At 65.3% G+C, this 227,700-nt stretch carries 203 protein-coding genes, 3 tRNA genes, 1 other RNA gene and 1 pseudogene (2 of these 208 running past the window's edge); 125 read left to right on the top strand and 83 right to left on the bottom strand.

All coding sequences use genetic code 11. The annotated features are described in order from the left end of the window. The 5 genes from K2O50_RS22060 to K2O50_RS22040 all read left to right on the top strand — a co-directional run. On the top strand, positions 1-4,900 hold the end of the coding sequence (locus K2O50_RS22060; RefSeq protein ID WP_262974256.1) for an autotransporter-associated beta strand repeat-containing protein. 10,385 nt of this gene lie to the left of the window's left edge; only the last 4,900 of its 15,285 coding nucleotides appear in the window; the start codon falls outside the window, past its left edge; its stop codon occupies positions 4,898-4,900. 902 nt (positions 4,901-5,802) lie between these two features. Continuing rightward, complete coding sequence (locus tag K2O50_RS22055) at positions 5,803-6,048, top strand: hypothetical protein (RefSeq protein WP_050703801.1); 246 nt, start codon at positions 5,803-5,805, stop codon at positions 6,046-6,048. Then, entirely contained in the window at positions 6,045-6,296 is a 252-nt protein-coding gene (locus tag K2O50_RS22050) for a DUF3077 domain-containing protein (protein ID WP_050703802.1), read from the top strand. Before K2O50_RS22055 ends, K2O50_RS22050 begins: the two co-directional genes overlap by 4 nt. Before the next feature lie 174 nt (positions 6,297-6,470). Next, positions 6,471-7,034, top strand: coding sequence for a GNAT family N-acetyltransferase (locus K2O50_RS22045; RefSeq protein ID WP_050703803.1), 564 nt, complete (start codon positions 6,471-6,473; stop codon positions 7,032-7,034). Between the two features lie 51 nt (positions 7,035-7,085). Beyond that, entirely contained in the window at positions 7,086-7,625 is a 540-nt protein-coding gene (locus K2O50_RS22040; protein WP_050703804.1) for a hypothetical protein, read from the top strand. A 79-nt stretch (positions 7,626-7,704) separates the two neighbouring features. Here the strand turns inward: K2O50_RS22040 and K2O50_RS22035 are convergent, their stop codons facing one another. Next, positions 7,705-8,172, bottom strand: coding sequence for a DMT family transporter (locus K2O50_RS22035; protein ID WP_050703805.1), 468 nt, complete (start codon positions 8,170-8,172; stop codon positions 7,705-7,707). Positions 8,173-8,263: 91 nt separating this feature from the next. On the opposite strand from K2O50_RS22035, the gene K2O50_RS22030 reads away from it, so the two are divergent. Beyond that, on the top strand, positions 8,264-9,184 hold the full coding sequence (locus K2O50_RS22030) for a LysR family transcriptional regulator (protein ID WP_050703806.1): 921 nt from the start codon (positions 8,264-8,266) through the stop codon (positions 9,182-9,184). Positions 9,185-9,218: 34 nt separating this feature from the next. Next, a complete protein-coding gene (locus K2O50_RS22025) occupies positions 9,219-9,605 on the top strand; it encodes a lysozyme inhibitor LprI family protein (RefSeq protein WP_050703807.1) in 387 nt (128 codons plus the stop codon). A gap of 202 nt (positions 9,606-9,807) precedes the next feature. Here K2O50_RS22025 and mnmH read toward each other — a convergent pair whose 3' ends face one another. Together mnmH and selD are read right to left on the bottom strand one after the other, a co-directional pair. Continuing rightward, the gene (gene mnmH, locus K2O50_RS22020; RefSeq protein WP_050703808.1) at positions 9,808-10,920 is read right to left on the bottom strand and encodes a tRNA 2-selenouridine(34) synthase MnmH; all 1,113 of its coding nucleotides are present in this window, start codon (positions 10,918-10,920) and stop codon (positions 9,808-9,810) included. Next, positions 10,920-11,954 carry a selenide, water dikinase SelD gene (gene selD / locus K2O50_RS22015; RefSeq protein WP_050703809.1) on the bottom strand — a complete coding sequence of 345 codons (1,035 nt, stop codon included), beginning with the start codon at positions 11,952-11,954 and terminating at the stop codon, positions 10,920-10,922. The genes mnmH and selD overlap by 1 nt, the downstream gene beginning before the upstream one ends. Before the next feature lie 163 nt (positions 11,955-12,117). On the opposite strand from selD, the gene K2O50_RS22010 reads away from it, so the two are divergent. The 8 genes from K2O50_RS22010 (at position 12,118) to moaE (ending at position 18,329) form a co-directional block, all read left to right on the top strand. Continuing rightward, on the top strand, positions 12,118-12,972 hold the full coding sequence (locus K2O50_RS22010; RefSeq protein WP_050703810.1) for a putative selenate ABC transporter substrate-binding protein: 855 nt from the start codon (positions 12,118-12,120) through the stop codon (positions 12,970-12,972). After that, a complete protein-coding gene (locus K2O50_RS22005; RefSeq protein WP_220689940.1) occupies positions 12,969-13,763 on the top strand; it encodes a phosphonate ABC transporter ATP-binding protein in 795 nt (264 codons plus the stop codon). The genes K2O50_RS22010 and K2O50_RS22005 overlap by 4 nt, the downstream gene beginning before the upstream one ends. After that, positions 13,757-14,584 (top strand): ABC transporter permease, encoded by an 828-nt coding sequence (locus tag K2O50_RS22000; protein WP_050703816.1) that lies wholly within the window; start codon positions 13,757-13,759, stop codon positions 14,582-14,584. The genes K2O50_RS22005 and K2O50_RS22000 overlap by 7 nt, the downstream gene beginning before the upstream one ends. Continuing rightward, entirely contained in the window at positions 14,581-15,348 is a 768-nt protein-coding gene (gene phnE / locus K2O50_RS21995; protein ID WP_220689939.1) for a phosphonate ABC transporter, permease protein PhnE, read from the top strand. The genes K2O50_RS22000 and phnE overlap by 4 nt, the downstream gene beginning before the upstream one ends. Before the next feature lie 294 nt (positions 15,349-15,642). Further along, a complete protein-coding gene (locus K2O50_RS21990; RefSeq protein ID WP_011535580.1) occupies positions 15,643-17,037 on the top strand; it encodes a PhoH family protein in 1,395 nt (464 codons plus the stop codon). Positions 17,038-17,158: 121 nt separating this feature from the next. Further along, complete coding sequence (gene moaC, locus K2O50_RS21985) at positions 17,159-17,629, top strand: cyclic pyranopterin monophosphate synthase MoaC (protein WP_046857035.1); 471 nt, start codon at positions 17,159-17,161, stop codon at positions 17,627-17,629. Then, on the top strand, positions 17,629-17,874 hold the full coding sequence (gene moaD, locus K2O50_RS21980; protein ID WP_050703818.1) for a molybdopterin converting factor subunit 1: 246 nt from the start codon (positions 17,629-17,631) through the stop codon (positions 17,872-17,874). Before moaC ends, moaD begins: the two co-directional genes overlap by 1 nt. A 2-nt stretch (positions 17,875-17,876) precedes the next feature. After that, positions 17,877-18,329, top strand: a complete 453-nt coding sequence (gene moaE, locus K2O50_RS21975) for a molybdopterin synthase catalytic subunit MoaE (RefSeq protein ID WP_050703819.1) — start codon at positions 17,877-17,879, stop codon at positions 18,327-18,329. 154 nt (positions 18,330-18,483) lie between these two features. Here moaE and rhlB read toward each other — a convergent pair whose 3' ends face one another. Then, positions 18,484-19,956: an ATP-dependent RNA helicase RhlB gene (gene rhlB / locus K2O50_RS21970; protein WP_050703820.1), complete on the bottom strand. Its 1,473-nt coding sequence runs from the start codon at positions 19,954-19,956 to the stop codon at positions 18,484-18,486. A gap of 92 nt (positions 19,957-20,048) precedes the next feature. Then, on the bottom strand, positions 20,049-20,705 hold the full coding sequence (locus tag K2O50_RS21965; RefSeq protein WP_220689938.1) for an alpha/beta hydrolase: 657 nt from the start codon (positions 20,703-20,705) through the stop codon (positions 20,049-20,051). Positions 20,706-21,040: 335 nt separating this feature from the next. On the opposite strand from K2O50_RS21965, the gene K2O50_RS21960 reads away from it, so the two are divergent. From K2O50_RS21960 to K2O50_RS21945, 4 genes are all read left to right on the top strand, one after another. Continuing rightward, entirely contained in the window at positions 21,041-22,069 is a 1,029-nt protein-coding gene (locus K2O50_RS21960) for an amino acid ABC transporter substrate-binding protein (protein WP_023629381.1), read from the top strand. 67 nt (positions 22,070-22,136) lie between these two features. Next, the gene (locus tag K2O50_RS21955; RefSeq protein ID WP_050703822.1) at positions 22,137-23,315 is read left to right on the top strand and encodes an amino acid ABC transporter permease; all 1,179 of its coding nucleotides are present in this window, start codon (positions 22,137-22,139) and stop codon (positions 23,313-23,315) included. 10 nt (positions 23,316-23,325) lie between these two features. After that, entirely contained in the window at positions 23,326-24,423 is a 1,098-nt protein-coding gene (locus K2O50_RS21950) for an amino acid ABC transporter permease (protein ID WP_050703823.1), read from the top strand. Between the two features lie 10 nt (positions 24,424-24,433). Then, positions 24,434-25,198, top strand: a complete 765-nt coding sequence (locus tag K2O50_RS21945; protein WP_050703824.1) for an amino acid ABC transporter ATP-binding protein — start codon at positions 24,434-24,436, stop codon at positions 25,196-25,198. A 123-nt stretch (positions 25,199-25,321) separates the two neighbouring features. On the opposite strand, the gene algW is transcribed toward K2O50_RS21945, so the two are convergent. Continuing rightward, positions 25,322-26,482 carry a Do family serine endopeptidase AlgW gene (gene algW / locus K2O50_RS21940; protein ID WP_050703825.1) on the bottom strand — a complete coding sequence of 387 codons (1,161 nt, stop codon included), beginning with the start codon at positions 26,480-26,482 and terminating at the stop codon, positions 25,322-25,324. A 268-nt stretch (positions 26,483-26,750) separates the two neighbouring features. Between algW and K2O50_RS21935 the strand changes: the two genes are divergently transcribed. The 3 genes from K2O50_RS21935 to cysN all read left to right on the top strand — a co-directional run bounded on the left by K2O50_RS21935 (position 26,751) and on the right by cysN (position 30,626). Further along, positions 26,751-27,509 carry a Nif3-like dinuclear metal center hexameric protein gene (locus K2O50_RS21935; protein ID WP_028689771.1) on the top strand — a complete coding sequence of 253 codons (759 nt, stop codon included), beginning with the start codon at positions 26,751-26,753 and terminating at the stop codon, positions 27,507-27,509. 281 nt (positions 27,510-27,790) lie between these two features. Then, a complete protein-coding gene (gene cysD / locus K2O50_RS21930; RefSeq protein WP_011535568.1) occupies positions 27,791-28,708 on the top strand; it encodes a sulfate adenylyltransferase subunit CysD in 918 nt (305 codons plus the stop codon). Between the two features lie 16 nt (positions 28,709-28,724). After that, positions 28,725-30,626, top strand: coding sequence for a sulfate adenylyltransferase subunit CysN (gene cysN / locus K2O50_RS21925; RefSeq protein WP_050703826.1), 1,902 nt, complete (start codon positions 28,725-28,727; stop codon positions 30,624-30,626). Positions 30,627-30,797: 171 nt separating this feature from the next. Here the strand turns inward: cysN and K2O50_RS21920 are convergent, their stop codons facing one another. Next, positions 30,798-31,277: an Lrp/AsnC family transcriptional regulator gene (locus K2O50_RS21920; protein ID WP_028689769.1), complete on the bottom strand. Its 480-nt coding sequence runs from the start codon at positions 31,275-31,277 to the stop codon at positions 30,798-30,800. Between the two features lie 127 nt (positions 31,278-31,404). Here K2O50_RS21920 and K2O50_RS21915 point away from each other — a divergent pair, with 127 nt between their 5' ends. Then, positions 31,405-32,601, top strand: coding sequence for a methionine gamma-lyase (locus K2O50_RS21915; RefSeq protein WP_050703827.1), 1,197 nt, complete (start codon positions 31,405-31,407; stop codon positions 32,599-32,601). A 24-nt stretch (positions 32,602-32,625) separates the two neighbouring features. Then, complete coding sequence (gene mdeB / locus K2O50_RS21910) at positions 32,626-35,316, top strand: alpha-ketoglutarate dehydrogenase (protein ID WP_050703828.1); 2,691 nt, start codon at positions 32,626-32,628, stop codon at positions 35,314-35,316. Positions 35,317-35,593: 277 nt separating this feature from the next. On the opposite strand, the gene K2O50_RS21905 is transcribed toward mdeB, so the two are convergent. Then, positions 35,594-36,031, bottom strand: coding sequence for a YhcB family protein (locus tag K2O50_RS21905; RefSeq protein ID WP_028689766.1), 438 nt, complete (start codon positions 36,029-36,031; stop codon positions 35,594-35,596). A gap of 135 nt (positions 36,032-36,166) precedes the next feature. On the opposite strand from K2O50_RS21905, the gene K2O50_RS21900 reads away from it, so the two are divergent. The 3 genes from K2O50_RS21900 (at position 36,167) to zapE (ending at position 39,496) form a co-directional block, all read left to right on the top strand. Continuing rightward, positions 36,167-36,802: an alpha/beta hydrolase gene (locus K2O50_RS21900; protein WP_050703829.1), complete on the top strand. Its 636-nt coding sequence runs from the start codon at positions 36,167-36,169 to the stop codon at positions 36,800-36,802. Positions 36,803-36,827: 25 nt separating this feature from the next. Beyond that, entirely contained in the window at positions 36,828-38,177 is a 1,350-nt protein-coding gene (locus K2O50_RS21895) for a tryptophan--tRNA ligase (RefSeq protein ID WP_050703830.1), read from the top strand. 224 nt (positions 38,178-38,401) lie between these two features. Continuing rightward, positions 38,402-39,496 (top strand): cell division protein ZapE, encoded by a 1,095-nt coding sequence (gene zapE / locus K2O50_RS21890; RefSeq protein ID WP_050703831.1) that lies wholly within the window; start codon positions 38,402-38,404, stop codon positions 39,494-39,496. A 118-nt stretch (positions 39,497-39,614) separates the two neighbouring features. Here zapE and K2O50_RS21885 read toward each other — a convergent pair whose 3' ends face one another. Further along, positions 39,615-40,511 (bottom strand): GlxA family transcriptional regulator, encoded by an 897-nt coding sequence (locus K2O50_RS21885; RefSeq protein WP_167388431.1) that lies wholly within the window; start codon positions 40,509-40,511, stop codon positions 39,615-39,617. Between the two features lie 243 nt (positions 40,512-40,754). Next, a complete protein-coding gene (locus K2O50_RS21880) occupies positions 40,755-41,795 on the bottom strand; it encodes an NADP(H)-dependent aldo-keto reductase (protein ID WP_050703832.1) in 1,041 nt (346 codons plus the stop codon). 257 nt (positions 41,796-42,052) lie between these two features. Here K2O50_RS21880 and rplM point away from each other — a divergent pair, with 257 nt between their 5' ends. From rplM to K2O50_RS21835, 9 genes are all read left to right on the top strand, one after another. Continuing rightward, positions 42,053-42,481, top strand: coding sequence for a 50S ribosomal protein L13 (rplM, locus tag K2O50_RS21875; protein WP_008097538.1), 429 nt, complete (start codon positions 42,053-42,055; stop codon positions 42,479-42,481). A gap of 14 nt (positions 42,482-42,495) precedes the next feature. Continuing rightward, positions 42,496-42,888 carry a 30S ribosomal protein S9 gene (rpsI, locus tag K2O50_RS21870; RefSeq protein WP_003260797.1) on the top strand — a complete coding sequence of 131 codons (393 nt, stop codon included), beginning with the start codon at positions 42,496-42,498 and terminating at the stop codon, positions 42,886-42,888. 265 nt (positions 42,889-43,153) lie between these two features. Then, entirely contained in the window at positions 43,154-43,747 is a 594-nt protein-coding gene (petA, locus tag K2O50_RS21865) for a ubiquinol-cytochrome c reductase iron-sulfur subunit (RefSeq protein WP_023628711.1), read from the top strand. After that, positions 43,747-44,958 carry a cytochrome bc complex cytochrome b subunit gene (locus tag K2O50_RS21860; protein WP_046857021.1) on the top strand — a complete coding sequence of 404 codons (1,212 nt, stop codon included), beginning with the start codon at positions 43,747-43,749 and terminating at the stop codon, positions 44,956-44,958. The genes petA and K2O50_RS21860 overlap by 1 nt, the downstream gene beginning before the upstream one ends. Next, positions 44,958-45,737: a cytochrome c1 gene (locus tag K2O50_RS21855; protein ID WP_050703833.1), complete on the top strand. Its 780-nt coding sequence runs from the start codon at positions 44,958-44,960 to the stop codon at positions 45,735-45,737. The genes K2O50_RS21860 and K2O50_RS21855 overlap by 1 nt, the downstream gene beginning before the upstream one ends. Before the next feature lie 116 nt (positions 45,738-45,853). Beyond that, the gene (locus K2O50_RS21850) at positions 45,854-46,477 is read left to right on the top strand and encodes a glutathione S-transferase N-terminal domain-containing protein (RefSeq protein WP_050703834.1); all 624 of its coding nucleotides are present in this window, start codon (positions 45,854-45,856) and stop codon (positions 46,475-46,477) included. A gap of 12 nt (positions 46,478-46,489) precedes the next feature. Next, on the top strand, positions 46,490-46,909 hold the full coding sequence (locus K2O50_RS21845) for a ClpXP protease specificity-enhancing factor (RefSeq protein WP_050703835.1): 420 nt from the start codon (positions 46,490-46,492) through the stop codon (positions 46,907-46,909). A gap of 286 nt (positions 46,910-47,195) precedes the next feature. Next, positions 47,196-50,195 carry an autotransporter serine protease gene (locus K2O50_RS21840; protein WP_050703836.1) on the top strand — a complete coding sequence of 1,000 codons (3,000 nt, stop codon included), beginning with the start codon at positions 47,196-47,198 and terminating at the stop codon, positions 50,193-50,195. A gap of 160 nt (positions 50,196-50,355) precedes the next feature. Further along, positions 50,356-53,370: an autotransporter domain-containing protein gene (locus K2O50_RS21835; protein ID WP_156329580.1), complete on the top strand. Its 3,015-nt coding sequence runs from the start codon at positions 50,356-50,358 to the stop codon at positions 53,368-53,370. Between the two features lie 64 nt (positions 53,371-53,434). Here the strand turns inward: K2O50_RS21835 and K2O50_RS21830 are convergent, their stop codons facing one another. The 5 genes from K2O50_RS21830 to K2O50_RS21810 all read right to left on the bottom strand — a co-directional run bounded on the left by K2O50_RS21830 (position 53,435) and on the right by K2O50_RS21810 (position 57,156). After that, complete coding sequence (locus K2O50_RS21830; RefSeq protein WP_050703838.1) at positions 53,435-53,653, bottom strand: YgdI/YgdR family lipoprotein; 219 nt, start codon at positions 53,651-53,653, stop codon at positions 53,435-53,437. A gap of 58 nt (positions 53,654-53,711) precedes the next feature. Next, a complete protein-coding gene (locus K2O50_RS21825; protein WP_050703839.1) occupies positions 53,712-54,290 on the bottom strand; it encodes a BON domain-containing protein in 579 nt (192 codons plus the stop codon). Further along, positions 54,287-54,880 carry a phosphoheptose isomerase gene (locus K2O50_RS21820; RefSeq protein WP_050703840.1) on the bottom strand — a complete coding sequence of 198 codons (594 nt, stop codon included), beginning with the start codon at positions 54,878-54,880 and terminating at the stop codon, positions 54,287-54,289. Before K2O50_RS21820 ends, K2O50_RS21825 begins: the two co-directional genes overlap by 4 nt. Positions 54,881-54,967: 87 nt before the next feature. After that, positions 54,968-55,339, bottom strand: a complete 372-nt coding sequence (locus tag K2O50_RS21815; RefSeq protein WP_050703841.1) for a YraN family protein — start codon at positions 55,337-55,339, stop codon at positions 54,968-54,970. Further along, positions 55,339-57,156, bottom strand: coding sequence for a penicillin-binding protein activator (locus K2O50_RS21810; RefSeq protein WP_050703842.1), 1,818 nt, complete (start codon positions 57,154-57,156; stop codon positions 55,339-55,341). The genes K2O50_RS21815 and K2O50_RS21810 overlap by 1 nt, the downstream gene beginning before the upstream one ends. A gap of 269 nt (positions 57,157-57,425) precedes the next feature. On the opposite strand from K2O50_RS21810, the gene rsmI reads away from it, so the two are divergent. From rsmI to lpxC, 18 genes are all read left to right on the top strand, one after another. Then, the gene (gene rsmI, locus K2O50_RS21805; protein ID WP_259470179.1) at positions 57,426-58,220 is read left to right on the top strand and encodes a 16S rRNA (cytidine(1402)-2'-O)-methyltransferase; all 795 of its coding nucleotides are present in this window, start codon (positions 57,426-57,428) and stop codon (positions 58,218-58,220) included. 67 nt (positions 58,221-58,287) lie between these two features. Beyond that, an RNA gene (gene rnpB, locus K2O50_RS21800) (RNase P RNA component class A) lies at positions 58,288-58,647 on the top strand. Between the two features lie 309 nt (positions 58,648-58,956). Further along, positions 58,957-59,412, top strand: coding sequence for a division/cell wall cluster transcriptional repressor MraZ (gene mraZ / locus K2O50_RS21795; protein ID WP_011535546.1), 456 nt, complete (start codon positions 58,957-58,959; stop codon positions 59,410-59,412). After that, on the top strand, positions 59,409-60,356 hold the full coding sequence (gene rsmH, locus K2O50_RS21790) for a 16S rRNA (cytosine(1402)-N(4))-methyltransferase RsmH (protein ID WP_050703844.1): 948 nt from the start codon (positions 59,409-59,411) through the stop codon (positions 60,354-60,356). The genes mraZ and rsmH overlap by 4 nt, the downstream gene beginning before the upstream one ends. Further along, entirely contained in the window at positions 60,353-60,646 is a 294-nt protein-coding gene (gene ftsL / locus K2O50_RS21785) for a cell division protein FtsL (RefSeq protein WP_028689746.1), read from the top strand. Before rsmH ends, ftsL begins: the two co-directional genes overlap by 4 nt. After that, positions 60,646-62,373: a penicillin-binding protein 2 gene (locus K2O50_RS21780; protein WP_162232950.1), complete on the top strand. Its 1,728-nt coding sequence runs from the start codon at positions 60,646-60,648 to the stop codon at positions 62,371-62,373. The genes ftsL and K2O50_RS21780 overlap by 1 nt, the downstream gene beginning before the upstream one ends. Further along, positions 62,373-63,836, top strand: a complete 1,464-nt coding sequence (locus K2O50_RS21775; RefSeq protein ID WP_050703846.1) for a UDP-N-acetylmuramoyl-L-alanyl-D-glutamate--2,6-diaminopimelate ligase — start codon at positions 62,373-62,375, stop codon at positions 63,834-63,836. Before K2O50_RS21780 ends, K2O50_RS21775 begins: the two co-directional genes overlap by 1 nt. Beyond that, positions 63,829-65,196 carry a UDP-N-acetylmuramoyl-tripeptide--D-alanyl-D-alanine ligase gene (gene murF, locus K2O50_RS21770; RefSeq protein ID WP_050703847.1) on the top strand — a complete coding sequence of 456 codons (1,368 nt, stop codon included), beginning with the start codon at positions 63,829-63,831 and terminating at the stop codon, positions 65,194-65,196. The genes K2O50_RS21775 and murF overlap by 8 nt, the downstream gene beginning before the upstream one ends. Next, positions 65,196-66,278, top strand: a complete 1,083-nt coding sequence (gene mraY / locus K2O50_RS21765) for a phospho-N-acetylmuramoyl-pentapeptide-transferase (RefSeq protein ID WP_028689742.1) — start codon at positions 65,196-65,198, stop codon at positions 66,276-66,278. Before murF ends, mraY begins: the two co-directional genes overlap by 1 nt. 6 nt (positions 66,279-66,284) lie before the next feature. Beyond that, the gene (gene murD, locus K2O50_RS21760) at positions 66,285-67,631 is read left to right on the top strand and encodes a UDP-N-acetylmuramoyl-L-alanine--D-glutamate ligase (protein ID WP_050703848.1); all 1,347 of its coding nucleotides are present in this window, start codon (positions 66,285-66,287) and stop codon (positions 67,629-67,631) included. Then, on the top strand, positions 67,628-68,842 hold the full coding sequence (ftsW, locus tag K2O50_RS21755) for a putative lipid II flippase FtsW (protein WP_050703849.1): 1,215 nt from the start codon (positions 67,628-67,630) through the stop codon (positions 68,840-68,842). The genes murD and ftsW overlap by 4 nt, the downstream gene beginning before the upstream one ends. After that, the gene (gene murG, locus K2O50_RS21750; protein WP_050703850.1) at positions 68,832-69,911 is read left to right on the top strand and encodes an undecaprenyldiphospho-muramoylpentapeptide beta-N-acetylglucosaminyltransferase; all 1,080 of its coding nucleotides are present in this window, start codon (positions 68,832-68,834) and stop codon (positions 69,909-69,911) included. The genes ftsW and murG overlap by 11 nt, the downstream gene beginning before the upstream one ends. Next, positions 69,904-71,352 carry a UDP-N-acetylmuramate--L-alanine ligase gene (gene murC / locus K2O50_RS21745; protein WP_050703851.1) on the top strand — a complete coding sequence of 483 codons (1,449 nt, stop codon included), beginning with the start codon at positions 69,904-69,906 and terminating at the stop codon, positions 71,350-71,352. The genes murG and murC overlap by 8 nt, the downstream gene beginning before the upstream one ends. After that, positions 71,349-72,305 (top strand): D-alanine--D-alanine ligase, encoded by a 957-nt coding sequence (locus tag K2O50_RS21740; RefSeq protein ID WP_050703852.1) that lies wholly within the window; start codon positions 71,349-71,351, stop codon positions 72,303-72,305. Before murC ends, K2O50_RS21740 begins: the two co-directional genes overlap by 4 nt. A gap of 6 nt (positions 72,306-72,311) precedes the next feature. Beyond that, complete coding sequence (locus K2O50_RS21735; protein ID WP_050703853.1) at positions 72,312-73,181, top strand: cell division protein FtsQ/DivIB; 870 nt, start codon at positions 72,312-72,314, stop codon at positions 73,179-73,181. 14 nt (positions 73,182-73,195) lie between these two features. Continuing rightward, positions 73,196-74,464, top strand: coding sequence for a cell division protein FtsA (gene ftsA, locus K2O50_RS21730; RefSeq protein ID WP_028689735.1), 1,269 nt, complete (start codon positions 73,196-73,198; stop codon positions 74,462-74,464). Positions 74,465-74,519: 55 nt separating this feature from the next. After that, positions 74,520-75,716: a cell division protein FtsZ gene (gene ftsZ / locus K2O50_RS21725; protein WP_028689734.1), complete on the top strand. Its 1,197-nt coding sequence runs from the start codon at positions 74,520-74,522 to the stop codon at positions 75,714-75,716. A 112-nt stretch (positions 75,717-75,828) separates the two neighbouring features. Beyond that, positions 75,829-76,740 carry a UDP-3-O-acyl-N-acetylglucosamine deacetylase gene (gene lpxC, locus K2O50_RS21720; protein ID WP_028689733.1) on the top strand — a complete coding sequence of 304 codons (912 nt, stop codon included), beginning with the start codon at positions 75,829-75,831 and terminating at the stop codon, positions 76,738-76,740. A gap of 142 nt (positions 76,741-76,882) precedes the next feature. Here lpxC and K2O50_RS21715 read toward each other — a convergent pair whose 3' ends face one another. Then, positions 76,883-77,338: a DUF721 domain-containing protein gene (locus K2O50_RS21715; protein WP_050703854.1), complete on the bottom strand. Its 456-nt coding sequence runs from the start codon at positions 77,336-77,338 to the stop codon at positions 76,883-76,885. Positions 77,339-77,667: 329 nt separating this feature from the next. On the opposite strand from K2O50_RS21715, the gene secA reads away from it, so the two are divergent. The 4 genes from secA to K2O50_RS21695 all read left to right on the top strand — a co-directional run bounded on the left by secA (position 77,668) and on the right by K2O50_RS21695 (position 83,496). Beyond that, the gene (secA, locus tag K2O50_RS21710) at positions 77,668-80,403 is read left to right on the top strand and encodes a preprotein translocase subunit SecA (protein ID WP_028689731.1); all 2,736 of its coding nucleotides are present in this window, start codon (positions 77,668-77,670) and stop codon (positions 80,401-80,403) included. A 162-nt stretch (positions 80,404-80,565) separates the two neighbouring features. Further along, a complete protein-coding gene (gene argJ, locus K2O50_RS21705; protein ID WP_050703855.1) occupies positions 80,566-81,783 on the top strand; it encodes a bifunctional glutamate N-acetyltransferase/amino-acid acetyltransferase ArgJ in 1,218 nt (405 codons plus the stop codon). Positions 81,784-81,922: 139 nt separating this feature from the next. After that, positions 81,923-82,555 (top strand): glutathione S-transferase family protein, encoded by a 633-nt coding sequence (locus tag K2O50_RS21700; RefSeq protein WP_050703856.1) that lies wholly within the window; start codon positions 81,923-81,925, stop codon positions 82,553-82,555. Next, a complete protein-coding gene (locus K2O50_RS21695; RefSeq protein ID WP_050703857.1) occupies positions 82,552-83,496 on the top strand; it encodes a Nudix family hydrolase in 945 nt (314 codons plus the stop codon). Before K2O50_RS21700 ends, K2O50_RS21695 begins: the two co-directional genes overlap by 4 nt. Positions 83,497-83,577: 81 nt before the next feature. Here the strand turns inward: K2O50_RS21695 and K2O50_RS21690 are convergent, their stop codons facing one another. Genes K2O50_RS21690 through K2O50_RS21680 form a run of 3 tightly spaced genes read right to left on the bottom strand, consistent with a single transcriptional unit; the run spans position 83,578 to position 87,124 of the window. Beyond that, the gene (locus K2O50_RS21690; RefSeq protein ID WP_050703858.1) at positions 83,578-84,141 is read right to left on the bottom strand and encodes a cob(I)yrinic acid a,c-diamide adenosyltransferase; all 564 of its coding nucleotides are present in this window, start codon (positions 84,139-84,141) and stop codon (positions 83,578-83,580) included. 1 nt (position 84,142) lies between these two features. Continuing rightward, positions 84,143-86,170 (bottom strand): ATP-binding protein, encoded by a 2,028-nt coding sequence (locus K2O50_RS21685; protein ID WP_050703859.1) that lies wholly within the window; start codon positions 86,168-86,170, stop codon positions 84,143-84,145. Positions 86,171-86,206: 36 nt separating this feature from the next. Further along, positions 86,207-87,124 carry a putative 2-dehydropantoate 2-reductase gene (locus K2O50_RS21680; protein ID WP_050703860.1) on the bottom strand — a complete coding sequence of 306 codons (918 nt, stop codon included), beginning with the start codon at positions 87,122-87,124 and terminating at the stop codon, positions 86,207-86,209. Positions 87,125-87,224: 100 nt separating this feature from the next. On the opposite strand from K2O50_RS21680, the gene K2O50_RS21675 reads away from it, so the two are divergent. The 3 genes from K2O50_RS21675 to K2O50_RS21665 all read left to right on the top strand — a co-directional run bounded on the left by K2O50_RS21675 (position 87,225) and on the right by K2O50_RS21665 (position 90,077). Then, the gene (locus K2O50_RS21675; RefSeq protein WP_011535522.1) at positions 87,225-87,710 is read left to right on the top strand and encodes a YajQ family cyclic di-GMP-binding protein; all 486 of its coding nucleotides are present in this window, start codon (positions 87,225-87,227) and stop codon (positions 87,708-87,710) included. A 112-nt stretch (positions 87,711-87,822) separates the two neighbouring features. Then, the gene (locus K2O50_RS21670) at positions 87,823-88,662 is read left to right on the top strand and encodes a mechanosensitive ion channel family protein (RefSeq protein ID WP_050703861.1); all 840 of its coding nucleotides are present in this window, start codon (positions 87,823-87,825) and stop codon (positions 88,660-88,662) included. A 170-nt stretch (positions 88,663-88,832) separates the two neighbouring features. Further along, positions 88,833-90,077, top strand: a complete 1,245-nt coding sequence (locus K2O50_RS21665) for an MFS transporter (RefSeq protein ID WP_050703862.1) — start codon at positions 88,833-88,835, stop codon at positions 90,075-90,077. Between the two features lie 88 nt (positions 90,078-90,165). Here the strand turns inward: K2O50_RS21665 and K2O50_RS21660 are convergent, their stop codons facing one another. Then, positions 90,166-91,713, bottom strand: coding sequence for an AmpG family muropeptide MFS transporter (locus tag K2O50_RS21660; RefSeq protein WP_050703863.1), 1,548 nt, complete (start codon positions 91,711-91,713; stop codon positions 90,166-90,168). 44 nt (positions 91,714-91,757) lie between these two features. After that, positions 91,758-92,063: an MGMT family protein gene (locus K2O50_RS21655; protein WP_050703864.1), complete on the bottom strand. Its 306-nt coding sequence runs from the start codon at positions 92,061-92,063 to the stop codon at positions 91,758-91,760. Between the two features lie 200 nt (positions 92,064-92,263). Between K2O50_RS21655 and K2O50_RS21650 the strand changes: the two genes are divergently transcribed. The 5 genes from K2O50_RS21650 to groL all read left to right on the top strand — a co-directional run bounded on the left by K2O50_RS21650 (position 92,264) and on the right by groL (position 97,057). Further along, positions 92,264-93,271 (top strand): DUF481 domain-containing protein, encoded by a 1,008-nt coding sequence (locus K2O50_RS21650; RefSeq protein ID WP_050703865.1) that lies wholly within the window; start codon positions 92,264-92,266, stop codon positions 93,269-93,271. 247 nt (positions 93,272-93,518) lie between these two features. Next, complete coding sequence (locus K2O50_RS21645) at positions 93,519-94,244, top strand: HugZ family protein (RefSeq protein ID WP_050703866.1); 726 nt, start codon at positions 93,519-93,521, stop codon at positions 94,242-94,244. 66 nt (positions 94,245-94,310) lie between these two features. Continuing rightward, complete coding sequence (locus K2O50_RS21640; RefSeq protein WP_050703867.1) at positions 94,311-94,772, top strand: FxsA family protein; 462 nt, start codon at positions 94,311-94,313, stop codon at positions 94,770-94,772. Positions 94,773-95,074: 302 nt separating this feature from the next. Further along, on the top strand, positions 95,075-95,368 hold the full coding sequence (locus K2O50_RS21635) for a co-chaperone GroES (protein ID WP_028689692.1): 294 nt from the start codon (positions 95,075-95,077) through the stop codon (positions 95,366-95,368). Between the two features lie 48 nt (positions 95,369-95,416). Continuing rightward, positions 95,417-97,057: a chaperonin GroEL gene (gene groL, locus K2O50_RS21630; RefSeq protein ID WP_050703868.1), complete on the top strand. Its 1,641-nt coding sequence runs from the start codon at positions 95,417-95,419 to the stop codon at positions 97,055-97,057. A 112-nt stretch (positions 97,058-97,169) separates the two neighbouring features. On the opposite strand, the gene K2O50_RS21625 is transcribed toward groL, so the two are convergent. Next, entirely contained in the window at positions 97,170-97,898 is a 729-nt protein-coding gene (locus K2O50_RS21625; RefSeq protein ID WP_050703869.1) for a phosphatase PAP2 family protein, read from the bottom strand. 179 nt (positions 97,899-98,077) lie between these two features. On the opposite strand from K2O50_RS21625, the gene colR reads away from it, so the two are divergent. The 6 genes from colR to K2O50_RS21600 all read left to right on the top strand — a co-directional run bounded on the left by colR (position 98,078) and on the right by K2O50_RS21600 (position 103,747). Beyond that, positions 98,078-98,761 carry a two-component system response regulator ColR gene (gene colR / locus K2O50_RS21620; protein ID WP_028689695.1) on the top strand — a complete coding sequence of 228 codons (684 nt, stop codon included), beginning with the start codon at positions 98,078-98,080 and terminating at the stop codon, positions 98,759-98,761. Continuing rightward, entirely contained in the window at positions 98,751-100,079 is a 1,329-nt protein-coding gene (locus K2O50_RS21615; RefSeq protein WP_050703870.1) for a HAMP domain-containing sensor histidine kinase, read from the top strand. The genes colR and K2O50_RS21615 overlap by 11 nt, the downstream gene beginning before the upstream one ends. Positions 100,080-100,186: 107 nt before the next feature. Continuing rightward, positions 100,187-100,867, top strand: coding sequence for a class I SAM-dependent methyltransferase (locus K2O50_RS21610; protein WP_050703871.1), 681 nt, complete (start codon positions 100,187-100,189; stop codon positions 100,865-100,867). 6 nt (positions 100,868-100,873) lie between these two features. Beyond that, positions 100,874-101,575, top strand: a complete 702-nt coding sequence (locus K2O50_RS21605; protein ID WP_050703872.1) for a lipopolysaccharide kinase InaA family protein — start codon at positions 100,874-100,876, stop codon at positions 101,573-101,575. Beyond that, positions 101,572-101,802, top strand: a complete 231-nt coding sequence (locus tag K2O50_RS26750) for a hypothetical protein (protein ID WP_050703873.1) — start codon at positions 101,572-101,574, stop codon at positions 101,800-101,802. The genes K2O50_RS21605 and K2O50_RS26750 overlap by 4 nt, the downstream gene beginning before the upstream one ends. Positions 101,803-102,721: 919 nt before the next feature. Further along, complete coding sequence (locus tag K2O50_RS21600; protein ID WP_220689937.1) at positions 102,722-103,747, top strand: IS110 family transposase; 1,026 nt, start codon at positions 102,722-102,724, stop codon at positions 103,745-103,747. A gap of 348 nt (positions 103,748-104,095) precedes the next feature. On the opposite strand, the gene K2O50_RS21595 is transcribed toward K2O50_RS21600, so the two are convergent. The 9 genes from K2O50_RS21595 to K2O50_RS21555 form a co-directional block, all read right to left on the bottom strand. Beyond that, positions 104,096-107,134 carry a multidrug efflux RND transporter permease subunit gene (locus K2O50_RS21595; RefSeq protein WP_050703874.1) on the bottom strand — a complete coding sequence of 1,013 codons (3,039 nt, stop codon included), beginning with the start codon at positions 107,132-107,134 and terminating at the stop codon, positions 104,096-104,098. Positions 107,135-107,147: 13 nt separating this feature from the next. After that, positions 107,148-108,290 carry an efflux RND transporter periplasmic adaptor subunit gene (locus K2O50_RS21590; protein ID WP_050703875.1) on the bottom strand — a complete coding sequence of 381 codons (1,143 nt, stop codon included), beginning with the start codon at positions 108,288-108,290 and terminating at the stop codon, positions 107,148-107,150. A gap of 141 nt (positions 108,291-108,431) precedes the next feature. After that, positions 108,432-109,529, bottom strand: coding sequence for a DUF1513 domain-containing protein (locus K2O50_RS21585; protein WP_050703876.1), 1,098 nt, complete (start codon positions 109,527-109,529; stop codon positions 108,432-108,434). A 2-nt stretch (positions 109,530-109,531) separates the two neighbouring features. Continuing rightward, positions 109,532-110,596, bottom strand: coding sequence for an imelysin family protein (locus tag K2O50_RS21580; RefSeq protein WP_050703877.1), 1,065 nt, complete (start codon positions 110,594-110,596; stop codon positions 109,532-109,534). Between the two features lie 19 nt (positions 110,597-110,615). Beyond that, positions 110,616-112,037, bottom strand: coding sequence for a di-heme oxidoredictase family protein (locus K2O50_RS21575; protein ID WP_050703878.1), 1,422 nt, complete (start codon positions 112,035-112,037; stop codon positions 110,616-110,618). A gap of 302 nt (positions 112,038-112,339) precedes the next feature. Then, positions 112,340-113,677, bottom strand: coding sequence for an imelysin family protein (locus K2O50_RS21570; RefSeq protein WP_050703879.1), 1,338 nt, complete (start codon positions 113,675-113,677; stop codon positions 112,340-112,342). A gap of 160 nt (positions 113,678-113,837) precedes the next feature. Continuing rightward, the gene (locus K2O50_RS21565) at positions 113,838-115,889 is read right to left on the bottom strand and encodes a bifunctional diguanylate cyclase/phosphodiesterase (RefSeq protein WP_050703880.1); all 2,052 of its coding nucleotides are present in this window, start codon (positions 115,887-115,889) and stop codon (positions 113,838-113,840) included. Positions 115,890-116,210: 321 nt separating this feature from the next. Then, entirely contained in the window at positions 116,211-116,807 is a 597-nt protein-coding gene (locus tag K2O50_RS21560) for a superoxide dismutase (RefSeq protein WP_050703881.1), read from the bottom strand. A gap of 364 nt (positions 116,808-117,171) precedes the next feature. Then, on the bottom strand, positions 117,172-117,771 hold the full coding sequence (locus K2O50_RS21555) for a LysE/ArgO family amino acid transporter (RefSeq protein ID WP_050703882.1): 600 nt from the start codon (positions 117,769-117,771) through the stop codon (positions 117,172-117,174). Positions 117,772-117,896: 125 nt separating this feature from the next. Here K2O50_RS21555 and K2O50_RS21550 point away from each other — a divergent pair, with 125 nt between their 5' ends. The 3 genes from K2O50_RS21550 to K2O50_RS21540 all read left to right on the top strand — a co-directional run bounded on the left by K2O50_RS21550 (position 117,897) and on the right by K2O50_RS21540 (position 120,744). Further along, entirely contained in the window at positions 117,897-118,787 is an 891-nt protein-coding gene (locus K2O50_RS21550) for a LysR family transcriptional regulator ArgP (protein ID WP_050703883.1), read from the top strand. A 49-nt stretch (positions 118,788-118,836) separates the two neighbouring features. Then, positions 118,837-119,832, top strand: a complete 996-nt coding sequence (locus K2O50_RS21545) for an NAD(P)-dependent oxidoreductase (RefSeq protein ID WP_050703884.1) — start codon at positions 118,837-118,839, stop codon at positions 119,830-119,832. An 87-nt stretch (positions 119,833-119,919) separates the two neighbouring features. Then, on the top strand, positions 119,920-120,744 hold the full coding sequence (locus K2O50_RS21540) for an ATPase (protein ID WP_050703885.1): 825 nt from the start codon (positions 119,920-119,922) through the stop codon (positions 120,742-120,744). 65 nt (positions 120,745-120,809) lie between these two features. Here the strand turns inward: K2O50_RS21540 and K2O50_RS21535 are convergent, their stop codons facing one another. Both K2O50_RS21535 and K2O50_RS21530 read right to left on the bottom strand, forming a co-directional pair. Further along, positions 120,810-121,859, bottom strand: a complete 1,050-nt coding sequence (locus K2O50_RS21535; protein ID WP_050703886.1) for an alkene reductase — start codon at positions 121,857-121,859, stop codon at positions 120,810-120,812. Between the two features lie 24 nt (positions 121,860-121,883). After that, positions 121,884-122,186: a helix-turn-helix transcriptional regulator gene (locus tag K2O50_RS21530; RefSeq protein ID WP_023628827.1), complete on the bottom strand. Its 303-nt coding sequence runs from the start codon at positions 122,184-122,186 to the stop codon at positions 121,884-121,886. Between the two features lie 151 nt (positions 122,187-122,337). On the opposite strand from K2O50_RS21530, the gene K2O50_RS21525 reads away from it, so the two are divergent. Beyond that, positions 122,338-122,922: an ACP phosphodiesterase gene (locus K2O50_RS21525; protein WP_050703887.1), complete on the top strand. Its 585-nt coding sequence runs from the start codon at positions 122,338-122,340 to the stop codon at positions 122,920-122,922. A 133-nt stretch (positions 122,923-123,055) separates the two neighbouring features. Here the strand turns inward: K2O50_RS21525 and K2O50_RS21520 are convergent, their stop codons facing one another. Both K2O50_RS21520 and olsB read right to left on the bottom strand, forming a co-directional pair. Then, on the bottom strand, positions 123,056-123,838 hold the full coding sequence (locus K2O50_RS21520) for a lysophospholipid acyltransferase family protein (RefSeq protein ID WP_050703888.1): 783 nt from the start codon (positions 123,836-123,838) through the stop codon (positions 123,056-123,058). Next, the gene (gene olsB / locus K2O50_RS21515; protein WP_028689712.1) at positions 123,838-124,593 is read right to left on the bottom strand and encodes an L-ornithine N(alpha)-acyltransferase; all 756 of its coding nucleotides are present in this window, start codon (positions 124,591-124,593) and stop codon (positions 123,838-123,840) included. Before olsB ends, K2O50_RS21520 begins: the two co-directional genes overlap by 1 nt. 132 nt (positions 124,594-124,725) lie before the next feature. On the opposite strand from olsB, the gene K2O50_RS21510 reads away from it, so the two are divergent. From K2O50_RS21510 to K2O50_RS21480, 7 genes are all read left to right on the top strand, one after another. Further along, positions 124,726-125,613: an acyl-CoA dehydrogenase gene (locus tag K2O50_RS21510; RefSeq protein ID WP_050703889.1), complete on the top strand. Its 888-nt coding sequence runs from the start codon at positions 124,726-124,728 to the stop codon at positions 125,611-125,613. Positions 125,614-125,731: 118 nt separating this feature from the next. Next, positions 125,732-126,808: a serine hydrolase gene (locus tag K2O50_RS21505; protein ID WP_050703890.1), complete on the top strand. Its 1,077-nt coding sequence runs from the start codon at positions 125,732-125,734 to the stop codon at positions 126,806-126,808. Further along, positions 126,805-127,101 carry an amidase gene (locus K2O50_RS21500; protein ID WP_050703891.1) on the top strand — a complete coding sequence of 99 codons (297 nt, stop codon included), beginning with the start codon at positions 126,805-126,807 and terminating at the stop codon, positions 127,099-127,101. The genes K2O50_RS21505 and K2O50_RS21500 overlap by 4 nt, the downstream gene beginning before the upstream one ends. A gap of 44 nt (positions 127,102-127,145) precedes the next feature. Then, complete coding sequence (locus K2O50_RS21495; RefSeq protein WP_050703892.1) at positions 127,146-127,727, top strand: YceI family protein; 582 nt, start codon at positions 127,146-127,148, stop codon at positions 127,725-127,727. A 1-nt stretch (position 127,728) separates the two neighbouring features. Then, the gene (locus K2O50_RS21490; protein ID WP_050703893.1) at positions 127,729-128,886 is read left to right on the top strand and encodes a phosphatidylserine/phosphatidylglycerophosphate/cardiolipin synthase family protein; all 1,158 of its coding nucleotides are present in this window, start codon (positions 127,729-127,731) and stop codon (positions 128,884-128,886) included. A 74-nt stretch (positions 128,887-128,960) separates the two neighbouring features. Then, positions 128,961-129,539, top strand: coding sequence for a DJ-1/PfpI family protein (locus tag K2O50_RS21485; RefSeq protein WP_028689706.1), 579 nt, complete (start codon positions 128,961-128,963; stop codon positions 129,537-129,539). Between the two features lie 249 nt (positions 129,540-129,788). Then, positions 129,789-130,379, top strand: a complete 591-nt coding sequence (locus K2O50_RS21480; RefSeq protein ID WP_050703894.1) for a hypothetical protein — start codon at positions 129,789-129,791, stop codon at positions 130,377-130,379. A 113-nt stretch (positions 130,380-130,492) separates the two neighbouring features. On the opposite strand, the gene K2O50_RS21475 is transcribed toward K2O50_RS21480, so the two are convergent. Further along, positions 130,493-132,016: a fumarate hydratase gene (locus K2O50_RS21475; RefSeq protein ID WP_011532463.1), complete on the bottom strand. Its 1,524-nt coding sequence runs from the start codon at positions 132,014-132,016 to the stop codon at positions 130,493-130,495. A gap of 332 nt (positions 132,017-132,348) precedes the next feature. Here K2O50_RS21475 and K2O50_RS21470 point away from each other — a divergent pair, with 332 nt between their 5' ends. Further along, positions 132,349-133,269 carry an iron-sulfur-binding ferredoxin reductase gene (locus K2O50_RS21470; protein ID WP_050703895.1) on the top strand — a complete coding sequence of 307 codons (921 nt, stop codon included), beginning with the start codon at positions 132,349-132,351 and terminating at the stop codon, positions 133,267-133,269. A gap of 91 nt (positions 133,270-133,360) precedes the next feature. On the opposite strand, the gene pyk is transcribed toward K2O50_RS21470, so the two are convergent. Then, positions 133,361-134,815 carry a pyruvate kinase gene (pyk, locus tag K2O50_RS21465; RefSeq protein ID WP_050703896.1) on the bottom strand — a complete coding sequence of 485 codons (1,455 nt, stop codon included), beginning with the start codon at positions 134,813-134,815 and terminating at the stop codon, positions 133,361-133,363. A gap of 181 nt (positions 134,816-134,996) precedes the next feature. Between pyk and K2O50_RS21460 the strand changes: the two genes are divergently transcribed. The 3 genes from K2O50_RS21460 to sbcB all read left to right on the top strand — a co-directional run bounded on the left by K2O50_RS21460 (position 134,997) and on the right by sbcB (position 137,358). Further along, positions 134,997-135,383, top strand: a complete 387-nt coding sequence (locus K2O50_RS21460; protein ID WP_050703897.1) for a tol-pal system YbgF family protein — start codon at positions 134,997-134,999, stop codon at positions 135,381-135,383. Positions 135,384-135,506: 123 nt separating this feature from the next. After that, positions 135,507-135,866, top strand: a complete 360-nt coding sequence (locus K2O50_RS21455) for a PilZ domain-containing protein (RefSeq protein ID WP_023631126.1) — start codon at positions 135,507-135,509, stop codon at positions 135,864-135,866. Positions 135,867-135,927: 61 nt separating this feature from the next. Further along, positions 135,928-137,358: an exodeoxyribonuclease I gene (gene sbcB / locus K2O50_RS21450; protein WP_050703898.1), complete on the top strand. Its 1,431-nt coding sequence runs from the start codon at positions 135,928-135,930 to the stop codon at positions 137,356-137,358. A 75-nt stretch (positions 137,359-137,433) separates the two neighbouring features. On the opposite strand, the gene mvaT is transcribed toward sbcB, so the two are convergent. Further along, positions 137,434-137,811: a histone-like nucleoid-structuring protein MvaT gene (gene mvaT, locus K2O50_RS21445; protein WP_050703899.1), complete on the bottom strand. Its 378-nt coding sequence runs from the start codon at positions 137,809-137,811 to the stop codon at positions 137,434-137,436. Positions 137,812-138,111: 300 nt separating this feature from the next. On the opposite strand from mvaT, the gene purU reads away from it, so the two are divergent. Then, positions 138,112-138,963 (top strand): formyltetrahydrofolate deformylase, encoded by an 852-nt coding sequence (purU, locus tag K2O50_RS21440; protein WP_050703900.1) that lies wholly within the window; start codon positions 138,112-138,114, stop codon positions 138,961-138,963. 154 nt (positions 138,964-139,117) lie between these two features. Here purU and K2O50_RS21435 read toward each other — a convergent pair whose 3' ends face one another. The 5 genes and pseudogenes from K2O50_RS21435 to K2O50_RS26975 form a co-directional block, all read right to left on the bottom strand. Further along, positions 139,118-140,107, bottom strand: coding sequence for a lysylphosphatidylglycerol synthase transmembrane domain-containing protein (locus tag K2O50_RS21435; RefSeq protein ID WP_050703901.1), 990 nt, complete (start codon positions 140,105-140,107; stop codon positions 139,118-139,120). Further along, a complete protein-coding gene (locus K2O50_RS21430) occupies positions 140,104-140,868 on the bottom strand; it encodes a DUF2334 domain-containing protein (protein WP_050703902.1) in 765 nt (254 codons plus the stop codon). The genes K2O50_RS21435 and K2O50_RS21430 overlap by 4 nt, the downstream gene beginning before the upstream one ends. Then, positions 140,861-141,982: a glycosyltransferase family 1 protein gene (locus K2O50_RS21425; protein ID WP_050703903.1), complete on the bottom strand. Its 1,122-nt coding sequence runs from the start codon at positions 141,980-141,982 to the stop codon at positions 140,861-140,863. Before K2O50_RS21425 ends, K2O50_RS21430 begins: the two co-directional genes overlap by 8 nt. A gap of 157 nt (positions 141,983-142,139) precedes the next feature. Further along, entirely contained in the window at positions 142,140-142,904 is a 765-nt protein-coding gene (locus K2O50_RS26980) for a methyl-accepting chemotaxis protein (protein ID WP_371263123.1), read from the bottom strand. Positions 142,905-143,045: 141 nt separating this feature from the next. Next, positions 143,046-143,870, bottom strand: a pseudogene (locus K2O50_RS26975) (cache domain-containing protein); the annotation flags it as partial. 316 nt (positions 143,871-144,186) lie between these two features. Between K2O50_RS26975 and K2O50_RS21415 the strand changes: the two are divergent. Further along, the gene (locus K2O50_RS21415) at positions 144,187-145,662 is read left to right on the top strand and encodes a helicase HerA-like domain-containing protein (protein ID WP_050703905.1); all 1,476 of its coding nucleotides are present in this window, start codon (positions 144,187-144,189) and stop codon (positions 145,660-145,662) included. Positions 145,663-145,785: 123 nt separating this feature from the next. On the opposite strand, the gene K2O50_RS21410 is transcribed toward K2O50_RS21415, so the two are convergent. Both K2O50_RS21410 and K2O50_RS21405 read right to left on the bottom strand, forming a co-directional pair. Then, on the bottom strand, positions 145,786-147,258 hold the full coding sequence (locus tag K2O50_RS21410; RefSeq protein WP_028690222.1) for an inorganic phosphate transporter: 1,473 nt from the start codon (positions 147,256-147,258) through the stop codon (positions 145,786-145,788). Positions 147,259-147,570: 312 nt separating this feature from the next. Then, on the bottom strand, positions 147,571-147,771 hold the full coding sequence (locus tag K2O50_RS21405; RefSeq protein WP_050703906.1) for a hypothetical protein: 201 nt from the start codon (positions 147,769-147,771) through the stop codon (positions 147,571-147,573). Between the two features lie 562 nt (positions 147,772-148,333). On the opposite strand from K2O50_RS21405, the gene pcaR reads away from it, so the two are divergent. From pcaR to pcaC, 9 genes are all read left to right on the top strand, one after another. Beyond that, entirely contained in the window at positions 148,334-149,203 is an 870-nt protein-coding gene (pcaR, locus tag K2O50_RS21400; protein ID WP_050703907.1) for a pca regulon transcriptional regulator PcaR, read from the top strand. A 360-nt stretch (positions 149,204-149,563) separates the two neighbouring features. Then, positions 149,564-150,910, top strand: coding sequence for an MFS transporter (locus K2O50_RS21395; protein WP_050703908.1), 1,347 nt, complete (start codon positions 149,564-149,566; stop codon positions 150,908-150,910). A gap of 167 nt (positions 150,911-151,077) precedes the next feature. Beyond that, the gene (locus K2O50_RS21390; protein WP_050703909.1) at positions 151,078-151,938 is read left to right on the top strand and encodes a CoA transferase subunit A; all 861 of its coding nucleotides are present in this window, start codon (positions 151,078-151,080) and stop codon (positions 151,936-151,938) included. Further along, entirely contained in the window at positions 151,935-152,714 is a 780-nt protein-coding gene (locus K2O50_RS21385; RefSeq protein ID WP_050703910.1) for a CoA-transferase subunit beta, read from the top strand. The genes K2O50_RS21390 and K2O50_RS21385 overlap by 4 nt, the downstream gene beginning before the upstream one ends. Further along, positions 152,711-153,916 (top strand): 3-oxoadipyl-CoA thiolase, encoded by a 1,206-nt coding sequence (pcaF, locus tag K2O50_RS21380; RefSeq protein WP_177330820.1) that lies wholly within the window; start codon positions 152,711-152,713, stop codon positions 153,914-153,916. Before K2O50_RS21385 ends, pcaF begins: the two co-directional genes overlap by 4 nt. 164 nt (positions 153,917-154,080) lie before the next feature. After that, on the top strand, positions 154,081-155,370 hold the full coding sequence (locus tag K2O50_RS21375; RefSeq protein ID WP_050703912.1) for an MFS family transporter: 1,290 nt from the start codon (positions 154,081-154,083) through the stop codon (positions 155,368-155,370). Between the two features lie 9 nt (positions 155,371-155,379). Further along, the gene (locus tag K2O50_RS21370) at positions 155,380-156,732 is read left to right on the top strand and encodes a 3-carboxy-cis,cis-muconate cycloisomerase (protein WP_050703913.1); all 1,353 of its coding nucleotides are present in this window, start codon (positions 155,380-155,382) and stop codon (positions 156,730-156,732) included. Between the two features lie 12 nt (positions 156,733-156,744). Further along, the gene (pcaD, locus tag K2O50_RS21365; protein WP_050703914.1) at positions 156,745-157,536 is read left to right on the top strand and encodes a 3-oxoadipate enol-lactonase; all 792 of its coding nucleotides are present in this window, start codon (positions 156,745-156,747) and stop codon (positions 157,534-157,536) included. A 10-nt stretch (positions 157,537-157,546) separates the two neighbouring features. After that, complete coding sequence (pcaC, locus tag K2O50_RS21360) at positions 157,547-157,939, top strand: 4-carboxymuconolactone decarboxylase (RefSeq protein WP_050703915.1); 393 nt, start codon at positions 157,547-157,549, stop codon at positions 157,937-157,939. A gap of 142 nt (positions 157,940-158,081) precedes the next feature. Here pcaC and K2O50_RS21355 read toward each other — a convergent pair whose 3' ends face one another. Continuing rightward, on the bottom strand, positions 158,082-158,606 hold the full coding sequence (locus K2O50_RS21355; RefSeq protein ID WP_050703916.1) for a DUF962 domain-containing protein: 525 nt from the start codon (positions 158,604-158,606) through the stop codon (positions 158,082-158,084). A 92-nt stretch (positions 158,607-158,698) separates the two neighbouring features. On the opposite strand from K2O50_RS21355, the gene K2O50_RS21350 reads away from it, so the two are divergent. Beyond that, entirely contained in the window at positions 158,699-159,385 is a 687-nt protein-coding gene (locus tag K2O50_RS21350) for a Crp/Fnr family transcriptional regulator (protein WP_050703917.1), read from the top strand. Here the strand turns inward: K2O50_RS21350 and K2O50_RS21345 are convergent. The 5 genes from K2O50_RS21345 to ttgA all read right to left on the bottom strand — a co-directional run bounded on the left by K2O50_RS21345 (position 159,285) and on the right by ttgA (position 167,806). Continuing rightward, positions 159,285-160,268 (bottom strand): LysR family transcriptional regulator, encoded by a 984-nt coding sequence (locus K2O50_RS21345; protein WP_050703918.1) that lies wholly within the window; start codon positions 160,266-160,268, stop codon positions 159,285-159,287. The genes K2O50_RS21350 and K2O50_RS21345 overlap by 101 nt on opposite strands. A 212-nt stretch (positions 160,269-160,480) precedes the next feature. Continuing rightward, positions 160,481-161,734, bottom strand: a complete 1,254-nt coding sequence (locus K2O50_RS21340) for an OprD family porin (RefSeq protein WP_050703919.1) — start codon at positions 161,732-161,734, stop codon at positions 160,481-160,483. 319 nt (positions 161,735-162,053) lie between these two features. Beyond that, positions 162,054-163,499 (bottom strand): AdeC/AdeK/OprM family multidrug efflux complex outer membrane factor, encoded by a 1,446-nt coding sequence (locus tag K2O50_RS21335; protein WP_050703920.1) that lies wholly within the window; start codon positions 163,497-163,499, stop codon positions 162,054-162,056. Then, positions 163,496-166,648 carry a multidrug efflux RND transporter permease subunit TtgB gene (gene ttgB, locus K2O50_RS21330; RefSeq protein WP_050703921.1) on the bottom strand — a complete coding sequence of 1,051 codons (3,153 nt, stop codon included), beginning with the start codon at positions 166,646-166,648 and terminating at the stop codon, positions 163,496-163,498. The genes K2O50_RS21335 and ttgB overlap by 4 nt, the downstream gene beginning before the upstream one ends. A gap of 3 nt (positions 166,649-166,651) precedes the next feature. Then, complete coding sequence (gene ttgA / locus K2O50_RS21325) at positions 166,652-167,806, bottom strand: toluene efflux RND transporter periplasmic adaptor subunit TtgA (protein WP_028690204.1); 1,155 nt, start codon at positions 167,804-167,806, stop codon at positions 166,652-166,654. Between the two features lie 247 nt (positions 167,807-168,053). Between ttgA and ttgR the strand changes: the two genes are divergently transcribed. Further along, positions 168,054-168,686, top strand: coding sequence for an efflux transport transcriptional regulator TtgR (ttgR, locus tag K2O50_RS21320; RefSeq protein ID WP_050703922.1), 633 nt, complete (start codon positions 168,054-168,056; stop codon positions 168,684-168,686). 74 nt (positions 168,687-168,760) lie between these two features. On the opposite strand, the gene K2O50_RS21315 is transcribed toward ttgR, so the two are convergent. Beyond that, positions 168,761-170,212, bottom strand: coding sequence for an MDR family MFS transporter (locus K2O50_RS21315; protein ID WP_050703923.1), 1,452 nt, complete (start codon positions 170,210-170,212; stop codon positions 168,761-168,763). A gap of 420 nt (positions 170,213-170,632) precedes the next feature. On the opposite strand from K2O50_RS21315, the gene K2O50_RS21310 reads away from it, so the two are divergent. Then, positions 170,633-171,502 (top strand): oxaloacetate decarboxylase, encoded by an 870-nt coding sequence (locus K2O50_RS21310; RefSeq protein WP_028690201.1) that lies wholly within the window; start codon positions 170,633-170,635, stop codon positions 171,500-171,502. 6 nt (positions 171,503-171,508) lie between these two features. Here K2O50_RS21310 and K2O50_RS21305 read toward each other — a convergent pair whose 3' ends face one another. Further along, the gene (locus K2O50_RS21305; RefSeq protein ID WP_177330819.1) at positions 171,509-171,682 is read right to left on the bottom strand and encodes a hypothetical protein; all 174 of its coding nucleotides are present in this window, start codon (positions 171,680-171,682) and stop codon (positions 171,509-171,511) included. 76 nt (positions 171,683-171,758) lie between these two features. Then, a complete protein-coding gene (locus tag K2O50_RS21300) occupies positions 171,759-172,667 on the bottom strand; it encodes a LysR family transcriptional regulator (protein WP_028690200.1) in 909 nt (302 codons plus the stop codon). Between the two features lie 103 nt (positions 172,668-172,770). Here K2O50_RS21300 and K2O50_RS21295 point away from each other — a divergent pair, with 103 nt between their 5' ends. Beyond that, positions 172,771-173,646, top strand: coding sequence for an MBL fold metallo-hydrolase (locus K2O50_RS21295; RefSeq protein WP_050703924.1), 876 nt, complete (start codon positions 172,771-172,773; stop codon positions 173,644-173,646). A 28-nt stretch (positions 173,647-173,674) separates the two neighbouring features. Then, a complete protein-coding gene (locus K2O50_RS21290) occupies positions 173,675-174,289 on the top strand; it encodes an NAD(P)-dependent oxidoreductase (RefSeq protein WP_050703925.1) in 615 nt (204 codons plus the stop codon). Positions 174,290-174,413: 124 nt separating this feature from the next. On the opposite strand, the gene K2O50_RS21285 is transcribed toward K2O50_RS21290, so the two are convergent. After that, positions 174,414-175,295, bottom strand: coding sequence for a LysR substrate-binding domain-containing protein (locus K2O50_RS21285; RefSeq protein ID WP_050703926.1), 882 nt, complete (start codon positions 175,293-175,295; stop codon positions 174,414-174,416). A 112-nt stretch (positions 175,296-175,407) separates the two neighbouring features. Here K2O50_RS21285 and K2O50_RS21280 point away from each other — a divergent pair, with 112 nt between their 5' ends. Further along, positions 175,408-177,045: a 5-guanidino-2-oxopentanoate decarboxylase gene (locus K2O50_RS21280; RefSeq protein WP_050703996.1), complete on the top strand. Its 1,638-nt coding sequence runs from the start codon at positions 175,408-175,410 to the stop codon at positions 177,043-177,045. Positions 177,046-177,117: 72 nt separating this feature from the next. Here the strand turns inward: K2O50_RS21280 and K2O50_RS21275 are convergent, their stop codons facing one another. Beyond that, positions 177,118-178,038 carry an AraC family transcriptional regulator gene (locus K2O50_RS21275; RefSeq protein ID WP_050703927.1) on the bottom strand — a complete coding sequence of 307 codons (921 nt, stop codon included), beginning with the start codon at positions 178,036-178,038 and terminating at the stop codon, positions 177,118-177,120. 202 nt (positions 178,039-178,240) lie between these two features. On the opposite strand from K2O50_RS21275, the gene K2O50_RS21270 reads away from it, so the two are divergent. Together K2O50_RS21270 and K2O50_RS21265 are read left to right on the top strand one after the other, a co-directional pair. Then, positions 178,241-178,534, top strand: a complete 294-nt coding sequence (locus K2O50_RS21270) for a putative quinol monooxygenase (protein ID WP_050703928.1) — start codon at positions 178,241-178,243, stop codon at positions 178,532-178,534. A gap of 8 nt (positions 178,535-178,542) precedes the next feature. Beyond that, the gene (locus tag K2O50_RS21265) at positions 178,543-178,809 is read left to right on the top strand and encodes a hypothetical protein (protein WP_050703929.1); all 267 of its coding nucleotides are present in this window, start codon (positions 178,543-178,545) and stop codon (positions 178,807-178,809) included. Here the strand turns inward: K2O50_RS21265 and K2O50_RS21260 are convergent, their stop codons facing one another. Together K2O50_RS21260 and K2O50_RS21255 are read right to left on the bottom strand one after the other, a co-directional pair. Next, a complete protein-coding gene (locus K2O50_RS21260; protein WP_050703930.1) occupies positions 178,810-179,415 on the bottom strand; it encodes a flavin reductase family protein in 606 nt (201 codons plus the stop codon). Between the two features lie 118 nt (positions 179,416-179,533). Then, positions 179,534-179,899, bottom strand: a complete 366-nt coding sequence (locus K2O50_RS21255) for a hypothetical protein (protein ID WP_050703931.1) — start codon at positions 179,897-179,899, stop codon at positions 179,534-179,536. Between the two features lie 344 nt (positions 179,900-180,243). On the opposite strand from K2O50_RS21255, the gene K2O50_RS21250 reads away from it, so the two are divergent. Beyond that, the gene (locus tag K2O50_RS21250; protein WP_050703932.1) at positions 180,244-180,996 is read left to right on the top strand and encodes a hypothetical protein; all 753 of its coding nucleotides are present in this window, start codon (positions 180,244-180,246) and stop codon (positions 180,994-180,996) included. A gap of 30 nt (positions 180,997-181,026) precedes the next feature. Here K2O50_RS21250 and K2O50_RS21245 read toward each other — a convergent pair whose 3' ends face one another. The 5 genes from K2O50_RS21245 to bglX form a co-directional block, all read right to left on the bottom strand. After that, entirely contained in the window at positions 181,027-182,178 is a 1,152-nt protein-coding gene (locus K2O50_RS21245; protein WP_050703933.1) for a Fic family protein, read from the bottom strand. Between the two features lie 126 nt (positions 182,179-182,304). Continuing rightward, entirely contained in the window at positions 182,305-183,624 is a 1,320-nt protein-coding gene (locus K2O50_RS21240) for an MFS transporter (protein WP_050703934.1), read from the bottom strand. Positions 183,625-183,883: 259 nt separating this feature from the next. Beyond that, on the bottom strand, positions 183,884-185,218 hold the full coding sequence (locus K2O50_RS21235) for a sigma-54 dependent transcriptional regulator (RefSeq protein ID WP_050703935.1): 1,335 nt from the start codon (positions 185,216-185,218) through the stop codon (positions 183,884-183,886). Continuing rightward, on the bottom strand, positions 185,212-186,969 hold the full coding sequence (locus K2O50_RS21230; RefSeq protein WP_050703936.1) for an ATP-binding protein: 1,758 nt from the start codon (positions 186,967-186,969) through the stop codon (positions 185,212-185,214). Before K2O50_RS21230 ends, K2O50_RS21235 begins: the two co-directional genes overlap by 7 nt. A 117-nt stretch (positions 186,970-187,086) precedes the next feature. Further along, positions 187,087-189,378, bottom strand: a complete 2,292-nt coding sequence (bglX, locus tag K2O50_RS21225; protein ID WP_050703937.1) for a beta-glucosidase BglX — start codon at positions 189,376-189,378, stop codon at positions 187,087-187,089. Between the two features lie 203 nt (positions 189,379-189,581). Here bglX and K2O50_RS21220 point away from each other — a divergent pair, with 203 nt between their 5' ends. From K2O50_RS21220 to K2O50_RS21205, 4 genes are all read left to right on the top strand, one after another. Continuing rightward, positions 189,582-190,190 carry a TPM domain-containing protein gene (locus K2O50_RS21220; protein WP_050703938.1) on the top strand — a complete coding sequence of 203 codons (609 nt, stop codon included), beginning with the start codon at positions 189,582-189,584 and terminating at the stop codon, positions 190,188-190,190. Between the two features lie 196 nt (positions 190,191-190,386). Continuing rightward, positions 190,387-191,613, top strand: a complete 1,227-nt coding sequence (locus K2O50_RS21215) for an SAM-dependent methyltransferase (RefSeq protein ID WP_050703939.1) — start codon at positions 190,387-190,389, stop codon at positions 191,611-191,613. Positions 191,614-191,780: 167 nt separating this feature from the next. Next, positions 191,781-192,053: a hypothetical protein gene (locus K2O50_RS21210; protein ID WP_050703940.1), complete on the top strand. Its 273-nt coding sequence runs from the start codon at positions 191,781-191,783 to the stop codon at positions 192,051-192,053. Continuing rightward, on the top strand, positions 192,053-192,547 hold the full coding sequence (locus K2O50_RS21205; RefSeq protein WP_050703941.1) for an AlpA family transcriptional regulator: 495 nt from the start codon (positions 192,053-192,055) through the stop codon (positions 192,545-192,547). Before K2O50_RS21210 ends, K2O50_RS21205 begins: the two co-directional genes overlap by 1 nt. Before the next feature lie 33 nt (positions 192,548-192,580). Here the strand turns inward: K2O50_RS21205 and K2O50_RS21200 are convergent, their stop codons facing one another. The 4 genes from K2O50_RS21200 to K2O50_RS21185 all read right to left on the bottom strand — a co-directional run bounded on the left by K2O50_RS21200 (position 192,581) and on the right by K2O50_RS21185 (position 197,810). Next, the gene (locus tag K2O50_RS21200) at positions 192,581-195,133 is read right to left on the bottom strand and encodes a TonB-dependent receptor (protein ID WP_050703942.1); all 2,553 of its coding nucleotides are present in this window, start codon (positions 195,131-195,133) and stop codon (positions 192,581-192,583) included. 118 nt (positions 195,134-195,251) lie between these two features. Further along, positions 195,252-196,199 carry a FecR domain-containing protein gene (locus K2O50_RS21195; protein ID WP_050703943.1) on the bottom strand — a complete coding sequence of 316 codons (948 nt, stop codon included), beginning with the start codon at positions 196,197-196,199 and terminating at the stop codon, positions 195,252-195,254. Continuing rightward, the gene (locus K2O50_RS21190; protein WP_050703944.1) at positions 196,196-196,717 is read right to left on the bottom strand and encodes an RNA polymerase sigma factor; all 522 of its coding nucleotides are present in this window, start codon (positions 196,715-196,717) and stop codon (positions 196,196-196,198) included. Before K2O50_RS21190 ends, K2O50_RS21195 begins: the two co-directional genes overlap by 4 nt. Positions 196,718-196,793: 76 nt before the next feature. Next, positions 196,794-197,810, bottom strand: a complete 1,017-nt coding sequence (locus K2O50_RS21185) for a DUF4917 family protein (RefSeq protein WP_050703945.1) — start codon at positions 197,808-197,810, stop codon at positions 196,794-196,796. Between the two features lie 142 nt (positions 197,811-197,952). Between K2O50_RS21185 and K2O50_RS21180 the strand changes: the two genes are divergently transcribed. The 5 genes from K2O50_RS21180 (at position 197,953) to K2O50_RS21160 (ending at position 204,796) form a co-directional block, all read left to right on the top strand. Next, complete coding sequence (locus tag K2O50_RS21180) at positions 197,953-199,011, top strand: glycerophosphodiester phosphodiesterase family protein (protein ID WP_050703946.1); 1,059 nt, start codon at positions 197,953-197,955, stop codon at positions 199,009-199,011. A 246-nt stretch (positions 199,012-199,257) separates the two neighbouring features. Continuing rightward, positions 199,258-199,794: an RNA polymerase sigma factor gene (locus K2O50_RS21175; protein ID WP_050703947.1), complete on the top strand. Its 537-nt coding sequence runs from the start codon at positions 199,258-199,260 to the stop codon at positions 199,792-199,794. Further along, positions 199,787-200,749, top strand: coding sequence for a FecR family protein (locus tag K2O50_RS21170; protein WP_050703948.1), 963 nt, complete (start codon positions 199,787-199,789; stop codon positions 200,747-200,749). Before K2O50_RS21175 ends, K2O50_RS21170 begins: the two co-directional genes overlap by 8 nt. An 80-nt stretch (positions 200,750-200,829) precedes the next feature. Next, positions 200,830-203,193 carry a TonB-dependent receptor gene (locus tag K2O50_RS21165; RefSeq protein ID WP_050703949.1) on the top strand — a complete coding sequence of 788 codons (2,364 nt, stop codon included), beginning with the start codon at positions 200,830-200,832 and terminating at the stop codon, positions 203,191-203,193. Between the two features lie 7 nt (positions 203,194-203,200). Next, complete coding sequence (locus K2O50_RS21160) at positions 203,201-204,796, top strand: esterase family protein (protein ID WP_052896218.1); 1,596 nt, start codon at positions 203,201-203,203, stop codon at positions 204,794-204,796. A gap of 115 nt (positions 204,797-204,911) precedes the next feature. On the opposite strand, the gene K2O50_RS21155 is transcribed toward K2O50_RS21160, so the two are convergent. The 6 genes from K2O50_RS21155 to K2O50_RS21130 form a co-directional block, all read right to left on the bottom strand. Beyond that, on the bottom strand, positions 204,912-206,612 hold the full coding sequence (locus tag K2O50_RS21155) for a SulP family inorganic anion transporter (protein WP_050703950.1): 1,701 nt from the start codon (positions 206,610-206,612) through the stop codon (positions 204,912-204,914). Positions 206,613-206,800: 188 nt separating this feature from the next. Beyond that, positions 206,801-206,874 (bottom strand) — tRNA-Gly (locus K2O50_RS21150). 115 nt (positions 206,875-206,989) lie between these two features. After that, positions 206,990-207,874, bottom strand: coding sequence for an alpha/beta fold hydrolase (locus K2O50_RS21145; RefSeq protein WP_050703951.1), 885 nt, complete (start codon positions 207,872-207,874; stop codon positions 206,990-206,992). 379 nt (positions 207,875-208,253) lie between these two features. Then, a complete protein-coding gene (locus K2O50_RS21140) occupies positions 208,254-208,946 on the bottom strand; it encodes a pseudouridine synthase (protein WP_050703952.1) in 693 nt (230 codons plus the stop codon). A 34-nt stretch (positions 208,947-208,980) separates the two neighbouring features. Further along, positions 208,981-209,202, bottom strand: a complete 222-nt coding sequence (locus K2O50_RS21135) for a cysteine-rich CWC family protein (protein ID WP_050703953.1) — start codon at positions 209,200-209,202, stop codon at positions 208,981-208,983. Then, positions 209,195-210,685 carry a diguanylate cyclase gene (locus K2O50_RS21130; RefSeq protein WP_050703954.1) on the bottom strand — a complete coding sequence of 497 codons (1,491 nt, stop codon included), beginning with the start codon at positions 210,683-210,685 and terminating at the stop codon, positions 209,195-209,197. The genes K2O50_RS21135 and K2O50_RS21130 overlap by 8 nt, the downstream gene beginning before the upstream one ends. Before the next feature lie 212 nt (positions 210,686-210,897). Between K2O50_RS21130 and K2O50_RS21125 the strand changes: the two genes are divergently transcribed. Then, complete coding sequence (locus K2O50_RS21125) at positions 210,898-211,335, top strand: hypothetical protein (RefSeq protein WP_050703955.1); 438 nt, start codon at positions 210,898-210,900, stop codon at positions 211,333-211,335. 13 nt (positions 211,336-211,348) lie between these two features. Here K2O50_RS21125 and K2O50_RS21120 read toward each other — a convergent pair whose 3' ends face one another. Next, entirely contained in the window at positions 211,349-212,455 is a 1,107-nt protein-coding gene (locus K2O50_RS21120) for an enoyl-CoA hydratase/isomerase family protein (RefSeq protein WP_050703956.1), read from the bottom strand. 128 nt (positions 212,456-212,583) lie between these two features. On the opposite strand from K2O50_RS21120, the gene ung reads away from it, so the two are divergent. Continuing rightward, positions 212,584-213,276 (top strand): uracil-DNA glycosylase, encoded by a 693-nt coding sequence (gene ung / locus K2O50_RS21115; RefSeq protein WP_050703957.1) that lies wholly within the window; start codon positions 212,584-212,586, stop codon positions 213,274-213,276. A 123-nt stretch (positions 213,277-213,399) separates the two neighbouring features. Here ung and K2O50_RS21110 read toward each other — a convergent pair whose 3' ends face one another. From K2O50_RS21110 to K2O50_RS21090, 5 genes are all read right to left on the bottom strand, one after another. Beyond that, on the bottom strand, positions 213,400-214,428 hold the full coding sequence (locus K2O50_RS21110) for an AbrB family transcriptional regulator (protein ID WP_050703958.1): 1,029 nt from the start codon (positions 214,426-214,428) through the stop codon (positions 213,400-213,402). After that, the gene (locus K2O50_RS21105) at positions 214,421-215,935 is read right to left on the bottom strand and encodes a tripartite tricarboxylate transporter permease (RefSeq protein ID WP_050703959.1); all 1,515 of its coding nucleotides are present in this window, start codon (positions 215,933-215,935) and stop codon (positions 214,421-214,423) included. Before K2O50_RS21105 ends, K2O50_RS21110 begins: the two co-directional genes overlap by 8 nt. A 3-nt stretch (positions 215,936-215,938) precedes the next feature. After that, the gene (locus K2O50_RS21100; RefSeq protein WP_050703960.1) at positions 215,939-216,397 is read right to left on the bottom strand and encodes a tripartite tricarboxylate transporter TctB family protein; all 459 of its coding nucleotides are present in this window, start codon (positions 216,395-216,397) and stop codon (positions 215,939-215,941) included. A gap of 176 nt (positions 216,398-216,573) precedes the next feature. Beyond that, positions 216,574-217,554, bottom strand: a complete 981-nt coding sequence (locus K2O50_RS21095; protein ID WP_028690165.1) for a tripartite tricarboxylate transporter substrate binding protein — start codon at positions 217,552-217,554, stop codon at positions 216,574-216,576. Between the two features lie 31 nt (positions 217,555-217,585). Further along, the gene (locus K2O50_RS21090) at positions 217,586-218,875 is read right to left on the bottom strand and encodes an OprD family porin (protein WP_050703961.1); all 1,290 of its coding nucleotides are present in this window, start codon (positions 218,873-218,875) and stop codon (positions 217,586-217,588) included. A 199-nt stretch (positions 218,876-219,074) separates the two neighbouring features. Between K2O50_RS21090 and K2O50_RS21085 the strand changes: the two genes are divergently transcribed. Beyond that, positions 219,075-219,746 (top strand): response regulator, encoded by a 672-nt coding sequence (locus K2O50_RS21085; protein WP_028690163.1) that lies wholly within the window; start codon positions 219,075-219,077, stop codon positions 219,744-219,746. Beyond that, positions 219,739-221,118, top strand: a complete 1,380-nt coding sequence (locus tag K2O50_RS21080) for a sensor histidine kinase (RefSeq protein ID WP_050703962.1) — start codon at positions 219,739-219,741, stop codon at positions 221,116-221,118. Before K2O50_RS21085 ends, K2O50_RS21080 begins: the two co-directional genes overlap by 8 nt. 65 nt (positions 221,119-221,183) lie before the next feature. Here K2O50_RS21080 and K2O50_RS21075 read toward each other — a convergent pair whose 3' ends face one another. Further along, the gene (locus K2O50_RS21075; RefSeq protein WP_050703963.1) at positions 221,184-221,990 is read right to left on the bottom strand and encodes an HDOD domain-containing protein; all 807 of its coding nucleotides are present in this window, start codon (positions 221,988-221,990) and stop codon (positions 221,184-221,186) included. A gap of 55 nt (positions 221,991-222,045) precedes the next feature. Next, positions 222,046-222,987: a folate-binding protein YgfZ gene (locus K2O50_RS21070; protein ID WP_050703964.1), complete on the bottom strand. Its 942-nt coding sequence runs from the start codon at positions 222,985-222,987 to the stop codon at positions 222,046-222,048. A gap of 133 nt (positions 222,988-223,120) precedes the next feature. Here K2O50_RS21070 and K2O50_RS21065 point away from each other — a divergent pair, with 133 nt between their 5' ends. After that, entirely contained in the window at positions 223,121-223,375 is a 255-nt protein-coding gene (locus tag K2O50_RS21065) for a succinate dehydrogenase assembly factor 2 (protein WP_028690159.1), read from the top strand. After that, complete coding sequence (locus K2O50_RS21060) at positions 223,359-223,811, top strand: protein YgfX (protein ID WP_050703965.1); 453 nt, start codon at positions 223,359-223,361, stop codon at positions 223,809-223,811. Before K2O50_RS21065 ends, K2O50_RS21060 begins: the two co-directional genes overlap by 17 nt. A gap of 3 nt (positions 223,812-223,814) precedes the next feature. On the opposite strand, the gene rdgC is transcribed toward K2O50_RS21060, so the two are convergent. Next, on the bottom strand, positions 223,815-224,735 hold the full coding sequence (gene rdgC / locus K2O50_RS21055) for a recombination-associated protein RdgC (RefSeq protein ID WP_028690157.1): 921 nt from the start codon (positions 224,733-224,735) through the stop codon (positions 223,815-223,817). A 216-nt stretch (positions 224,736-224,951) separates the two neighbouring features. On the opposite strand from rdgC, the gene K2O50_RS21050 reads away from it, so the two are divergent. The 3 genes from K2O50_RS21050 to K2O50_RS21040 all read left to right on the top strand — a co-directional run bounded on the left by K2O50_RS21050 (position 224,952) and on the right by K2O50_RS21040 (position 226,981). Beyond that, positions 224,952-225,027, top strand: a tRNA-Val gene (locus K2O50_RS21050). 13 nt (positions 225,028-225,040) lie between these two features. Beyond that, positions 225,041-225,117 (top strand) — tRNA-Asp (locus K2O50_RS21045). Positions 225,118-225,274: 157 nt separating this feature from the next. Further along, positions 225,275-226,981: a molecular chaperone HscC gene (locus K2O50_RS21040; protein WP_050703966.1), complete on the top strand. Its 1,707-nt coding sequence runs from the start codon at positions 225,275-225,277 to the stop codon at positions 226,979-226,981. Here K2O50_RS21040 and K2O50_RS21035 read toward each other — a convergent pair. Further along, positions 226,975-227,700, bottom strand: partial view of a hypothetical protein gene (locus tag K2O50_RS21035; protein WP_050703967.1) — the final stretch only. It continues 1,920 nt past the right edge of the window; 726 of the gene's 2,646 nt are visible here — the last part of the coding sequence; its start codon lies off the right edge, out of view; its stop codon occupies positions 226,975-226,977. The two genes, K2O50_RS21040 and K2O50_RS21035, sit on opposite strands and share 7 nt — an antisense overlap.

Here is a 227,700-nt window from a genome sequence, read left to right as displayed (position 1 = left end):
GGCGGGCACTACCCTCGACAGCAACGCTTCGGTCGCGCTGGGCAATGCCATCACCCTGGCCGGCCCGCTGAACATCGGCGGTAGCAATGACCTGGCCCTCAACGGCAACATCGGCGGCGCCGGTGGCCTGGTCAAGGCCGGCAGCGCGCGGCTGGCACTGGGCGGCAACAACACCTATGCCGGCAATACCGCGCTCAATGGCGGCACCCTGGTGCTGGGCTCCAACACCGCGCTCGGCACAGGCAACCTGACCACCGCGCCCGGCACCAGCCTGGACAGCAGCCAGGCGGTCACCCTGGCCAACAACGTCACCACCATGGGCGACCTCACCGTGCTGGGCAGCAACGACCTGACCCTGGGCGGCACTGTCGGCGGCACCGGCCGCCTGCTCAAGGCCGGCCTGGCCCGCTTCGCGCTGATGGGCGCCAACACCTACAGCGGCGGCACCGACCTGCAGGCCGGCACGTTGGTGGTCGGCAACAACGCGGCGCTGGGCACCGGTGGCCTGGAAGTCACCGGTAACGCCAACCTCGACAGCACCAGTGCCGTGACCTTGGCCAACCCGGTCAATGTCAGCGGTGTGCTCAACGTGCTGGGCACTAACGACCTGCACCTGGCCGGCGTGCTCAGCGGCGCGGGCGAGCTGAACAAGAGCGGCCTGGCCGACCTGACCTTGTCGGGCAACAACACCTTCAGCGGCATCCTCAACATCCTCTCCGGCAGCCTGAGCACCATCGGCACCACTGCCCTCGGTACCCAGAGCCAGCTGAACGTCAGCACTGGCGCCAGCCTCAACCTCGACGGCAACACCAGCCTCGGCGACATCGGCGGCACCGGCGCGATCCAGATCGCCGCCGGCAACAGCCTGGCAGTGGAGGGCGGGGTGTTCGACGGCAATATCAGCGGCACTGGTACCTTGAACAAGCTTGGCAACGGCACCCTGGCGTTGAGCAGTACCAACAGCCACTCCGGCACCACCAACGTCCAGGCAGGAGGGCTGCAGGTGAATGGCTCCCTGGCCAGCGGCGCGGTCAACGTGGCCAGCGGCGCCAGCCTCAGCGGTGCCGGCAGCCTCGGCGGCGCGGTGACGGTGGCCAACGGCGGTAACCTCGCGGCGACCAGCGGCAGTACGCTGAACGCCGGTAACCTGGTGTTCGACAGCGGCGCCAACTTCAACGCCTCGCTGGGCACGCCGTCGGGTGGCGGCAGCCCGCTGGTCAACGTGGCCAACAACCTGACCCTGGGCGGTACCCTCAACGTCACCGACATCGGCGGCTTCGGCGCCGGGGTCTACCGGTTGTTCGCCTACGGCGGCAGCCTCACCAACAACGGCATGAGCTTCGGCACCACGCCGGTGCCGATCACCGACCTGACCGTGCAGACCGCCGTGGCCAACCAGGTCAACCTGGTGGTCGGCGGTGCCAGCAACGTACTGTTCTGGGACGGCAGCCAGAGCGTCGCCAACGGCCAGATCGACGGCGGCAGCGGCACCTGGGATGCCACCAACACCAACTGGACCGACGTCAATGGCGTGTTGAACAGCACCTGGAACGACACCTTCGCGGTGTTCCAGGGCGCACCCGGCACCGTCACCGTCAACGGCAGCCACAGCATCACCGGCCTGCAGTTCGTCACCGACGGCTATGTGCTCAACGCCGGTACCGCCGGTGAACTGCTGGGCAACGGCACCACCAACCTGCGGGTCGACAACGGCGCCACCGCCACCCTCAACGTCGCCCTCAACGGCACCGGCAGCGTCGCCAAGCAGGACGGCGGCACCCTGGTGCTCAACGCCGCCAACGGCTACAGCGGCGGCACCGCTCTCAACGGTGGCACCCTGGTGCTTGGCAACAATAGCGCGCTGGGCAGCGGCACCCTGACGGCCGCGGGCGGCACCACGCTGGACAGCAACACCGCCGTCACCCTGGCCAACACAACCGTGCTCAACGGCGCCATGGCCATTGCCGGCAGCAATGACCTGACCCTCAACGGCGTGGTCAGTGGCACGGGCGGGCTGATCAAGAACGGCGCCGGCCTGCTGACCCTGAACGGGGCCAACACCTACAGCGGCGGCACCCAGATCAACGCCGGCGGCGTGGTGGGCAACAGCACCAGCCTGCAGGGCGCGATCCTCAACAACGGCGCCCTGACCTTCGAGCAGAACGCCAACGGCAGCTACACCGGCAACCTCAGCGGCAACGGCACCCTGGCCAAGAACGGTACCGGCGAGCTGCTGCTGACCGGCGTCAACACCTTCACCGGCGCCACCAGCGTCAATGCCGGTACCCTGCTGGTCAACGGTCGCCTCGACAGCACCAGCGTGCACGTCGCTACCGGCGCCCGCCTGGGCGGTAGCGGCACCTACGGCGGTGCCGTGCAGATTGCCAACGGCGCCACCTTGGCCGCCGGCCAAAGCGCCACGCCGCTCACCGTCGGCAGCCTCGACCTGGCGTCGGGCAGCGCCCTGGACTTCAACCTCGGCGCCCCGGCCGCCTCCACCACCGTGGTCAGGGTCAACGGCAACCTGGTGCTCGACGGCACGCTGAACATCACCGATGCCGGCGGTTTCGGCACCGGTGTCTACCAGCTGTTCAGCTACGGCGGCACGCTCACCGACAACGGCCTGGTGTTCGGCGCCATCCCCGGCAGCGTGGTCTTGGGCGACCTCAGCCTGCAGACCGCCATCGCCAACCAGATCAACCTGGTGGTGCAGAACTACGGCGAGGAGCTGCAGTTCTGGAACGGTGGCAAGACCAATCCCGACGGCAGCGTCGGCGGCGGCAGCGGCACCTGGGGCTCGAACACTGGCTGGACCAATGCCGGCGGCACCAGCAGCGAAGGCTGGAGCGGCGGCTACGCGGTCTTTGGCGGCACGTCCGGCACCGTTACCGTGGTTGGCAACCAGTCGTTCGAGGGCCTGCAGTTCCTCAGTGATGGCTACCAGGTCGTCCCGGGCTCTGGCGGCAGCCTGACCCCGGTCAACGATGCCGACGGCAGCCTGGCAGCGGTGCGGGTCAACGCCGGTGCGACGGCCACCGTCAGTGCACCGCTGGTCGGCACTGGCGGTATCGAGAAGCTCGATGCCGGCACCCTGATCCTCGCCGGCGCCAACACCTACAGCGGCGGCACTACCGTCAGCGGCGGTACCCTGGTCGGCAACACCACCAGCCTGCAGGGCAACATCCTCAACAACGCCAACCTGGTGTTTGCCCAGGGCAACAATGGCACCTTCAACGGCACCCTCAGCGGTACCGGCACCACCACCAAGCAGGGCGGCGGCACCTTGTTGCTGACCGGCAACCAACCGTTCAGCGGTGCCTTCAACGTCAACCAGGGCGTGCTCCAGGTGGGCGATGCCGGCAACCCGGGCAGCAACCTCGCCGCCCAGGTCACGGTGGCCAACGGCGCCGCGCTGACCGGCAACGGCACCGTCGCCGGGCTGACCAACAACGGTACCGTGCTGCCGGGGCCGGCCGGCAACCTGAACGTGTCGGGCAACTTCACCAATGGCGCCACCGGCACCCTGGTGATCGACCTCGCCACCTCGCCAGTGAACTACCTGAACGTGGGCGGCACGGCCAACCTCGGCGGCAGCCTGATGGTGGCCAACCTCGCCAGCGGCAACGGCCAGTACACCGTGGTCAGCGCCGCGGGCGGCGTCACCGGTACCTTCGCCACCACCAACCTGGCCAACTCGGCGTTCCTCAACAGTTCGCTGGACTATGGCGCCAACCAGGTGACTTTGTCGGTCAGCCGCAACGGCAACTCCTTCGCCGATGTCGCCGCCACCGGCAACCAGCGTGGCGTGGCCACGGCCCTGAGCAGTGCCGGGGCGCCGGCCGAGCTGGTCAACAACCTGCTGCCGCTGGACCGCCAGGGCGCCCAGGCGGCGTTCGACAGCTTGTCTGGCGAGATCCACGCCAGCACCGCGACCGTGCTGATCGAGGACTCGCGCTACGTCCGCGACGCGGTCAACGACCGCCTGCGCCAGGCCGACTGCAGCAACCAGGACGACCCGCGTCGCACCCTGGCGCCGACCGCCAACCAGCAGCTGACCAGCGAAGGCTGCCAGGGTCAGGCCGTGGGCTGGATCCGCGCCATCGGCGGCTGGGGTACCTACGACGGCAGCAGCAGCCATGCCAGCGTCGACCGCGACCTGTCGGGCTTCATGCTCGGTGTGGACCGTGCGCTGGACGATGAGTGGAAAGTGGGCGCCGCCGCCGGCTACACCCGCTCCAGCATCGATGCGCACCGTCGCCGCTCCGACGCCACGGTGGACAGCTACCACCTGACCACCTACCTCGGCTACCAGCTGGACGCCTTCGCCGCCCGCCTGGGCGTGGCCTACAGCTGGCACGACATCGACACCAAGCGCGATGTCACCGTGGGCAGCTACGACGACCGCCTCAAGGCCAAGTACAAGGCGCGCAGCGCCCAGGTGTTCGGCGAGGTGGGCTACGCCATCGATGTCGGCGGCATTGCCCTGGAGCCGTTCGCCGGGCTGGCCTACGTCAACTACGACAGCGACACCGCCCACGAGAAGGGCGGGGCTGGGCGGCTGGAAGGCAAGGTCGACCAGGACGTGACCTTCTCCACCCTGGGCGTGCGGGCCGGCAAGCGCATCCTGCTCGACAATGGCAGCAGCGTCACGCCGCGGCTGTCGGTGGGTTGGCGGCATGCGTTCGGTGACGACAAGCCCGATGCCGATCTGCGCTTCATCGACGGTGGCGCCGGGTTCAGCACCGAGGGCGTGCCGATTGCCAAGGACGCGGCGGTGGTCGAGGCCGGGGTGGACCTGTCGGTGGGCGCGAGCGGCAAGCTGGGGGTCGGGTACTCCGGGCAGCTGTCGAGCGAGAACCGCGACCATGGTGTGGTGGTGAGCTTCAGCATGGGGTTCTGAGGTAGAATCGCTGGGGCTGCTTTGCAGCCCTTTCGCGGCACAAGGCCGCTCTCATGGAACAGAACATAATTCTTTGATTTGACTGGGGCAGCGTGGGAGCGGGCTTGCCCCGCGATGCGGTGTTTGGCACCGGCTTCGCCGGTGATCGCGGGGCAAGCCCGCTCCCACGATGGAACGCTGGAACGCTCGGGCGCGAGGGCTGTTGACCGCATCAGGGCCACCAGGTGTTCGTCGCAATCCTTGCAGCGCCTACAAGATCGAGCGCCGCACGCGCGGCGCATCGCGGGACAAGCCCGCTCCCACATCTGTTTCGGGCCAGTCAATCCTGTGCCATTACCTGGTCAGCCTTGTTGCTCCGACGCAATTTCAGCGTGGGCACCACTGCCGCCCCGCACGACTTGAGGCATGCACCAAGGCGGGCAACCATGGCCTGACAGGTTCGGCACGTTGCAAAAGATGTGGGAGCGGGCTTGTCCCGCGATGCGCCGCGCGGGCGGCGCTCGATCTTGCAGGCGCTGCAAGGCCATCGCCAAGCACCTGGTGGCCATGACGCGATCAAAACCCTCGCCCCAAACCCCGTAAGACATTTCCGAACTTGAAACCAAATCCTTCAGCCAGACAGCGCTTCGGACCTATCCTACGCGGCTGCCGGAAGGCTCTGAATTGGCCGGGAAATGCATCAGGGGTACCGTCACTGGGTCGTCACATTTGGCGACCGGGTGTGAGAAGCCCGTTGTGTGAACCATGTCGATTCCGTCAATGGCGGTCGTGCGCGTGCAGGCTTTGGCCTGACCGTGGATTCATGGTTACACACGGGCTTCTCACCATGCGTACGACTGCCACCCTAATCTGTGAGAAGGATCGAGGTGGTTGTTCCTGAAATTCAATTTCGAGGAGTAACCATGAAAAAACTAGTACCTGACCCACCCTACCCAATCCCCTTCGTCACCATCATCAGCGACCTCGACCCCGAGGAAGCCATGGCCCACGCCAACAAGCTGATGCACACCCTCAGCGACACCGTCCACGCCTACACCGTCTGCCAGCGCGACGAGCGCCTCGACGTGATGATGGACAGCGTCGAGATCCTCGGCCAACTGGTCATCTCGCTGGTCCGCCACGCCCGGGCCAAGGGGGCGCCGGTATGAGCGACGACTTCAAGCCCGGCCCGACCCAGGGCAAGACCACCTGCCTCGAGATCTTCTGCATCCAGCCCGGTATCCCGTTCGATCACGCCTTCAGCGACCTGTCGGTGCTGCTCGGCTGTGTGGCGCACTTCACCACCGAGGCTGAGATGGAAGGGGACCTAATGGCCGCCAGTGCCGCTCGGATCCTCAGCGGGCTGGCCAAGGGGCTGATCGATGACATGGAATTGGGGCTGAATCGAGCGCGGTGAATGGGGGGCTGCTGCGCAGCCCGTTCGCGGCACAAGGCCGCTCCTACAAGAAAACGCGATCCCCTGTAGGAGCGGCCTTGTGCCGCGAACGGGCCGCAAAGCGGCCCCAGGGATGCCAGACCGGGCCACTGTCGTTAGACTGTCATCTCCCCACCACCGGACAGGAGTCCCGGCGTGCCCGACCCCCGCAGTTTCCCCAGCGACCTGTGCCTTGAAAGCCCACGCCTGCAGCTGCGCCCCATGCGCCATGGCGACGCGCAGCAGTGGCTGACCATCATGGCCGACCCGGAAGTGATGCGTTACTGGTACCACGCCCCCTGGCAGACCCTGGCCGAGGCCGAAAGCGCCCTGGCCGCCGACCGCGAGGCCTTTGCCGCCGGCCAGTTGCTCAAGCTGGGCATGTACCGCCGCGACAACGGCGAGCTGATCGGCATGGTCCAGCTGTTCAACCTCGAGGAGGGCTCGCGCCGTGGCGAGATCGGCTACTGCCTGGCCAAATCCGCCCAGGGCCGGGGCTATATGGACGAGGCGCTGACCTGCTTCATCGACTACCTCGCCCACACCCTGCACCTGCGTCGCCTGGAGGCGGAGATCGACCCGCGCAACCAGGGCTCGGCGCGTACCCTGGAACGCCAGGGGTTCGTCCTGGAAGGCACCTTGCGCGCCCGTTGGTGCGTGGCCGGAGAGCTCTCCGACTCGGGCCTGTATGGGCTGCTGCTCGAACCGCCTGTCGCCTGAGGCACAGGTACGCTATGGTCGGGTTTTGCCGATGATCGACGGAGTCTGTGTTTGCCAGCCTTCTATCTGACCTTCAGCTTGTTGCTGTACCTGTTGAGCCTGGCCTTCGATGGCGCCCTGATGGGGGCGGGCCGGCATATGCCGGCGCTGCAGATGCTGCTCTACGGCCCCTGGGGCATCGCCTTCGGTTTGTACCAGTGGTTCGCCAACCCGCTGCTGGCGCTGGCTATCCTCGGCCATCGACGGTTCCGCCGCATGGCGCTGGTATGCGGCATGGTGGCGCTGTACCTGGCGGCCAGCAGTTTCGCCATCACCCGCTTGCCGGACAACCAGAGCTACGCCTTCCAGGATGTGACCGGCTTTGGCGCGGGCTTCTACCTGTGGCTGCTGGCGATCCTGATGTTCTGCCTGGGGCAGCTGTGGTGGTGCTGGAAGGCGCGCTCGGCGGCAGATGTGCCGGGCTGGGGCTGGCTCGATGTGGCCCTGATCGCTGCCCTGAGCGTGGCGCTGTATGCCGCTACGCAGATGCCGTCGCTGCGTTTCGAGCCACACAAGGTGATCGTGCCGCCGGAGCAGCCGCGCACCTTGTGATGGCAATTGCCCCTACAGGGCAGCGCAATGACTGCGTGGGAGCGGGCTTGCCCCGCGATAGGGCTGCTATGTCAGGCGCTCAACGCGCCGTGCCCCACTGCACCACGATCATCCCGATCACGATCATCCCCACCCCCGCGAGCCGCAACAGGTTCACCGGCCGCTCCGGCAACCCCATCAAGCCAAACTGGTCGATCAGCAGCGACGACAGCACCTGCCCGGCCACCACGCAGACGATAAACCCCGCCGCCCCCAGGCGTGGCGTCAGCACCAGCGCGGCGGTGATGTACAGCACCCCGGCGACCCCACCGAACCAGGCCCACCAGGGCGCGTGGGCCAGTTGCTGCACCTGCGGCAGCGGCGCGCGCATCAGCAGCAGGGCCGGCACCAGCATCAGCAGGCTGACCAGCAACGACACCCCGACGGCCCACAGCGGATGGCCGAGCAGGCGCCCGAGCGCGGCGTTGCTGCCGGCCTGGAACGGCACGGCGGCCCCGGCGAGCAGGGCGATGAGCAAGGGGAGGGCGGCGAAGAGGCTGGCGGGCATGGTGTCTACTCCTGATCAGAACACTGGCCTTAGTCTCGATCATGCATTTCAATGATGGAAATTCGAACTTCGCACAGGTTGTATTCGTACCATGGATGATCTGCGCCGCATCGACCTCAACCTGTTGCTGACCCTGCATGCCCTGCTCAGCGAGCAACATGTCTCCCGCGCGGCCTTGCGCCTGCATCGCAGCCAGCCGGCGGTCAGCCATGCCCTGGCACAGTTGCGCGAGCTCTTCGCCGACCCTCTGCTGGTGCGACGCGGTGGCCGCCTGCAATTGACGGCCCGCGCCGAGGCCCTGCAGGCGCCGTTGCAGGAGGCGTTGCAGCAACTCGACGGATTGCTCGGCACGCCGGGTTTCGAGCCGGCGCGGGCACGGCGCACCTTTCGCCTGGCCATGTCCGACTACGGCGCCCGTGTGGTGCTGCCAGCGCTGATGCGCCTGCTGCGGCGCGAAGCACCGGGCATTGACCTGGTGGTGTCCCAGGGTAGCCGCGAGGCGATGCTCGGCCAGTTGATCGACGGCGAGGCGGACCTGGCGCTGGGCGTGTTCCCGGAGCTGCCGACGGAAATGGCCCAGCAGGTGCTGTTCGAGGAATCCTTCGTCTGCCTGGCCGACCGCGCCAGCCTGCCGTCCCGTGGCGGCCTGGCGCTCGAAGCGTGGCTGGCGCGGCCCCATGTGCTGGTGGCGGTACGCCCCGGCATCGACAACGAGATCGACCAGGCCCTGGCCAGCTTGGGTGTACGCCGGCGCATTGCCCTGACTTTGCCGCATTGGGGCGTGGCCCAAAGCCTCATTGCCGGGACCGACCTGGTGCTCACCGTAGCCCGCCGCAGCCTTGCCGGTGCCCGGCTGGACCCGGTGCTGCGCCAGTTCGCGCCGCCCCTGGCGATCTCGCCGTTCGCCTTCGCCCAGGCCTGGCATTCACGGCGCGACGGCGATGCCGGGCACCGCTGGCTGCGGGCGCGAATCCAGGCGCTGTGCGTGAACGAAAGCGGGGCAGGCTGCTAGGCTGTGCCACGACCCTAAGCGAGAAGGAATGCCCATGTTCAAGCGTTACCTGCCCGGCGTTGCCGCCCTGCTGATCGCGACCGCTGCCCAAGCCGAAGACTATTCGCCCACCTACACCCAGTGCATGGACAAGGCCTCCAGCACCCTGGCCATGGGCGCCTGCATCCAGGCCGAGACCCAGCTGCAGGATGACCGGCTGAACCGCGTCTACAAGCAACTGATGGCCAAGCTCGACAGCCAGCAGCAGAAGGACCTGCGCGAAGTCCAGCGTACCTGGATGAAGTACCGCGACGGCAACTGCGCCTTCCATGGCAAGTTGAGCAACGGCAGCATCTACCGCATCGAAGGCGCGATGTGCGAGATGGACATGAGCAAGGACCGCGCGGCGGAGCTGCAGCGGGTGCTCAGCCCGGGGCAGTAACTGTGGGTTTGCTTGCCCTGTTGCGCAGGGAACTATGATTACCCAGCCAGCGCGTACCCTGTGGGAGCGGCTTTAGCCGCGAAGCAAGCAACGCGGTGCATGGCACCGGCTTCGCCGGTGTTCGCGGCTAAAGCCGCTCCCACAGGTCCCTGCTAAATCAGTAAGTCATTTGTAGTTCCATTGGAGCGGTCTTGCCCGAGCTTCAGGCGCTGCGGTGCGCGCGCAGTGCCCGTGCCTTCAGGTACTCGCGCACCTCCACGCCATCTCCGGCGAACTCGATCCGCTGTGCCTTGGCCGCCCGCTGGTAGGCGTACATCGGGTCGTAGTATTCCTTGAGCAGCCCCTCGATCCACCCTCGGTGCAGGCTCACGTCGCCACTGCGCAACTGCTCCTCCAGCGCCTGGTCGAGCAACGCAGACAGTCGCTGGAAGCGCTCGCCGCCCAGGCGCTTGTAGATATTGGCCATGCTCTGGCGCATGCGCTCGGCGAACAGCGGGCCGCCGGCCTCTTCGCCGTGCACGGCGATGTACTCGGCGCACAGGTTGATCACATAGTCGCGCAGGATGCGTTCCACGCGATGCGCGAAGCTGTCCTCCAGCCACACCAGTGGATAGCGCTGCATGCCCTGGTACAGCTCCAGCGGCACCGCGCAGCTGCCGACCACGCGGCCTTCGTCCTCGAGCACGAACTGGCCGATGCCACGCTCGCGTTTCTTGAGAATGTCGATGGCCAGCGCATTCTCGAAATCGATCTGCGCCGGCTGCGCCGTGGCGCGCTTGCCGAAGCTGGAGCCGCGGTGGTTGGCGTGGCCTTCGAGGTCGAGCACGTTGTCCAGCTGGTGCAGCACATCGGTCTTGCCGGTGCCGGTCAGTCCGCCCACCAGAACGAACTCGCACTGCTGCACCGCCTGCAGCGTGGTATCCATCAGCAGGGTGCGCATGGCCTTGTAGCCGCCCACCACCTTCGGATACTGGATGCCGGCGTCCTTGAGCCAGCCCTGGACGATCTGCGAGCGCAGGCCGCCACGGAAGCAGTAGAGATAGCCCTCGGGATGGGCCTGGGTGAACGCGGCCCAGGCTTCCAGGCGCTGTTGCTTGAGCGCGCCGTTGACCAACTGGTGGCCCAGGGCGATGGCGGCGGCCTGGCCCTGCTGCTTGTAGCAGGTGCCGACCTTCTGCCGCTCCTGGTCGTTCATCAGCGGCAGGTTGACCGCGCCTGGGAAGGCGCCCTTGGTGAATTCGATCGGCGCGCGCATGTCCATCATCGGCACGTCGTCGAGGAACAGCTGTTTCAGCTCGGTGCAGTCGGAGCGCATCAGATCACCTCGACCGCGTGGCTCTGTCGCTCGACCAGCTCGCCGATCGGCGCCAGCTCGAGCCCGAGCTCCCGGGCCACGGCGAGGAATTCGGCCTCGCCCTGCGGGGTAACCGCCACCAGCAGGCCGCCGCTGGTCTGCGGATCGCACAGCAGGTGCTTGTGCTCGTCGCTCAGCGCGCCGATCTTGTGGCCGTAGCTGTCGAAGTTGCGCAGGGTGCCGCCGGGGATGCAGCCCTCGGCCAGGTAGTGTTCGACGCTGGGCAGGCGTGGCACGGCAGCGAACTGCAGGCGGGCGGTGAGGCCGCTGCCCTCGGCGACTTCGACCAGGTGGCCGAGCAGGCCGAAACCGGTGACGTCGGTCATCGCCTGCACGCCGTCGAGCTTGCCGAAGCGGCTGCCCGGGGTATTGAGGGTGCACATCCAGTCACGGGCCAGGCCCTGGTCCTGCTCGCGCAGCTTGGCCTTCTTCTCGGCGGTGGTGAGGATGCCGATGCCCAGCGGCTTGGTCAGGTACAGGCGGCAGCCGACGCTGGCGGTGTCGTTGCGCTTGAGGTGGCGCTTGCTCACCACACCGGTCACGGCCAGGCCGAAGATCGGCTCGGGGGCGTCGATGGAGTGGCCGCCGGCCAGCGGGATGCCCGCTTCGGCGCAGACGGCGCGGCCGCCGCGGATCACCTCGCGGGCGACCTCCGGCGGCAGCACGTTGACCGGCCAGCCGAGGATGGCGATGGCCATCAGCGGGTCGCCGCCCATGGCGTAGATGTCGCTGATGGCGTTGGTGGCGGCGATGCGACCGAAGTCGTACGGGTCGTCGACGATGGGCATGAAGAAGTCGGTGGTCGAGACCACGCCGCGCTCGTCATCCAGGGCATAGACCGCGGCGTCGTCGCGCGAGGCGTTGCCGACCCAGAGTTTCGGGTCGAGGGCCTGGGTGCCGCTTTCGGCGAGGATCACATCCAGGACCTTGGGAGAAATCTTGCAGCCACAGCCAGCGCCGTGGCTGTACTGTGTCAGACGAATCGGCTCGCTCATGTGCACCTCGACTTTTCGTGATGCGCGATTGTAGCAAAGCTGGCCTTTGTGCCTGCGCCTCTTATACTTCCCCCGTTTATCAGCATCGCGGGGCAAGCTCGCTGCCACGCAGACCTGCGATGCGCCATCGACTCATGCCTCGCTATCGAACCGGAGAATCCCCATGCTCAAACGCCCCCTGGCACTGTTTGCCGGCCTCGCGCTGTCCTGCTGCGCGGTGGTCGCCCAGGCCGCCGATGTGCTGCGCGTCAGCGCCATCCCCGACGAGGCGCCGACCGAACTGCTGCGCAAGTTCAAGCCGCTGGGCGAGTACCTCGAGCAGCAACTGGGCATGAAGGTGCAGTTCGTGCCGGTGGCCGACTACCCGGCGGTGGTCGAGTCGCTGGCCAGCGATCGCCTGGACCTGGCCTGGCTGGGGGGCTTCACCTTCGTCCAGGTGCACCTGAAGGACCCCAAGGCCACGCCGCTGGTGCAGCGTGAGCAGGATGCCAAGTTCACCAGCAAGTTCATCACCGCCAACCCGGACGTGAAGAGCCTCAAGGACCTGAAGGGCAAGACCTTCGCCTTCGGTTCGATTTCGTCCACCTCGGGCAGCCTGATGCCGCGTTACTTCATGCTCAAGAACGACAACATCAAGCCCGAGGAGTACTTCAGCCGCGTCGCCTATTCCGGCGCCCACGATGCCACCGCCGCCTGGGTCCAGGCCGGCAAGGCCGATGCCGGCGTGCTCAACGCCAGCGTCTGGGACAAGCTGGTCGCAGCAGGCAAGGTCGACACCAGCAAGGTCAAGGTGTTCGCCACCACGCCGGAGTACTTCGACTACAACTGGACCGTGCGCGGCAACATGGACCCGGCACTGAAAGAAAAGATCAAGCAGGCCTTCCTCGCCCTGGACCCGGCCAAGCCTGCGGACAAGGCGATCCTCGACCTGCAGGCCGCCAGCCGCTTCATCGAGACCAAGCCCGAGAACTACGCGGGCACCGAGCAAGCCGCGCGTGAGGCCGGTCTGCTCAAGTGAGTATCCGTGTTCAGGGCGCCAGTGTGCGTCATGGTCAGGTCCAGGCATTGAGCGCGGTGGACCTGCAGATTGGCCAGGGCGAGCGGGTGGCGATCATCGGCCCGTCCGGGGCCGGCAAGTCCAGCCTGCTGCACCTGATGGGCACCGCCGTGCCGCCCAGTGGCGGGCGCCTGGAGCTGTTGGGCGAGCAGCCCTGGGCATTGTCTGCCCGGGCCCGCCAGCGCTTGCGCGCACGGGTTGGCCTGGTGCACCAGGCGCCGCCCCTGCCGCCGCGCCAGCGGGTGGTCACCGCTGTGCTGGCGGGGCGCCTGGGGCAGTGGGGCACATTGCGCGGGCTGCTCAACCTGATCCACCCCGGCGATGTGCCCGGTGCCCGCGCGGCGCTGGCCGAGCTGGGCATGGCCGACAAGCTGTTCGCCCAGTGCGGGCAGCTGTCCGGTGGCCAGTTGCAGCGGGTCGGCATCGCCCGCGCCTTGTACCAGCGACCTGAAGTGCTGCTGACCGACGAACCGGTCTCGGCCATGGACCCGGTGCTGGCCGACCACAGCCTGGCGCTGCTCAACCGCCATGCCCAGGCCCATGGCGTGACCCTGGTCGCCAGCCTGCACGCGGTGGAGCTCGCCCTGGCGCATTTTCCGCGCATCATCGGTATTCGTGCCGGGCAGGTGGCGTTCGATTGTCCGGCAGCAGCGGTCAGCGAAGCGATGCTCGATGCCTTGTACGCCAACGAGCAACTGGCCTCGCCTGTCGCTGCGACGGCGAGCCTGCAGGTGCAGATCCCGCGATGCTGAGCACTGACCAACGCGATCCCGCTGCCATCCCTCGCTTGCTGCTGACCCTGCTGTGCCTGGCGTTGCTGTGGCCGGGCCTGCGCTTGAGCGAGCTCGACCCCGGCGTGCTGTTGCAGGCCGAGAACCGTCAGCAGATGGCCAGTTTCGTCAGCGCGTTCTGGCCCCCGGCCCATGACGCCGGGTTTCTCGACCTGCTGTTCACCGCCACCGTGCAGACCCTGGCCGTGGCCACGGCGGGCATGACCCTGGCGCTGCTGCTGGCGGTACCGGCCAGCCTGCTGGCCAGCCGGGCGCTGTCGTTGCGGGCGGCTTCCAATGGTGGACGTTTGGAACCGTGGTCACGCGCTGCGCGCCTGCCGGTGCGCAGCGTGCTGATCTTCCTGCGCAGCGTGCCCGAGATCGTCTGGGCCCTGCTGTTCGTCCGCGCCGTGGGCCTGGGCCCGACCGCCGGGGTGCTGGCCATTGCCATCACCTACAGCGGCATGCTCGGCAAGGTCTACGCGGAGATCTTCGAGTCGGTGGACCAGCGCCCGGCCCATGCCTTGCTCCAGGCCGGCAGCAGCCGGTTGTCGGCGTTTCTCTACGGCACCCTGCCCGAGGCCGCGAGCGAAGTGGTGTCCTACACGGTGTACCGCTGGGAATGCGCGGTGCGCGCCTCGGTGGTGATGGGCTTCGTCGGCGCCGGCGGCCTGGGCCAGCAGATCGACTTGTCGATGCGCATGTTCGCCGGTGCCGAGGTGGCGAGCATGCTGCTGACCTTCCTGTTGCTGGTGGTGCTGGCCGACCTGCTCAGCCGCTTCCTGCGTGGGAGGCTCGCATGAGGCGGGTGATCAATGGGCTGGTGATCGTCGCGATCCTGGCGGCGGTGCTGGCGTCGTTCGCCTACCTGGAGCTGGACCTGGCAGCGGTTGTCGGCAGCGGCGGGCCGGCGCAGATGGGCGAATACGCGGCGCGTTTCCTGCACCCGGACCTGTCCGTGGCGCACCTGCTGGCGGTGGGGCAGGGCGCCCTGGAAACGCTGGCGATGTCCGGGATGGGTACGCTCCTGGCGATGTTGCTCGGCCTGTTGCTGGCGCTGCCGGCCGCCGGGCGCTTCGGTTGGCCGCTGCAGGGCGCTGCGCGCCTGCTGCTCAATGCGCTGCGGGCGATTCCGGAGCTGGTCTGGGCGGCGCTGACCGTGCTGGCGGCGGGCCTTGGGCCGAATGCCGGCACCCTGGCGCTGGCGCTGCACACTGCCGGGGTACTGGGGCGGCTGTTCGCCGAGGCGCTGGAGAATGCACCGCCGGAGCCTGCGGCGGCGATCCGCCTGCAGGGCGGCAGCCAGGTGGCGGCGTTCTGTTTCGGCACGCTGCCCAACCTGTGGCCACAACTGCTGGCGTACAGCCTGTATCGCTGGGAGAACAATATCCGCATGGCCAGCGTGCTGGGCTTCGTGGGGGCGGGTGGGCTGGGACAGATGCTCTATGCGACCCTGAGCCTGTTCCAGGAGGCCCAGGCCAGCACGGTGATCATTGCCATGCTGCTGCTGGTGTTGCTGGTGGACGCCCTGAGCGATGTGCTGCGCCAGCGTTTCGTGCGCGCCTGAACGGGCTTGATGCGCTACCTGATCTCTGACTGTAGTCCCGCTCAGGCCTCGCGCCAAGCCCTGTTCGTCAATCCGAAAAATAAACTTCACTAGAGCGTAAAAAGACTTTTTTCAGTCATGGTTTTTGCGGTATCAAGGAACCAGACAGCCGAACCCTGCAGCACAGGTGGCGTCATCCACGCCCTCCTTGCCAGGTGAGCTTCCCGCCCGTAACGACGCGGATACGGGAAGAACGGCAGTCACTCTGCGGCGCAGCCGTTCGCGCCGTGTGGCTTTCACATAAGGTGAACGAGTATGGATGACCAAGGACGCAACCCTTCCTCCAACCAGCCAATCCTGTATGTGCTCGATACCAACGTCCTGATTCACGACCCCAACGCCCTGCTCAACTTCGAGGAGCACCACGTCGCCATACCGATGACGGTGCTGGAGGAACTCGACAAGCTCAAGACCGGTAAACACACCATCGCCGCCGAATGTCGCCAGGCCATCCGCCTGATCGACCAGACCTTGGGCGACGCCTCGCCCAGCGATGTCGAGCAGGGCGTGCCGATCCAGCGTGGCAAGAGTGGGCCCAAGGGTTTCCTGTCCATCCTCATGAGCACGCGCAACGAGCCGAACCGCCTGCTCCCCGAGAACCTCGCCGACAACATCATCATCAACCAGTTGCTGGACCTGCGCGCCAAGCGCAAGGACCTCGACGTGGTGCTGGTGACCAAGGACATCAACATGCGCCTGAAGGCGCGTGCCTGCGGGATCGCCGCCGAGGACTACAGCACCGACCAGCTGGTCGACGACGTGTCCTTGCTGTCCAAGGGCTACCACTCGGTCACAGGGTCGTTCTGGGACCGCGTGAGCAAGGTCGACACCCGCCAGGAGCGCGGCCGTACCTGGCACCGGGTGCAGTTGATCGACAACCTGCCGGCGGTGCACATCAACGAGTTCATCATCGACGAACAAGGATTCGTCGGCTGGATCAAGGGCATTCGCAACGACGAGCTGCTACTGCTCGACCTGCACCAGGAGCCGCTGCTGCACCAGGAAGCCTGGGGCCTCAAGCCACGGGACATCCACCAGAGCCTGGCGCTGTTCGCCCTGCTCGACCCGGATATCCACCTGGTCAACCTGACCGGCGCCGCCGGCTCCGGCAAGACCATCCTGGCGCTGGCCGCGGCCATCGAGCAGACCATGGTCAGCAAGCGCTACCGGCGCATCATCGCCACCCGCAGCGTGCAGGGGCTGGACCAGGAGATCGGCTTCCTGCCGGGCACCGAGGCGGAGAAGATGGAGCCCTGGCTGGGCGCCATCACCGACAACCTCGAAGCACTGCACATGGACGACGAGAGCACCCACGGCAGCGTCGAGTACATCCTCGAGCGGGTGCCGTTGCAGTTCAAGTCGCTGAACTACATCCGTGGCCGCAGCTTCCAGCAGAGCCTGATCCTCATCGACGAGTGCCAGAACCTCACGCCGCACCAGATCAAGACCATCATCACCCGCGCGGGGAACGGGTCCAAGGTGGTCTGCCTGGGCAACCTGGCGCAGATCGACACGCCGTACCTGTCGGCCACCAGCTCTGGGCTGACCTACCTGACCGAACGCTTCAAGGACTTCCCCCACGGCGTTCACATCACCCTGCAGGGCGTGCCGCGCTCGGTGCTGGCCGAGTACGCCGAGTCGCACCTGTAATCCAAGCCCGCTCCCACGATTCGTCGTGGGAGCGGGCTTGCCCCGCGATGCGCTGATCTGCCCTCTGCTCAAAGCTGACCTGCAGGTTTACACTCTGTACTCCCTACCCAGGAGCAGAGCAGTGCTGACTCATCTTGATTCCCAGGGGCGCGCCAACATGGTCGACGTCACTGAAAAGGCCGTGACCGCGCGCGAGGCGATTGCCGAGGCGCGGGTGCGCATGTTGCCGGACACCCTGCGCATGATCGTCGATGGCCAACACCCCAAGGGCGACGTGTTCGCCGTGGCGCGCATCGCCGGCATCCAGGCGGCGAAGAAGACCAGCGACCTGATCCCGCTGTGCCATCCGCTGATGCTCACCGGCGTCAAGGTCGAGCTGGCCGCCGAAGGCGAGGATGTGGTGCATATCGTCGCCCGCTGCAAGCTGGCCGGGCAGACCGGCGTCGAGATGGAAGCCCTGACCGCCGCCAGCGTCGCCGCGCTGACGATCTACGACATGTGCAAGGCGGTGGACAAGGGCATGGTCATCGAGCAGGTGCGCCTGCTGGAGAAGACCGGCGGCAAGAGTGGCCACTACAAGGTGGAGGGGTGATGAAGGTCAAGGTCATGTATTTCGCCCGCTACCGTGAGTTGCTGGGCGTCGATACCGAGCGTCTGGAAGGCGACTTCAAGGTGCTGGCCGACGTGCGCCAGGCCCTGGTGGGCAAGGGCGGGCACTACGCGGTGCTGGCCGAGCAGAACCTGATGTGCGCCCGCAACGAAGAGCTGTGCCGGCTCGATGAGCCAGTGGAAGAGGGTGACGAGATCGCGTTCTTCCCACCCGTGACTGGAGGTTGATCGTGGCCGTACGTGTTCAGCAGGCGGCCTTCGACCCGGGCGTCGAGGTCAACGCCATGCACGCCGCCAATGTCGGCGTGGGCGCGGTGGTCGGTTTCGTCGGCTACGTGCGCGACTTCAACGATGGCCTGGACGTGGCCGGGATGTTCCTCGAGCACTACCCGGGGATGACCGAGAAGGCCCTGGCCAAGATCGTGGTCGAGGCCGAGCAGCGCTGGCCGTTGCTCAAGGTCGAGGTGCTGCACCGCATCGGCGCCCTGGAGCCGGGCGAGCCGATCGTCTTCGTCGGCGTGGCCAGCGCGCACCGCCAGGCGGCGTTCGATGCCTGCAACTTCATCATGGATTACCTGAAGACCCGGGCGCCGTTCTGGAAGAAGGAAAGCACTCAGGATGGGCCGCGCTGGGTGGAAGGGAAGCAGAGCGATCAGGATGCGGCGGGGCGCTGGGAGTCCTAGGGAAAGGCCGCTTTCTGTAGGAGCGGCCTTGTGCCGCGAAAGGGTCGCAAAGCGGCCCCAGGGTTTCAGCATTGATGCAGATATTGCTGGGGCCGCTGCGCGGCCCTTTCGCGGCACAAGGCCGCTCCTACAGGGAGGTAAGCGGCCTTGAAGATCAATGATGCTTGCGCGGCACCGGCTTCAGCAGCTCGTCCGGCGGCATTTCGCACTTGATCTTGCGCCCCAGCAGCTCCTCGATCGCCGGCAGCTGGTACGAATCGTCCTCGCCGGCAAAGCTGATCGACACACCACTGCTGCCCGCGCGACCGGTACGGCCGATGCGGTGCACGTAGTCGTCCGGATCTTCCGGCAGGGTGAAGTTGATCACGTGGCTGATGCCGTCGATATGGATGCCGCGCCCGGCCACGTCGGTGGCCACCAGCACGCTGATGCGCCCCTCGCGGAAATTCTCCAGGGTGCGGATGCGCTTGTGCTGCGGCACGTCGCCCGACAGCTGGGCGGCGTTGATGCCGTCGCGCACCAGTTTCTCCTCGATGCGCCGCACCTCGTCCTTGCGGTTGGCGAACACCATCACCCGTTCCCACTTGTTCTGCGTGACCAGGTTGTACAGCAGCTTGTACTTGTCGCTGCCGGCCACGGCGTAGACGTGCTGCTCGACGGTTTCGCTGGCCACGTTCTCCGGCTCGATCTCGACGATGGCCGGGTCGGTGGTCCACTGCTTGGCCAGGTTCATCACGTCATCGGTGAAGGTGGCCGAGAACAGCAGGGTCTGGCGCTCGCTCTTGGGCGGGGTCTGGCGGATGATCTGGCGGACCTGGGGGATGAAGCCCATGTCGAGCATGCGGTCGGCCTCGTCCAGCACCAGCACCTCGACCATGTCCAGGTGCACCTCGCCGCGCTGGTTGAAGTCCAGCAGGCGGCCGGGGGTGGCCACCAGGATGTCGCAGTGGCGGGCTTCCAGCGATTTCAGCTGCTTGTCGAAGTCCATGCCGCCGACGAAGCTCATCACGTTCAGGCCGCTGTACTTGGTCAGGGCCTGGGCATCCTTGGCGATCTGCACCACCAGCTCGCGGGTCGGGGCGATGATCAGTGCCCGCGGCTCGCCCATGTAGCGTTCCTTGGGCGGCGGCACCTGCTGCAGCTGCGAGATGATCGAGATCAGGAACGCGGCGGTCTTGCCGGTGCCGGTCTGGGCCCGGCCGATGGCGTCCTGGCCACGCAGGGTGTGGCCCAGGACCTGGGCCTGGATCGGCGTGCAGTAGGGGAAGCCGAGGTCGTGGATGGCGTGCATCAGCTCGTTGGAGAGCTTGAAGTCGTGGAAGCGGGTCTTGCCTTCCTGCGGCTCGACCACGAAGTCCTCGGGCTTCCACAGGCTGGCCTGGGGCTTGGGCTTGGGCTTGCGTTCGCGGCGCGGCTTGTCCCGGGCGGGCTGCTCGGCGCGCGGCTGCTCGGCGGGTTGGGGTTCGGCCTGTGATTTCGCAGCGGGCCTGGGCTTGGCGTGCTGGTGCGCTGGCGCCTTCTCGACAGCCGGTTGCGCGGCCGGTGCGGGCGGGGTCACGGCGACGGGCTCGGCGGCCTGCGGCGCGGCGTCTCCCTTGGCGAATATTTTCTTGAGTGCCTTGAGCACGGTCGTCTCGTCAACTGGTTAAGGAATGTACGCCGGGCAGTGTAATGCAAGAATCGGGCGCGGCGTAGTGCAATGCAGCCTGGGCTACACGATCACTTCAGCTGGCGGCTCAGCCAGTCGTGGATGTCGGACAGCTCGGCCACCGCCACTTCGTGTTCCATGGGGTACTCGTGCCACTGGGCAGCCACACCCCAGGTATCGAGGTATTCGAACGCCGTGCGGCCCATCGACGGGATCACCACCGAGTCATGCACGCCGTGCAGGCACAGCGCCGGAGTGCGCTGCTGGCAGGCGCTCAGCTGCTGGGCGTCGGTGAAGGTCGGTGCGTAGGTGGACAGGGCGATCACCCCGCCCAAGGCTTCCTGCCACTTTATATAGGCGGTGTGCAGTACCACGGCGCCGCCCTGGGAGAAACCGGCGAGGAAGATGCGCGACAGGTTGATGCCCTTGGCCTGTTCCGCCTTGATCAGGGCAATGACCTGATCGGCCGATTCCTCCAGCTGCGTTTCGTCGATGGCCCGCGCCGGGGTCATGGCCTTGATGTCGTACCAACTGGGCATTTCGTAGCCACCGTTGATGGTCACCGGGCGGGTGGGGGCCTGGGGCATGATGAAACGCGTACTGAGCAGGCGTTCCTGGAGAAATTCCGCCACAGGTAGGAAGTCGTAACGGTCGGCCCCCAGGCCGTGCAACCAGATCACACAGGCGTCGGCGGTTTTCTGCGGTTCGAGGATCAGCGGGTTGGTCATGACTGCTCCGAAAGAGTGCTTGCGTACTTATGTAGTGCGTAAAAAGAAGGCATTGGAGGTTAATGCCAGAAAAAGATGTCGCAACTCTACAACTTTTACTACTTGACTACCGCTTAATCGCTTAAGCCTTCGACTGTGGTACGCCCTTTGCTACGTCCTTGCCATGCGAAGAGGTGGACCGGTCGCGGTAACACCCCTCGTGTGGATCGAAGGCTGTCATAGAACAGCCCATTGCGCCAATTGACCCAAAAACAAGCCAACAAGGGGTCGGATGCGCCTCATAAGGGTGCGGTGCAATTCCGGCTCATACAACAAGAGCGATTTGGAGGTTGTTGATGAAGATGTTGAAAACCACCCTGGCAGTCCTGACCGCCGCCGCCGCGCTGGGCGCCACCAGCTTCGCCCAGGCCGGCGCCACCCTCGACGCGGTGAAGAAGAAGGGCTTCGTCCAGTGTGGCGTGAGCGATGGTCTTCCAGGCTTCTCCGTGCCGGACGCGCAAGGCAAGATCGTCGGCATCGACGCCGATGTGTGCCGCGCCGTGGCCGCCGCGGTCTTCGGCGACGCGACCAAGGTCAAGTTCAGCCAGCTCAACGCCAAGGAGCGCTTCACCGCGCTGCAGTCCGGCGAAGTCGACGTGCTGTCGCGCAACACCACCTGGACCAGCTCGCGCGATGCCGGGATGGGCCTGGTGTTCGCCGGCGTCACCTACTACGACGGCGTCGGCTTCCTCGCCAACAAGAAACTCGGCGTCTCCAGCGCCAAGGAACTCGACGGCGCGACCATCTGCATCCAGGCTGGTACCACCACCGAGCTGAACGTTTCCGACTACTTCCGCGCCAATGGCCTGAAGTACACCCCGATCACCTTCGACACTTCCGACGAAAGCGCCAAGTCGCTGGAGTCCGGCCGTTGCGACGTGCTGACCTCGGACAAGTCGCAGCTGTTCGCCCAGCGTTCCAAGCTGGCCGCGCCGACCGAGTACGTCGTGCTGCCGGAGACCATCTCCAAGGAACCACTGGGCCCGGTAGTGCGCAAGGGCGACGAGGAGTGGTTCAGCATCGTCAAGTGGACCCTGTTCGCCATGCTCAATGCCGAAGAGGCCGGCGTCACCTCGAAGAACGTCGAGGCCGAGGCCAAGTCCACCAAGAACCCTGACGTCGCCCGCCTGCTGGGCGCCGATGGCGAGTATGGCAAGGACCTCAAGCTGCCCAAGGACTGGGTAGTGCAGATCGTCAAGCAAGTCGGCAACTATGGCGAAGTGTTCGAGAAGAACCTGGGCCAGAGCACCGACCTGAAGATCGACCGTGGCATGAACGCCCTGTGGAACAACGGCGGCATCCAGTACGCGCCACCGGTGCGCTGATGGTTGCACCCCGCGGCGGCATCCTGCCGCCGCGGGTCGTTCGAATCCCTTCTTTTCGGGGCACTTCATGCAAAATCAAATCGGCGCACGGAAAGGGTTTTCCCTTAGTGATCCACGTGTGCGCGCGTGGCTGTTCCAGATCCTCACGGTGGTCTTCGTGGTGGGCCTGGGCTGGTACCTGTTCCACAATACGCAGACCAACTTGCAGCACCGGGGCATCACCTCGGGCTTCGATTTCCTCGAGCGCAGCGCCGGCTTCGGCATCGCCCAGCACCTGATCCCCTACGTGGAATCGGACAGCTACGCCCGGGTGTTCGTCATCGGCCTGCTCAACACCCTGCTGGTGACCTTCATCGGCATCATCCTGGCGACGCTGCTGGGCTTCATCATCGGCGTGGCGCGGCTGTCGCCGAACTGGATGATCAACAAGCTGGCAACGGTGTACGTGGAGACCTTCCGCAACATTCCGCCGCTGCTGCAGATCCTGTTCTGGTACTTCGCCGTGTTCCTGACCCTGCCGGGGCCACGGGGCAGCATCAACATCGACGATACCTTCTTCATCAGCAACCGCGGCCTGAACATGCCCGGCGCCTCGATGGCCGAGGGCTTCTGGCCGTTCGTCATCGCGCTGGCGCTGGCGATCGTCTCCATCGCGGTGATGGTGCGTTTCGCCAACAAGCGTTTCGACGAAACCGGCGAGCCGTTCCACAAGTTCTGGGTCGGCCTGCTGCTGTTCATCGGCATCCCCGGCGTCTGCGCGCTGCTGTTCGGCAGCCCGGTGCACTGGGAAGTGCCGCAGCTCAAGGGCTTCAACTTCGTCGGTGGCTGGGTGCTGATCCCCGAGCTGCTGGCGCTGACCCTGGCGCTGACCATCTACACCGCGGCGTTCATCGCCGAGATCGTGCGCTCCGGCATCCGTTCGGTCAGCCATGGCCAGACCGAGGCGGCCCGTTCGCTGGGCCTGCGCGAAGGCCCGACGCTGCGCAAGGTGATCATTCCCCAGGCGTTGCGGGTGATCATTCCGCCGCTGACCAGCCAGTACCTGAACCTGGCGAAGAACTCGTCGCTGGCCGCCGGTATCGGCTACCCGGAGATGGTCTCGCTGTTCGCCGGTACCGTGCTCAACCAGACCGGCCAGGCCATCGAGGTGATCGCCATCACCATGAGCGTCTATCTCGCCATCAGCATCAGCATTTCGCTGCTGATGAACTGGTACAACAAGCGCATTGCGCTGATCGAACGGTGAGGGTACATCCGTGACAGCCCATGTTTTCAAACCCGACATGCCGCCACCGGTGAAGACCGTTGGCGTGCTCGCCTGGATGCGGGCCAACCTGTTCTCCAGCTGGCTCAACACCCTGCTGACATTGTTCGCCCTGTACCTGGTCTGGCTGATCGTACCGCCGCTGGTGCAGTGGGCGTTCATCGACGCCAACTGGGTCGGCACCACCCGCGCCGACTGCACCAAGGAGGGCGCCTGCTGGGTGTTCATCCAGCAGCGCTTCGGCCAGTTCATGTACGGCTACTACCCGGCGGAACTGCGCTGGCGTGTCGACCTGACCGTGTGGCTCGCCGTGCTCGGCGCAGCGCCCTTGTTCATCAAGCGCTTCCCGCGCAAGGCCGTGTACGGCCTGGGCTTCCTGGTGCTGTACCCGATCCTCGCCTACATCCTGCTGCATGGCGGCGCGCTGGGCCTGGACACGGTGCCCACCAGCCAGTGGGGCGGCCTGATGCTGACCCTGGTGATCGCCACGGTCGGTATCGTCGGCGCCTTGCCGCTGGGCATCCTGCTGGCGCTGGGACGTCGCTCGAACATGCCGGCGGTGAAGGTGGTCTGCGTGACCTTTATCGAGTTCTGGCGCGGCGTGCCGCTGATCACCGTGCTGTTCATGTCGTCGGTGATGCTGCCGCTGTTCCTGCCCGAGGGCATGAGCTTCGACAAGCTGCTGCGGGCGATGATCGGCGTGATCCTGTTCCAGTCGGCGTACATCGCCGAGGTGGTGCGTGGCGGCCTGCAGGCCATCCCCAAGGGCCAGTACGAAGCCGCCGCGGCCATGGGCCTGGGCTACTGGCGGGCGATGGGCCTGGTGATCCTGCCCCAGGCGCTCAAGCTGGTGATCCCCGGCATCGTCAACACCTTCATCGCCCTGTTCAAGGACACCAGCCTGGTGATCATCATCGGCCTGTTCGACCTGCTCAACAGCGTCAAGCAGGCAGCGGCCGACCCGGCCTGGCTGGGCATGGCCACCGAGGGCTACGTGTTCGCCGCCCTGGTGTTCTGGATTTTCTGTTTCGGTATGTCCCGCTACTCCATGCACCTGGAGCGCAAGCTGGACACTGGCCACAAGCGTTAGGAGTTTCGAAATGAGTGAAGCGATCAAGCAGCCTGCCGGCCCCGAAGGCATCATCCAGATGCAGGGCGTGAACAAGTGGTACGGCCAGTTCCATGTGCTCAAGGACATCAACCTGAACGTGCGCCAGGGCGAGCGCATCGTCCTGTGCGGGCCGTCCGGCTCGGGCAAGTCGACCACCATCCGCTGCCTCAACCGGCTGGAGGAACACCAGCAGGGTCGCATCGTCGTCGACGGCGTGGAGCTGACCAACGACCTCAAGCAGATCGAGGCGATCCGCCGCGAGGTGGGCATGGTGTTCCAGCACTTCAACCTGTTCCCGCACCTGACCATCCTGGAGAACTGCACCCTGGCGCCGATGTGGGTGCGCAAGCTGCCGCGGCGCAAGGCCGAGGAAATCGCCATGCACTTCCTCGAGCGCGTGCGCATTCCGGAGCAGGCGCACAAGTACCCGGGGCAGTTGTCCGGTGGTCAGCAGCAGCGGGTGGCGATTGCCCGGGCGCTGTGCATGAAGCCGAAGATCATGCTGTTCGACGAGCCGACTTCGGCGCTGGACCCGGAGATGGTCAAGGAGGTGCTCGACACCATGGTCAGCCTGGCCGAGGACGGCATGACCATGCTCTGCGTGACCCACGAGATGGGCTTTGCCCGCACCGTGGCGAACCGGGTGATCTTCATGGACAAGGGGGAGATCGTCGAGCAGGCCGCGCCGGATGATTTCTTCGACCGGCCGCGCAGTGATCGGACCAAGCTGTTCCTGAGCCAGATCCTGCATTGATGCAGTCGGGGCCGCTTTGCGGCCCTTTCGCGGCACAAGGCCGCTCCTACAGGAACAACGCGATCCTTGTAGGAGCGGCCTTGTGCCGCGAAAGGGCTGCAAAGCAGCCCCAATCAAGCAATATCACTTCTCTTCTTTGGTGGCCACCGGCGCCGGCGGCGGTCGCAGCCCCACCTCGGCCACCAGCTTCAGCTGCTGCCCATTGCGCACCACCTCGATGGTGATCTTCTCGTTGGGCTTGATCCGCGCCACCTGATTCATCGATTTGCGCCCGTCACCGGCTGGCTCGCCGTTGATGCTCAGGATCACGTCACCCAGCTGCAGCCCCGCGCGCGCCGCCGGGCCATCGCGGAAGATGCCCGCCACGACGATCCCCGGGCGGCCTTGCATGCCGAACGATTCGGCCAGTTCCTGGCTCAGCGGCTGTACCTCGATGCCCAGCCAGCCACGGATCACCTGGCCGTGCTCGACGATCGACTTCATCACCTCCAGCGCCAGCTTGACCGGGATGGCGAAGCCGATGCCCTGGGAGCCGCCGGACTTGGAGAAGATAGCCGTGTTGATGCCCACCAGGTTGCCGTTGGCATCCACCAGCGCGCCGCCGGAGTTGCCCGGGTTGATTGCCGCGTCAGTCTGGATGAAGTCTTCGTAGTTGTTCAGGCCCAGCTGGTTGCGGCCGGTGGCGCTGATGATGCCCATGGTCACGGTCTGGCCGACGCCGAACGGGTTGCCGATGGCCAGGGTGACGTCGCCGATATGAATGCTGTCGGAGCGACCGATGGTGATCGCCGGCAGGTTCTTCAGGTCGATCTTGAGCACCGCCAGGTCGGTTTCCGGGTCGCTGCCGATCACCCGGGCGAGGGTCTCGCGGCCGTCCTTGAGGGCCACGACGATCTGATCGGCGCCGCTGGTGACGTGGTTGTTGGTCAGCAGATAGCCTTCCGGGCTCATGATCACCGCCGAGCCCAGGCTCGACTCCCAGCGCCGCTGCTTGGGCAGGTTGTCGCCGAAGAAGCGGCGGAACTGCGGGTCTTCGAACAGCGGGTGGGCGCTCTTGTTCACCACCTTGGTAGTGTACAGGTTGACCACCGCGGGCGCGGCCAGGGTCACTGCATCGGCGTAGGACACCGGGCCCTGCATGATCTTCGTGGTTTGCGGGGCCTGCTGCAGGTTGACGTCCTGGCTGGGCAGGCCGACCCATTGCGGGAAGCGCTGGATGATCAGGATGGCGATCAGCACGCCGGTGAGCAGGGGCCAGCCGAAGTAACGCAGAGCCTTGAACATGAATGAATCCTGGGAGTAGGGCGGGGGCCATGTCAGTTCGGCCCGGGGCGAGCGCGCGCGATCATACACGTGAAAAATCCGGACGGCGACGGTTGGTGTATCGCGGGGCAAGCCCGCTCCCACGCCTTTCGCGCACGGCGTGGGAGCGGGCTTGCCCCGCGAAGGGGAGTACCTGACAGCGGTTCCCCCGAAACCGGCGACGGCCCATAATGGCGGCCATTATAGGGCCTCGCGCCCTGTCGCAACGCCGAATTCGAGGAGATTTTTCATGGCCGTCGCCCTCAATACCCTGGTCGAGGAAGCCGAGCGCTACCTGGGCAGCGCGAAGATCCAGGACTACTGCCCCAACGGCCTGCAGGTCGAGGGCCGCCCCCAGGTCAGCCGTATCGTCAGCGGCGTGACCGCCAGCCAGGCGCTGCTGGACGCGGCGGTCGAGGCCGAGGCCGACCTGGTGCTGGTGCACCATGGCTACTTCTGGAAGGGCGAAAACCCGTGCATCACCGGGATCAAGCAGCGGCGCCTGAAGACCCTGCTCAAGCACGACATCAGCCTGCTGGCCTTCCACCTGCCGCTGGACGTGCACCCGGAAGTGGGCAACAACGTGCAGCTGGCGCGCCAGTTGGATATCACGGTCGAAGGCCCGCTGGACCCGAACAATCCCAAGGTGGTCGGCCTGGTCGGTTCGCTGGCGGAACCGGTGTCGGCGCGGGACTTCGCCCGTCGGGTACGCGAGGCGCTGGGGCGCGAGCCGTTGGTCGTCGAGGGTGAGCAGATGATCCGCCGGGTCGGCTGGTGCACCGGGGGCGGGCAGGGTTACATCGACACCGCCATCGCCGCCGGGGTCGACCTGTTCATCAGTGGCGAGGCCTCCGAGCAGACCTTCCACAGTGCCCGCGAGAACGGCGTGAGCTTCATCGCCGCCGGGCACCACGCCACCGAGCGCTATGGCGTGCAGGCGCTGGGGGACTACCTGGCGCGGCGGTTCGCGGTCGAGCACCTGTTCATCGATTGTCCGAATCCGATCTGATCCACCGCGGACGGCGGATACGGCTTCCTGTAGGAGCGGCCTTGCGCCGCGAAAGGGCTGCGAAGCAGCCCCAGGATTTCAGCGTTTATGCATAAATCGCCGGGGCTGCTTTGCAGCCCTTTCGCGGCACAAGGCCGCTCCTGCAGGGCCCAAACCCCCAGTCATATCGTTAGATTGTTTCGATCTAGGCAGCCTCCTAAATAGAATCAGGTGCTGTGATAAAGTGGCTCGCTCGAACACGGCCCGCAGGCCGTCCATAAGATCGTTTTTCGTGAGTAGCCATGGTCGACAATCTGACGCACTTGAAACAGCTGGAGGCGGAGAGCATCCACATCATCCGCGAGGTGGCCGCCGAGTTCGACAACCCGGTGATGCTGTACTCGATCGGCAAGGATTCCGCGGTCATGCTGCACCTGGCGCGCAAGGCGTTCTTCCCGGGCAAGCTGCCGTTCCCGGTGATGCACGTCGACACCCAGTGGAAGTTCCAGGAGATGTACCGCTTCCGCGACAAGATGGTCGAAGAGATGGGCCTGGAGCTGATCACCCACGTCAACCCCGAGGGTGTGGCGCAGGGCATCAACCCGTTCACCCATGGCAGCTCCAAGCACACCGACATCATGAAGACCCAGGGCCTGAAGCAGGCGCTGGACAAGCATGGCTTCGACGCCGCCTTCGGTGGCGCGCGCCGCGACGAAGAGAAGTCGCGGGCCAAGGAGCGCGTCTACTCGTTCCGTGACAGCAAGCACCGCTGGGACCCGAAGAACCAGCGCCCGGAGCTGTGGAACATCTACAACGGCAAGGTCAACAAGGGCGAGTCGATCCGCGTGTTCCCGCTGTCGAACTGGACCGAGCTGGACATCTGGCAGTACATCTACCTCGAAGGCATTCCGATCGTGCCGCTGTACTTCGCCGCCGAGCGCGAAGTGATCGAGAAGAACGGCACCCTGATCATGATCGACGACGAGCGCATCCTCGAGCACCTGAGCGACGAGGAAAAGGCGCGCATCGTCAAGAAGAAAGTGCGTTTCCGTACCCTGGGCTGCTACCCGCTGACGGGCGCGGTCGAGTCTGAAGCCGAGACCCTGACGGACATCATCCAGGAAATGCTCCTGACCCGAACGTCCGAGCGCCAGGGCCGCGTCATCGACCACGATGGCGCCGGTTCCATGGAAGACAAAAAACGCCAAGGCTACTTCTAATTTCAGGGTTTCCTCCATGTCGCACCAATCCGATTTGATCAGCGAGGACATCCTCGCCTACCTGGCCCAGCACGAGCGTAAAGAGCTGCTGCGCTTCCTGACCTGCGGCAACGTGGACGACGGCAAGAGCACCCTGATCGGGCGCCTGCTGCACGACTCGAAGATGATCTACGAGGACCACCTCGAGGCCATCACCCGCGACTCGAAAAAGTCCGGCACCACCGGCGAGGAAGTCGACCTGGCGCTGCTGGTGGACGGCCTGCAGGCCGAGCGCGAGCAGGGCATCACCATCGATGTCGCCTACCGCTACTTCTCCACCGCCAAGCGCAAGTTCATCATCGCCGACACCCCGGGCCACGAGCAGTACACCCGCAACATGGCCACCGGCGCGTCCACGTGCGACCTGGCGATCATCCTGGTCGATGCCCGCTACGGCGTGCAGACCCAGACCCGCCGGCACAGCTATATCGCCTCGTTGCTGGGCATCAAGCACATCGTCGTCGCGGTCAACAAGATGGACCTCAAGGGCTTCGACGAGCAGGTCTTCGAGTCGATCAAGGCCGACTACCTGAAGTTCGCCGAAGGCATCAACCTCAAGCCGAGCAGCCTGCACTTCGTGCCGATGTCGGCGCTCAAGGGCGACAACGTGGTCAACCGCAGCGAGCGTTCGCCGTGGTACACGGGCCCTGCGCTGATGGAGATCCTCGAAACCGTCGAGATCGCCGCCGACCGCAACGTCACCGACCTGCGTTTCCCGGTGCAGTACGTCAACCGTCCGAACCTGAACTTCCGTGGCTTCGCCGGTACCATCGCCGGTGGCGTGGTGCACAAGGGCGACGAGATCGTCGTGCTGCCGTCGGGCAAGAGCAGCCGGGTCAAGTCCATCGTCACCTACGAAGGCGAGTTGGAGAACGCCGGCCCCGGCCAGGCCGTGACCCTGACCATGGAAGACGAGATCGACATCTCCCGTGGCGACCTGCTGGTGCATGCCGACAACGTACCGTCGGTCACCGACCAGTTCGACGCCATGCTGGTGTGGATGGCCGAGGAGCCGATGCTCCCGGGCAAGAAATACGACATCAAGCGCGCCACCAGCTACGTGCCGGGCTCGATTGCCAGCATCACCCACAAGGTCGATGTGAACACCCTGGAGCAAGGCGCCGCCAGCGCACTGCAGCTCAACGAGATCGGCCGGGTCAAGGTCGCGCTGGACAGCGCCATCGCCCTGGACGGCTATGAGAGCAACCGCACCACCGGCGCGTTCATCGTCATCGACCGCCTGACCAACGGCACCGTCGGCGCCGGCATGATCATCGCCCCGCCGGTACTGCCGCACGGCAGCACCGGTCAGCACGGCAAGCTGGCCCATGTGTCCACCGAGGAGCGTGCCCTGCGCTTCGGCCAGCAGCCGGCCACCGTGCTGTTCAGCGGCCTGTCCGGCGCTGGCAAGAGCACCCTGGCCTACGCCGTGGAGCGCAAGCTGTTCGACATGGGGCGTGCGGTCTATGTGCTCGATGGCCAGAACCTGCGCCACGACCTGAACAAGGGCCTGCCGCAGGACCGCGCCGGCCGCACCGAGAACTGGCGCCGCGCCGCCCATGTGGCGCGCCAGTTCAACGAAGCCGGCCTGCTGACCCTGGCAGCGTTCGTTGCCCCGGATGCCGAAGGCCGCGAGCAGGCCAAGGCGCTGATCGGCAAGGAGCGTCTGGTCACCGTCTATGTGCAGGCGTCGCCGCTGGTGTGCCGTGAGCGTGATCCACAGGGGCTGTACGCGGCCGGTGGCGACAACATTCCGGGCGAGAGCTTCCCGTTCGATGTGCCGTTGGATGCGGACCTGGTGATCGACACCCAGTCGGTCAGCGTCGATGAGGGTGTCAAGTTGGTGCTGGATGTGCTGCGTCAGCGCGGCGCGATCTGAGTAACCGCGTGATCTGAGAAACCCCGCTTCGGCGGGGTTTTTTGTTTGGATCGGGAGAGCTGGGGCTGCTGTGCAGCCCTTTCGCGGCACAAGGCCGCTCCTACAGAACTGCGCGGTCCCCTGTAGGAGCGGCCTTGTGCCGCGAATGGGGCGCAGCGCGCCCCCGGCTTGCTAGATATGTTTCTCCGAAACCGGAATCACCCGCCGCTCCTTCACCGCCTTGTACGAAAAGCTCGAATAGATCTCCTTCACCCCCGGCAACCGTTGCAGCACCTCCCGGGTGAACTCGCCGAACGACTCCAGGTCCCGCGCCAGGATCTCCAGCAAAAAGTCATAGCGCCCGGAGATGTTGTGGCAGGCGACGATCTCGGGAATCTCCATCAGCCGCTGCTCGAACGCCAGGGCCATCTCCTTGGTGTGCGAGTCCATCATGATGCTGACGAACGCGGTCACCCCGAAGCCCAGCGACTTGGGTGAAAGAATGGCCTGGTAGCCGGTGATGTAGCCGTTGTCCTCCAGCAGCTTGACCCGCCGCCAGCAGGGCGAGGTGGTCAAGGCGACCTGGTCGGCGAGTTCGGAGACGGTCAGGCGGGCGTTGTCCTGCAGGGCGGCGAGCAGGGCGCGGTCGGTACGGTCGAGAGCTGAAGGCATGTCTTGCCCTCCTGGTTCTGTTTTTGTTGTTTTTCTTTCAAAACTTGCGCAATTGCGTGGGCAAATTTGGAAAAAGCGCGGCAGCTTGGTGGCATAAGCTTATAACAAACCACAAGAGGCTGTTGCCATGCGCGACTCCAACAAGAACACCGGTTTCTCCACGCGGGCCATCCACCATGGCTATGACCCGCTGTCCCACGGCGGCGCCCTGGTGCCGCCGGTTTACCAGACCGCCACTTATGCCTTCCCCACCGTCGAGTACGGCGCCGCTTGCTTCGCGGGCGAGGAACCGGGGCATTTCTATAGCCGCATTTCCAATCCGACCCTGGCCCTGCTCGAGCAGCGCATGGCGTCCCTGGAAGGGGGCGAGGCCGGGTTGGCGCTGGCCTCCGGCATGGGTGCCATCACCGCCACGCTATGGACCCTGCTACGCCCCGGTGACGAGCTGATCGTCGGCAGCACCCTGTACGGCTGCACCTTCGCCTACCTGCACCACGGCATCGGCGAGTTCGGCGTGAAGATCCGCCATGTCGACCTCAACGACATCCCGGCACTGCAGGCCGCGATCACGCCGAAGACGCGGATGATCTATTTCGAAACCCCCGCCAACCCCAACATGCAGCTGGTGGATATCGCCGCGGTGGTCGATGCCGCCCGTGGCCATGATTTGAGCATCGTGGTCGACAACACCTACTGCACGCCCTACCTGCAACGCCCGCTGGAGTTGGGCGTGGACCTGGTGGTGCATTCGGCCACCAAGTACCTGTCCGGGCATGGCGACATCACCGCCGGTCTGGTGGTCGGGCGCAAGGCGCTGATTGACCGCATCCGCCTGGAAGGGCTCAAGGACATGACCGGCGCGGTGCTGTCGCCCCATGACGCGGCGCTGCTGATGCGCGGCATCAAGACCCTGGCCCTGCGCATGGACCGTCACTGCGCCAATGCCCAGCAGGTGGCCGAGTTCCTCGCCGAACAATCACAGGTCGAGCTGCTGCACTACCCGGGCCTGCCGTCCTTCCCGCAGTACGCGTTGGCCCAGCGGCAGATGCGCCTGCCGGGCGGCATGATCGCCTTCGAACTCAAGGGCGGGATCGAGGCCGGCCGTCGCTTCATGAACGCCCTGCAGCTGTTCAGCCGCGCGGTGAGCCTGGGCGATGCCGAGTCGCTGGCCCAGCACCCGGCGAGCATGACCCACTCCAGCTATACCCAGCAGGAGCGTGCCGAGCATGGCATCTCGGAAGGGCTGGTGCGCCTGTCGGTGGGGCTGGAAGACATCGACGACCTGCTCGCCGACATTGCCCAGGCCCTGAAGGCCTGCGCCTGAACCGCCACGGACGAGGCCTGCGCGATGGTAGCGATGATGAACCCGAACGAGCCGTTGACGGCCCTGGAAGCCGCCCTGGACAGTGACCCCGGGGAAACCGCCGAGTGGTGCGAGGCCCTGTCCTCGACCTTGGCCCATTGCGGCCCGGCGCGGGCGCGCTACCTGCTGCAGCGCCTGCAGGCCCATGCCCTGGAGCTGGGCCTGGAGCGTGAGGCCCAGGCCTTCTCGGCCTACCGCAACACCTTGCCGGTGGAGCAGCAGGGCAACTATCCGGGCGACCTGGAACTGGACGAGCGAATCACCGGCATCCTGCGTTGGAATGCCCTGGCCATGGTGGTGCGGGCCAATCATGCCTACGGCGAGCTGGGCGGGCATATCGCCAGCTATGCCTCGGCGGCGGAAATCTTCGAGGTCGGTTTCCAGCATTTCTTCCGTGGCGAGGGCGGCGGCGCGCAGCGCAGTGGCGATCTGGTGTTCTTCCAGCCGCACTCGGCGCCGGGCATCTATGCCCGCGCCTTCCTCGAGGGGCGCCTGAGCGAGGCGCAACTGGCCAACTATCGCCAGGAGGTCGCGGGCAACGGCCTGTGCTCCTATCCGCATCCCTGGCTGATGCCCGAATTCTGGCAGTTCCCCACCGGCTCCATGGGCATCGGCCCGCTCAATGCCATCTACCAGGCCCGGTTCATGCGCTACCTGCAGCACCGTGGCCTGCTCGACACCTCGGCGCGGCATGTGTGGGGCGTGTTCGGCGATGGCGAGATGGACGAGCCGGAGTCGATTGCCGGCCTGACCCTGGCCGCCCGCGAAGGCCTGGACAACCTGACCTTCATCGTCAACTGCAACCTGCAGCGCCTGGACGGCCCGGTGCGTGGCAACGGCCAGATCATCCAGGAACTCGAAGCGCTGTTCAGCGGCGCCGGCTGGAACGTGATCAAGGTGCTCTGGGGCTCGGAGTGGGACGCGCTGTTCGCCCGGGATCATGAGCATGCGCTGCTGCGCCAGCTGGCGGCGACACCCGACGGGCAGTTCCAGACCCTCGGTGCCAAGGACGGCAGCTACAACCTCGAGCACTTCTTCAAGCAGAACCCGGCGCTGCAGCGCCTGGTGGCGCACATGAGCGCCGACGAGATCAACGCCCTCAAGCGTGGTGGCCACGATTTTCGCAAGCTGCATGCCGCCTATGCCGCGGCCAAGGCCTGCAAGGGCCGGCCGACGGTGATCCTGGCCAAGACCAAGAAAGGCTACGGCATGAGCAGTGCCGGTGAGTCGCGGATGACCGCGCACCAGGCCAAGAAGCTCGATGTGCAGGCGCTGCTGGCCTTCCGCGACCGCTTCCACCTGCCGCTGTCGGACGAGGAAGTGGAGCAGCTGCGCTTCTACCGTCCGCCCGCCGACAGCCCGGAGATGATCTACCTGCGCCAGCGCCGCGAGGCCCTGGGCGGGCCGCTGCCGGTGCGGCGCAGCGATTGCGTCGGCCTGCCCGTGCCAGACCTGGACAGCTTCGCCGGCTTCGCCCTGCGCGCCGAGGGCAAGGAGATGTCCACCACCATGGCCGCCGTGCGCCTGCTCGGCAACTGGCTCAAGGTGCCTGGGCTGGGGCCGCGGGTGGTGCCGATCGTCGCCGACGAGGCGCGGACCTTCGGCATGGCCAGTCTGTTCCGCCAGATCGGCATCTACTCGCCCCAGGGGCAACGCTACGAGCCGGAGGACGCCGGCTCGCTGCTGGTCTACAAGGAAGCGCGCGACGGCCAGTTGCTGGAGGAGGGCATCACCGAGGCCGGGGCGATCTCTTCGTGGATCGCGGCGGCGACTGCCTATGCGGTGCATGGCGAGGCGATGCTGCCGGTGTATATCTATTACTCGATGTTCGGTTTCCAGCGGGTCGGCGACCTGATCTGGGCCGCCGCCGACCAGCGCGCCCGCGGCCTGTTGCTCGGCGCCACCGCGGGGCGTACCACGCTGGGTGGCGAGGGGCTGCAGCACCAGGACGGCTCGAGCCTGGTCATGGCCTCCATGGTGCCCAACTGCCGCGCCTGGGACCCGTGCTTTGCCGGCGAGCTGGCGGTGATCCTCGACCATGCCGCACGGCGGATGCTGGTGGAGCAGCAGGATGAGTTCCACTACGTGGCGGTGATGAATGAAAACTACCCGCAGCCGTCGTTGCCCGAGGACGTGCACGAGGATGTGTTGCGAGGCATGTACCGGTTTGTCCGGCATGCGTCGGCAGCGCCTCGTGGCCAGGTGCGCTTGCTGGGCTCGGGCACCATCCTGCGCGAGGTGATCGCCGCCGGTGAGTTGCTGGCCAGTGATTGGCAGATCGACAGCGAAGTGTTCAGCGTTACCAGTTTCAGCGAGCTGGCGCGTGGGGCAAGGGATGCGCAGCGCCTGGCGATGGCCGGGGAACAGGGGGATTGCCACGTGCGTCGTTGCCTGCCTGGTGATGCCCCGGTGATTGCGGCCAGCGACTATGTGCGTGCCTGGCCGCAGCTGATTGCCGAGTATGTGCAGGCGCCCTACATCACCCTGGGCACCGATGGGTTCGGGCGCAGCGATACGCGTCAGCAACTGCGGCGGTTCTTTGAGGTGGATCGGCACGCGGTGGTGCTGGCGGCGTTGTACGGGCTGGTGTGCCAGGGCGTGTTGCCGGCGGATGTGCTGGGACAGGCGAGGGCGCGGTATGGGATTGGCGAGGAGGGGGCGGCCTGGTATCGGTGAGCTGATCTGGGCCGGCCCTGTCGCGGGGCAAGCCCGCTCCCACGGAAAACATGACTCTGTGAGTTAGATGGAACAGCGTGGGAGCGGGCTTGCCCCGCGATCACCGGCGAAGCCGGTGCCATACACCACAGCAAGCCCGCTCCCCCGCTGGTGCAATTTGCGACGTTTCCCTGCACGCCAGCGCCGCTGAGAGATCTTCTACAGGTATTGAGTGATATGGCGGGTAGATCCTGCCCACAAAAAAGGCCTCTTTCGAGGCCTTCTTCATGTCATCGACTTAGCGCTTGAGCCCGTAGCTCTCGTCGAGCATGCCCGGCGAGTTCGGGGCCTTTGGTGCGTAGTCGCGCGGCACCTCGGCGGTGTCCTTCGGCGGCGTCAGGCGATCACGCGGACCTTGCGCGGCTTCCGAGTGCAGCGCGGCCAGCAGGCGCTGGCGGGTCAGCTCGTCCAGGGCCAGGCGGTTGGCGCCGTCGGCCAGGTGGTCCTGGACGTCCTGGTAGCTCTGGGTCAGTTTCTTGACCAGCGAAGCGGTGCTGTTGAAGTGGGTCACCACTTCATTCTGGTAATTGTCGAAGCGCTGCTGGATGTCATCCAGCTGGCGTTGGGTGTTGCTCGGTGCCGCGTTGGGCAGCAGGCGGGCCAGCGCGAAACCGACGACGACGCCGACAACCAGGGCCAGGGTCGGCAGCAACCAAACAAGGAGCGAGTGTTCCACGAGTCCTTCCTCTATAAACGGCTTTGCTTTACGTTAACGGCTCAGACCTGCGCTGTATACCGCGAGCGATCGCAAATCAGAACAGAATTCCTCAGCTAGACGAGTCGACCCTCCTCGAGGTCACGGAGTAGTGCCTTGCTTATCCGCGAAACACCCTTGTTCATCGATGGCCCGAGCGGCCAGCTGGAAGCCTTGTACCTGGACGTGGCCGACGCCCGTGGCGCGGTGCTGATCTGCCACCCCAACCCGGTCCAGGGCGGCACCATGCTCAACAAGGTGGTGTCGACCCTGCAACGCACTGCCCGCGACGCCGGTTACATCACGTTGCGCTTCAACTATCGGGGCGTCGGCCAGAGCGCCGGCAGCCACGACATGGGCGCCGGTGAAGTGGCCGACGCCGAGGCCGCCGCGGCCTGGCTGCGCGCGCAGCATCCCGAACTGCCGCTGGTGCTGATGGGCTTCTCCTTCGGTGGTTTCGTCGCCGCCAGCCTGGCCGGTCGCCTGGAGGCCGGGGGCGTGGCCCTGCAGCAGCTGTTCATGATTGCCCCGGCGGTGATGCGGCTGAACGAACAGTTCCCGTTGCCCGAGCGCGTCGCCCTCACAGTGGTGCAGCCGGACACCGACGAAGTGGTCGATCCGCAGCTGGTCTACGACTGGTCGAATGACCTGTCGCGTCCCCATGAGCTGCTGAAAGTGGCAGAATGCGGGCACTTCTTCCATGGCAAGCTGACCGATCTGAAGGATCTGCTGCTGCCGCGCCTTTCGAACTGAGCCAAGCCTGAATAAGCGAACACCCATGACCACGCGCATCCTCACCGGTATCACCACCACCGGCACCCCGCACCTGGGCAACTACGCCGGCGCCATCCGCCCGGCCATCCTCGCCAGCCAGCAGCCCGGCGTCGACTCGTTCTACTTCCTGGCCGACTACCACGCCCTGATCAAGTGCGACGACCCGCAGCGCATCCAGCGCTCGCGCCTGGAAATCGCCGCCACCTGGCTGGCCGGTGGCCTGGATCCGAACAAGGTGACCTTCTACCGCCAGTCGGACATCCCCGAGATCCCCGAGCTGACCTGGCTGCTGACCTGCGTCGCCGCCAAGGGTCTGCTCAACCGCGCCCATGCCTACAAGGCCTCGGTGGACAAGAACGTCGAGGCCGGTGAAGACCCGGACGCCGGCGTGACCATGGGCCTGTTCAGCTATCCGGTGCTGATGGCCGCCGACATCCTGATGTTCAACGCCAACAAGGTGCCGGTCGGCCGCGACCAGATCCAGCACGTGGAAATGGCCCGCGACATCGGCCAGCGCTTCAACCACCTGTTCGGCCAGGGCAGGGACTTCTTCGCCCTGCCGGAAGCGGTGATCGAGGAGAGCGTCGCCACCCTGCCGGGCCTGGACGGGCGCAAGATGTCCAAGAGCTACGACAACACCATCCCGCTGTTCACCAGCGCCAAGGACATGAAGGACGCCATCTCGCGCATCGTCACCGACTCCAAGGCGCCGGGCGAGGCCAAGGATCCGGACAACGCGCACCTGTTCACCCTGTTCCAGGCCTTCTCCACGCCGGCGCAGTGCGCCGCGTTCCGCGAAGAGCTGGTGCAGGGCCTGGGCTGGGGCGAGGCCAAGCAGCGCCTGTTCCAGCTGCTCGACGGCCAGCTGGCCGAGAAGCGCGAGCACTATCACCAGCTGATCTCGCGCCCGTCGGACCTGGAGGACATTCTCCTGGCCGGTGCCGCCAAGGCCCGTAAGATCGCCACGCCGTTCCTCGAGCAGCTGCGCGAGGCGGTTGGCCTGCGTTCGTTCTGCACCACCGTGCAAGCCACCACTGAAGTGAAGAAGAAGGCTGCCAAGACTGCCCGCTTCGTCAGCTTCCGCGACGAGGACGGCAGCTTCCGCTTCCGCCTGCTGGCCGCCGATGGCGAGCAACTGCTGCTGTCGCGCAGCTTCGCCGATGGCAAGAGCGCCGGTGCGGTGAGCAAGCAACTGCAGCAAGGTGGCGAGGCCGATGTACGGGTCGAGGGCTTGAGCTTCAGCTTGTGGCTGGAGGGCGAGCAGGTTGCCGACGGGCCGCAGTTCGAGGCCGCCGAGGCCCGTGATGCGGCCATCGCAAGCCTGCGCGAGGCCCTGGCGCCACAGCAGGACTGAGCGCCCACCCTGTAGGAGCGGCCTTGTGCCGCGAAAGGGCCGCAAAGCGGCCCCGGCAATTCTGCATGAAGCGGAGATCCCGGGGCCGCTGCGCGGCCCTTTCGCGGCACAAGGCCGCTCCTACAGGTGCAGGTAATGAGTCAAGTGGTCGCATGTATCATTGCCATCAGGCGGGCCGGTCGCTACAGTGACGGCCCGTTTTTTGTTGCCTCGCTAACGAAATCATGACGCCCCTAGAACGATATCAAGCAGATCTGAAACGTCCCGACTTCTTCCATGACGCGGCGCAGGAAACTGCGGTGCGTCACCTGCAGCGCCTGTATGACGACCTGGTGCGCGCGCAGAACAACAAGCCGGGCATGTTCGGCAAGCTGTTCGGCAAGAAGGAGCAGACGCCGGTCAAGGGCCTGTATTTCTGGGGCGGGGTAGGGCGAGGCAAGACCTACCTGGTCGACACCTTCTATGAAGCGCTGCCGTTCAAGCAGAAGATGCGCACGCACTTCCACCGCTTCATGAAGCGCGTCCACGAGGAGATGAAGACCCTCAAGGGCGAGAAGAACCCGCTGACCATCATCGCCAAGCGCTTCAGCGAAGAGGCCAAGGTGATTTGCTTCGACGAGTTCTTCGTCTCCGACATCACCGATGCGATGATCCTCGGTACCCTGATGGAAGAGCTGTTCAAGAACGGCGTGTCGCTGGTGGCCACCTCCAACATCGTCCCCGACGGCCTGTACAAGGACGGCCTGCAGCGCGCGCGCTTCCTGCCGGCCATCGCCATGATCAAGCAGTACACCGACGTGGTGAACGTCGACAGCGGCGTGGACTACCGGTTGCGCCATCTGGAGCAGGCCGAACTGTTCCACTTCCCGCTCGACGCCGCAGCCCACGAGAGCTTGCGGGCGAGCTTCAAGGCGCTGACTCCGGAGTGCACCCAGGCCGTCGAGAACGATGTGCTGATAATCGAAAACCGCGAGATCCACGCCCTGCGCACCTGTGACGACGTCGCCTGGTTCGACTTCCGCGCCCTGTGCGATGGGCCGCGCAGCCAGAACGACTACATCGAACTGGGCAAGATCTTCCACGCTGTGCTGCTGAGCAATGTCGAGCAGATGGGCGTGACCACCGACGACATCGCCCGGCGCTTCATCAACATGGTCGACGAGTTCTACGACCGTAACGTGAAGCTGATCATCTCGGCGGAAGTGGAGCTGAAGGACCTGTATACCGGTGGACGCCTGAGCTTCGAGTTCCAGCGTACCCTGAGCCGGTTGCTGGAGATGCAGTCCCACGAGTTCCTGTCGCGGGCGCACAAGCCGTAAGAATCTGGGGCCGCTTTGCGGCCCTTTCGCGGCACAAGGCCGCTCCTACAGGAGTCACGCGATCCCTGTAGGAGCGGCCTTGTGCCGCGAAAGGGCTGCAAAGCAGCCCCGGCGATTTTCAGGCTTCCTGCATGAACTGCTGCCGATACTGGTTCGGCGACAGCTCGGTGTGCTGGCGGAACAACCGAGCGAAGAAGCTCGCGTCGTCGTACCCCACCTCATAGCTGATGGTCTTGATGCTCTTGCGCGTGCTCGACAGCAGGCCCTTGGCCGTCTCGATCCGTAGCCGTTGCAAGTAGTGCAGCGGCTTGTCGCCGGTGGCGCTCTGGAAGCGGCGCATGAAGTTGCGGATGCTCATGCCGTGGTTGCGGGCCACGTCCTCGAAGCGGAACTTGTCGGCGAAGTGCTCCTCGAGCCAGTGCTGGATCTGCAGGATGATCAGGTCCTGGTGCAGCTTCTGGCCGCCGAAGCCCATGCGCCCCGGCGTGTAGCTGCGCTGCACCTCGTAGAGGATGTCGCGGGCCACGGCGCGGGCCACGTTGGCGCCGCAGAAACGCTCGATCAGGTAGATGTACAGGTCGCAGGCCGAGGTGGTGCCGCCGGCGCAGTACAGGTTGTCGGCGTCGGTCAGGTGCTTGTCCTGGTTCAGGCGGATCTTCGGGAAGCGCTCGGCGAAGCTGGCGAAGAAGCGCCAGTAGGTGGTTGCCTCCTTGCCATCGAGCAGCCCGGATTCGGCCAACCAGAACACGCCGCTGGCCTCGGCGCACAGCACCGCGCCGCGGGCATGCTGCTCGCGCAGCCAGGGCAGGACCTGGGGGTAGCGTTGCAGCAGGTTGTCGAAGTCGTCCCAGAAGGCCGGCAGGATGATCACGTCGGCGTCGTTCAGGCCGCTGTCGACCGGCAGCTGCACGTTGCTGAAGCTGTCCACGGGCAAGCCGTCCGGGCTCACCAGGCCGATCTCGAACATCGGCTGCAGGCCCAGGCCCAACTGCTTGCTGTAGCGCAGGCTGGCCAGGTGGAAGAAATCCTTGGCCTGCATCAGTGTCGAAGCGAACACTTTGTCCACGGCCAGGATGCTGACGCGCCGCAAGGACGCGGAGGGTTGGGTAAACATCATTGTCATTGTTCTTATAGGGTAGAGTGGTCAATCACCGGCTGGATCGTCTTATTTTTTGGCGATTGTGTCTACCCCGCCAAAGTACGATCTCCATCGCGGGGCAAGCCCGCTCCCACGCCTGCCCCGCGATGGGTTATTGGCTCAAGGCGCCGGGTTCGGTTGCTCCTGATGCACCACCTCGATCGCCGCCAGCAGCTCATCGCCCAGGTTCAGCGCCTGGCTGTCGATATTGCTGCGCAACTGCTCGAGGCTGGTGGCGCCGATGATGTTGCTGGTCACGAACGGCTGGCGCGTCACGAAGGCCAGCGCCATCTGCGCCGGGTCCAGCCCGTGTTCACGGGCCAGCTGCACGTAGCGGCTGCAGGCAGCCACGGTCTGTGGGTTGGAGTAGCGGGCGAAGCGGCTGAACAGGGTCAGGCGGGCATTTGCCGGGCGGGCGCCGTTTTCATACTTGCCCGAGAGCATGCCGAAGGCCAGCGGCGAATAGGCCAGCAGGCCGCACTGCTCGCGGATCGCCACCTCCGCCAGGCCCACCTCGAAGCTGCGGTTGAGCAGGTTGTAGGGGTTCTGGATCGACACCGCCCGTGGCCAGCCGCGGGTCTCGGCCAGGTGCAGGAACTTCAGGGTGCCCCACGGGGTTTCGTTGGACAGGCCGATGTGGCGGATCTTGCCGGCGCGGACCTGGTCGTCGAGCACCTCCAGGGTTTCCTCCAGCGGGGTGAAGATATCCTGGGGCAGGTGCTGGTAGCCGAGCTTGCCGAAGAAGTTGGTGCTGCGCTCGGGCCAGTGCAACTGGTACAGGTCGATGCGGTCGGTCCGCAGGCGCTTCAGGCTCTCGTCCAGGGCGGCGACGATGTGCTGGCGGTTGTGTTTGAGCTGGCCGTCGCGGATGTGGCTGATGCCATTGCCGGGGCCGGCGACCTTGCTGGCCAGGATCCAGTCGTCACGGTCGCCGTTGGCGGCGAACCAGTTTCCGATGATGCGCTCGGTGGCGGCGTAGGTTTCCGGGCGCGGTGGCACCGGGTACATCTCGGCGGTGTCGATGAAATTGATGCCGCAGGCCTTGGCCAGGGCGATCTGGGCGAAGGCCTGCTCCTGGGTGTTCTGCTCGCCCCAGGTCATGGTGCCCAGGCACAGGGCGCTGACGTTGAGGTCGGTACGGCCGAGCTTGCGGTATTGCATCGGGAAGACGCTCCATGGCAAAGAGGCCCATAAAAGCAGGTTGAAATTTTTCCTGCAATCTGGATAATTCGGCCCCTCTCCGTGTGGCGGAAGTGATGCACCACCATGCAGGGGAACCCTTGTCGAACATTGGCGTGCCCGACCCGAGCCCCCAAAAGCGTCAGCGTTCGGCTGCGCGCTTGCCCTTGGCAAGCTGTGCACTATCCAGTAAGATTCGCCGTCTATTTTTCGCTGGGCGGCCTCTGAGGCTTTAGAGAATGAAAACTTTTACTGCTAAACCGGAAACAGTAAAGCGCGAGTGGTTCGTAGTCGACGCCGCTGGTCAGACCCTGGGTCGTCTGGCTACCGAAATCGCTAGCCGCCTGCGTGGCAAGCACAAGCCAGAATACACCCCTCACGTTGACACCGGCGACTACATCGTCGTCATCAACGCCGAGCAAATCCGTGTGACTGGTGCCAAGTCTTCCGACAAGATGTACTACTCCCACTCCGGCTTCCCGGGCGGTATCAAGGAAATCAACTTCGAGAAGTTGATCGCCAAGGCCCCTGAGCGTGTTATCGAAACCGCGGTCAAAGGCATGCTGCCGAAGAACCCGCTGGGTCGCGACATGTACCGCAAGCTGAAAGTGTACGCGGGTGCAGCTCACCCACACACTGCTCAGCAGCCTCAAGAACTGAAGATCTAACGGGATAGTTCATTATGTCGGCGACTCAAAACTACGGCACTGGCCGTCGCAAGACCGCAACCGCACGTGTATTCCTGCGTCCGGGCACTGGCAACATTTCCATCAACAACCGTTCTCTGGACGTGTTCTTCGGCCGCGAAACCGCTCGCATGGTTGTTCGCCAGCCGCTGGAACTGACCGAGACCGTTGAGAAGTTCGACATCTACGTCACCGTTTCCGGTGGTGGTGTCAGCGGTCAAGCCGGTGCAATCCGCCACGGCATCACCCGCGCCCTGATGGAATACGACGAAACCCTGCGTGGCGCCCTGCGTCGTGCTGGCTACGTCACCCGCGACGCTCGTGAAGTCGAGCGTAAGAAAGTGGGTCTGCGTAAAGCGCGTAAGCGTCCTCAGTACTCCAAGCGTTAATACCGCTTCGGCAGTCGAAAAAAGCCCGGTTCCTTTTTGGAACCGGGCTTTTTTTATGTCTTGAACTAACCTCTCTGTCAGTCCGTGGCCGTTTGTCGCATAGACACAGATCAAGCAAAGCGAGGGTTGTAGCCCGACGAGCGGGTAATCACCTTGTCAGCGTGTGGATTTGTTCCTTACCATTGCGGCCAATTTTTAGTGCCACAGACATACCTAAGTAGATGCCTGTTAGAGCAGGCCAAGCAAGCTGATGGGAGAGGACTGAATGAGCAATGACGGCGTCAACGCAGGCCGGCGCCGCTTCCTCGTAGCCGCGACATCCGTGGTCGGGGCAGCGGGGGCAGTGGGGGCTGCGGTACCGTTCGTGGGGTCATGGTTTCCCAGTGCCAAGGCGAAAGCCGCAGGGGCACCGGTGAAGGTCAATATCGCCAAGGTCGAGCCCGGCCAGCAGATGGTGGCCGAGTGGCGCGGTCAACCTGTATTCATCGTGCGGCGAACGGAAGAGATCCTCGGCAATCTGAAAAAGATCACCGGTGAGCTGTCCGACCCCGAATCCAAGGCGTCGGTGCAGCCGACCTACGTCGATCCGCAAGTTCGCTCGATCAAGCCCGAGATCCTCATCCTGGTCGGCCTGTGCACGCACCTGGGCTGCTCGCCGACGTTCCGTCCTGAAGTCGCTCCCGCCGACCTCGGCCCGAAATGGGTCGGTGGCTATTTCTGCCCGTGCCACGGCTCGCACTACGACCTCGCCGGGCGCGTCTACAAGTCCCAGCCGGCGCCTCTCAACCTGCCAGTGCCACCGCACTCGTACGAGTCGGACGAAATCATCGTCATCGGCGTCGATCAGGAGAACGCATGATGAGCAAGTTCATGGAGTGGATCGATGCGCGCTTCCCCGCGACGAAGATGTGGGAAGACCATCTGAGCAAGTATTACGCGCCCAAGAACTTCAACTTCCTGTACTTCTTCGGCTCCCTGGCACTGCTGGTGCTGGTCAACCAGATCGTCACCGGCGTGTGGCTGACCATGAGTTTCACCCCCTCGGCGGAAGAGGCCTTCGCCTCGGTCGAGTACATCATGCGCGACGTCGAGTACGGCTGGATCCTGCGCTACCTGCACTCCACCGGCGCCTCGGCGTTTTTCATCGTGGTCTACCTGCACATGTTCCGCGGGTTGCTCTACGGCTCCTACCAGAAGCCACGCGAACTGGTCTGGCTGTTCGGCATGCTGATCTACCTGGCGCTGATGGCCGAGGCGTTCATGGGCTACCTGCTGCCATGGGGTCAGATGTCCTATTGGGGCGCCCAGGTGATCATCTCGCTGTTCGGCGCGATCCCGGTCATCGGTGACGACCTGACCCAGTGGATCCGCGGTGACTACCTGATCTCCGGCATCACCCTTAACCGCTTCTTCGCCCTGCATGTGGTGGCCCTGCCGATCGTGATCCTCGGCCTGGTGGTGCTGCACATCCTGGCGTTGCACGAAGTGGGGTCGAACAACCCCGATGGCGTGGACATCAAGAAGAAAAAGGACGAGAACGGCATCCCGCTGGATGGTATCCCGTTCCACCCGTACTACACCGTCAAGGATATCGCCGGCGTGGTGGTGTTCCTCTTCGTGTTCTGTGCGGTGGTGTTCTTCTTCCCGGAAATGGGTGGCTACTTCCTGGAAAAACCGAACTTCGAACAGGCCAACGCCTTCAAGACGCCTGAGCACATCGCACCGGTGTGGTACTTCACGCCGTTCTACGCGATCCTGCGTGCGGTGCCCGACAAACTGTTCGGGGTCATCGCCATGGGCGCCGCCATCGCCGTGCTGTTCGTGTTGCCCTGGCTTGACCGCAGTCCCGTGCGCTCCATGCGCTACAAGGGCTGGCTGAGCAAGATCTGGTTGCTGGTGTTCTGCGTGTCCTTCGTCATCCTTGGCGTGCTGGGCGTACTGGCGCCAACCCCGGGGCGTACCTTGTTGTCGCAGGTGTGCACGGTGTTGTACTTCGCCTACTTCCTGCTGATGCCGTTCTACACAAGGCTCGAGAAGACCAAACCGGTTCCGGAAAGGGTGACTGGCTGATGAAAAAGTTGATTGCAGTATGCTTGCTGGCACTGATGCCTAGCCTTTCGTTTGCCGCCGAACATGGCCTGGAGCTGGACAAGGTCGATATTGACCTGACCGACAAGGCCGCGATGCAGGATGGCGCGCGCACCTTCGCCAACTATTGCATGGGTTGCCACAGCGCCAAGTTCCAGCGTTACGAGCGCGTCGCCGACGACCTGGGGATCCCGCATGAGCTTATGCTCGAGAACCTGGTGTTCACCGGCGCCAAGATCGGCGACCACATGAAGATCGGCATGCAGCCCAACGATGCCAAGACCTGGTTCGGCGCCGCGCCGCCCGACCTGACCCTGGTCGCCCGGGTGCGTGGCAACGACTGGCTGTACACCTACCTGCGCAGCTTCTACGAGGACAAGTCGCGGCCATACGGGGTGAACAACAAGGTCTTCCCCAACGTCGGCATGCCCAACGTGCTGGTGGGCCTGCAGGGCAACCAGGTGATCGGTTGCAAGCAGGTGCAGACCGAGGTCGATGGCAAGAAGCAGTTCGACCCGCTGACCGGCAGCCCGCTGACCCATGAGGCGTGCGACCAGCTGACCGTGGAGGAGAAATCCGGTACCCTGACGGCCGAGCAGTTCGACGAGAAGGTCAAGAACCTGGTGACCTTCCTGGCCTATTCGGCCAACCCGGTCAAACTGGAAAGCCAGCGCATCGGTACCTACGTGTTGCTGTACCTGGCTTTCTTCTTCGTGTTCGCCTACTTGCTCAAGCGCGAATACTGGAAGGACGTGCACTGATCACGCAGTAGTTTCTGGTAGTTGAACGCGCCCGGGGGGCTCCAGCGATAGTGCTGGGGCGCCCCGGGCGCGTTTTCATTTAAGTTTTACAAGCATCCCGTGCGAGGAGGCGCTACATGGGCGCAACCAACAGGTTAGCCTGCTATTCCGACCCCGCTGATCATTACTCTCATCGGGTCCGCCTGGTGCTCGCGGAGAAAGGCGTCACGGTGCAGATCATCGATGTCGACGCCAATCGCCTGCCGCCCAAGCTGATTGAAGTGAACCCTTACGGCAGCTTGCCGACCCTGGTCGATCGCGACCTGGCGCTGTACGAGTCGACCGTGGTGATGGAGTACCTCGAGGAGCGTTATCCGCACCCGCCGCTGATGCCGGTCTACCCGGTGGCCCGGGGCAACAGCCGCCTGCTGATGCACCGCATCCAGCGTGACTGGTGCGCCCTGGCCGACACCGTGCTCGATGCGCGCAGCAGCGATGCGGCACGCACCCAGGCGCGCAAGGAACTGCGCGAGAGCCTGACCGGCGTGGCCCCGCTGTTCGGCGAGATGGCCTGCTTCATGAGCGAGGAGCAAAGCCTGGTCGATTGCTGTCTACTGCCCATTCTCTGGCGTTTGCCGGTGATGGGGATCGAATTGCCGCGGCAGGCCAAGCCGCTGCTGGACTACATGGAGCGACAGTTCGCCCGCGAGCCTTTCCAGGCGAGCCTGTCCGCTGCCGAACGTGAAATGCGCAAGGTTTAAGAGGAACCGTTGATGAACTCCAGTCGCCCCTATCTGGTTCGTGCGCTATACGAGTGGATCGTCGACAACGATTGCACGCCGCATATGCTGGTCAATGCCGAGTATCCGGCGGTCCAGGTACCCCAGGGTTTCGCCAGCGATGGCCAGATCGTCCTGAACATCTCCCCCAGTGCCGTGCGCAGCCTGCACATGGACAACGAGGCGGTGAGCTTCGAAGGCCGCTTCGGCGGCGTGGCACACTCGCTCTATGTGCCGGTCGGCGCCATCCTCGGGATCTACGCCCGGGAGAACGGCCAGGGCATGGTCTTCGAGCTGGAGCCGCCGCTCGAGGACGAGGATGACCTTGAAGACGATGCCGTGGAGCCGGATGACCAGGGGCCGCCCGAGCCGCCGCGCCCGAGTGGCCGTCCAAGCCTGAAGGTGGTCAAGTAACTGCGCCGTCAGAAGATCCCGGCCGCTGCGCGAGCCTCATGGAGCGCATGCCTGTGTTTTGTGACAGCTGTTGGCTATTTATTAACGCCGATTGACATATCGTAATCAATTTCAGAAGCTCACGACTTGCAGCCGAAGGCTGCCTCCAGGCCTGAGGCCGAAGTAACCTGGCCAGGGGCGGGAAACCGCCTCTGGCTCGATGGGGCCTTGCGGCCAGGCAATGCAGCGACACACCGGTCGACCCAGGACGGGCGACCCGACAACAAAAACAAGAGAAGTCATCGACATGGATGTGAGATGTGATCAGCTCAAGGCGCTGACGGGCACCCTATGCCTGGCGTTCGCCACCGGACTGCCGCTGTCTGCTGCGGCGGCCGACCAGGAAACCGGTCGCCCGGGCGACCCCGCCAGCTGGCGGTCGGCCGAGTACCAGCAGGACTGGGGCCTGGAGCGCATGCAGGCGAGCCAAGCCTATGCCGCCGGCATCACCGGCGCCGGGGTCAGCATCGGCGCCCTGGACTCGGGGTTCGATGCCGCCCATCCCGAAGCCAGTCCCGGACGTTTTCACTCGGTTACCGCCACCGGCCAGTATCTGGACGGCACTCCGTTCAGCGTGTCCGGGGTGCTCAATGGCGCCAACGACAGCCATGGCACCCATGTCACCGGCACTCTGGGTGCGGCCCGTGATGGCACTGGCATGCATGGCGTGGCCTTCAATGCCCAGGTCTACGTGGGCAATACCAACCACGACGACAAGTTTTTGTTCGGTCCCGGCCCTGACCCCAAGTATTTCAAGGCGGTCTACGATGCCCTGGTGGACGCCGGTGTGCGGGCCATCAACAACAGCTGGGGCAGCCAGCCCAAGGATGTCAGCTACCAGACCCTGGACGGCTTGCGCGCGGCCTACGCCCAGCATTTTCAGCAGGACACCTGGCTCGACGCCGCCGGCGACGTGGCGCGCCGCGGCGTGATCAACGTATTCAGCGCCGGCAACAGCGGCTATGCCAACGCCAGCGTGCGCTCGGCGCTGCCGTACTTCCAGCCGGAGCTGGAAGGTCACTGGCTGGCGGTGTCGGGCCTGGACAAGAACAACCAGCAGAAATACAACCAGTGCGGCATCGCCAAGTACTGGTGCCTGGCGACCCCGGGCGCGGCGATCAGCAGTACCGTGCCCGGTGGCGGCTACGCCACCTACAACGGCACCTCGATGGCCGCGCCCCACGCCACTGGGGCCTTGGCCCTGGTCATGCAGCGCTATCCCTACCTGAACAACCAGCAGGCCCTGCAAGTGCTGCTGACCACCTCGCGCCAGCTCGACGGCTCGCCTACCCAGGGGCCCAGCGAGCGGGTGGGCTGGGGCGTCCCGGACCTGGGCCGGGCGTTGCACGGCCCCGGGCAGTTGCTGGGTGAATTCGACGTCAACCTGGGGCGCGGGCAGGGCGATACCTGGAGCAACGGCATCTCCGACCAGGCCTTGGTGCAGCGTCAAAGCGAGGACGCTGCGGAACGCCAGGCCTGGCAGCAGACCCTCAAGGATCGCGGCTGGGAGCATGGCCTGGCAGCGGGGGCCAGCCAGCAGGATCGCAGCGACTATGCCTTGGGCATGGCCCGCGACGCGGCTGCCGCGCAGCGGGTCTACCAGGGCAGCCTGGTCAAGTCCGGGGCTGGCTGGCTCGAGCTCACGGGGGACAGCAGCTACCGCGGCCCGACCCGCGTCGATGGCGGTCTGCTGGCGGTCAACGGCAGCCTGCAATCGGCGGTGACGGTCAACGCCGGCGGTACCCTGGGCGGCAACGGGCGAATCGGCGCCCTGACCGCCAGCGCCGGGGGCGTGGTGGCCCCGGGTAATTCCATCGGCACCTTGAATGTCGCTGGCAACCTGGACTTGCAGCCGGGCTCGACCTACCGGGTGGAACTGTCGCCCACGGCCAGCGACCGGCTCGTCGTTGCTGGCCAGGCCAGTGTCGGCGGCGCCAATCTCAGCCTGGAGCCCCAGGCGCGGCCCAACCTGTTGGCCGGCGGCCCGGTATCCAGTCTGGTGGGGCGCCAGTTCGACATCCTGCAGGCCGCGGGTGGCGTCAACGGGCGCTTCGCCCAGGTCGAGCCCGACTATCTGTTCCTGGGGACCTTCCTCGATTATTCGGCCAACGGCGTGCAACTGGACGTGACGCGCAGCGCCACGACGTTCGCCAGCGTCGGCGCCACGCCCAACCAGCGCGCCAGTGGCGGTGCCGTCGAGCGGTTGGGGCCGGGCAATCCCGTGTATGAAAGCCTGCTGCTTTCGACCTCGGCGGACCAGGCCCGGGAAGGCCTGCGTCAGCTGGCCGGGGAGATCTACCCGGCGCTGGACTCGATGCTGCTCAGCCAGGGCTCGGTCTTGCGCGACACCTTGGGCGAGCGCATGCAAGGTCCTGCACTGAATGCCAGCGTTTCTGGAACGAGTGCCAGCGAGCCAGGTTCGACCCAGCTCTGGCTCAAGGGCCTGGGCAGTTGGGGGCGCATCGAGGGCGTGGAGGGCAGCGAGTCCTATACCAGCTCCCTGGGCGGTGTGCTGCTGGGCGTGGACCATGACCTTGACGATCAGACCCGGGCCGGCCTGGCCGCAGGCTACAGTGACAGCTCCCTGGGCATGGGCGGCAGCCACTCCCGGGCCACGGTCGACAGCTACCACCTGGGCGCCTATGTCCGCCATGACCTGGACCCGTTGCGCCTGAGCCTGGGTGCCAGTCACAGCTGGCACCGTGCCGAGGTTCGGCGCGACCTGACCTATGGCGAGGTGTCCGGCCGCCAGCGCGCACGGATCGATGCCCGCAGCCAGCAGCTGTTTGCCGAGGCGGCCTATCGCCTGGCGTTACCGGCGGTGCAGCTGGAGCCTTTCGCCAACCTGACCTACCAGCACCTGGACCGCGACGGCTTCCACGAGAAAGGCGATGCCGCGGCGCTGCATGCCGGTGACGAACAGCGTGATGCCTGGCTCAGCACCTTGGGCCTGCGTGGGCGCCAGCAATGGCAACTGGGCCCGCAACAAGACCTGCAGTTGGCGGCAAGCCTGGGCTGGCAGCACCGCCTGAGCGGCACCCAGGATCGCGAGCACCTGGCCTTCGCCGGCAGCGACCTGCCGTTTCGGGTGGAGACTGCGCCGGCCTTGCGCGATGCCGCGCTGGTGGGACTGCAGGCACGGGTAGGGCTGACCCGCGACCTGGACCTGAGCCTGGACTACCAGGGGCGCCTGGCCAGTCGTGAACAACAGCATGGCGCGGGGCTCAACCTGCAATGGCGGTTCTGAAACGCCCTGGCGCGGGTTGGGCCAGGCGTTGCAACACGGAGTGTGACCAACGCGGTACTAAACCAAAACAAAACTAAGGAAGGTTGTAGTGAAGCAAGTCAGAAAGGATGACAGCGCACTCGCGCAGGGCTGGGCCCTGGCCCCGTTGGGGCGGGCATTGATGGGTTGGGCGGCGTTGATGGGCACGGCCCAAGCCGCGCCCTATGTGGAAAGTGGCCGGCTGGGCGACGCCAGCAGCTGGCGCAGCAGCGAGTTCAAGGCCGACTGGGGGCTGGGGGCGATCCACGCCGACAGCGCCTATGCCGCCGGCTACAGCGGCAAGGGGGTGAAGCTGGGGATCTTCGACCAGCCGGTCTACGCCAAGCACCCCGAGTTTGCCGGCAAGGACAAGATCGTGACCCTGGTCACCAGCGGCATCCGCCAGTACACCGACCCCTATATCCCGGTGAAGGCCGGCGATGCGTTCCGTTATGACGGCAGCCCATCGGTGGGCTCGGACGGCAAGCTCGGCTCCCACGGCACCCACGTCGGCGGGATCGCCGCCGGCAACCGGGATGGCGAGTCGATGCACGGCGTGGCCTACGATGCGCAGATCATCAGCGCCGACAACGGTGACCCCGGTCCCGAGGACGGCATCGTCCTGGGCAACGATGGCGCGGTATACAAGGCCGGCTGGGACAGCCTGGTGGCCAGCGGCGCGCGGATCATCAACAACAGCTGGGGCATCGGCATCACCGACCGCTTCGCCAAGGGGGGGCGCAATCCGGACTTCCCGCATTTCACCGTGGACGATGCCCGGGCACAGTTCGCGCAGATCCAGCCGCTGCTGGGCACCTTGCCCGGCGGTGCCTATGACGGGGCTATCGCCGCCGCCCGCAGCGGGGTCCTGACGATCTTCGCCGCCGGCAACGACTACAACCTGAACAACCCCGATGCGATTGCCGGTCTGGCCTATTTCGTCCCGGACATCGCCCCGAACTGGATGACCGTGGCGGCGTTGCAGCAGAACCCCGACACCAGCAGCGCCAACCCGTACCTGGCCAGCACGTTCTCTTCCCGTTGCGGCTATACCGCGAGCTTCTGCGTATCGGCCCCCGGCACCCGCATCTACAGCGCGGTGATCGGCGGCACCAGCCTGGAAGATCTGACCCAGGGCTACGCCAACAAGAACGGCACATCCATGGCCGCGCCCCATGCCGCCGGTGCGGCGGCGGTATTGATGGAGCGCTTCCCCTACATGAGCGGCGCACAGATCGCCAGCGTGCTGCGCACCACCGCCACCGACATGGGCGCGCCTGGCATCGACGCCTTGTACGGTTGGGGCATGATCAACCTGGACAAGGGGATCCGCGGTCCGGGCATGTTGGTCACCGAACAGGATATCCCCGAGGAGTTCCGCATCGCCGGTGGCTACGGCCCGAGCCAGTTCGTGGTCGATCTGCCGGGTGTAGGCGCCGTGGTGGATGCTGGCAGGCCGACCCAGCGAGTCTGCAACGACCTTAGCTGCGTGCTGGACCTGTGGAGCAACGATATTTCCGGCCATGGCGGCCTGACCAAGCAGGGTATCGGTACCCTGGTGCTCAGCGGCAACAACACCTATGCCGGGCCGACCCTGGTCAACCAGGGGCGGCTGGCGGTCAATGGCTCGCTGCAATCGACGGTGACGGTCAATGACGGCGGCGTGCTGGGTGGCAATGGCCGGATCGGCGCGCTGGTGGTCAACCGTGGTGGCGTGGTGGCGCCAGGCAACTCCATCGGTACCTTGCGCGTGGGCTCCGACGTGACCTTCCAGCCGGGCTCGACCTATGCCGTGGAAGTGGATGCCACTGGCGCCGACCGTCTGGTCAGTGATGGCACGGTTTCGGTAAACGGCGCGAACCTGGCCCTGGATCTGCAGAACCCTGGGGTTTCACTGCAGTCGCAGCAGGCAACCAGCCTGGTGGGGCGTCAGTTCGACATCCTGCAGGCCGCAGGCGGCGTGCAGGGCGGTTTCGCCGCTGTGCAGTCCAACCTGCTGTTCCTTGGGGGTGGCCTGGCCTATACCGGCACCGGGGTGCAGCTGGCGGTGCAACGTAGTGCCAGCTTCGCCAGTGTCGGCTTGACCGCCAACCAGCGTTCGGTGGCCGCAGCCGCCGATCAGCTCGGCGCGGGCAACCCGGTCTATGAGAGCCTGCTGTTGTCGGCTGATGCCGGGAGCGCCCGGCAGGCGTTCGACCAACTGTCCGGTGAAATCCACCCGGCGGTGGGCAACCTGCTGCTCAACGACAGTCGCCAGTTGCGCGACGCCGTGGGCGAGCGTACCCGCCAGCAGGGCGTCGCCGCTGCACCGGCCTTGGACGGTCAGGGCAACGGCCTGTGGGTCAAGGCCCTGGGGGCCTGGGGCAAGGCCGACGGTGACTCCGGGCATGCGCGCTACAGCAGTTCGATCGGCGGCATGCTGCTGGGTGTCGATGGGCAGATGAGCGAGGACACCCGCCTAGGCGTCTTCACCGGCTACAGCGACAGCTCGCTGAGCATGGGCGATGGTCGTCATTCTTCGGCCAGCGTCGACAGCTACCACCTGGGTGCCTATGCCGGCAAGGAACTGGAGCAGGTGCGCCTGAGCCTGGGCGGCAGCCACAGCTGGCACCGCATCGAGACCAAGCGCGAGCTGCAGTACAACGAGGTCAGCGATCGCCAGAAGAACAAGCGTGATGCGCAGAGCACCCAGGTGTTCGGCGAGGCCGCCTGGAAGGTCGCGGTGCCGGGCATGGCCCTGGAGCCGTTCGCCAACCTGGCCTATGTGCATATCGCCACTGACAGCTTCAAGGAACATGGCGGCGCCGCCGCGCTCAAGGGTGGGCGGGATAACCGTGATGCCTGGCTCTCGACCCTGGGCATGCGCGCCGGCAAGCAGCTGCAATTGTCCGGCGGCCAGGCGGTGGAGCTTTCCGCCACCCTGGGCTGGCAGCACAACCTGAGTTCCACCGGGTCCGACCAGCACCTGGCCTTTGCCGGCCAGGGCGATACCTACAAGGTCCAGGCGCTGTCCCTGGACCGTGATGCGGCGGTGGTCGGCGCACGCGCGGGGATCAGCCTGGGGCGTCAGGCCCGGGTCAACCTCGACTACAATGGACTGCTGGGTAGCCGCGACAAGAGCCACGGGGTCGGCCTGACCCTGGACTGGGCGTTCTGAGGCCCTGAAAAGCAAAACGCCCGATGCTGTGCATCGGGCGTTTTGCTTGAACAGCCATTCGCAATTACAGGTCCTTGATGCTCTGCACCTGGTCCTTGTTGATGCGGGTCGGCTTGCCGTCCAGTTGCTTGAACTCGTAGAAACCGGAGTTGCGGTCGAAGTGCGGCGTGTCGGTAGTCTGCAGTTCGCGACCATCGTTGAGGGTGATCACGCTCGGGGTGGAGCAGCCGGCCAGGGTGGCGAAGGCGCCGATCAGCAGGGCGGGCAGCAGCAGCTTGTTCATGGGGGACTTCCTGGATCAGAGGGAAAAGGCGAGCGTCATGACGCCCGCCGAAGGGTTGTCAGTCGATGTATTCGAACAATTTGACGATCTTCTGCACGCCCGACACACCCTGCACCACGTTGGTGGCGGCGTTGGCCTCCTGCTGCCGGACCAGGCCGAGCAGGTAGACAATACCGTTCTCGGTGATCACCTTGATGCGCGAGCTGGGGACGCTTTCGTCGGTCAGCATCTGGGTCTTGATCTTGGTGGTCAGCCAGGCGTCGTTGTTGCGCGCCAGGATCGACGACGGTTGTATCACCTGCAGCTCGTTATGCACCTTCTTGACCCGCTGCACCTGGCCGGCGGTCTGCTCGGCAAGGGACTTGAGGTCGGCGCGCGGGGTCTGGCCGGCGAGCAGCACCACGCCGTTGTAGCTGCTGACGACGATGTGCGAGCCCTTGTCCAGCTCAGGGTTGGCCTTGGCGATGTTGACCGAGACCTTGGTCTCGATCAGCGAATCGTCGATCTTGCTGCCGATGGTGCGGGTGCCGCGGTCGTCCTCGATCGGCGAATTGCGGGTCGAGGTCAGCACGGAACTGCACCCGGAGACACCCAGGCACAGGGTTAGGGCCATCAGGCCGAGACGCTTGGAGATCATTCTTCACTCCCGAACAGTTGGCTGTCGATCAGGTCGCACAGACAGTGGATCGCCAGCAGGTGGACTTCCTGAATGCGTGCGGTCACGGTCGAGGGTACGCGGATTTCCACGTCCTCGGGCAGCAGCAGCGAGGCCATGCCGCCGCCATCGCGCCCGGTCAGGGCAACGACGATCATTTCGCGGTCATGGGCGGCCTGGATCGCCTGGATCACGTTGGCCGAGTTGCCGCTGGTGGAGATCGCCAGCAGAACGTCGCCGGGCTGGCCCAGGGCGCGGATCTGCTTGGAGAAGACTTCGTTGTAGCTGTAGTCGTTGGCGATCGAGGTGAGCGTGGAGCTGTCGGTGGTCAGGGCGATGGCCGGCAGGCTCGGGCGCTCGCGCTCGAAGCGGTTGAGCAGCTCCGACGAGAAATGCTGGGCGTCGCCGGCCGAGCCGCCGTTGCCGCAGGCGAGCATCTTGCCGTCGTTGAGCAGGGTGTTGACCATGACCAGGCTGGCCTGCTCGATGTAGGGTGCCAGGATGTCCATTGCCTGTTGCTTGGTGTCGATGCTGTTCTGGAACAGTCGGCGGATTCGGGATTGCATGTCCATCTGGGTGACCTTAAGAGGGGCGGTGGCCTTTGCTACGCGCAACAGTGACCAGCCCGCGAAACATAGAGCTAGAAAATCGAATTGGGTTCAGCATTCGAAGGCATTTTTCAGCCATTGAAGCGGTTGCCCCGCATGCCCCTGGCCCTGCAGGGCGACCACGTCGAAACGGCAGGGGTGGGTGGCTAAGCGGGGTGCTTGCTGCAGGAAGAGGTTGGCGGCCAGCGCCAGTCGCTGCTGCTTGCGCCCATCGATACTGGCGAGCGCTCCGCCGAACTCCGCATGCAACCGGTAGCGGACTTCGACGAATACTACTGTATCGGCATCGAGCATGACCAGATCGAGCTCGCCCCGCTTGCATCGCCAGTTGCGCGCCAGCAGCCGAAGGCCTTGCCCCTGAAGGTACTCAAGGGCGTGGTCTTCGGCGGCCTGGCCGGCATGGCTGGGCGATGCGCCGGGCATCAGCGCGGCGTGTCCGGCAGGCGCTTGACCTGGCCGCCGGCGAACTCGGCCCACGGCAGCTGGCGCTCGACGCGCTGGCTGGCGTTCATGCTCAGGCTGCCCGACAGGCCTTCGACGCGGTTGTCCGGCAGTGCCTTGAGCTGGCCCAGGCGTGGCGCCAGGCTGTAGGCGTCGACGCCCATGGCGTACAGGCGGCCGAGGCTGCCGGCGGCCTGCGGCCACTGCTGCACGACCTGCTGGCGCAGGCTGTTGCTGCTGTCCAGCAGCCACGGCGTTTCGCAGAAGCGGATGCCGTTCATGTCGTTGTACTGGTTCACGTCGCCGCTGGCGCTGTACAGGTTGGAGGTGGCGTACACCGGCACGTCACCGGCGTACTGGAAGTTCAGCGTCGGCTTGATCTGCTGGGCCTGTTGCGGCGTCGAGGCGAGGAAGATGAAGTCGATGTCCTGGCGACGCGAAGGCTGGGCGGCGATGTTGCCGCCGACGGTGCTCTGCAGGCTCTTGGCGCGGCCTTCGCTCTGGCGCAGCTGGAACAGGTCGGCGATCTGCTGGGCGAGGGCGACCGGCTGGGCGATGCGCTGGGCGCTGATCAGGGTGCCGCCATTGCCTTCCCAATCCTGGCGGAAGGCGGCGAGCACGCGGTCGCCCCATTCACCGCTCGGCACCAGGGCCACGGCGCGGACCATGCCGTCGGCGCGGGCGCGGCGGGCGACTTCGCGGGCTTCGTCCTCGGCGGCCAGGCCGAACTGGAACAGTTGCGGCGGGGCTTTCTGGCCGGCGTCAGCGTAGTTCAGGGCCAGGGTGGTGATGGGCAGTTGCGGGTAGGCGGCGAGTTTCTTGACCAGCGGTTTTTCCAGCGGGCCGACCACCAGTTGCACGCCTGCGGCCTGGGCCTGGCGGTAGAAGTCATCGAGGGAGGTGATGCGCGAGCTGTCGAACACTTGCACGGCCGGGGCCGGCTGGCCACCTTGCTGGGCCTGGAAGTGGGCGGCCATGAAGCCGTCGCGCAGGGCGCGGGCGACACCGGCCAGCGGACCCTCTTGAGGCAGCAGCAGGGCGATCTTGGTCAGTGGCTGGCTGGCCAGTTCCTTGAGCTTGACCAGGGCGGTCGGCAGTTGCTTGGCCGCCGGGTGCTCCGGGTGTTGTTGGCGCCAGCTGTCGATGGCGGCCTGTTGCTGTTCCAGGGTGCCGGCGCGCTTCACGGCGAGGGCCAGGCTGGTCCAGCCGGCCAGGGTCTCGTTGGCGGCGGGCTGCTGCAGCTGTTCGGCGGGCAGCGAGGCGACCAGGGCCCAGGTCGCGTCGTTGTTGGCGGCGGCGGCCTGCTCGCTGAGCAGCGGCGCCAGCAGCACGCGCTGTTGGGCGGCGGCCAGGGCCTGGCCGTCGGCCTCGAGGGCGGCGGCATGGACGCTGTAGGTACGTGCCTGCTGCTCGGCCGGCAGTTCGCCGACGCGCTGCAGGCTCGGGTGGCCGAGGGCGGTCAGGGCGGCCTTGGGCTGGTTGCGGCTCATGGCCAGTTCCGCGGCCAGGGTCGAGGCGAACACCTGCTGGGCGGGCTTGAGCGGTTCCAGCTGGACCTGCTCGAGGATCCGGGCCGCGCGCGGGAAGTCCTTCTGCTTGTATGCCAGGTCCGCGGCGCTCAGGCGCAGCAGGGCCGCGTCCTCGGCGGACTTGCTGGAGGCCGCCTTCTCGAGCAGTTGCTCGATGCTGGCGTCCGGGGTGCGCGGCAGTTCGCCCAGGCTGGATGAGGGCGAGCTGGCGCAGGCTGCCAGCAGGGCAGCGAGGCAGAGGGCTGTGAGCAGCCGCAGACAAGCGATCATGTAAAGGTCCTGTTACTCGATCAAGTTGGCCGGCAATTGTACCCAAGCGGGGGGCGGGGCGCGATCTCGTCGACACTGATCCTTCACTATAGGTGGCTGCCGGCTGCGCCGGGGGTGAAGTTCTTTGCGCCCTGTTACCGGCGCTCGGGCTACAATGCGACCTTTGATCCGGAAAGCAGGTGTGCGCAGTGACTGATGTTGCAGGGGTTTCGAAATCCACGTTGGGCAAGCTGTACGTCGTCGCCACGCCCATCGGCAACCTCGACGACATGAGCGCCCGGGCGCTCAAGGTGCTGGCCGACGTGAGCCTGATCGCCGCCGAGGACACCCGTCACTCGGTGCGCCTGCTGCAGCATTTCGGCATCGACACGCCGCTGGCGGCCTGCCATGAGCACAACGAGCGCGACGAAGGCGGGCGCTTCATCACCCGCCTGCTGGCCGGCGACGATGTGGCGCTGGTGTCCGATGCCGGCACGCCGCTGATTTCCGACCCGGGCTATCACCTGGTGCGCCAGGCGCGGGCCGCCGGGGTGCAGGTGGTGCCGGTGCCTGGCGCCTGCGCGCTGATCGCCGCGCTGTCGGCGGCGGGGCTGGCGTCGGACCGCTTCATCTTCGAGGGGTTCCTGCCGGCCAAGGCCGCCGGGCGCAAGGCGCGCCTGGAGCAGGTCAGGGAAGAGCCGCGCACGCTGATCTTCTATGAGGCGCCGCATCGCATCCTCGAATGCCTGCAAGACATGGAGGCGGTGTTCGGCGGCGAGCGTCCGGCGCTATTGGCCCGTGAGATCACCAAGACCTTCGAGACCCTGAAGGGTTTGCCCCTGGCCGAGCTGCGCGCGTTCGTGCAGGACGACAGCAACCAGCAGCGTGGCGAGTGCGTGGTATTGGTGGCTGGCTGGAGCGCGCCGGAGGGCGAGCAGGCGATCAGCGCCGAGGCCCAGCGCGTGCTGGACTTGCTGCTGGCCGAGCTGCCGTTGAAGAAGGCCGCAGCATTGGCGGCCGAGATTACCGGAGTACGCAAGAACCTGCTCTACCAGTTGGCGCTGGAGAAACAGAAATCCCATTAATGGCGTAATGGTATTATTTGTCACATCGCTTGTTCTTGGGCGCGCCTACCGGTAACCTTGGCGGCGGAGAGTCGATCGGACAGTCGCTGCCGTCTTTTGTTCCGCAAGAGGCGGGGGAGGAAAGTCCGGGCTCCATAGGGCAGAGTGCCAGGTAACGCCTGGGAGGCGCGAGCCTACGGAAAGTGCCACAGAAAACAACCGCCTAAGCACTTCGGTGCCGGTAAGGGTGAAAAGGTGCGGTAAGAGCGCACCGCACGGCTGGCAACAGTCCGTGGCTAGGTAAACCCCACTCGGAGCAAGACCAAATAGGGTTCCATACGGCGTGGCCCGCGTCGGAACCGGGTAGGTTGCTAGAGGCGTCCAGTGATGGCCGTCGTAGAGGAATGACTGTCCTCGACAAAACCCGGCTTACAGATCGACTCTCCACCTCTTCCCTCCCTGCTTGAATCGATAGCAGAAGCGTCCTGGTAATACCGAAAAATTCTTACTCTTAATAAATCACTTTAACTTCGCACTCTATCCGCTTGAGTGTGTTTGATTTTTCCCGTCAGTTTTCTTCTCCGGCAATCCTTCCACCTTCCTTTGTTGAGCTAAATCGCCGTCCTGTAAGGGATTTCCTTATGAACGTGCCTTGACGGTGTGGCGGGCGGATTCCTATAGTGTGCGCAAGTGGCAGAAAGTGGGATGAAGTGGGTTTTCTGACACAAAAAAGCTAACATTGTGGGGAATCGCAGCCGTGTTCCGCGGAGCCAACGCCGTCAGCCTCGATGCCAAGGGCCGTCTCGCCATGCCGAGCCGGTACCGTGACGAGCTCGATTCGCGTTGCAATGGTCAACTGATCGTGACCATCGACGCCGTTGACCCCTGTTTGTGTGTTTATCCCCTCGATGAGTGGGAACAGATAGAAGCCAAGTTGCGCGCCTTGCCGTCGTTGCGTGAGGAAAACCGTCGCCTGCAGCGTTTGCTGATCGGTAACGCGGTTGACCTGGAGCTCGATGGCAGCGGGCGTTTCCTGGTGCCGCCGCGCCTGCGTGAGTACGCCAAGCTGGACAAGAAGGCGATGCTGGTGGGGCAGCTGAACAAATTCCAGCTGTGGGATGAGGATGCCTGGAACGCGGTTTCGGCAGCCGACCTTGCAGCTATTCAACAACCGGGCGCCATGCCCGATGATTTGCGTGACCTGATCCTGTGACCATAGATAGCGGCTTCAACCACATCACCGTCCTCCTCGACGAAGCCGTCGAGGCCTTGGCCCTGCGCGCCGACGGTTGCTATCTGGACGGCACCTTCGGGCGCGGCGGCCACAGCCGCCTGATCCTCAGCAAGCTCGGGCCGCAAGGGCGGCTGCTGGGGTTCGACAAGGATCCACAGGCGATTGCCACCGGGCAAGCGCTGGCGGCCGAAGACGGCCGCTTTGTCATTGTGCAGCGCAGCTTTGCCGAGCTGGGCGCCGAAGTGGCCGAGCGCGGCCTGGCAGGCAAGGTCAGCGGCATCCTGCTCGACCTGGGCGTGTCTTCGCCGCAGCTCGATGACCCGGAGCGTGGCTTCAGTTTCCTCAACGACGGCCCGTTGGACATGCGCATGAACCCGAACCAGGGCATCAGCGCCGCCGAGTTCATCGCCACTGCGCCGGTCGAGGAAATCGCCCGTGTGTTCAAGGAGTATGGCGAGGAGCGTTTCGCCGGGCGCATGGCGCGTGCCGTGGTCGAGCGTCGCGAGAAACAGCCGTTCACCCGTACCGCCGACCTGGCCGAAGTGCTCAAGGTCGCCAACCCGGCCTGGGAAAAGGGCAAGAATCCGGCAACCCGCGCCTTCCAGGGTCTGCGTATTCACGTCAACAACGAACTGGGTGACCTCGAGACGGGCCTTGAAGCCGCGCTCGATGCCCTCGAAGTGGGCGGCCGCCTGGCGGTGATCAGCTTCCACTCGCTGGAAGACCGTATCGTCAAGCTGTTCATGCGCAAGCTGGTCAAGGGCGAGGCGGACAACCTGCCGCGCAACCTGCCGGTGCAGCACAAGACCTTCGAGCCGAAGATCAAGCTTATCGGCAAGGCGCAGTTCGCCTCCGAAGCCGAGCTCAAGGCCAACCCGCGATCGCGCAGCGCCGTGATGCGGGTGGCGGAGAAGTTGCGGTGAGCCGGCTGTTTGCCAAACCTTTGCCAGGCGGAAGCTTCCTGATGCTTCTGCTGTTCGTCGCCGTCCTGATTTCGGCCATTGCCGTCTCCTATAGCGCCCACTGGAACCGCCAGCTGCTCAACACTCTGTACGGTGAACTGAGCGAGCGCGACAAGGCCCAGGCCGAGTGGGGCCGGCTGATCCTCGAGCAAAGCACCTGGACCGCCTCCAGCCGTATCGAGAGCTTGGCCTCCGAGCAGCTCAAGATGCGCGTACCCGCCGCTGACGAAGTGCGGATGGTGGCGCCATGATGAAACTCGAGGGGGCACTCTACCCCTGGCGGTTCAGGGTGGTGATCGGCTTGCTGGCGCTGATGGTCGGTGCCATCTGCTGGCGCATCATCGACCTGCAGGTGGTCGACCGTGACTTCCTCAAGGGCCAGGGCGATGCCCGCAGCCTGCGCCATATTCCCATTCCCGCGCACCGTGGCCTGATCACCGACCGCAACGGCGAGCCGCTGGCGGTCAGTACCCCGGTCACTACCTTGTGGGCCAACCCCAAGGAAATGCAGGCGGCCAAGGAACGCTGGCCGCAACTGGCCGCCGCGCTCGGGCAGAACCCGCAGCAGCTGACCGAGCGCCTCACCCAGCAGGCCAGCAAGGAATTCATCTACCTGGTCCGCGGCCTGACCCCGGAGCAGGGCCAGCACGTGCTCGACCTGAAGGTGCCGGGCGTCTACGGCCTGGAAGAGTTCCGCCGCTTCTATCCGGCAGGCGATGTCACCGCGCACATGGTCGGCTTCACCGACCTGGACGACCATGGCCGTGAAGGCGTCGAGCTGGCCTACGACGAATGGCTCGCCGGGGTGCCCGGCAAGCGGCAGGTGATCAAGGACCGGCGCGGCCGGCTGATCAAGGACATCCAGGTAACCAAGAACGCCAAGGCCGGCAAGACCTTGGCGTTGTCGATAGACCTGCGTCTGCAATACCTGGCCACCCGCGAACTGCGCAACGCCATCGCCGAACAGGAAGCCAAGGCCGGCAGCCTGGTGATCATGGACGTCAAGACCGGCGAGGTCCTGGCCATGGTCAACCAGCCGACCTACAACCCGAACAACCGCCGCAGCATGTTCCCGGCGGCCATGCGCAACCGGGCGATCATCGACGTCTTCGAGCCGGGCTCGACGGTCAAGCCGATCTCCATGAGCGCCGCGCTGCAGAGCGGCCGCTGGAAACCCACCGACAAGGTCGAGGTGTATCCGGGCAGCCTGCAAATTGGTCGCTACACCATCAAGGACGTGTCCAGGAGCGAGGGCCCGATCCTCGACCTGACGGGTATCCTGATCAACTCGTCCAACGTCGGCATGAGCAAGATCGCCTTCGATATCGGTGGCGAAGCCATCTACCGGGTGATGTCCCAGGTCGGTCTGGGCCAGTACACCGGCCTGGGCTTCCCAGGTGAACGCGTCGGCAACCTGCCCAACCACCGCGAGTGGCGCAAGGCCGAGACCGCGACCCTGTCGTACGGCTACGGCGTGTCGGTGACCGCCCTGCAACTGGTGCATGCCTACGCCGCGCTGGCCAACGACGGAAAGATGGTGCCGCTGTCGATCCTCAAGGTCGACAAGGCGCCGGAAGCCGTGCAGGCGATCCCCAAGGAAACCGCCGAGACCGTGCAGGCCATGCTGCAGCAGGTGATCGAGGCGCCGCGCGGGGTGTTCCGCGCCCAGGTGCCGTTCTATCACGTGGGTGGCAAGTCGGGTACCGCGCGCAAGGCCACCGTCGGCTCCAAGGGCTACACCGAGAACGCCTACCGCTCGCTGTTCGCCGGCTTCGGCCCGATGAGCGACCCGCGCTACGCCATCGTCGTGGTCATCGACGAGCCGAGCAAGGGCGGCTACTTCGGCGGCCTGGTCTCGGCCCCCGTATTCAGCAAAGTAATGTCGGGCACCTTGCGCCTGATGAATGTACCGCCGGACAACCTGCCGCCTTCGACGCAGCAAGCCAGCGCAGTACCCGCCAAGGGAGGGCGAGGTTGATGACGATGCCATTGAGCAAACTGTTCGCCCATGCCAGCCGCGATCCGTTGATCCGCGAACTGACCCTGGACAGCCGCGCCGTGCGTCCGGGCGACCTGTTCCTGGCCGTGCCGGGGGCCAAGGTCGATGGCCGCGCGCACATCGCCGATGCCCTGGCCCGTGGCGCCGCCGCGGTGGCCTATGAAGAGCAGGGCGCCAGCGTGCTGCCGCTCACCGATGCGCCGCTGATTCCGGTCAAGGGCCTGATCGGTCAGTTGTCGCAGATCGCCGGGCGCTTCTATGGCGAGCCGAGCCGTCAGCTCGACCTGGTCGGCGTGACCGGTACCAACGGCAAGACCAGTGTGACCCAGCTGCTGGGCCAGGCGCTCGACGCCCTGGGCAAGCGCTGTGGCCTGATCGGCACCCTCGGCACCGGCTTCTACGGCGAGTTGCAGAGTGGCCGCCTGACCACGCCGGACCCGATCGCCGTGCAATCGACCTTGAACGACCTGAAAAAGGGCGGCGCCAAGGCCGTGGCCATGGAGGTTTCCTCCCATGCCCTCGAACAGGGTCGGGTGGCCGCGCTGGACTTCGATATCGCGGTGATGACCAACCTGTCCCGTGATCACCTGGACTACCACGGCAGCATGGAGGCCTACGAGGCCGCCAAGGCCAAGTTGTTCGCCTGGCCAAGCCTGCGCGCCCGGGTGGTCAACCTGGATGATGACTTTGGGCGTCGCCTGGCAGACGCTCCTGCCACATCGCGCCTGATCAGCTACAGCCTGCAGGATTCGGCGGCGACGCTGTACTGCAAAGAGGCTGTCTTCAACGATGATGGCGTGCGCGCCGTGATCGTCACCCCGCAGGGCGAGCATGTCCTGCGCAGCCGCCTGCTGGGGCGTTTCAACCTGAGCAACATGCTGGCGGCGGTAGCCACGCTGATGGCGCTGGATTACCCGCTGGATGAAATTCTCAAGGTCACCCCGCAACTGCACGGGCCGGTCGGCCGCATGCAGCGCCTGGGTGGCGGTGACAAGCCGTTGGTGGTGGTCGATTACGCCCACACCCCGGATGCCCTGGAAAAAGTACTCGAAGCCTTGCGTCCGCACGCTCACGGCAAGCTGCTGTGCCTGTTCGGCTGTGGTGGCGATCGTGACGCCGGCAAGCGTGCGCTGATGGCCGAAGTGGCCGAGCGCCTGGCCGACCGTGTGCTGGTCACCGACGACAACCCGCGTAGCGAAGACCCGCTGCGGATCTTCGACGATATTCGCCCCGGTTTCGCCAAGCCTGCGGCCGTCGCGTTCGTCGCTGGCCGTGGCGCGGCCATTGCCCAACTGATCGCCAGTGCCAGTGTCGACGACGTGATCGTCTTGGCAGGTAAGGGGCACGAGGATTACCAGGAGATCAATGGCCAGCGCCATGACTTCTCCGACCTGGTCGAAGCCGACAAGGCACTTGCAGCCTGGGAGGCGCCACATGCTTAAGCCAATGATTCTCAGCCAGCTGACCGGTGCCCTGGGTGCGCGCCTGGCAGGCGCCGACGCCAGCTTCACCGGTGTGAGCATCGACAGCCGCACCGTCGCTGCCGGCCAACTGTTCGTCGCCCTGACCGGCCCGCGCTTCGATGGCCACGACTACCTGGCCGACGTGAAAGCCAAGGGCGCGGTCGCCGCGCTGGTCGAGCGCGAAGTCGCCGGTGTCGACCTGCCGCAGCTGCTGGTCGCCGACTGCCGCGTCGCCCTCGGTCAGCTCGGCGCGCTGAACCGTGCCGCCTTCGACAAGCCGGTGGTGGCCATCACCGGTTCCAGCGGCAAGACCACGGTCAAGGAAATGCTCGCCGCGATCCTGCGCACCCGCGGGCCGGTGCATGCCACCCGGGGTAACCTGAACAACGACCTCGGCGCACCGCTGACCCTGCTGGAGATCGCTCCGGAGCACAGCGCCGCGGTGATCGAGCTGGGCGCCTCGCGCATCGGCGAGATCCGCTACACCGTCGGCCTGACCCGGCCGCAGGTGGTGATCATCAACAACGCCGGTACCGCCCACGTCGGCGAGTTCGGTGGCCCGGAGAAGATCGTCGAAGCCAAGGGCGAGATCCTCGAAGGCCTGGGCGAGGGCGGCACGGCCATCCTCAACCTGGCCGACAAGGCGTTCGAGATCTGGCGCAAACGGGCGGGCGCTCATCGCATCTTCAGTTTCGCCCTGGACAATCCGCAGGCGGACTTCCACGCCAGTGATATCGGGCGCGATGCCCGTGGCTGCCCGTCGTTCACCCTGCACGGTCCGAGCGGCAGCGTCCCGGTGCAGTTGAACCTGCTCGGCACCCACAACGTCAGCAACGCCCTGGCCGCCGCCGCCGCCGCCCATGCCGTTGGTCTGAGCCTGAGCGGCATCGCCGCCGGCCTCGCTGCCGTGCAACCGGTCAAGGGCCGCACCGTGGCGCAGATCGCGCCCAGCGGCGTGCGGGTCATCGACGACAGCTACAACGCAAATCCCACCTCGATGTGCGCCGCCATTGATATACTCGCCGGCTTTTCCGGACGCACCGTTCTGGTGCTCGGGGATATCGGCGAACTGGGACAATGGGCCGAGGAAGGCCACCGCCAGGTGGGCGACTATGCCCGCGGCAAGGTCGACGCGCTGTACGCGGTGGGTACCAACATGGCCCATGCGGTCAAGGCGTTCGGCGCCAATGGCCGCCATTTCGCTACTCAAGCTGAGCTAATCGCTGCCGTTGGCGCCGAGAATACCAGCGATACCACTATCTTGATCAAGGGCTCGCGCAGCGCTGCGATGGAAAACGTCGTGGCCGCACTGTGTGGTGCCAGCGGGGAGAAACATTAATGCTGCTGCTGTTGGCTGAGTATCTGCAACAGTTCCACAAGGGCTTCGCGGTCTTTCAATACCTGACCCTGCGCGGGATCCTGGGTGTGCTGACCGCGTTGTCCCTGGCCCTGTGGTTGGGCCCGTGGATGATCCGTACCCTGCAGATCCGCCAGATCGGTCAGGCCGTGCGCAACGACGGCCCGCAATCGCACCTGTCCAAATCCGGCACCCCGACCATGGGCGGCGCGCTGATCCTGTCGGCCATTGCCATCAGCACCCTGCTGTGGGCCGACCTGACCAACCGCTACGTATGGGTGGTGCTGATCGTCACCCTGGCGTTCGGCGCCATCGGCTGGGTCGACGACTACCGCAAGGTGATCGAGAAGAACTCCCGCGGCCTGCCGAGCCGCTGGAAGTATTTCTGGCAGTCGGTGTTCGGCCTGGCCGCGGCGATCTTCCTGTACAAGACCGCGCCGACCAGCGTCGAGACCACGCTGATCATCCCGATGCTCAAGGACCTGGCGATTCCGCTGGGTGCCGGGTTCATCGTGCTGACCTATTTCGTCATCGTCGGTTCGAGCAACGCGGTCAACCTGACCGACGGCCTCGATGGCCTGGCGATCATGCCGACGGTGATGGTCGGCGGTGCCCTGGGTATCTTCTGCTACCTGTCGGGCAACGTGAAGTTCGCCGAGTACCTGCTCATCCCTTACGTGCCGGGTGCAGGCGAGCTGATCGTGTTCTGCGGCGCGCTGATCGGCGCCGGCCTGGGCTTCCTGTGGTTCAACACCTATCCGGCCCAGGTGTTCATGGGCGACGTCGGCGCCCTGGCGCTGGGCGCGGCCCTGGGCACCATCGCGGTGATCGTCCGCCAGGAAATCGTCCTGTTCATCATGGGCGGCGTGTTCGTGATGGAAACCCTGTCGGTGGTCATCCAGGTGGCTTCGTTCAAGCTCACCGGCAAGCGCGTGTTCCGCATGGCGCCGATCCACCACCACTTTGAACTCAAGGGTTGGCCTGAACCACGGGTGATCGTCCGCTTCTGGATCATCACCGTGATTCTGGTGCTGATTGGCCTTGCCACCCTGAAACTGAGGTAAACGAGCGTGTCACTGATCGCTTCCGACCAATTCCGCATCGTTGTCGGCCTCGGCAAGAGCGGCATGTCCCTGGTTCGCTTCCTGGCGAACCGGGGCATTGCCTTTGCGGTCGCCGACACCCGTGAGCAACCGCCGGAACTGGACACCCTGCGCCGTGAATACCCGCAGGTGGAAGTGCGCTGTGGCGAGCTGGACGTGGACTTCCTGTGCCGGGCCAACGAGCTCTACGTGAGCCCCGGCCTGGCCCTGGCCACGCCTGCCCTGCAGCAGGCCGCCGCGCGCGGCGTGAAGCTGTCCGGCGACATCGAGCTGTTCGCCCGCCACGCCAAGGCACCGATCGTCGCCATCAGCGGCTCCAACGCCAAGAGCACCGTCACCACCCTGGTCGGCGAGATGGCCGCCAAGGCAGGCAAACGTGTGGCCGTCGGCGGCAACCTTGGTACTCCGGCCCTCGACTTGCTGGCCGACGACGTCGAGCTGTACGTGCTGGAGCTGTCGAGCTTCCAGCTGGAGACCACCGACCAGCTCAACGCCGAAGTGGCCACCGTGCTGAACATCAGCGAAGACCACATGGACCGCTACAGCGGCCTGCCGGCCTATCACCTGGCCAAGCACCGGATCTTCCGCGGGGCCCGCCAGGTGGTGGTGAACCGCCAGGATGCCCTGAGCCGTCCGTTGCCGGTCGAAGGCCGGCCGAGCTGGAGCTTCGGTCTCAACGCGCCGGACTTCAAGGCCTTTGGCCTGCGCGAGGTCGAGGGCGAGAAGTACCTGGCGTTCGAATTCCAGACCCTCATGCCGGTGCGTGAGCTGAAGATCCGTGGTGCCCACAACCACAGCAACGCCCTGGCCGCGCTGGCCCTCGGCCATGCCGCCGGCCTGTCATTCGAGCCGATGCTCGAGGCGCTGCGTGAGTTCAAAGGCCTGGCCCATCGCTGCCAGTGGGTGCGCGAGCGCAACGGGGTGAACTGGTACGACGATTCCAAGGCCACCAACGTCGGTGCCGCCCTGGCTGCCATCGAAGGCCTAGGCGCCGATATCGAAGGCAAGCTGGTGCTGATCGCCGGTGGCGATGGCAAGGGCGCTGACTTCGCCGCCCTGCGCGAGCCGGTGGCTCAACACTGCCGTGCCGTGGTGCTGCTCGGCCGTGACGCCGAGCGTCTGGCCGAAACCCTGGGCGATGCCGTGGCGCAAGTCCGGGTCACGACCCTCGACGAAGCCGTGCAGCGTTGCGCCGAGCTGGCCCAGCCGGGTGACGCGGTGCTGCTGTCGCCTGCCTGCGCCAGCCTCGACATGTTCAAGAACTTCGAAGAACGCGGGCGCCTGTTCGCCCAGGCGACGGAGGGGCTGGCATGATCTTCGGCATCCTCAAGCCGTATCCGTCGCCGCTGATCAGCGGCCGTGGCATCGACCTCGACTTCCCGCTGCTGGCCGGTTGCCTGGCACTGCTCGGCCTGGGCCTGGTGATGATCACCTCGGCGTCCTCGGAAGTGGCCGCGGTGCAGTCGGGCAACCCGCTGTACCACATGTTCCGCCACCTGGTGTACGTCACCCTCGGCCTGGGTGCCGGGGTGCTGACCATGCTGGTGCCGATCGCCACCTGGCAGCGCATGGGCTTCCTCATGCTGATCGGTGCCTTCGGCCTGCTGGTGCTGGTACTGGTACCGGGTATTGGCCGCGAAGTGAACGGTTCGATGCGCTGGATCGGCTTCAGCTTCTTCAACGTGCAGCCGTCGGAGATCGCCAAGGTCTTCGTGGTCATCTACCTCGCCGGCTACCTGGTGCGCCGGCAGACCGAGGTGCGCGAGAGCTGGATGGGCTTCTTCAAGCCGTTCATCGTGCTGCTGCCGATGGCCGGCCTGCTGCTGATGGAGCCGGACTTCGGCGCCACGGTGGTGATGATGGGCGCTGCGGCGGCCATGCTGTTCCTTGGCGGGGTGGGGTTGTTCCGCTTCTCGCTGATGGTGGTGCTGGCGGTCATTTCGGTGGTGGTGCTGGTCCAGGCCCAGCCGTACCGCATGGCGCGACTGATCACCTTCACCGACCCCTGGTCCGACCAGTTCGGTTCCGGCTACCAGCTGACCCAGGCGCTGATCGCCTTCGGCCGCGGCGAGTGGCTGGGCGTGGGCCTGGGCAACAGCGTGCAGAAGCAGTTCTACCTGCCCGAGGCGCATACCGACTTCGTGTTCTCGGTGCTGGCCGAAGAGCTCGGCGTGATCGGCTCGCTGCTGACCATCGCGCTGTTCGTCTTCATTACCGTACGCGCGCTGTACATCGGCCTGTGGGCCGAGAAGGCCAAGCAGTTCTTCGCCGCCTACATGGCCTTTGGCCTGTCGTTCCTGTGGATCGGCCAGTTCCTGATCAACATCGGCGTGAACGTCGGCCTGCTGCCGACCAAGGGCCTGACCCTGCCGTTCCTCAGCTACGGCGGCAGCTCGCTGGTGATCTGCTGCGCCTGCGTCGGGCTGTTGCTGCGGATCGAGTGGGAGAGCCGCACGCACCTGGGCAGCGAGGAGCACGAATTCAAGGAGAGCGATTTTGCCGAGGAGACCAGTCATGGCCGCTGACGGCAAGAACATCCTGATCATGGCCGGCGGTACCGGGGGCCACGTGTTCCCGGCCCTGGCCTGCGCCCGCGAGTTCCAGGCCCGTGGCTACAAGGTGCACTGGTTGGGCACCCCGCGTGGCATCGAGAACGAACTGGTACCCCAGGCCGGCCTGCCGTTGCATCTGATCCAGGTCACCGGCCTGCGCGGCAAGGGCAAGCTGTCGCTGCTCAAGGCGCCGTTCACCCTGATCAAGGCCGTGCTGCAGGCGCGGCGCATCGTGCGTGAGCTCAAGCCGGTCTGCGTGGTCGGCTTCGGTGGCTATGTGACCGGCCCCGGCGGTGTTGCCGCCCGGTTGTGCGGGGTACCGCTGGTGATCCACGAGCAGAATGCCCGCGCCGGCACCACCAATCGCCTGCTGCTGCCGTTGGCCGCGCGTGTCTGCGAAGCCTTTCCGGACACCTTCGCCGCCAGCGACAAGCTGCGCACCACCGGCAATCCGGTGCGCCCGGAGCTGTTCATGGACGCGGCGCGCGCGCCCCTGGCCGAGCGCCGTGCGCGCCTGCTGGTCATGGGCGGCAGCCTGGGTGCGGAACCATTGAACAAATTGTTGCCTAAGGCCCTGTCCGAAGTGCCGGAAAACCTGCGCCCCGAGGTGTTCCACCAGGCCGGGAAAAACCACGCCCCCGTCACCGCCGAGCGTTATCACGAGGCAGGTGTCGAGGCCCAGGTCGAACCGTTCATCAAGGACATGGCCCATGCCTATGGCTGGGCCGATATGGTGGTGTGCCGGGCCGGCGCCCTGACCGTCAGCGAACTCGCGGCGGCGGGCCTGCCCTCGATGCTGGTGCCCTTGCCCCATGCCATCGACGACCACCAGACCCACAACGCCCAATACCTGGCTCGTGAAGGCGCCGCCTTCCTGATGCCACAAGCGACTACTGGCGCAGCGCAGCTCGCTGAACGCCTGAACGAGGTGCTGATGCAACCCGAGAAACTCAACGCCATGGCCGGTACCGCCCGCCGCCTGGCCAAACCTGGCGCAACCAGCACCGTGGTCGATATCTGCCTGGAGGTGGCCCATGGTTGAGAGTCAGAAAGCCATGCCCCAACCGAAGATGGGCCGTATTCGCCGCATCCACTTCGTCGGTATCGGCGGCGTGGGCATGTGCGGCATCGCCGAAGTGCTGCTGAACCTGGGCTATGAAGTGTCCGGTTCCGACCTGAAAGAGTCGCCGGTGACCGAGCGCCTGCAGTCGTTCGGCGCGCAGATCTTCGTCGGCCACCGCGCCGAGAACGCCGCCAACGCCGATGTGCTGGTGGTGTCCAGTGCGATCAACCCGGCCAACCCGGAAGTCGCCACCGCCCTTGAGCGGCGTATTCCCGTGGTGCCGCGCGCCGAGATGCTCGCCGAGCTGATGCGCTATCGCCATGGCGTGGCCGTTGCCGGCACCCACGGCAAGACCACCACCACCAGCCTGCTGGCCTCGGTGTTCGCCGCCGGTGGCCTGGACCCGACTTTCGTCATCGGTGGCCGCCTGACCGCGGCCGGCACCAACGCGCAGCTGGGCACCAGCCGCTACCTGATCGCCGAGGCCGACGAGAGCGACGCCAGTTTCCTGCACCTGCAGCCGATGGTCGCCGTGGTCACCAACATCGACGCCGACCACATGGCCACCTACGAGGGCGACTTCAACAAGCTGAAGAAGACCTTCGTCGAGTTCCTGCACAACCTGCCGTTCTACGGGCTGGCGGTGATGTGCCTGGACGACCCGGTGGTGCGCGAGATCCTGCCGCAGGTCAAGCGTCCGACCGTCACCTACGGCTTCAGCGAAGAGTCCGACATCCGCGCCATCAACGTGCGCCAGCAGGGCATGCAGACCCACTTCACCGTGCTGCGCCGTGACTGCGAGCCGCTCGAGGTGTCGGTGAACATGCCGGGCAACCACAACGTGCTCAACGCGCTGGCCACCATCGCCATCGCCACTGACGAAGGCATCAGCGACGAGGCCATCGTCCAGGGCCTGTCGGGCTTCCAGGGTGTCGGTCGGCGCTTCCAGGTGTACGGCGAGCTGCCGGTCGACGGCGGCAGCGTGATGCTGGTCGACGACTACGGCCACCACCCGACCGAAGTCGCCGCGGTGATCAAGGCCGTGCGTGGCGGCTGGCCGAGCCGGCGCCTGGTGATCGTCTACCAGCCGCACCGCTACAGCCGCACCCGCGACCTGTACGACGATTTCGTGCAGGTACTGGGCGATGCCAACGTGCTGCTGCTGATGGAGGTCTACCCGGCCGGCGAAGAGCCGATCCCCGGCGCCGACAGCCGCCAGCTGTGCCATAGCATCCGTCAGCGCGGCAAGCTCGACCCGATCTACATCGAACGCGGCGCCGAGCTCGCGCCGCTGGTCAAGCCGCTGCTGCGTGCCGGCGACATCCTGATCTGCCAGGGTGCCGGTGATGTCGGCGGCCTGGCCCCGCAACTGATGAAAAGCCCGCTGTTCGCTGGCGCCAAGCAGGAGAAGTCGAAATGACCAGCGCCTACGACACGCTGCATTCCACCCTCGACGTCAAGGCCTTCGGCCGCGTCGCCGTGTTGTACGGTGGCAAGAGCGCCGAGCGCGAGGTCTCGCTCAAGTCGGGCAAGGCCGTGATCGAGGCGCTGACCAGCGCCGGTGTCGACGTGGTCGCCATCGACGTCGGTGACGACCTGCTGGATCGCCTGCAGCGCGAGAAGATCGACCGTGCCTTCATCATCCTCCACGGCCGTGGCGGCGAGGACGGCAGCATGCAGGGCCTGCTCGAGTGCCTGGGGATTCCCTACACCGGCAGTGGCATCCTCGCCTCGGCGCTGGCCATGGACAAGCTGCGCACCAAGCAGGTGTGGCAGAGCCTGGGCATCCCGACCCCGCGTCACGCGGTGCTGGGCAGCGAGCAGGATTGTGTTGCCGCCAGTGCGGAACTGGGCTTCCCGTTGATCGTCAAACCTGCCCATGAAGGTTCGAGCATCGGCATGGCCAAGGTGAACAGCGAGCAGGAGCTGGTCGCTGCCTGGAAAGACGCCGCCAAATACGATTCGCAGGTACTGGTCGAGCAGTGGATCCACGGTCCGGAGTTCACCGTCGCCGTGCTGCGCGGCCAGGTACTGCCGCCGATCGCGCTGGGCACCCCGCATGTGTTCTACGACTACGACGCCAAGTACATCGCCAATGACACCCAGTACCGCATCCCGTGTGGCCTGGACAGTGCCAAGGAACAAGAGCTTATCGACCTGACCGCGCGTGCCTGCGATGCCGTTGGCATCGAGGGCTGGGGCCGTCTGGACGTGATGCAGGACGAGCAGGGCCGGTTCTGGCTGCTCGAGGTCAACACCGCACCGGGCATGACCGACCATAGCCTGGTGCCCATGGCGGCCCGCGCCGCCGGCCTGGACTTCCAGCAACTGGTGCTGGCGATCCTGGCCGACAGCGTAGCGAAGCGAGGTTAACCAGCCATGCAAGGCGCGATGATACGTCAGCAACCACCCGTTACCGGCCGCAGCAAGCCGGTGCCGCGTGGCGCCAGCCGACTGGTGGCCGACGAGCCCGTATCGGCGCGCCTGCCTCGGCCGAGCTTCGGCGGCCTCAAGCGCCTGCTGTGGCCGGTTCTGCTGGTGGCCGCGGGCTTTGGCGCCTATGAGGGCGCCATCCGCCTGATGCCCTACGCCGACCGGCCGATCACCAAGATCGACGTGCAGGGCGACCTCAGCTACATCAGCCAGCAGTCGGTGCAGCAGCGGATCGCCCCCTATGTGGCGGCGAGCTTCTTCACCGTAGACCTGGCGGCGATGCGCATGGAACTGGAGCAGATGCCCTGGATCGCCCACGCCGAAGTGCGCCGGGTGTGGCCGGACGAGGTGGTGATCCGCCTGGAAGAACAGTTGCCGGTGGCGCGCTGGGGCGACGAGGCCTTGCTCAACAACCAGGGCCAGGCCTTTACCCCGCGCGAGCTGGCCAACTACGAGCACCTGCCGCAGCTGTTCGGGCCGCAGCGCGCTCAGCAACAAGTCATGCAGCAGTATCAGGTATTGAGCCAGATGCTGCGCCCCATGGGCTTTTCCATCGCTCGCCTGGAGCTGCGCGAGCGAGGCAGCTGGTTCCTGACCACCGGCGCGGGCAGCGCCGGTGCGGGCGTCGAGCTGCTGCTGGGGCGCGACCATCTGGTGGAGAAGATGCGCCGTTTCATTGCCATTTACGACAAATCGCTTAAAGACCAGATCACCAATATCGCCCGCATCGATCTGCGTTATTCCAACGGACTTGCCGTTGGTTGGCGGGAACCGAATGCACCGACGACGGCCCAACCCGCCGTTGCGAAGAATTAGAGAGAGGCAGGACCATGGCAAACGCGCATAGCGGCAAAATGATCGTCGGGCTGGACATCGGCACCTCCAAGGTGGTGGCGCTGGTGGGTGAGGTCGGCGAGGACGGCACCCTGGAGATCGTCGGGATCGGCACCCATCCGTCCCGCGGCCTGAAGAAGGGCGTGGTGGTGAACATCGAATCGACCGTGCAGTCGATCCAGCGCGCCGTCGAAGAGGCCCAGCTGATGGCCGGCTGCCGCATCCACTCGGCGTTCGTCGGCGTGGCCGGCAACCACATCCGCAGCCTGAACTCCCACGGCATCGTCGCCATCCGCGACCGCGAAGTCAGCACCGCCGACCTCGAGCGCGTGCTCGACGCCGCCCAGGCCGTGGCCATTCCGGCCGACCAGCGGGTGCTGCACACCCTGCCGCAGGACTACGTGATCGACAACCAGGAAGGCGTGCGCGAGCCCCTGGGCATGTCGGGCGTGCGCCTGGAAGCCAAGGTCCACGTGGTCACCTGCGCGGTCAACGCGGCGCAGAACATCGAGAAGTGCGTGCGCCGCTGCGGCCTGGAAATCGACGACATCATCCTCGAGCAGCTGGCCTCGGCCTACTCGGTGCTGACCGACGACGAGAAAGAGCTGGGCGTGTGCCTGGTGGACATCGGCGGCGGCACCACCGACATCGCCATCTTCACCGAAGGCGCGATCCGTCACACCGCGGTGATCCCGATCGCCGGTGATCAGGTCACCAACGACATCGCCATGGCCCTGCGCACCCCCACGCAGTACGCCGAGGAAATCAAGATCCGCTATGCCTGCGCCCTGGCCAAGCTGGCCGGTGCCGGCGAGACCATCAAGGTGCCGAGCGTCGGCGACCGCCCGCCGCGCGAGCTGTCGCGCCAGGCCCTGGCCGAAGTGGTGGAGCCGCGTTACGACGAGCTGTTCACCCTGATCCAGGCCGAACTGCGACGCAGCGGTTTCGAGGACCTGGTGCCGGCCGGCATCGTCCTCACCGGCGGCACCGCGAAGATGGAAGGCGCCGTGGAACTGGCCGAGGAGATCTTCCACATGCCGGTACGCCTGGGCGTGCCGCACAGCGTTCGGGGCCTGAGCGACGTGGTGCGCAACCCGATCTATTCCACCGGCGTGGGCCTGCTCACCTACGGCCTGCAGAAGCAGTCCGAGGACCCGTCCCTGACCGGTATCAGCAACAGCAACAGCAGCAACAACAGCTATGGCGATGAACCGAAGGGCCCTGTGCTTGAACGACTCAAGCGTTGGGTCCAGAGCAACTTCTAAGTTTCAAAGCAGTAGTGGTAGGCGCGACAACTAGAGAACTGTAAGGAGAGGGAAAATGTTCGAGCTCGTAGACAACGTCCCGCAGAGTCCGGTCATCAAGGTGATCGGCGTTGGCGGTGGTGGCGGCAACGCCGTCAACCACATGGTCAAAAGCAACATCGAAGGCGTCGAGTTCATCTGCGCCAACACCGATGCCCAGGCGCTGAAGAACATCGGCGCGCGCACCATCCTGCAACTGGGCACCGGCGTGACCAAGGGCCTGGGTGCCGGCGCCAATCCGGAAGTCGGCCGTCAGGCCGCGCTGGAAGACCGTGAGCGCATCGCCGAGGTGCTGCAGGGCACCAACATGGTGTTCATCACCACCGGCATGGGTGGCGGTACCGGTACCGGCGCGGCGCCGATCATCGCCGAAGTGGCCAAGGAAATGGGCATCCTCACCGTTGCGGTGGTGACCCGTCCGTTCCCGTTCGAGGGCCGCAAGCGCATGCAGATCGCCGACGAAGGCATCCGCATGCTGGCTGAGAGCGTCGACTCGCTGATCACCATCCCCAACGAGAAGCTGCTGACCATCCTGGGCAAGGATGCAAGCCTCTTGTCCGCCTTCGCCAAGGCCGACGACGTGCTGGCCGGTGCCGTTCGCGGTATCTCCGACATCATCAAGCGTCCGGGCATGATCAACGTCGACTTCGCCGACGTGCGCACCGTGATGGGCGAGATGGGCATGGCGATGATGGGGACCGGTTGCGCCAGCGGCCCGAACCGTGCGCGCGAAGCCACCGAGGCGGCGATCCGCAACCCGCTGCTCGAGGACGTCAACCTGCAGGGCGCCCGCGGCATCCTGGTGAACATCACCGCAGGTCCCGACCTGTCGCTGGGCGAGTACTCCGACGTGGGTAGCATCATCGAGGCCTTCGCCTCCGACCACGCGATGGTCAAGGTCGGCACCGTGATCGACCCGGACATGCGTGACGAGCTGCACGTGACCGTGGTGGCCACTGGCCTGGGCGCGCGCATCGAGAAGCCGGTCAAGGTGGTCGACAACACCCTGCAGACCGCCCAGCAGGCGTACGAGGCTTCCAACCCGGCGCCGGTTCGCCAGGAGCAGTCCGCGGTCAACTACCGTGACCTGGAGCGTCCGACCGTGATGCGCAACCAGGCCCACGCGGGTGCTGCGGCTGCAGCTAAACTCAACCCTCAGGATGATCTGGACTACCTGGATATCCCGGCGTTTCTGCGTCGTCAGGCCGATTAATGGAATTTATCAGGGGTATTAGGGTGATTGGTGTTCAGCAAAGGCCGGGTCTGTTATCATCCCCAGCCTTTGTTGATACCTGTTCGCAATTTGCGCTGAAGCGGCCAATGCCATGATTAGACAACGCACCCTGAAGAATACCATCCGTGCCACAGGTGTCGGCCTGCACTCCGGGGAGAAGGTCTACCTGACCCTCAAGCCTGCGCCTGTCGACACCGGCATCGTCTTCCGTCGCGCCGACCTCGACCCTGTGGTCGAAATCCCGGCGCGCGCGGCCAACGTCGGTGAGACCACCATGTCCACGACATTGGTCAACGGTGACGTCAAAGTCGATACGGTCGAGCACCTGCTCTCCGCCATGGCGGGCCTGGGCATCGATAACGCCTACGTCGAGCTCTCCGCCTCGGAAGTGCCGATCATGGATGGCAGCGCCGGACCCTTCGTATTCCTGATCCAATCGGCCGGCCTGGAAGAACAGGACGCAGCCAAGAAGTTCATCCGCATCCTGCGCGAAGTAACGGTGGAAGAGGGCGACAAGCGCGCCACTTTCCTGCCTTTCGACGGGTTCAAGGTGAGTTTCGAGATCGACTTCGATCACCCGGTCCTCAAGGGCCAGACCCAGAGCGCGGTCGTCGATTTCTCCAGCACCTCGTTCGTCAAGGAAGTCAGCCGTGCCCGCACGTTCGGCTTCATGCGTGACATCGAGTACCTGCGCAAGCACAACCTTGCGCTGGGCGGCAGCGTGGAGAACGCCATCGTGGTCGACGAGACCGGCGTGCTTAACGAAGACGGCCTTCGTTCCGATGACGAATTCGTCAAGCACAAGATCCTCGACGCCATCGGCGACCTTTATCTGCTGGGCAACAGCCTGATCGGCGAGTTCAAGGGCTACAAGTCCGGGCACGCGCTGAACAACCAGCTGCTGCGCAAGCTGATCGCTGAAACGGACGCTTGGGAAGTGGTCACCTTCGAAGATGCCAGCACGGCACCGATCTCGTACATGCGCCCTGTTGCGGCCGTGTAAGTTCGAACACCCTCTCTAGTGTGATTAAGGCCACCTTCGGGTGGCCTTTTTTATGGCCGCTGATTGCCCGTCACTCGTTAGTACTGCGCGATCCCTGTAGGAGCGGCACAAGGCCGCTCCTACAGAATGATATTCTGGGTGATCAATTCTTGCTCTGCGCATGCGCCGCCAGGCGCTCCAGCGCTGCGCGCAACTTCGGATCGCTGATGCCTTCGGCCGAACCTAGGATGCTGTCTGCGGCAGATTCCGAAAGCTCAGGCCCGTGACCTTCATGTTTTGCCGCCACCAGCGGCGGCTGTACCTTGAACTGGATGCGGCTCAGGTTGGCGAACGCCTCCATGGCTTGCAGCTGGCGTTGCAGGCGCTTTTGCTGGTAGCGCAGGCGGGTGGCCCAATGGCCGTCGGTAACCACCAGCAACAAAGTCCCTTCCTTCCAGGAGGCCACGTGGCAGTGCTCGCGGGCGGCCGGTTGCAGCTGGCTTTCCAGCAGGCGCTGCAGGTGCTCGAGGCGCTCGGCCTGGTTGAGCAGCAGGCGCAGTGGCCGGGCCTTGCGCAACAGGTCGGCGGGGGGGCGGGCAGGGGTGGGTTTGTAGGCCATGGAGGTCTGCAGAGGGTTACAGGATCGACAGTCTACCAGTTGGACATTCATCGCGGGGCAAGCCCGCTCCCACGCCGGCGTGTGGCGAGCGGTCACCGGATCTTGATGCAAGTCATTCGCGATACGTTTCATCTTCGCGCACCTTGAACTTGCGCAAAAAGCCCCTATGTTAGTCAGGCCCCCTAAAAGCGCTGTGCCAGCATCGTGGAAATCCACCACTTTCCTCACCATCGTTTCCGGGTAGAATGCTCGTTCGCATGCGGCCTCAGGGCTGCACGGGCGACTCACGGGGCCGCCCTCCATCCCTACGTGTGGAAGATCCTGCCGATATGTTTGCGCCTTTGTTAAAAAAACTTTTTGGAAGCAAGAACGAGCGTGAAATCAAACGCATGCTCAAGACGGTGAGCACCGTCAATGCCTTCGAAGAGAAGATGGTGGCCCTCTCCGACGAGCAGCTGCGGGGCAAGACCGCAGAGTTCAAGGAGCGTCTGGCCAAAGGCGAGACTCTAGACCAGCTGCTGCCCGAAGCCTTCGCCGTGGCCCGCGAGGCCGGCAAGCGCGTGATGGGCATGCGTCACTTCGATGTCCAGCTGATCGGCGGCATGACCTTGCACGAAGGCATGATCGCAGAAATGCGCACCGGTGAAGGCAAGACCTTGGTCGGTACCCTGGCCGTGTACCTCAACGCATTGTCCGGCAAGGGCGTGCACGTGGTCACCGTCAACGACTACCTGGCCCGCCGCGATGCCAACTGGATGCGTCCGCTGTACGAGTTCCTCGGCCTCAACGTCGGCATCGTCTCGGCCTTCCAGCCGCCGGAAGAAAAGCGCGCCGCCTATGCCGCCGATATCACCTACGGCACCAACAACGAATTCGGTTTCGACTACCTGCGCGACAACATGGCGTTCAGCCAGGACGAGAAGTTCCAGCGTGAGCTGAACTTCGCCGTGATCGACGAAGTCGACTCGATCCTCATCGACGAAGCGCGCACCCCGCTGATCATCTCCGGCCAGGCCGAGGACAGCTCCAAGCTGTACATCGAGATCAACCGCCTGATCCCGCGCCTGACCCAGCATATCGAGGAAGTCGAAGGCCAGGTGACCCAAGAGGGCCACTACACCATCGACGAGAAGAGCCGCCAGGTCGAACTGAACGAGGCCGGCCACCAGTTCATCGAGGACATGCTGACCCAATCCGGCCTGCTGGCCGAGGGCGAGAGCCTGTACTCGGCGCACAACCTTAGCCTGCTGACCCACGTCTACGCCGGCCTGCGCGCGCACAAGCTGTTCCACCGCAACGTCGAGTACATCGTCCAGGAAGGCCAGATCCTCCTGATCGACGAGCACACTGGCCGCACCATGCCGGGCCGCCGCCTGTCCGAAGGCCTGCACCAGGCCATCGAGGCCAAGGAAAACCTGAACATCCAGGCCGAGAGCCAGACCCTGGCCTCGACCACCTTCCAGAACTACTTCCGTCTCTACACCAAGCTGTCCGGCATGACCGGTACCGCCGACACCGAGGCGTTCGAGTTCGCCCAGATCTACAACCTCAACGTGATGGTCATCCCACCGAACAAGCCGTTGGCCCGCAAGGACTTCAACGACCTGGTGTACCTGACCGCCGACGAGAAGTACGCCGCGATCATCGCCGACATCAAGGAAAGCATGGCCCACGGCCGTCCGGTCCTGGTCGGTACCGCGACCATCGAAACCTCCGAGCACATGTCCAACCTGCTCAAGAAGGAAGGTATCGACCACAAGGTCCTGAACGCCAAGTACCACGAGAAAGAAGCCGAGATCATCGCCCAAGCCGGTGCTCCAGGTGCACTGACCATCGCCACCAACATGGCCGGCCGTGGTACCGACATCCTGCTGGGCGGTAACTGGGAGGCCGAAGTGGCCGCCCTGGACAACCCGACCGCCGAGCAGATCGCCCAGATCAAGGCCGACTGGCAGAAGCGTCACCAGCAGGTGCTGGAGGCTGGTGGCCTGCACGTGATCGCCTCCGAGCGCCACGAGTCGCGCCGTATCGACAACCAGCTGCGTGGCCGTGCCGGCCGTCAGGGCGATGCCGGTTCCAGCCGCTTCTACCTGTCGCTGGAAGACAGCCTGATGCGCATCTTCGCCTCCGATCGGGTGAAGAACTTCATGAAGGCCCTGGGGATGCAGTCCGGCGAGGCCATCGAGCACCGCATGGTGACCAACGCCATCGAGAAGGCGCAGCGCAAGGTCGAAGGCCGCAACTTCGACATCCGCAAGCAGCTGCTCGAATACGACGACGTGGCCAACGAGCAGCGCAAGGTGATCTACCACATGCGCAACAGCCTGCTGGCCGCCGAGAACATCGGCGACACCATCGCCGAGTTCCGCCAGGAAGTGCTTGATGCCACCATCAGCCAGCACATCCCGCCGCAATCGCTGCCCGAGCAGTGGGACGTGGCCGGCCTGGAAGCGTCGCTGGCCAGCGATTTCGCCATCAAGCTGCCGATCCAGCAGTGGCTCGACGAGGACGATCACCTCTACGAGGAGACCCTGCGCGAGCGGCTGATCAAGGAAATCACCGACGCCTACAACGAGAAGGAAGACCAGGCCGGCATCGACGCCCTGCGCACCTTCGAGAAGCAGATCCTGCTGCGCGTGCTGGACGACCTGTGGAAAGACCACCTGTCGACCATGGACCACCTGCGCCACGGTATCCACCTGCGCGGCTATGCGCAGAAGAACCCGAAGCAGGAGTACAAGCGCGAGTCGTTCACCCTGTTCCAGGAACTGCTGGAGTCGATCAAGCGCGACACCATCCGCGTGCTCTCGCACGTCCAGGTGCGCCGCGAAGATCCGGCCGAAGAAGAGGCGCGTCTGCGCCGCGAGGCCGAGGAACTGGCCAGCCGCATGCAATTCCAGCATGCCGCCGCGCCGGGCCTGGAAGGCGAGCAATTGGCCGAGGAGGGCGCTGAAGTCGCCGTGGCCTCCGCGCCGGTTCGCAACGACATGAAGCTGGGCCGCAACGAGCCGTGCTGGTGTGGTTCGGGCAAGAAATTCAAGCATTGCCACGGTCAGATTGAATGATCTGAATTCGCCACTGGCTTGAGATCCCGGGGCTGCCTTGCAGCCCATCGCGGCACAAGGCCGCTCCTACAGGAAGCGTAACAACCCTGTAGGAGCGGCCTTGTGCCGCGAAAGGGGCGCAAAGCGCCCCCTAATTCCCCACAATTTTCTAGGAGCGCTCTAATGGCTGTTGGTCTTGGTCCCCTGCCCACCCTGCACCCGGTTCCCGGTTTCGAACTCGGTATCGCCTCGGCGGGCATCAAGCGCCCAGGGCGCAAGGATGTGGTGGTGATGCGCTGCGCCGAAGGCTCCAGCGTTGCCGGCGTGTTCACCCTCAACGCTTTCTGCGCGGCCCCGGTGATCCTTTCCAAGCAGCGCGTGCAGGGCACCGTGCGTTACCTGCTGACCAACACCGGCAACGCCAACGCCGGCACCGGCGCACCGGGCCTGGCCGCCGCCGAGCGCACCTGCGCCAGGCTGGCCGAGCTTGCCGGCGTGCCGGCTGAGTCCGTGCTGCCGTTCTCCACCGGCGTGATCGGCGAGCCGCTGCCGGTCGAGAAGATCGAAGGCGCGCTGCAGGCCGCCCTGGACAACCTGTCGGAAAACAACTGGGCCGAAGCCGCTACCGGCATCATGACCACCGACACCCTGCCCAAGGGCGCCAGCCGCCAGTTCCAGTACGACGGCAAGACCATCACCGTTACCGGCATCAGCAAGGGCGCCGGCATGATCCGCCCGAACATGGCCACCATGCTCGGCTACATCGCCACCGACGCCAAGGTCGCCCCGGCGGTGCTCAAGGACCTGATGCTCGACGGCGCCAACAAGTCGTTCAACCGCATCACCATCGACGGCGACACTTCGACCAACGACTGCTGCATGCTGATCGCGACCGGCAAGGCCGATGTGCCGGAAGTCACCGAGGCCAGCGGCGCATTGTTCGAGGCGCTGAAGAAGGCGGTGTTCGAGGTGTGCATGGAGGTGGCCCAGGCCATCGTCCGTGACGGCGAAGGCGCCACCAAGTTCGTCACCGTGCAGGTCAACGGTGGTGGCAACCATCAGGAGTGCCTGGACGTCGGTTACGCCGTGGCCCACTCGCCGCTGATCAAGACCGCGCTGTTCGCCTCCGACCCCAACTGGGGCCGTATCCTCGCCGCGGTCGGTCGGGCCGGCGTGCCGGCTCTGGATGTCAGCCTGATCGATGTGTACCTGGACAGCGTGTGCATCGCCAGCAAGGGCGGACGCAGCCCGAGCTACACCGAGGACCAGGGCGCCAAGGTGATGGCCCAGGAGGAGATCACCATCCGTATCGAGCTGGGCCGTGGCCAGTGCAGCGAAACCATCTGGACCACTGACCTGTCCCACGAGTACGTGAAGATCAACGCCGAATACCGGACTTGATGCATAGGGGGCCGCTTTGCGGCCCTTTCGCGGCACGAGGCCGCTCCTACAAGGGAATGCGATCTCCTGTAGGAGCGGCCTTGTGCCGCGAAAGGGCTGCAAAGCGGCCCCAATATCCCGAATCCGCTGGAGCCCAATCATGAGCTATCACCTGATCATCGGCGACAAGCTGTATTCCTCCTGGTCGCTACGTGGCGCCCTGGCCCTCGAGCTGGCCGGCGTCCCCTACGAAGAAACCCTGGTCAAGCTCAACCAGCCTGACACCCGCCAGCGCCTGCTGGCCTTCTCGGCCACCGCCAAGGTGCCGCTGCTGCAGAGCGAGCACGGCGTGATCGCCGACTCCCTGGCCATCGCCGAATACCTCAACGAACGCCACCCCGAGGCCCGCCTGTGGCCTGAGGACATCGCCGCCCGTGCCCAGGCCCGTTCGGCCTGCGCGCAGATGCACAGCGGCTTCTTCGCCCTGCGCGGCGCCATGCCGTTCGATATGTCCCGTGACGAAGCACTGGCCGAGGTGCCGCTGGACGTGCAGGTCGATATCGACCGCATCGTCGCCCTGTGGAGCGAATGCCGCGTGGTCGCCAAGGACAGCGGTCCGTTCCTGTTCGGCCGGCCGACCCTGGCCGACGCCTTCTTCGCCCCGGTGGCCGTGCGCCTGCGCAGCTACCGCGTCGCGGTGCCGGCCGAGGCGGCCGCCTACATCGAGACCATCTACCAATGGCCGGCCTTCCAGGCCTGGCAACAAGCTGGCCTGGCGGAGCGTAAAGGGTGAAGCGGATTCATGTAGTCGCAGCGGTCATTCGTGGTGCCGACGGGCGGATCCTGATCGCTCGCCGCGCCGATACCCAGCACCAGGGCGGCCTGTGGGAGTTCCCCGGCGGCAAGGTGGAGGAGGGCGAGGGCGTCGAGGCGGCGCTGGCTCGCGAGCTGCGCGAGGAGTTGGGGATCGAGGTCGCGGCTTCGCGGCCGTTGATCAAGGTCAGCCACGACTATCCGGACAAGCAGGTGCTGCTGGATGTGCGTGAAGTGCACGCCTTTACCGGCGAGCCCCACGGCGCCGAGGGGCAGCCCTTGGCCTGGGTAGCACCGCGTGACCTTGGCCAATATGAGTTCCCCGAGGCCAACAAGCCGATCGTTGCCGCGGCGCGCCTGCCAGACCAGTACCTGATCACTCCGGACGGGCTGGAAGTGCCAGAGCTGCTCAAGGGCATCCAGAAAGCCGTGGCTAGCGGCATCAAGCTGATCCAGCTGCGCGCGCCGGACATGTACGACCCCAAGTACCGCGATGTGGCGGTGGATGCGGTCGGCCTGTGCGCGGGCAAGGCCCAATTGATGCTCAAGGGGCCGTTGGAATGGTTGGGCGACTTCCCGTCGGCCGGCTGGCACCTGACCGCCGCGCAGTTGCGCAAGTACGCGGCCAAGGGGCGTCCATTCCCGAAGGATCGCTGGCTGGCGGCGTCCTGCCACAGTGTCGAGGAACTGGCGCTGGCTGAGCAGATGGGGGTGGATTTCGTCACCCTGTCACCGGTGCAGGCGACCCAGACTCACCCGGAGGCGGTGCCGTTGGGGTGGGATGAGGCGCAGCGGTTGATCGGCGGGATCAGCCATCCGGTGTTTCTGCTCGGCGGGGTCGGGCCTGGTGAGCGGGAGCGGGCCTGGGAGGTTGGGGCGCAGGGTGTTGCAGGGATCCGGGCGTTCTGGCCTGAGATCTGATACATCAGGCCATCGCGGGGCAAGCCCGCTCCCACGCCAGTCCACAATCTGGCGTGGGAGCGGGCTTGCCCCGCGATACGTTCAGGCCGGCTTCTCGGCTGCTTGCCACAGCACTTCATTCACTCCCTGTCGCCGCCCAATGATCCGGGCCGCGACGAACAGCAGGTCCGACACCCGGTTGATATAGGCCAGCCCCACTCCCTCCAGCGGTTCCAGCGCATTCAGCTGCTGGCAACGCCGTTCCGCCGCCCGCGCCGCGCTGCGGCAGACATGGGCCTGGGCCACCAGCATCGAGCCCCCGGGCAGGATGAAATTCTTCAGCGGCCCCAACTCTTCGTTCCAGCGGTCGATGGCCGCCTCCAGGCGTTCCACCTCGGCAATGTTCAACGCTTGGTAGCTGGGCATCGCCAGCTCCCCACCGAGGTCGAACAATCGGTGCTGACATGGCGCCAGCACCTCGATCAATTCGCCAAGGCCAGCCTCGGCCAGCCCGGCAAGCAGCACGCCCAACTGGCTGTTGAGGCTGTCCACCTCACCGATCGCCTCGATCCGCGGATGGTCCTTGGGCACCCGGCGCCCGTCGCCCAGGCCGGTTTCGCCTTTGTCGCCGGTGCGGGTGTAGATCTTCGACAGGCGATAGCCCATGTCATGTCTCCGTCTGGATGGTGGTCGGCTGGGCCGGGTTCAGGGGCAGGCGCAGGGTGAAGCAGGTGCCCTGGCCGGGGGTGGACTGCACTTCCATCTGTCCCTTGTGGTTGTTGGTGATGATGAAGTACGACACCGACAGGCCCAGGCCGGTGCCCTGGCCGATTTCCTTGGTGGTGAAGAACGGCTCGAAGGTGCGCTTGCGCACCGTCTCGGGCATGCCGACGCCATTGTCCTCGACCTGGATTTCCGCCCACGGCGGGTTGAGTCGGGTGCGCAGGGTGATGCGCCCTGGTTCGCTGGGCTGCGGGCGCTGGTGGATGGCCTGGGCGGCGTTTTTCAGCAGGTTCAACAGCACCTGTTCGAGTTCGTTGGCGGTGCAGGGCACCGGGCCCAGTTGCGGGTCGAACTGGCGGACGATGGCCTGGCCCTTGAAGTCGAAGCCGATGGCCAGGTCGAAGTCGTTGCCGGCGATCTCCACGGCCTGGTCGATCAGCGCCGGCAGCTCGCAAGGGGCCAACTGGCGATTGCTGCGGCGGCTGAAGCTGAGCATGTGGGTGACGATCTTGGCCGCCCGGGCGCCAGCCTGCTGGATGCCGTCGAGCAGTTGCGGCACCTCGCGGCTTTCCAGGTAGCGGTTGACGGCCGGCAGGTCGATGCCCAGTTCGCCGGCCTGCTCCTGGTTGCGCGGCAGGTCCGGCGACAGGCGTCGGCGAATGTTCTGCACGTTGTGCAGGATCGCGCCCAGCGGGTTGTTGATCTCGTGGGCCATGCCTGCGGCCAGACCGCCGACCGAGAGCATCTTCTCCGATTGCACCATCATCTCTTCCAGGGACAGGCGCTGGGTGATGTCGTCGATGCGGATCACCACGCCACGGCCAGCGCCACCCATCAGCGGGTAGAAGGTCAGGGCGTAGTGGCGCAGGTCCTCGCCCTTGGGCCAGGTGACCCGTTCGATCTTGGCCACCCGATGTTTCTCCACGCTCTCCTTGAGCTGTGGCAGGAAGGGCTTGAGCGGCTCGAAGGCGAGGAACACCGGCTGGTTCAGCGCCTCGTCCAGCGGTGTGCCGGAGAGCACCGTGGCCTCGTGGTTCCACTGGGTGACGTAGAGCTGCTCGTCGAGGGCAATCAGTGCCGAGGGCATGGAGTCGATGATGCTGTTCAGGTAGTTCTGAAAGCCCGTGAGTTTTTTCTCGATCTTGCTGCGCACCTGGACTTCCAGTTCCAGCTTGCGGTTGGTGTGGCGGGTTTCCTCGGCCAGGCCCTGGGCCTGGTCGTAGGCGTCCTGGAACTCGTCGCGGGTGCGCTTGAGCTGCTGCTCGCGGGCCTCGATGCGCGACAGCATGGTGTTGAACGCCTCGGCCAGGCTGCCGATCTCGTCGTCGTTGCCGCGCTGGGCGCGCAGGGCATAGCTCTCCTCGCGGGTGACCTGGCGGGTCAGCTCTTCGAGGCGATTGATCGGCACGGTGATCAGGCGCTTGATCTGCCGGGCGATGACCAGCCACAGCAGTATGCTGAACACCAGGATGGCCAGGCTGGCGGAGAGGGTGCCGGTGTAGAACGCGGTGGGCAGCTCGCTGCTGGCTACCAGCAGCAGGTGCGCGGGTGGGGCGGCGCTGCGCGGCAGGCGGATCAGCTGGGTGCTGCGAAACTCCATCAGGCGCCAGCCGTCGATGTTGCGGTAGCGCTTGGGCAGGGTCAGCGGGTCGCCGTGCTGCAGCTGGGCCAGCATCTGCCCGTCGCCGCCATAGATCGCGGCGGCGCGCAACGGCGAGTAGCTGTCGAGCTCCTTGAGCAGCGCCGTGGCGTTCTCCGTCGAGTCGCCGGCGCGCGCGGACAGCTGCGGGTTGGAGACCAGCCGACCGATGGTCTGCAGGGCCTGGGGCGCCATGCTTTCCTGGGTGATCCAGTAGGCGGCGCTGATGAAGGCGAGGTTGGCCACCAGCAGGATGGTCACCAGCAGCACCAGCAAGGCTGCCAGCAGTTTCTGCCCGACCGGGAGGTTTTCCAGGCGTTGGCGCAGGGTCATGGGTGAAGAGGTGTCCTGTCCTGTGGATGAATGCCGTCAGTCGCTGCGCAAGCCGCGTGCCTCGAGGTTTACCGCCAGGCGCCGGCGCAACTTTTCCAGATGCGGCACGCTGGCGCCGTGCCGTGCGGCGGCGCGGCAGGCGTGGCCGAGCAGGTAGTGAACCTCGGTGCGCCGGCCATGGCGGACGTCCTGGTACATGGAAGAGTAGTTGGCCGCGGTGGCGAGGATCACCCGCTGCACTTCCTCGTGCAGGTCGTTGGCGGCCTCGGGCTGGCCACAGCGGCGCAGCAGGCCGGCCAGTTCGTCGCACAGCTGGTCGACCTCGGCCAGGTGGCCGAGCAGGCCGCCGTTCTGGCAGTCGTGCAGCACGGTGAGCGGGTTGATCGCGCAGTTGAGCGCCAGCTTGCGCCACAGACGGGTGGGGATATCGAGCGCCCACTGGGCCGGGATGCCGGCGTCGTGCAGATCCTCGAACCAGGATGGGACGTTGGGATTGGCCGGATCACCCAGCCAGTTGAAGCCGTGGCCGGCGAAGCGTACCTGCCAGTCGGCCTCGCGGAACGCGCCCTCGGTGCTGGAGGCGAAGATGCAGCGGGCGTGGGGCACCTGGTCGGCGACTTCGTCCTGGCTGCCCAGGCCGTTCTGCAACAGCACCAGCTCGGCGCCGTTGGCCAGCCGCGGGGCCAGGCGGGCCACGGCGGGCGCGGCGTCGTAGGCCTTGCAGGCGACCAGCAGGCGATGGATCGGGCCGGGGGCGTCGGCAGTCTCCGCGGGGATCGCGTAGTGGTGGGCGCCGTCCTGTTCGACCAGGGTCAGCCCGCCGCCGTGCTCATAGGCGGCCAGGCGCTGTTGGTCACGCAGGATCAGGCGGACCGCCTTGCCGGCGCGGGCCAGGCGACAGGCCCAGAGGCTGCCGAGGCTGCCGGCGCCGAGAATATGCCAGGTGCTGCTCATCTGCGTTTCGCAACCCGTTATAATGAGTCCGCATTTTAACCATCAAACCCGACGCGCTCCATCTTCAGGCCGAGCGCGCTTTTTTTTCTGGAGATCATCCATGCCTTCGTTCGACGTGGTATCGGAACTGGACAAGCACGAAGTGCAGAACGCCGTCGACAACGCCATCAAGGACCTCGACCGCCGTTACGACCTCAAGGGCAAGGGCACCTTCGAGTTCAAGGACAAGGAGCAGACCGTGCTGCTGACCGCCGAGGAGGAGTTCCAGCTCGAGGCGATGCTGGAAATCCTGCGCCTGGCGCTGGTCAAGCGCAAGATCGACGTCAAATGCCTGGAAACCAAGGACCCCTACGCATCCGGCAAGGAAAAGAAACAGGAAGCCAAGTTCCGCGAAGGCATCGACAAGGACCTGGCCAAGAAGATCGTCGCCACCATCAAGGACGGCAAGCTCAAGGTCCAGGCCGCCATCCAGGGCGAGCAGGTTCGCGTGACCGGCAAGAAGCGTGACGACCTGCAGGAAGCCATCGCCCTGCTGCGCACCAAGGAATTCGACATGCCGCTGCAGTTCAACAACTTCCGCGACTGATCCTCTGCGGCCCGGAACCTTGATGGCGCAGTGATGTCCATCGGGGTCCGGGCCGCTTGCTTTGCGTTGCCCGCCTCATCGTGTACTTGCCGTTCGGCATCAGGAGATAAACATGGATTTGAACGCTGAAGTCGATCAGCTGGTCCGCCAATCGCAAACCTGGCTCCCCTTGATCATGGAGTACGGCAGCCGCCTGTTGCTGGCGCTGCTGACACTGGCCATTGGCTGGTGGATCATCAACAAACTCAGCGCCCGCCTGGGCAAGCTGGTCGGCCTGCGTGCCGACGCGGCGCTGCAGGGTTTCATCAGCACCCTGGCCAACATCGTGCTGAAGGTGCTGCTGATGGTCAGCGTGGCGTCGATGATCGGCATCGAGACCACCTCGTTCGTCGCCGCCATCGGTGCCGCAGGCCTGGCCATCGGCCTGGCCTTGCAGGGCAGCCTGGCGAACTTCGCCGGCGGCGTGCTGATCCTGATGTTCCGTCCGTTCCGCATCGGTGACTGGATCGAGGCGCAAGGTGTCGCGGGCACCGTGGACAGCATCCAGATCTTCCACACCGTGCTGCGCACCGGCGACAACAAGACGGTGATCATGCCCAACGGCAGCCTGTCCAACGGCATCATCACCAACACCAACCGCCAGCCGACCCGCAAGGTGGTGTTCGACGTGGGCGTGGACTACGACGCCGACCTGCAGAAGGCGCGCAACGTGCTGCTGGAGCTGGCCCAGGACCCGCGCGTGCTGCAGGATCCGGCGCCGCAGGCGGTGATCTCGACCCTGGGTGACAGCTCGATCACCGTGTCGCTGCGTATCTGGACCAAGACTGCCGACTACTGGGACGTGCTGTTCATGCTCAACGAGCATGCCCGCGACCGCCTCAAGGCCGAAGGGATCGACATTCCGTTTCCGCAGCGGGTGATCCGCGTGGTGCAGGAGACGGCGGTCCAGTAACGCCGCGTCGCTTCCCATCGCGGGGCAAGCACGCTCCCACATGGCCAGTACCGGTCTTGTGGGAGCGTGCTTGCCCCGCGATGCTTTTCAGGACCCTTACACTTGTTCACAGCCGGGTACTGTCATTTCTGGCATATACCTTGATCCTGCCTACAAACCCGATGTCTGCCATGAAACCTTTGCTGTATATCACTCCCTTGCGCGCCTTGCTGTTCGGCCTGACCCTGGCGCTGTTCGAATTGCTGACCTATCTCGCCAGCGACGCGGTCATGCCCGCCATGCCGGTAGTCGTCGGCGATCTTCAGGCCAGTCCCGAATACATTCCCCACGCCCTGAACCTGTACCTGCTGGGCGGGGTACTGCTGCAGTGGCTGATCGGCCCGCTGGCGGATCGCTACGGCCGACGCCCGTTGCTGCTGGGCGGCTGCATCTTCTTCGGCCTGGCTTGCCTGGCGACCTTCTGGGTGCAGGACATCGGCCTGTTCAACCTGCTGCGCCTGTTGCAGGGCATCGGACTGGGCTTCGTGGTCACGGTCAGCTACCCGGCGCTCAACGAAGCGTTCAGCGAAGCCGACGCGGTGCGCATGATGGCCCTGCTGGCCAATATCGCCCTGCTGTCGCCGCTGCTCGGCCCGCTGGTGGGCACCCTGATGCTGCAATGGCTGGACTGGCGCTGGCTGTTCGTGGCGTTTGCCGCGGGCGCGGTGCTGTGCTGGCTGCTGCTCTACCGGCTGATGCCGGAAACCCTGGGGGTGGAGCGTCGCGACGGTTCGCGCCTGCCGTTCACGCCCATCCACCTGCTGCCGTTGCTGGCAGGCTATGGCCAGTTGCTGGGCAATCGGCGCTTCGTGGCCGGCAGTGCGGCACTTGGGCTGGTGGGGCTGCCGTTGATCGGCTGGATCGGCCTGTCGCCGGTGCTGCTGATCCATGACGAAGGCCTGAGCACCCTGGAATACGCATTGTGGCAGTTGCCGGTGTTCGGTGGGCTGATCATGGGCAATCTGATCATCAACCGCATTGCCGATCGCTATCCGCTGCCGGCATTGGTGCGTGGGGCCCTGTGGCCTTATCTGGCGGGGCTGTCGCTGATGGTCGCGGCGACCTGGTGCTGGCCGACGGTGACCAGCGTGGTGGCCGGCATGTCGCTGTACGCGCTGGGGCTTGGAGTGGCCAACGCGGTGCTGTATCGCATGACGCTGTTCTCCAGCGAGCAGAGCAAGGGCCTGGTCTCGGCGATGCTGGGAATGATCACCATCGCCTTGCTGGGGCTGGGAGGCGCCGTGTTGGCGATGCTTGGCGCGGGCGCGAGCCTGATGCACTTTGCCGTGGCGGCAGGCATTGCAGGGGCGCTGGCGCTTTGGCCGTTGTGGTTTGTCGTTGGCGGTCGGCGTGGGGAAGGGGCCGTGGTGCAGTAGAAACATCGCGGGGCAAGCCCGCTCCCACGCAGCTGGTCAACTTGTCAGCGTGGGAGCGGGCTTGCCCCGCGATAAGGCCGGTGACGGCTTAGTTCTGTTCAGCCGCCGGACTCTCCACCGGCACCGGCTTTCCCCGACCAACCTCCTGCCGCCAGTGCAGGGCGATCAGCACCAGTGTCGGCACGCCGAGCAGCGCGGTGATCAGGAAGAAGTCGTGGTAGCCGAACTTCTCCACCATGACCCCGGAATAGCCACCGATCAAACGCGGCAGCAACAGCATGATCGAGCTCAGCAGCGCGTACTGGGTGGCCGAGAACTTCAGGTTGGTCAGGCTCGACAGGTAGGCGACGAAGGCTGACGTGGCCAGCCCCGAACTGAAGTTGTCCAGCGAAATGGTCACCACCAGCATTTCCAGGTTCGGGCCCATGTCGGCCAGCATCAGGAACAGGATGTTGGTCGCCGCCGAGGCCGCGCCGCCGATGAACAGGATCGGCAGGATGCCGAAGCGTACGATCAGCAGGCCACCGGCACCAGCGCCGACCAGGGTCATGATCAGGCCGAAGATCTTGCTGACGCTGGCGATCTGGTCCTTGGTGAAGCCCATGTCGATGTAGAACACGTTGGCCATCACGCCCATCACCGTGTCGGACATGCGGTAGGTGGCGATCAGCCCGAGCAGCAGCAGGGCCTGCCAGCGGTAGCGCGCGATGAAGTCGTTGACCGGTGTGAGCACCGGCGCCAGGCCGCGTCGGCCCAGGGACGACAGGCAGGCCCAGGTCAGCAGCACGTAGAGGATCAGGCGCAGGAAGGCGCGGTCCTCGAGCAGCAGGTCGAGCATGGTCGAGTCGCCGAACACCACGCTGGCCCAGTCGGTGTTGAACAGCTGGGTGAAGCTGGCGGGCACCGAGACCAACAGGATGATCAGCACGAACACCGACGCCAGCTGGTGCATCAGCCCGTAGCGGGCCGCCGACAGCTGGGTGCGCAGGGGCACCGGCGGTTCGCGCATCACCAGGGTGGTGAACAGCGCGGGCAGCATCAGCACGCCGAACAGCACGTAGGTGCCGGTCCAGGCCTGGTGCAGGTAGCTGAAACCGGTGGAGCCGAACCACTCGGCGAAGAACAACGCACCGGCGGTGGCGAGCAGGGCGGCGACCCGGTAGCCTGCCATGTAGCTGGCGGCCAGGGCGGCCTGGCGCTGATCGTCGGCGATCTCCAGGCGGTAGGCGTCGACGGCGATGTCCTGGGTGGCGGAGGCGAAGGCCACCAGCACCGCCAGGGCGATCAGCCACGACAGATGCTTCTGCGGGTCGCAGAAGCCCATGCCGACCAGCCCGAGCACCACCAGCACCTGGGACAACAGCAGCCACGAACGACGACGGCCCATGCCGCCGAGCAGCGGCAGGCGCCATTGGTCGAGCAGCGGCGACCAGACCCACTTGAAGGCGTAGGCCAGGCCGATCAGGCTGGCATAGCCGATGGTCTCACGCGCCACACCCGCCTCGCGCAGCCAGACCGAAAGCGTCGAGAACACCAGCATGTACGGCAGGCCGGCGGCGAATCCGAGCAGCAAAAGCACCAAAGTTGACGGGCTGGCATAGGCAGCGAGCGCAGCGCGCCAGGTTTTACGGGGCATGGGCCAACATCTGCCTCAAGGTTTGCGAAAACAAAGCGCGCACTCTAACCGCTGTGCTCCATTGGACGCCAGCCATGGCGTGCCATATCCACACGATTATTGGCCACATTCACGCCTTCTGCGCGCAAGCGGGCGCGTTGTTCGTCGCCCGATGGAGTGCCCAGGGCAAGGCTCAGTCGGCCACCGGCACCCAGCACCCGGTGCCAGGGCAGGCGGGTGTCCGCCGGCAGCTGCCCTAGGGTGCGTCCGACCCAGCGCGCCGCGCGGCCGAGGCCGGCCAGTTCGGCCAATTGCCCATAGCTGACCACCTTGCCAGCGGGGACCTGGCCCAGCACCGAGTACAGTGCCATTCGTCGGGCCTCGGCATCCTCCGGCACAGCGGGCGGTGGCGTCGAGGTCACGGGGTATTTGGCCTGTGAATGAAATCGGACAGGCGGTCCGGGCAAATGCGAGTGGAACTCATCGGCATGGTCTGGGTCTGTCCTTGCTCAGGTTGTCGGTATCTGGATAATGCCCGGCTTTTTCGTCGAATCGAACCCGTATTGCGCTTATGTCTTCTAGAACCCTGCTTTGCCTCATCGCCGCGTCCCTCTGTACCCCCGTGCTCGCCGACACCGTATGGATGAAGAACGGTGACCGCCTGAGCGGCAAGATCAAGGTATTCGACGGCGGCAAGCTGCTGCTGGAGACGCCCTATGGCGGTTCGATCGCCCTGGACTGGAAACAGGTGCAGACGCTGGAGAGCGACCAGGAACTGCTGGTCAAGCAGGACGCCTACTCCGGCGAGAAGGCCAAGTCGCTCAAGGCCGCCGAACCGGGCAAGGTGACCCTGGCCAACGGCGATGCGCCGAAGACCGTCGAGTTGGCCAGCATCGAGCAGATCATGAAGCCACGGCCGGTGGTCGAGGACTTCCTGTGGAAGGGCAATGTCGATGTGGCCATGGACTACAAGCGCGCCGAGAACAACACCGACGACTACGACGTCAGCTTCAAGACCACCGCCCGCCATGGCCGTTGGCGGCACAACGCAGAGGGCGAGTACAACCGCGAGACCAAGGACGACGTCACCACCACCAACAACTGGAGCGCCGAGTACGCCCTGGACCGCTTCATCACCGAGAAGTGGTTCTGGCAGGGGCGCCTGGAGTACAAGCGCGACCATATCGAGGACCTGGCGCGCCAGCGTACCGTCGGTACCGGCCCGGGCTACCAGTTCTGGGATGACGAACTGGGCGCGTTCTCGCTGGGTTCGCTGATCAATCGCACCGATTTCGAATACCGCGATGGCGGCAAGGACAACTTCTATGCCGCCGCTGTGAAGTGGGACTACAACCGCTACCTGATCGGCAAGAAGGTGGAGTTCTTCACCAACGGCGAGGTTGGCAAGCCGCTGGGTGGGGTGGCCGAGTACGCGCTGGATGCCGAGATGGGCCTGCGCTACAAGGTCACCGAGTGGGCCTCGCTCAACCTGAAGGCGGAAAAGGACCTGATCAAGGGCACCCGCGACAGCGACCTGGACAAGACCCGCTATACCGCCGGGTTTGGTGTTACCTGGTGAGTCGATCCGGTAGAGCGCTGTGCGTGCTCTTTGTAGGAGCGGCCTTGCGCCGCGAAAGGGCCGCAAGGCGGCCCCGGCGATGTCTGCCTCATCGCTGAGATCCTGGGGCTGCTATGCAGCCCTTTCGCGGCACAAGGCCGCTCCTACAGGGGTATGCGTAGATCTACACGGCAGCAGACCCAGTGGCAGACGCAGGTGATAATGCTTATCTTGTCACCCATCCAGTCCGCCGCCAGGAGCCTCTCCAGTGAGTACCAACGCCCTCCGCCCCGCCCGGGAACTGCTGCTCAAGGAATACCGTGGCGTTCTCTCGACCCACTCCAAGTCCATGCCTGGCTATCCCTTCGGTTCGGTGGTGCCTTATTGCCTGGACGCCGAGGGCCATCCGCTGATCCTCATCAGCCGTATCGCCCAGCACACCCACAACCTGCAGAAAGACCCCAAGTGTTCGCTGCTGGTGGGAGAGCGCGACGCCGAGGACGTCCAGGCAGTCGGGCGCCTTACGGTGATGGCCGAGGCGCGCAAGCTGACCGACGAAGCGGCCATCGAGGCTGCCGCGGCCCGCTACTACCGGTACTTCCCTGAATCGGCCAATTACCACAAGGCCCACGACTTCGATTTCTGGGTACTCCAGCCGGTACGTCACCGCTACATCGGCGGCTTCGGCGCAATCCACTGGCTCGATCAGGTGACCCTGGCCAACCCTTTCGCGGGTGAGGTTGAAAAAAGCATGATCGAGCATATGAACGATGACCATGCCAATGCCATTGAGCACTACGTAAAACTGGCAGGGTTGCCACGCTCGGCGCACATGGTCGGCATCGACAGCGAGGGTATGCACCTGCGTATTGGCCAGGGTATTTACTGGTTGCCTTTCCCCGCTTCCTGCAACACGCCGACACAAGTCCGTGAGGCCTTGGTTTTACTGGCACGCGCTGACAAGTGGCCGGATTCGACGCAAGCAGAGGGTTGAAAACAGGCGTCGAGGCATCCATCTGATGGTCTTACAGGAAGATTCTCTTCCGTCGAGGAACCCTTGATGCGTGCTTTTCTACTGCTGTTATTGCTTTTTCCCGTGCTGGAGCTGTTCGTCTTCGTCAAGGTCAGCGCGGCCATCGGTTTCTTTCCGGCGCTGCTGCTGATCATCGCCGGTTCCGCCCTGGGTGTGCTGGTGATGCGTGTGGCCGGTCTGGCCACCGCCCTGCGTGCCCGTGAGAGCCTGCAGCGCGGCGAACTGCCGGCTGAGGACATGTTCCAAGGCCTGATGCTCACCGTTGGTGGTGGTCTGTTGCTGTTGCCAGGCTTCATCAGCGATGTGCTGGGCCTGCTCTGCCTGTTGCCGTTCACCCGCCGCCTGGTTGCCGGAAAGCTGCGTCGTCGCGCCGAGGAACAGGCCCTGCGCCAGCGCGCGTTCCAGGATGACCCATTCCAGGCCCAGCCCCGCGATGGTGGCCATCGTCCGAACGTGATCGAGGGCGAGTACGAGCGCCGCGACAAGTAACCCGCGAAAAGGTCTCGGAATGCGTGGGAGCGGGCTTGCCCCGCGATGGGGCCGGTCGCCCTGATCGCGGGGCAAGCCCGCTCCCACGATGATTCTCACACCTTGTGAAAATTTTTCTGTAGCAAGCCTTGTAATCGAATATCCCGGCCTCATGTATGTGTCACCGCAAGGTTTCTGGTGGCGACACCAGACATGACATAGGTGGTTCGCCCTGTGCGGGCCACGCCCGGCAACGCCGGATCGAATCAACCCGCCGGTGTCGACACCGGCCGATGAAAACCACAATTTGGGAGAGATCGACAATGAAGCTTCGTCCTCTGCATGACCGCGTCGTCATCCGTCGCAGCGAAGAAGAATCGAAAACCGCTGGCGGTATCGTCCTGCCGGGTTCGGCCGCTGAAAAACCAAACCGCGGTGAAGTCGTTGCCGTCGGCACCGGTCGTATCCTGGACAACGGCGAAGTACGCGCGCTGGCCGTGAAAGTGGGTGACAAAGTGGTTTTCGGCCCTTACTCGGGCAGCAACACCGTGAAAGTCGATGGCGAAGACCTGCTGGTCATGGCCGAGAACGAAATCCTGGCCGTTATCGAAGCCTGATTTCCCCGACTTCCCGTTACTCCAAAGAATTCCAAGGATTAAACGATCATGGCTGCTAAAGACGTAAAATTCGGCGATTCCGCCCGTAAGAAAATGCTGGTTGGTGTCAACGTTCTGGCTGACGCGGTAAAAGCGACCCTGGGCCCGAAAGGCCGCAACGTGGTCCTGGCCAAGAGCTTCGGCGCGCCGACCATCACCAAGGACGGCGTTTCCGTCGCCAAAGAAATCGAACTGAAAGACGCCTTCGAGAACATGGGCGCCCAGCTGGTCAAGGAAGTCGCTTCCAAGGCCAACGACGCTGCCGGTGACGGCACCACCACCGCTACCGTCCTGGCCCAGGCCATCGTCAACGAAGGCCTGAAGGCCGTCGCTGCCGGCATGAATCCGATGGACCTCAAGCGCGGTATCGACAAGGCCACTGCTGCCGTTGTTGCCGAACTGAAAAACCTGTCCAAGCCATGCGCCGATTCCAAGGCCATCGCCCAGGTCGGCACCATCTCCGCCAACTCCGACAACTCCATCGGTGAAATCATCGCCGAAGCCATGGAAAAAGTCGGTAAAGAAGGCGTGATCACCGTTGAAGAAGGCTCGGGCCTGGAAAACGAACTGTCCGTCGTCGAAGGCATGCAGTTCGACCGTGGCTACCTGTCGCCGTACTTCGTCAACAAGCCGGACACCATGGTTGCCGAGCTGGAAGGCGCTCTGCTGCTGCTGGTCGACAAGAAGATCTCCAACATCCGCGAGCTGCTGCCAGTACTGGAAGCCGTTGCCAAGGCCGGCCGTCCGCTGCTGATCGTTGCCGAGGACGTCGAGGGCGAGGCCCTGGCCACCCTGGTGGTCAACAACATGCGCGGCATCGTCAAGGTTGCCGCGGTCAAGGCCCCGGGCTTCGGCGACCGCCGCAAGGCCATGCTGCAGGACATCGCCGTCCTGACCGGCGGTACCGTGATCTCCGAAGAGATCGGCCTGTCCCTGGAAACCGCCACCCTGGAGCACCTGGGTAACGCCAAGCGCGTGATCCTGTCCAAGGAAAACACCACCATCATCGACGGTGCTGGCGAAGAAGCCGACATCCAGGCTCGCGTCACCCAGATCCGCGCCCAGGTTGCCGACACCACTTCGGACTACGACCGTGAGAAGCTGCAAGAGCGTCTGGCCAAGCTGGCTGGCGGTGTTGCCGTGATCAAGGTCGGTGCTGGCACCGAAGTCGAGATGAAAGAGAAGAAAGCCCGCGTTGAAGACGCCCTGCACGCTACCCGTGCAGCCGTCGAAGAAGGCGTGGTGCCTGGCGGTGGCGTTGCCCTGGTTCGCTCCCTGGCTGCCATTGTCAACCTCAAAGGCGACAACGAAGACCAGAACGTCGGTATCGCCCTGCTGCGTCGCGCCGTCGAAGCCCCGCTGCGCCAGATCACTGCCAACGCCGGCGACGAGCCAAGCGTTGTCGCTGACAAGGTCAAGCAAGGTTCGGGCAACTTCGGCTACAACGCCGCTACCGGCGAATACGGCGACATGATCGAGATGGGCATCCTGGACCCAGCCAAGGTCACCCGTTCGGCCCTGCAAGCCGCAGCTTCGATCGGCGGTCTGATGATCACCACCGAAGCCATGGTTGCCGACCTGCCGGAAGACAAGCCAGCTGCTGGCATGCCTGACATGGGCGGCATGGGTGGCATGGGCGGCATGATGTAAGCCAGCCTTACCCCCTGCACCAAGAAAAAGCCCCGCCTAGTGCGGGGCTTTTTCGTTTGCCATGTCTGGCATCGTCGCAAGCGTGGGAGCGGGCTTGCCCCGCGATTGCTCATCAGACGGCGCGGTGTTCGGCCACCGGTGCCCTGGCAACGCCTCTGCGATACAGCACCAGGTAGTACGACCCCAGCCCGATCAACCAGCAGAACACCGCCGTCCACACGTTATGCGACAGGAAATGCGCGCCCTGCATCATCCGTCCGATCGACAGTACCGAGCCGGCCACGAAGGCCACCCCCAGCGCCACCCGTGCCAGGCGCGGACGGCGGTCGCGCAGCATGAAGAACAGGCCGAACAGACAGAACCCGGTCGCGGCATGCCCACCCGGCCAGCACAATCCGGGCTTGTCGGTGGCAGGGCGCGGCTCCAGCAGCTTGCTGTAGGTCTCCTTGCCGCCGAACTGGGTCAGGCTCCAAGGGCATTGCACCTGGGTCACCTTCTTCAGCGGCGTGACGAAGGCGGTCGACAGCCCCAGCGCCAACACCAGGCAACCCAGCTCGCGGCGCCAGCCCAGCAGCCGCTGCCAGAAAAAACTCAGGGCGAAGCCGACCACGGCCAGCAGCCCGAAGACGATCACGCCCTGCTTGACCCGGTCATGCAGGATGGTCTCCAGCAGGTAGCTGTGGCGACCGATGAACTGACTGGCAACCGGGTCGTAGAACAGGTTGGCCACATCCATGTCCAGCGATGTCCATTCGAGCAGGATCAAGGCCACGGCGGTGACGAAAGGGATGCCCAGGTACAGCCACGGGTTGATCGGGCGAGGGCGCACGGATGCCTGCATGGTGACTCCAGAGGATGGAAAAGACCGTGCATTGTCAGGTGCCCGCTATCCTGAGTGCGTGAATGATCGGTGAAAAAACTGTCAAGTTCGGAGATTTCGAGCCAGGGCATGGCACCATGCAGGCATTGGCCGTAAGCTGCGCCTGCCGCGCCCGGCGAAGCGCCGCACAGGAGACCTCGATGCGCATTCTTTTGGTTGAAGACAACCGCGATATTCTGGCCAACCTGGCCGACTACCTCGGCATGAAGGGCTACACCGTCGACTGTGCCCAGGATGGCCTGTCCGGCCTGCACCTGGCCGCGACCGAACACTACGACCTGATCGTGCTCGACATCATGTTGCCGGGCATCGATGGCTATACGCTGTGCAAGCGTCTGCGCGAGGATGCCCGGCGCGACACGCCGGTGATCATGCTCACCGCCCGCGACCAGCTGGACGACCGTCTGCAGGGCTTCCGCTCGGGCGCGGACGATTACCTGCTCAAGCCGTTCGCGCTATCCGAACTGGCGGCGCGCATCGAGGCCGTGCTGCGCCGCGCCCAGGGTGGAGGGCGGCGTACCTTGCAGGTCGCCGACCTGAGCTACGACCTCGATACCCTGGAGGTGACCCGCCAGGGGCGCCTGCTCAAGCTCAACCCGGTCGGCCTGAAGCTGCTGGCCGTGTTGATGCAGAAGAGCCCTCATGTGTTGCGTCGGGAAGTACTCGAGGAAGCGCTGTGGGGCGACGACTGCCCGGACAGCGACAGCCTGCGCAGTCACGTCCACCAGTTGCGCCAGGTGATCGACAAGCCGTTCGACAAGCCCCTGCTGCATACCGTCCATGGCGTCGGCTATCGCCTCGCCGAGGGTCGCGATGGAGTTTAAGCAGAGCCTTGCCCAGCGCATCATCATCGCATTCGCGTTGATGAGCGCGCTGGTGGCCGGGGCCTTCGCCTTCGGCATCGTCGCCACGGTGCACCTGGTCGAGGAACGCTTGATCTCCTCGGTGCTCGGTGGCGATCTGCAGCGCCTGCTGCGCATGGACAGCGTCAGCGACTGGAGCCACCGGCCACGCCCCGACCAGCTGTTCTATTTCAGTGGCGGGCGCGATGACTTCGAGTTGCCCAAGGACCTGCGTCACCTGGATGCGGGCTTCCACGAGGTGTTTCGCGACCAGCTTTCGTACCATGCCATGGTCGAGATCGTCGACGGGCGGCGCTATGTGCTGCTGCAGGACCAGAGCGATTTCGAGGAGCGCGAGCGGGTGCTGTTCGCCGTGGTGGTGGTCGGCTTCGTGCTCAGCCTGGCCCTGGCGGTGATCCTCGGCTGGTTGCTGGCGCGGCGGGTGATGGCGCCGGTGATCCGCCTGGCGCGCCAGGTGCGCCACCGTGACCAGTTGCTGGGCCTGGCGCCGCCGTTGGCGCCGGACTACGCGGCGGACGAGGTCGGCCAGCTGGCCGTTGCCTTCGACGATACCTTGGGGCGTCTTCGGGACGCCCTGACCCGAGAGCGGTTGTTCACCAGCGATGTCAGTCATGAGCTGCGCACGCCGTTGATGGTCCTGGCGACCTCTTGCGAGCTGTTGATGGAAAACCCCGGCCTTGATGTGCGGGCGCGCAGCCAGGTCGAACGCATTGCACGGGCAACCGAGGAAATGCGCGAACTGGTGAAGACCTTCCTGATGCTTGCCCGTGCCCAGCGCGATGAAGGTGCCGTCGCTTCACGGGCAAGCTTGCGCGAGGTGGGCGACGATCTGATAGGGGTATGGCGTGACACCATCGAACAGAAGGGGCTGGCGCTTTACTACGATGGTCGAGTCAGTGCCAGCCCGGTGCTGTACAACGCCACGTTCCTGCAGTCGGTGATGGGTAACCTCTTGCGCAACGCGGCGCATTACACCGACAGCGGCTATATCCGCCTGAGCCTTGAGGCCAACGGTTTCAGTGTCGAGGACAGTGGCGTGGGGATTCCGGAGGAGCAGCGCGAGGCGATGTTCCGGCCGTTCGTGCGAGGCGACGAGCGCCGTGGCGAGGGCCTGGGCCTGGGGTTGTCGCTGGTGCAACGCATCTGTGACGACCAGGGCTGGCGCGTCACCCTGACCGCGACGCTGCCCCATGGCTGCCGCTTCCAGGTCGACCTGAGCCAGGGTACGAAAGTGGTGCAGGACGGTGAAGGCCGGGATGGGCTATTGGATCCTGATTAACGTCCTGTAACACCTGCATTGGGCGCTGACAGATTTTTCACATCGACATGACCTGATTCCAACGCTTGCCTACCTAAGGTGAGCGCACTGGAGTCAGGAGATGTCCAATGCGTAGCCCCATCAAACTCGAATTCTCGGACAAGTACGACCGCAATCACGCCCGGGAATACTTCCTCAAGCATCAGGATGGCCTGGCTCGACGCCTTTCCCACCAGCGTGACGAGCAACTGGCCCGCCGCGCCCTGGCGCTGGCCGGTGAGCCTGGCCTGGTGCTCGACCTGCCCTGCGGCGCCGGACGGTTCTGGCCGCTGCTGGCCGAAAAGGCCAACCGCGTGATCATCGGTGCCGACAATTCGGCGGCGATGATCGAGACAGCCTGTGCGTCACAACCGCCAGAGGTGGTTGCGCGGGTACGCCCCTTGCAGACTTCCGCGTTCGCCATCGACCTGCCGGACAACGCGGTCGACAGCATCTTTTGCATGCGCCTGTTCCACCATATCGGTGATCCGGCCCATCGGAAGACAATTCTTTCGGAGTTTCAACGAGTTAGCCGCGACAGCGTAATCCTTTCACTGTGGGTGGATGGCAATTTCAAGGCCTGGCGCCGCCGCAAGCTCGAAGCCAGGCGCAGTGCCCGGGCCGCGCAGGACAGCTACCAGAACCGCTTCGTGTTACCGGCGGCTACAGTTGAAGAAGAATTTGTGTCAGCGGGATTCAGAATTCAGGAACGACTCGACTTTCTGCCGTTCTATGCCATGTGGCGAGTGTACGTATTGCGCAAGGGGTAATGAGTGATGGCGGTAGTCCAGAATCAGTCCAGGCAGTTCGACTACTACTGGCAGCAGCAGGGGGAGTGGGTCGAGGAGCCCAACCAGCGGCGTGGTGGCGAAAGTGGCGTGCAGCGCCTGAGCGACGGCGATGGCCATCTGCTGTATGCCAAACGTCAGGTCGGGCACATCTACCGCAGCCTGCTGCATCCGTTCGGGCGCCCCACGGTGTTGCGCGAACTCGATGCGCTGAACAGTTTCGAGCAACTGGGCGTGCGGGTACCGCGAATCGTCTATGCCGGGGCCGAGCGCGATGCGGATCATCAGTGGCGGGCGTTGTTGGTCAGCGAGGCGCTCGATGGTTTCGTCGACCTCGATGCCTGGCATGCCTCGGGGGCCCGCGAGCATTACCCGCAGGCGGTGCACGAGCGCATGCTCAAGGATTTGGCCGACAACCTGGCGCGCATGCACCTGGGGCATTGGCAGCATGGCTGTCTGTACGGCAAGCATGTGTTCGTCAAGGTACTGGGCGAGGGCGACCAGGCGCGTGTGGAAGTGGCGTTGCTGGACCTCGAGAAATGCCGGCGGCGGATCAGTTGCCAGCGGGCGGCCTATAACGACCTGCGGCAGTTGCGCCGCCACTCGTCGTTCAACGAGGCGGAATGGCAGACCTTGCTCTATTTTTACCAAATGGCGTTTGGCAGCGCGGTCAAAGGTTTAGAGCAATGAAACTAGAAATCGCTCGAGCTTTATTCCTGGTCGCGGCGTTGGCGGTGACCACGGCGGCGGCGGCGGCCTGGGAGCAGCCGCGGCCTACGGTCTTCAGCAAGGCTGAGGTCGGTGGGGTGTGTCCGTTACCACGGGTGGCCAGGGAAGAGCGGGGGCGGGCTGAGCCGGATCATGATCTTCTGTTGTTCTTGTTTGGGATGAGGCAGGGGTTGCGGCCGTTTGGTTGACGTGGGTTATGTGTTTTGCGCCAGGGGTTTGTTTATGGATCTCTGGCGTTTGTTTATTTGGGGTTCGTAGTTGGTTGGTTGGTTGGTTGGTTGGTTGGTTGGTTGGTGTTTTGTTTTTGAAGTTGTATGCGCATTCATTTGCGATGTCGACGCTTATTCACCTTTCCGCCCTTACGGCGGGTAACTTTTTGAAGGATCAAAAAGTCACCAAAAAATCCTCGCTCCATTCATCCGGCCCTACGCTTCGCTCCGGGTCCCCTCACTCCGGCCTTGCTCCCGGGAGGACCGCGCTGCAGGGCCCATCCTGGGCCCCAGCGCTTGACGGGCATCCATGCCCGTCACCTCCCTCCGCAAGTCCTGCGTTCGGCCTCCTGAAGTCGCGAAGTTACGAGCGGCGCCTGGACTTGCGCAGCTGTCGCTAGTTTAAACTTAATTCATCTCTCGATCGCATCGCGGGGCAAGCCCGCTCCCACGCAATAGTCGCCGTGATATAAAACCCTGTAGGAGCGGGCTTGCCCCGCGAATGGGTCGGAACAATTAGTACATAACTAACTGTCAAATAAATAACTTTGAATTTCTTGCTCTTGCTCTTGCTCTTGCTCTTGCTCTTGCTCTTACTCTTGCTCTTGCTTCTAAGCACGCGGTAGTTCAGGCAACACCAATTGCGACTTCAGGAGGCCGAGCGGAGTTCTTGCGGAGGGAGGTGACGGCCATGGATGGCCGTCAAGCGCTGCGCCCCAGGATGGGGCGTTCAGCGCGGTCCTCCCGGGAGCAAGAACGGAGCGAGGGGACCCCGGAGCGCAGCGTAGGGGCCGGATGAATGGAGCGAGGATTTTTTGGTTCCTTAATGAGATGGTCACCCCGGCACCCTGCGAGGCGTACGCTTTCGCAGGGTGTTTTTTCTTCGGAGACCGTCATCATGAGCACCGTGACACTGATCGGCATCGACATCGGCAAACATACCTTCCACCTGCATGCCCAGGACAAGTTCGGCAAAGAGGTATCGCGCAAGAAGTGCTCAAGGCTGCAGATGATGCGGTTTCTGGCCAATCATCCTCCCTGCACGGTGGTGATGGAGGCCTGTGCCTGTTCGCACTATCTGGCTCGAGAACTCACGGCGATGGGGCATGAAGCCAAGCTGATCTCGCCTCAGTTTGTTAAGCCTTTCGTCAAGAGCAACAAAAACGACTTCGTTGATGCGCAAGCCATCTGCGAAGCTGCTTCCCGGCCTTCCATGCGCTTTGTGACGCCAAAATCGCCTGAGCAGCAAACGCTCTCTGTTTCTCATCGGATGCGTGAATCATTGATCCGCGACCGAACCAAGACGGTGAACCAGATGCATGGGTTCCTGCTCGAATTCGGCGTCAGCCTGCCGACCGGACTGGCAGTGGTCAAACGCCTCGCTTCTGTGCTTGAAGAGCACGACTTGCCTGTACGTCTTGTCGCATTGTTGCAGCGGCTACATGAGCATTTCGTCTACCTGAGCGAGCAGATCAAGTTGTTGGACGAAGAGCTGGTGAGCCAGCTGACTGACGATGATCTGGGTAGTCGTTTGCTGAGTATTCCGTGTGTCGGACCGATCACCGCCAGCCTGCTGGCTGTGGAAATGGGCGATGGCCAGCAATACGGCAGTAGCCGGGACTTTGCGGCCTCTGTAGGTCTGGTGCCCCGTCAGTACAGTACCGGTGGCAGACAGAATTTGCTGGGGATTAGCAAGCGCGGCGACAAGAACCTTCGACGCTTGCTGGTGCAATGCGCACGGGTTTACCTGATGCGTTTGAAGTACCAGAAAGGCCCATTAGCCGATTGGGTGCGCTCACTGCTCGCTCGACGTCACTCCAACGTGGTGGCCTGCGCGTTGGCCAACAAACTGGCACGCATCGCTTGGGCCATTACCACTCGGCACACGCAATATAAAACGGAGCCAGGCGCCATGAACGCCTGACCCCGTAGTGCTGCACCGTGTTTCACCATCAGGTTTTGCGATAGCTGTACAACAGATGAAACAAACGGCCGATCGGCCTGACGATGATCCTGGGATCAAAAATGGCTCTTGGAAGCCGCTTACTTTTTAAGGATTGTCAGGTGCGAACGCTCATCGTGGCGCGGGCGGATACGAGCCCATCAGACGCCGGATAGATTTACGCAAGCCATCCATTTCATCTGATGAACAGTATTGCAGAAAACGGGGTGACCATAGATTTTGATCCTTCAAAAAGGGACCCGCCGTAAGGGCGGAAAGGTGACTATGCGTCACCATCGCCAATGAATGCGCATACAAAACCAAAAACAATCACCCACGAACACCAACCCCTCCCTTATGCGCCAAAACACTATAAATACAAGGCAAAACAAACAACGTAAACAACGTCCCAACCGACATCCCGGTAGCAATCACCATCCCGATATCAAACCGGCTGACCGCCCCGGCCCCAGAGGCCAAAATCAAGGGCACCATGCCAAACACCATGGCCGCCGTGGTCATCAGCACCGGCCGCAGGCGAATCGCGGCAGCTTCCTCGATCGCCTCCCGTACCCCAAGCCCCCGCTCATCCCGTAGCTGATTGGCAAACTCGACAATGAGAATCCCATGCTTGGTGATCAGCCCGATCAGGGTCACCAACCCCACCTGGGTATAGATGTTCATGCTCGATACCCCCAGGAACAAGGGCAACAACGCCCCGCAGATCGACAACGGCACCGTCACCAGAATCACCAGCGGATCCCGAAAACTCTCGAACTGCGCCGCCAGCACCAGGAAGATGATCGCCAGCGCCAGGCCGAAGGTCACCCACAACGCGCTGCCCTCCTGGACGAATTGCCGCGCCGTCCCGGCATAGTCCAGCGAGAACCCCTCGGGCGCCTCCTCGCGAGCGATGGCGCGCACGGTTTCCAGGGCCTCGCCCATGCTCACCAGCGGCACCCCCTGGATGATCGCTGAGTTCAACTGCTGGAACTGGTTGAGCTGGCGCGGCCGGGCGCGGTCGCTGAGGGTGATCAGGGTCGCGAGCGGCAGCAGCTGGCCCTGCTCGTTCTTCACGTAGTAGTTATTTAGCCAGCCAGGGTTGGCCCGGTATGGGCGCTCGACCTGGGCGATGACCTTGTAGCTGCGGCCTTCGAGGGTGAAGCGGTTGATCTCGGCCTCGCCCAGCAAGGTCGCCAGGGTGCTGCCCAGGGTGTCCATCGACACCCCCATCTGCGCCGCCTTGGCGCGGTCGATGTCGATCACCACCTCGGGCTTGTCGAAGGCCAGGTCGATGTCGAGGAAGGCGAACTTGCCCGACGCCTGGGCGCGCTCCTTGACCCGCTGGGCCACCTCCAGCAGGGCCGGGTAGTCACCGGCGGTGTTGATCACCAGCTGGAACGGCAGGCCCTCGCCGGTGCCGGGCAGCGACGGCAGGTTGAAACCGAAGATCTGCAGGCCGCCGATCTGCTCAAGCTCGGCCTGCACCAGCGGCAACAACTGCATCTGCGTACGCTCGCGCTCGTTCCAGGGCTTGAGCAGGAAGCCGCCGATCCCGCTCTGCACACCGTTGAAACCGTTGATCTGGAACGACGAGTAGTACTCGGGGAAGCGCTTGAAGATCGGCGTGAACTGGTCGGTGTAGGCGTTGAGGTAGTCCAGGTTGGCGGTCTGCGGCGAGCTGCTCATCATGAAGATCACCCCCTGGTCCTCCTCCGGCGCCAGTTCGTTGCGGGTGAACATCAGCAAGACCGGAATCAGGCACAGGATCAGCACGGCGAACACCAGCACCACCGGGCGGCTGTTCAGGGTGCCGTGCAGCAGGCGCTGGTAGCACACCTTGAGCGCGTCGAAAATCAGGTCCAGGCGGTGGGCCAGGCCACTGGGGTTCTGCTCGTGGCGCAACAGCAGGGCGCACATCATCGGCGACAGGGTGAGGGCGACGATGCCGGAGATGACCACCGCTCCGGCCAGGGTCAGGGCGAACTCCTTGAACAAGGCACCGGTCAGCCCGGTGAGAAAGCCGATGGGCGCGTACACCGCGGCCAGGGTGATGGTCATCGACACCACCGGCAGGGCGATCTCGCGGGCACCTTCCAGGGCCGCGTCGAAGGGCGTCTTGCCCTCCTCGATATGACGGTGGATGTTTTCCACCACGACGATCGCGTCGTCCACCACCAGGCCGATGGCCAGCACCATGGCCAGCAGCGTCAGCAGGTTCAGCGAGTAGCCCATCATCTGCATGAAGAACAGCACGCCGATCATCGACAGCGGGATGGTCACCACCGGGATCACCACCGAGCGCAGGGCTCCGAGGAACAGGAACACCACGACTATGACGATCAGCACTGCTTCGCCGAGGGTCTTGATCACCTCGTCGATGGACGCCTGGATGAACAGGGTGGCGTCGTAGGCGATGGACACCTTGAGGCTCGAAGGCAGTTCCTCTTCCAGCTGCGGCATGATCCGTCGCACTTCCTTGATCACCTCCAGCGGGTTGGCCGCAGGCGTCGCCTTGATGCCGATGTACACCGACGGCGTGCCGTCGAACGAACTGACCGTGTCATAGTTTTCCGCGCCCATTTCCACCCGTGCCACGTCGCCCAGCAACACCCGGCTGTCGCCGCTGGTCTTGACCGGCAGGGCGGCGAAGGCCTCGGCGGATTTCAGCTCGGTGGTGGCGTTGATGCTGGTGACCACGTACTCGCCCTTCACCTCGCCGGCGGCGGAGAGGAAGTTGTAGCGGCGCACGGCGTTGGTCACGTCCACCGCCGACAGGCCGAAGCCGGCCAACTTCACCGGGTCGATCCAGATGCGCATGGCGAACACCTGGTTGCCGAGGATCTCGGCCTCGGCCATGCCCGGCAGGGTGGCCAGTTTGGGCTGGATGACCCGGGACAGGTAGTCGGTGATCTGCGGGTTGCTCATCTCGTTGCTGTAGAAGCTGATGTACATCAGCGCCGAGGCATCGGCGGCCTCTTTGCTCAGCACCGGGTCCTCGGAGTCCTGGGGCAGCTTGTTGCGCACCTCGTTGGCCTTGGCCAGCAACTGGGTGAACAGGCGGTCGGTGTCGGCGCCGATCCGCGCGTAGACCGAAATGATCGAGAAGTTCTGCCGGCTCACCGAGGTCATGTAGTCGATGCCGTCGGCGCTGGCCAGGCTCTGCTGCAAGGGCTGGGTGATGTAGCCCTGGATGGTCTCGGCATTGGCCCCGGGGTAGGCGGTGGTCACGGTGATCAGGGCGTTTTCCATCTGCGGGTACTGGCGGATCTGCAGCTTGCTCCAGGCCTGCAGGCCGAGCAGCAGGATCAGGAGGCTGACCACGCAAGCCAACACCGGGCGGCGGATGAACGGGTCGGTGAACGCCATGGTCGCCTCCCGTTCACTTCGCGCCGGGCGCGGCGGGCTTGAGGGCGGTGTCGGCGCTGATGCGGATCGCCGCGCCGGGGGTCAGCTTGAGCTGGCCGGCGGTGACCACCTGATCGCCAGCCTGCAGCCCTTTGAGCACCACGACCCAGCCCTCGCGGCGCTCGCCGGTCTGCACGGTGAGCTGCTCGGCGATCAGCTGCGGCTGGCCGTTGGCGTCACGTTGGGGCTGGCCGTCCTCGCCCTTTTTCTCGCTGACCCGGTACACCGAGTTGCCATAGAGGGTGTAGGTGATGGCGTTCTCCGGCACCACCACCTGCGGCTGCGGGTCGGGCAACAGCACTTGCAGGCTGGCGAACATGCCCGGCAGCAGCTTGCCATCGGGGTTGGCCAGGGTGGCACGGACCAGCAGGTTGCGGGTGCTTTCCTCGACCTTGGGGTTGATCGCGCTGAGGCTGGCGGGGAAGGTCTGCTCGGGATAGGCGGCCACCTGTGCCAGCACCCGCTGGCCGAGGCTCAGGTGCGGCAGCGCCTGCTCGGGCACATTGAAATCGACGTAGAGGCTGGACAGGTCCTGCAGGGTGGCGATCACCGTGCCGCTGGCCAGGTAGGCGCCGACGTCCACCTGGCGGATGCCGATGGTGCCGCTGAACGGGGCACTGATGCTCTTTTTCGCCAGCGAGGCCTTGAGCTGTTCGACCACCGCCTGGTTGCGCCGGTACTGGGTGGTCAGGCGGTCGAACTCGCCGCGGGAGATGGCTGAATCACCGACCAGCTGGCTGCCCCGACCGAAGTCGACCTTGGCCAGCCCCAGGTCGGCCTGGGCGGTGCCGAGCAGGGCGGTCTCCTGGTCGCTGTCCAGTTGCAGCAACAACTGGCCGGCCTTCACCTGTTGCCCGGACTCGAAGTGCAGGGACTTCACCGTGCCGGCGACTTCCAGGCTCAGCTCCACGCCTTGATAGGCCTTGAGGCTGCCGACCGCCGGCAGGCGCTCCTGCCACTGGCGCAGCTCGGCCTGGGCCGCGGCCACGCTTACCGGCGGCCGGGGCTGCGAGAACATCTGCACCTGCTGGTAGATGGAAAAGGCCTTGATGCCCCCCAGGATCAACACGATCAGCAGGACGACGGCCAACATGATCAGCATGCGGCGGCGCAACATGGTCCGGTTCCCTGGATGTGGGTTTGTTATTCACTGGGCACGACCACGGGCGATCTGGCCCACGTGCGGTGGGGGAAAGTATTGTCGGTTTTTGCGAAAAGGGGAGGGATAAACTTGCCCCGCGATGGCTTTTACGACAAATCAGACCAGATGCAGGTGATTGTCCCAGAAGCCCGAAGGCAGGTTCATCGGCTGGCCGATCAGCTCCGCCTTGCGGCAATCGTAGAACCGGCAACGCCCCTGCCCGGAGGTGACGACGAAGCCATCCTTCACTGCCCCGACCCCGGCGCAATCGGGCATCGGCGCATCGAGTTTCACCGCGCCGCTGTCCAGGTCCCAGATGAACAGGCGATTGGCCCGTGGCGCGGTCAAGGCCACCAGGCGCAGGTCGCTGTGAATCGCGACGCTGGCGGTGTACTGGGCCATCGACTGCAGCTGGCGCTCCGGCACCGGGAAGGCCTTGAACGGCTCGCCAGGACGCTTGATCGCCAGCAGCTCGGCGGTCTCTTCCGAGCCACCCATGAACTGCTGGCAGGCGGCGATGGTGCCATCGTCGCCCACCGCCAGGTGGCGCACGCTGTTCATCTGCTGGGCCAGGGTCTCCTTGCTCAGCAGGGTGCCGTCGCGCTGCATCAGCACCAGGCTCGGCTCCATCGCGTCGAGGTTCATTTCCACCCGACTCTCGGCCTCGGTGCGGATACCGCCGTTGGCCACCACCAGGGTCTCGCCATCGGGCAGCCAGGCCACCTCATGAGGGCCGATGCCGTGGGTGGAAAGCTCGCCGCTGTGCACCAGGCGTTCGCCTTCGAACCGATAGACGCCCAGGACGCCGCGGCCGGGATCGGTGGTGTCGTTCTCGGTGGTGTACAGCCACTCGCCATCCTTGTGGATCACCGCATGGCCGTAGAAGTGCCGCTGCGCTTGCGAGGCGAGGGTCTGCAGCAGCCGGCCGTCGCGCAGGTCGACCAGGTAGCTCTCGGTACCGGGCCGGCGCGCGACGAACAAGGCGATCGGCAGCGTCGGGTGGTTGATGATCGCATGGCAACGCTGGGCCACCTGGGTGCTGAACACCTGGGTGCCGTCCAGGCGGAAGCCGACGGCATAGTGCTTGCCGTCGCCGTCGTCGCGCGCCGACAGCAGCAAGGGTTCGCTGCCCTTGCCGCGGAACAGGCTCCAGCCGCCCAGGGTCAGGGCGCTGAGCAACACGCTACCGAGTTTCAGGGCCTGGCGTCGCAGCATGATCAGTCACCGTCGTTGGCATTGAAGCCCAGCTGGATGTTCAACGCCTTGGCCAGCTCGCCTTCGTGCAGGCGGTGGACGACGTTGAGCGCGTCGTAGATCTGGTTGAGGGTCTGCTTGCCGGCGTCGTCGGCAAGCAACTCGCCCAGGGTCTTCTGGTTGTCGGCCAGCAGCTTGATCGCCGCAGCGTAGGCATCGTCGATCTTTTGCACCAGTGCCGCCTGATCCTTGCCCAGCAGGCCGCGCAAGCCCTGGTTGTCGACCCCGACCCAAACGGTCTGGGCGGCCTTGAGCGAGGCTTCCAGGCTCTTGATCGACGAGTGGCTGCGCCAGGCCTCGGCCTGCAGCGGCTGCGCGATCCCCTTGCTCTGCCGGCCCATCGGCGCGCCGAGTTTCTTCTTCAGGGTGTCCAGGGCGGTGACCTGGGCCCGCAGCAGGTCGGCAATCGCCTCGTGGGAGTCGGCGTAGCGCTGGTTGGGGAACTTGGTCATTTGCGACAGCATGCCGTCGGTGCTGTTCCAGCCCTTGAGGATCTCCTCGGCCAGGGCCTTCTGGTGTTCACCGATGGCCACCAGCAGCGGGCAGTAGCGGGCCTTCTGCTCGGCGCTGGCGATGTCCGGCTTGCTGTCGAACAGGATGTATTCGTAGGCCGACAGGCCACGCACCACCACGCTGGCCTTGCCCAGCGACTCGGCGGTGACCGCCTGTTCGCCGTTGACCAGCTGCTCGACCTGGCGACCGACCAGGTTCTTCTTGTCGGGCCAGAACTGTACCTGCCAAGGGCGGTTACCCTCGGCCAGCGGGCCGACCAGCAGCGGCTGCAGCTCGGCCCAGGCCTTCTGCGCGTCGAGGAAGTCGGCGCGGGCGGTCTCCAGGGACTGTTTGCCTTCGCAGTAGGCCAGGGCGCTGGCGGCCAGCTGCCGGTCGGCCTCGACCCAGCGGCTGTAGGTCGGCAGGATCACCTGCTTGGCGATGGCCGCGGAGGTCACTGCCTGCGGATCTTGCGGCGAGCAGGCGCCGAGGGCGAGGGCGGCGAGGCTGGTGAACAACAGTTTGGGTCGGAACATGCCCGGCTCCTTGTGCGGTTTAAAGGGAATTCAGAAACGCCAGCAGCGCGGCACGCTGCTCGGCATTGAAGGTCAGTACGTGATCGCGCGCCGCCTGGGCCTCGCCACCGTGCCAGAGCACGGCTTCGAGCAGGTTGCGGGCGCGACCGTCGTGGAGGAACTGGCTGTGGCCGCTGACGGTTTCGCTCAGGCCGATGCCCCACAGCGGTGGGGTGCGCCAGTCCTGGCCATTGGCGGCGAATTCGGTGCGCTCGTCGCTCAGGCCTGGGCCCATGTCGTGCAGCAGCAGGTCGCTGTAGGGGCGGATCACCTGGCCGGCCAGTTCCGGCTCGGACGCATCGGCGGCGGTGGTGAACTGCGGCGTGTGGCAACCCTGGCAGCCCGCCTGGTAGAACAGGTTCTTGCCCGCGAGCACCTGCGGCGCATCGACGTTGCGCCGCGCCGGCACGGCGAGGTTGCGGGTGTAGAAAGTGACCAGACGCAGGATGTTGTCGCTGACTTCCTTCTCGCCACCCTGGCCGTCGCCGTTGGGCGCGGCCAGGCAATCGACCTGCGCCGCGGTGCAGTCGTCCTTTGGCAGCAGGGTGGTGGTCAGGCCCATGTCGCCGGCGAAGGCGTGCACGTTCTGCTGGTTGACGTTGGGCTGCCCGGCCTTCCAGCCGAAGCGGCCGATCACGGTCTTGCCCTGGGCGTCGTCCCAAACTCGGTTGGCGCGGCCGCGAATACCGTCGCGGTTGAGGTCGTCCGGGTCTTCGTTGGCCAGCAGGTCGGCCTCGGGGATGGCTTCGAGCAGGCCCAGGCCGATCATCGGCGGGGCGACCCGGGCCGAGAAACGGGTGTCCGGGTGCAGCGGGCCGTAGCCGAGCTGGGTGATCTGCAGGGTCGGGCGGCGCAGTTCGACCTGGTGGCCGTCCTTGAAAGTGACGCTGTGATTGTCGTAACTCACCCGTACCTTGCCTTCCGGGGCCACGCCGGGGATGGCCATGTCCTGCAGCTGGGTGCCGTAGACCGGTTCGGGGACCACGCCCAGGCGCTCGATCTCGCGGGCGTAGTAGGGCTGGTCGGGGATCGACAGGCGCACCAGCATCGACACCGCGTTGCTGTCGTCCGGCTCCGGCGGATGGCCGCGACCGTCGCGCACGTGGCAGTTCTGGCAGGCGTTGGTGTTGAACAACGGGCCGAGGCCATCGCGGGCGGTGGTGGTGGAGGGGGCGATCACCCAGGGGTTGCGAAAGAAGCTATTGCCCACGGCGAAATCCAGGCGCCGCTCGGGGGTGAGGTTGGCCGAGGGCAGAGAATAGGCGTTGCGGTCGCTGCGTTGCACCGTGGCCTTGCCGCCGGAGAGGGCTTCGCCGGGCTCGGCCTGGGTGAAACGCGGAGCGTCGTCACAGGCGGCGAGGGCGAGGGCCAGCAGCAGGGGGCTTAGGCGGAGCAAGGACATCGAGGATCCTGGGCATGGGCGAAAAACCGGCGTGCAAGCTTATCAGGCCGGGGGTGTTTGAATAAGAGCAATTTGCAATTGCTGGATGAAATCCATGTCAGCTGGCCACGGTGCCTGTAGGAGCGGCCTTGTGCCGCGAAAGGGCCGCGAAGCGGCCCCAGCAATCTTTGCGTCAACACCGAAACCCTGGGGCCGCTTCGCGACCCTTTCGCGGCACAAGGCCGCTCCTACAAGGGGGCGGTGGTGTTGCTGGAAAACAAAAAGGCGGCCCGAAGGCCGCCTCTGCTGAACCGCGACGCTGATCAGAACTCGTGATCGGCGGTATCCGGGTTCAGGTTGTCGATGCCCAGCTTGCCCGCGGCCTGCTCGATCGCGCCGGTCTGCTTGACCAGCGAGGCGATGGCGTCACGCACGATCTGGTTGCCGGCGGCGTTGTCGGCGGCGATCAGCTGGTCGTAGTGCTCGCCCTTGAGGGCGTGGTCGACGATCACCTGGATCTTGGCCTCGGTGGCTTCCAGGTCGGCCTTGAGGGTGGCGTCGGTGGCCGGGTCGGCCTTGGCCACCAGCGACGACAGGCTCGGGCCGCTCAGCTTGGTGCCGTCGACACGGGTGTACTCGCCCAGGTAGACGTTGCGGATGCCCTTGGCGTCGTAGAAGTGCGAGTAGTGGGTGTTGTCGCTGAAGCAGTCGTGCTCGTCTTCCGGCGAGTTGGCTTCCAGCGAGACCTTCATGCGCTCGCCGGCCAGTTCGCCCAGCGACAGGCTGCCCATGCCGAACAGCATCTTGCGCAGGCCGTCGTTGGCCGGCTCGCCTTCGAGGGTGGCGCGGTAGTTGTCGGCGACGTTCGGCGCCCAGTTGCCGACCATCTCTTCGAGGTCCTTGACCAGCAGGTCGGTGACCGCTTTCAGGTAGGCGCGGCGACGGTCGTTGTGGCCGCCCGTGGCGCCCTTGCCCTCCAGGTAGTCGGAAGCCGGGCGGTTGCCCGCGCCCGGGCCGGTGCCATTGAGGTCCTGGCCCCAGAGCAGGAACTCGATGGCGTGGTAGCCGGTGGCGACGTTGGCCTCCGAGCCGCCCAGCTCGTTGAGGGTGGCGAGCTTCTCGGGGGTGATGTCCTTGACGTCGATCTTGTCTTCGCCGACCTGGATCTCGGTGTTGGCGATGATGTTGGCGTTGGCCGCCGGGTTGCCCAGGGCGTGCTCGTAGCTCTTGTCGACGTAGTCGATCAGGCCTTCGTCCAGGGGCCAGGCGTTCACCTGGCCTTCCCAGTCATCGATGATGGTGTTGCCGAAGCGGAACACTTCGCTCTGCAGGTACGGCACGCGCGAGGCGACCCAGGCGTCACGGGCGGCCTTCAGGGTCTGGTCGTTGGGCTTGGCCAGGAACGCGTCGACGGCGGTCTGCAGTTGCTTGGCGGTGCTCAGCGAGTCGCTGTACACGGCATGGACCATGTCGGCGTAGTGCTTGACCACGGCCTTGGCGGCCGCTTCATCGACAGCCCCCGGCGCTGCGGCGGTGGTGCTGGCGGCTGCAGGTGCCTGGGCTTGCGGTGCGGCGGCCTTGTCGTCCTTGCCTTCGCCGCAACCGGCGAGAGCGATGGCGATGGCCAGCAGACTGGCGGAGGCCAGAGGCATTCGAATCATTGTTGGTTTCCTGCGTCGTGTGGTTGGACCAAGGGTGGACCGTGCGCCGTGGCACGCGAAACCGCCACATCATGCGAAAGATTTGCATTTGCTGTAAAGAGTCGGGCGCGCATTTCATGCAAACGCCCGTTCGCGGTGCATCGCCAAGATCGGCGGGGGCTTACAGGGCGGAAACCTGGTTGCGTTGCGCCTGCTTGAGGAAACTGGTCAGTTCGCGCGCGGACAACGGCTTGCTGTAGTGGTAGCCCTGACCCTCGTGGCAGCCCTGGGCGATGATGTAGCTCTCCTGCTCGGCGGTCTCGACGCCTTCGGCGATCACCTGCATGCCCAGGCTCTTGCCCAGCTGGATGATGGCGCGAACGATGGTGGCGTCGTCGTCATCGTCGAGCAGGTCCTGGACGAAGCTCTTGTCGATCTTGATCTTGTCCAGCGGCAGCGATTTCAGGTAGCTGAGCGAGGAATAGCCGGTGCCGAAGTCGTCGATGGCGATCAAGGCGCCGGAGCGGCGCAGGCTCAGCAGGTGCTGGGCGGCGGTGCTGATGTCTTCCATCAGGCCAGTCTCGGTGACTTCCAGTTCCAGGCTGCGCGGCGGCAGGCGGTAGGCCTGCAGCAGGTTGTTGACCACCCGCGGCAGCTCGTTGTGGTGCAGTTGCACGGTGGACAGGTTGACTGCCATGCGCAGTTCGCTGAAGCCCTGGTCATGCCATTCGCGCAGTTGTCGGCAAGCCTGGTCGAGCACCCATTCGCCGATGCTGATGATGCTGCCGTTCTGTTCGGCCAGGGGGATGAACTGGTCGGGCGGGACCATGCCCAGCTCCGGGTGCTGCCAGCGCAGCAGCGCCTCGACGCCGACCACGCGGTGGTCGCGGTAGCTGATCTGCGGCTGGTACACCAGGTACAGCTGGTTGCGCGGCAGGGCTTCGCGCAGGTCTTTTTCCAGCTCGCGGCGGCGGCGCATTTCGCTGTCGACGCTGGCGATGTAGAACTGGTAGCGGTTGCGCGAGCGGGCCTTGGCCAGGGTCATGGTCTGCTCGGCCTTCTGCAGCAGCTTTTCGGTGCTGTCGCCGTCCTCGGGGAACAGGGTGATGCCGATGGTGGCGCGCAGGCGGATCTGCTGGTGGTCGAGGTCGAAGGGCGCCTCGAGGTCGTCGAGGATGCTCTGGGCCAGTTCGGCGGCTTCGTAGGGCTGTTCGATGTTGGCCTGGACCAGGGCGAACTGGTCGCCGCCCAGCCGGGCCAGGGCGCCGAGGCGGCCGCTGTGGGCGCGCAGGCGGTCGGCCAGGGCCAGCAGCAACTGGTCGCCGACCTGATAGCTGAACTGCTCGTTGATGCCCTTGAAATCGTCCAGGCCCACGCACAAGACGGCGACGCGGCGTTGCAGGCGGCCACCGTCGTCCAGGATCTTGTCCAGTTGCTGCTGCAACTGCTGGCGGTTGGGCAGGCCGGTGAGGAAGTCGTACTGGGCCATGCGCTGCAGGCTGTTCTCGGCCTCGTGGCGCAGGTGGGTGTTGCGTTCGATGGAGGCCAGCAACTGGTTGGCGGTGTTGACCCAGAGGCCCAGCTCGTTGCGCTCGTGGCCCTTGAGCTGCGGAATCTGGTGCTGGCTGGGACGGTCTGGGTTTATCTGGGTCAGGTGGTCGATGATCTTCGACAGTGGCTTGGTCAGCAGCCAGTGGTACACCAGGTACAGCACCAGGCCCATGGCCAGCGCCCTGAGCACGCCGGAGATGAAGATGATCACGGCGTTGATCAGGAAGTCCTCGCCGTAGGAGGAGGTGTCGAGGGTGATGCTCAGGTCGCCGTAATACTCGCTGTACGGGCCGCGGCCGACCAGCTGCGTGGTGTAGGTACGCTCCTGGCCGAGGATCAGGTCGGTCAGCCAGCGCATGGACATGTCCTGCAGCGGCCGGGATTTTTCCGCCAGCATGGTTTCGTTGGGGTGGCCGATGGAGGCCATGCGCACCGACTCGTCCTGGAACAGGCCTTCCATCACCTGCATGCCCATTTCCCGGTCGAGGCTGTACACCGCCTGGGTCGATGGGTCGCGGAACATGTCGAGGATGCGCTGGGCATCGTTGTTCACGGACTGGCGGGTCTTGTAGGCGTCATAGACGATCTGCGCACAGCTGAGTACGACGCCGACAGCCAGCGCCGAGAGCAGTACGACCCTCAGCAGCTTGACCGATAAGCTGTTTCGAAATTCCAGCTTCAATGGGGTTTCCTTAATCCATGCGCATGCCATTATTTTGCCATCAACCATGGCGTGAGACTATCGACCTGATACCCCGGCAGGCAACCCGTCCGTCGACGGAATTGCCCTTGGCTCTGTATCGGTCGAACGGTCATGCGACTTGAGTGCGCTGCGTCAACTTTCCAGAAGGTTGATGTTAGCGCGCTATGCGGTCTGAGCAAGAGCGCGTGGATCGGTTGCAAACATTTCTGTCAGGTATGTCGTTGCCGAATGCGACGGTGTCATGCCAGGCAACAAAAAACCCGGCACTCAGGCCGGGTCTTTTGCATTCAAGGCGAACAATCAGGCCTTGAAGGTCTTGCCTTCGAACTGCTCGGCAACGAAGGTCCAGTTGACCAGGTTCCAGAACGCCTCGACGTACTTCGGACGCAGGTTGCGGTAGTCGATGTAGTAGGCGTGTTCCCAGACGTCGCAGGTCAGCAGCGGGGTGTCGCCACTGGTCAGCGGGCAGCCGGCGCCGATGGTGCTGGCCAGGGCCAGGGAGCCGTCGGCCTTCTTCACCAGCCAGCCCCAGCCGGAGCCGAAGGTGCCGACCGAAGTCTTGGTGAACTCTTCCTTGAACTTGTCGAACGAGCCGAAGGCGGCGGTGATGGCCTCGGCCAGGGCGCCGGTCGGCTGGCCGCCGCCGTTTGGCGACAGGCAGTTCCAGTAGAAGGTGTGGTTCCAGACTTGGGCTGCGTTGTTGAAGATGCCGCCCGAAGAGCTCTTGACGATCTCTTCCAGGGTCTTGCCTTCGAATTCGGTGCCTGGGACCAGGTTGTTCAGGTTCACGACATAGGTGTTGTGGTGCTTGTCGTGGTGGAACTCCAGGGTTTCCTTGGAGATGTGCGGCTGCAGGGCATCGTGGGCGTACGGCAGCGGCGGCAATTCAAAAGCCATGGTGGATCTCCTGATTCAGGTCTGTTTGCGGTTTGCGCCAGGCCTCACGGGTGGCCTGATGAGCGTCGGCGAGTTTGTACCCTTTGCGACGCAAGGGCTGGATCATAGCACCGGCCCGGGCGCTTAACCACGCAACATCTGTGGGGAATAGAGGTTCCAGAGCGGTTGGCGGGTGCCGACCGGTGGTCAGCCAGGAGCATTGCCGCAGACGGTCATCAGTCCATCGGGATACGCATTCGAGCAGGAAGTAGAGTTGCAAGCTTTACCAGCATGGGAGCGGGCTTGCCCCGCGAACACCGGCACAGCCGGTGCCAGGCACCGCATCGCGGGGCAAGCCCGCTCCCACGCTGGTGATCTGGTGTCTTCAATTGAAGATCAACTGCGCCGCCACCGCGAACATCATCACCGCCACCATCAGGTCGAGCATGCGCCAGGTCGCCGGGCGTGCCAGCCACGGCGCCAGCCAGGCGGCGCCGATCGCCAGGGTCGAGAACCACACCAGCGAGGCGCTGGCGGCGCCGGCCACGTAGGCGCCGGGTACGGTCTGCTGGGCGCCGAGGGAGCCGATCAGCAGCACGGTGTCCAGGTACACATGCGGGTTGAGCAGGGTCACCGCCAGCGCGCTCAGCAGCACCGCGCGGCGCGATCGCATGCCCTGGCCTTGCTGGTGCTGCAGGCTCTGCTTGGAAAACGCGCTGCGCAGCGCCTTGGCGCCGTACCAGATCAGGAACACCGCGCCACCCCAGCGCGCCACGGCCAGCAGCGTGGGATTGTGCGCCAGCACCGTGGCCAGGCCGAAAACCCCGGCGGCGACCAGCAGCGCGTCGCAGACCACGCACAGCGCCGCCACCGGCAGGTGATGCTCCCGGCGCAGGCTCTGCGCCAGGACGAAGGCGTTCTGCGCGCCGATGGCCATGATCAGGCCGAAGGCCACCAGCATGCCGTTGAGATAGCTTTGCCACATAGCGGGAACACTCCACGGGCACCGATGCGGGCATCGGCGCGGATCAACAGGAAAGATGTAGCCATTGTGGCGGCTGCGGCGGTATAAGAAAAACAAATAGAGCTGATCAGTCATTAGAGAAATCGATGTTCGACTACAAGCTGCTCGCCGCCCTTGCCGCGGTGATCGAACAAGGCGGTTTCGAGCGCGCCGCCCAGGTGCTGGGGCTGTCGCAATCGGCCATCTCGCAACGCATCAAGCTGCTCGAAGCGCGGGTCGGACAGCCGGTGCTGGTGCGCGCCACGCCACCGAGCCCGACCGAGGTCGGCCGGCAGTTGCTCAACCATGTGCAGCAGGTGCGCCTGCTCGAGCGCGACCTGCAGCGTCAGGTGCCAGCGCTGGACGAGGAGGGCATGCCCGAGCGCCTGCGCATCGCCCTCAACGCCGACAGCCTGGCGACCTGGTGGGCCGGTGCGGTGGGGGCCTTCTGCGCGCAGCAGCAGGTCTTGCTGGACCTGGTGGTCGAGGACCAGGAGGTCGGCCTCAAGCGCATGCGTGCCGGCGAGGTCGCGGCCTGCCTGTGCGGCAGCGAACGTCCCGTGGCTGGAGCGCGCAGCCTGCCGCTGGGGTCGATGCGCTACCGGGCGCTGGCCAGCCCCGCATTCATGGCGCGCTACTTCCCCCAGGGTTTCGCGGTCGAGCGGTTGGCACGTGCTCCGGCGATCGTGTTCGGGCCGGACGACTTTCTCCAGCATCGCTACCTGGCGTCGCTGGGCGTGCAGGAAGGTTTCCTGCATCACCTGTGTCCCTCGTCCGAAGGTTTCCTGCGCATGACCGAGGCTGGCCTGGGCTGGGGGCTGGTGCCGGAGCGGCAGGTGGCCGAGCAACTGGTCCGTGGCGAGCTGGTGGAAATCTGCGCCGATACTCCCATCGATGTGCCGCTGTACTGGCATCATTGGCGCAATGGCGGGCAGTTGCTCGCCCAACTGACCGATCATCTGCGCCATTCGGCGCGGCAGTGGCTGGTGCCCTTGTAGGCACATCGGGCGTCATTTGCATCCGAAATCTGGCAAGGCGGAGTCTTACATGCGAATTCTGGTCACCGGCGCGAGCGGCTTCATTGGCGGGCGCTTCGCGCGTTTCGCCCTGGAGCAGGGCCTGGAGGTGCGGGTCAACGGCCGGCGGGCGGAGGGCGTGGAACACCTGGTCAAGCGCGGGGCGCAGTTCATCCCGGGCGACCTGGGCGACGCCGAATTGGCCCGGCGCCTGTGCCAGGGCGTGGATGCGGTGGTGCATTGCGCTGGCGCCGTGGGCACCTGGGGCCGCTACCAGGATTTCCACCAGGGCAATGTGGTGCTGACCGAAAACGTGGTCGAGGGCTGCATCAAGGAGCATGTGCGGCGCCTGGTGCACCTGTCGTCGCCGTCGATCTACTTCACTGGCCGTTCGCGCCTGGATATCCGCGAGGACCAGGTACCACGCCGCTTCCATGACCATTACGCGCTGACCAAGCACCTGGCCGAGCAGAAAGTGTTCGGCGCCCAGGAGTTCGGCCTGGAAGTGCTGGCGCTGCGCCCGCGCTTCGTCACCGGCGCCGGCGACGCGAGCATTTTCCCACGGCTGATGCGCATGCAGGCCAAGGGGCGCGTGGCGATCATCGGCAATGGCCTGAACAAGGTCGACTTCACCAGCGTGCACAACCTCAACGAGGCGTTGCTCGGCGCATTGTTCGCCGAGGAGCAGGCGCTCGGCCAGGCCTATAACATCAGCAACGGCCAGCCCCTGCCTCTGTGGGATGTGGTCAACTACGTGATGCGTCGCATGCAACTGCCGCAGGTCACCCGCTACCGCTCCCCCAGCCTGGCCTACGGCCTGGCGGCGCTCAACGAGGCGGCCTGCCTGCTCTGGCCCGGGCGCCCGCAGCCGACCCTGAGCCGCACGGCGGTACGGGTGATGAGCACCGATTTCACCCTCGATATCAGTCGCGCCCGGCAGTACCTGGACTATCGACCCAAGGCCGATGTGTGGTCCGCGCTGGATGAATTCTGTGCCTGGTGGCAGGCGCAGGCAGGGCAACGCTGAACCTGTGGGCGGGATGATGGTCATCAGTGCGCCGCCCAGGCGGTTTATACTCATGTCTCTTTGCTACCACCGCGGTTGAATGCACCCATGCGTAATGACGCCCACGATGATTTTGACGATGTGCCCACCCTGCGTGCCGGCACCCCCGATGACGATGAACTGCTGCCCGCCCATGTGGCCCGCAGTCGCCAGAAGGCGGTACGTCCGCGCAATAACGGCCCGCTGTGGGCCTTGCTCGGCGCCTCGTTCATCGCCCTGGGCGGGCTTGGCTGGTGGAGCTTCCAGCAGATCACCCTGATGGAGCAGCAACTGGTGGCGACCCAGGAGAGCTTTGCCCGCATCAGCGAAGAAGCGGCCGGGCGCCTGCAGGCGATCAGTGGCAAGGTCGATGCCAGCGAGTCCAGCAACAGCACCGGCAGCGAGGCGTTGAAGCTGCAGATTCGCCAGTTGCAGGCCTCGCTGGCGGAGCAGGGCAAGCAGCAGCAGGGCGTCGCCGGGCAGGCCGGGGACTTGGGCAAGCGTCTGGAGCAGGTGCTGGCCGACACCCGCGAACAGCAGAAGGCGGTGACCGAGTTGCAGGGCCAGTTGCAGGCGCAGCTCAAGGCGGTCAACGCGGAGCTTGCGGCGCTCAAGTCGGGCCAGGTGGATGGCGGCAAGCTGGATGGTCAGCTCAAGAGCCTGAGCAATGAAGTGGCGGCGCTGAAGAAACAGGGCAACCCGAGCGCGGCCATCGAGAGCCTGGAGCAGGATGTGCTGGTGCTCAAGAGCCAGGTGGACAACCGCCCGGCCACATCGGCCGGCGGTGCCTCGGTACAGGAGTTCGATGCCTTCCGCGGGCAGGTGACGCGCAATATCAGCACCCTGCAGAGCCAGATCCAGAACCTGCAGCAGCAGATCAACGCCCGGCCCTGAGTCCTTGGATGATCGCGGGGCAAGCCCGCTCTCACGACGACGGACCTGCCCTGCGTTCGTTTCACTCACATCCGTGGATAGTCGATGTAGCCCACGGGCCCCTTGGCATAGAAGGTTTCCGGACGCTGCGCATTGAGCGGAGCGTCGGCGGCCAGGCGCGCGGGCAGGTCGGGATTGGCGATGAACGGAATGCCGAAGGCCACCGCATCGGCCTTGCCGCTGGCCAGGGCCGTGTTGGCGCTGGTCTTGTCGAAGCGCTCGTTGACAATGTACGGGCCAGCGAACGCCGCCTTGATCAGCGGGCCAATGCTGTCGTCGGCCTCTTTCTCCCGTGAGCAGATAAAGGCGATGCCGCGCTTGCCCAGCTCCCGGGCCACGTAGGTGAAGGTCTCGGCACGGTCGGCGTCGCCCATGTCGTGGGCATCGGCCCGTGGTGCCAGGTGCACGCCTACGCGGCCCGGACCCCACACCTCGATGGCGGCGTCGGTGACCTCCAGCAGCAACCGCGCGCGGTTCTCCAACGAGCCGCCATAGCGATCGGTGCGCTGGTTGGTGCTGCTCTGCAGGAACTGGTCAAGCAGGTAGCCGTTGGCGCCGTGGATCTCCACGCCGTCGAAGCCGGCGGCCTTGGCGTTCTCGGCGCCGCTGCGGTAGGCCTCGACGATGTCGGCGACCTCTTCGGTTTCCAGGGCCCGTGGCGTCGGATAGTCGCTCAGTGGGCGCACCAGGCTGACATGGCCCTTGGGCTGGATCGCGCTGGGGGCCACCGGCAGCTCGCCGTTCAGGTACGACGGGTGGGAGATGCGTCCGACATGCCACAACTGCAGGAAGATCCGCCCGCCGGCGCCATGGATGGCCTTGGTCACGTTATGCCAGCCACGTACCTGCTGGTCGTTCCAGATCCCGGGGGTGTCCGGATAGCCGACGCCCATCGGCGTGACCGAGGTCGCCTCGCTGAGGATCAGGCCGGCGCTGGCGCGTTGCACGTAGTACTCGGCCATCAGCGCGTTGGGCACGCGGCCTTCGTCGGCGCGGCAGCGGGTCAGCGGGGCCATGATGATGCGGTTGGGCAGTTCCAGGTCGCCCAGGGTGATCGGATCGAACAGCGTAGTCATGTGCAAAGCCTCGCGTGGATCAGGTCAGAGCTCTTGGCTCATTTGCTCGAGGAACGCCTTGATGGTCGCCTCGTTGCGTTTGAAGAAATGCCACTGGCCTATCTTCTGGCTGCTGATCAGGCCAGCGCGTTGCAGGGTGGCCAGGTGGGCGGATACGGTCGACTGCGACAGGCCGCAGCGTTGGTCGATCTGCCCGGCACACACACCGTGCTCGGTGCTGTGGTGCTGCTCGGGAAACTGCGCGGCCGGATCTTTCAGCCAGTTGAGGATGTCTCGCCGGACCGGGTGGGCCAGGGCTTTTATGATTTCGTCGAGATCGAGGGGCATGGTTGGCTCGTGGTGTGCAGCGGTATATCGCGATGGGGCGAAATATAAATCGCTGCATCGCGATATACAAATATGAAAGGGTTCTGAGGCAAGCGTCATTGGCTATATCGGTTCATGACGATATGGGGGTGGGCGGTGCTAGACTGGCGCCATGAACTACCTCGCGCACCTTCACCTGGGCGGCCCCGCGCCGCAACAACTGCTTGGCAGCCTGTATGGCGACTTCGTCAAAGGCACGCTGGAGGGACGTTTTCCGCCGGCGCTGGAGGCTTCGATCCGGCTGCACCGGCACATCGACAGCTACACCGACAGCCACCCGCTGGTGCTGGCGGCGCTGGCGCGGTTCCCGCGCGAGAGGCGGCGTTTTGCCGGGATCGTACTGGATGTGTTCTTCGATCATTGCCTGGCCAGGCACTGGGGGGAGTACGCGGAGCAGCCGTTGACGCAGTTCACCGGCGACTTCTACAAGGTGCTGCTGGCCGAGCCGCAGCTGCCGGGCCGGCTGGCGCGGATCGCGCCGTTCATGGCGGCGGATGACTGGCTGGGCGCCTATGGCGACTTCGCCACCCTGGAGCAGGTGTTTGGCGGTATTGCCCGGCGCTTGTCGCGGCCCGAGGGGATGGATGGGGTGATGGGGGAGCTGGAGCGTCTGTATGAACCATTGCTGGCGGATTTTCGCGAGTTCTATCCGCAGTTGCAGGCATTTGCAGCAGCGCGAAGGGTGGCGGGCAGCTGATTCTCGCTAGCCTGTGCTGGCCTCTTCGCGGGTAAACCCGCTCCCACAGGGGCACCGCCAACTTCAGGTAGTGCGCTGTACCTGTGGGAGCGGGTTTACCCGCGAAGAGGCCGGCCCAGGTGATGTCAATGGTTCAGGCCGCCTTGGCCTGACGACGCGGCTCGACTTCTTCTATGCCGAACAATGCCTGGCGCACCGCCTGTTGCGCCTGGAACGCCAGCGCAGCGCGTTCCTGGCCTTCACTGCCGATCGGAGGCAGCAGTTGGATCACCACTTCACCTCGGTCTTGCCCGAACAGCCGCATCAGATGGGACGCCAGATCGTCCTCGCCAATGAACGGCGCAATTGGATCGGGTTGGCCTGCGCGCAGATACTGGATCGCCACTGGCTGCAGCGGCGTGCCCTGGTCGATGGCCCCGGCCAGCAGGCGGCCATGGAAGGTGCGCAGGGTGCGCCCGTCGGTGGTGGTGCCTTCGGGGAAGATCAGCAGGGGACGTTGCTCGCCCAGTTGATCACTGATCTGCTGGCGCAGGCGCTGGGCATCGCCACCGCCACGGCGGATGAACAGGGTCCCGGCCTTCTCGGCCAGCCAGCCGGCCACCGGCCAGTGCCGCACCTCGGCCTTGGACAGGAACGACAGCGGCGTGAGCATGCCGAGCAGCGGGATGTCGGTCCACGAGACATGATTGCAGACCCAGAGCATTGGTCGTTGTGGCAGTTCACCCCTGACCTTTACCTCGAAGGGCAGGGCGGCAACCAGGCGGCCCATGAACAGGCATGTCCAGCGCTGGCGGCGTTCGATCGAGGCCTTCAGGCCCAGGCGTTCGCCAAGGGCGATGATGCTGGCCATTGCCAGCCCCAGCGCCAGTACCAGGAACAACCTCAGCAGGCGGGCACTGGCCCGCAGGCGCGGCATCAGACCGCCGCCTTGAAGTGACGGGCGTAGCGCGGGCAGAGGTCGTCGCGCTTGAGCAGGATGAACACGTCGGCGACCTGGAAATCTTCGTCCCAGCAAGGCTCGCCGCAGATCTTCGCGCCCAGGCGCATGTAGGCCTTGAGCAGTGGAGGCATCTCGGCAATGACATTGTTCGGCAGCGGCAGGCTCGGTAGTGGGTTCTTCGGTTCGGCGCGCAGGTGCTCGGTGCACAGGTAGCGTTCGCGCAGGCGTTGCATGATCGCGTGGGCCTGCACGCCGCCGTCCTGCATGGGGATGCTGGCGCAACCCATCAGGTAGCTGTAGCGGCCTTCGTTGAGCACTTCGGCCAGCTCGCTCCAGAGCACGGCGATGGTGCCGCCGTTGCGGTAGGCCGGGTCGACGCAGGTACGGCCCAGTTCGAGGATCGGGCCCTGCAGTTGCAACAGCCCGTGCAGGCTGAATTCTTCTTCACTGTAGAAGCGGCCCAGGCTGCTGGCGGCCTGGTGGTCGAGCAGGCGGGTGGTGGCAACCAGTTGGCCGGTGGCCAGGTCGCGCACGCCGATGTGGCGGCAGTGGATGTCGTAGTCGTCCATGTCCAGGCCGTGTTCGGCGCCCTTGAGCTTGGCCTTGAATTCGGCGCTGAACACCTTGAAACGCAGGGCCTGTGCTTCCTGCAGGGCCGCGGCGCCGACCAGGCGTTCGGCTTGCAGACGGCGTTCAGTGCTGTTGTCGCCAGAGCGAGCGATCCGAGTCATTGCGAGTCTCCATAAGCCAGCCAAAGGGTTGCGGCCGGTCGGCTTTGTTGTGCAAAGTCAGCCTAGGTACGCCCGGTGTCACCCCTGTGAATCTTTGGTGATGCTTGCGTGACACCCCACAAGGAGCTTGCGATGGCCTGGTTGCAACGACTCAACGACCCCTTGCGCCACCCGCTGGCGGCGACCCTGGGGGAAACCTACGCGGCAGTGCTCGAGCGCCTGGGCGCCGTCGCGCCGTTCGAGCTGGCGGTGCTGGGCGGGCGCGCCATGGCCACGCCGGGCCTGGCGTTCCTGCTCGGTTACCAGGCGGCGTTGCGCGTGCTCTGGCCCAGCGCGCCCGCCAGCCTGGGGGCGTTGTGCGCCACCGAGCGGCGCAGCGTGCGCCCGGCGGACATGCACACCCGCCTCGATGGCCTGCGCCTGAGCGGCAGCAAGGACTTCGTCACCGCCGGGCTGGACGCCGAATGGCTGTTGGTGGCGGCGCGCCATGAAGGGCCGGGCGAGTCGCCGCGGTTGCAACTGGCGGTGGTCTATCCGGGGGAGCCCGGTGTCAGCCTCGAGGCCTTGCCGACCCTGCCGTTGATGCCCGAAGTCGGCCATGGCCGGCTGCTGCTCAAGGAGGCTGCGTGCGAGTTGCTTGCCGGCGATGGCTGGGACGCCTACGTCAAACCGTTCCGCTCCCTTGAAGACCTTTATGTGCTCGCCGCGCTGGTGGCCTGGCTGCACGGCGTAGCCCAGGAATGCGCCTGGCCGCAGGACTTGCGGCTGCGGTTGATCGGGCTACTGGCCGGTTGTGCCGAGGGCAGCCGGCAATGCCCGGACAGCGTGGCCTGCCACTTGTTGCTGGGTGGCCTGTTTGCCCAGTTCCAGGGTTTGCGAGGGGAGATCGACCAGGCGTTGGCCGCCGGGCCGGAGCACTGGGCGCAATTGTGGCAGCGCGATCAGGGCCTGCTGGCGCTGGCCGGCGTGGCCCGTGATAAACGCCTGGCCAAGGCCTGGAGTGCCGCCGGACTGTCATGAAAGCCTGAGAGACTGGGGGCACCTTTGAACCTGGGCCGCTGTGCGCCCCATCGCGGGACCTGTGGGAGCGGGCTTGCCCCGCGATGGGCGCACAGCAGCCCTTTGCAGGTTGCTCCCCATGAAGGCACTATTGCTTGCCCTGGCCATGACCGCAGGCCCCGCCTGGGCCGAAGACTGGCCCTCGGCGCAGTGGCCAGTCGATAACGCCGTCATCGATTGGCAGGCCGTCGACACCTACGCCTTCGCGCCGCGCGCTGCCGAACGCGGAGGCATTCGCACCGACGCGCTGTTGATCATCCGCGATGGTCGCATTGTGCATGAGCGCTATACCGAACCAACCCGCGCCGACACACCGCACCTGACCTGGTCGGTGAGCAAGAGCGTGCTGGCCACGGTCATGGGCGTGGCCTACGGCGAGGGGCGCTTCAAGCTCGATGACCCGGCGGCCCGCTACTACCCGGCCCTGCAGCGATATCCCGGGTTGCGGCTGGCTGACCTGCTGCACTGGGCCAGCGGCCTGGCCTGGCAGGAAGACTACGAATACGCGCCCTTGAAGTCGTCGGTGGTGGCCATGCTCTATACCCGCGGCCGCGCCGACATGGCGGCCTACACGGCGGCAATGCCTGCCGTCAGTGCGCCCGGCACGCAATTCGCCTATTCCAGCGGCGACAGCAACCTGCTCGCCGCCAGCCTGCGCGGCATGCTCGACCCCGCGCGCTATGCCGACTACCCCTGGCAGGCCCTGTTCACTCCGCTGGGTATAGAAAGCGCGGTCTGGGAGCGGGATGGCGCGGGTACCTATGTCGGCTCTTCCTACCTCTATCTCGACGCCCGCGACCTGGCGCGCATCGGCCTGCTGATGCAGCGCGACGGTCGCTGGCGCGAGGGGCGATTGCTGCCGGCCGAGTGGGTGGCGTTCAACCGCACCCTGTTCAGCGCCGCCCAGCCGGTGCCGGGCGAAGCCAACCCCGGTGGTCACTGGTGGCTCAACCAGCCGCTGCCCGGGCAGCCGGCGCCGTGGCCGGATGCGCCAACGGACACCTTCGCCGCGCTCGGCCATTGGGGCCAGGCGCTCTATGTGCTGCCCTCGCGCAAGCTGGTGATCGTGCGCTACGCCGATGACCGCGACGCCAGCTTCAGCCACAACGAACTGCTCAGGCGGGTGCTGGCCGCCGTGGCCGGGGAGGGCGCATGAAGCGGGTCGTGCTCGTGCTGTTGCTGGCCGGGTTGGCCTGGGCCTGGCATGAGCGCCAGGCGCTGGCGGACTTCCCGGGCATTCTCTCGGCCTATTCGGCGAAGGAGTACTGCTCGTGCCGCTTCGTCATGGGCTTCGCTGAAACCTACTGCCGAGGCTATGTGCAACAGTACCTGCCCCTGGGCCTGCTGGAGGAGGACGGCACCCGGCGCCTGGTCACCGCCGAGGGCCTGGGCCGGCGCAACCAGGCCGCCTGGCAGGGCGTGCGCGAGGGCTGCCGCTTGCTGCCGTGAAACCGTGCGGGTAAGGTTGACGGCCTTGATTTACAGGATTTCACATGTTCAAGCCGTCCCGTCTGCTGCCCGCCCTCCTGCTCGCCCTGTGCCTGCCCGCTCACGCCAACTGGCACCTGGACGGTGAATCCTCGCGCCTGTCCTTCGTCACCGGCAAGAACGGCAATATCGCCGAGGTCAACCGATTCCTGGTGCTGCACGGCAAGGTCGACCGCAAGGGCGCGGCCGAGGTGAGCATCGAGATGGACTCGATCAGCAGCGGTATCCCGCTGCGCGACGAGCGCATGCGCGACAACCTGTTCGCCTTCGAGCAGTTCCCCGAGGCCACGGTACAGGCGCAGATCGACCTGCGTCCGATCAACGACCTGGCCAACGGCGCGCAGCTGGAGCTGCGCCTGCCGGTCAGCGTCACCCTGCACGGCCAGACCCGCAGCTACAACACACTGCTGCTGGCCACGCGCCTGGACGAGCGACGTTTCCAGGTGGTGACCCTCGAGCCGCTGATCCTGCGCGCCTCGGACTTCGGCCTGCTGCCGGGCCTGGAAAACCTGCGCAAGCTGGCCGGGCTCAAGTCGATCAACCCCTCGGTGCCGGTGAGCGCGGTGCTGATCTTCACCGCCCGCTGACATGCCGGGGCCGGTCTTCCCCTGGCGGGATGGTAACCAGTTCGAACTGCTGATCGACGGCCCCGAGTTCTTTCCGCGCATGCTGCTGGCGATCGTGCGCGCCGAGTTCCAGGTCGACCTGGAGCTTTATCTGGTCGAGGGCGGCGCCTGCGCCGAGGCGGTGGTCGAGGCCCTGGAGCAGGCGGCGCGACGCGGCGTGCGGGTGCGCTGCCTGTTCGACGACTACGGTTCGCTGGCCTTCCCCGCGGCCCTGCGCGAGCGTCTGCTGGCGGCGGGTGTCTACCTGCGCTGGTACAACCGCCTGCGCTGGCGCCGGGGCCTGCGCAACCTCTATCGCGATCATCGCAAGCTGCTGCTGGTGGATGAACGGTTGGCGGTGGTCGGCGGCACCGGGGTGACCGATGAGTTCTGGATGCCGGGCGAGGAGGCCAGCGAATGGCACGAGGTGATGGTGCGCATGCACGGGCCGATCGTCACCGACTGGCAGCTGTTGTTCGATCGCCAGTGGCACGCCAACCAGCGCCGCACTGCCTGGCGTCCACCCGAGGGCTTCGGCCTGCCGCGTCTGCCCCAGGTCCCGGCCCAGGGCCAGGGCATGGGCCGGGTGGCCTACGCCGACGCCCGCCAGCACAAGGACATCCTGCATGCGCTGGTCCGCGCCCTGAACAGCGGCCAGCGCCGTATCTGGCTGGCCACGCCGTACTTCCTGCCGACCTTCAGCGTGCGCCGCTCGCTGCGCCGCGCCGCGCAGAAGGGCATCGATGTGCGCCTGCTGCTGACCGGGCCGCGCACCGACCACCCGGCGGTGCGCTATGCCGGGCACCGCTACTATCCGCGACTGCTGCGTGCCGGGGTGCGGATCTTCGAGTACCAGCCGTGCTTCCTGCACCTGAAGATGGTGCTGGTGGATGACTGGGTCAGCGTGGGGTCGTGCAACTTCGATCACTGGAACCTGCGCTTCAACCTCGAAGCCAACGTCGAGGCCCTCGACCCGCCGCTGACCGCTGCGGTGGCCGCCAGTTTCGAACGTGATTTCGCCCAGAGCCTGGAAGTCGATCTGGCGCGCTGGCATGCGCGGCCGTTGTGGCGGCGGGTGCAGCAGCGCCTGTGGGGCTGGCTCGACCGGGTGGTGGCCAACCTGTTGGATCGACGCGACTAGTCGCGTATATCGCGCTCGGGCAAAGCGGACTATCGTGCAGGGATTGTTCCCAGACAACCGAAGGAGTGGATGCGATGACGGCGAAGAAAATTCTCATGCTGGTGGGCGACTACGTCGAGGACTACGAGGTCATGGTGCCATTCCAGGCCCTGGCCATGGTCGGCCATACCGTCCATGCCGTCTGCCCGGAGAAGATTGCCGGGCAGACGGTGCGCACGGCGATCCACGATTTCGAGGGCGAGCAGACCTACAGCGAGAAGCCGGGGCACAACTTCGCCCTGAACTACGACTTCGTCCAGGTGCGCGCCGAAAGCTATGACGCGTTGCTGATCCCCGGTGGCCGCGCCCCGGAATACCTGCGCCTGAACGAGAGGGTGCTGGAACTGGTCAAGGCTTTCGACCAGGCTGGCAAGCCTATCGCGGCGGTGTGCCATGGGGCCCAGTTGCTGGCGGCGGCAGGCGTGCTCGAAGGGCGTGAGTGCAGCGCCTATCCCGCCTGTGCGCCCGAGGTGCGGCTGGCGGGCGGGCGGTTCATCGATATCGCGGTGGACCAGGCTCATGTGGATGGCAACTTGGTTACCGCGCCGGCCTGGCCTGCGCATCCGGCTTGGCTGGCGGCGTTCCTGAAAGTGCTGGGCACCCGGATCTCCTGACTGATACGCTGAACTGTAGGAGCGGCCTCGTGCCGCGAATGGGCCGCAATGCGGCCCCAGGATTTCAGCATTCATGCAAGATCGCCGGGGCCGCGTTGCGGCCCATTCGCGGCGCGAGGCCGCTCCTACAGGGATCGAGCATTGGTAGCGGTCATGGAGAAATACCTGTCGCGCAGGGGAAAGGCCGTGGGGCAGGGGGGATGCTAGGGTGGGTCTCAGTCATGCCCATCGACAGGACGACCGCCCCGCATGGAAATACGTCTGCTCCATGGCGCCGCCATCGCGCCTTACATCGATGACCTCGCACATCTGCGTCTGACGCTGTTTCGCGAGTTTCCCTATCTCCTGGACAGCTCCCTGAGCCACCAGGCCGATTACCTGTCCAGCTACGCCGAGTCCGGACGCAGCCTGGTAGTGCTGGCGCTGGACGGCAGCCAGGTGGTGGGCGCCGCCACCGGCCTGCCGCTGGTGGATGTCGATCCCGAGTTGCAGCAACCGTTCCTCGCCCAGGGGCGTGATCCGGCCTCGGTCTACTACTTCGGCGAGTCGGTGCTGCTGCCGGCTTACCGTGGACAGGGACTCGGCGTGCGCTTTTTCATCGAGCGCGAGTCCTATGCGCACAAGCTGGCCGAGTTCGATTGCTGTGCGTTCTGTGCGGTGGAGCGTCCCTCCGGACACCCACGTCGTCCGGCGGACTACAAGCCATTGCAGGGCTTCTGGCGCAATCGCGGTTTTCTGCACGAGCCGTCGCTGCGTACCGCCTACCGTTGGCGGGACCTCGACGAGCAGGCGCAGTCGGCGAAGATCATGTCGTTCTGGCTCAAGGCGCTGCCTGTCTAGAAATCTAGGGCTTTGAAACGACGACGGCCCCATCGCGGGTCAAGCCCGCTCCCAGACTTCAGCGTGGGAGCGGGCTTGCCCCGCGATGGGGCCGTCGCAGCTACAGCGGAGGCTTACTTCACTTCCACTGCCAGGCTCTCGGCGATCTTGCTTTGCCACAGCGCGGGACCGGTGATGTGCACCGACTCGCCCTTGCTGTCCACCGCGACGGTGACCGGCATGTCCTTCACTTCGAACTCGTAGATCGCTTCCATGCCCAGCTCGGCGAAGGCCAGGACCTTCGACTTGCGGATGGCCTGGGCTACCAGGTAGGCGGCGCCGCCGACGGCCATCAGGTACACGGCCTTGTTGTCCTTGATCGCCTCGATGGCGGTCGGGCCGCGCTCGGACTTGCCGATCATGCCCAGCAGACCGGTCTGCTCGAGGATCTGGCGGGTGAACTTGTCCATGCGGGTTGCGGTGGTCGGACCGGCCGGGCCCACCACTTCGTCACCGACCGGGTCGACCGGGCCGACGTAGTAGATGAAGCGGCCCTTGAGGTCGACCGGCAGTTCTTCGCCACGATTGAGCATCTCGACCATGCGCTTGTGCGCGGCGTCGCGGCCGGTGAGCATCTTGCCGTTGAGCAGGATGGTCTCGCCCGGCTTCCAGCTGGCGACTTCTTCAGGGGTGATGTCGTCGAGGTTGACGCGACGGGCGCTCGGGCCGGCTTCCCAGACGATTTCCGGGTAGGCGTCCAGCGATGGCGCTTCCAGCTCGGCCGGGCCGGAACCGTCCAGCACGAAGTGGGCGTGGCGGGTGGCGGCGCAGTTGGGGATCATGCACACCGGCAGCGAGGCGGCGTGGGTCGGGTAGTCCATGATCTTGACGTCGAGCACGGTGGTCAGGCCGCCCAGGCCCTGAGCGCCGATACCCAGCTGGTTGACCTTGTCGAACAGCTCCAGGCGGATTTCCTCGAGGCGGTTCTGCGGGCCACGGGCCTTCAGCTCATGGATGTCGATGGATTCCATCAACACTTCCTTGGCCATCACCGCGGCTTTCTCGGCGGTGCCGCCGATGCCGATGCCGAGCATGCCAGGCGGGCACCAGCCGGCGCCCATGGTCGGGACGGTCTTCAGCACCCAGTCGACGATCGAGTCGGACGGGTTGAGCATGGCCATCTTCGACTTGTTCTCCGAGCCGCCGCCCTTGGCCGCGACATCGACCTCGACCTTGTCGCCGGGGACGATGGAGTAGTGGATGACGGCCGGGGTGTTGTCCTTGGTGTTCTTGCGGGCACCGGCCGGGTCGGCCAGGATCGAGGCGCGCAGGACGTTCTCGGGCAGGTTGTAGGCGCGGCGCACACCTTCGTTGATCATGTCGTCGACGCTCAGGGTGGCGCCGTCCCAGCGTACGTCCATGCCGACGCGGATGAACACGGTGACGATACCGGTGTCCTGGCAGATCGGGCGGTGGCCGGTGGCGCACATGCGCGAGTTGATCAGGATCTGGGCGATCGAGTCACGCGCGGCTGGCGACTCTTCACGCAGGTAGGCTTCGTGCATCGCCTGGATGAAGTCGACGGGGTGGTAGTACGAGATGAATTGCAGGGCGTCGGCGACGCTCTGAATCAGGTCGTCTTGCTTGATCACGGTCATGCAGCGCGCTCCTCTTAAAGACGGGAACATTCGAAAAGGCATTCCGACAGTGCACACCTGTATGTCAGGAACGCCTGGCAAGGCGCCGGCTGGTCGGGCCGGCACAAAAAGGCGCGGCAGTATACCGTGCCGGGCCTTTGGAAACACCTGCACGTGGTCTGGACCAAGGTCGGCAGGGGAAGGGCATCCTTTTTGCTGCAAAGCCTTCGCCGTTTTCACGGCGCAAGGCCATTCCTGCATGAGATCGCGTACCCTTGTAGGAGCGGCCTTGTGCCGCGAAAGGGGTGCGAAGCGCCCCCGACAATCCCTCTGTATGCGGAGACCAGCCGAGGATGCCCGAACTTTGCGTGGGCGAGCGTCAATGGACAGTGCCTAGCGGCAGCAACCTACTGGATGCCCTAAACGAGGCGGGCCTTAGTGTGCCCTACAGCTGCCGCGCGGGCAGCTGCCACGCCTGCCTGGTGCGCTGCCTGGACGGTATCCCCATCGATGCGAATCCCGAGGCGCTGGCGGCGGACAAGCGCGAGCAGGGCTGGCGCCTGGCTTGCCAGTGCTCGGTCGCCAGTGACTTGCGGGTGGCGCTGTTCGACCCCCGAAGCGATGGCCTGCCGGCCACGGTGATCGGCCTGGACTGGTTCGCCGATGTGCTGCGCCTGAGGCTGCGAACGGAGCGGCCATTGCGCTACCAGGCCGGGCAGCACCTGGTGTTGTGGAGCGTCGGCGTTGCGCGGCCCTATTCGCTGGCGAGCCTGCCGGGCGAGGACGACTTCCTCGAATTTCACCTGGATTGCCACCGTCCCGGCGCGTTCTGCGACCAGGCAAGGCAGCTTCGCCTGGGGGATGTGCTGAGGCTCGGCGAGCTCAGGGGCGGTGCGTTGCACTACGACCCGGACTGGCAGGCGCGGCCGCTCTGGCTGCTGGCGGCGGGCACCGGGCTGGCGCCGTTGTGGGGCATCCTGCGCGAGGCGTTGCGACAGGGGCATCAGGGGGAAATTCGGGTGCTGCACGTGGCACACACCGCTGAGGGGCACTATCTGGCGCAGTCGTTACAGGCGCTGGACGGAGTGACGGTCGAATGGGTGTTGGCGGCGCAGCTGGATGAAGCGCTGGCTGGATTGAAGCTGATGTCGCGTCAGACCATGGCGCTGGTGTGCGGGTCGCCCGGGAGCGTGGAGCGCTTTGCCCGACGGCTGTTCATTGCCGGGGTGCCACGTAATCAGATATTTGCGGACGTATTTACCGAGCATGTTTGAGGGCTGAAAAGCATCGCGGGGCAAGCCCGCTCCCACAATGCCGACACCGGTGTGGGAGCGGGCTTGCCCCGCGATAGGGACTGCCGAGGGATCAGCCGACCAGCGGATCACCGACATGCAGGATCTTCATGCCGTTGGTGCCACCGATGGTGTGGTAGCTGTCGCCCTTGGTCAGGATCACCCAGTCACCCTGCTCGACCAGGCCACGCTTGAGCAGCTCGTCGACCGCCGCCTGGCTCACCTTGTCGGCCGGCAGCGAGGCCGGGTCGAAGGCGATCGGGTAGACGCCGCGGAACATGTTGGCACGGGCCTGGGTGGCACGGTGCGGCGACAGGGCGAAGATCGGCACGTGCGAACGCAGGCGCGACATGATCAGCGGGGTGTAGCCACTTTCGGTGAGGGCGATGATCGCCTTGACGCCCGGGAAGTGGTTGGCGGTGTACATGGCCGCCAGGGCGATGGACTCGTCGCAGCGCTCGAAGGTGGTGTGCAGGCGGTGGCTGGACTTCTGGCTGGTCGGGTGCTTCTCGGCGCCCGAGCAGATACGGGCCATGGCCTGTACGGCTTCGATCGGGTAGGCACCGGCGGCGCTTTCGGCCGACAGCATCACCGCGTCGGTGTTGTCGAGCACGGCGTTGGCCACGTCGGACACTTCGGCGCGGGTCGGCATCGGGTTCTGGATCATCGACTCCATCATCTGGGTCGCCACGATCACCGCCTTGTTGTTGCGGCGGGCGTGCTGGATGATCTTCTTCTGGATGGCGATCAGCTCGGCGTCGCCGATTTCCACGCCCAGGTCGCCACGGGCAACCATGACGGCGTCGGAAGCGAGGATCAGCTGGTCGAGGGTCTCGTCGTCGGCGACCGCTTCGGCGCGTTCGATCTTGGCCACCAGCCAGGCGCTGCCGCCGGCTTCGTCACGCAGCTTGCGCGCGTATTCCATGTCGCTGGCGTCACGCGGGAACGACACGGCCAGGTAGTCCAGGTCCATTTCCGCAGCCAGCTTGATGTCGGCCTTGTCTTTTTCGGTCAGGGCCGGTGCGGTCAGGCCGCCACCTTTGCGGTTGATGCCTTTGTGGTCGGACAGCGGGCCACCGATGATCACCACGCAGTGCAGGGCATCGGCGGTGGCGGTTTCGACGCGCATGACCACGCGGCCGTCGTCGAGCAGCAGTTCGTCACCGACGCCGCAGTCCTTGACCAGGTCGGGGTAGTCGATGCCGACGATATCCTGGTTGCCTTCGGTCAGCGGGTGGGCGGTGGAGAAGGTGAACTTGTCACCGACTTTCAGTTCGATGCGCTTGTTGGCGAATTTGGCGATGCGGATCTTCGGACCCTGCAGATCGCCCAGCAGCGCGACATGGCGGCCGTTCTTGGCGGCGATGTCACGGATCAGGCGGGCGCGGGCCTTGTGCTCGTCCGGGGTGCCGTGGGAGAAGTTCAGGCGTGCCACGTCCAGGCCGGCAAGGATCAGCTGTTCGATCACTTCCGGCGAATTGCTGGCGGGGCCAAGGGTGGCGACGATTTTGGTACGGCGGATGGTCATGCACAGACTCCTATAGTGAAGCGCAGCGAAAGGCTACTCCTCAATTGCGCTGTAGTCATTGTTCCGTTGCACTACCCGCACACGAAGGAGGGTTGCGTTTGAACGGTACGGGTATGCTTGCAAATGGCGGTGAAGATTTGTCGTGAAAGGCCGATACACTGCCCATCAAAGGAGAATTCCCATGCGCACCCTGATCGTTTTGACCATGGCGGCCAGTGTCGTCGGCTGCACCCGCTGGTCCATGGACCACCACTTGAACAACGCCTACCGCGCCTACGACCGTGGCGATTGCGCGAAAGTCATGCTGGAACTGTCGCAGGTCGACCGCACCAGCCGCGCCCGTCCGTTCATCCACCCGGAGGTGTCGCTGCTGCGTGGCCAGTGCCTGGAGCGGCAGAAGCTCTTCGTCGACGCGGCGCAGACCTACCAGTACCTGATCCAGCAGTACCCGCGCAACGAGTACGCCTACCGTGCCCAGGCCCGTCTGCAGACGCTGGAAAAGCTCGGGCACCTGCGCGGCAGCGAGGCGACGGTGGCCAGTCCGGTGAACACTACACCTTGGCGTTAATCCTAATGTGTCGATGATTTCATGTAGTCCGTCCGTCGGACTGGGCTAATCTGTTAGAGAGTTGTCACGATCATCGCCAGTACCTTGTCTTCCTGGCCCCAGGTACAGGATTTCACTGCGATCATGTTTATCGAGCGACACATACAACGTCATCAACTGCCTTGCGTGCTCAAGGTGTTCAACCGCTGCACCGACCAGCAGATCGGCTATCTGGGCAACGCCTCGGAAGACGGCCTGATGCTGATCAGCCAGTTGCCGGTGCTGGTGGGGCCGGACTTCGAACTGCAGCTACGGGTGCCCCTCGCCGGCGGCGGCCTGCAATTTATCAACCTGACGGCCAGTTGCCTGTGGTGCCGCGAGGATGAGACGCCGGGGCATTTCGATGCCGGCTTCATGCTGCTGCAGGCACCGCAGGAATACGATGAGTTCGTCCGCTCCCTGCGTGACTTCTTCAGCTTCCGCCCCATGAACGCCTCCGCCTGAGGCTGGCCCAGCCCTCCCACGTGCCGTTAGACTCTGGTCGACCTCGATACAGGAAGACCCCGTGAGCTCCAGCATTTTCTGGCATGACTACGAAACCACCGGCATCAATCCGCGCAGCGACCGCCCGCTGCAGGTGGCCGGTGTGCGCACCGACCTCGACCTCAACGAGATCGAGGCGCCAATCAGCCTCTACTGCCGCCCCTCCGACGATATCCTGCCGCATCCGGCGGCCTGCCTGGTGACTGGCATTACCCCCCGGCAACTGGCCGACCAGGGCCTGTGCGAAGCCGAATTCATGACCCGGGTGCACGATCAGTTGGCCCGTCCCGGCACCTGCGCTGCGGGCTACAACACCCTGCGTTTCGACGATGAGGTCACCCGCTACAGCCTCTACCGCAACTTCTTCGACCCCTACGCCCGGGAATGGCAGGGCGGCAACAGCCGCTGGGACCTGATCGATGTGGTCCGCACCGCCTATGCGCTGCGCCCCGAGGGGATCGTCTGGCCACAGCAGGATGGGCGCACCAGTCTGCGCCTTGAACTGCTGAGCAAGGCCAATGGCATCGACCACGGCCATGCCCACGAGGCGCTTTCCGACGTGCGGGCGACCATTGCCCTGGCCCGCTTGATTCGCGAGAAGCAGCCGCGGTTATATGCCTGGCTGTTCCAGTTGCGCAGCAAGCACAAGGTCATGGAACAGGTTCGGCTATTGCAGCCACTGGTACATGTATCCGGACGTTTCTCGGCCCAGCGCAACTATATCGGCGTGGTACTGCCTTTGGCCTGGCATCCGCGCAACCGCAACGCGCTGATTGTCTGCGACTTGCAACAAGATGCTTCGCCGCTGCTCCAGGAAAGTGCAGAAGCATTGCGCCAGCGCCTGTATACGCGGCACGAAGACATGGCCCAGGGCGAACTACCGGTACCGCTGAAGTTGGTGCATATCAACCGCTGCCCGGTATTGGCGCCACTATCGGTATTGCGCCCGGCCGACCAACAACGCCTAGGGCTCGAGTTGTCGGCATTGCAGGGCCGGGCGGAGCAATTGGCCAATCAGCAGGCCATTTGGGCAGACAAGCTGGACATCATTTATCAGGAAGAAGGCTTTGCCCCCAGCGAAGACCCGGAGCAACAGTTGTATGACGGTTTTTTCGGTGACCGGGACAAGCGCCTGAGCGAACAAGTGCGGCGTGTGGATCCGGCGCAATTGGCACATGGACAATGGATGTTCGATGACCCGCGACTGCCGGAACTGTTGTTCCGCTATCGCGCGCGAAACTTTTCCGACACCCTTGATGAACAAGAGCGCGCGCGTTGGCATGCGTTCTGTCAGCAGCGGCTTACTGATCCTTCTTACGGTGCGCCTAATACCCTGGCGGACTTCGAGCAGGCATGCCAGAGCAGTTGGAGCGACGCCAGCGAAGCGGGACGGCAGGTGCTGGAGGCCTGGCAAACCCATGTCCGGCAACTGAAAGTGCAGTACCAGCTTTGAAATGTGCAGATAAACAAAAAACGCCGGCAAGTGCCGGCGTTTTTCATGTTGAAACCAACGCGCCTTTCAGGCGAATCAGTCCAGCAGGGTAGCCCAGCTTTCGACGACGTCGCCGCCCCACTTGGCTTTCCACTCTTTCAGGGTCTTGTGGTTGCCACCCTTGGTTTCAATAACCTCGCCGTTGTGCGGGTTCTTGTATTGCTTGACCTTGCGCGCACGCTTGGTGCCGGTGGCCTTGACTGCGCCGCGCGGGGCTTTGCTCAGTTTGCTTTCCGGATCGAGCAGGGCGATCACGTCACGCAGCGACTTGCCGTTTTCGGCCATCAGCTCGCGCAGTTTCTTTTCGAACTCCAGCTCTTTTTGCAGCTTGCCGTCTTGCGACAGGTTGGCCAGGCGGGCTTGAAGTTCCTTGATGGCTTCTTCGGTGGCGCGGTATTCGTTGATCAGGGACATGGTGTGTTCCTTAATGCATGTTCAGAGAGAGACAGTGGGGCAATAATAGACAGGCGAAACTCTCAAGTAAACAATTTAATATTGATCACTGATTTAATAGTAGGCACTGACTGCGCAGTCATTAGGTTAAGAAAAATTTACAATTTGTCTGGGCCACTGGCCATTTCCCCTTGGGAAGAAGGGAATAGGCCTGTGCGACTGTGTCCTTGAGCTTGCTGATGCGAGGGTGTAGATGCTTACTGCGTTTTTCCCGGCAGGCCGCTAGAATATGCGCCTTTGCGAAGTTCTGGAGTCTCCCTCATGCGCACCTATCGACTGGTGATTGCCTGCCCCGACCGCGTCGGCATCGTGGCAAAAGTCAGTAATTTCCTGGCCCTCTACAATGGCTGGATCAACGAAGCCAGCCACCACTCCGACGAGCAGAGCGGTTGGTTCTTCATGCGCCATGAGATTCGCGCCGAGTCCCTGCCGTTCGGTATCGAGGCTTTCCGCGAGGCGTTCGCCCCGATCGCCGAAGAGTTCTCCATGACCTGGCGGATCACCGACTCGGCGCAGAAGAAGCGCGTGGTGCTGATGGCCAGCCGTGAGTCGCACTGCCTGGCCGACCTGCTGCACCGCTGGCACACCGACGAGCTGGACTGCGAGATCCCTTGCGTGATCTCCAACCACAATGACCTGCGCAGCATGGTCGAGTGGCACGGCATTCCATTCCACCATGTACCGGTCGATCCCAAGGACAAGCAGCCGGCGTTCGCCGAGGTCTCGCGCCTGGTCGCCGAATACGACGCCGACGCCGTGGTGCTGGCGCGCTACATGCAGATCCTGCCGCCGCAGCTGTGCCAGGCATACGCGGAAAAGGTCATCAACATCCACCACAGCTTCCTGCCCTCGTTCGTCGGTGCCAAGCCGTACCACCAGGCGGCACTGCGCGGCGTGAAGTTGATCGGCGCGACCTGCCACTACGTGACCGAAGAGCTGGACGCCGGCCCGATCATCGAGCAGGACGTGGTGCGTGTCAGCCACGCCGACAGCATCGAGGACATGGTGCGCTTCGGCCGTGACGTGGAGAAGATGGTCCTGGCCCGTGGCCTGCGCTACCACCTGGAAGACCGCGTGCTGGTGCATGGCAACAAGACCGTGGTGTTCAACTGAGTCGAGGGCCATGGCATGGCAGACCCGCGTGACAAGGCCGGCGCCTCGGCGCCACCGACCTTGGGCGAAGGCTGCCTGGCCCGCTTCGACCCCGAGGCGTTGAGCGATGAGGACGGCACCGAGTTTCCCGGTGCCGCCGAACTCTGGGGGCGACTCAACCCGTCTGGCGACGACGCTCCAGTCGTGGACGCGCCAGCAGGTACAGGAACACCGGCCCACCCGCCAGCAGATAGAAGTAATAGGTAACCGCGCGCCAGATCAGGATCGCCGCGGCTGCCGTCGAGCTGCCCACCAGCGGTGACAGCAAGGTCGCCGAGGTCAGCTCCGCCGCGCCGGCGCCGCCCGGCAACAGGCTGAACTGCCCGGCACTGAGCGAGAGCATCTGCACCAGGAAACTGGCAATCCACGCCAGGTCCACCCCCAAACCCCGCAATGCCAGATATAGCACGCTGTAGCGCAGGCACCAGTGCGCGCAGGTGAGGGTGAACACCAGCGCCAACGTGCGCCGAGGCATGCGCCAGGTCTTGGCCAGGGCATGGAAAAAGCGCAGCAGCTTGCGCGCCCATCGCCTTCGGCGTGCCGGCGCCATGCCCAGGCGACGCAACAACCGGCCGTTGCCACGCATCAGCGCGCGTCGATAGCGCAGCAGCAGGAAGATCCCCGCAAGTACCGCACACAGCAGCAGGGCGCTGCCCAGCAGCATCTGTGCCTGGCTGTGGCCGAGGTGGTGGAACAGGGCATAGGCGGAAATCGCCAGCATTGCGCAGAAGAAGAACAGCAGGTCATTCAACTGGTCCATGGCGAACACCGCGCCACTGCGTGATGGCGTGATGTGCTTGCGCGCCAGCAGTGTCATCAGGGTCAACGGGCCACCGCTGCCGCCGGGCGTGGTGCAGATGGCGAACTCGGTGGCCATCACCACGCCCAGGCTGTGCATCCGTCCCACCTGCGCGCCCTGGTCACCCAGCAGCAGGCGTAGCCGGGCGGCATTGAGGGTCCAGCACAGCAGGATCATCGCCAGCAACAGCAGCAGCAACCCGGGGTCGAAGGCGCGCAGGCGCGGGAGCAGGTCGCTGCCGCCGAGCAGGGCGGGTACCAGCACTGCCAGCAGCAGTGCCAGGGCCAGCCAGCCCAGGCGCTTCATGAGTCGGCCTGGCGCGCCAGCCAGGCAGACTTGGTCAGTGGCTCACGGCCTTGGGCCAGCAGCTGGTGCAGGGTATCGAGCCAGTAATTGCGTGCGCTGGCGTGGCGCATGTCGACCGGGTGCAGGCCCAGGCGCAGGGTGTCGGCTTCGCGCCAGCGGCGGCATTGCCAGTCGCTGACCACCCTCGACAGGCCGCGGCGCCAGGCGCTGCGGGCACTCCACACCAGTCCCGGGGCATCGAAAGCAGTGAAATCCGGCAGCCGGTACAGGTGGCGCGGCGAACTGGTATAGCGCAGTGGCAATTGTCGCAACGCCTGGCGCGTGCCTTCGCTCATCAGCCAGGCGGGGGCGACGAAGCCTGCCACCGGCCAGCCCTGTTTCTCGAACAGTGCCAACCCGGCCTGCAGGCGTTGCAGGGCATCTGCCTGGTCCAGCCCATGGAACTCGCCTTCGTGGGTATAGATCCGGCGCATGAAATATTCGCCCGGTCCGCGCGGTGGCGGGCCATCGTCGGCGTGGTAGTAGCCATGCAGGGCCAGCTCGTCGCCCTGGGCCAGGCGACGCTCGAGCAGGCGGCAGAAGGTGGGTGAGCGCATCAGCGGGTTGCGGTGGTGGAAGTCCGGCACCACCAGCCAGGTCATGGGCACCCCGCCCAGGGCGTCGATGGCCTGGACGAAGGGTTGGTAGTCCGGCCAGGTTTCCGGCGCGATATCGTGCAGCACCAGCATCAGGCTGCGCGTGTCGGCGTGGCCCTCAGCCATGGGCGCGCACCGGCAGCGGGTGGCCGAGCACCGCCTGGTAATGCTGGAGCAGGCCGTTGACCACGGTGTCCCAGCTGTAATGGCGCTCCACGTGTTGGCGTGCCTGACGGCCCAGTTGGTCCACACCGCTGTCGAACGCTTCGCGCACGGCTGCGGCCATGGCTTGGCCATCGTTGGGTGGGCACAGCCGGCCGCAGCGTTCGTCGATGATTTCGCTGAAGGCGCCGGCACGCACGGCCACCACGGGCGTCGCGCTGGCCATGGCCTCGAGGATCACCAGGCCGAAGGTTTCCTGGTCGCCGGCATGCACCAGCAGGTCTGCGCTGGCCAGCAGCCGGGCGACCTGCGTGGGCGGGCAGAAGTGATCGATCACGCTGACATTGCCCGGCACGCTGGCCGGCATGTTCGAGCCCACCAGCAGCAGGTGGTAGGGCTGGCCGAGCGCGTGCATGCAGTCGAGCAGCACCGGCAGGTTCTTTTCCCGCGAGCCGCGGCCGGCGAACACCAGCAGGCGGCTGGTATCGGCGATGCCCAGCTCGGCGCGCAGGCCAGGGTCGTGCCGGTCTGGGTTGAACAGCGCCAGGTCCACGCCCAGGCGCTGCACGTGCACGTTCTCCACGCCCAGCCGGCGCAGCTTGTCGGCCATCACCTGGCTGGGTGCCAGGACCCGGTCGAAATGCCCATAGAGCTTGCTGACATAGGCCTCGACATTGGGGGTGAACCAGTTGCCCATGCGGTTGCTCACCAGCAGGGGCAGGTCGGAGTGATAGAAACCGATCACCGGCACATCGAGCTTGCGCCGCGCCTCCAGGGCCGCCCAGGCGGTGAGGTAGGGGTCGCCGACCTCGATCAGGTCGGGCCGCAGGCGGCGCAGTTCCTTGCACCAGGGTGCCAGGCGCACCGGGAAGCGGTAGCCGTTGCCGAAGGGCAGGGGTGGAGCAGGTACGTGGTAGACACCATCGACCTGGCTGGCATTGGCTCCGGGGATCAGCAGACTGTGGCGAACGCCGGGCATGGCGTCGAGGTGGCGGTGTTTGGCATCAAGATAGGTTCGCACGCCGCCGCTGGCCGGGGCGTAGAACATGGTGATGTCGGCGATGTGCACGATCAGCATCCCTCCGGGATCGTCCTCGGGTGTGTCATCCGGCGGTAATGAACCGGTGATGACGCGCCTGAGGGTTGACCTACTTGAAGGATAGTTTGTTCGATCGAGGTTGGGCGGGGGGCCGGTGCCGGGCAAGCCCGCTCCCATGAAGGGAGCGGGCGGCGGGTCAGATGCGGAAGCTGCCGACCAGCTGCTTGAGGCGGCCGGCCTGTTGCTCGAGGTCCGAGCAGGCGCGCAGGGTGGCCTGCAGGTTCTCGACGCCTTCCTGGTTGAGCATGTTGATCTCGTTGATGTCCATGTTGATCGAGTCGACCACGGCGGTCTGCTCTTCGGTGGCGGTGGCCACCGACTGGTTCATGCCGTCGATCTCGCCGATACGCTGGGTGACGCTGCCCAGGCGTTCGCCGGCCTGGTTGGCGATGTCCATGCTGTCCTGGCTGTGACGCTGGCTCTGGCCCATGGTGTCGACCGACTCGCGGGCGCCGACCTGCAGCTCCTCGATCATGGTCTGAACCTGCTGCGCCGACTCCTGGGTGCGGTGCGCCAGGTTGCGCACTTCGTCGGCGACCACGGCAAAACCACGTCCGGCCTCGCCGGCGCGGGCAGCCTCGATGGCGGCGTTGAGGGCGAGCAGGTTGGTCTGCTGGGAAATGCTGGTGATCACTTCGAGGATCTGGCCGATGTTGACGGTCTTGTTGTTCAGCGTCTCGATATGCTCGCTGGAGGTGACGATCAGGTCCGACAGGCGGTTCATCGCATCGATGTTGCGCTGCACCACCTGCTGGCCTTCCTCGGCCAGCAGCCGCGCCGAGCTGGCATGCTGCGAGGCCTGGGCGGCGTTGCCGGCGATCTCCTGGGCGGCGGCGCCGAGCTGGTTGATGGCGGCGGCGACGCTGTTGGTGCGGTTGGACTGCTCGTCGGAGTTGCTCATCGACGAGTTCGAGGCGCTGATCACCCGCAGAGCCACTTCGTTGACCTGCTCGGTGGCCGAGGACACTTCGCGGATCGAACCGTGGATGCGCTCGACGAAGCGGTTGAAGGCGGTACCGAGGATGCCGAACTCGTCGTGGTTGTGGATTTCCAGGCGGCGGGTCAGGTCGCCTTCACCCTCGGCGATGTTCGACATGGCGCGGGTCATGGTGTGCAGCGGCTGCATCAGCACGCGGATCAGCAGGCCGAGCAGGGCGATGATGATCACCACCGCCACCAGCGTGGCGATCACCGCCGAAGTGCGGAAGGTGCTGAGCATCGAGAAGGCCTTGTCCTTGTCCACCGACAGGCCGATGTACCAGTTGGCCGAAGGCAGGCCCTTGACCGGAGTGAAGGTCAGCAGGCGGGTTTCGCCGTTGAGCGTCACTTCGGTCAGGTTGCCGGACAGCCTGGGCGTGTTCTGCGGGAACAGGTCCGACAGCGATTTCATTACCAGGTTCTTGTCCGGGTGCACCAGGATCTTGCCCTGGTCGTTGACCAGGAAGGCGTAGCCCATGCCGCCGAAATCCAGCGAGTTGATGATCTGCACCAGGCCGTCGAGGGCCAGGTCGCCGCCGACCACGCCGACCGAGCGCGAGGCGGTGCTGATGATCGAGATGACCAGCTCGTTGGTGGCCATGTCGATATAGGGCTCGGTGAGGATCGGGCCGTTGGCGTTGAGGCCGTCCTTGTACCAGGGGCGCACGCGCGGGTCGTAGCCGTCGGGCATCTTGGTGTCCGGGCGCACGGTGAAGGTGCCGTCGGGCTGGCCCAGGTAGATGGTCTGGAAGCTCGAAGTCAGCGCGTTCTGGCCCAGCAGGGTGCCGGTGTTCTGTGGGTACTGGGCAATGTTCTGGGCGACGTTTTCGACCAGCTTGATACGCCCTTCGAACAGGTTGCGGATATTGGTGGAGGTGGACTCGCCCATCTCAGCCAGGTAGTTCTCCAGGTCTTCGCGAATGGCGTTACGCTGGAGGTAGTCGTTGTAGAGGGTGAAGAGGCTGAAGGCGAGTATCACGATCAGTGATGCCGCCAGAAGAATCTTGTGGCTGAAACGAAGGCTTTTATTCATAACGTGATCGTGTCCGCTAAGGTTTTTTATCGGGTCGTTCGCACAAAGCACGGTTGGAAAACAGTGCAACAATTCCCGTGGGTCCTTTTCGGGTTGTTACTGTCTTTCTGGGTAGAATCATTTTGAAATATCGGCTGTCACGCGACGGAACTTGAGCAGGGGATGAAAGAAGATGTCAGATTCCTTACGAATGGTAGTAGGAGCAGGTCCTGATGGTCAGCCGGTATCCCAGTCCATGCGCCTGGCCAACCGGCACGGCCTGGTGGCCGGCGCCACCGGCACTGGCAAGACGGTCACCCTGCAACACCTGGCCGAGCTGTTCAGCGATGCCGGGGTCGCGGTATTCGCCGCGGATGTGAAGGGCGACCTGTGCGGCCTGGGCGCGGCCGGGGCGCCCCAGGGCAAGGTGGCCGAGCGGATTGCCGGCATGCCCTGGCTGAACCACAAGCCCCAGGCTTATCCGGTGAGTCTTTGGGATATCGCCGGGCAATCGGGGCATCCGTTGCGCACCACCCTGAGCGAAATGGGACCGTTGCTGCTGGGCAACCTGCTGGAACTCACCGACAGCCAGCAGGCTGCCTTGTATGCGGCGTTCAAGGTGGCCGATCGCGAAGGTCTGCTGCTGCTCGACCTGAAGGACCTCAAGGCCCTGCTCGCGCACCTGAAGGACAACCCCCAGCTGCTGGGCGAAGACAGCGCCTTGATGACCAGCGCTTCCACGCAGGCCTTGCTGCGCCGACTGGCGACCCTGGAACAGCAGGGCGCTGAAGCGCTGTTCGGCGAGCCGGCGCTGCAGCTGGAGGATCTGCTGCGCCCGCAAGGCGACGGTCGCGGGCGTATCCACCTGCTCGACGCCAGCCGCCTTGTACATGACGCGCCCAAGGTCTATGCGACCTTCCTGCTGTGGCTGCTGGCTGAACTGTTCGAGCAGCTGCCGGAGCGCGGCGATGCCGACAAGCCGGTGCTGGCGCTGTTCTTCGATGAGGCGCACCTGCTGTTCAACGGTACGCCCAAGGCGTTGCAGGATCGTCTGGAGCAGGTGGTGCGGCTGATCCGCTCCAAGGGCGTTGGGGTGTATTTCGTCACCCAGTCGCCGGGCGACCTGCCGGATGCGGTACTGGCTCAGTTGGGGCTGCGTATCCAGCACGGCCTGCGGGCATTCACCGCCAAGGAGCAGAAGTCGCTGCGCGCGGTGGCCGATGGTTTCCGACCCAACCCGACGTTCGACAGCCTGGCGGTGCTGACTGAGCTGGGCATTGGTGAGGCTCTGGTCGGGACGTTGGAAGAGAAAGGCACGCCTGCCATGGTCCAGCGGGTGCTGATCGCGCCACCGCAGTCGCGGATCGGGCCGTTGAGCGCAGTCGAGCGGCAGGCCCTGATCGCGGCATCGCCGCTGGCCGGGCGCTATGACAAGCCGGTCGACCGTGAGTCGGCCTATGAAATGCTTACCCAGCGCAAGGGCGAACCGGTGGAGCCGGCGCCCCAGGCCAAGGCCGATGAGGACAGCTTCGCCGACAAGGCCGGTGAGTTCCTGCAGAGCGCGGCGGGGCAGGCCATCAAGTCGGCGGTGCGCCAGGCGGCCAATCAATTGGGGCGGCAGTTGGTGCGTGGGTTGATGGGGTCGTTGTTGGGAGGAAAGAAACGCTAGGCCCGTCCTGGCCCCTGTCGCGGGGCAAGCCCGCTCCCACGTGTAAACCTTATTCAGGACGGGACAACGGATACAAAAAAGGCGCCCCGCAAGGGGCGCCTTTTTCAGTTACTGCATCAGCACTCAGCCGATGGCCTTGGTGGCCAGCCAGAACAGGCCGGCGGCCAGGCCCATCGTTGCCGGCAGGGTGAGCACCCAGGCCAGCAGGATGGTCTTCACGGTGCCGCCCTGCAGGCCGCTCTTGTTGGCGACCATGGTACCGGCGACGCCCGACGACAGCACGTGGGTGGTGGACACCGGCAGGCTGAACACGTTGGCCATGCCGATGGCGCAGGCCGCGGTGATCTGTGCCGACATGCCCTGGGCGTAGGTCATGCCCTGCTTGCCGATCTTCTCGCCGACGGTCAGCACCACGCGCTTCCAGCCGACCATGGTGCCCAGGCCCAGGGCCAGGGCGACGGCGACGATCACCCAGAACGGTGCGTACTCGGTGGTGGCGGTCAGGTCCTTGCGCAGTTTCTCCAGGTCAGCCTTTTCACGGGCCTGCAGACCCGGCAGCTTGCCGACCTTCTTCGCCGTGTCGTCCAGGCACAGCAGGTAGCGACGCACTTCGACGCGCTTCTCGGCGCTCAGGGCGCGGTAGTCGGTCACCCCGGCCAGCGACGATTGCAGTGCGGCGATGGTCGGCTCGGTCTGCTGCGGGTTGCAGCTGAACTGTTCCGGCAGGTCGCTCGCCTGCGCCTTGCCCAGCGCCAGGAACTCGCCCAGGGTGGCGGCGTTGCGCTGGTAGAACTGGCTCAGGTGCAGGGTGGCGTCGCGGGTGCGTTCGATCTGGTAGGTGGTGCTGTTCAGGTCGAGGACGAACTTGGCCGGGACGATGCCGATCAGCACCAGCATGATCAGGCCGATGCCTTTCTGGCCATCGTTGGAGCCGTGCACGAAGCTTACGCCCATGGCCGAGATCACCAGCACCAAGCGGTTCCAGAACGGTGGGTGCTTCTTGTCGTCGAGCTTGCGGCGCTGGTCCGGGGTCTTGTGCATCTTCGACAGCGGACGCCACCATTTCAGGCCGATCAGCAGCAGGGCGGCGACAGCGAAGCCGGCCATGGGCGAGAGCACCAGGGACATGCCGATGTCGATCGCCTTCTGCCAGTTGACGCCGTCGCCCAGCGGAATGTCGCTGAGCAGGGCATTGGCCAGGCCGACGCCGAGGATCGAACCGATCAGAGTGTGCGAGCTGGAGGCCGGGATACCGAAGTACCAGGTGCCGAGGTTCCAGGTGATGGCCGCGGCCAGCAGCGAGAAGACCATGGCCAGGCCGTGACCGGTGTTCACATTGATCAGCAGTTCGACCGGCAGCAAGTGGACGATGGCGTAGGCCACCCCGACACCACCGAGCAGAACCCCGAGGAAGTTGAACACACCGGAGAAGAACACGGCCAGGTGCGGTGGCATGGCCTTGGTATAGATGACAGTGGCTACCGCGTTGGCGGTGTCATGAAAGCCATTGATGAACTCGAATGCGAGCACGAAGGTCAGAGCGAGCGTCAGGCTCACGATAACCCAGGCATCCAGTCCGCTGAATAAATCGATCATGAAGGTTGTCTGGCGGTCTTAGGGGGGGCGGATTATGCCAGAAAACCATGGCAATCGATGCACCCGCCACTGACCGATGGCAGGGGAATGGCGACCCCGCACCTGCATGGCGCAGGTGAGCTTTCGCGCAAAATCGTCGTAAAAAATCGATAAATCTCAGAAAAATCAGCGATTTGAGACGATTTTTGTAGAGAGTCCGCAATTTAAACGCTTGTATGAAATTTGTGTGATTCCATTTCATATCGAGCATTTTCACCCAGGATGCCTTGCCGCAATCGTTGCTCGATAGTGGCGCTATGACATCTCTTGGCTTCACTCGCCGTCGCTGCGCAGTTCCTTTTCGATCTTCTCGATTTCCTGGGCGAAGGCCTGGTCGAGAATGCTGGCGCGTTTACGCCAGGGTTTGCGTTCCGGGTCGGGTTGTGCGGCATAGGTGGTGACTTCACCACCGTATACATCCTTGTAACGTTCGGCCTGGCGCTCGAGTTCCGCGCGCAGTTCTTCTTTCGTCACAGTAATACCTGAATAAGTTGAAGTTGGGCGTCAGCCGTTAAATACACACGCAGGATGTGGAAATTCGGCAACGCGAACACATCGTTGCACTGCAAGGACAGGGTGTGGAAGGGCGACCTGCGGCGCACCACACGACAAGCCACTGCTCAGGCAGCGGGCAGGCGTCAGGAAGGCAACGAAAGTTTGTCGATTGGATCCGTTATACAGCGCAGACAATCAACATGAACCGAGTATAGCAATCGGCAATTCGAAGGCTATCGTTCTTTACCCGCCATTGACAATAGACCTGAAGTTATTCTTTGAGAGGTTTTGTCCGAGCGGACTGCTGAAAGTTCAAGTTGTTGTGGTAGGCAAGTTTGCCGGTGGGTGTCGGAAATGAAAACGGCCTCGCTGGGAGGCGAGGCCGTTGCCTGGGACTTCTACGGTGGGTACCTGACCAGTCTCTCCAAAGAAGCCACATGTGGCAGGGGAAAGGTATAAGCAAAAGTGTCAGCGGTCAATTGCGATTATCGGCCGTTCGTTCGATAATCGAACGAGGTAGCGATTTTTTTGAGGCATGTCCATGAGCGAAGAAACCAGCGGCCCGCCAGCGAACGAGCCCGCGCGCAATACCAGCCCCACCCTGGCACCACCGATCGTGGCGTCCGCGGCCAAGCGCATCCAGGCCTTCACCGGTGATCCGGATTTCATGACCTCCCTAGCTCGTGGCCTGGCGGTGATCCAGGCGTTCCAGGAGCGCAAGCGGCACCTGACCATCGCCCAGATCAGCCACCGTACGGAAATACCCCGGGCGGCGGTGCGGCGTTGCCTGCATACCTTGATGAAACTGGGTTACGCCACCACCGACGGGCGCACCTATTCGCTGTTGCCCAAGGTGCTGACCCTTGGCCATGCCTACCTGTCGTCCACACCGCTGGCGGTGTCGGCACAGCCCTACCTCGACCGGATCAGCGACCAGCTTCACGAAGCGGCCAACATGGCCACGCTGGAAGGCGACGACATCCTTTATATAGCGCGCTCGGCTACGGTCGAACGGTTGATCTCGGTCGACCTGTCGGTCGGCGGGCGGTTACCGGCCTATTGCACGTCGATGGGGCGTATCTTGTTGGCGGCGCTGGACGACGCAAGCCTGCACGAGTACCTGGAACGGGCGGACCTCAAGGCGCGGACCAGCCGTACCCTGCACGACCCGGCATCGCTGTTCGCCTGTATCCAACAGGTGCGCGAGCAGGGCTGGTGTGTGGTCGACCAGGAGCTGGAACAGGGGTTGCGTTCGATTGCCGTGCCGATCTATGACGCCTCGGGGCAGGTGCTGGCGGCGTTGAACGTGAGTACTCATGTCGGTCGGGTCAGCCGTGGGGAACTGGAGCAGCGCTTCCTGCCGATCCTGCTGGCGGCCAGCCGGGACCTGTGTCACCAGTTGTTTGGCTGAACAACACCGGGGGCGCGCTGCGCCCCATCGCCGGTAAACCGGCTCCTGCACCGGGTGCGCTGAATAGTCGAACACGGGCTGCCGTTTCCTGTTCGATAAACGCACAGTGTCGTTCCCGACGAATTGCGCCGCCCACGCCTGCTGATTAATGTCTGTCGCACGAGTCGGCTTCGCCGACCGGACAATAACAACAGGCCCGAGGGCATCCCCATGAAGACCATCCCTTCGCTGTCGCGGCCGCACCCGCGCGCAGTGCTGCTTCACGCCGGCTGATCCCCAGTCGTCGTATCCACCGTTTCCTGTTCCTGCGCATCAGCGATGCGCGGTAGCCTGCCTGTGCCCAACTCCCGGATAACAACAATGAACAAGCCACAATCCGCTGTCGGCAACTGCCTCGATGTCCAGTCCCTCATCAACGACCAACCGCTGTCGCGATATCAATGGCGGGTGGTGATCCTGTGCTTCCTGATCGTCTTCCTCGATGGCCTGGACACTGCCGCCATGGGTTTCATCGCCCCGGCGCTGTCCCAGGAATGGGGCATCGACCGTGCCAGCCTCGGCCCGGTGATGAGCGCCGCGCTGATCGGCATGGTGTTCGGCGCCCTCGGCTCCGGGCCGCTGGCCGACCGCTTCGGGCGCAAGGGCGTGCTGGTGGGGGCGGTGCTGGTGTTCGGCGGTTTCAGCCTGGCCTCGGCCTACGCCACCAATGTCGACCAGTTGCTGGTGCTGCGCTTTCTGACCGGCCTGGGCCTGGGGGCGGGCATGCCCAATGCCACCACCTTGCTCTCCGAGTACACCCCGGAGCGGCTCAAGTCGCTGCTGGTGACCAGCATGTTCTGTGGTTTCAACCTGGGCATGGCCGGGGGCGGTTTCATCTCGGCCAAGCTGATCCCGGCCTACGGCTGGCACAGTCTGTTGGTGATCGGCGGGGTGCTGCCATTGCTGCTGGCGCTGGTGCTGCTGGTCTGGCTGCCGGAGTCGGCGCGGTTCCTGGTGGTGCGCAACCGCGGCACCGAGAAGGTACGCCGGACCCTGGCACCGATCGCCCCGGCCCTGGTGGCCCAGGCCGCGAGCTTCAGTGTGCCGGAGCAGAAGGCGGTGGCGGCGCGCAACGTGTTCGCGGTGATCTTCTCGGGCACCTATGGCCTGGGCACCGTGCTGCTGTGGCTGACCTACTTCATGGGCCTGGTGATCGTCTATCTGCTGACCAGCTGGCTGCCGACCCTGATGCGTGACAGCGGCGCGAGCATGGAGCAGGCCGCCTTCATCGGCGCATTGTTCCAGTTCGGCGGCGTGCTCAGCGCGGTGGCCGTGGGTTGGGCGATGGACCGGTTCAACCCGCACAAGGTGATCGGCGTCTTCTACCTGCTGGCGGGTGTATTCGCCTATGCCGTGGGGCAGAGCCTGGGCAACATCACCTTGCTGGCCACGCTGGTGCTGGTCGCCGGCATGTGCGTGAACGGCGCGCAATCGGCCATGCCGTCGTTGGCGGCGCGGTTCTACCCAACCCAGGGGCGCGCCACCGGGGTGTCGTGGATGCTCGGGATCGGTCGCTTCGGTGCAATCCTCGGTGCCTGGAGCGGGGCGACGCTGCTGGGTCTGGGATGGACCTTCGAGCAGGTGTTGACCGCGCTTCTGGTGCCGGCGGCGCTGGCCACCATCGGCGTAGTGGTCAAGGGGCTGGTAAGCCACGCCGACGCGACTTGAGGCAATAGGGGCGCGTTTAATAGCAGAGTAACAAATGGTTCGATAATCGCACAAAAGTGCGATTATCGGATTGTTACCACCCCGACAGCCGCCGTAATCTGGGCCCATCGCAGCGACGCAATGGCCCGCTGCTCACTGACTCGACTCGACCTGACCAGGAGTCTCCAATGGCAGCAATCCTCTCGCTTCACGAGGCCGTGAAGCAGTTTATCCAGGATGGCGACAGCGTCGCCCTTGAAGGTTTCACCCACCTGATCCCGACGGCGGCCGGTCACGAGATCATCCGCCAGGGCAAGCGCGAGCTGACCCTGGTGCGCATGACTCCGGACCTGATCTACGACCAGCTGATCGGTGCCGGCTGCGCGAGCAAGCTGATCTTCTCCTGGGGCGGCAACCCCGGCGTCGGTTCGCTGCACCGCCTGCGCGACGCGGTGGAGAAGCAGTGGCCGCACGCCATCGAGATCGAGGAGCACAGCCACGCCGACCTGGCCAACGCCTATGTCGCCGGCGCCTCCGGCCTGCCGTTCGCGGTGCTGCGCGCCTACGCCGGCTCCGACCTGCCGAAGGTCAACCCGCTGATCAAGAGCGTCACCTGCCCGTTCACCGGTGAAGTGCTCGCCGCCGTGCCGTCGGTGCGCCCGGACGTCACCGTGATCCACGCGCAGAAAGCCGACCGCAAGGGCAACGTGCTGCTGTGGGGCATTCTCGGCGTACAGAAGGAAGCGGCCCTGGCGGCCAAGCGCTGCATCGTCACCGTCGAGGAGATCGTCGATGACTTGAATGCGCCGATGAATGCCTGCGTGTTGCCGACCTGGGCGCTCAGCGCGGTGTGCCTGGTGCCCGGCGGCGCCCACCCGTCCTACGCCCACGGCTACTACGAGCGCGACAACCGCTTCTACCAGGCCTGGGACCCGATCGCCCGCAACCGCGAGTCGTTCACCGCCTGGATCGACACCTTCATCCGTGGCACCCGAGACTTCACCGAATTCCAGGCCAGGCTGGCCAGCACCGCGGAGGCCGCGCAATGAGCTATTCCACTTCCGAGATGATGACCGTCGCGGCGGCCCGCCGCCTGCGCAACGGTGCCGTGTGCTTCGTCGGTATCGGCCTGCCGTCGAAGGCCGCCAACCTGGCGCGCCTGACCTCCTCGCCCGATGTCGTGCTGATCTACGAGTCCGGCCCGATCGGCGCCAAGCCGAGCGTGCTGCCGCTGTCCATCGGTGACGGCGAGTTGGCCGAGACTGCCGACACCGTGGTGCCGACCGGCGAGATCTTCCGCTACTGGCTGCAGGGCGGGCGCATCGATGTCGGCTTCCTCGGCGCGGCCCAGGTCGACCGCTTCGGCAATATCAACACCACGGTGGTCGGTGACTACCACGCGCCGAAGACTCGCCTGCCGGGTGCCGGCGGCGCGCCGGAGATCGCCGGTTCCGCCAAGCAGGTGCTGATCATCCTCAAGCAGTCGCCGCGCGCCTTCGTCGACAAGCTCGATTTCATCACCTCGGTCGGCCACGGCGAAGGCGGCGACTCGCGCAAGCGCCTGGGCCTGCCTGGCGATGGGCCGGTCGGCATCATCACCGACCTGTGCATCATGGAGCCGGAAGCGGACACCCATGAATTCGTGGTCACGTCGATCCACCCGGGCGTGACCCGCGAGCAGATCGTTGCCGCCACTGGCTGGGCGATCCGCTTCGCCGACGACGTGCAGCAGACCGCAGCACCCAGCGACGTCGAGCTGTCCGCCCTGCGCGACCTCGAAGCGCGCACCGCCGCCGCCCATGGCCAGACGGCAGGAGAAGCCTGATGCGTGATGTCTTTATCTGTGACGCCATCCGTACCCCCATTGGCCGCTTTGGCGGCGCCTTGGCCAGTGTGCGCGCCGATGACCTGGCGGCGGTGCCGCTCAAGGCGCTGGTCGAGCGCAATCCGCAGGTGCAGTGGGAGCTGCTCGACGAAGTGTTCCTCGGCTGCGCCAACCAGGCCGGCGAGGACAACCGCAACGTGGCGCGCATGGCGCTGCTGCTGGCAGGCTTGCCGCAGAGCATTCCCGGCGTGACCCTCAACCGCCTGTGCGCCTCGGGCATGGACGCCATCGGCAGCGCGTTTCGCGCCATCGCCAGTGGCGAGATGGAACTGGCCATTGCCGGTGGCGTCGAGTCGATGTCCCGCGCGCCGTTCGTGATGGGCAAGGCCGAGAGCGGCTACTCGCGCAACATGAAGCTCGAGGACACCACCATCGGCTGGCGCTTCGTCAACCCGTTGATGAAGGCGCAGCATGGCGTGGACTCCATGCCCGAGACCGCCGACAACGTCGCTGACGATTACCAGGTGTCGCGCGCGGATCAGGACGCCTTCGCCCTGCGCAGCCAGCAGAAGGCCGCCGCCGCGCAGGCTGCCGGTTACTTCGCCGAAGAGATCGTGCCGGTGCGTATCGCCCATAAAAAAGGCGAGACCGTGGTCGAGCAGGATGAGCACCTGCGCCCGGACACCACGCTGGAGGCGCTGAACAGGCTCAAGCCGGTCAATGGCCCTGACAAGACGGTTACCGCAGGCAATGCCTCGGGCGTCAACGATGGCGCCGCCGCATTGATCCTGGCCTCGGCCGAGGCGGTGAAAAAGCATGGCCTGACCCCACGGGCCCGGGTGCTGGGCATGGCCAGTGCCGGCGTGGCACCGCGGGTAATGGGTATCGGCCCGGTGCCGGCGGTGCGCAAGCTGACTGAACGGCTGGGTGTGGCGGTGGCGGATTTCGATGTCATCGAGCTCAATGAGGCGTTTGCCAGTCAGGGGCTGGCGGTGCTGCGCGAGCTGGGCGTGGCGGATGATGCGCCGCAGGTCAATCCCAACGGCGGTGCGATCGCCCTGGGGCACCCGCTGGGGATGAGCGGGGCGCGGTTGGTGCTGACGGCGTTGCATCAGCTGGAGAAGAGTGGCGGGCGCAAGGGGCTGGCGACCATGTGCGTGGGCGTCGGTCAGGGCCTGGCGTTGGCCATCGAGCGGGTTTGACCGGCACCGGCCCAATCGCGGGGCAAGCCCGCTCCCACGCTGTTTCCTGGCAATTGCGCGGGCAATCGTGGGAGCGGGCTTGCCCCGCGATTGGGCGACAGTGGAACGAGATTGTTACTGGGTATGTCTAGACTTTGCAGTGACCTCCCAGGAGTAAAAACACCATGACTTCCAGTTATTACACCGGTGAAGAACGCAGCAAGCGGATCTTCGCCATCGTCGGCGCTTCGTCGGGCAACCTGGTGGAATGGTTCGACTTCTATGTCTACGCCTTCTGCGCGATCTACTTCGCCCCGGCCTTCTTCCCCTCCGACGACCCCACCGTGCAGTTGCTCAACACCGCCGGCGTGTTCGCCGCGGGCTTCCTGATGCGCCCTATCGGTGGCTGGATCTTCGGCCGCCTGGCCGACCGCCACGGGCGCAAGAATTCGCTGATGATCTCGGTACTGATGATGTGCGGCGGCTCGCTGATCATCGCCTGCCTGCCCACCTACGCCAGCATCGGCGCCTGGGCGCCGGCGCTGCTGCTCCTGGCGCGGCTGATCCAGGGCCTGTCGGTGGGCGGCGAGTATGGCACTACCGCCACCTACATGAGCGAAGTGGCCTTGCGCGGCCAGCGCGGCTTCTTCGCCTCGTTCCAGTACGTCACCCTGATCGGCGGCCAGTTGCTGGCGGTGCTGGTGGTGGTGATCCTGCAACAGCTGCTCAGCGAGGAGGAGCTGCGGGCATACGGCTGGCGCATCCCGTTCGTGGTCGGTGCCATCGCCGCGCTGATCTCGCTGATGCTGCGCCGCTCGCTGAAGGAGACCAGCAGCGCCGAGACCCGTCAGGACAAGGAGGCCGGTACCATCCGCGGACTGTTCCGTAATCATGCCGCCGCCTTCATCACCGTGCTGGGCTACACCGCCGGTGGCTCGCTGATCTTCTATACCTTCACCACCTACATGCAGAAGTACCTGGTCAACACCGCCGGCATGAACGCCAAGAGCGCCAGTTTCGTCATGACCGGCGCGCTGTTCCTGTTCATGATCCTGCAGCCGGTGTTCGGCATGCTCTCCGACCGCATTGGCCGACGCAATTCGATGCTGCTGTTCGGCGCCCTCGGGACGCTCTTCACCGTGCCGCTGCTGATGGCGCTGAAGACCGTGAGCAGCCCGTTCATGGCCTTCGTGCTGGTGACCCTGGCGCTGTGCATCGTCAGCTTCTACACCTCCATCAGCGGCCTGGTGAAGGCCGAGATGTTCCCGCCACAGGTCCGTGCGCTGGGGGTGGGGCTGGCCTACGCGGTGGCCAACGCGGTGTTCGGCGGCTCCGCCGAATACGTGGCGCTGGGCTTGAAAACCTTAGGCATGGAGAACACCTTCTACTGGTACGTGACCGCGATGATGGCGGTGGCCTTCCTGTTCAGCCTGCGCCTGCCCAAGCAGGCGGCGTATCTGCACCATGACCACTAAGGACGTTGCATGAGCAACCAACTGTTCGATGCCTACTTCACCGCGCCGGCGATGCGCGAGATCTTCTCCGACCGTGGCCGGCTGCAGGGCATGCTCGATTTCGAAGCCGCCCTGGCCCGCGCCGAGGCGGGTGCCGGACTGGTGCCGCACACGGCGGTGAGCGCCATCGAGGCGGCCTGCAAGGCCGAGCGCTACGACGCGCGTGCCCTGGCCGATGCCATCGCCACCGCTGGCAACTCGGCGATTCCGCTGGTCAAGGCCTTGGGCAAGGTGGTTGCCAGCGGCGTGCCCGAGGCCGAGCGCTACGTGCACCTCGGCGCCACCAGCCAGGATGCGATGGACAGCGGCCTGGTGCTGCAACTGCGTGACGCCCTGGGGCTGATCGACCGTGACCTCGGCAAGCTGGCCGACACCCTGGCCCGCCAGGCGTTGCAGCATGCCGACACGCCGCTGGTGGGGCGTACCTGGCTGCAGCATGCGACGCCGGTGACGCTGGGGATGAAGCTGGCCGGTGTGCTCGGCGCCCTGACTCGTCATCGTCAGCGGCTCAAGGAGCTGCGCCCGCGCCTGCTGGTGCTGCAGTTCGGCGGCGCCTCCGGCAGCCTGGCGGCGTTGGGCAGCAAGGCCTTGCCGGTGGCCGAGGCCCTGGCCGCGCAGTTGAAACTGTCCTTGCCCGAACAGCCGTGGCACACCCAGCGGGACCGCCTGGTGGAATTCGCCTCGGTACTGGGCCTGGTCGCCGGCAGCCTGGGCAAGTTCGGCCGGGATGTCAGCCTGTTGATGCAGACCGAGGCGGGCGAGCTGTTCGAGCCCGGCGCGCCGGGCAAGGGCGGGTCTTCGACCATGCCGCACAAGCGCAATCCGGTGGGCGCGGCGGTGCTGATCGGTGCCGCCACCCGCGTGCCGGGACTGGTCTCGACACTGTTCGCCGCCATGCCTCAGGAGCACGAGCGCAGCCTTGGCCTTTGGCACGCCGAATGGGAAACCCTGCCGGAAATCTGCTGCCTGGTCTCCGGCGCCCTGCGCCAGGCGCAGCTGATCGCCGAGGGCATGGAGGTGGACGCCGCCCGCATGCGCCGCAACCTGGACCTGACCCAGGGCCTGGTGCTGGCCGAGGCGGTCAGTATCGTGCTCGCCCAGCGCCTGGGGCGCGAGCGTGCCCATCACCTGCTGGAGCAATGCTGCCAGCGCGCCGTGGCCGAGGGGCGCCACCTGCGTGCCGTGCTCGGCGACGAACCGCAGGTCAGCGCCGAACTGTCCGCTGACGAACTCGACCGTCTGCTCGACCCTGCCCATTACCTCGGCCAGGCCCGTGTCTGGGTGGCACGCGCCGTGGCCGAACATCAACGATTCACTGCCTGAAAGGAGACCGCTGTGGCGCACCTGCAACTGGCCGATGGCGCATTGCATTACCAACTCGACGGTCCGGCCGATGCGCCGGTGCTGGTCCTGTCCAACTCGCTGGGCACTGACCTGCACATGTGGGATGCGCAGGTCCCGGCATGGGCCGAGCATTTCCGTGTGCTGCGCTATGACACCCGGGGGCATGGCGGTTCGCTGGTCACTGAGGGCCCCTACAGCATCGAGCAACTGGGGGGCGACGTGTTGGCTTTGCTCGATGCCCTGGATATCGAGAAGGCCCACTTCATCGGCCTGTCCATGGGCGGCCTGATTGGTCAGTGGCTGGGCATCAACGCGGGTAACCGCCTGCTCAGCCTGACCCTGTGCAACACTGCGGCGAAGATCGCCAACGACGAGGTGTGGAATACCCGCATCGACACCGTGCTTGCGGGCGGCCGACAGGCCATGGCCGATTTGCGCGATGCGTCCATCGCTCGCTGGTTCACCCCGGCGTTCGCCGCCGCCGAGCCGGAGCGCACCCTGCGTATCTGCCAGATGCTGGCGCAGACTTCGCCGGAGGGCTACGCGGCCAATTGCGCCGCGGTGCGCGATGCCGATTTCCGTGACCAGCTCAACCATATCCAGGTGCCGACCCTGATTGTTGCTGGCACCGCCGATGCGGTGACCACCCCCGAGCACGGTCGCTTCATGCAGGCCGGGATCCTCGGCGCCGAGTACGTCGAGTTTGCGGCGGCGCACCTGTCCAATGTCGAGATAGGCGCGCCGTTCAGCCGCCGTGTGCTCGACTTTCTGTCGAGCCGCTGAGGAGTACACCGTGGACGAGAAACAACGCTACGAGGCGGGCATGCAGGTGCGCCGCGCGGTACTGGGCGACGCCCATGTCGACCGCAGCCTGGAGAAACTCAATGACTTCAACGGTGAGTTCCAGGAGATGATCACCCGGCACGCCTGGGGCGATATCTGGACGCGTCCGGGGTTGCCGCGGCATACCCGCAGCCTGATCACCATCGCCATGTTGATCGGCATGAACCGCAATGAAGAGCTCAAGCTGCACCTGCGCGCCGCCGCCAATAATGGCGTGACGCGGGAGGAGATCAAGGAGGTGATCATGCAAAGCGCGATCTACTGCGGGATCCCGGCGGCCAACGCCACGTTCCACCTGGCCGAGTCGGTGTGGGATGAGTTGGGGGTGGAGTCGCGGCTGTAGGCTTGCATGCTTCCCTGTAGGAGCGGCCTTGTGCCGCGAATGGGCTGCGCAGCAGCCCCATCGCGGGGGACGCTGAAGCTGGCGGGGCCGCTTTGCGGCCCATTCGCGGCACAAGGCCGCTCCTACAGGCCTCAAGGTGGGGTCAGATCGCCGCTTTCTTCTGGCGGATGGCCACCGGCCCGGCATTGGCCTCCACGGCCTTTTTCAGCTCAGGGCACAACCCGGCCATGAACGCCAGCTCAGCCACCACGAACAGCGGCCCGATGATCAGCCCGCTCAGGTCATCGACGAACGCCGGCTTGCGCCCTTCGTACCAGTGGCCGATGAACTGGATGATCCAGCCCACCACGAACGCCCCCAGCCCGGCGCTCAGCCACAGCCCGGTGCCCTGCACGGCCAGTGCCTGGCCGGCCCACAGGCACAGCCCCAGCAGCAGGCCCATCAGCAGCCCGAAGCGCAGGTCCAGGCGCAGGTAGAACCACACCGACCAGCCCGCCAGCAACAGCGCCGGCGACAGCCAGATGCCGGCCAGGTCCCAGCCGGGACGCGACATCAGGATGGCCACGGCCAGCACGATCAGCGGAATGCCGATGAAGTGGGTGGCGATGTTGCGCGGATCGCGGTGGTAGGCCGCGTATTGACTCAGGTGCTCGACGAGGTTTTTCATTGTTGTTCCTCCATCAGGGGTGAGCGCAGCTTGCCCCTGTTCAGTCACCGTCGTCTGTCGCCTGGCCGACAGAGTTCGTTTTGCGAGGCGCCATGCACGACCCGCGTATCCAGCTGCTGCATGGCCAGTGGTTCCGGCAATTGCCCGCTACCGTTCAGGATAGCCTGCTGGCCCTGGGCCGTGCGCGCGAGCTGGCGCCGGGGCAATGCCTGTTCCAGCGCGGCGATGCGCCCTGTGGCCTGTATGCGGTGCTCGAGGGGGCGATGCGGGTCGGCGCGGTCAGCAGCGAGGGCAAGGAGGCACTGCTGACGCTGGTCGAGTCACCCCACTGGTTTGGTGAGATCAGTCTGTTCGACGGTCAGCCGCGTACCCACGACGCCTATGCCGAAGGGCCGACGCGCCTGCTGTGGATCCCCCAGGCGCCGCTGCTCGAGTGGCTGGCGCGCGAGCCTGTGCATTGGCGTGAGCTGGCGTTGCTGATGAGCCACAAGTTGCGCTGGGTGTTCGTTGCCCTGGAGCAGCAGAGCCTGCTGGCCGCCGCGCCGCGGGTGGCCCAGCGTCTGCTGCAGATGGCCGAAGGCTACGGTGAGCGCGATGTCGCCCAGTGGCGGCTGCAGGTGTCCCAGGAACAGCTTGCCCTGATGTTGTCGCTGTCGCGCCAGACCATCAACCAGATCCTCAGGAGCCTCGAGCAGTCCGGCGTGGTACGCCTGGGCTATGGCGAGGTGGAGATTCTCGATGCCCGGCGTCTGCGGGCGATGGGGCAGCATCCAGGCTGACCAGGGTGTCGATCATCGCCCGCGCCGCCGGTGACAGGCGATAGCCGCTGCGACTGATCACCCCGCAGCATACGCTGAGCACCTCCAGGCCCGGGGGCAGGTTGCGCCAGTGCAGGCGCACCAGGTCGCCGGCGGCCAGGTCCTCGGCCACTGCTTCCTCGCTGGCCGTGCCGATGGCATCGCTGGCCAGCACCACGCTGCGCAGCACCGCCAGATGCTCGGTCTGCAGGTGCGGGATGAAGTCGCTGCGTCCGCTGAGGTTGGCCAGGCGCTTGCGCACGCCCGGTGCCAGCAACGCGCTGGCCAATGGGTAGGCGAACAGGTCGTTGGTCGACAGGCTGTCCTTGGCCAGCAATGGGTGCCCCGGGCGGCAGAAGAACAGGCCGGGGCGCGGGGTCAGCGCTTCGGTGTGGAAGTTAGGATCGGCCTCGAAGGGGCGCACATCATCGACGAAGAACTCGATCTGCTCGCGCCGCAGGGCCTGGCCCAGGCGTTCGGCGTTGTCCACCAGCAGCGCGGTGCGGATGCCTGGATGGCGCTCGATGAAGTGTTGCAGGGCCTGGGGCACCAGGCGCACGGCCAGGGCCGGGCCGCTGCCGAAATGCAGTTCGCCGGCATCGAGCTTGGTCATCTGCAGCACTTCGTTGTTCAACTGCGCGGCGCCTTGCACCAGGCGGCGGGCGTGTTGCAGTACCACTTGCCCCTCGGGAGTTGGGCGCAGTGACTTGTTGGCGCGATCGACCAGGGCGCAGCCGAAGGCCTGTTCGAGGTTCTGGATGGCGCGGCTGAAGGCGGGTTGGGTGATGCCCATGGCTTCGGCGGCGCGGACGAAACTGCGGTATTCGGTGAGGGCGATGAAATAGCGCAGTTGGCGGAGGTCCATGCTCGGGCTCTGGTGCGGGGATCAGGGCTCGGTTTTAGCGGGTTGCCATATATAACGTCAAAGAATGTTATTTGATTTATATATTCCTTTAGATTCTTTAGTGTGGCCACCGGCCTCTTCGCGGGTAAACCCGCTCCCACAGGTATAACACTGGACTCCAAGGCTGTGCTGTCCCTGTGGGAGCGGGTTTACCCGCGAAGAGGCCAGACCTGCTAAAGCAGGTTGAGCGGATAGCTGACGATCAACCGGTTCTCGTCGAACGCATTACTGCTGAAATCCCTGCGCATGGTCGAGTTGCGCCATTTCACCGACAGGTCCTTGAAGGTCCCTGCCTGCACTACATAGGCAAGCTCGGTCTCCCGGGCCCACTCCTTGCCATCGTCCACCCCGCCCGCATGCACGTTGTCACCCTTGATGTAGCGGTTCATCAGGGTCAGCCCGGGGATGCCCACGGTGACGAAGTTGAAGTCATGGCGCACCTGCCAGGAGCGCTCCTTGGCATTATCGAAGCTGGCGTTGTAGCTATCGTTGGCCAGGGTGCCGCCGCTGGTGCCGTTGACCCGCATCCAGGCGTCATCGCCACTGACCTTCTGCAGGCCGACGTAGAAGGTGTGGCCCTGGTAGCGCGCCGAGAGCATGGCCGAGGCGGTGCGGTTGTCGAGGTCGCCGGCGCGGGCGCTGCCGTCTTCCTTGCCGAGGAAGTAGCCCAGGTTGGCGCCCAGGGTCCAGTCGCCCAAGGGTTGGCTGTGCACCAGGTTCAGGTACTGCTGGCGGTAGATGTCCTTGAGGCGGGCGTCCCACAGGCCGACCATCGTGCGCTTGTCGTTGAAGCTGTATTCGCCACCGGCGAAGTTGAAGCGGTCGGAGGTGATGCCGGCGCGTCCCTGCATGAACATGTCTTCCATGCTCGCGTCGTTGCGCGGGCTGTTGCCGCGGAACTGGCCGGCATAGAGGGTCAGGCCGTCGATCTCCTTCGAGGTGAGCTGGCCGCCGCGGAACGTCTGCGGCAGCGAGCGGCCATCGTCCGAACGCAGGATCGGCAGCACCGGCATCCACTCGCCGACCTTGAGTTCGGTCTGCGACAGGCGCGCCTTCAGCGCCACGCCCAGGCGGCCGAAATCATCGGCCGGGCGGCCATCGTCATGCACCGGCAGCAGGTGGGTGCCGGCCGTGCCCTTGCCACCGTCGAGCTTGACCGAGTACAGCCCCAGCACGTCGATACCGAAGCCGACGGTGCCCTGGGTGAAGCCGGAACGGGCGTCGAGGATGAAGCTCTGGGTCCATTCCTCGGCCTTGCCCTGGGGGTTGGCCGGGTCGACGAAGTTGCGGTTGATGTAGAAGTTGCGCAGGTTGAGGCTGGCCTTGGCGTCCTCCAGAAAGCCGCTTTCGGCGGCGACGGCGGGCAAGGCGCAGGACAGGGCCAACAGGCCCGGCAGCAGCTGGCGTGCGGGTTGCAAAGTGCTCATCTGTCGTGGATCTCTTGTTTTTATTGGGCGAGCCGGGGCGCTGCGGGTGCGGGCCGCAGGGTCGGGCGTCTTAAGAGAGAGCTTGTGCAACGTTGCGTGGGCGATGGTGCGGGGGAGGGTGGGGGCGAGGCAATTCGTGGAACGCGGAATGGGGCGATTATCGAACGTAATGTTGGCTGACTGGTATCGCGGGGCAAGCCCGCTCCCACGGATACCTCAGGTTGAAGAGCAACGTGGGAGCGGGCTTGCCCCGCGATGAGGCCCGTACCGGCAACAAAAAGCCCACCGCAAGGGTGGGCTTGATGCGTTACCGGTCCAATCAGCCTTTCGGCGTCTGGATCGAGGCCTGCTGCTGGGTCTGCTCGTACCAGCCGCCACCGAGGGCCTTGTACAGGTTGACCTCGCTGACCAGCTGCGACAGGCGATCACCGATCAGCGACTGCTGGGCGCTGAACAGGTTGCGCTGGGCGTCGAGGAAGGTCAGGTTGCTGTCGATACCGATGCGGTAGCGGCGCTCGGCCAGTCGGTAGTAGTCCTGGTTCGCCGCCACCAGGTCGCGTTGCGCCTGCAGCTGCTCTTCGAACGTCTTGCGTGCGGCCAGGCCATCGGCGACTTCCTGGAAGGCGGTCTGGATGGTCTTCTCGTACTTGGCGACGTTGATGTCCTTCTGGATCTTCGAGTAGTCCAGGCTGGCCTTGAGGCTACCGGCATTGAAGATCGGCAGGTTGATCTGCGGCTGGAACAACCAGGTGCCCGAGCCACCCTTGAACAGCCCGCCCATGTCCGGGCTCAGGGTACCGGCGTTGGCGGTCAGGCTGATGCTTGGGAAGAACGCGGCGCGGGCGGCGCCGATGTTGGCGTTGGCGGCCTTGAGCAGGTGCTCGGCTTCCTGGATGTCCGGACGGCGCTGCAGGATGTCGGACGGCAGGCCCGCCGGCACTTCGGCCAGCTGGTCGGCATTGAGCTCCAGCGGCTTGGGCAGGTTGGCCGGCACGCCGGTACCCACCAGCACGGTGAGGCTGTTCAGGTCCTGGGCGACCAGGCGTTGGTACTGCGACAGCTTGACCCGCGCGCCTTCGACGGCGGTGCGGGCCTGGCTCAGGTCAAGTGCCGAGGCCACACCCACCTCATTGCTGCGGCGGGTCAGGTTGTAGCTCTCTTCGTACGTCTTGAGCGTTTCTTCGGTCAGCTTCAGCAGCGCCTGGTCGGCCTGCCAGGTGTAGTAGGCGTTGGCCACGCTGGCCACCAGGCTGATCTGCGTGGAGCGGCGCGCCTGCTCGCTGGACAGGTAGGTTTCCAGAGCCTGCTGGGTCAGGCTGCGCACGCGACCGAACAGGTCCAGTTCGTAGGCGCTGACACCCAGGGTGGCCGAGTATTGGCTGGTGATGTTCGCCTCACCGGTCTGCGACATGTTCGCCGGCACACGCTGGCGGCTGCCGCTGCCATTGGCCGACACGGCCGGGAACAGGTCGGCGCGCTGGATGCGGTACTGGGCGCGGTAGGCGTCGATGTTCAATGCCGCGACGCGCAGGTCGCGGTTGTTTTCCAGCGACGTCTGGATCAGCTGCTGCAGCGCCGGGTCGTGGAAGAACTGGCGCCAGCCCTGTTCTGCAGCGGCGACGTTGGCCGACTCGGTCGGCGAGTACGCAGGGCCTTGCGGCCACTGCGCGGCCACCGGCGCCTCGGGCGTCTGGTAGTCGGGGATCAGCGAGCAGCCGCCGAGGATGAAGGCGGTTACCGCCAGGGACAACAAAGACTTGGTCATTGCCCAGCCTCATAACGTGGAGTTTCAGGGGTGGCGTGTTCTTTCGGCTCTTTGCTGCCGAACAGCGACGACACTGCGACGAAGAATAGCGGTACCCAGAAGATGGCCAGCACGGTCGCACTGATCATGCCGCCGATCACGCCGGTACCGATGGCGTGCTGGCTACCGGCGCCGGCGCCGCTGGCGATGGTCAACGGTACCACGCCGAGGATGAACGCCAGCGAGGTCATGATGATCGGGCGCAGACGCATGCGGCACGCCTCGATCGCCGCGTCGTACAGGCTGCGGCCTTGCTCGTGCAGCTCCTTGGCGAACTCGACGATCAGGATGGCGTTCTTCGCCGCCAGGCCGATCGTGGTCAGCAGGCCGACCAGGAAGTACACGTCGTTGGACAACCCGCGCAGGCTGGTGGCGAGCAGGGCACCGATGATGCCCAGCGGTACCACGAGCACGACCGCGATCGGGATCGACCAGCTTTCATACAGCGCCGCCAGGCACAGGAACACGAACAGCACCGAGAGGGCGAACAGCGCCGGCATCTGCGAACCGGAGAGCTTTTCCTCGTAGGACATGCCGGTCCAGGAGTAGCCGATGCCGGTTGGCAGTTCGCCGGCGATGCGCTCGACTTCGGCCATGGCCTCACCGGTACTGTAGCCCGGGGCCGGGGTACCGAGGATCTCGACCGCTTCAACGCCGTTGTAGCGCGACAGCTTCGGCGAGCCATAGCTCCATTCGCCCTTGGCGAAGGAGGAGAACGGCACCATCTCGCCCTTGCCGTTGCGCACGTACCACTTCTGCAGGTCTTCCGGGCTCATCCGCGAGTTTGGCTCGCCCTGGATGTAGACCTTCTTGACCCGACCGCGGTCGATGAAGTCGTTGACGTAGCTACCGCCCAGGGCGATCGACAGGGTGTTGTTGATGTCGGCGATGGTCACGCCCAGGGCACTGGCGCGTTCGTCGTCGATGGTCAGCTGGTACTGCGGCTCGTCGTTCAGGCCGTTCGGACGCACGGCGCTGAGGATCTTGCTCTGCGCGGCCTTGGCCAGGAACTGGTTGCGCGCTTCCATCAGTTTCGCGTGGCCGACGCCGGCGCGGTCCTGGAGGAACACGTCGAAGCCGGTGGCGTTACCCAGTTCGAGTACCGCCGGCGGGGCGAAGGCGAACACCATCGCGTCGCGGAAGCTGAAGAAGTGCATCTGCGCGCGCTGGGCGAGGGCGAACACGCTGTTCTCCTTCGAGCGCTCGTCCCACGGCTTGAGCATGATGAACGCCATGCCCGAACTCTGGCCACGACCGGCGAAGTTGAAGCCGTTGACGGTGAACACCGATGCCACGGTGTCGGCTTCCTTGTCGAGCAGGTACTCACGCATCTGGTCGACCACCACCTGGGTGCGCTCGGCACTGGAGCCGGCCGGGGTCTGCACCTGGGCGAACAGCACGCCCTGGTCTTCCTCGGGCAGGAACGCGGTGGGGATACGGGCGAACAGCCAGATCATACCGACCACGATCAGGGCGTAGGCCAGCAGGAACGGGATCTTGTTGCGCAGGATGGTGCCGACGCTGCGTTCGTAGCCGACGACGCTGCGGTCGAAGTTGCGGTTGAACCAGCCGAAGAAGCCGCGCTTGGCCACATGGTGCTCGCCCTTCTTCAGCGGCTTGAGCATGGTGGCGCACAGGGCCGGGGTGAAGATCAGCGCCACCAGCACCGACAGGCCCATGGCCGAGACGATGGTGATGGAGAACTGGCGATAGATCACACCGGTGGAACCGCCGAAGAAGGCCATCGGCAGCAGTACCGCCGACAGGACCAGGGCGATACCCACCAGGGCGCCCTGGATCTGCTCCATGGAGCGCTTGGTTGCCTCCTTGGGCGGCAACCCTTCCTCGGACATCACCCGCTCGACGTTCTCCACCACGACGATGGCGTCGTCCACCAGCAAGCCGATGGCCAGGACCATGGCGAACATGGTCAGGGTGTTGATGCTGAAGCCCGCGGCGGCAAGGATGCCGAAGGTACCCAGCAACACCACCGGCACGGTCATGGTGGTGATGATGGTGGCGCGGAAGTTCTGCAGGAACAGGTACATTACCAGGAACACTAGGACCACGGCCTCGATCAGGGTGTGGATCACCCCGCTGATCGATTCGGTGACCACCGGCGTGGTGTCATACGGGAACACGGCCTTCACGCCCGGCGGGAAGAACGGCTCCAGGTCGCTGATGGTCGTGCGCAGCGCCTTGGCGGTGTCCAGGGCGTTGGCGCCGGTGGCCAGCTTGACCGCCAGGCCCGAGGCCGGTTTGCCGTTGTACTGGGCGCTGATGGCGTAGTTCTCGCCACCCAGGCCGACCGTGGCGACATCGCCCAGGCGTACCTGGGAGCCGTCGTTGTTGACCTTGAGCAGGATCTTCTCGAACTGCTCGGCGGTCTGCAGGCGGGTCTTGCCGATGATGGTCGCGTTGAGCTGGGTACCCGGCAGTGCCGGCAGGCCGCCGAGCTGGCCGGACGAGACCTGGACGTTCTGCGCGGCCACGGCGGTACGCACGTCGACCGGAGTCAGCTGGAACTTGTTCAGCTTGGCCGGATCCAGCCAGATACGCATGGCGTACTGCGCACCGAACACCTGGAAGTCACCGACGCCCGCAGTCCGCGAGATCGGGTCCTGCATGTTGGAGACGATATAGTTGGCCAGGTCGTCCTTGCTCATGCTGCCGTCTTCGGACACCAGGCCGATCACCAGCAGGAAGTTCTTCACGGCCTTGGTGACGCGGATACCTTGCTGTTGCACTTCCTGCGGCAGCAGCGGGGTGGCCAGGTTCAGCTTGTTCTGTACCTGGACCTGCGCGGTGTCGGAGTTGGTGCCCTGCTCGAAGGTGGCGGTGATGGTCATGCTGCCGTCGGAGTTACTTTCCGACGACACATAACGCAGGTTGTCGATACCGTTGAGCTGTTGCTCGATCACCTGCACCACGGTGTCCTGCACGGTCTGCGCCGAGGCGCCCGGGTAGGTCACGGAGATGGCGATGGCCGGCGGGGCGATGCTCGGATACTGGTTGATCGGCAGCTTCAGGATCGACAGGGCGCCGACCAGCATGATCACCAGGGCGATCACCCAGGCGAAGATCGGGCGATCGATAAAGAACTTCGACATGGTTTACTCCGCTTTGGCGTCGGCTTTGGCCGTGTTGGCCTGAGCAGGGCCGGCCGGCTTCTTGACGTTGGTGGCTTCGCTGACCTTGACCTCGACGCCCGGGCGCACGAACTGCAGCCCTTCGGTGATCAGACGGTCGCCCGGGTTCAGGCCTTCCTCGATCAGCCAGTCACTGCCCAGGGTGCGGCTGGCCTTGAGCTGGCGCAGTTCGACCTTGTTCTCCTGGTTGACCACCAATGCGGTCGGCGCGCCCTTGAGGTCGCGGGTCACGCCCTGTTGCGGGGCCAGGATGGCGTTGGCGTTGACCCCGGCCTTGAGCCGCGCATGGACGAACATGCCGGGCAGCAGGGTGTGGTCGGGGTTGGGGAAGATCGCGCGCAGGGTGACCGAGCCGGTGGTCTCGTCGACCGCGACTTCGGAGAACTCCAGGCGACCCTGTTGCTTGAACAGGCTGCCGTCTTCCAGCACCAGCTGCACCTGGGCGGCGTTGTCGCCGGCCTTCTGCAGTTGGCCGCTTTCCAGGTCACGGCGCAGCTTGAGCAGCTCGGCGGTGGACTGGGTGACGTCGACGTAGATCGGGTCGAGCTGCTGGATGGTGGCCATGGCGTTGGTCTGGCCGTTGTTCACCAGGGCGCCTTCGGTGACCGAGGAGCGGCCGATACGGCCACTGATCGGAGCCAGCACCTTGGTGTAGCGCAGGTCGATCTGGGCGCTCTTGAGCGACGCCTCGGCCTGCAATCGTTTGGCATTGGCGTCGTCGTATTCCTGCTTGGAGACGGCCTGCTCGTCGATCAGTTGCTTGTAGCGTTCGGCCAGCGAGCGGGTAGCCTGCAGGTTGGCCTGGGCGTTGGCCAGGGTCGCCTCGTAGACGGCCGGGTCGATCTGGTAGAGCTGCTGCCCTTCCTTGACGTCGGTGCCTTCCTTGAACAGGCGCTTGAGAATGATGCCGTTCACCTGCGGGCGAACCTCGGCCACACGGTAGGCGCTGGTGCGCCCCGGCAGTTCCGAGGTCAGGGTGAAGGCTTGCGGTTGCACGGTCACGACGCCGACCTGAGGAGCCTGCGGCGCAGGCGCTGCTTCCTCTTTCTTACAGCCACTGAGCAGGGTTGCCAGGGCCACGGCGGAAACCAGGGCGGTTACGGCTGGCTTGAATTGCATGAGGATCCTCGGGTCGCAGGAGCAAGGGAGCTCAAGAATATAGTGGAAGAGTCTTAAGAGAAAAACGCTATCCGGTGGATAAATAGCTTGCTAAGGAATATACTTACATTCATGGTTGTTTGTAAATACCGTCGGTGAGTCGCCGCGGATCGTCCACATGCACCCGGGAGTGGCCCATGAAGCGCTCGCCCCGGCCCGATTCCCGTCCGCCAGCTGAGCGGGCGGGGCCTGATGAGGTTGTACTGCCATGGTCCGTCGAACCAAAGAAGAAGCCCAGGAAACCCGTGCCCAGATCATCGAGGCGGCGGAAAAGGCCTTCTACAAGCGCGGGGTCGCGCGTACCACCCTGGCCGACATCGCCGAGCTCGCGGGGGTTACCCGCGGGGCGATCTACTGGCATTTCAGCAACAAGGCGGAACTGGTGCAGGCGCTGCTCGACAGCCTGCACGAGACCCATGACCACCTGGCCCGGGCCAGTGAAAGCGAGGACGAACTCGACCCGCTCGGCTGCATGCGCAAGCTGTTGCTGCAAGTGTTCAACGAGCTGGTGCTCGATGCCCGTACCCGGCGTATCAATGAAATCCTGCATCACAAGTGCGAGTTCACCGACGACATGTGTGAGATTCGCCAGCAACGCCAGGGCGCGGTGCTGGACTGCCATCAGAGCGTTGCCCTGGCCTTGGGCAATGCGGTACGTCGTGGCCAGTTGCCCGCCGAGCTCGATATCGAGCGGGCGGCGGTGGCCATGTTTGCCTATGTGGACGGCCTGATCGGCCGCTGGCTGCTGCTGCCGGACAGCTTCGACCTGTTGGGCGATGTCGAAAAATGGGTCGACACCGGGCTGGATATGCTGCGCTTGAGCCCGGGCTTGCGCAAATGACACTTTGTTAAGGATTGTGAGGAAGTGTTACTCCTTTCCGGTTAAGGCAGAATTAATACTGTGGGAGCAGGCTTTTAGCGCCCACGCAACTGCCGGTCCGGCAGTGCCAGCGCCGCCAGCAGCCCGATAAGCGACGCTCCGGCGCTGACCAGCAACAGGTCGCGGAAGGTTTCCAGCAAGCGCGCCTGGGTCTGCGGATCCGCCTCTCCCGCTTTGAGGCTGCCCAATAGCGGATTGCCCAACATTTCGAAACCACCCTGGTGCAATAGCGCTAGCAGCAGGCTGGACATGCACGCCACCCCCATCGCCCCGCCAAGCGAGCGGAACAGGTTGGTGGTACTGGTCGCCACGCCGATGTCCCGGCTGTCCACCGCGCTTTGCGTGCCCACCAGCGAGGTGGGGAACTGCAGGCCGCAGGCGATGCCGGTGAGCAGCATGAACAGCGCGCCGAGCAACTCCGATTGCGGCGGCGTCAGCGCCATGGCGGCGATGGCCATTGGCATCAGCAGCGCTCCGGTGAGGATCTGTGGCTTGAAGCGGCCGGTGCGGCTGGTCATGCGCCCGCCGGTGAAGGCGCCGATGGGCAGCCCCATGGCCAGCGGCAGCAGGTGCAGTGCCGCGCTGTCGGCGCCGGCACCAGTGATACCCTGGAAGCGCAGGGGCATGAGCATGGTCAGCGAGATCGACTGGAAGCTGGCGAAGAAGATCACGCACCAGCACAGCACCGCGACCCGGTTGCCAAACAGGCCCAGCGGCAGCAGCGGCTCGCGGCAACGGCGCTCGTGGGCGATGAACGCCAGCAGCCCAAACAGCGCGCAGCCCAGCAGCGCCAGCACCTGCGACGACAGCCAGGCATGCCCCTGGCCGACCAGGGTGATGCCCAGCAGCAGGCTGCCCAGGCCGAGGATCATCAACACTGCGCCCAGGTAGTCCACACGGGCCTCGCGGCGCTTGACCGACAAGCCGTCCAGCGCCCGGTGGATCACCCACAGGGCGACCAGCCCCAGCGGCAGGTTGATCCAGAACACCCAGCGCCAGGACAGGTACTCGGTGAGCCAACCGCCGAGCACCGGCCCGGCGACACTGGCCAAGGCATACATGCTGCTGAAATAGCCCTGGTAGCGCCCGCGCTCGCGGGGCGGCACGAAGTCGCCGATGATCGCCTGGCTCACCGACACCATGCCGCCGGCACCGATGCCCTGGAGCACCCGCGCCAGCACCAGCTGCGGCATGTCCTGGGCCAGGCCGCAGGCCACCGAAGCCAGGGTGAACAGGGCGGTGCCGGTGAGGATCATGCGCCGCCGGCCATACAGGTCGCCGAGCTTGCCGTAGATCGGCACGGCGATGGTCATGGCCACCATGTAGCCGGAGATGACCCAGGCCAGCAGCCCGACATCATTGAACTGCGCGGAAATCGCCGGCATCGACACGGCGACGATGGTCTGGTCGAGGGCGCCGAGAAAGATTGCCAGCATCAGGGCGGTCAGGACGCTACGCAGGACGGTGGGGGGCAGGGCGGCGGTCACGGTGGATACCTTGTGGTCAGCGCTGACGCGATCGCGAGGCATCGTGGGAGCGGCGGTGCGCCGATGCGACTTGCCCCGCGATGGGCTCATTCATGGTGGAGCATTGTAACCTGAGTTACATAGCTACCTATGTACTCCATGCATCCCCTATGCAAGATCGGCATTGGCGCATTCATCCAGCGCTGCATGACCGCGTGATATCGTGGCAGGGCCGCAGAGGCTGAAATCCGGGGCCTGCACCAGCATGGTGCAGCCATTTGCCGCAGGGTTTCGCGTCGCTGTATGTCCACACCTTCTATTCCTCTGCCTGCATGTCGAGCATGACCGCCCAGATGGCGACGGTTGGAACAGTCAGGTAGACCCGATACAGGGGTCGGTAGTCAGCCGTTCACCATTTCTCATTGTTCAAGCGGAGTGATCATGCCCAAGGCTTCCCACCACGATCTGCGTTTTGCCTTCCGCGAGCTGCTTGCTTCAGGTTCGTGCTATCACACCGCTTCGGTCTTCGACCCGATGTCCGCCCGTATCGCCGCGGACCTGGGCTTCGAAGTCGGCATCCTCGGCGGCTCGGTCGCCTCGTTGCAGGTCCTGGCCGCGCCGGACTTCGCCCTGATTACCCTCAGCGAGTTCGTCGAGCAGGCCACCCGTATCGGTCGCGTCGCCCAGTTGCCGGTGCTCGCCGACGCCGACCACGGCTATGGCAATGCGCTTAACGTGATGCGCACGGTCATCGAACTGGAGCGCGCCGGCGTGGCCGCGCTGACCATCGAGGACACCTTGCTGCCGGCCCAGTTCGGCCGCAAGTCCACCGACCTGATCTCGGTGGAGGAGGGCGTGGGCAAGATCCGCGCGGCGCTGGAGGCGCGTGTCGACTCGGCGCTGGCGATCATTGCCAGGACCAATGCCGGCGTGCTCACCACCGAGGAAATCATCGTCCGTACCCAGAGCTACCAGAAGGCCGGCGCCGATGGCATCTGCATGGTGGGGGTGAAGGACTTCGAGCAGTTGGAGCAGATCGCCGAGCACCTGAGCGTGCCGCTGATGCTGGTCACCTACGCCAACCCGAACCTGCGTGACGACGAGCGCCTGGCGCGCCTGGGCGTGCGCATCGTGGTCGATGGCCATGCCGCCTACTTCGCCGCGATCAAGGCCACCTACGACTGCCTGCGCCAGCAGCGCGGCCAGCAGCACAAGTCGGACAGCCTCGGCGCCACCGAGCTTTCGCACACCTACACCCAGCCCGAGGACTACATCCGCTGGGCCAAGGAGTACATGAGCGTCGAGGAGTGATGCACTCTACCTGACGGCGCTCAGCGTTGCGCTGTGGGGAACGCAGTGCTCGTGGACGCAGCTGGCGGCCGCGTTGGGCTGGCTGCGCAGCAGCTCGACCCGCCAGCAGGCCGAGCCGTAGAGCCCGGCCACCGCGACCAGGGCGAAGACGAGGGCGCAACGCCTGGATTTGATGCTCATGGTGCGGACCTCCTGTTGGTGCAACAGGTGATACCTTCAAGCATAGGCCTTGTGCGCGGATCTGCATGGCCTGGACTCAGCTCAATCCCTTGTCCCACTCCGGCTCGTCGCCGAACCGCTGCGCCAGGAAGTCCAGCATGCTGCGCAGCGTCGCCGGCATGTGCTTGCGCGAGGTGTATACCGCATTCAGGGTCAGCTCCCGTGGCCTGGCATGCGGCAACAGCCGCACCAGCTCGCCACTGCGCAACGCGGCCGCCGCCTGATAGGTGGGCAACATGGCGATGCCGGCGTGGGCCAGGGCGGCTTTCTGCAGGGTCATGGCCTCGTTGGCGCTGATATTGCCCTGCACCGGCACGGCGACGTTCTGCCCATCCACCTCGAAATGCCACAGGCTATGACCGAAGTAGGCGTGGGTCAGGCAGTTGTGCCGGCTCAGCTCCTCGACCTGGCGCGGCGTGCCGTGCTCGCGCAGGTAGGCAGGGCTGGCGCAGACCACCGAGCGGCACACGCTCAGGCGCCGGGCGATGAGGTTGGGGTCGACATCGTTGCTGGTGCGGATGGCCAGGTCGATGCGCTCGTCCACCAGGTTGACGGTGCGGTCGAGCATCTGCAGTTCCACCTTCACCCCGGGGTAGCGTTTGACATAGGCGGCCAGTGCATCCACCAGCTGGGCTTGGCCGAACGAAGTGCTGACGCTGATGCGCAGTTCACCGCGGGGGGCGTCGTCCGGCTGGCGCACGGCGTTCTGCAGGTCGCCGGCCAGCTCCAGCAACTGGCGGCAGCGGGGCAGGGTTTCGAGACCCGCCGCCGTCAGACTGAGCTTGCGCGTGGTGCGTTGCATCAGGCGCGCGCCGACCCAGTCCTCGAGCTCCGCCAGGTAGCGTGATACCACGGGCCTGGAAAGCTCCAGATGATCCGCCGCGGCCGACTGGCTGCCCAGGTCGACGACGGTGACGAATACGCGCATGGCGTTGAGGCGGTCCATGATCTGTCCGATTTCAGAAACAAACTATGTCGAAGCATCGCATTTTTTGTATTGGTTCGGGCAACTAAGCTTGCCTGCATCGTCCCACTCACAGGATCTTGCGATGTCTCTTCTCACTCCCCTGCGCGGCCTGCTGCTGGCTTGTCTCACCCTCGGCGGCCAGGCCATGGCCAGCGAACCGCTCAAGCTCGAAGCCTACAACCCTGGTCACGCGGCGATCTTTCCGGTCAGCTCGGTGATCGTCAGCGGCGCCCACGATGCCATCCTGGTCGACGCGCAGTTCGGCAAAGGCCAGGCCGAGCAGGTGGTCGAACGCCTGCGTGCCAGCGGCAAGCAACTGACCACTATCTATGTCAGCCATGGCGATCCGGATTACTACTTTGGCCTGGACACCATCACCCAGGCGTTTCCCAAGGCCCGGGTGGTCGCCTCGGCCGCCACTGTCGAGCACATCCGCAAGACCATGGACGCCAAGCTGGCCTACTGGGGCCCGCAGATGGGCGCGGACAAGCCGGCACGCCTGGTGGTGCCGCAGGTCCTCAAGGGCAATCGCCTGGAGCTGGAAGGCCAGGCACTGGAGGTTGTCGGCCTGGACGGTCCACAGCCGGACCGCAGCTTCGTCTGGATTCCCTCGATCAAGGCAGTGGTCGGTGGCGTGGTGGTTTCCGAGCACATCCACGTGTGGATGGCCGACACCCAGACCGCGCAATCCCACACCGACTGGCTGAGCACCCTGGCGAAGATCGAGCAGCTTGCTCCGCGCACGGTGATCCCTGGGCATTACCTGGGCGACAGCAGCCGCTCGCTGGACGCGGTGCGCTTCACCGCCGGCTACATCCGGGACTTCGATACCGAAGCCGCCAAGGCCGCCGATTCCGCCGCGCTGATCGCGGCGATGAAGCAACGCTACCCGAACCTTGGCGACGAGAGCTCCCTGGAACTGGGGGCCAAGGTCGCCAAGGGCGAGATGAAGTGGTAATCCCTTTCAACCTGTTGGAGTGTTTCCCATGAGCAAGATCGCAATCATCGGCGCCACCGGGCGCGCCGGCAGCCAATTGCTGGAAGAGGCCTTGCGCCGTGGCCACAGTGTGGTGGCCATCGCCCGGGATCCAGGTAGCCTGCAAGGCCGTGACGGCGTGACGGTCAAGGCGCTGGATGCCAAGGACAGCGCTGCCCTGCAGGCGGCCGTGGCGGGCTGCGACGCGGTGCTCAGCGCGGCGCACTTTTCCACTATCGAGCCGGGCGCGATCATCGAGCCGGTCAAGCGGGCCGGGGTCAAGCGCCTGCTGGTGGTGGGCGGGGCCGGCAGCCTGCTGCTGCCGTCCGGGCACCGGGTGATCGACAGCCCGGACTTTCCTGAGGCCTACAAGGCCGAGGCCAGTGCCGGGGTGCATTTTCTTGAAGCGCTGCGCCGCGAGCCGACCCTGGACTGGACCTTCCTGTCGCCGTCGGCGGAGTTCGTCGAAGGTGAGCGCAGCGGGCACTACACCCTGGGCAAGGACCACCTGCTGATCGGCGGCGATGGCAAAAGCTGGATCACCTTTGCCGACTACGCCATCGCCATGCTCGACGAGCTGGATAAACCGGCGCATTCGCGGGCGCGGTTCACAGTGGGCTACTGAGTCGCGCGGTACCTGTAGGAGCGGCCTTGTGCCGCGAAAGGGCTGCAAAGCAGCCCAGGATTTCAGCGACAAATCAGAAATCGCCGGGGCCGCTATGCGGCCCTTTCGCGGCACAAGGCCGCTCCTACAGGGGATGCGCAAGGCTTGAGGCACGCGCCTGCAGCCACTCCATCAACTCGACCAGCCCCGCGGGCATGGTCTTCGACGGGCTCACCAGGTAATAGCCCTTCCCGGTCGTCACCTTCAGCTCGAACGGCATGCACAACCGGCCCGTGCGCAGGTCGTCGCCGATCAGCGAGAAATCGCCGATGGCGATTCCCGTCCCTTGAGAGGCCATGGCCATCGCCATGTCCAACGTCTCGAAATGCTGCTTCGGCCCCTGGGGCTCGAACCCGGCATCGGCCGCCTGCAACCACAGTCGCCAGTCATGTTCGTCCCTCGAAGGGTGCAGCAGCATCTGCCGCGCCAGGTCCCGCAACTGCAAGGGGCCGCTCGATAACGATGGCGCGCAGACCGGCGTCAGCTGTTCGTCGAACAGTTTGCGTACCTGCAGCCCATGGTTCGGCGCCGCGCCATACACCACGGCCGCATCGAAGCCCTCGCGGCGAAAATCCACGCCATGCTGCACCGTGGTGGTCAACTCCACCGGCACATCCGGGCGCAGTGCCTGCCATTCCAGCAAGCGTGGCAGCAGCCAGCGCATCACACAGGTCGGCGCCTTGAGCTGGAGTGTCGCGCTGCGTCCGCCGACCTCGCGCACGCCTTGTTCGATCAGGGTGAAGACCTGCTGCACTCGGGGCAGCCAGTCCTGTCCTTCGCGGGTCAGCGCCAGGCCTCGGGCCTGGCGCTGGAACAGCGCGTAGCCCAGGTGTTCCTCGAGCCCGGCGATCTGCCGACTGACCGCGCCCTGGGTGATATGCAGCTGTTGCGCGGCGCGGGTGAAGTTGCAGTGCTGGGCGGTCACCAGGAAGGTGTGCAGGGCGGGGAGGGGCGGCAGGCGTTTCATCGTGACAAGCCATGATGTGGGGTCATGGCTAGTATGTGTTTTTTTGCATTGTGGCGGTAGTCGGCGCTTGGTTCCATGAGCACAGGTCTCAACAAGAATCGGGTACTCGATGATGGCAACCTGTGGTGAAGTGCTGGTCAAACTCCTCGAAGGCTATGGCGTCGATCATGTCTTCGGCATTCCCGGTGTGCATACCGTGGAACTCTACCGCGGCCTGGCCGCCTCTTCGATCCGTCACATCACCCCGCGCCACGAGCAGGGGGCCGGGTTCATGGCCGACGGCTACTCGCGTACCCGGGGCAAGCCTGGGGTGTGCTTCATCATCACCGGCCCGGGCATGACCAACATCACCACTGCCATGGGCCAGGCCTACGCCGACTCGATCCCGATGCTGGTGATTTCCAGCGTGCAATCGCGCAGCCAACTGGGCGGCGGACGCGGCAAGCTGCACGAACTGCCCAACCAGGCCGGCCTGGTCGCGGGGGTGGCGGCGTTCTCGCACACGTTGATGAGCGCCGATGACCTGCCCGAGGTGCTGGCCCGCGCCTTCGCCGTGTTCGACGGTGCCCGCCCGCGCCCGGTGCATATCGAGATCCCGCTGGATGTGCTGGTGGAACCCGCCGATCACCTGTTGCCGGGCCGGGTGGTGCGCACCACCCGTGCCGGCGCCGCGCCACAGACCGTGCAGCGCATGGCCGTGCGCCTGGCCAAGGCGCGGCGTCCGCTGATCCTCGCTGGTGGCGGTGCGCTGGAGGCGGGCGCCGGGCTGGTGCGGCTGGCCGAGCACCTGCAGGCGCCGGTGGCGCTGACCATCAACGCCAAGGGGTTGTTGCCCGCCAACCATCCGCTGCAGATCGGCTCGACCCAGACCCTGCCGGCCACCCGTGCGCTGGTGGCCGAGGCCGACGTGGTGCTGGCCATCGGCACCGAACTGGCCGAAACCGACTACGACGTGACCTTCAAGGGTGGTTTCGAGATTCCCGGCAGCCTGTTGCGGATCGATATCGACCCGGACCAGACGGTCCGTAACTACCTGCCCGAACTGGCCTTGGTGGCCGATGCCGCCCAGGCCACCGAAGCGCTGTTGGTGGCCCTGAACCTGCAGGCGCAACCACCGCGCGATAGCGATTGGGGCGCGGCGCGGGCCGCCCGCCTGCGCCAGGACAATGCAGCCAGCTGGGACCAGCCGACCCTGAGCCAGACCCGTCTGCTGACCAGCATCCTGCAAACCCTGCCGGACGCCATCCTGGTGGGCGACTCGACCCAGCCGGTCTATACCGGCAACCTGACCCTGGACATGGCCAGGCCGCGTCGCTGGTTCAATGCCTCGACCGGTTACGGCACGCTGGGCTACGCGTTGCCGGCCGCCATGGGCGCCTGGCTGGGCAGCGCCGAGTCGCCCGCCGCACGCGCACCGGCGGTTTGCCTGATCGGTGACGGTGGGCTGCAGTTCACCCTGCCCGAGCTGGCCAGCGCGGTCGAGGCGCAGGTGCCGCTGATCGTGCTGCTGTGGAACAACCAGGGGTATGAGGAAATCAAGAAGTACATGGTCAACCGGGCTATCGAGCCGGTCGGCGTGGACATCCATACCCCGGACTTCATTGGCGTGGCGCGGGCGTTGGGGGCCGAAGCCGAGAACGTGGGCGATGTGGGGCAGTTGCAGGCGGCGTTGGGTCGGGCAGTGGAGCGTCAGGGACCGACCTTGATCCATGTGGATCAAGGTCAGTGGCAGCGGGCGGTTCAGGGCTGAAGCTTTAGCGAGGGCTTTGCCCTCGATCGCGGGGCAAGCCCGCTCCTACAGTTGCCCGATGTTTGTCTCTTTTCAGCTGGCGCTGGCGCGCAGGCGCGCCACGTCGCGAATCGGCGGCGCGCCGTACAAGCGGCTGTACTCGCGGCTGAACTGCGACGGGCTTTCATAACCTACCCGGTAGCCGGCCACCGCAGCCTCCAGTCCGTCGTTGAGCATCAGTCGCCGCGCCTCCTGCAGGCGCAGCTGTTTCTGGTACTGCAACGGGCTCATCGAGGTCACCGCCTTGAAACGGTGGTGCAGGGTCGAGGTGCTGAGGTTGACCTCGCGTGCCAGGTCCTCGATGCGCAAGGGCTCCTGGTAATGCCGGTTGAGCCAGGCGATGGCCTGGCATACCCGGTGGGTCTGGCTGCTGGACAGGGCGATCTCGCACAGGCGCCAGCCCTGGGGGCCGCGCAGCACACGGTACATCAGTTCGCGGCGCACCAGTGGGGCGAGCACGGCGATATCCCGCGGGCTGTCGAGCAAGCGCACCAGGCGCAGCAGCGTGTCGAGCAGTTGCGGATCGCTTTTCTCCACGAACAGTCCACGGCCGGAAGCCTGGCCAGGGACCAGTATCGGCCCGCTCTCGGCTATCAACTGGCTGATCTGCGCCGGATCGATGTCCAGGCGCAGGCCCAGACAGGGATTCTCTGGGCTGGCTTCGAGCAGGGCGCCGGTGATGGGCAGCGTCACCGAGACCACCATGTAGTGCAGCGGGTCGTAGGTATAGCGCTCGTCGCCCAGAAACAGGGTCTTGCTGCCCTGGGCCAGGATGCACAAGGCTGGTTGCGCCAGGGCCGGCATGCCGCGCACATCCTCTTCGTAGCGCGTCAGGTACAGGTCTTCGATGGCCGACACCGAGCCATGGGGGCCTTGGGCGTGACGCCGGATCAGCCCGGCCAGCTCCTGGCGTTGCTGCTCCAGAAGCGGATCGAGGGGCGTGGATGAAGTCATGGCGGGATTCCTCTGCTGACCGACGCAGCATAGGTTTGGGCAATGGCAGATGCTAGTCGAAAGCTGCAGATCGATTGCCTGATCCTGCCGCGCTGCAGGATCAGGCAATCGGCCGGCAGTAATGGCCTAACGGCCCGCGCGGGCGAACCCCTAACCTTGGCAGCCTGGTTTTCCCGTCCGTAGCGCTTCAAGGAGATCGTTCATGACCCAGCAGCAACCGGTCACACACCTGGCTTTCATCCGCGCCAGCAACGGTCGTTCCGCGGAACTCGGCGTGCGCCTGCGCGACCTGCTCGAGCCGTCGCGACGTGCGCCGGGCTGCCTGAGCTTCAGCGTGCAGCGCTCGCAGGTCGATGCCGACCTGTGGCTGCTCAGCGGCAGCTGGTGCGACCAGCAGGCGATGAGTGGCTATTTCGCCTCGCCCACTCTCGACGTGTTCGGGGAGCTGGTGCAGGAGCAGGTGGTCAGCAGCCTCGACCTGCATACTTTCGCCTAGCGTGTAGAATGCCGCCCTCGATCACACAGGCGCAGAGCGACATGGCACGTAGAGAATTCCCCCACTTCGAAACGGTTTCGGCAATGGTTCCGGTGCAAGGCGGCGGCTACCACGCGGCGATCGCCGTGAAGGCCCTGGGCATGGGGGGCGCGCCGCGCTTTCACAAAGTGCTGGATGGGCAGGTGTTCCAGTCGGCGATCACCGCCGACGAGGCCGCGTGTGCCGAACTCGAACGCCTGCAGGGCGTGAGCGAGGAAGGTGAACTGATCTTCTGATCAGACCTGTGGGCGCGCCATCTTGAACAACTCGCCCAGCGCAAAGTAGTCGGCCGGGCCGCCGCCACGCAGGATCGGCTCGGCGGCGGCGGTGTCGTAGATACCGTCTTTCAACAGGTGCTCGGCAATGTGCACCGCCACCACCTCGCCGAGGATCAGCCAGCTGGGCACCGGCTCCTGGTCCGCACGCTTGAGCTGGACGATCTGGCTGACCTTGCATTCGAAACTCACCGGGCTTTCGCCGACACGCGGCACCTTGACCACCTTCGAGGCGGTCGGGGTGAGGCCGCTGAGCACGAACTCGTCGACATCCGCCGCCACGGCGGCGCAGCTCTGGTTCATTCGCTCCGCCAGTGGGCGGGTGGCCAGGTTCCAGACGAACTCACCGGTCTGCTCGATGTTGTTCAGGCTGTCTTTGCGCCCGACGCTGCAGAAACCGATGATCGGAGGGATGTAGTTGAAGGCGTTGAAGAAGCTGTAGGGCGCCAGGTTCAGACGGCCTTCGCGGTCGTGGCTGGAGATCCAGCCGATGGGGCGTGGGCCGACGATGGCGTTGAACGGGTCGTGGGGCAGGCCGTGGCCTTTTGCGGGTTCGTAGTAGTACATCTGCGCAAGGCCGCGAGGCCCTTCCTGGTGGGGGACAAGGCGCCTAGTGTGCCAAGGCTTGGCCCGGCTGCAAATGATCAAGCCCGGCCGAAGCCGGGCTGGTTGCACGCATCAGCGATCAGCTGATGCGGTGGCCGTTGGTGCGGTCGAAGCCATCTTCGGCGAAGCGCTGGCCGCCGGTGCGGTCGAAGCCGTCTTCTGCGAAGCGTTGGCCGCCGGTGCGGTCGAAGCCGTCTTCGGCGAAGCGTTGGCCGCCGGTGCGGTCGAAGCCGTCTTCTGCGAAGCGTTGGCCGCCGGTGCGATCGAAGCCGTCTTCTGCGAAGCGCTGGCCGCCGGTACGATCAAAGCCATCTTCTGCGTAGGTGGCCGATTGGCTCTGCACGGCAGCGAAGGTGTGGGCGCCGGTACGATCGAAGCCGTCTTCGGCAAAGGCACCAGTGGTCAGAACAGAGAGGGCGAGGGTGAGGATCAGTTTGTTTTTCATGGTCGTTGCTCCGGTGAGTTGCTAGGGGTTGTTGTTTCTATGGGTTCAATGCTACGCCTATAAAATCGATAAAAAAGCGCAAAAAATAGCGCATACGAATCTGTTTATTCGATTGTTTAGGGTGCGGCTATCCCTGGCCTGCAGTGGGCATCGCGTGTGGCGTGCAGCACGACCGCCAATGAATTTTCCAGTTCGACAAAGATGAAAGGCGGAAATTAATGGGGAGTTAAGGGCACGCGAGCCTGGGGATTAAGCAATCAACGGATTTTTCATGCGGCTCAAACCGATTTTTCAGGCTTCGCTCGCCACCATCGCCGCACTTGAACCCCTGGAGCGGCACACCCATGAACAAACTCCCGCAAATCACCTTGGCCTTCTGGGTCATGAAGATCTGCGCCACCACCCTCGGCGAGACGGCCGGCGACCTGCTGTCGATGACCCTGGACATCGGCTACGCCATGAGTTCGCTGTTGCTCATCAGCGTGTTCCTGGTGACCCTGGTCACACAGCTCTACTCACGCCGTTACCACCCGATGCTGTACTGGCTGGTGATCCTCTCCACCAGTACCGCCGGTACTACCATGTCCGACTTCATGGACCGGACCCTGGGCCTGGGCTACGCCATGGGCTCGGCACTGCTGATCGGCATTCTCCTGCTGACCTTTGCCCTGTGGCGCCTGAGCGGCAACCCGCTGGACGTCAGTCGCATCCGCAATCGTGGTGGCGAGCTGTTCTATTGGGTTGCGATCCTGTTCTCCAACACCCTGGGCACCGCCCTGGGCGATTACCTGGCCGATGATTCCGGCCTGGGCTTCGCTGGTGGCGCGCTGCTGATCGGCTCGGCGATCGCGCTGGTGGCCGCAGCCCGCTACTGGACGAAGATCTCGGGCGTCGTGCTGTTCTGGATCGCCTTCGTTCTCACTCGTCCGTTCGGTGCCACGCTGGGCGACGTGCTGACCAAGTCACACGAGAAAGGCGGGTTGGACTTCGGCACAGTGGGTTCTTCGCTGGTGCTTGGCGGCGTGCTGCTGGTACTGGTGCTGATGGCCACCTATTACCAGCGTCGCGAGCCGCAGCGGGTGGCCGAGCTGTCGTAACCATGGATTGGCCGGCTTGACCGGCCTTGCTCAGATCTCTTGAGTATTGATCCTGTAGCGGGTGCTGCGCCCACCGCCGGGCAGGCGAACCAGGCAGTGCTTGTCCAGCAGGTCGGAAAGGTGTCGGGTGGCCGTGGCCTTGGAGACCTTGGCCACCGCCTGGTACTGGCTGGCGCTGATACCGGCCTCGAACCCGCGAGGCCCACCATCGAGCAGGCGGTTGAGCACCTTGACCTGTTCGGGCAACAAGCCGTCGCCACGATGGATCAGCCAGAAGCGTGCCTTGGCCAGCACCCGGTCGATGCGCACCAGCGCTTGCTGGAGGCTGCGCAGCAAGGTGGCAAGGAACCAGGCCAGCCACTGTGTGACGTCCAGGCCGCCGCGCTGGCTGCTTTCAAGGACTGCGTAGTAGCCGGCCCGGTCTTCCAGGATGCTGCTGGACATGGCGTAGAAACGGACCGCCCGTTGCTCGCCCTGGGCCAATGCCAGGTCTGTGATGGCGCGGGCCAGACGGCCATTGCCATCGGCGAAGGGGTGCAAGGTGACGAACCAGAAATGGGCGAGCCCCGCGCGTAGCAGGGGGTCGAGTTGCCGATCGCTGCGGCTGTTCTCGAACCAGTCGAGAAACTGCCGCACCCGCTGCTCCAGGCCGGTACGCGGCGGTGCTTCGAAATGCACCCTGGGTTTGTCGATACGCCCCGACACCACTTGCATTGGAGCATCGTCGCGCCATTCACCGACTGGCAGGGGCGGTGCGAGTGAATCGTCATGTTCGGGGAACAGCCAGCAGTGCCACAGGAACAGGCGTTGCTGATCCAGTGGCCGAACATAGCCCATGGCCGCGTCCACCATCAGTTCGGCCAAGCCCTCGCTGCGTGTCGTGGTCGTCCCCGGCTCAGCGATGCCGAGCCGGCGGGCCAGGGAAGAGCGAACGGACTCTACATTGAGCTGCTCGCCCTCGATGGCCGAGGACGTGACAATGTTCTGCAGCAGGGTATCGAGCGTATCGAGGTTGGCATTGGCCTCGGTCACCGCCCCCGCTCTGCCCAGCAGGCAGCCCTGCGCCTGGACGCAGTCCCTGAGCAAGGTTGCCAATTGCGACGCATCCCAACGAAAGTCGGGCCAGTCGGCCTGCTGCCAGACCCAGGCGGTGTCTGCAGCCGTGTGCGCTTTTGGGTTCATGAGCCAAATAATAGCGCCATTCGGCTCAGTATGTGAGCCGAATGGCGCTATTATTCGGCTCACAATCCATTAAAAAGGGGCGCCCGGTCATCCGGAGCGCCCCTTTTCACGTTCGGCGAGCAGGGATCAGTCGGTGGTGATCCGCGAATGCTGCTTGGTGTCCTTCATGGTCGCGTAAACCAGCAGCGAACAGGCGATGCAGGCGGTGACGTACCAGTAGAAGCCGGTCTCCATGCCGATGCTCTTGAACCACAGGGCCACGTACTCGGCGGTGCCGCCGAAGATCGACACGGTCAGTGCGTACGGCAGGCCGACGCCCAGGGCGCGGATCTCGGTCGGGAACAGCTCGGCCTTGACCACTGCGTTGATCGAGGTGTAGCCGCTGACGATGATCAGCGCGGCCATGATCAGGAAGAACGCGCCCCACCAGGTCTGGATGGTGTGCAGGGTGCTGAGGATCGGCACGGTGAAGAGGGTACCAAGCACGCCGAAGGCGATCAGGATCGGGCGTCGGCCGATCTTGTCGGACAGTCCGCCGATCACTGGTTGCAGGCACATGAACAGGAACAGCGTGGCCGCCGAGATGGTGGTCGAATCGCTGATGCTCATGCCCACGGTGTTGACCAGGTACTTCTGCATGTAGGTGGTGTAGGTGTAGAAGGCCAGGGTGCCGCCCATGGTCAGGCCGACCACGGTCATCAGCTCCTTGGGGTGACGCAGCAGGGTGCGCATCAGGTTTTCCTTGGACTTCTCCTTCTTGGTGAAGGACGCGGTCTCTTCCATGCCGCGGCGCAGGTACAGGGCGACCACCGCGCACAGCGCGCCGATCACGAACGGTACGCGCCAGCCCCAGGCATACAGCTCCTCGGTGGTCAGGGTGTTCTGCAGGACGATCAGCACCGCCAGGGCGATGAGCTGACCCGAGATCAGGGTGACGTACTGGAAACTGGAGAAGAAACCACGGCGTTCCTTGCTGGCCATCTCGCTGAGATAAGTGGCCGAGGTACCGTACTCACCACCTACCGACAGGCCCTGCATCAGGCGGGCGACGACCAGCAGGATCGGCGCGGCGACGCCGATGGTCTCGTAGCCCGGCGTCAGGGCGATGACCAGGGAGCCTGCGCACATCAGCAGCACCGAGGCCATCAGTGCCGCCTTGCGGCCCTTGCGGTCGGCATACAGGCCCATCAGCCAGCCACCGATCGGGCGCATGAGGAAGCCCACGGCGAAGATCGCGGCGGTGTTGAGCAGTTGGGCGGTGGTGTCGCCGGCGGGGAAGAAGGCCTTGGCGAAGTACAGCGAGAATGCGGCGTAGACGTACCAGTCGTACCATTCGACCATGTTGCCGATGGAACCACTGAAGATCGATTTGAGGCGGCTGGCGGTGGACTTTTGCGCGGCGGGCGCAACGGCCGCCCCGGTGGGCAGAGTGCTGGCGTTATCCATCAGGGATACCTTCTCGTTGTTTTTGTGGAGCGCGCTCGAGGCGCAGCTTGAGAAGGGTTTTGCAGGAGGTGTGCCAGATGAGTGCGTGGTGATCCATTCGAGGGCGTCGCGGGGCAAGCCTGCTTCCACGCAAAGCCTGTGCCGCCTGCGTTTCAGGGACCTTCGTGGGAGCGGGCTTGTCCCGCGATGAGGTGTGAAACAACGGCACCAGATAGGCGGTTTTCCGCTTGTTGGCCTGGGTTGCTGAGCAATAATCCGCTCATTCGCGCTCAAGAAAGTCCTCTCTCACCAACCCATGGCGCTGCATCTTTTCATTGAGTGTGCGTCGCGGCAGTTGCAATGCCTCCATCACGCCCTTGATTTCGCCCTTGTGCTGGCGCAGTGCTGCGCGCAGGCACTGGGCTTCGAACGATTCCATCTGCTCGACCAGGGATTGCCCGCCGGACTCGATCTCCAGGGCCGGCGAGCCCAGCCCCAAGGCATGTCGTTCGGCGGCATTGGCCAGCTCGCGCACATTGCCCGGCCAATCGTGGGCCAGCAGGCGCGCCAGCTGCACGCCGCTCAGCGGCGGGGCGCTGCGCCCGAGGCGTTCGGCGGCGGCGCGGGCGAAATGCTCGAACAGCAGCGGGATGTCCTCACGCCGTTCGCGCAGCGGCGCCAGGCGCAGCTCGGCGACGTTCAGGCGGTAGGCCAGGTCTTCGCGAAAGCGCCCGGCGCGAGCTTCCTCAAGCAAGTCCGGCTTGGTCGCGGCAATGATGCGCAGGTCGACGCTGATGCTCTGGTTGGCGCCCAGCCGCTCGAGCTTGTGCTCCTGGATCACCCGCAGCAGCTTGGCCTGCTGGGCCAGGGGCATGCTCTCGATTTCGTCGAGGAACACGGTGCCGCCATTGGCGTACTCCAGTTTGCCGATACGCTTGCCCTGGGCACCGGTGAACGCGCCGCTCTCATGGCCGAACAGCTCGGCCTCGAACAGCGTCTCGGGAATGGCCGCGCAGTTGAGCGCGACGAAGGGCTTGTCGGCGCGCGGGCCGAAGTCATGCAGGCAACGCGCCACGCGCTCCTTGCCGCTTCCGGTTTCGCCACGAATCAGCACGTTGACCGGCAGGCCGGCCAGCTCCAGCACCTGGCGGCGCAGTTGCTGCAGCCCTTGGGACATGCCCAGCAGGGTGTTCTCCAGTTGCGCCTTGAGGTCGGCCTGTTCATGCAGGCGGCGGTTCTCCAGGACCAGCTGGCGCTTTTCCAGGGCGCGGCGCAGGCTGCCCATCAGGTGTTGCGGGGTGAAGGGTTTTTCCAGGAAGTCATAGGCGCCATTGCGCATCGCTTCCACGGCCATGGGCACGTCGCCATGGCCGGTGAGCAGGATCACCGGCAGGTCGGGGTCGCTCGCCTGCAACCGTTCGAGCAGCTGCAGGCCGGACATGCCGGGCATGCGCACGTCGCTGAGGATCACCCCGGGGAAGTGCGGCTCGAGCCTGTCCAGGCAGTCCTCGGCGCGGGCGAACAGCTGCACGCTGAAGCCCGACAGGCTCAGCCATTGTTCCACCGCGGTGCGGATGCTCGCTTCGTCGTCGACGACGATCACCGAATTCAACATACAGGCTCCAGGTCGCGGGGCAGGGTGAGGCTGAAGCGGGCACCGCCCGGCAGGTTCTCGACCTGCAGGCGGCCACCGGCGTCGATGACGATGCCATAGGAGATGGCCAGGCCCAGGCCCAGCCCTTCGCCGACCGGCTTGGTGGTGAAGAACGGATCGAAGACCCGGTCCAGGTCGCAGTCGAGGATGCCGCCACCGGAATCGAGCACGCTCAGGCGCCACTGCGCATCGTCGGCCTCGATGCGGATCTCCAGGCGTTTGTAACGCTTGTCGGCCATGGCGTCGATGGCGTTGCGCAGCAGGTTGATCAGCACCTGCTCCAGACGGATCGCGTCACCGCGTACCCAGGCCGGGCGCGCCAGGTACAGCGCCACTTCGACGCCTTCGGCGCGGATGCGGGTGTCCAGCAGGTGCAGCGCCTGGTCGACCACCGTGGCCAGGTCCAGGCGCTCGCGCAGGCCGCCGGGGCTGTTGCGGGCGAAGGTTTTCAGGTGGCCGGTGAGCGCGGCCATGCGGGTCAGCATCTGCTCCAGCGGTTCCAGGGCCTGGCGCGCTTCGTCATGGCGGCCATGGTCGAGGAGCAGGCGCAGGGTTTCCAGCTGCATGCGCTGAGTGGTCAGCGGCTGATTGATCTCGTGGGCCAGGGCTGCCGACATCTGCCCCAGTGCCGCTAGTTTGGCCGATTGCACCAGGCCTTCCTGGGCGGTATGCAGTTCGCGGGTGCGCTCCTCGACCAGGCGCTTGAGCTCTTCGCGGCTGCGTTGGCGCAGGCGGGCCAGGCGCAGGCGCTGGCTGACGAACAGCACGGCGAACACCAGGCTCAGCCAGATTGCCGCAGCGGCGAGGGCGGCGTTGCGCCCGTCCTCGGCGACCTGCGGCTTGCGCAGCAGGTGCAGGGTCCAGCCTTCGGCCTCCAGGGGCAGGCGCTCCCACAGGTACTCGGCGGTGCCATCCGGGCCCTGGACGCGGGTCAGGTGGCTGGTGTCGGTGAAGCGGGTCAGGGCCTGGTGCTGCAGGGGCACCAGCGGTTGCTTGTCGTACTGGCGGGTTTCGGCCAGTTCGGCGCGGTCGGCGCCGGACAGCGGTTGCAGCTCGCGGTAGCGCCAGCCGTCCTGGTTGGCGATGAAGGTGATGCCGCGGGCATCGCTGACCAGCAGGATATCGCTGCCCTGGCGCCACTCGCGCTCGAGCTCGGGAAACTCCAGCTTGACCACCATGGCGCCAAGGAAGCGGCCGTGTTCGTCGTTCACCGCGCTGGACAGGAAGTAGCCCGGCACGCCGCTGGTCACGCCGACGGCGTAGAAGCGGCCGCTACCCTGGCTGCGGGTCTGCTTGAAATAGGGGCGAAAGCCGTAGTTGGAGCCGACGTAGGTGGTCGGCAGGCGCCAGTTGCTGGCGGCGATGGCCAGGCCCGTGCGGTCGAGCAGCTCCAGGGTGGAGGAGTTGGCGGCGCCGTTGATGCGTTCGAGCTTGCGGTTCAGGGCGTCCTGCACCGGCTCGGTGACCGGTCCGCGCAGGGCGGCGATCAGCTCCGGATCCAGCGCCAGCACCGCGGGCAGGGCGCGGTAGCGCTCGATCAGGGTGTGCAGGGCGTTGGCATACAGGCCCAGTTGCTCGCTGGCCCGGCGGGCGTCGGTTTCCATGGCCTGGCGCTTGGCCTGGTGCATGGCCCAGCCGGCGCTGAGGGTGGTGCCGACCAGGATCAGCAGGATGATCAAACCCAGGCGCAGGGCGCGGAAGGATGAGGGCATGGGGCGGATCCGGGATCTCGGTTGTCTGTGCCGGCCTCATCATGGGCAAGCCCGCTCCCACACAGGACATGCATAACCCTGTGGGAGCGGGCTTGCCCGCGAAGGGGCCGAACCTGCTTAACGCAGCTCGAAGCTCTGCTGCTGCACCGCCTGCGAGTCGAGGCCGATCTGCACATTGAACTGGCCAGCTTCGGCGACGTGCTGCAGTTGGCCATTGTAGAACTTCAGGTCCTGCTCACTGATGTCGAAGGTCAAGGTTCGCGCTTCGCCGGCCTTGAGCATGACTTTCTGGAAGTTCTTCAGTTCCTTGACCGGGCGGCTCATCGACGCGCTCTGGTCCTGGATATACAGCTGCACCACGGTCTCGCCGTCGCGCTTGCCGGTGTTCTTCACCGTCACCCTGGCCTGCAGGGTGCCGCCACGCTTGAGTTCCTTCTGCGACAGCGCCAGCCCCGACAGCTCGAAGCTGGTGTAGCTCAGGCCGTAGCCGAACGGGTACAGCGGGCCGTTGGGTTCCTCGAAGTACTGCGAGGTGTAGTTGCCCGGCTTGCCCGGGGTGAACGGGCGGCCGATGCGCATGTGGTTGTAGTACATCGGGATCTGCCCGACCGAGCGCGGGAAGGTGATGGCCAGGCGACCGGACGGGTTGTAGTCGCCGAACAGCACGTCAGCGATGGCGTTGCCGCCTTCGGTGCCGCTGAACCAGGTCTCGAGGATGGCGTCGGCCTGCTCGCGCTCCCAGGCGATCGACAGCGGACGGCCGTTCATCAGCACCAGCACCAGGGGCTTGCCGGTGGCCTTCAGCGCCTTGATCAGGTCACGTTGCACAGCCGGGATCTCGAGGGTGGTACGGCTCGACGATTCGTGGGACATGCCACGGGATTCGCCGACCACGGCCACCACCACATCCGACTGCCTGGCGGCCTTGACCGCTTCGTCGATCAGCACGGCGGCCGGGCGTGGATCATCGACGATTTCCGGCGCGTCGAAGTTGAGGAAGTTCAGGTAGTCGAACATGGCCTTGTCGCCGGTCACGTTAGAACCCTTGGCGTAGACCAGCTTGGCCTTGCCCTCGACGGCGCGGCGCAAGCCCTCGCGCACGGTGACCGAGTGCTGCGGTTTGCCGTCGGCGGCCCAGCTGCCCATCATGTCGATCGGCGCATCGGCGAGGGGGCCGACCAGGGCGATGGTGCCGGACTTCTTCAGCGGCAGGGTCTGCTCGCGGTTTTCCAGCAGCACCAGGCCACGGCGTGCCACGTCGCGAGCGGCGTCACGGTGCAGGCGGTCGTCGGCGTAGTAGTCCTTCAGGTCGGTATCGGCCTTGGGAATGCGTACATAGGGGTCCTTGAACAGTCCCATGTCGTACTTGGCGCCCAGTACTTCACGCACCGCCTGGTCCAGCTCGGCCTGGCTGACTTCGCCGGACTTCAGCAGCCCAGGCAGTTCCTCGCCGTAGAGGGTGTCGTTCATGCTCATGTCGATGCCGGCCTTGATCGCCAGCTTGGCCGCTTCGCGGCCGTCGCGGGCCACGCCATGGCGGATCAGTTCCTGGATGGCGCCGTGGTCGCTGATGGTCACGCCCTTGAAGCCCCACTCCTTGCGCAGCAGGTCGTTCATCAGCCAGGTGTTGGAGGTGGCCGGCACGCCGTTGATCGAGTTCAGCGCCACCATCACCCCGCCGGCACCGGCGTCGAGGGCGGCGCGGTAGGGCGGCAGGTAGTCGTTGTACATCTTCGGCAGGCTCATATCGACCGTGTTGTAGTCGCGCCCGCCCTCCACCGCGCCATACAGGGCGAAGTGCTTGACGATGGCCATGATGCTGTCGGCGTTGGCCGGGCTCGAGCCCTGGAACGACTTGACCATCACCTGGCCGATTTTCGAGGTCAGGTAGGTGTCCTCGCCGAAGCCTTCGCTGGTGCGGCCCCAGCGCGGGTCACGGGCAATGTCGACCATCGGCGCGAAGGTCATGTCCAGGGAGTCGGCGGCGGCCTCGATGGCCGAGGTGCGGCCGACCTTGGCGATGGCGTCCATGTCCCAGGACGAGGCCAGGCCCAGGCCGATCGGGAAGATGGTGCGTTCGCCGTGGATGGTGTCGTAGGCGAAGAACATCGGGATCTTCAGGCGGCTGCGCATGGCCGCGTCCTGCATTGGCCGGTTCTCGGGGGCGGTACGCGAGTTGAAGGTGCCACCGATGCGCCCGGCGGCGATTTCCTCGCGGATCTTGTCGCGGGGCATCTCGGGGCCGATGCTGATCAGGCGCAACTGGCCGATCTTCTCGGCCTCGGTCATCTGGCCGACCAGATGGTCGATGAACGCCTGCTTGTCTTGCAGGGGCGCGGCGGTGGGGGCGGCAAGGGCCGCCTGACTGGCAAGGCCCATGGCCAGGCCCAGCAAAGACAGTTTCATCATCAATTCCGTTGTCGAGTGATAAGCGGCTGGCCGAGACGTTTCGTACGCCTGTTGTTGTCGCGTCCGCTGGCGGTTCTGTGGATCATTCATCCATGATCCGGCGCAGTCGCGGATTATGCCTTATATGAGGCGTTTGTTGAGATACACTCTCGCCCACCCGATTGCCGGGATAACAACGATAAGAACGCTCGAGAGACGAAGGCATGACCGAATACGAACAGCGCCAGATCGCCGAGGCGATCGCCCGCGCCGAGCGGCGTACCGATGCGGAACTGGTGACCGTGCTGGCCCGCCGCGGCGACGACTTCCCCTATTTGCCGTTGCTCTGGGCGGCCCTGTTGGCCTTGCTGATCCCCGGCGCGTTGCATTTGTGGCTGGGCGGTATTGGCGTCAACGGCCTGCTATTGGCGCAGATGCTGACCTTCATCAGCCTCTGTCTGCTGCTGCGCCACCCGCGCCTGGCGGCCTGGGTGGTGCCGTCGGTGCTGCGGCGCCGGCGTGCGTCGGGGCTGGCCCGCCAGCAGTTTCTCGAGCTCAATCTGCAGCGTACCGCCGGTGCCACGGGGGTGCTGATCTTCGTCAGCGAAGCCGAGCGTCATGTCGAGATCCTGGTCGACGAAGGCATTGCCCGGCACCTGCCGGAGCAGGCGCGCGAGGCGATCGTCGCCCGCTTCACCGACCAGGTGCGCCAGGGCCATACCCTGCAGGGGTTCGTCGAATGCATCGAGGCCTGCGGTGAGCTGCTCAGCGAACACGTGCCGCCCACCCATGCGCGCAATGAGCTGCCTAACCGCTTGGTGATTCTCGACTGATTCTTGTGGTCTGAATCAATGCCTGTTGTCGTGGGAGCGGGCTTGCCCCGCGAACACCGGCGAAGCCGGTGTCATGCATCGAGTTATCGGTTTCGCGGGCAAGCCCGCTCCCACAGGGGTTCGCGATGGCCGGACATCAACGTAGAATGCCCGGCATTGCGCATAGCGCCCCCCGCATTCCGAGGCACCCGTTCCCATGTCGTCCCCTTCTTCCGCCCCCACCGCGCCGGACGCGCGTGCCCAGTTCCTGAGCCTGCTCGCCGATGCCCTGGCCGATGGCAGCCTGAGCAAGCTGGTGCTGGCCCGTCATGTCGGCGCCGACCAGACCCTGCAGCGGATCATCGCCAAACCGGTGCAGATCAAGGGCCAGGCCTGTCTGTCGCTGGTCTACCGTCACCAGACCCGCGACATCACCCGCAACCTGGGGCTGGACCCGGCGTTGGCGCTGGTGGCCGAGCTGCTGCCGGAGAGCTTTCGCAATGCGCACCTGTTCACCGCCGCCGGCGAGGTGCAACTGGAGTTCAGCAAGAAGGGCAAGCCGATGCTGCGCCGCCATCTGGCCCAGGCCCAGCCGGCGCCACGCGAGACGGGGGCTGGCGGGCACGACCGCGAGAAAAAGCGCTACCTGGAACTGTCACGACCCTTCCTGCGCGACCTGGGAGTGACCGACGCGCAAGGCGCGCTGATCCCGTCGATGTCGCGCAAGTGGAAGCAGATCAACAAGTTCATCGAAGTCTTCGACCATGCCTTGAGCGGCGCGCCGGTGGACGAACAGCAGTGCCTGAAAGTCGCCGACTTCGGCTCGGGCAAGGGATACCTGACCTTCGCCATGCACGACTACCTGCGCAATACCCTTGGGCGTGAGGCGCAGGTCACCGGTGTCGAGTTGCGTGCGGACATGGTCGAGCTGTGCAACGCCGCCGCCGCGCGTCTGGAGCATCCGGGCCTGGTGTTCGAATGCGGTGATGTGCGTAGCGTAGTGCCTGATGCCATCGACGTGATGATCGCCCTGCATGCCTGCGACATTGCCACCGACTACGCCATCCACACCGGCATTCGCTGCAACGCCGCGATCATCATGTGCTCGCCGTGCTGCCACAAGCAGGTTCGTCCGCAACTGCGCAGCCCCGGCTTGTTGCAGCCGATGCTGCAGTACGGGCTGCACCTGGGGCAGCAGGCCGAAATGCTCACCGACAGCCTGCGGGCGCTCTATCTTGAGGCCTGTGGCTACGAGACCAAGGTGTTCGAGTTCATCTCGCTCGAGCACACCAACAAGAACAAGATGATTCTTGCGGTCAAGCGCCGACAGCCCCAGGACAATGCGGCGTTGCTGGAGAAGATCGCCGAACTCAAGGCGTTCTATGGGGTACGCGAGCATTGCCTGGAAACCCTGCTGCAGGCGGATGGCCTGATTGCTGGGTGATTGAACCTACAGCACCTTCCCAGTTTCGGTTAGGCCCTTTCCGAAAGAGTCTTTCTGAGCCTGTTGCAGCCTCCCTGGCACCTAGTCTGGCTTGTGGTGACGCCCGTCGGCGTTGCATGGTTGTCACTTGACAACCTTTTTTTCATGCCCATACTGGAGCTCAATCGATGGCCCGTCCTCTCCATCCAAACAAGGAAGTCGAGCAGTCCCTGGTTCACGCTGAGGCGCAGGGCTGGAAAGTCACGGTGCGGGGTGGCCATTGCTGGGGGCGGATCTATTGCCCCAACAACGACCGCGAATGCCGCTGTGGCGAGTTCTGCATCACCAGCGTGTGGAGCACACCCAGAAATCCGGGCACCTTCGCTCGCCAGTTGCGCCGGGTCGTGGACAACTGCACGTCGATGCGCGGGATCGTCAATCAGCCAGTGGAGCGAAAGTGATGGAGTACGAATTCACCCTCAAGTACCAATTGCACGACGGCGTGGACGTCGATGCACTGATCGAGCTTCTGGGAGAGGCCGGTTGCGATGACGCGGTGGTCGGTAGCGGTCAGCCCGGCCGCCTGGCGCTGGCCTTTGCCCGCGAGGGGAAGTCTGCATGGGAGGCGATGCACAGCGCCCTGGAGAATGTCCGGCAGGTCTTGCCGGAGGCCCGCCTGATCGAGGCCTGTCCCGACCTGGTCGGCCTGACCGATGTGGCGGCGCTGGTGGGGGTGTCCCGGCAGAACATGCGCAAGCTCATGCTCACGCATCACCGCACTTTCCCGGCCCCGGTACATGACGGCAGCCTTTCGCTCTGGCACCTGGCCGACATCCTGGCCTGGATGCAGGAGCGGGGTACCCACGCCGTTGCCCAGGCGCTCCATGAACTGGCTGTCGTGGCGATGCAGGTGAATGTCGCCAGGGCACAGGAGCGGGTGGCGAGCGGCAGGTGATGCAGTCCATTGCATCATCGCCGTTGCGCAGGATCAGAAGAACCGGGTCACGCTGATCTTGGCATTGCGCCCCTGGGTGTAGGCGTTCTCGCCTGACAGCTCCGGCCGGATGGCCTTGTTGAACAGGTTGTCCACGGTCAGGTTGACCTCGGTGCCCTTGAGGTACGGCTGCTGCGGTTTCCAGTTGGCGAACAGGCCGTGGATCTGGTACTTCTCGTTGCCGAAGTTGTCGTAATAGCGGTCGCCGAGGGCACTGGCCGGGCCCTCGAAGTACTTGTCACTGGGCAGGTGGTGGGTGGCGCCGACGAACTGTGCGGTCCAGCCGACACGGGCGTCCCAGGACGGAATCTTGACCCCCAGGGTGGTGATCCATTTCGGCGCCGGCACATCCTTGGCCCACACGTCGGGGCCCCAAGGATTGGTGTAGGCGCCCTCGTGGCGGCCTTCCATCCACGAGTACGAAACCGCCCCGAACCAATAGGTGGCGTCGTAGAAGGTCTCGATCTCGAAGCCCTTGTAGGTCACGTCACCGATATTGCGGTAGTTGCCCATCAGTCCGTCGCCGCAGGTGTTGGCGATGGTGCCGCCGTTTACCAGCTGTTCCTGGCAGCCGATGCCGGTGGCCTTGAAGATCTCGTCAGTGACCTTGTTGTGGAATGCCATGGTGCGAATCTGCGCGCTGTCACCCTGGCTGAACACGTTGGTGAAGGTGCTGATGCTCCCCACCCGTACACCGGTAATGCGCTCGGGGTCGAGGTTGCGGCTGGTGGCGGTGCGGCTGCCGACACCCTGCACTTCATACTGTTCATCAAGCACCGGGGCGCGCCAGGTCTTGCTGTAGTCGGCGAACAGCGCGGTCTGCTCGTTCATTTTCCAGAACAGCGACAGACGTGGCGACCAACCGCTGTAGGTCTTGTCGCTGTAGTCGTGGCCAGCCGCCGGATTGTTGTAGTACGGCGCCTGGTTGGGCTTGCCCTCGTTGGTCACGTGATCGTAGCGCAACGACGGGGTGACGGTCAGGTCGCCGAAGGTGATGGCGTCCTGCAGGTAGTAACCTTGGCTGTCGACCTGGCCGCTGGGCATGAAGTACGGCTGGTAGTGGCCATAGTTGTACTTGGGTACTTCGTAGGTCTTGCCGGGCATCCACATCTGCGTGTCCCGGTCATGGCGGCGCACCTGCACGCCGGCGGTGAAAGCATGTTCCAGGGGGCCGGTGAGGAAGGTGCTGGTGTTCTTCACATCGAGCATGCGGTCCTTGTACTCGGTATCCATCTTGCGCCCACCGGTGGCGGGCTGGAAGAACGCCGTAGCGTCGCGCTCATCGGTCTGCTTGGTGTCCGATTCGGAGTACTTCACCTGCAGGTCCACCCACGGGTTCTCGATCGGTTGGTACTTGTAGGTGGCCGACCAGGTGGTGTCGATGGTGCGGCGGTTGGCCAGGAAACGCTTGAGGGCAGCTTCGTATCCGTATTTCTTGATATCCGCCGCGGTGGGCGGTGTGCTGAAGGCGGTCGATGAGAACGTGGTCCAGCGCTGGCTTTCCGATTGCGCCCAGGACAGTCCCAGGCTGTGCTCGTCGGTGAAATGGATGTTGGTCTTGAGCAGGGCGCCGTCCAGGTCCAGGGCACTGTAGGGAATGCGCTGAGGGTTGATCGGCCATTTGCCGGTGGGGTCGGGCAGGCTATCGGCCATCTTCAGGTTGCCGCCATCGCGCTTGGTGTAATACACCAGGCCGTCGATGCGACCGTCGTCGGTACGGCCGAACAATGCCGAGCTGTAGATCTGCTGGTGGTCGTTGCTGCCATAACCGTATTTGAGCATCGCACCGCTGTTGCGACCCTCCTGCAGCAGGTCGCCGGCGTCCTTGGTCTCCATGTTGACGCTGCCGCCGAAACCGCCATTGCCGGTCTTGACCGAGTGCGGTCCTTTTTCGACCTCGATGTGTTTGATCAGCTCGGGCTCGATGAATATGGTGCCTTGTTGATAGCGCTCGAAGCCGCTTTTGGGCGCACCGTCGAGGGTCATCGGCACGTCCTCGGCGTCGCCGAAGCCCCAGATGTTGATGGTCTGGCCGCCGGGCTTGGACGAGCCGCCCATGTTCACGCCCGGCAGGGTCGCCAGCACGCTTGGAATGTTGCTGGGCTGGTAGCGGTCGATCTGCTCCTGGTCGAGGGTCGAGCGCCCGACGTTGCCTGCGTCGACTTGCTGGCCGTCACCGACGATGCTCACGGCCCCAAGTTGCAGGCTGTTGTCGGCAGTCGGGTCGTCCTCGCGCAGGCGCACCACGTAGGTGTTGCCCATGCGCACGACACTGAAGCGGCTGCCCAGCAGCAGGCGCCCGATGGCCGCCTCGGCCTCGAAGTCGCCCTTGAGCGCCGGTGCCTGGGCGCTGCCGAGCAGGGCCTCGTCGAACAGCAACTGGACCTTGGCCTGCTGGGCCAACTGGCTCAGCGAGCGGGCCAGCGGTTGCGCCGGCAGGTCGAAGGGTACCGGCGCGGCTTCGGCGGCCAGGCTCATGGCCAGGCACAGGGCCAGCAGGGTAGGTCGGGCAGGCAGGCAGTGCAATGGACGCAACGCGGACAACATGGATTCCCCCAAACGGCAAAAGGCCGGAAAAAGCCCGCCATCACGCGGCAGGCGGGGAGGAAGACGCGGCGTTGCGACAAAACCTCACCTGCGAATGATAAAAATTCTCAAATTATTTTTAGCGTCGCTCTATGCGCAGGCGCCCGTCGGCGAGCAAGGTGGTCTTGACCGGCAACAGCGCGGGCAGGGCATTGAGCAGGGCGTCCGGATCGTGCACGTCGAGATTGCCGGACACCTTGTAGTGGCCGAGCGCCGGATCGGCCAGCACCACCGGGGGCTGGCGATACAGGCCGAGCTCGTCGACCAGGCTGGCCAGTTCGCGGTTGCGGAAGCTCACATGGCCCTCGCGCCAGTCGGCGACCTGCTGCTCGCCGAGTTCGTGGCGGGTCAGGCTGCCGCGGGCCAGGTCGTAAGTGGCGCCCTGATGGGCACCAAGCAGCACGGGCGGGTTCCGCTCACCTGGTGTATCGAACGCCACCTGGCCATGGGCGACCGCCACCACCAGCTCGCGCTCGCCACGACGCAGGTCGAAGCCGGTGCCGACCACGCGTACTCGGCCGCTGCCGGCGTCGACGAACAGGGGGCGCTCCTTGTCCGGCGCCACCTCGATGTACAGCTGGCCGTGATCGAGATGGATCAGCCGGCGCTCGGCGCTGAAGTCCAGGCGCAGGCGGGTCTGGGCGTTGACGAAGAGCTGGCTGCCGTCGGGCAGTTGCAGGGTCTGCAAGGCCTGGCCGGCGGCGATGCGCTGGCTGAAGGCGGTGCTGCCCGCCCCCAGGTTGCCCGCCAGCACCGCGCAGAGCAGGGCCGCCGCGGTTGCCAGGGCCGGGCGCCAGCGTGGCGCGCGGCGTACCGGCAAGGGCACGGGGCGGTTGGCCTGCTTGAGCGCGGCCAGGTCATCCCACAACTGCTCGAACTGGCGGTAGGCGCGGGTGTGCTCGGGCGTCTGCATCCACAGGGCGAACGCCTTGCGCTCCTGGCGCGACGGCTGGTTGCGGTTGCGGCTGAACCAGCTCGCCGCCTGGGCGTCGATCGGGCGCGGGTCGAGCTCGTCGGTGGGGGTCATGGGAACTGCTCCGTGCCGTTGTCACTGTCCAGGCGTTGCTTACATTGCAGCAGGGCGGCGGCGATGTGCTTCTCGACCATGCTGACGGAAATGTTCATGCGTTCGGCGATCTGGGCCTGGGTCAGGCCTTCGAAACGGTGCAGCATAAGGGCTTCGCGGCGTCGCGGCGAGAGTTCGCTGAGCACCTGGCGCAATTGATTCAGCCGTTGTTGCTGTTGGGCATGGTCCAGCGGGTCATTGGCCGGTGGTTCATGTGCTTCGGGCAGGTTGTCGTCGGCCAGCACCGCGTGGCGGACTTTCTGCCGTCGCCAATGGTCGCTCAGCAGGTTGCGCGCCACCTGGAACAGGAACGCGCGGGGCTGCTCCACCTTGGCCCGGTCCCGGTAGCCCAGCCACTGGGCGAACACATCCTGGGTCATGTCAGCGGCATCGCTGGCATTGTCCATGCGCTTGCGCAGGAAATGCAGGATGTCGGCATAGAAACCGTGGGCGACAGGGTCGGGCTTGGGGCGCTGCATGCACGCTTTCCGGGCTGGCGTGGAGGAAAGGGTGCGGATCTTATCGAGAATTATTTACATTTGCAAAGTTGCCGATTCAATGTCGACGAGCGTGACTGGCGGGCACGGTAATCGCCAGTTCGGCCAACCCCAGGGGATGACTGGCTGAATCGAAGAAATGCAGGGGAATTTGGTCAAGATCGGCGAAACGGTCGATAAAGTGCTGCTTCTGGTTGATGATCGAGGCCTCGCTCAATGGCCGGATGGCGATGGCCAGGTGCCGGGGCCGTGCCTGGCGGATGGCCTCGAGCAGGTGCTGGTCGCTGGCGTCCAGATGCTGGCCGAACAGGCACAGGCCACCCTGTTCGCGGGCCAGCTGGCCCAGGCTCCAGGACAGGTAGTCCGAGTGGCGGATGGCGCGCAGTTTGTCCTCGCTGCGGCTCTCGTTGACGAACAGCGGCACTTCGCCGGGGATGTTGACGGCGAAGCCTTCCAGCAGTTCGGCCTGCTCCGCGCTGCGCTGGCGAGTGCTGCCGTCGGGCAACTTGAGCAGGTGCATGCCGCCATGCAGGTGCAGCACACGAATGCCTTCGACCTGGCTGCGGCGCACATCGAAGAAACCCTGCTCGTCGAACAGGCTGGCGAAACCTTGCGCATCCTGGGCCATGGCCCAGGGCAGGATCAGGTCGTAGTTGCTGGTGTAGACGGTGCGGTACTGGCGCAGCGCCTGGTTGATGGCCGTGCGCGCCGCGTCGGGGAACAGCGGCCAGGGCAGGTGCACGGCGCGCACCGCGTGGATCAGCGCTTCCTTGATCGAGTAATAGCGGTTAAGCGGCGCGGTGGAGTTGATCGCCAGTGCGGCGTTGGCCCGTACCGTGGTGTTCAGGGTGCTGAGCACTGGCTCGAACAGCTCGCTGCCCAGGGCCTTGAACAGCGCCTGGTCGCTCACGCCCAGCGCCTTGTGTCGCACCTGCTGGGCTTGCTCGAACAACGAGAAGTAGCCGAACGGTTTCCACAGCGCGCGGCTGGCGCCGTTGCCCAGCAGCAGGGCCGTGCTGGGGTGGCGCTGGTTGAGGTCGGCCCAGGAGGGCAGGTGGGCGTCGAGAGCGGGCATGGGCGGTCCGTTGGGTGTGGCGGAAAACGCCGGGGACTTTAGCATGTCATGCAGAGTGTGCGAGGCTTGCGCCTTCAAGGACTGCACCGTTGACCTTGCCGGCGTCTTCCGGAGGCCGGCCCCGATCTGCAAAGGACTCCCCATGTACAAGCCCCTTCTCCTGGCCACCCTGCTGGCGAGCACTGCCGCCCATGCCACTGACGGCAAGGCCCTCGCCAGCGCCCAGGACATTCCTCATCCGGCCGTGATCGCCCATCGCGGCGCCTCGTTCGACGCGCCCGAGTCCACCACCCCCGCCTACCTGCTGGCCCGAGAGCTGGGCGCCGACTACCTGGAAATGGACCTGCAGCGCACTCGCGATGGCGTGCTGGTGGTGGTCCACGATGATGTGCTGGCCCGCACCAGTGATGTCGCGGAACGTTACCCCGAGCGCAAGGCCAGCCCGGTCAGCGCCTTCACCCTGGCCGAGCTCAAGGCGCTGGACGCCGGCAGCTGGTTCAACAAGGCCTATCCCGAGCGTGCCCGGGATGCGTTCAAGGGCCAGCGCATCCTGACCCTGGACGAGGTGATCGACATTGCCGAAGGCAACCCCGAGCGTCACCCCGGCCTGTACATCGAGACCAAGGAGCCGGCCCAGTTCCCCGGCATCGAGCAGGACCTGAAGAAGCGCCTCGAAGCCCGCGGCTGGCTCGACAAGCCGGGCCGGGTGGTGTTGCAGACCTTCGACCGCAACAGCCTCAAGCTGCTGCACGAAGCCATGCCGCAGGTGCCGAAGATCCTATTGCTGTGGGTGGCCAAGGGCAGCATCGAACCGGCCTCCGGGCAGGACTTCGCCGAGTCCGGCGAGCAGGACAAGTCGGCCTTCTACGCCCGTCAGCAGCCAAAGGACCGCGCCGAGTTCGAGCGCTGGCTCGACTACGCCAAGGCCGGCGGCGCCATCGGCACCGGCCCTTCGGCGATCCGCACGCACCTGGGCGAGCAGAGCTATTCCGACTTGATCCAGCCCTGGATGAACCAGGCCAGCCATGCCAAGGGCCTGCTGGTGCATGTGTACACCCTCGACGAGGCGGTGGACTTCGACAAGGCGATGAAAGCCGGCGTCGATGGCATCTTCACCAACCGCGCCGCTGAGCTGATGCGCTTCTATGGCAGGCCGTTGCCGCAGAACGAGGGCCAGTTGCTGCGCAAGCTGGGTTACTGATCGACAAGATGATTGCTAGTGTCCTGTCTCGGAAATAAGCTGTTCACTTTTGGCGGCGTCTTGGGCGCCCGGCCGGCGTTGCCACTCCTCGCCATAGCCCTGCTATGACTCGTCGCGGCGCCTTGGCCGAACACCCAAGCCACTCGCCAAAAGAGAACGTATTCCCGAGACAGGACACTAGCGATGGCCGAATGACATGTGTGAGAATGATAGGGATTCCTATTAACGGCCCTCGCCACATCCGCAATGACCTCCCTTTCCAGCGTTTGGCGCGCCCGGCCGGCCCTCAAGGCGGCCGTCGACGATCTGCTCGCCCATTACAGCGATCTGCGCCGCTACCTCTGCGGGCGGCTGCGCAATCCTGACGACGCCGCCGACATTGCCCAGTCCAGCTTCGCCCAGGCTTATGCCCATGCGCTCAACGCACCGGTGATCAATGCCCGTGCCTTGTTGTTCCAGGCGGCGCGCAACCTGTGCATCGACCAGTACCGCCGGCGCAGCACCGAACTGGCGGCGCTGGAAGACTGGCTGGCGCGGGCCGATCGGCTCAGCCCCAGCGTGGAAGAGATCATGATCGCGCGCGAACAGCTGCAGCACCTGATCGCCCGCATCGAACGCATGCCCAGGCTGCGTCGCGAGGTGTTCGTCCGCGTGCGCCTGCACGGCTACAGTCATCGAGAGGTGTGCGAGGCCCTGGCGCTGTCGGCCAAGTCGGTCGAGCTGCATATCGCCCGGGCGGTCTTCGACCTGTCCGAGCTGCGCCTGGCGAGCCGTCATGACTGAGCCGGCCGCGCCGCGCAAGGTGCAGCAGGCGCTGGTCTACCTGGCGGCGCTGCAAGGGGACGATCCGGAACGCGTGCGCAAGACTCACGGCCTGGCGCAGCGCTGGCGCGGGCGCAGCGTTGAGCATGAGCGCGCCTGGCTGGAAGCCGAGCAGCGCTGGCAGATGGTTCACCGCCTCGCGCCGCAACTGCGTGGCGCGTTGCAACCGCAGGCCTGCGATGTCGGTCGTCGGCGGGTGCTGCGCCAGGGCGGCGCGCTGGCCGTGCTGCTGGCCGCAGGTGGCTGGCTGGGCTGGATGTACAAGCGCACCGCGCCGCTCCACCACGACCTGCAGACGGCCCACGCGCAGGTGCCGCAGGCCCTGGCACTGCCCGATGGCAGCCAGTTGCTGGTGGCGGCCGAAAGCAACCTGCGCGTGCGTTTCGATCATGGCCAGCGCCAGGTCCTTCTGCTGCACGGCAACGTGTTCTTCGATGTCGCCCATGAGCTGTGGCGACCGTTCCTGATCAGCACGCGCCTGGGCGTGGTGCAGGTGCTGGGCACCGCCTTCACGGTCAGCAACCGTGGCGACCGGGTCCAGGTGGCGGTGGCCAGGGGACGGGTCCAGGTGCGCGACCTGCAGGGAGGCGAGCAGGTGCTGCAGGCCGGCGAACGCATCTGCCTGGATGGCCAGGGACGGCTGGGCAGCTTGCGTAGCGGTGGCCGGTTCGGCCCGGACCTGGCGCACTGGCAGCGGGGATGGTGGTCGTTCACCGACCAGCCGCTGGTCGAGGTGATCGGCGAGCTCAATGCCTATGTCGGGCGGACCGTCCGGGTCGATCCGGGGGTGGCCAACCTGCGCTTGACGGGCAGTTTCCCGAGCGACCGCCCCGAGGTGTTGCTCGAAGCGTTGCCGGGGATCCTGCCGGTCAGGCTGCTGGAACAGGGGGCGCAGCGCCTGGTCGCACCGCGCTGAAATCCCGCGAAATTGTTTTGAGGGGTAAACCGCCGCTGCCGCGTCATCAGCAGTGAACCCACCTCCTGCAAGGACCGATCATGTCGCTTTTCACCTCCCGCTTCCCCGGCACCCTGCGGCGCCTGGCCATGGCCTGCGCCCTCGGCGGCAGCGGCCTGGCCCTGGCCGACAGCCCGCCGCTGAACCTCGACCTGCCGGGTCAGTCGCTGGAGGCCACGGTGCATGCCCTGGCCCATGAGTCGGGGGTGGCGATCGCCGCCGACAGCCGTGTACTGGCCGGGCGCAGCGCGCCAGCCTTGCAGGGCCGCTACACGGTGCTGCAGGCCCTGCGCCAGCTGCTGGCCGGCAGCGACCTGGTGGCGGTGGAAGAAAACGGTGTGATCATCCTGCGCGGCCCGACCGACCAGGGGGCCCTGACCCTGGGGGCGACCACGGTCAATGCCTCGGGCTTCAACAGCGACCTGCCGGAAAGCTACAGCGGTGGCCAGGTGGCCCGGGGCGCGCGCATCGGCATGCTGGGCAACCGCGACCTGATGGACACCCCCTTCAGCGTCACCGCCTACACCGCCAAGACCATCGAGAACCAGCAGAGCGGCACGGTCGGCGCGGTGTTGCGCAATGACCCGTCGATCCGCTTCAGTACCGGTGAAGGGCATGCCTACGAGAACTTCATGATCCGTGGCTATGCCCTGGACTCCACCGAGCTGGCGCTGGGGGGGCTCTACGGCCTGGCGCCCGATGGTCACGTACCGACCGAATTCCTCGAGCGCGTCGAGGTGCTCAAGGGGCCGGGCGCGCTGCTCAATGGCATGGCGCCCAACGGTGGCGTGGGCGGGGTGGTCAACCTGGTGCCAAAGCGTGCCGGTGATGCGCCGTTGACCCGCCTGACCACCAGCTACGTGTCCGATGGCTATGTCGCCGAGCATGTCGATGTCGGCCGGCGTTTCGCCGATGGCCGCTTCGGCATTCGTTTCAATGGCGTCTATGGCAGCGGCGACACGGGCGTCGACGAACAGTCCAAGGACCGCACCCTGGCGGCACTGGCCCTGGATTACCGTGGCGATGATTTCAAGCTCGAACTGGATGCCTACGAAAACCACGAGAAACTGGAGAACGGCAGCCCGATGATGGCCGGTTTCAGTGGCCTCAATCATGTAACCCGTGCACCCAAGCCGGACACCAACATCCTTGAAGGCATCCACGCCCGGCAGATCAGCAAGGCCGTGGTGGTGCGTGGCGAGTACCAGCTGGATGACAGCTGGACCGCCTACGCCAGCGTCGGTGGCGCCCGCACGCGCTACGACGGCTTTCTCAACGGCACCCGGGTGGTGGTGAACAAGGCCGACGGCACGGCCAAGGGGGAAACCTACAACCAGGCCGGATACACCCACAGCCTGTCCACCGAGGCCGGTCTGCGCGGCAACTTCATGACCGGCCCGGTCAGCCACCAGATGGTGCTCAGCACCACCTTGCTGCACCAGGATATCGGTCGTGCGCCGACGGTCACCGGAGCCAAGTACCCCACCAACATCTACCACCCGGGCAAGGCGATCATCGCCGGCGACCACGGCAGCAGCACCAAGACCGGCGACAACACCCTGTCGAGCTTTGCCGTGGCCGATACCCTGGGCTTCATGGACGAGCGTGTGCTGCTCACCCTCGGGGTCCGCTCCCAGCGTGTGCGGCAGAAGATGAGCAACCCTTCGTACGACGAGCAAAAGCTGACCCCGGCCGTGGGTATCGTGTTCAAGCCCTGGGACGCGCCGGTGTCGTTGTATGCCAACTACATCGAGGGCCTGACCCAGGGCGGCATGGTCACCGACCAGAAGGCCGCCAACTACGGCGAGCAGTTCGCGCCGTATGTCGCCAAGCAGATGGAGGCCGGGGTGAAATGGGACCTGGGCGACTTCACCCACACGCTGGCGGTGTTCCAGATCGACAAGCCCAGCATGATCTACGACAAGCCCAGCAATCGCTACAACGATGACGGCGAGCAGCGCAACCGTGGCGTGGAGTGGACGCTGTTCGGCGAAGTCGTCCCCAGCGTGCGCCTGCTCGGTGGCGTGACCTACACCCGCGCCGTGCTGAGCAAGACCGCCAATGGCGCCATGGACGGCAACACCGCCCGCGGCGTGCCGGCCTGGTCTGCCAACCTTGGCGCCGAGTGGGACCTGCCTGGGGTCGAGGGCCTGACCTTGACCGCCTTGGGTATCCACAGCAGCTCCCAGTACCTCGATTCCGCCAACCAGTTGAAGATCCCACAGTGGACCCGCTACGACCTCGGCGCCCGCTACGCGACCAAGGTGCTGAGCAGGGAGGTGACCCTGCGCGCCAGTCTGGAGAACGTCGAGAACCGCGCCTATTGGGCCGGGGTGTTCAACGATGGCTACGCCACCGTCAGCGAACCGCGCACGCTCAAACTCTCCGCCAGCGTCGACTTCTGAGGTGAGCATGCAGCGATTCAAGCGCCTGAGCGGTGCATGGCTGCTGGCCGCGCTCTGCTCGAATGCGGCCTTGGCGGCCGCGCCCGCCGATCTCGAGGTAGGAGAGCCGGTCGCCGGTCAGGTTGATGCTGCGCATCCGCCCGTCTGGCAGTTGGCCCTCAAGGCCGGGGATCTGGTGCGGGGCCGGGTCGACGGTGATGTCAGCCTGCGCCTGCTGGACGCCAAAGGGGGGCCGTTGCGCCTGCTGATCGACGGCCTGGACCAGCCCCGCGAGTTCCTCTTCGTCGCGCCGCGGGACGGTCGCTACGCGGTGCGCGCCGAACCCCTGGCGATCCGCCCGGCGGCGCGCTTCAGCCTGAGTCTGGAGCAGGTCCTGCCTGTCGGCGAGCAACGCCGTACGCCCGCGCCCCTTGGCAGCCCGACCTTGCTCGCCCTGCAGCAGCACCTGGCAACTGGAGGCGCTACCGATGTGTTCTGGCAGGCCCGTGCCAGTGAGGGAACGCCCTTGGTCGAGGCCGTCCCCGGGCAACCCGGCAAGCGCCTGGTCACCTTCCTCTGGCGTGGGGCGCGGGACAACGTGCGGATGTTCGGCGCCCCCACAGGCAATCACGAACCGCTGTCCCGGCTGGGCGCGAGTGATGTCTGGTTCCACAGCTTCGAGGTGCCCGCGGCCACCCGCCTGAGTTACCAGATGGCACCGGATGTGCCGGTGTCCGATGACCGTCGGGTGATCCTCGCCAGCACCCGGCGCGACCCGCTCAACCCGAATACCTTCGCCGACGCCAGCGGCGATGCCTGGTTGTCGCGCTCACGGCTGGAGCTTGCGGATGCGGCGCCCCAGCCATGGGTGGCCGAGCGTGCCGGGGTGGCCCGTGGCAGCCTGGAGCGCAAGCGCCTGGCCAGCGAGGTGCTGGGCAACGAGCGCGATATCTACCTCTACCGCCCGGCGGGCTGGCGCCTGGGCAAGGCCGACCAGGCCTTGCTGGTGCTGTTCGATGCCCATGCCTACACCCGCCAGGTGCCGACCCCGACGATACTCGACAACCTGATGGCCGACGGCCTGATCCCACCCACCGCGGCACTGATCATCGCCAACCCCAGCAGCGAAAGTCGCGAGCGGGAGTTGCCGCCCAACCCATTGTTCGCACGGTTCATGGCCGAAGAACTGATGCCCTGGGCCAGCCGCCAGGGATTGGCGGCGCCGGCTGCGCGCACCGTGGTCGCGGGGTCCAGTTACGGCGGCCTGGCGTCGGCCTACATGGGCCTCAGGCATCCGGAGCTGTTCGGCAATGTGCTGAGCATGTCCGGTTCCTACTGGTGGCCGATGGCCGGCGACGAACCTGGCTGGTTGACCCGCGAGTACGTCAAGGCACCGCGTCAGCCGTTGCGGTTCTACCTGCAGGCGGGACTGTTCGAGGGACCGAGGATCCTCGACACCAACCGCCATCTGCGCGATGTGCTGCTGGCCAAGGGGTACCGGGTGGAACAGGTGGAGTTTCCTGCCGGCCATGACTACCTGCAGTGGCGGGGGAGCCTGCCCTGTGGGTTGATCAGCTTGCTTGGGCAGGGGACACAGGCTGTTGCGCGGGCTTGTGTGCCGTAAGCGTTTGGCGATGGATCCTCTGCGCCTACAAGATCGAGCGCCGCCCGCGCGGCGCTCGATCTTGTAGGCGGTGCAAGGCTATCGCCAGGCACCTACTCGCCCAAATGGGTTTCCCTCAATCCGCCTCTCCCTCCCGCCGAACCCTGTTACGCCACACCCGATACGCCCGAATCCCCGCCCGTACCGAGCCGAACAGCAGCTTGTCCTCCATCTCCCGCGCCATCCCGGAACGCACCAGCATGCGCAGGAAGGTGCCACGGGCGCGGGCGATGGCGAAGTGGATGCCCTGGGCGGCGAGGGTGTCGCGCACTTCGCGCAGGGCCGCCACGCCACTGACGTCGATGCTGGTCACGGCTTCGGCGTCAAACAGCACCACCTGTGGTTTCTCCACTCCCTGCACGGCTTCGAGCAGGCGCATCTTGAAGTAGTCGGCATTGAAGAACAGGATCGCGTCGTCGAAGCGGTACACCACAAGGCCTGGCACGGTGCGGGCGTCCTTGTGCTGGCGCACGTCCACCTGGCCCTCGATGCCTGGCACCCAGCCCAGCACGGCGTCGGTGGGCTGGTAGATGCTGTAGAGCAGGCGCAGGATGGCCAGGGTCACGGCGAACACGATGCCCGGCAACACGCCCAGGCCGAGCACGCCGACCGTGGTCAGCAGGCACAGCCAGAACTCGAAGCGGCTGAGCTTGCGGATGGTCTTGAGCGACTTCACGTCGATCAGCCCCCAGCCGGCCATCAGCAGCACCGCGCCCAGCGCGGCCTGGGGAATCCAGGCCATGGGCGCGGTGAAGAACAGCAGGATCAGGGCGATCACCAGGGCGGCGATGATGCCCACCAGCTGGCTCTTGCCGCCGACCATGTCGTTGACCGCGGTGCGCGAGTCGGCGCCGCTGATGGCAAAGCCCTGGGATATGCCGGCGGCCAGGTTGCTCACGCCCAGGGCGAGGAACTCGTGGTTGGCGTTGATCGCGTAGCCGTGGCGGGCGGCGAAGCTGCGGGCGGTGAGCATGGCGCTGCAGAAGCTGATGGTGGCGATACCCAGGGCATCGCGCAGCAGGCTCTTGGTTTCCGCCAGGCTGCTCTGCGGCCAGGCCAGCTCCGGGATGCCCGCCGGCACCGGGCCGAGGATCGCTACCCCGTAATGGTCAAGACCGAACAGCCCGGCCAGGGCGGTGAACACCACCACGGTCACCAGTGCCGCCGGCAGTCGCGGGTAGCGTCGCGGCAGCCAGATCAGCAGGCCCAACCCGGCCAGGCCGATGGCCAGGGTCAGCCAGTGGATTTCGCCCAGGCGCTGGAGGAAGTTGATCAGACTGAGGATGAACCCGTCGCCTTCGATCTTGAAGCCCACTACCTTCGACAACTGCCCGGCGAGCAGGCTCAGGCCAATGCCGTTGAGGTAGCCGATGAGGATCGGCCGCGAGAAGAAGCTGGCGATGAAGCCGGCCCGGGCCACCCCGGCGGCGATCAGCATCACGCCCACCAGCACGGTGACGATCACCGACAGTTCGGCGATGCGGTGCGGGTCGCCCATGGCCAGTGGCGCCACGGCTCCGCCGATCATGGCGCAGGTGGCGGCGTCCGGGCCGACCATCAACTGGCGTGAGCTGCCGATCAGGGCATAGACCATCATCGGCAGCACGCAGGCGTACAGACCGTACTGCGGTGGCAGGCCGACGATCTGCGCATAGGCGATGGCGATGGGGATCTGGATCGCGGCCACCGACAGGCCGGCCTGCAGGTCAGCGTGGAACCACTCGCGGCGGTAGTGCAGCAGGTTGGCCAGGCCCGGTAGCCAGCGGGAGAGAAACATGCGCAGTCCTTTGGAAATGTTTCAGAAAGCGTAGCGGTTATGCGCCGCGAATCACTGGGCATTCAAGCCAATCGGCGCGGCGCTGGCCATGGGCCAGATCAAGAAAGGAACGCTGGAAACGAAAAAAGGAGCCGAGGCTCCTTTAGACAGTGACGACGTTGTTGGAACGTCGTGCAGGGAATGCGAGTTGGAGCGGGTAGAGGGAATCGAACCCTCCTCAATAGCTTGGGAAGCTATAGTTTTACCAATAAACTATACCCGCTTCGAAGCACGACTTTTTACCAGAACCCTCCCCGAATGAGAAGCCCAAGGCTGTAAAAAAGCCTGTCGGCGGCCCGTAGCCTGCGGTGGTCGAGGGCTACAGGACGCCGATGCGCTCAGATGGCCAGTGCATGCTGCCCCGCTTCCTGTGTGTAGCGGTTGCGGGTTTCGCGCAGCGCCGGCTTGAGGAAACCGAGCATTGCGCTGCGGGTGTCCTCGCAGGCGGCCTTGTGCTCCATGTCCAGGAAGTGGCCGGCGCCCTGGATCACGCTGAAGTGGCTGCGCCCGACATGACGGCTGAACTGGCGGGCATCCTCGACGGTGGTGTACTCGTCGCGTTCGCCGTTGATGAACAGCACCGGGATGTCGATGTTGCGCGCGGCCTTCAGCGCCCGCTCCAGGTCATGTTCGAGCACCTGGTTGATGTGGAAGTGCATCTGCGCGTACTCGTGGCTGTCCAGGCTGCTGACGTGCCGGTAGTTGAAGCGCTTGAACAGCGACGGCAGGTGCTTGCCGATGGTGTCGTTGACCAGGTTGCCCACCTGGTAGCGGTCGCAGGCGGCCAGGTACCGGCAACCGCGCTCCAGGTAGTCGCGCATCGGTTCGTTGATCACCGGCGAGAACGAGCTGACGATGGCCTTCTTCACCAGCCGCGGCTGGTGCGCCAGCGCCAGCAGGGTGCAGGCGCCGCCCCAGGAGAACGACATCACGTGGTCGGCACGGAAGTGTTCGATCAGCTCGAGCAGGATGTGTGCCTCGGCTTCCTTGGTCAGCAGCCGTTCATGGCGGTTGTGGGGTTTGGACTTGCCGGCGTACGGCTGGTCGTACAGCACCACGTTGAACTGTGGGTGCAGGTTGCGCACTGTCTGTGCAAAGGACGCCGTGGTGGCCAATGAGCCATTGATCAGGATGATCGTCTTCTCGGCGCCTTCCGCGCGATGGAACTCCGTGTAAACCCGGTACTGCCCTTGGATATCAAGTACAGCGATTTCTGGCCTCATGTCATCGACTCCTGGCGCAAAAAGGGTATTCGCGTCACCTGGTGGCGTGTGCGATCGGCAGGCGGGCTAGGCGCCGAATCGACCGGACAGGCCATTAGGGTGCACGTGCTTTATGACAGGTAGGCATTCGCCTGGAACTGAAACCGGTGGGCCCTTGTGTCGATCCTTGACGCTTGTAGACGACGGTATTGTTGTGCGGGCGATTACCGTGCCCCAGGGCATCGAGACCCCGGGTGGCCGGTAAAGGGCGTCTTGGACTGCGGTTGTGACCGATGAGTCACATGCAGACCGACGAGTTAGCAGTCAAGCAGGGAGGGCGGGATCGCGCAAGTGCCGTTGGGGCAATCTTTCGTGGGAAACCGCCGAATGGCGGGTCCGCTCAGACCGAGGCGATTTCCTCGGCGGTCAGCGCCCTGAACTCTCCCGGATGCAATATCGGGTCCAGTGTGATTGACCCCATGCTTTCCCGGTGCAGCCCCACCACCTTGTTCTGGAAGTGCCCGAACATCCGCTTCACCTGGTGATAGCGGCCCTCGACGATGGCCAGGCGCGCGCTGCGCGGGCCGAGGATGTCCAGCTGCGCGGGCAGGGTGGTGAGGTCTTCGAAGGCGAAGTAGAACCCTTCGCGGAACCGATCGATGTAATGTGCACCGATTTCGTCCTCGGTGTGCACCAGATAGGTCTTGGGCTGCTTGGTCCGTGGCTGGGTCAGGCGCCGAGACCACTGGCCATCGTTGGTCAGGATCATCAGCCCGGTGGTGTTGTAGTCCAGGCGCCCGGCGATGTGCAGGTCATCGCGCAGCGCTGCCGGCAGAAGGTCGAGCACGGTGCGGTGCTGCGGGTCCTGGGTGGCGCTGACGCACCCGGCGGGCTTGTGCAGCATCAGGTAGCGCGCTGGACGCCCGGCCTGGAGCACCTGCCCGTCGACCTCGACGCGGTTGAACTCGCGCACCTCCAGCAGCGGGTCGCCGGTCGGCAGGCCGTCCACGCTCACGCGCCGCTGCGCCAGCAGCAGGCGCACTTGCTGGCGGTTGTAGCAGGGCAGGTTGCCGAGGAATCGGTCGAGGCGCATGGGACGGGTCGCTTGCGGGAAATCGGCGCGCAGTCTAGCGGATCGTGCGCGCTGGTGCTGCCTTGAGCTGCTCGTCCACCTGCGCGCAGCGCGGGCACAGGCAGGCCTTGTCGCGCAGTTCGGCAGGCAGGGCCTCGATCAGCGCCGGGTCGATGGCCACGTCGAAGCACCAGCAACCTTGCGCGGCATTGCGCGGGTCGGCCAGGCCGCACTGGTTGAGGGCGCCACAGGCGGGGCAGCATTGAGGATCAGGCATGGTCGGGTCCGGGCATTTCGCTGCAGACGCGGTTGCGTCCGCCTTGTTTGGCACGATAGAGCGCGTGGTCGGCGCGGGTCAGCAGGTTATGCAGGCTGTCGTCGCGCTGCAGGGCGGACAGGCCGATGCTCACGGTCAGGCGCAGTGGCTGGTCGGCATGGCTGAAGGTCAGTTGCTCGGTGCGTCGGCGGATCTTTTCCGCCACCTCGATGGCCTGGCGGCCTTCGGCTTCGCGCAGCAGCACGACGAACTCCTCGCCACCCCAGCGGCACAGTATATCGGACTGGCGCAGGCTGCTCTGCAGCACATTGGCGAACTGGCGTAGCACTTCGTCGCCGGCCAGGTGGCCATGGGTGTCGTTGAGGGTCTTGAAGTGGTCGAGGTCGATCAGCAGGGCGACCAGCGGCGCGCTGTCGCGCTGGGCTTCGATGAGTGCCTGGCCGGCCAGCAGGTCGAAGCTGCGGCGATTGGGCAGACCGGTGAGGCTGTCGAGGGTGGCCAGCGCTTCGGCGTTGTCCTGGTGCCGCTTGATCATGGCGTTGAGCAGCGACAGGACCACCAGGGTGATCATGGCGCAGATCGCCAGGTTCAGGTACAGCGACTGGCGGATGCGGTCCAGGGCGCCGGTTTCGCGCTTGTCCACCAGCAGGTACCACTCCAGTTCCGGCAGCAGGCGCACGTTGAGGAAGTGGCTGTGGCCGTCGTTGTCGGTGTACTCGTGGCTGCCGCTGGCCGGTGTCGGCATGCGTGCCAGCAGGTCCTGCCACTGGCTGCTATCGGCCAGTTGCTGTCCGGCGCGCAGGCCATGAGGGCCGCCGTCGGAGCCGGTCAGCAGGACCTTGCCCCGGGCGTCGGCGAACAGCACCGAGCGCTGGTAGCGCCGTTGGTAGTCGTCGATCAGGCGGACCACCGACTCCACGCTCAAACCCACGCCGGCGGCGCCGATGAAACGCTGCTGGTAATCGAGCACCCGGTGGTTGATGAACACGGTGAGCTTGTCCTGGTTGGCCATGTCCAGGTCGACGTTGATCTCGTAGGGCTTGCTCGACTGGCGCAGGCGAAAGTACCAGGCGTCGCGCCAGGCGTCGGCCCGCACCTGCTTGAGCACGCCCTTGGCCTGGTAGTAGGTGAGGCTGCGGTCGGAGACGAAGAAGCTGGTGCAGGTGGCCTGGCTGCCCATCACCGCGCCCAGGTAGCGGGTGATGCGCCCGGTGTCCTGCTCGCCGGCCAGCACCCAGTCGCGCAGGAAGGTGTCCTGGGCCATCATCGAGGCGATCAGCACCGGGCGGATCAGGTCTTTCTGGATCTCCGAGTAGACGCTGTCGGAGGTCAGCGGCAGCTCGGTATTGATGATGCCGTCGCGGATCGCCCCGCGCGAGGCGTAGTAGCCGAGCAGCGAGGTGGCGAGGAAGCCGCCGGCCAGCAACAGCAGCAGGGCGAAGATCAGCGAGCGTTGCGAGAACAGGGCGGAAGGCGAGGGCATGATCGTCCCGTGAGGTGTGCCGGTGGCCACATTCTAGTGAGATGACTGAAAAATGACTGCATGTTTTTCAGGGGTATAGGACCTGTTTCAATTTGTTGCGCAAATGGCACTGAACCTTGTTGCGACGGTCTTATCCTGTGTCGACCAACAGCTTGTCGTCGACGCCCGCCAGCGCCGCTGTGCCGGGCACCCCTGCGGTCCAGGAGGCCGCCATGTACCCACGAATCCTGCTCGTCGTCCTGCTCGGACTGCTGACCTCCGCCTGCGCCCCATACTACGAGAGCGGCGGCTACTACCGCAGCGACTACTACACCAGCGATCGCTACGTTTACCCAGGCTACTACCGTCAGGACCGCTATTACGTGGTACCGCAGACCCGCTACTACTACCAGCCAGCGCCGCGTTACTACAGGCCGGCGCCGGTGCCGCAGTACCGACCTTATCCAGCGCCCGGCATGCAACCGCGCTGGCACGGGAATCCGCGTTACGACTATGGCAACCGCCAGCGCTACGACTACGGTCGGGACCGCGACCGCCACGACTACCGCAATGACGATCGCCGGGGCGATCGCTGGCATTCCAACGGGCAGGGCAACCGCGACCGTCGACCCGATGGGGGCCGGGGTGGCGAGCGGAGCTGGTCGCGTTGACAGGGCACTGACGTCATCCCAGTTCCGCCAACGGATGCCGCCCCTCCCAGACCTTGCTGAAGTGCGCCTCCACCACCGCCGCTGGCACCTGCGCCACATCCGGCCAGTGCCAGCGGGGAGTGTTGTCCTTGTCCAGCAGACGGGCGCGCACCCCTTCGCTGAACTCCGGGTGACGGCAGCAGTTCAGGCTCAGGGTGTATTCCATCTGGAATACCTGCGCCAGCGACAGGTGCCGCGCCCGACGGATCTGCTCCCACACCAGGTGCGCCGTCAGCGGGCAACCCTCGTGCAGGCGCTGGCCGGCCGCCGCCAGCAAGGGATCGGCGTGCGTGGCCAGGCCGGCCAGGGCCCGCCAGGCCGCCACCGGGTCGGCCACGTCGAGCGCTTCGTCGATCACCGCACGGCGCGCCAGCCACTGGCCTTGCGGCAGTTCGGCGCAGGCGCGGTGCTGCTCGGCCTTGAGCAGGCTGTTGAGCTGCAGGGCGGTCTGCTCCTGCCAGTTCAATTGCAGCAGTTCTTCGATCAGCGCCTCCTGCTGGTGTTCGCCCAGGAAGCGATCGGCCAGGTCCAGGTCCAGCGCGTCGCGGGCGTTGAGCGGGGCCCCGGTCAGCCCCAGGAACAGGCCGAGCTTGCCCGGCAGGCGGGCGAGGAACCAGCTGGCGCCGACATCCGGATACAGGCCGATGCTGATTTCCGGCATCGCCAGGCGGCTGCTGGGGGTGACTATGCGTACCGCAGCGCCCTGCAGCAGGCCCATGCCGCCGCCCAGTACATGGCCGTGGCCCCAGCACAGCAGGGGTTTGGGGTAGGTGTGCAGGCGATGGTCGAGGCGGTACTCGCTGGCGAAGAAGGTAGCGGCCAGCGGCGGCACACTGCCGGGATGTTCGCGGCAGGCCTCGACCAGGGCGCGGACATCGCCGCCGGCACAGAAGGCCTTCGGCCCATTGCCGCGCAGCAGCACGCAGACGATCCCGGGGTCGCTGGCCCAAGCGTGCAGCCGTTCGTCGAGCACTTCGATCATGGGCAGCGTCAGGGCGTTGAGCGCCTTGGGCGCGTCCAGGGTGGCGATGCCGATACGGGCGCCGTCGGCGCCGGTCAGTACCTCGCATTGAATGGACATGGACTACCTCGCGCAGGTCATCCCCTCAGTATGGCCTGCCGCGGCGAAGCTGCCGGTCGTCGGTCGGATCGATTGACAAGCCGGCCCGGCTTTCCTAGTGTCGCGGCACTTTGCTTTTGGATGCCCCCATGACCGACGACGATCGCATCAAACTCGAACCCAGCTGGAAGGCCGCGCTGCGCGCCGAGTTCGACCAGCCCTACATGCAGCAGCTGCGCGAGTTCCTGCGTGCGGAGTACGCCGCCGGCAAGGAGATCTACCCACCTGGGCCGCTGATCTTCAACGCCCTGAATTCCACGCCGCTGGAGCAGGTCAAGGTGGTCATCCTCGGCCAGGACCCGTACCACGGTCCGGGCCAGGCCCATGGCCTGTGCTTCTCGGTGCAGCCGGGTATCCCCACGCCGCCGTCGCTGGTCAATATCTACAAGGAGCTGCAGCGCGACCTCAACCTGCCGATCCCCGCCCATGGCTACCTGCAGAGCTGGGCCGAGCAGGGCGTGCTGCTGCTCAACACCACCATGACCGTGGAGCGCGCCAATGCCGCGTCCCACGCGAAGAAAGGCTGGGAGTTCTTCACCGACCGGATCATCCAGGTGGTCAGCGAACAGTGCCCGAACGTGGTGTTCCTGCTCTGGGGTGCCCATGCACAGAGCAAGCAGAAGCTGATCGATGCCAGCAAGCACCTGGTGCTCAAGTCTGTGCATCCGTCACCGCTGTCGGCTTACCGTGGGTTCTTTGGTTGTGGGCATTTCAGCCGCACCAACAGCTTCCTGGAGCAACGCGGGATGGCGCCGATCGATTGGGCGTTGCCGCCGTTGTGATTGGCTGAAGGATTGCGCGGGCCTTTTCGCGGGTAAACCCGCTCCCACAGGTACAGCGCAGGCCCTGAAAGGCAGCGCATTCTCTGTGGGAGCGGGTTTACCCGCGAAGAAGCCAGCACATCTCTATGGGCTGGCGTTCCAGCGCCGGAACAACGGCTCGGCCAGGAACAGCACGAACAACAAGCGCATCACCTGCAGCGCCGTCACCAGCGGCACGGACAGTTGCAGGGTCTCCGCCGTCAGGCTCATCTCGGCGATGCCCCCGGGCATCATCCCCAGCGTCAGCGAGCGCAGGTCCAGGTGCGTCAGCAGGCTCAACGCCCAGGCCGCGCCTGCGGCGATCAGCATGCACAGCGCCGTGGCGAGCAAGGTCCGGCCAAGGAACGACGGCGCCCGGCGGAAGAACGCGCGGTTGAAGTGACAGGCCAGGCCGCTACCGATCAGCCACTGGCCGATCTGGCTGGCGCCGTTGGGCAGGCCGATCTGCAGGTTGCCCGCCAGGCTCACGCTGGCTGCCACCAGCAACGGCCCGAACAACCAGGGATTGGGCTGGCGCAGGCGCTGCCAGAGCAGCGCCACCAGCACTCCCAGCGGCGCGATCAACGCCAGCCAGCCCCAGCTCATGCTGCCGGCATGGTTCAGCGGCACGCCATCGCCGAGCAGGAACTTGAACAGCGCCGGCACGCACAGCACCACCGCCAGCACCCGCAGGCTCTGCGCCGCGGCCACCTGGCTGAGCACCGCGCCGTTGCGCGCACCAAGATTGACCATCTCGCCCGAACCGCCCGGCATGCTGGCGAAGAACGCCGTGGCGCGGTCTTCACCGGTGCGCCGCAGCAGCCACACGCTGATCACACTGGAGAGGGTGGTGAACAACGCGCCGAAGAAGATCAGCGCGAAGTGGCTGGCCACCTGCTCGATCACCGCCGGGGTGAAGTGCAGGCCGATGCCGATGCCGATGATCCATTGCCCGCATTTGCGGCCGTTGGGGATTTCGCTGAGCTGCCAGGGGGTCAGGCAGCGCACCAGGATGATCGCCAGCAACGAGCCGACCATCCACGGCAAGGGCCAGCCGACCTTGCTGGCGGCGAAACCGCCCGCAAGACCGACCAGCCCGGTGGCCCAGAACAGAGGCAACGACCGATCAGGCATCGGCCATGGCCCGGCGCTGCAGGGCACGTTTGCGCCAGATGCGCAGCAGCGGCAGGCTCAGCATGCACACCACCAGCACCCACACGCCCATGCTGATCGGGCTCGACCAGAGGATGCCCAGTTCACCGTTGGAGATCGACAGCGCGCGGCGCAGGTTCTGCTCCATCAGCCCGCCGAGGATGAAACCCAGCAGGATCGGCGACAGCGGGAAGTCCAGCTTGCGCAGGATGTAGCCCATGATGCCGATGCCGACCATCAGGAACAGGTCGAAGGTGGTGGCATGCACCGCGTACACGCCGATCGCGGTGATGATCGCGATCACCGGCACCAGCGCCCAGTTCGGCACGGCGAGGATGCGGGTGAAGACACGGATCATCGGCACGTTGAGGATGATCAGCATCAGGTTGGCGATGAACAGCGAGGCGATCAGGCCCCAGACGATGTCCGGCTGTTGTTCGAACAGCAGCGGGCCGGGGGTGATGTTGTACAGGGTCAGCGCGCCGATCATCACCGCAGTGGTGCCGGAGCCTGGCACGCCGAGGGTCAGCATCGGCACCAGGGCGCCGCAGCAGGAGGCGCCGATGGCGGTTTCCGGCGCGGCCAGGCCACGAGCGTCGCCCTTGCCGAACTTGCCTTTGTCGCCGGCGATGCGTTTTTCGGTCATGTAGGCCACGGCACTGGCCAGGGTCGCGCCGGCACCCGGCAACACGCCCATGAAGAAGCCCAGCAGGCCGCAACGGATGTTGACGAAGAACACCGACGCCGCTTCCTTGAGGTTGAACAGCATGCGCCCGGTGGCCTTGACCGCCACGTGACCATGGTGGGTTTTTTCCAGCAGCAGGAGGATCTCGCTGATGGAGAACAGGCCCAGCACCAGCACCACGAACTGGATGCCGTCGGCCAGGTGCACGCTGTCACCGGTGAAGCGGTACACGCCGCTGTTGGCGTCGATGCCCACCGCCGAAAGGAACAGGCCGATCAGCGCCGCGATGAAGGTCTTCAGTGGCTTGTCGCCGGCCATGCCACCGAGGGCGACGATGGCGAACACCATCAGCACGAAGTACTCCGCCGGCCCGAAGGCAATCGCCCATTTCGCCAGCAGCGGGGCGAACAGCACCATGCCGCAGGTGGCGATGAAGGCGCCGATGAACGAACTCCAGGCCGACAGCGACAGGGCCACGCCGGCCAGGCCCTGGCGAGCCATGGGGTAGCCGTCGAGGGTGGTCATCACGGTGGAGGCTTCGCCGGGGATGTTCAGCAGGATCGAACTGATCCGCCCGCCGTATTCGCAGCCCAGGTACACCGCGGCCAGCAGGATCAGCGCCGACTCCGGCGGCAGGCCGAGGGCGAAGGCGATGGGGATCAGCAGGGCCACGCCGTTGATCGGGCCCAGGCCCGGCAGCAGGCCGACCACGGTGCCGATCAGGGTGCCGGTCAGGGCGGTGACCAGGTTGTATGGGCTCAGGGCGACGCCGAAGCCCTGGCCCAGGTAGCTCAAGGTATCCATGTGTCAGTTCTCCAGTACGTCGAGCAGGCCGAGGGGCAGGGGCACGTCCATCACGCGGTCGAACAGCCAGTAGAGGAACAGGCTCATGCCCACCACCACCAGGGCGCTGTGCAGCCAGCGGCCACCGTACAGGCGGGCCATGGGTACGCCGACCAGGATGGCGCTGAGGATGAAGCCCAGGGCTTCGAAGGTGCTGGCGAAGACGATCAGCAGGCCGACGCAGGCGACGATCTTGATCAGGCTTTCGCGGTCCAGTTCCGGTTCGTCGTCCTTGCGCACGATGGGCGTGGGGCGGATCGCCAGGTACAAGAGGCCCAGGCTCATCAGGCCGAGCATCAGCAGCGGGTAGGCGCGCGGGCCCACCGGTTCATAGGAGAAGGCGGCCTGGTAGGGCCAGGCCATCACGGCCAGCACGGCGCACAGCGCCAGCAGGGCCAGGGCGAAGAGGCGTTGCAGGATCATGGAAGAATCCTCGGTAATGTTCGACACGGCGCGACCCCTTGTAGGAGCGGCCTTGTGCCGCGAAAGGGCTGCGCAGCAGCCCCAGCGATTCATGCCTTGACGCTCAGAATCCGGGGCCGCTTCGCGGCCCTTTCGCGGCACAAGGCCGCTCCTACAGAGGGAGCTGTGTGAGTGGCTTACTGGATCAGCCCGAACTCACGGGCCAGCGCCTTGTAGTCCGCCACCTGCTTCTTCACATAGCCGTCCAGCTCCTCGCCGGTCATGGCGAACGGGAACAGCTCGCGCTGGTCACGCAGCTTGGCGAAGTCCTCGGAGGCCAGCAGCTTGTCGAACGAAGCCTTCCACCAGGCATAGTCCTCGTCGCTGACCTTCGGCCCCAGGTAGAAGCCGCGCACCACCGGCCAGACGATGTCGTAGCCCTGTTCCTTGGCGGTGGGGATGTCCTTCATTTCCGGCTCGTCCAGGCGCTTGTCGGAGAACACCGCGAGGATGCGCATGTTGCCGCTCTGGATGTGCGGCATGGAGTCGGAAATATCGGTGGAACCGACCTGGATGTGCCCGCCCAGCAGCGCGGTGGCGATCTCGCCGCCGCCCTCGAGGGCCACGTAGCGCAGGTCGCGCGGGTTGATCCCGGCGGCCTTGGCGATCAGCGCGGTCTGCATCCAGTCCTGGCTGCCGACGGTGCCGCCGGAGCCGATCACCACCTTGCTCGGGTCCTTTTTCAGCGCCGCGACCAGGTCGTCGAGGGTCTTGTAGGGCGAATCGCTCTTCACCGCGATGGCGCCATAGCTGGTGCCGACCGCCGCGAGCCACTTCACCGCGTTCTCGTCGAAGCGGCCGAACTTGCCCTGGGCCAGGTTCAGCAGCGAGCCGCTGGACCAGGCCACCAGCGTGCCGGCGTCGGCCGGGCGCTGGGCGACCACGGCGTTGTAGGCCACCGCGCCGACACCGCCGGGCATGTAGGTCACGCGCATGGGCTTGCTGAGGATCTTCTCGTTGACCAGGGCGCTCTGCACCAGCTTGCAGGTCAGGTCGAAACCGCCGCCGGGCGAGGCCGGGGCGATGCATTCGGGGCGTTTCGGTTCGGCGGCCAGGGCGTTGCCGGCCAGCAGCAGGCAACCGGTGGCCAGGACGAGGCGGCGCAGTGAAAAGGTCATCGTCTATCTCCGTGAGCGTTGTTGTTATGGGTTACCACAGAGCCACGCTGTAGCTCACCAGCAGCCGCACCTCGTCCGCGTCGCGGCTGAAGTTGGAGCGGAAGGTGGCGTTGCGCAGGCGCACGGCGACGTTCTTCAACGGGCCGCTTTGTACCACGTACTTCAGTTCGGTGTTGCGTTCCCACTCCTTGCCCTCGCCACCGGCGGCGCGGCTGACGTTGTCGCCGCTGATGTAGCGGGTCATGAAGGTCAGGCCGGGGATACCGAGGGCGGCGAAGTTGTAGTCGTAGCGCGCCTGCCAGGAGCGTTCGTCGGCGCCTGCGAAGTCGTTGATCTGGACGAAGTTGACCAGGTACGGGTCGGCGCCATCGACGTAGGGGAAGGCGCTGTCGCCGGACAACTGCTGCCAGGCGCCGCTGACCTTGTGCCCGCCCAGGGTGTAGCTGAGCATGCCGTTGACGGTGGTGTTGTCGATCTTGCCGGCCTTGGCCGCGCCGGCGTCGTCGCTGACCGCCAGGCGCAGGTCGGCGCCGAAGGTGCCCGGGCCCCAGGGCTGGGTGGCGAGCAGGCCGATGAAGTGCTGGCGGTAGATGTCGTCGAGCTGGGCGAAGTGGTAGCTGCCGGTGATGCGGTCGGTGAACTGGTAGTCCAGGCCGCCCATGTCGAAGTTGTCGGCGCTGAAGGTGCCGCCGAAGCGGCCGTTCTTGTTGTTCAGGGCCAGGTCTTCCCAGTTGCTGTCGTCGCGGTCCTTGGCCTTTTCCAGGCGCCCGCCGGTGAAGGTCAGGCCCTTGATCTCCTTCGAGGTGACCAGGCCGCCTTCGAAGGTCTGCGGCAGGATGCGCCCGTCGTTGGGCTGCAAGGTGGGCAATTCGGGGATCAGCGTGCCGATCTTCAGCTCGGTCTGCGAGACCTTGACCTTGCCGGTGAGGCCCAGCTTGGAGTACTCGTCGGCGGCCTTGCCGTCGTCGTGGGTAGGCAGCAGGCCGGTGCCCGTGCGGTCCTTGCTGGAGTCGAGCTTGACCCCGACCATGCCCAGCGCGTCCAGGCCGAAGCCCACGGTGCCCTCGGTGTAGCCGGACTCGAAATTGAGCATGAACCCCTGGGCCCATTCGTCGCGCTTGGATTGCTGCGCGCTGGTGCCGTCGCGGAAGTCGCGGTTGAAGTACATGTTGCGGGTTTCGAAGGTGGCCGTGCTGTCTTCGAAGAAGGCGGCCTGGCTCATGGGCGCGACACCGGCAAGGGCGAAGGCGCTGGCGAGGGCGGAAGGTCGGGCGGCGAACGAACGGGTAGGCGCGAACGCCTGCGGCTGCATGGACAGCATCGTCGGTGACTCCAATTATTGTTCTTATGTGTTGCACCTTGCTGGTGCTTTTTGCGGCGCGCGGGGCGACCGTGGTGCGATGCTAGGCAACCAACCTTTCGCTAACCTTTCAGCGTGAAAGGTTTCCGGCGAGGGCTTCACAGCACCCGCCACGGCGTTACACTCCGCGCAAAAAGCCCAGCCGAACAGGGAGAATCCAATGCGTGTGCTGCTGGTCGAAGACCATCTGCAACTGGCCGAAAGCGTGGCCCAGGCCCTCAAGAGCCAGGGCCTGACCGTGGACGTGCTGCATGACGGCGTGGCCGCCGACCTGGCCCTGGCCAGCGAGGACTACGCCGTGGCGGTGCTGGATGTCGGCCTGCCGCGCCTGGACGGCTTCGAGGTGCTGGCGCGCCTGCGCGGGCGCGGCAAGACCCTGCCGGTGCTGATGCTCACCGCCCGCAGCGATGTGAAGGACCGCGTGCATGGCCTGAACCTGGGGGCCGACGACTACCTGGCCAAGCCCTTCGAGCTGACCGAGCTGGAGGCGCGGGTCAAGGCCCTGCTGCGTCGCAGCGTGCTCGGCGGCGAGCGCCAGCAGCGCTGCGGCCCGCTGGTCTACGACCTGGATACCCGGCGCTTCAGCCTGGGCAGCGAACCGCTGACCCTGACCCAGCGTGAGCAGAGCGTGCTCGAGGCACTGATCGCCCGTCCCGGCCGGGTGATGAGCAAGGAGCAACTGGCGGCCCAGGTGTTCGGCCTCGACGAGGAGGCCAGCCCCGACGCCATCGAGATCTACATCCACCGCCTGCGCAAGAAGCTCGACGGCCACCCGGTGGCCATCGTCACCTTCCGTGGCCTGGGCTATCTGCTCGAGCACCGCGATGCGTGACAACGGCAGCCTGCGCGGGCGCTTGCTGGGCAACCTGGCGCTGCTGCTGGTGGTGCTGATGCTGGCCAGCGGCCTGAGCGCCTACTGGAACGGTCGCGAAGCCGCCGACACCGCCTATGACCGGACCCTGCTGGCCTCGGCACGGACCATCGCCGCCGGCCTGTCGCAGCGCGATGGCACCCTCAGCGCCGACGTGCCCTACGTGGCACTGGACACCTTCGCCTACGACAGCGCCGGGCGCATCTACTACCAGGTGCTGGACATCCACCAGAAGCTGATTTCCGGCTACGAGAACCTGCCGCCTCCGCCTGCGGGCACCCCGCGCACCGACGACTATCCGGCGCTGGCGCGTTTCTACAACGCCACCTACCTGGGCCAGGACGTGCGCGTGGTCAGCCTGCTCAAGGCGGTGAGCGAACCGAACATGAACGGCATGGCCGAGATCCGCGTGGCCGAGACCGAGGAGGCGCGGGTGCGCATGGCCCGCGGGCTGATGACCGATACCCTGCTGCGCCTGGGCATGCTGGCCTTCGGCGCGCTGGTGATGGTGTGGTTCGCGGTGAGTGCCGCGCTGCGCCCGCTGGAGCGCTTGCGCACGGCGGTGGAGGAGCGCCAGCCGGACGATCTGCGCGCCCTGCCGGTGGTCCAGGTGCAACGCGAGCTGGGGCCGCTGGTGCGCGGCCTCAATCACTTCACCGAGCGCTTGCGGGGCCAGTTCGAACGCCAGGCGCAGTTCATCGCCGACGCCGCCCACGAGCTGCGCACACCGCTGGCGGCGCTCAAGGCGCGGGTGGAGCTGGGGTTGCGCTCACGGGAGCCGGATGAATGGCGCAAGACCCTGGAGGCAGCGGCCCAGGGCACCGACCGGCTGACTCACCTGGCCAACCAGCTGCTGTCGTTGGCGCGGGTGGAAAACGGCGCCCGCGCCATCGCCGAGGGCGGCGCCCAGCGCCTGGACCTGAGCCAGCTGGCCCGTGAACTGGGCATGGCCATGGCGCCCCTGGCCCATGCCCGCGGCGTTGCCCTGGCGCTGGAGGCCGAGGCGCCGGTGTGGCTCAAGGGCGAGCCGACCCTGCTCAACGAGCTGCTCAGCAACCTGGTGGACAACGCTCTGGCCCACACCCCGCCCGGTGGCGATGTGGTCCTGAGGGTACTGGCGCCGGCCGTGCTCGAAGTCGAGGACGACGGGCCGGGGATTCCCGAGGAGGAGCGTGAGCGGGTGTTCGAGCGCTTCTACCGACGCAGCGCCCAGGGCAGCGGGCTGGGGCTGGCCATCGTCGGCGAGATCTGCCGGGCGCACCTGGCGCAGATCAGTCTGCACGACGGCGAGCGGGGCGGGCTGAAGGTGCGGGTGAGTTTTATCGCGGATTGATGGGTTGTCCCTACAGCCCTATTCGCGGGCTTACCCGCGAAGGGGGCGGCGCAGACGGGGCTCGATCAGCGCAGCATGCTCCGCGCATCCAGCAGCTCGGCGATATCCAACTCGGTGCCATAGGGCAGCCCCAGGTGGCGGTAGGCGGGCAGGGCGGCCAGGGGCCGGCTGCGCTCGCGCTGGCTGATGCAGCGGGCGATCTGCACGATGTCGATGTAGTCGATCTGGTCGGTGCGCCGGTCCAGGTCCTGCACCTGGCTGGGTACGTTGACCAACTGCTCGGGGAATTCCCAGGCGCTGAGGATCTTGTCGCCCAGCACCGGCTGGATCTGCTCGATCACGAAATGCAGGCAGATCGGATCGGACAGCAGCTCATTGTGCTCCTCGGCATAGATCAGTACCGGCAAGGCGCCGATCTGGTGCACCAGGCCGCCGAGGGTGGCCTGGTCGGGCTTGAGCTGGGTGTAGCGTCGGCACAGTTCATAGCTGATGCCCGCGACTTCCAGGCTGTTGGCCCAGATATCCCGCAGCTTGTGTTCCACCGCCGGTGCGCGGGCATGGAAGATCTGCTCGATCACCAGGCCGATGGCCAGGTTGCAGCTGTAGTTGATGCCCAGGCGGGTGATGGCGGTGTGCAGGTCGGTGACTTCGACGGCGGCGCGCATCAGCGGGCTGTTGACCACCTTGATCAGGCGGGCCGACAGCGCGGCGTCGCGGCCGATCACCTTGCTCAGGGCGGAAACGCTGATCTCGCTGTCTTCGGCGGCTTCGCGGATGCTCAGGGCGACTTCCGGCAGCGTCGGCAGGACCAGGTCGTCCCGGTCGATGGCGGCGAGCAGTTGCGCTTGGACCTTCTCGGCCAGCTTGTTCATGGACTTCTCTACGGCAAAGGTGGTGCAGCCCCGGCATGCCGCCGGGGCGGGCTGGTCAGCGCTGGATTTCCCGGTCGCGGTCCAGTTCGTAAGGCAGGTCGAGCAGCGTCAGGCGCGGGCCTTCCAGGCTGCCCAGGTGCAGGTTGTCGTCCGCCACCGCCTCGGCGCTGAGCACGGCCAGCAGTTCGACGGCGCTGCCGGTGCTGGCCCCGATCACCACTTCGCCGACCGACGAGCCGTGGGTCGGCGAGAAGATCTCGGCGCCCGGCTGGGGTACCGCTGTCTCGGCCAGCGCCAGGCGATATTGGCGGCGCTTGAGCTTGCCCAGGTACTGCATGCGGGCGACGATTTCCTGGCCGGTGTAGCAGCCTTTCTTGAAGCTCACGCCATCGACGGCCTGCAGGTTGATCATCTGCGGGATGAACAGCTCGCGGGTCGGGCCCATGACCTGGCCGATGCCGGCGCGGACCTGGCCCAGCAGCCAGTCGTTGAGCGTGCCCTCGGGCAGTGTGGCGGCGAGTTTTTCACGAACGGCGCCAGCCTGATCGGCGGGTACCCACAGTTCGACCCGGCCGGCCGAGGCGCGGACGGCGATCAGGCCATCATGACGGGCGGTCGCGCCGGCCTCGTCCGCCACGGACAGGCTCAGCGCCTGCAGGGTGGCGTCGCCCTGCTGCAGGCCGAAGCGCGTCCAGGCGGCGCTGTCGTCGCTCAGCGTGGCCTTGGAGAACACCGCGTACTTCTTCAGGTCGGCCAGTTGCGCCTCGAGCAGCTCGCTGGCCATGGCCAGCAGGTAGCCATTGCCCTCGGGCAGGATACGGAAGCTCGACTGCATGCGGCCCTTGACCATGCAACGGGCACCAAGGCTCGCGTGCTGGTCACTGAGGTAACCGATGTTGCAGGTCAGCTGACCTTGCAGGAACTTGCCGGCGTCGGAGCCGCGGACGGCGAGGATGCCCTCATGGGAGAGGGTACAGAAGAAAGCGGAATCGGCCATGGGTCATCGCGGTAGCTAAAGACTGGCGGCCATCATAGAACGCCGGTAACAAAATAGGTAGGTGACTAGACCAACGCCTCGTGCCGCTTCGTTCGCTGCGCGGTATACTGCGCGACCACTCGAGGAGGGCCCCATGGTCGAACAAACTGAACTCAACCGGCTTTTCTGGCACAGCCGCCGCGGCATGCTGGAACTGGACGTGCTGCTGGTACCTTTCACCCAGGAGGTCTACCCGAGCCTGAGCGAAGCGGACCGCGAGCTGTATCGTCGCCTGCTGACCTGCGAGGATCAGGACATGTTCGGCTGGTTCATGGAGCGCAGCGAGTCTGAGGACCCGGAGCTGCAGCGCATGGTCCGCATCATCCTGGATCGTGTCCAGCCCAAGTGAATGCTTCGAGTGCCGTTGGCAAGGCTCGCGCCTGCTGCTGACGGCCTACCTCGCCAGCCTGGCGCTGGCACTGCTTACCCTCGCGCTGATAGCGCTGCCCGGATGGCTGTGCGGCCTGCTGGCCGTCGCCTGTCTTGCCCATGCCTGCTGGGCCATTCCCCGGCGAATCCTGCTGATACATCCCGAGGCCATCACCGGCCTGCGCCGTGACCTGCGTGGTTGGCGTATATATAGCCGCGCCCGGGGCTGGCAGCCGGCGCGTCTGTGCCGGGATAGCGTCGCCCTGCCGACCCTGGTGGTTCTGCGGTTCGTGCCCAAGGAGCGCAGGTTCAGCCAGAGCCAGTGCATCCCCAGGGACGCACTGGATCGTGAGGCGCACCGGCGATTGCGGGTGCGCCTGAAGTTCAGCCGGCGCCGCTGGGCCGCGCCGGCCTGACCCTCAGACCCCCTGCGGGATCTCTTCGCCGCCCAGGGCTTCGAACAGCACCGGCAGGAACTCGGTGAAGGTCATCATCATCAGCTGGAAGCTGGCGTCGAACTGTTGCTGGGCCTCGTCGCCGCCATCCTGTTCGGCCTGCTCCTGCAGCAGCTCCTCGAATTTCAGGCGCTTGATCACCATCTTGTCGTCGAGCACGAACGACAGCTTGTCCTGCCAGGCCAGGGCCAACTGGGTGACCAGCTTGCCGGTGCTCAGGTGCAGCTGGATTTCCTCGCTGGTCAGGTCCTGGCGTTTGCAGCGCACGATGCCGCCGTCCTCCGCGGTGTCGCGCAGTTCGCACTCGTCGAGGACGAAGAAGCCCTCGGCGGCCTGCTGCGACTTGACCCAGTCGGTCATGGTCGCGCTCGGCGCGATCTTCACGGTAGCTGGGCGCACCGGCAGCGAGCCGATCACTTCACGCAGGGTCGACAGCAGGTCTTCGGCGCGCTTGGCGCTGGCCGAGTTGACCAGGATCATACCCAGGCGTGGGGCGATGGCGGCGAAGATCATCGAGCGACGGATGAAGGCGCGCGGCAGGAAGGCCTGGATGATCTCGTCCTTGATCTGGTCGCGTTCCTTTTTATAGACCTTGCGCATCTGCTCGGTCTCGATCTCCTCGACCTTCTCCTTGACCGCGTCGTTGACCACGCTGCTGGGCAGGATGCGTTCTTCCTTACGGGCAGCAATCAGCATGAACTCGCCACTGACGTGGACCAGGGGCGCGTCCTCGCCCTTGCCGAACGGCGCGACGAAACCGTAGGTGGTCAGTTCCTGGCTGGCACAGGGGCGGGCCGGCTTGCTGGCCAGGGCGGCCTCCAGGGCCTCGGCCTCGAACGGTACTTCCTGGGTCAGGCGATAGGACAGCAGGTTCTTGAACCACATGAGGGGGAATCTCTCCTTAATACATAAGGCGGGCATTATTCTCCGAGGTGCGGTTCCAGGCCAACCCTGTCATAGGGCCAGCAGTCTTATATAGAGGAAGAAAATCGCGGCGCGGCTAGGTCTTTGAAAGGCCTGGAAATTTTTTTCAAAAATTTTGAAGAAAGTGCTTGCCAGGGTAGGAGGTCCTCCGTAGAATGCGCGCCACACCGAGACGAAGGGTGATTAGCTCAGCCGGGAGAGCATCTGCCTTACAAGCAGAGGGTCGGCGGTTCGATCCCGTCATCACCCACCACTCGATGTATAGCGCGGCGGTAGTTCAGTCGGTTAGAATACCGGCCTGTCACGCCGGGGGTCGCGGGTTCGAGTCCCGTCCGCCGCGCCATATTTAGCTTCCAGGGCCCACTGAACACCCGGAAGCAACAGAGAAAGCGACCTTAGGGTCGCTTTTTTTGTTTCTGGCATTGCGCCAGAATGCCCCTGTCCGCCGCATGTGGCCAGCAGGCCCCGCGTCGGTTCCTATCGCAAGCCAGAGACCGATCATGCAGGATGCCAGCCTCTCCAACGCCCCCACCTATTCCACGCCACTGCTCGGTATCGACCTCGGCACCACCAACAGCCTGATTGCCGTCTGGCAGGACGGTGAAGCTCGGCTGATCCCCAATGCCGTGGGTGAAGTGCTCACCCCTTCGGTGGTCAGTGTCGATGACGACGGCTCGATCCTGGTCGGACAGGCCGCCCGGGCGCGATTGACCACGCACCCCGAGCGCACCGCGGCGGCGTTCAAGCGCTTCATGGGTAGCGACAAGCGCTATGCGCTGGGGGAGCATCGATTCACGCCTGAGGAATTGTCGGCACTGGTGCTGGGCGCATTGAAGCAGGATGCCGAGGCGTACCTGGGCTGCCCGGTCAGCGAGGCGGTGATATCGGTGCCGGCCTATTTCAGCGACGAGCAGCGCAAGCGCACGGTGTTCGCGGCTGAATTGGCCGGACTGAAGGTCCAGCGGCTGATCAACGAGCCGACCGCCGCGGCCATGGCCTATGGCCTGCATGAGCAGAAGTTCGAGCGCACCCTGGTATTCGACCTGGGCGGCGGCACCTTCGATGTCACCGTGCTGGAGTACGCCTTGCCGCTGATCGAGGTGCATGCTTCCACCGGCGACAATTATCTGGGCGGCGAGGATTTTACCGACGCGTTGTTGCAGGCCTGCCTGCGCGACTGGAACCTCAAGGCCGAGGAACTTGCACCCCAGGCCCTGGCCAGCCTGCATGATGCCATCGAACAGCTCAAGCGCGAGGCGGGCGAGGGCAGCCGCGTGCTGGACTGGCACGATGGCGTGCAGTCCCGCGAGTGGCGGCTCGACGACCTCAAGCTGCAGGCGATCTGGGCGCCCTTGCTGACCCGGGTGCGAGCGCCCATCGAACAGGCTCTGCGCGATGCCCGGTTGAGCCCGCGCGAGCTGGACAGCCTGGTGCTGGTCGGCGGCGCCACGCGCATGCCGCAGGTGCAGCAACTGGTGGCCAAGCTGTTCGGCCGCCTGCCGTACCGGCACCTGGACCCGGACACCATCGTCGCCCTCGGCGCCGCCAGCCAGGCCGCCTGCAAGGCCCGCGACGCGGCCATCGACGAATTGATCCTGACCGATGTCTGCCCCTACACCCTCGGTGTGGCCTCGTCCCGGGGCGAGGACGTCACCGGGGCGTTCTCGCCGATCATCGAGCGCAACACGGTGATCCCCACCTCGAAGGTGCAGCGCTTCTACAGCAGTCACCCGGAGCAGAAGTTCGTGCGCATCGCCGTATACCAGGGCGAGCGGCCGTGGGTGCGTGACAACATCCTGGTAGACAGTTTCGAGATCCCCTTGCAGTCGACCGGCGAGATCCAGTCACTGGACGTGCGTTTCAGCTACGACATCAACGGTCTGCTGGAAGTGGACGTGACCTTCCTCGAAAGCGGCCAGAAGCACAGCCACAGCATCGACCGCAGCCCCACCGGGCTGGATGCCGAGGCGCGCCAGGCCAGCGAGGAGCGCCTGGCGCGGCTGAAGATCCACCCGCGTGACACGTTGCCCAACCGGACCTTGCTTGCCCGTCTGGAACGGGCCTGGATGCAGAGCCTGGGCGACGAGCGCGAGCTGATCGGCAACTGGCTGGACGCCTTCAACGCCGTGCTCGCCGGGCAGCAGGCCGGTGAGATCAGCCGTGAGCGCCAGGCGTTGAGCCAGGCGCTGGACGAACTGCGCTACTGACCGTTGAGCCGGCGCAATGTGGCCTGCAGGCCACCTTCCAGTGCCGGGCCCTTGCCGGGTACCGGGCCGTAGCGGTTCGGCAGCTTGTCCCCGGGCAGGCCCAGCAGCACCAGTGACGAGAAGGGCAGCACCCGGGTCAGCAGCATCACCACCATCAGGGTCGGCACACCGTGGCCGAGATCGCGCAGGCGACGCAGGAAGCCGCTGATTGCCAATACGCTGATCGCCACCATCACGCCAGGTACATGGAGCATCAGGCTGGCGAACAAGGCGATGAGCGCGACATGCGCCGCCAGGCCGGTGCGGTTCAGGCGACTCTTGAGCTTCCAGAAGGCCCATATCGGCGCCGCTGGCTCCTTGATCTCATTGAGCAGCATGCGTTCGCTCCAGGACAGTACGGCCATGATCGCGCAGCGCAGGCCGGGATCCTGCTCGGGATCATCCTTGACCTTCTGCAGGGCGCGCAGCAACCGGGTCCTGGGTGGCGTGCACTCGTCGAGCAGGCTGCGCAGCGCATCCTGCACGTCGGTGAACGCACGGCTGTCGATGCCTTGAGTACCAAGCACGCCGATCGGCGGTCGCCGGGGTCGGCCGTCCAGCAACGCCTGGCGCCATGCGTCGAACCAGGCATCCTCAAGCTGTGCGGCTTCAATGCGTTGGCGCAACCGTGTGCGTTGTTGTTCGTCCAGTGATCGGTCGTGGTACAGCACCGCGCAGAA

This window comes from Pseudomonas sp. 2hn (assembly GCF_019646095.1).
In the GTDB taxonomy this organism is placed as follows: Bacteria; Pseudomonadota; Gammaproteobacteria; order Pseudomonadales; family Pseudomonadaceae; genus Aquipseudomonas; species Aquipseudomonas peradeniyensis.
Note: the sequence above shows the minus strand (reverse complement) of the source record. Positions and strands in the feature narration are given on the sequence as shown.

Bases quoted from the DNA above. Each gene is read 5' to 3' on its own strand.
- K2O50_RS21370 (WP_050703913.1), top strand. From the start codon at position 155,380: ATGAGCAACCAACTGTTCGATGCCTACTTCACCGCGCCGGCGATGCGC.
- moaD (WP_050703818.1), top strand. From the start codon at position 17,629: ATGAAGGTCAAGGTCATGTATTTCGCCCGCTACCGTGAGTTGCTGGGC.
- K2O50_RS21690 (WP_050703858.1), bottom strand. From the start codon at position 84,141: ATGGGCTATCGCCTGTCGAAGATCTACACCCGCACCGGCGACAAAGGC.
- K2O50_RS21920 (WP_028689769.1), bottom strand. From the start codon at position 31,277: ATGCCTTCAGCTCTCGACCGTACCGACCGCGCCCTGCTCGCCGCCCTG.
- K2O50_RS21175 (WP_050703947.1), top strand. From the start codon at position 199,258: ATGACCTCCCTTTCCAGCGTTTGGCGCGCCCGGCCGGCCCTCAAGGCG.
- olsB (WP_028689712.1), bottom strand. From the start codon at position 124,593: ATGACTCGGATCGCTCGCTCTGGCGACAACAGCACTGAACGCCGTCTG.
- K2O50_RS21155 (WP_050703950.1), bottom strand. From the start codon at position 206,612: ATGTTTCTCTCCCGCTGGCTACCGGGCCTGGCCAACCTGCTGCACTAC.
- K2O50_RS21240 (WP_050703934.1), bottom strand. From the start codon at position 183,624: ATGGATAACGCCAGCACTCTGCCCACCGGGGCGGCCGTTGCGCCCGCC.
- K2O50_RS21500 (WP_050703891.1), top strand. From the start codon at position 126,805: ATGAAGCGGGTCGTGCTCGTGCTGTTGCTGGCCGGGTTGGCCTGGGCC.
- K2O50_RS21715 (WP_050703854.1), bottom strand. From the start codon at position 77,338: ATGGCCTACAAACCCACCCCTGCCCGCCCCCCCGCCGACCTGTTGCGC.
- K2O50_RS21815 (WP_050703841.1), bottom strand. From the start codon at position 55,339: ATGCCCGGCGCATCGCCCAGCCATGCCGGCCAGGCCGCCGAAGACCAC.
- K2O50_RS22025 (WP_050703807.1), top strand. From the start codon at position 9,219: ATGTTCAAGCGTTACCTGCCCGGCGTTGCCGCCCTGCTGATCGCGACC.
- K2O50_RS21780 (WP_162232950.1), top strand. From the start codon at position 60,646: ATGAAACTCGAGGGGGCACTCTACCCCTGGCGGTTCAGGGTGGTGATC.
- K2O50_RS21840 (WP_050703836.1), top strand. From the start codon at position 47,196: ATGGATGTGAGATGTGATCAGCTCAAGGCGCTGACGGGCACCCTATGC.
- K2O50_RS21640 (WP_050703867.1), top strand. From the start codon at position 94,311: ATGCGTGCTTTTCTACTGCTGTTATTGCTTTTTCCCGTGCTGGAGCTG.
- K2O50_RS21280 (WP_050703996.1), top strand. From the start codon at position 175,408: ATGGCAACCTGTGGTGAAGTGCTGGTCAAACTCCTCGAAGGCTATGGC.
- K2O50_RS21510 (WP_050703889.1), top strand. From the start codon at position 124,726: ATGGCCTGGTTGCAACGACTCAACGACCCCTTGCGCCACCCGCTGGCG.
- K2O50_RS21555 (WP_050703882.1), bottom strand. From the start codon at position 117,771: ATGTGGCAAAGCTATCTCAACGGCATGCTGGTGGCCTTCGGCCTGATC.
- groL (WP_050703868.1), top strand. From the start codon at position 95,417: ATGGCTGCTAAAGACGTAAAATTCGGCGATTCCGCCCGTAAGAAAATG.
- K2O50_RS21600 (WP_220689937.1), top strand. From the start codon at position 102,722: ATGAGCACCGTGACACTGATCGGCATCGACATCGGCAAACATACCTTC.
- K2O50_RS21430 (WP_050703902.1), bottom strand. From the start codon at position 140,868: ATGGCTGAGGGCCACGCCGACACGCGCAGCCTGATGCTGGTGCTGCAC.
- K2O50_RS21395 (WP_050703908.1), top strand. From the start codon at position 149,564: ATGAACAAGCCACAATCCGCTGTCGGCAACTGCCTCGATGTCCAGTCC.
- K2O50_RS21185 (WP_050703945.1), bottom strand. From the start codon at position 197,810: ATGCCCGCTCTCGACGCCCACCTGCCCTCCTGGGCCGACCTCAACCAG.
- K2O50_RS21520 (WP_050703888.1), bottom strand. From the start codon at position 123,838: ATGCCGCGCCTGCGGGCCAGTGCCCGCCTGCTGAGGTTGTTCCTGGTA.
- K2O50_RS21180 (WP_050703946.1), top strand. From the start codon at position 197,953: ATGTACAAGCCCCTTCTCCTGGCCACCCTGCTGGCGAGCACTGCCGCC.
- purU (WP_050703900.1), top strand. From the start codon at position 138,112: ATGCGCACCTATCGACTGGTGATTGCCTGCCCCGACCGCGTCGGCATC.
- K2O50_RS21955 (WP_050703822.1), top strand. From the start codon at position 22,137: ATGCAAAATCAAATCGGCGCACGGAAAGGGTTTTCCCTTAGTGATCCA.
- K2O50_RS21295 (WP_050703924.1), top strand. From the start codon at position 172,771: ATGTCTCTTCTCACTCCCCTGCGCGGCCTGCTGCTGGCTTGTCTCACC.
- ung (WP_050703957.1), top strand. From the start codon at position 212,584: ATGACCGACGACGATCGCATCAAACTCGAACCCAGCTGGAAGGCCGCG.
- rsmI (WP_259470179.1), top strand. From the start codon at position 57,426: ATGAGCGCCCGGGCGCTCAAGGTGCTGGCCGACGTGAGCCTGATCGCC.
- K2O50_RS21160 (WP_052896218.1), top strand. From the start codon at position 203,201: ATGCAGCGATTCAAGCGCCTGAGCGGTGCATGGCTGCTGGCCGCGCTC.
- K2O50_RS21195 (WP_050703943.1), bottom strand. From the start codon at position 196,199: ATGACCCCCACCGACGAGCTCGACCCGCGCCCGATCGACGCCCAGGCG.
- K2O50_RS21570 (WP_050703879.1), bottom strand. From the start codon at position 113,677: ATGATTCGAATGCCTCTGGCCTCCGCCAGTCTGCTGGCCATCGCCATC.
- K2O50_RS21230 (WP_050703936.1), bottom strand. From the start codon at position 186,969: ATGCCCTCATCCTTCCGCGCCCTGCGCCTGGGTTTGATCATCCTGCTG.
- K2O50_RS22030 (WP_050703806.1), top strand. From the start codon at position 8,264: ATGGATGATCTGCGCCGCATCGACCTCAACCTGTTGCTGACCCTGCAT.
- K2O50_RS21350 (WP_050703917.1), top strand. From the start codon at position 158,699: ATGCACGACCCGCGTATCCAGCTGCTGCATGGCCAGTGGTTCCGGCAA.
- K2O50_RS21505 (WP_050703890.1), top strand. From the start codon at position 125,732: ATGAAGGCACTATTGCTTGCCCTGGCCATGACCGCAGGCCCCGCCTGG.
- cysD (WP_011535568.1), top strand. From the start codon at position 27,791: ATGGTCGACAATCTGACGCACTTGAAACAGCTGGAGGCGGAGAGCATC.
- K2O50_RS21345 (WP_050703918.1), bottom strand. From the start codon at position 160,268: ATGGACCTCCGCCAACTGCGCTATTTCATCGCCCTCACCGAATACCGC.
- K2O50_RS21130 (WP_050703954.1), bottom strand. From the start codon at position 210,685: ATGCCCTCGCCTTCCGCCCTGTTCTCGCAACGCTCGCTGATCTTCGCC.
- phnE (WP_220689939.1), top strand. From the start codon at position 14,581: ATGAGGCGGGTGATCAATGGGCTGGTGATCGTCGCGATCCTGGCGGCG.
- K2O50_RS21810 (WP_050703842.1), bottom strand. From the start codon at position 57,156: ATGATCGCTTGTCTGCGGCTGCTCACAGCCCTCTGCCTCGCTGCCCTG.
- K2O50_RS26750 (WP_050703873.1), top strand. From the start codon at position 101,572: ATGAAACTAGAAATCGCTCGAGCTTTATTCCTGGTCGCGGCGTTGGCG.
- ttgR (WP_050703922.1), top strand. From the start codon at position 168,054: ATGGTCCGTCGAACCAAAGAAGAAGCCCAGGAAACCCGTGCCCAGATC.
- K2O50_RS21675 (WP_011535522.1), top strand. From the start codon at position 87,225: ATGCCTTCGTTCGACGTGGTATCGGAACTGGACAAGCACGAAGTGCAG.
- K2O50_RS21355 (WP_050703916.1), bottom strand. From the start codon at position 158,606: ATGAAAAACCTCGTCGAGCACCTGAGTCAATACGCGGCCTACCACCGC.
- rdgC (WP_028690157.1), bottom strand. From the start codon at position 224,735: ATGTGGTTCAAGAACCTGCTGTCCTATCGCCTGACCCAGGAAGTACCG.
- K2O50_RS21065 (WP_028690159.1), top strand. From the start codon at position 223,121: ATGGTCGAACAAACTGAACTCAACCGGCTTTTCTGGCACAGCCGCCGC.
- mnmH (WP_050703808.1), bottom strand. From the start codon at position 10,920: ATGCGCTCCGACTGCACCGAGCTGAAACAGCTGTTCCTCGACGACGTG.
- mdeB (WP_050703828.1), top strand. From the start codon at position 32,626: ATGGTAGCGATGATGAACCCGAACGAGCCGTTGACGGCCCTGGAAGCC.
- K2O50_RS21250 (WP_050703932.1), top strand. From the start codon at position 180,244: ATGAACAAACTCCCGCAAATCACCTTGGCCTTCTGGGTCATGAAGATC.
- K2O50_RS21820 (WP_050703840.1), bottom strand. From the start codon at position 54,880: ATGGACATGCAATCCCGAATCCGCCGACTGTTCCAGAACAGCATCGAC.
- ftsW (WP_050703849.1), top strand. From the start codon at position 67,628: ATGATCTTCGGCATCCTCAAGCCGTATCCGTCGCCGCTGATCAGCGGC.
- ttgA (WP_028690204.1), bottom strand. From the start codon at position 167,806: ATGCAATTCAAGCCAGCCGTAACCGCCCTGGTTTCCGCCGTGGCCCTG.
- K2O50_RS21990 (WP_011535580.1), top strand. From the start codon at position 15,643: ATGGATGACCAAGGACGCAACCCTTCCTCCAACCAGCCAATCCTGTAT.
- K2O50_RS21080 (WP_050703962.1), top strand. From the start codon at position 219,739: ATGCGTGACAACGGCAGCCTGCGCGGGCGCTTGCTGGGCAACCTGGCG.
- K2O50_RS21165 (WP_050703949.1), top strand. From the start codon at position 200,830: ATGTCGCTTTTCACCTCCCGCTTCCCCGGCACCCTGCGGCGCCTGGCC.
- K2O50_RS21610 (WP_050703871.1), top strand. From the start codon at position 100,187: ATGCGTAGCCCCATCAAACTCGAATTCTCGGACAAGTACGACCGCAAT.
- petA (WP_023628711.1), top strand. From the start codon at position 43,154: ATGAGCAATGACGGCGTCAACGCAGGCCGGCGCCGCTTCCTCGTAGCC.
- K2O50_RS21605 (WP_050703872.1), top strand. From the start codon at position 100,874: ATGGCGGTAGTCCAGAATCAGTCCAGGCAGTTCGACTACTACTGGCAG.
- colR (WP_028689695.1), top strand. From the start codon at position 98,078: ATGCGCATTCTTTTGGTTGAAGACAACCGCGATATTCTGGCCAACCTG.
- K2O50_RS26980 (WP_371263123.1), bottom strand. From the start codon at position 142,904: ATGAGCAACTCCGACGAGCAGTCCAACCGCACCAACAGCGTCGCCGCC.
- K2O50_RS21110 (WP_050703958.1), bottom strand. From the start codon at position 214,428: ATGCCTGATCGGTCGTTGCCTCTGTTCTGGGCCACCGGGCTGGTCGGT.
- K2O50_RS21290 (WP_050703925.1), top strand. From the start codon at position 173,675: ATGAGCAAGATCGCAATCATCGGCGCCACCGGGCGCGCCGGCAGCCAA.
- K2O50_RS21490 (WP_050703893.1), top strand. From the start codon at position 127,729: ATGCCGGGGCCGGTCTTCCCCTGGCGGGATGGTAACCAGTTCGAACTG.
- K2O50_RS21475 (WP_011532463.1), bottom strand. From the start codon at position 132,016: ATGACCGTGATCAAGCAAGACGACCTGATTCAGAGCGTCGCCGACGCC.
- K2O50_RS21575 (WP_050703878.1), bottom strand. From the start codon at position 112,037: ATGTCCTTGCTCCGCCTAAGCCCCCTGCTGCTGGCCCTCGCCCTCGCC.
- K2O50_RS21860 (WP_046857021.1), top strand. From the start codon at position 43,747: ATGAGCAAGTTCATGGAGTGGATCGATGCGCGCTTCCCCGCGACGAAG.
- selD (WP_050703809.1), bottom strand. From the start codon at position 11,954: ATGAGCGAGCCGATTCGTCTGACACAGTACAGCCACGGCGCTGGCTGT.
- K2O50_RS21550 (WP_050703883.1), top strand. From the start codon at position 117,897: ATGTTCGACTACAAGCTGCTCGCCGCCCTTGCCGCGGTGATCGAACAA.
- mraY (WP_028689742.1), top strand. From the start codon at position 65,196: ATGCTGCTGCTGTTGGCTGAGTATCTGCAACAGTTCCACAAGGGCTTC.
- K2O50_RS21100 (WP_050703960.1), bottom strand. From the start codon at position 216,397: ATGATCCTGCAACGCCTCTTCGCCCTGGCCCTGCTGGCGCTGTGCGCC.
- K2O50_RS21235 (WP_050703935.1), bottom strand. From the start codon at position 185,218: ATGTTGAATTCGGTGATCGTCGTCGACGACGAAGCGAGCATCCGCACC.
- secA (WP_028689731.1), top strand. From the start codon at position 77,668: ATGTTTGCGCCTTTGTTAAAAAAACTTTTTGGAAGCAAGAACGAGCGT.
- K2O50_RS21205 (WP_050703941.1), top strand. From the start codon at position 192,053: ATGGAGTACGAATTCACCCTCAAGTACCAATTGCACGACGGCGTGGAC.
- K2O50_RS21655 (WP_050703864.1), bottom strand. From the start codon at position 92,063: ATGGCACTGTACTCGGTGCTGGGCCAGGTCCCCGCTGGCAAGGTGGTC.
- K2O50_RS21270 (WP_050703928.1), top strand. From the start codon at position 178,241: ATGACCCAGCAGCAACCGGTCACACACCTGGCTTTCATCCGCGCCAGC.
- K2O50_RS21390 (WP_050703909.1), top strand. From the start codon at position 151,078: ATGGCAGCAATCCTCTCGCTTCACGAGGCCGTGAAGCAGTTTATCCAG.
- K2O50_RS22055 (WP_050703801.1), top strand. From the start codon at position 5,803: ATGAAAAAACTAGTACCTGACCCACCCTACCCAATCCCCTTCGTCACC.
- K2O50_RS21615 (WP_050703870.1), top strand. From the start codon at position 98,751: ATGGAGTTTAAGCAGAGCCTTGCCCAGCGCATCATCATCGCATTCGCG.
- K2O50_RS21145 (WP_050703951.1), bottom strand. From the start codon at position 207,874: ATGAGGCCAGAAATCGCTGTACTTGATATCCAAGGGCAGTACCGGGTT.
- K2O50_RS21375 (WP_050703912.1), top strand. From the start codon at position 154,081: ATGACTTCCAGTTATTACACCGGTGAAGAACGCAGCAAGCGGATCTTC.
- K2O50_RS21095 (WP_028690165.1), bottom strand. From the start codon at position 217,554: ATGACCTTTTCACTGCGCCGCCTCGTCCTGGCCACCGGTTGCCTGCTG.
- K2O50_RS21425 (WP_050703903.1), bottom strand. From the start codon at position 141,982: ATGCTGATCGTGCACATCGCCGACATCACCATGTTCTACGCCCCGGCC.
- algW (WP_050703825.1), bottom strand. From the start codon at position 26,482: ATGTTCAAGGCTCTGCGTTACTTCGGCTGGCCCCTGCTCACCGGCGTG.
- K2O50_RS21590 (WP_050703875.1), bottom strand. From the start codon at position 108,290: ATGTTGCGCCGCCGCATGCTGATCATGTTGGCCGTCGTCCTGCTGATC.
- K2O50_RS21335 (WP_050703920.1), bottom strand. From the start codon at position 163,499: ATGACCAAGTCTTTGTTGTCCCTGGCGGTAACCGCCTTCATCCTCGGC.
- K2O50_RS21965 (WP_220689938.1), bottom strand. From the start codon at position 20,705: ATGACCAACCCGCTGATCCTCGAACCGCAGAAAACCGCCGACGCCTGT.
- K2O50_RS21830 (WP_050703838.1), bottom strand. From the start codon at position 53,653: ATGAACAAGCTGCTGCTGCCCGCCCTGCTGATCGGCGCCTTCGCCACC.
- K2O50_RS21775 (WP_050703846.1), top strand. From the start codon at position 62,373: ATGACGATGCCATTGAGCAAACTGTTCGCCCATGCCAGCCGCGATCCG.
- K2O50_RS21190 (WP_050703944.1), bottom strand. From the start codon at position 196,717: ATGCAGCGCCCCAAGCCCGACCCTGTCGCCCACGGTTTCTATGCCGAC.
- K2O50_RS21265 (WP_050703929.1), top strand. From the start codon at position 178,543: ATGCCGCCCTCGATCACACAGGCGCAGAGCGACATGGCACGTAGAGAA.
- pcaR (WP_050703907.1), top strand. From the start codon at position 148,334: ATGAGCGAAGAAACCAGCGGCCCGCCAGCGAACGAGCCCGCGCGCAAT.
- K2O50_RS21680 (WP_050703860.1), bottom strand. From the start codon at position 87,124: ATGAGCAGCACCTGGCATATTCTCGGCGCCGGCAGCCTCGGCAGCCTC.
- K2O50_RS21140 (WP_050703952.1), bottom strand. From the start codon at position 208,946: ATGCGCCTCGACCGATTCCTCGGCAACCTGCCCTGCTACAACCGCCAG.
- ttgB (WP_050703921.1), bottom strand. From the start codon at position 166,648: ATGTCGAAGTTCTTTATCGATCGCCCGATCTTCGCCTGGGTGATCGCC.
- K2O50_RS21960 (WP_023629381.1), top strand. From the start codon at position 21,041: ATGAAGATGTTGAAAACCACCCTGGCAGTCCTGACCGCCGCCGCCGCG.
- K2O50_RS21525 (WP_050703887.1), top strand. From the start codon at position 122,338: ATGAACTACCTCGCGCACCTTCACCTGGGCGGCCCCGCGCCGCAACAA.
- K2O50_RS21580 (WP_050703877.1), bottom strand. From the start codon at position 110,596: ATGTTCCGACCCAAACTGTTGTTCACCAGCCTCGCCGCCCTCGCCCTC.
- K2O50_RS21125 (WP_050703955.1), top strand. From the start codon at position 210,898: ATGTACCCACGAATCCTGCTCGTCGTCCTGCTCGGACTGCTGACCTCC.
- K2O50_RS21845 (WP_050703835.1), top strand. From the start codon at position 46,490: ATGAACTCCAGTCGCCCCTATCTGGTTCGTGCGCTATACGAGTGGATC.
- K2O50_RS21735 (WP_050703853.1), top strand. From the start codon at position 72,312: ATGCAAGGCGCGATGATACGTCAGCAACCACCCGTTACCGGCCGCAGC.
- K2O50_RS21665 (WP_050703862.1), top strand. From the start codon at position 88,833: ATGAAACCTTTGCTGTATATCACTCCCTTGCGCGCCTTGCTGTTCGGC.
- K2O50_RS21070 (WP_050703964.1), bottom strand. From the start codon at position 222,987: ATGGCCGATTCCGCTTTCTTCTGTACCCTCTCCCATGAGGGCATCCTC.
- K2O50_RS21880 (WP_050703832.1), bottom strand. From the start codon at position 41,795: ATGCAATACCGCAAGCTCGGCCGTACCGACCTCAACGTCAGCGCCCTG.
- K2O50_RS21700 (WP_050703856.1), top strand. From the start codon at position 81,923: ATGAGCTATCACCTGATCATCGGCGACAAGCTGTATTCCTCCTGGTCG.
- mvaT (WP_050703899.1), bottom strand. From the start codon at position 137,811: ATGTCCCTGATCAACGAATACCGCGCCACCGAAGAAGCCATCAAGGAA.
- K2O50_RS21545 (WP_050703884.1), top strand. From the start codon at position 118,837: ATGCGAATTCTGGTCACCGGCGCGAGCGGCTTCATTGGCGGGCGCTTC.
- K2O50_RS21200 (WP_050703942.1), bottom strand. From the start codon at position 195,133: ATGTTGTCCGCGTTGCGTCCATTGCACTGCCTGCCTGCCCGACCTACC.
- K2O50_RS21310 (WP_028690201.1), top strand. From the start codon at position 170,633: ATGCCCAAGGCTTCCCACCACGATCTGCGTTTTGCCTTCCGCGAGCTG.
- K2O50_RS21275 (WP_050703927.1), bottom strand. From the start codon at position 178,038: ATGACTTCATCCACGCCCCTCGATCCGCTTCTGGAGCAGCAACGCCAG.
- lpxC (WP_028689733.1), top strand. From the start codon at position 75,829: ATGATTAGACAACGCACCCTGAAGAATACCATCCGTGCCACAGGTGTC.
- rpsI (WP_003260797.1), top strand. From the start codon at position 42,496: ATGTCGGCGACTCAAAACTACGGCACTGGCCGTCGCAAGACCGCAACC.
- K2O50_RS21895 (WP_050703830.1), top strand. From the start codon at position 36,828: ATGACCACGCGCATCCTCACCGGTATCACCACCACCGGCACCCCGCAC.
- K2O50_RS21530 (WP_023628827.1), bottom strand. From the start codon at position 122,186: ATGCCCCTCGATCTCGACGAAATCATAAAAGCCCTGGCCCACCCGGTC.
- K2O50_RS21660 (WP_050703863.1), bottom strand. From the start codon at position 91,713: ATGCCCCGTAAAACCTGGCGCGCTGCGCTCGCTGCCTATGCCAGCCCG.
- K2O50_RS21215 (WP_050703939.1), top strand. From the start codon at position 190,387: ATGTCGTCCCCTTCTTCCGCCCCCACCGCGCCGGACGCGCGTGCCCAG.
- ftsZ (WP_028689734.1), top strand. From the start codon at position 74,520: ATGTTCGAGCTCGTAGACAACGTCCCGCAGAGTCCGGTCATCAAGGTG.
- K2O50_RS21120 (WP_050703956.1), bottom strand. From the start codon at position 212,455: ATGTCCATTCAATGCGAGGTACTGACCGGCGCCGACGGCGCCCGTATC.
- K2O50_RS21535 (WP_050703886.1), bottom strand. From the start codon at position 121,859: ATGACTACGCTGTTCGATCCGATCACCCTGGGCGACCTGGAACTGCCC.
- K2O50_RS21560 (WP_050703881.1), bottom strand. From the start codon at position 116,807: ATGGCTTTTGAATTGCCGCCGCTGCCGTACGCCCACGATGCCCTGCAG.
- ftsA (WP_028689735.1), top strand. From the start codon at position 73,196: ATGGCAAACGCGCATAGCGGCAAAATGATCGTCGGGCTGGACATCGGC.
- K2O50_RS21305 (WP_177330819.1), bottom strand. From the start codon at position 171,682: ATGAGCATCAAATCCAGGCGTTGCGCCCTCGTCTTCGCCCTGGTCGCG.
- K2O50_RS21170 (WP_050703948.1), top strand. From the start codon at position 199,787: ATGACTGAGCCGGCCGCGCCGCGCAAGGTGCAGCAGGCGCTGGTCTAC.
- murC (WP_050703851.1), top strand. From the start codon at position 69,904: ATGGTTGAGAGTCAGAAAGCCATGCCCCAACCGAAGATGGGCCGTATT.
- K2O50_RS21210 (WP_050703940.1), top strand. From the start codon at position 191,781: ATGGCCCGTCCTCTCCATCCAAACAAGGAAGTCGAGCAGTCCCTGGTT.
- K2O50_RS21825 (WP_050703839.1), bottom strand. From the start codon at position 54,290: ATGATCTCCAAGCGTCTCGGCCTGATGGCCCTAACCCTGTGCCTGGGT.
- K2O50_RS21415 (WP_050703905.1), top strand. From the start codon at position 144,187: ATGTCAGATTCCTTACGAATGGTAGTAGGAGCAGGTCCTGATGGTCAG.
- murG (WP_050703850.1), top strand. From the start codon at position 68,832: ATGGCCGCTGACGGCAAGAACATCCTGATCATGGCCGGCGGTACCGGG.
- K2O50_RS21480 (WP_050703894.1), top strand. From the start codon at position 129,789: ATGGAAATACGTCTGCTCCATGGCGCCGCCATCGCGCCTTACATCGAT.
- K2O50_RS21245 (WP_050703933.1), bottom strand. From the start codon at position 182,178: ATGAACCCAAAAGCGCACACGGCTGCAGACACCGCCTGGGTCTGGCAG.
- K2O50_RS21040 (WP_050703966.1), top strand. From the start codon at position 225,275: ATGCAGGATGCCAGCCTCTCCAACGCCCCCACCTATTCCACGCCACTG.
- argJ (WP_050703855.1), top strand. From the start codon at position 80,566: ATGGCTGTTGGTCTTGGTCCCCTGCCCACCCTGCACCCGGTTCCCGGT.
- K2O50_RS21455 (WP_023631126.1), top strand. From the start codon at position 135,507: ATGTTTATCGAGCGACACATACAACGTCATCAACTGCCTTGCGTGCTC.
- zapE (WP_050703831.1), top strand. From the start codon at position 38,402: ATGACGCCCCTAGAACGATATCAAGCAGATCTGAAACGTCCCGACTTC.
- K2O50_RS22050 (WP_050703802.1), top strand. From the start codon at position 6,045: ATGAGCGACGACTTCAAGCCCGGCCCGACCCAGGGCAAGACCACCTGC.
- K2O50_RS21340 (WP_050703919.1), bottom strand. From the start codon at position 161,734: ATGAGCACTTTGCAACCCGCACGCCAGCTGCTGCCGGGCCTGTTGGCC.
- K2O50_RS22000 (WP_050703816.1), top strand. From the start codon at position 13,757: ATGCTGAGCACTGACCAACGCGATCCCGCTGCCATCCCTCGCTTGCTG.
- pyk (WP_050703896.1), bottom strand. From the start codon at position 134,815: ATGACCATCCGCCGTACCAAAATCGTCGCCACCCTTGGCCCCGCCAGC.
- K2O50_RS21260 (WP_050703930.1), bottom strand. From the start codon at position 179,415: ATGTACTACTACGAACCCGCAAAAGGCCACGGCCTGCCCCACGACCCG.
- K2O50_RS21135 (WP_050703953.1), bottom strand. From the start codon at position 209,202: ATGCCTGATCCTCAATGCTGCCCCGCCTGTGGCGCCCTCAACCAGTGC.
- murF (WP_050703847.1), top strand. From the start codon at position 63,829: ATGCTTAAGCCAATGATTCTCAGCCAGCTGACCGGTGCCCTGGGTGCG.
- K2O50_RS21385 (WP_050703910.1), top strand. From the start codon at position 151,935: ATGAGCTATTCCACTTCCGAGATGATGACCGTCGCGGCGGCCCGCCGC.
- K2O50_RS21850 (WP_050703834.1), top strand. From the start codon at position 45,854: ATGGGCGCAACCAACAGGTTAGCCTGCTATTCCGACCCCGCTGATCAT.
- K2O50_RS21650 (WP_050703865.1), top strand. From the start codon at position 92,264: ATGTCTTCTAGAACCCTGCTTTGCCTCATCGCCGCGTCCCTCTGTACC.
- K2O50_RS21460 (WP_050703897.1), top strand. From the start codon at position 134,997: ATGCGCACCCTGATCGTTTTGACCATGGCGGCCAGTGTCGTCGGCTGC.
- K2O50_RS21740 (WP_050703852.1), top strand. From the start codon at position 71,349: ATGACCAGCGCCTACGACACGCTGCATTCCACCCTCGACGTCAAGGCC.
- K2O50_RS21685 (WP_050703859.1), bottom strand. From the start codon at position 86,170: ATGACCCTGCGCCAACGCCTGGAAAACCTCCCGGTCGGGCAGAAACTG.
- K2O50_RS21635 (WP_028689692.1), top strand. From the start codon at position 95,075: ATGAAGCTTCGTCCTCTGCATGACCGCGTCGTCATCCGTCGCAGCGAA.
- K2O50_RS21625 (WP_050703869.1), bottom strand. From the start codon at position 97,898: ATGCAGGCATCCGTGCGCCCTCGCCCGATCAACCCGTGGCTGTACCTG.
- K2O50_RS21105 (WP_050703959.1), bottom strand. From the start codon at position 215,935: ATGGATACCTTGAGCTACCTGGGCCAGGGCTTCGGCGTCGCCCTGAGC.
- K2O50_RS21495 (WP_050703892.1), top strand. From the start codon at position 127,146: ATGTTCAAGCCGTCCCGTCTGCTGCCCGCCCTCCTGCTCGCCCTGTGC.
- K2O50_RS21670 (WP_050703861.1), top strand. From the start codon at position 87,823: ATGGATTTGAACGCTGAAGTCGATCAGCTGGTCCGCCAATCGCAAACC.
- bglX (WP_050703937.1), bottom strand. From the start codon at position 189,378: ATGATGAAACTGTCTTTGCTGGGCCTGGCCATGGGCCTTGCCAGTCAG.
- K2O50_RS21410 (WP_028690222.1), bottom strand. From the start codon at position 147,258: ATGATCGATTTATTCAGCGGACTGGATGCCTGGGTTATCGTGAGCCTG.
- K2O50_RS21935 (WP_028689771.1), top strand. From the start codon at position 26,751: ATGGCCGTCGCCCTCAATACCCTGGTCGAGGAAGCCGAGCGCTACCTG.
- K2O50_RS21255 (WP_050703931.1), bottom strand. From the start codon at position 179,899: ATGAAAAACAAACTGATCCTCACCCTCGCCCTCTCTGTTCTGACCACT.
- K2O50_RS21485 (WP_028689706.1), top strand. From the start codon at position 128,961: ATGACGGCGAAGAAAATTCTCATGCTGGTGGGCGACTACGTCGAGGAC.
- K2O50_RS21540 (WP_050703885.1), top strand. From the start codon at position 119,920: ATGCGTAATGACGCCCACGATGATTTTGACGATGTGCCCACCCTGCGT.
- K2O50_RS22010 (WP_050703810.1), top strand. From the start codon at position 12,118: ATGCTCAAACGCCCCCTGGCACTGTTTGCCGGCCTCGCGCTGTCCTGC.
- K2O50_RS21470 (WP_050703895.1), top strand. From the start codon at position 132,349: ATGCCCGAACTTTGCGTGGGCGAGCGTCAATGGACAGTGCCTAGCGGC.
- cysN (WP_050703826.1), top strand. From the start codon at position 28,725: ATGTCGCACCAATCCGATTTGATCAGCGAGGACATCCTCGCCTACCTG.
- K2O50_RS21435 (WP_050703901.1), bottom strand. From the start codon at position 140,107: ATGAAGCGCCTGGGCTGGCTGGCCCTGGCACTGCTGCTGGCAGTGCTG.
- K2O50_RS21285 (WP_050703926.1), bottom strand. From the start codon at position 175,295: ATGAAACGCCTGCCGCCCCTCCCCGCCCTGCACACCTTCCTGGTGACC.
- rplM (WP_008097538.1), top strand. From the start codon at position 42,053: ATGAAAACTTTTACTGCTAAACCGGAAACAGTAAAGCGCGAGTGGTTC.
- K2O50_RS21075 (WP_050703963.1), bottom strand. From the start codon at position 221,990: ATGAACAAGCTGGCCGAGAAGGTCCAAGCGCAACTGCTCGCCGCCATC.
- K2O50_RS21595 (WP_050703874.1), bottom strand. From the start codon at position 107,134: ATGGCGTTCACCGACCCGTTCATCCGCCGCCCGGTGTTGGCTTGCGTG.
- K2O50_RS21085 (WP_028690163.1), top strand. From the start codon at position 219,075: ATGCGTGTGCTGCTGGTCGAAGACCATCTGCAACTGGCCGAAAGCGTG.
- K2O50_RS21855 (WP_050703833.1), top strand. From the start codon at position 44,958: ATGAAAAAGTTGATTGCAGTATGCTTGCTGGCACTGATGCCTAGCCTT.
- K2O50_RS21090 (WP_050703961.1), bottom strand. From the start codon at position 218,875: ATGCTGTCCATGCAGCCGCAGGCGTTCGCGCCTACCCGTTCGTTCGCC.
- K2O50_RS21300 (WP_028690200.1), bottom strand. From the start codon at position 172,667: ATGGACCGCCTCAACGCCATGCGCGTATTCGTCACCGTCGTCGACCTG.
- K2O50_RS21835 (WP_156329580.1), top strand. From the start codon at position 50,356: ATGGGTTGGGCGGCGTTGATGGGCACGGCCCAAGCCGCGCCCTATGTG.
- K2O50_RS22035 (WP_050703805.1), bottom strand. From the start codon at position 8,172: ATGCCCGCCAGCCTCTTCGCCGCCCTCCCCTTGCTCATCGCCCTGCTC.
- K2O50_RS21915 (WP_050703827.1), top strand. From the start codon at position 31,405: ATGCGCGACTCCAACAAGAACACCGGTTTCTCCACGCGGGCCATCCAC.
- K2O50_RS21945 (WP_050703824.1), top strand. From the start codon at position 24,434: ATGAGTGAAGCGATCAAGCAGCCTGCCGGCCCCGAAGGCATCATCCAG.
- K2O50_RS21220 (WP_050703938.1), top strand. From the start codon at position 189,582: ATGACCGAATACGAACAGCGCCAGATCGCCGAGGCGATCGCCCGCGCC.
- K2O50_RS21585 (WP_050703876.1), bottom strand. From the start codon at position 109,529: ATGCTGCGACGCCAGGCCCTGAAACTCGGTAGCGTGTTGCTCAGCGCC.